This is a genomic window from Falsiroseomonas bella (assembly GCF_003173615.1).
GTDB lineage: Bacteria > Pseudomonadota > Alphaproteobacteria > Acetobacterales > Acetobacteraceae > Falsiroseomonas > Falsiroseomonas bella.
The window spans coordinates 947,775-1,166,943 of sequence record NZ_QGNA01000001.1; the positions used below are offsets into that span (position 1 = coordinate 947,775).

Sequence of the window (219,169 nt, forward strand, 5' to 3'; positions counted from 1 at the left end):
GACGCCCGCGAGACCGATGTCCCCGTCTTCGATCACACCATTGCCGTTCAGGTCGTGGTATTTCGTGCCGGAGATGAGCAGGTCGGTCACGGGCGGCTCGCAGAACTCGCCGACCAGCTTGAGGCTGTTGGTGCCTTCCACGCCCGTGACGCTCATGACCCGCAGGCCGACGATGCTCTCGATCAGATCGTCCAGGGTGAGGTTGGTATCCGCCAGCGAAATGACGATGGAGGTGGTCTCGAAGTAGTCGGGGCTGGCGCCGGAGGTGCCGATCTCTACACCGAGGTCGAAGGCGACGACGGCATTCGGATCACAGAGATCATCCGTGCCGTTCGCGGCGTCGCCCTCCATGTTCGCGCCGCCGCCGAGATTCACAACGCCGTCTTCCTCGCGCTGAATCTCCGTGATGTCTGCACCGGTGATCGACAGGGAGTAGAGCCACGTGAAGAGCGGGCTGTCCGGGTCGAAATCGAAGAAGATGCCGCGGATGTCCCCGCCATAGGGATCGTTGATCGTGACCGTGACCTTCAGGTCGGAATACATGTCGGAGGTGAAATCATCCTCCTCGATGGTGACCGTCGCGTAGCCGTTGAAGAGACTGAGAGTGGTGGACATGGCCGTTCCGCCTCCTGCTGGCCGATTGCCGTCCGTGCCTCGCTCACAGTCCCGGTGCGCCTGGCGGCGCAATGCCCGAAAGGTCCGCAGCGGCCGGTCGCGCAGCCGGCATCTTCGCCACCCCGGATGCGCGCGCCACCAATTGCCAGCGGAACATCTTATATATTGTGATCATAATGGTTGTGCGGGGTGCGGGCCCCGCTTCGTTGCCGCTCTTGGAGCACCCGGTCCGGCGCCCGCAGCGACGACTTCCGGCTACACCATCCCTGTCCGGCACAACCGCCAAGATATAGTATATGTCTTATATTAACGCTGAATTAACGCCGCACTTGGCCAGATTACGGAAAAATCATGTGCGCGAGTGCGTCACGCGGCAGCTTCTCGTCGGGGCTTTCGCGGTCGGCGCCCGGTGGCACGGCACGCACGACCAAAGGTGTTTGTCGCCGCACGCCGCCGCTATAAGTGCTCGCCCGACATGATCCAGAACCTCCCCCTGCACCCCGACCGCGACCTGCTGGCCGGGGAGCTGCACGCACGCCCGCCGCTGCCGCTGGCCACGCCGGTGACGATCAGCCGCCTCGCCTGCCTGGCCGAGCCGGGCGCCACGAAAGGCACCGCGATCGAGCACCTGGCGATGCTCTGCCGCCGCTACGGCGTGACGCCGCCGGCGCCGGGCGCGGATTTCTGGATCGGCGATTTCGGGCGATTCTCGCTGCGCTACGAACGGCACACCGAGTTCGACGGCTGGACCTTCTTCCGGCCCGGCCCCGATTCCGGCGCCCCCGACCCCTTCGACGAGACGGCGATCGAAGCGGTGCCGACGGACTGGCTCGCCGCCCTGCCCGGCCGGACACTGGTGGCCAGCCATATCGCCGTGCTCCGCACCCAGGGCGAGGACGAGCCGCCACCCCCCGGCTGCTTCGTGCCGGACAACCTGGCGGGCGCGAACCTCTCCGCCGGCGCGGCGACCTGCTGGACCGATTTCCGCCTCGGCGCCGATGGCTTCACCCGGCTGCTGCTGCAGGACCACGGGATGACGCCGGCCACCGCCGGCCGCCTGGCCCAGGCGCTGTGGGAGATCGAGACCTACCGGATGCTGGCGCTGCTGGCCCTGCCCGCCGCGCGGACGGCGACGGCGGAGCTCACGCGCGCCTCCGAACGGCTGGCCGCGATCGCCGGGCGGCTGCCCGGCCTCAGCGAGCTGGAAGAGGAGCGCGCCGCGCTCGAGGAGCTGACCGACCTCGCCACCGGGATCGAGCAGCAGGCTGCCGTCACGGCCGATCGATTCTCGGCTGGGCGGGCCTATCACGCGCTGGTCGGGCGGCGGCTGCAGGTGCTGCGCGAACAGCGGCTGCATGGCGTGCCGACGCTGACGGAATATCTGGAGCGACGGCTGGACCCGGCGATGGCCACGGTGGATGCGGCGCGCAACCGCATCCAGACCCTCTCCACCCGCTGCGCCCGCGCGGTGGAGCTGCTGCGCGCCCGCGTGGCGGTGGCGCAGGAGGAGCAGACGCAGCGCCTGCTCGCCGCCATGGCCGACACCGGCCGCGCCCAGCTCCGCCTGCAGGAGACGGTGGAGGGCCTCTCGGTCGCGGCGATCAGCTACTACGTGCTGTCGCTGCTGGGCTACGCGATCAAGCCCTTCGAGTTCGGCGGCTGGCTGCGGGGGGAGATGATCGTGGCCGTCCTGGTGCCGGTGATCGCGGCCATCGTCTGGACGCGGATGCGTCGGCGCCGGATCAAGCCGAGCCTCTTATAGGGCCATTCATACGGCGTGCGTTTTCGGAAGCCCGAAAACGCCTTCAAGCGCCAGCGCCGCACATCCGTGCGGCTCGGCTCGCCGCACCGGCGGCGGCGCCCATTCGGGCGCTCGGCCGGCGTGAAGAACGCCGGCCGCCATCGGGCTCCCTACCCCTTCCCCGCCACCACCACCATCGCGGGCTTCAGCAGCCGGCCGTTGAGCGTCCAGGAAGGGGTCCAGGCCTGGATGACCGTGCCGGGCTCGACGCCCTCCGGCGCCGGCTGCTCGGCCATGGCCTGGTGCAGCTCGGGGTCGAAGGGCTGGCCCCGCGGGTCCTTCTTCTGGATGCCGTGGCGCTCCAGCATGGAGACGAAGCCGCGCTCCACGCCCTCGAAGCCGTTGCGCAGCTTGGCCAGCAGCTCGGCCTCGCCCTCCTCGGCCTTGGGCAGGCTGTCCAGGCCGCGGCGGAGGTTCTCGGCCGTCTCCACCACGTCGCGGGCGAATTTCTGCACGGCGTAGAGCCGCGCCTCGTCCGCCTCGCGCTTGGCGCGGGCGCGCAGGTTCTGCATCTCGGCCTCGGCGCGCAGCCACTTGTCGCGCAGCTCCTGCACCTCGGATTCGAGGGCGGCGAGGCGCTCGGCCTGCGTCATCAGGGGCGCCTCGGTCGTGCTGGCCTCGGGGCCCGCCGGCGAGGTCTCGGCCGCGGGGTCGTTCGGCGTGTCGTGCTTTTCGTTCATCATCGTCGTCGGGAAAGGTGAGGGGTGCCGCCCGCGGGCGGCGCGTTGCCATTCACCTAGGCGCATGCAGCCCCCGGGACAACCCGAGCGGGCCTTCCGGCCCTTCTTCCGGGCTGCTAACCCGCGCCGATGCTTCGCAGCGTGGCGACCGTCGGCGGCTGGACCATGGCGAGCCGCATCCTCGGCTTCGCGCGCGACATGCTGATCGCGGCGAAGCTCGGCGCCGGGCCCGTGGCGGATGCCTTCTTCGTGGCGCTGAAGCTGCCCAACCTGTTCCGCCGCCTGTTCGGCGAGGGGGCCTTCAACGCCGCCTTCGTGCCCGCCTTCGCCGGCAGCTACGCGGTGGAGGGGGCGCGCCAGGCGCGGGAGCTCGCGAACAGCCTGGCCGGGCTGATGACGATCTGGCTCTCCGCGCTGGTGATCCTCGGCATCGTGTTCATGCCGCAGCTGCTGTTCGTGCTGGCGCCCGGCTTCGTGGGGGAGGCGGTGCGCTTCCCGCTGGCCGTCGAGCTCACGCGGATCACCTTCCCCTATCTGCTGTTCATCTGCCTGGCCGCGCTGGTCTCCGGCGTGCTGAACGGGATGGACCGCTTCGCGGCGGCGGCGGCCGCGCCGGTGCTGTTCAACCTGATCGCGATGGCGGCGCTGCTGGGGCTGACGCCTTTCGTCGCCACGCCCGGCCATGCGCTCGCCTGGGGCGTGCTGGCCTCGGGCGTCGCGCAGCTGGCGCTGGTGCTGGTGGCGGCGCGCAGCGCGGGCATGGCGATCAACCCGCTGTCGCGCCCGCGGCTGACGCCGGCGGTGCGCGGCGTGCTGCGGCGGATGGTGCCGGGGCTGGTGGGCGCGGGGGTGACGCAGCTCAACCTGGCGATCGACATCGTCATCGCCAGCCTGCTGCCTGCGGGCGCGGTGAGTTACCTCTACTACGCCGACCGCATCGCGCAGCTGCCGCTCGGCGTGATCGGCGCGGCGGTGGGCACGGCGCTGCTGCCGCTGCTGGCGCGGCAGCTGCGCAGCGGGCAGCCCCTGTCCGCGCATCGCAGCCAGAACCGCGCCATCGAGCTGTCGCTCGCCTTCGCGCTGCCGGCGGCCTTCGCCATGGCGGTGGCGGCGGGGCCGATCATCTCCGCCCTGTTCGAGCGCGGCGCCTTCGGCGCGGCGGCCGCGAGCGCGACCGCGGCCGCGCTGGTCGCCTATGCGGTGGGGCTGCCGGCCTTCGTGCTGGTGAAGGCGCTGACGCCCGGCTTCTTCGCGCGCGGCGACACGGCGACGCCGGTGAAGGTCGGCTTCGGGATCGTGGCGCTCAACCTGCTGCTGAACCTGGCGCTGACGCCCTTCCTGGCGCATGTCGGCATCGCGCTCGCGACCTCGATCGCCGCCTGGGTGAATGTGGCGGTGCTGGGCTGGCTGCTGCTGCGACGGCGCAAGCTGGTGCTGGACCGGCGGTTGCGGCGCGCCGTGCCGCGGCTGCTGCTGGCGGCCGCGGCGATGGCCGTGGTGCTGGCGGCGCTGGAGGCGGCGCTGTTCCCGCTGGCGTCCGGCTGGGCGCGGCTGCTGGCGCTCGGTTTCCTGGTCGGCGCGGGCATGGCGGCCTATTTCGGCGCGGCGCATCTGCTCGGCGGCCTCGACCTGCGCGAGGCCGCCCGGATGCTGCGGCGGAAGCGCTAGCTTCGTGCCGCGTGGTCAGCCCGTCGGCTGCTTGACGATGCGCAGATAGGGCTTCGGCGCGCGCCAGCCATCGGGGAAGCGCTGCCGCGCCTCTTCCTCGCCGACCGAGCCGGCGATGATCACATCCTCGCCGGGCTGCCAGTTGGCCGGCGTCGCGACCTTGTGCTTCGCCGTCAGCTGCAGGGAGTCCAGCACGCGCAGGATCTCGGCGAAGTTGCGCCCCGTCGTCATCGGATAGGCCAGCACCAGCTTGATGAGCTTGTCGGGGCCGATCATGAACACCGTGCGCACCGTGGCGTTGTCCGCCGCGGTGCGACCTTCCGAGGTTTCGCCCGCGCCGGCCGGCAGCATGCCGTAGAGCTTCGAGACCTTCAGGTCGGGGTCGCCGATCATCGGGTAGTCCGGCCTGAAGCCCGTGACCTCCTTGATGTCGTCCGACCACTTCGCGTGGGAATCCACGGGGTCCACGCTCAGGCCGATGATCTTGCAGTTCCGCTTCGCGAACTCCTCGGCCATGCCGGCCATGGTGCCGAGCTCGGTCGTGCAGACCGGCGTGAAGTCCTTGGGGTGCGAGAACAGCACGCACCAGGCATCGCCCATCCACTCGTGGAAGCGGATGCGCCCGATCGTCGTCTCGGCCTCGAAATCGGGCGCCTTCTGGTTGATGGGCAGCATGTAGGTCGTCTCCTTGCGGCCCGCGGGCAGGCCTGCAGCCGCGGCGCTGGCGGCGGATGTGTCCACTTCCGCGCGGGCCCGTCAACGAGGAGGCGCCGGACGCTGCGGCGGCCGGCGGCGGGAGCAGAAGCTTCTCCGCCGGCGGCCGCGGCGGGCGGCAACCCGCTCCGGCGCCGGAGGGCGTTGCGCCGGGCCGGCGGCGGAACCATCTGCGCGCCCATGATGGAGTTTCGGCCTTCGGTCCGGCGCAAGGCGGCCGGGATCAGCCTGCTCGGCCTCGGGGTGCTCGGGCTGGTGCTGCCCTTCCTGCAGGGCTTCCTGTTCCTGGCGCTCGGCCTGTTCGTGCTGCGGCACCAGTATCTCTGGGCGCATCGGGGCATGGGCTGGATCGCCGGGCGCTGGCCCGACGCGGTCGGGCAGGTGGAGACGATGGAGGCGCGGCTGATCGCGCGCTGGCAGCTCGGCATGGTGCGGCTGCGCCAGCGGGCCAGGCGGCTGTTCGGCCGGGCCTGATTCGGAGCGGGGCGGAGGAAACCACACACGGGCCTGGATTGTTTCCGGTCGCACGCAAGAGACCGGAGAACAGACCATGCGCCGACGCGCCCTGATGACCCTCGCCTTCACCGCCGCCGTCGCGGCTCCGGCACACGCCCAGCCGGCCCGCCCCCAGAACGTGATCGAGCAGCTGATCGACCGCCTGGCCGCAACGGGCCGCGGCGCCGACATCTTCGTGCAGATCGCCACGAGCGGGAACAACTTCGAGATCGAGTCCAGCCGCCTGCTGCTGGCCCGCAGCGCGCATCCGCAGATCCGCGACTATGCGCAGCGGATGATCGAGCAGCACGGCACGATGGCCGAGATCCTGGGCGCCCTGCCGGAGGCCAGCACCCGCACGCCCGGCGCGATGAACGACAGCCATACCGACCGGCTGCTGACGCTGCGCCGCCAGGAAAGCGTGGACATGCTGAACCGCTACTACGTGGAGCAGCAGGTCGAGGCGCATGAATGGGCCGTCCGCGCCTATGAGACCTTTGCCGAGAACGGCGAGGTGCCGGCGCTGAAGGCCTATGCGCAGCGCTTCCTGCCGATGATGCGTGAGCACCTGCAGGCGGCCCGCGCGCTGCAGCTGCCGCGCACCGAGTAGGCGGGCGGCAGCGCCACGGCTTGACCACCGGGCGCGCGGGGCGCACATCGCGCGCCTCGCGCCAGCGCGCGCGAGCCCCGCAACCCGGACCCGTCCCGCCCGGACAGGTTTCCGCCCCGGAGCACGCCGGTGCTGGCCCTGCGCGTCATTCCCTGCCTGGACGTCAAGGACGGCCGCGTCGTCAAGGGCGTCAATTTCGTTTCGTTGCGCGACGCCGGCGATCCCGTGGAGCAGGCGCGGACCTACGACCGCGAGGGCGCGGACGAGGTCACCTTCCTAGACATCGGCGCGACCCATGAGAACCGCGACACGATGTACGACGTGGTCAGCCGCACCGCCGCGGAGGTGTTCATCCCGCTGACCGTCGGCGGCGGCATCCGCAGCGTGGACGACATGCGCCGCCTGCTGCTGGCCGGCGCCGACAAGGTCTCCGTCAACTCCGCCGCCGTCGCCGATCCGGCGCTGGTGACGCGCGGCGCGGAGGCGTTCGGCAGCCAGGCGATCGTCGTCGCCATCGACGCGCGGCGCGCAGGGGAGGGCTGGGAGGTCTTCACCCATGGCGGCCGCCGCGGCACCGGCATCGACGCCGTCGCCTGGGCGCGCGAGGTGGAGCGCCGCGGCGCGGGCGAGATCCTGCTGACCTCCATGGATCGCGACGGCACCAAGCAGGGGTTCGACCTCGGCCTGTTGCGGGCGGTGCGCGCCGCCGTGCGGCTGCCGCTGGTTGCATCCGGCGGCGTGGGCAAGGCCGAGCACTTCGTGGAGGGTGCCAAGGCCGGCGCCACCGGGCTGCTGGCAGCGAGCGTGTTCCACTATGGCGAGATGCGGATCGCCGAGGCCAAGGCGGCGCTGGCCGCGGCCGGGCTGCCGATCCGCCCGGTTTCGGAGGCGCCCTGATGGCCAAGCCCGCCAAGAAGCCGGCGAAGAAGCCCGCGAAGAATCCGGCCAAAGGGCCCGCGAAGAAGGTCGCCACCAAGGGCAAGAAGAAGCTGCTCAAGCGCGGCACCGCGATGCCGCTGCCGCCCGGCATCCCGGCGCCCGCCGCCGCGCCGCCGCCCCCGGTGGACCCCGCCGCCTCCGCCCTGCAGCCCTTCAGTGTGGCCGGCGCCGAGGCGACGATCCTCGATGCGCTGTGGCGCACGGTGGAGACCCGCAGGCAGGCCGGCGACGTGGCGAATTCCCACTCCGCGCGGCTGCTCGCGCGCGGCACCGCGAAGGTCGCGCAGAAGCTGGGCGAGGAAGCGGTGGAATGCGTGATCGAGGCGACGCAGGGCCATCGCACGGCGACGATCCTGGAAAGCGCCGACCTGCTCTATCACCTCGTCGTCGTCTGGGTGGATGCCGGCATCAAGCCGGAGGAGGTCTGGACGGAGCTCGCGCGGCGGCAGGGCATCTCCGGCATCGCGGAGAAGGCGGCGCGGCCCAAGGCGCTGGTGCGCGCGGCGCAGACCACGAAGCTGCCCTGATCGCGGGGGCGCTTGCGCCTTCCGCGCCGCGCCGCCAGAAACCGGGCCGAGCCGATCCTTCGGGAGCCCGACGATGCGCGTGACAGGCCTGCCGCCCTACGATCCGAACAACGTCTTCGCCAAGATCCTCCGGGCCGAAATCCCCTGCCGGAAGGCGGGCGAGAACGACCACGCGCTCGCCTTCCACGACATCAACCCGCAGACGCCTGTGCATGTGCTGGTGATCCCGAAGGGCGCCTATGTCTCCGTGGCGGATTTCAGCGCGACCGCCACCGAGGCGGAGATCGCCGGCTTCTGGCGCCTGGTCGGGCAGGTGGCGCGGGAGTTGGGCCTGGAGGGTGGCGGCTACCGCATCCTGTCGAACATGGGCGAGGATGGCGGGCAGGAAGTGCCGCATTTCCATGTGCACATCTTCGGTGGGCGGCGCGTCGGCCGGATGGTGCCGCGGCCCGAGGCTTGACCCGCGCCCCGCGCCGCGCGACCTGCGCCGCATGACGAACCCGCTGATCGAGGCCCGCGCCGCGCTGGAGGCCGCCGGCCGCCTGCCGGATGCCGAGCTCGACATCGCCTCCGTCGCGCTGCAGCTCGCGCGGGTGGATGCGCCGTCGGAGGACTGGCACGCCGCCGAGGCGCATCTCAGCGAGATCGCGCGCGCGGCGGTGGAGGCCGCGGCCGCCGACCCGCAGGCGGATGCCGGCGACCTCGGCCGCCGTCGCGCGGCGCTGGCGGATCTGCTGCACGAGACCTTCGGCTATGCGGGCGACGCCGACACCTATGAGGACATGTCGAACGCCAACCTGCTGAAGGTGATCGGGCGCCGCCGCGGCCTGCCCGTCGCGCTCGGCATCCTCTGGCTGCACGCCGCCGATGCCGCGGGGTGGGAAGCGCATGGCGTGGATTTCCCGGGGCATTTCCTCGTCGCGCTGTCGGGGCGGGGGCAGGTGGTGGTGGATGTGTTCGGCGGCGGCACGCCGCTGGATGCGCGCGACCTGCGCGCGCTGCTGAAGCGCTTCGCCGGGGACACGGCGGAGCTCGGCCGCGACACGCTGGCGCCCATGACCAAGCGCAGCGTGCTGCTGCGGCTGCAGAACAACATCAAGGTGCGGCGGCTGCGCGAGGGCGACCTGGCGGGCGCCGTGGCCTGCACCGAGGACATGCTGCGCATCGCGCCCGACGCCGCGCCGCTGTGGCGCGAGGCCGGGCTGATGCACCAGCGCCTGGGCCACATCACCGGCGCGATCGTGAGCCTGGAGCGTTTCCTGGAACTGGCGCCGGACGGCCCCCAGGCCAGCCGCGTGCGGGGCCTGCTGGAGGAGCTGCGGCACCGGCTGAATTAGCCGCGGCGGGCCTTCTCGATCGCGGCGACGTCGATCCTGCGCATGGTCATCATGGCCTCGAAGGCGCGCTTCGCCTCGGCGCCGCCGGCGGCCATCGCCTCCAGCAGCACGCGGGGCGTGATCTGCCAGGAGATGCCCCAGCGATCCTTGCACCAGCCGCATTCGCTCTCCTGCCCGCCATTGCCGACGATGGCGTCCCAGTAGCGGTCCGTCTCCGCCTGGTCCTCGGTGGTGATCATGAAGGAGAAGGCTTCCGTGTGCCTGAACGCCGGCCCGCCATTGAGGCCGACGCAGCGGACGCCCGCGACGGTGAAGTCCACCAGGATCACGTCGCCTGCCTTGCCGGCGGGATAGTCGCTCGGCGCGCGATGCACGCCGTCCACGCTGCTGTCGGGGAAGACGCTGGCGTAGAAGCGCGCGGCGTCCTCGGCGTCCTTGTCGTACCAGACGCAGATCGTGTTCTTCGGCATGGCGCCTTGCTTTCGCTTGTCCGTGAGAGGCCGAGCTTACGCGTACAGCCTTCGATCGCCAGGACGGACGCGGAGCGCTCGCGCAATTGCGACGTGCCGTTCCGCTCAGGCCGGCGCGCCGAACCAGGGCAGCCGCGCCTCGCCCGCGCGTACGGGCCACGCAGCTTCGATCGCGGCATCGGCCATCTCGCGCACCGTCGCATGCCGCGCGCAGACGATCCGCTCCTCGAGGTTGCGCACAAGCCGCGCCACGCGCCGCGTGACGGGCGCGCCGGAGAGCAGGTAGGCAAGCGGACGGCCCGCCGTCGCGACCTGCGCGGCCAGGCTTCTCGCGAGCAGGGGATCCGCGCCGACCGGCGGCGGCTCGTCGGCGTGCCGGCGCCGGAACACCAGGGACGTGCCGGCACGATCTTCCTCCGCCACCGGCACGAAGCCCGCCTGCCATGCCAGCAGGCGCAGCGTCTCCGGCGTGAAGTTCCAGATATGCGCGGCGTGGAAGGTGTTGGCGGCCTGCTTGCGCACGCCCGCCAGGTTCGGGACCTCGATGAACAGCAATCCGTCCGGCGCGAGCCATCGCCTGATCCGATGCAGCGCATCCCAGGGATCGGCCAGGTGCTCCAGCACGTGGTTGAGCGTGACGAGGCCAAGGCTGCCCGGCGCGATCTCCGCCTCCTCCAGCCCGCCGCTCTCGACCGCGACGCCGTAGGTGCGGCGCGCGAAGTCGGCATAGCCGAGATTCGGCTCGATGCCGCGCGCGGCGAACCCGCCGCGCTGCATCACATAGGTGAACTCGCCGGAGGAGGCGCCGATGTCGAGAACCCGCGCGCCGGGCCGCAGCAGCGGCGCCAGGCGGCCGGCGCGCCCGAGGGCGCCGCGGAGCGCGCGCAGCGCGTGCTTGCGCTTGGGCTCCCACCCGCCCTTGTAGGCGACGCGGTAGCGCGTGGCGTAGAAGGCCGCGACCTCGGCCGGGTCCGGCAACGGGTGATGGCTGACCAGGCCGCAGCCGCGGCAGACCACGGTGGTCAGCGGGGCGAAGCCACGCCCGCGCGTGGCCAGAACCTGCCGCTCGATGCCCCGGCAAAGCCGGCATGGACTTGTCTCGATGCGCGCGCCGATCTTCATGCAACCCTCCGCGATGCGCGGCGGGGTAGCGGCGCGGCGCCCCGGTCCGCTGACGCGCGCTGTCAGCGTGGCGTCAGCGTCGGCGGGATAGGCGTGACGGATCGGCGCGGGACGGACGGATGCGGGTGCTTGTCGTGGAGGACGAGGCGGGGATCGCGCAGGACCTGCTTCGAGCCCTTGGTTCCGCGGGCTTCGCCGTGGAGCATGCGGCCGATGGCGATGCCGCCTGGCAGCGCGGCGGGGTCGAGCCCTTCGACGCGGCGATCCTGGACCTCGGCCTGCCGCGGATGGACGGGCTTTCGCTGATCCGCCGCTGGCGGGCGGAGGGCGTGGCCTTCCCCATCCTGGTCCTGTCGGCGCGCGGGGCCTGGACCACGCGCGTCGAGGCGATCGATGCGGGCGCCGACGACTTCCTCGTCAAGCCCTTCGCCATGGAGGAGCTGCTCGCGCGGCTTCGCGCGGTGCTGCGGCGCTCCGGCGGCCGTGCGTCCAACACGCTCCGCATCGGCGACCTCGTGCTCGACCTGCGGGCGCGGCGGCTGGCGCGAGACGGACAGCCGGTGGAGCTGACGCCGCTGGAATTCCGGCTGCTGGCCTATCTGATGCACCATGCCGGACGGGCGGTGCACCAGACCGAGCTGACGGAGCATCTCTACGCCGAGGAGGCCGATCGCGGCGACAACGCGGTCGAGGCGCTGGTGGCGCGGCTGCGCCGCAAGGTGGGCGCTGACGCCATTCGCACCCGGCGCGGCCATGGCTACGTGATCGGGGAGGCGCCATGACGCGTTCCCTGCGGGCGCGCTTCGCGCTGGTCGCGCTGGCGACGGCGCTGGCCGCGGCGGTGGCCGTCGGCCTGGCGGTGCAGGGCCTGTTCGAGCGGCATGTCGAGCGCGAGATGCTGGCCGAGCTCGACGCCGATCTGCGCTTCCTCGGCCGCAACCTCGCCATGCAGGACGGCGCGGCGACCATCCGCGTCCAGCCGCTGCCCGATCCGCGCTTCCAGGAACCGCTCTCCGGCCTCTACTGGCAGGTGCGAGACGACGCGACGGGCGCGCTGCTGCGCTCGCCCTCCCTCGGCGGGTGGGAGTTTCCGCTGCAGGCCGACGCGCTGCGCCCCGGCGAGCGGCACCGGCACATCGTCCTGGGTCCGGAGGGCACGAAGCTGATCGTGCTCGAACGGCGGATCGACGATGCGGCGGGCGCGTCGGCGCGCTACCGCGTGGCGGTGGCGATGGACCGCAAGCTGCTGGAGGCGGCGAACCGCGCCTTCCTGCTGGACCTCCTGCCCGCACTCGCCGCCATCGCGGCCGGGCTGGGCGCCGCCTTCGCGCTGCAAGGCGCCATCGCGCTCTGGCCGATCCGGCGGGCGCGGCAGGCGCTGCGGGAATTGCGCGCGGGCCGGCGCGCGCGCCTCGGGCAGGCGCTGCCTTCGGAACTGGGCGGCCTCGCCGACGATTTCGACGCGCTGCTCGATGCGCAGCGGCAGAGCATCCGCCTCGCCCGCGAACGTGCGGCGGAGCTGGCGCATGGGCTGCGCACGCCGCTGGCGCTGCTGAACGCGCAGGCGCGGGCGCTGCGCGAGCGCGGCGAGGCGCAGGCCGCCTGCGCGCTCGAATCGGCGACCGCGGGCATGGAGGCGCGCATCACGCGCGAGCTCGCCCGCGCCCAGATCCGCGGCCCTGCCCCGCTCAGCGGCCCGGTCCTGCTGGCGCCCGTCGTTGCGCGGATCGTGGGTGCGCTTGCGCGGATGGCCGGCGACGACACCGTCGCATGGCGCCAGGAAATTCCCGCGGGACTGACGGCGCCGCTCGATGAGGGCGACCTCGTGGAGCTGATCGGCACCCTGCTTGAGAACGCCGCCAGGTTCGCGCGCTCCGACATCCGCGTCGCGGCCCGGTCCCGGGACGGATCGCTGCTGTTGCTGATCGAGGATGACGGTCCCGGCATCCCGCCGCAGGATCGTCCCGCAGCCCTGGCGCGGGGCGTCCGGCTCGACGCGGAGCGCGGCGGCACCGGGCTCGGCCTGGCCATCGCCGACGACATCGTCCGGGCCTATGGCGGCGATCTGCAGCTGGAAGACGGCGCGGCGGGCGGGCTTTGCGTGCGTATCGTCCTTCCGGCGCAGAGCGGCACGCCGCCGGTCAGCGACAGGCCCGCAGAACCGCGCCCAGCCGCCGCGCAGCGCGTCGCAGCGACTGCGGTTCGTGGCCCGTGAAGCCCAGCATGAGCGCCTGCACCGGCGGTGCGGCGAGATACATGGGGCTGACCGCGCGGGCGACGATGCCGGCCTCCGCGGCCGCGCGCGACACCGCCACGTCCGACAGGCCGCCGCCGAGCCGCGCGAGCAGCTTCATGCCCTGATCGGGCGGCTCCGGGATCAGCAGGTCGGGCGCGGCTTCCGACAATGCCTCGGCCAACGCGTCGCGCGCTGTGCGGTAGCGCAGGCGCATGCGGCGCAGATGCTGCGTGAAGTGGCCCTCGGCCAGGAAGTCGGTCACGACGGCTTCCTGCAGCACCGCGGGGTGCCAGTCCGACAGGCGGCGCGCTGCCAGCACCGGGTCCAGCAGCGCCGGCGGCAGCACGGCGTAGCCGAGCCGCAATCCCGGAAACAGCACCTTCGAGAAGGTGCCGACATAGATCACGCGCCCCGCCTCATCCACGCCCTGCAGGGACGCCAGCGGGCGGCCGGCGTAGCGGAATTCGCTGTCGTAGTCGTCCTCCAGCACATAGGCGCCGCTGCGGCGCGCCCAGGCCAGCAACTCCAACCGCCGCGGCATGGAAAGCTGCATGCCGAGCGGGTAGTGGGAGGAGGGCGTGACGTAGGCCAGCCGTGCCTCCGGCGCCGCGGCGATGCCGGCCGCGACATCGAGGCCCTGCGCATCCACCGGCACGGGCACGATGCGCGCGCGCGCCGCCGCCAGCGCGGCCTGCACGGCGGGATAGCAGGGATCCTCCAGCCACACCGCGTCGCCCGGCGCGATCAGCACGCGCAGCACCAGGTCCAGCGCCTGCTGCGCGCCGGCGGTCACCACCACCTGCTCCGGCTCGCAGCGCACGGCGCGGGCGGCGCGGAGATAGGCGGCGATGGCCTGGCGCAGCGCCGCGGATCCGCGCGGGTCGGAGTAACCGAGCAGGCGTGGATCGGGCCGGCGCAGGTGGCGCAGCGTCAGGCGGCGCCAGACCTCCAGCGTGCGCTGGTCCAGCGCGACGCGGCCGGTGGTGAAGGGGGCGGTGCCGTAGAGGTCCAGCGCCTCCTCCGAAGGCGCTTCGCGCGGCGGCGATGGCGCGGGGGCGGGTTCCGGCACGTCGGGCAGGTCGGCCGCGACGAAGGTGCCGGCGCCGACCCGGCCGCGCACGAAACCCTCGGCGAGCAACTGTTCGTAGGCCGCGACGACGGAGTTGCGCGCCACGCCGAGATCGACGGCGAGCGCGCGGCTCGGCGGCAGGCGCGCGCCGGGCGGCAGCACGCCGGACAGGATCGCGCCGCGCAGCGCCAGGTAGATCTGGCGCAGCAGCGGCACGGGGCCGGCGCGGTCTATGCCGGGCAGCAGCAGGTCGGCGTGGCTCTGCATTGGTCCGGCATGATGGCACGGAATTGGCCCTCGCGCAGGACCAATCTTCGGCGCCTTCTGGCGTCCTGCAAGGAGTGCCCGCGATGGACGGTTCCTACCCCGTGACCGAGCGCAACAAGGTCCGGCGCCTGCACGAGCGCGGGCGCTACGACCGCGAATCGGTGCATGCGATCCTCGACGCGGCGATGCTGTGCCACATCGCCTATGTCATCGAGGGCCAGCCCTATTGCACGCCGACGGTCTTCTGGCGCGAGGGCGACCATCTCTACTGGCACGGCTCCGCCGCCAGCCGGATGCTGCGCGCGCAGAAGGGCGGCGTGCCGGTGTGCCTGACGGTCACGCATCTCGACAGCCTCGTGCTGGCGCGCTGCGGCTTCAACCACTCGGTGGATTATCGCTCGGCGATGTGCTTCGGCACGGCGCATATCGTGGACGACCCGGCGCACAAGGCGCGCGCGCTGGATGCGATGGTGAACCGCCTCTATCCGCAGCGCGCCGCGACGCTGCGCGAGAGCACCGCGCAGGAGCTGAAGGCGACGACGGTGATCGGCATGGCGATCGAGCAGGCCAGCGGCAAGATCCGCACCAAGGGCGTCGCCGACGAGGAGGAGGACTACGCGCTGCCGATCTACGCGGCGCGCATCCCGGTGGTGCAGGTGCTCGGCACGCCGGAGCCCTGCCCGCGCCTGCCCGCCGGCGTGCCCTTGCCGGAGGGGCTGCGTGGCTTCGTCGCGGGGCGGCGGCTGGATGAGGTGATGACAGAGAACGCGGGGTGAGAGCGGGCTACAGGTGCCGGCCGCGCTCCAGGATCTCGAGCGTGTACTCGCGATAGCTCATCCCGAGCTCCTCGGCGCGCGCGAGGCGTCGCAGCGCGATCTCGCGCGGCGCCGACCACGCCTTCTTCTTCGCGCGCTTCCAGCACCAGAGGCGCCAGCCGGCGGGATCGTCATCGTCTTCGAGCGGCGGCCCGCCATTGTGGCCGAGGCGGGCGGGCGCTTCGGGCATGCTATTCGGCGGCCGCCGGCACGGCGCGGGGCGGCAGGGACTTCGCCCACAGCTCGGGCTCCAGCTCCTCCCGCCGGTTCGGGAAGAACAGCGCGCAGACGATGGTGATGCCGGCGAAGACGCTCATCACCGCCAGCACCGCACCCTGCCCGCCGGTGGACTGGTGCAGCCAGGCGACGACGGGGCTCGCCGCCGCGGCGCCCAGAAAGCCCACGAAGAAGCGGATCGAGTAGAGCTTGGTGCGCAGCGCCGGCGCCACGTAGCGCGCCGTCATCGTCTCGTTGACGGTGACCTGGCCGAAGATCGCGGCGGCGAGCAGCCCGCCGACGAGCAGCACCGGCCAGCCCTCCAGCACGGAGAGCAGCGCGAGGCCCGGCATCTGCACGAAGGCCAGCGGCATGAAGACGCGCTTCAGCGTGGAGCGGTCGATGATGCGCCCCACGGTGAACTGCGTGGCGCCGCCGCAGAGCGTGACGAGGAAGGCGAGCATGCCCACCACCGGCAGCAGGTCCGGGCTGCCGGCCAGCCGTTCCTCGATCAGCTTCGGCAGCAGCAGGGTGAAGGCGTTGAAGATGAAGCCGCCGACGGCGGCGAGGCTCAGCAGCACGATCACCGCGCGGCGGACGACCTCGCGCGGGATCTCCGGGAAGGGGCGGCTTGCCGCCTTGGCCTTCGCCGCATCCACGGCGCCCTCGCGCAGATAGACCAGGCCGGCGAGGAAGCAGAGCAGGCCCGGGATGATGAAGGCCCAGCGCCAGCCGAGCCCGGCCGCGACCGCGGCGGTGACGACAGGTGCCGTGGCAACGCCGAGATTGCCGAAGACGCCGTTGAGCCCCATCGCCCGGCCGACGCGCGCGCCGGCCGCATCCACCAGCATCGCCGTGCCGATCGGGTGGTAGATGGCGCTGAAGGCGCCCATCAGCGCGAGGGCGAGGGCGAGGCTCACCGGCCCCGGCGCGAGGCCCGCCAGCGCCATCGCGCCGCCGGTGCCGAGAAAGAAGGCCGCCATCAGCCGCGGGCGGCCGAAGCGCTCCGCAAGCCAGCCCATCGGCAGGGAGCCGAGGCCGTAGAACACGAACATGCCGGTGCCGAGCGCGAGGATCGGCCCGTAGAGGCCGCCGAAGCCCTGCGCGTCCTGCACCACCATGGCCAGCACGGCGGTGGCCAGGATCAGCAGCCCGTAATGGGTGAAGACATGCGCCAGGTTGACGAAGACGATCTGGCGGCCTGCGGCGTCCATGGCGGGCATCCTGCGCCGGCAAGCGGGTTCCGCAAATCCCTTTTTCCCGTATCCCGTCGGCGCGGCATCCGCCGCAACTTCGCGCGACGGGCTCCCCCCTCCGTACTCTTCCGTACTGGCCGCCGAATGTCACCGCGCCACTTGCCGGACATGAAGGCCCGGATCGCGGGCCCAGGCCTGCAGGGAGGCAGCACCATGACACCATCCGGAATCGCGCGGCGGCGCTTCTTCGTGGGCGCGGCCGGCGCGGGCGCGGCCTTGGGGCTCGGCGGCGGCGGGGCGGCGGCGCAGCCAGCGCGCGGCGCGGGCGGGCTGCCGGACTACGTGGCGTGGAAGGATGCGGAGGACCTCATCGTCCACACGCCGCGCACCATCGAGATGAAGCGCAGCGCCTTCGGCAGCAGCGGCATCACGCCCGACACCGACCTCTTCGTCCGGAACAACCTGCCGCCGCCGGATGCGCGCATCCTGGAGGATCGCGACGGCTGGGAGGTCTCGGTGGAGGGCGTGCGCAATCCGCGCCGCGTCGCGCTGCGCGAGCTGAAGGCGATGGGCGTGGAGAGCGTGGCGGCGGTGCTGCAATGCAGCGGCAACGGCCGTGCCTTCTTCGACCACAAGGCCAGCGGTACGCAATGGCGCGTCGGCGCCGCTGGCAACGTGATGTGGAGCGGCGTGCCGCTGCGCGCCGTGGCGGAGGCGATGGGCGGCGTCGCAGACGGCATGCGCTTCATCACCGCGCGCGGCGGCGAGGACATCCCGCAGGGCATCGACCCGCGCACCGTGATGGTGGAGCGCTCGGTGCCGATCGCGGCGATGGACCGGGCGCTGCTTGCGTGGGAGCTGAACGACGACCCTGTGCCGCTGGCGCATGGCGGGCCGCTGCGCCTGGTGCTGCCGGGCTTCTTCGGCGTGAACAACGTCAAATACGTGAAGCGCCTGGCCTTCACCGCGGAGGAGAGCGACGCGGCGATCCAGCGCACCGGCTACCGCGTGCGGCCGGTCGGGCAGCGCGGCGCGCCGAGCCAGCCCTCCATGTGGGAAATGACGGTGAAGTCCTGGGTGACGCAGCCGCTGCGCGAGACGGCTGACGGGCCTGTGCAGATCCTGGGCGTCGCCTTCGGCGGCGCGCGGCCGCTGCGGCGCGTGGAGGTCTCGACCGATGGCGGCAGCAACTGGCAGGAGGCGCGGCTGCTCGGCCCCGATCTCGGCCGCTACGCCTGGCGGCCCTTTGCGCTGGCGGCGGAGCTTTCGCCCGGCACGCATCTCGTCGCCAGCCGCGCGACGGATGAGGAGGGGAACAGCCAGCCGGAGAAGATGGAGCCGAACGAGCGCGGCTATGGGCACAACGGCTGGCGGGACCATGCGGTCGAGATCACGGTGCGCTGACCTCGCCGCCGCGGCGTCGCTCGCCGCGGCGGTCCTGCTGCTGCTGGCCCCGGCTTCGGCGAAGGATGCGGCCTCGGGCCGGGAGGTCTTCACCGAGGCCGCGGCGCCGGCCTGCTCGATCTGCCACGCCCTGGCGGCGGCCGGGGCGAGCGGGGAGATCGGGCCGAGCCTGGATGCGCTGAAACCCTCCGCGGACCAGGTGCGGCGGGCGGTGACCGAGGGGCCGGGCAACATGCCGTCCTACGCCGACAGCCTCTCCGACGCGCAGATCGAGGCGGTGGCGAAGTTCGTGGCGGAAAGCGCGGGGGGCTGATTCGGCTCTTGCGGAAAGCGTGCAGGAACATATCATGAACACATGGACCTGCGCCAGAAGCTCGAGATCCTTGCCGACGCCGCGAAATACGACGCTTCCTGCGCGTCCTCCGGCACGGCGAAGCGCGACTCGACGCGGGGCGGGCTGGGCAGCACGGAGGGCATGGGGATCTGCCACGCCTACGCGCCGGACGGGCGCTGCATCTCGCTGCTGAAGATCCTGCTGACCAATGCCTGCGCCTTCGACTGCGCCTACTGCGTGAACCGCGCGAGTTCGAACGTGCGGCGCGCGCGCTTCACGGTGGCCGAGGTCGTGAAGCTGACGCTCGACTTCTACCGGCGCAACGCGATCGAGGGGCTTTTTCTTTCGTCGGGCATCACGCGATCCGCCGACTGGACGATGGAGCAACTGGTGCTGGTCGCGCGCACGCTGCGCGAGGAGCACGGCTTCCAGGGCTACATCCATCTGAAGACCATTCCCGACGCGTCGCCGGAACTGGTGGAGGAAGCGGGGCGCTGGGCGGATCGCCTCTCGATCAACATCGAACTGCCGGAAGCTGGCAGCCTGAAGGCGCTCGCGCCCGAGAAGGATCTGTCCGAGATCAAGAAGGCGATGGGCGGGCTGCGCGCGCGCATCGAGGGCGCGCGGGAGGACCTGCGTACGGCACGGCGCGCGAAGGCGCCGCGCTTCGCGCCGGCGGGGCAGAGCACGCAGATGATCGTGGGCGCCGATGCCTCGGACGATGCGACCATCCTCGGCACGGCGACGGATCTCTATGCGGGCTACCGGCTGAAGCGGGTGTACTACTCCGCCTATTCGCCGATCCCGGATGCGTCGCGCGCCCTGCCGCCAATCGCGCCGCCGCTGGTGCGGGAGCACCGGCTCTACCAAGCGGACTGGCTGCTGCGCTTCTACGGCTTCTCGCGCGAGGAGGTGATAGCGGGCGGCGAGGGCGGGATGCTGGACCTGTCCCTCGACCCCAAGACCGCCTGGGCGCTGAAGCACCGCGCCGACTTTCCCGTGGACCTGAACCGCGCCCCGCGGGAGCGGCTGCTGCGGGTGCCGGGGCTGGGCGCGAAGACGGTTGACAAGATCCTCGCCACGCGCCGGCACAGCGCGATCCGTGCGGAGGATCTCGCGCGGTTGCACGTGAGCCTGCCGAAGGTGCTGCCCTTCGTGATCACGGCGGACCACCGGCCGCGCCTGCTGGACAGCGGCGGCCTGCGGGAGCGGCTGATCCCGGGCACCGCCTTCGTGGCTGCGGCGCGGCCGGTGCAGATGAGCCTGTTCTGATGGGCATGGCCGCCGTCCTGCCCGGCCCGGCCGACTTCGCCGCCTGGCGCGGCGCGGCGCGCGGCATGCTCGCCGCCGGCGTGCCGCCTGAAGACACGGAATGGCGGGTCGCCGGCGATGCGCCGAGCCTCTTCGCCGAGGCGGCGCCGCCGCCCGCCTCCAGTGGCGCGCACGTGCCGCGTGCCTTCGTGGACCTGGCCGAGATCGCGATCCGCCATGCCGATCCGGAGCGCTTCGCGCTGCTGTATCGCGTGCTGTGGCGCCTGACGCATGGCGAGCCGGCGCTGATGCAGGTGGCGACCGATGCGGACGTCGTGCGGCTGCACGCCATGGCCAAGGCGGTGAAGCGCGATGCGCACAAGATGCACGCCTTCCTCCGCTTCCGGCAGGTCGAGACCGAGGCCGGCACGCGCCACGTCGCCTGGTTCGAGCCGGACCATCACATCGAGGACGCCGAGGCCGGCTTCTTCGTGCGGCGCTTCGCCGGGCTGCGCTGGTCGATCGTGACGCCGCGGCGGAGCGTGCACTGGAACGGCACCGATCTCTCCTTCGGCCCGGGAGGACGCCGGCAGGACGTGCCGCCCGACGACGCGGTGGAGCCTCTGTGGCGTGCCTACTACGCCGCGATCTTCAACCCCGCGCGGCTCAAGCCCGGCGCGATGCGTGCGGAGATGCCGCGCAAATACTGGCGCAACATGCCGGAGACGGCGGAAATCCCGCGCCTGATGGCGGAAGCGCCGCGCCGCGCGGCGGAGATGCTTTCCCGCGATGCGACCGCGCCACGGCCCAATCCGCAACGCCTGCATCCGCCCGGCCGGGCCGACGTTGAGGAGGCGATGGACCTGCTCGATGCCGGAACCGATCCGAAGGCGGCGCTTGCCGCGCTCGCACGCGAGCTGGCGGGCCGGAACGACCTGCCGGACTTCGCACGGCGCGCGACGCAGATGGTGTTCGGCGAAGGGCCGGTCGGCGCGCCGTTGTTCTTCGTGGGCGAGCAGCCGGGCGACGAGGAGGACATCCAGGGCAGGCCCTTCGTCGGGCCCGCGGGACGGCTCTTCGATCGTGCGCTGGATGCCGCGCAGGTGCCGCGCGACGAGGCCTATGTCACCAATGCGGTGAAGCACTTCAAGTTCACGCCGACCGGCAAGCGGCGGCTGCATCAGAGCCCGGATGCCGGCGACATCGCCTATTACCGCCCCTTCCTGCTGCGCGAGATCGGCATCGTCGCGCCGCGCCTGCTGGTCGGGCTCGGCGCGACGGCGCTGCGCGCGCTGACCGGCAAGGCGGTGCCGGTGATGAAGGCGCGCGGCACGATCCTCCCCGGGCCCGAGGGTTTGCCGGTCTTCGCCACCGTCCATCCCAGCTACCTGCTGCGCCTGCCGGACGAGGAGGTGCAGCGGCGCGAATATGCCCGCTTCGTGGAGGACCTGCGCGCCGCGCATGCGCAGGCGGCGGCCTAGACCTGCCGGGGCTGCCGTGGCTACCTGCCGCGCAGGAGGACCCACCGATGAGCGACCTGCCGAAGAGCGTCGAGATCCGTGAGGAAGGCCCCCGCGAAGGCTTCCAGATCGAGCCCGGCCCGATCCCGACCGAGCGGAAGGCCGCGCTGGTCAACGCCCTGGCCGCGACGGGCCTGCAGCAGATCCAGGTCTGCTCCTTCGTCTCGCCGAAGCTGGTGCCGGGCTGGGCCGATGCGGATGCGATGATGGCGATGGTGACGCCGCCGCCGGGCGTGTCGTTCACGGCGCTCTGGTTCAACGCGCAGGGGCTGAACCGTGCGCTGGCCTTCCGCGACAGGCTGAAGATCTACGGCTCGATCTCCTTCGCCGCCTCGGAGGCGTTCCAGAAGAAGAACCTCAACCGGGACCGCGCCGGCCAGATCGAGGCGCAGCGCGCCCTGGCCAAGGCACACCAGGATGCGGGCGTCGCGGTGACGCGCATCGGCATCCAGGCCGCCTTCGGCTGCAACTACATGGGCGACGTGCCGCCCGAGCTTGTCGTGCGCGCGGTGCAGGATGCCTATGACGTCGCAGAGGAGGCCGGCGCGACGATCACCGAGCTGATGCTCGCCGACACCATGGGCTGGGCGACGCCGCTGCGCATCGAGCGCACGCTCGGCGCGGTGCGCGCGCGCTGGCCGGATGTGGCGATCGGGCTGCATCTGCACGACACGCGGGGGCTCGGCATCGCCAATGCGATGGCGGGGCTGCGCATGGGTGTCGCGAAGTTCGACACGACCGTCGGCGGCCTCGGCGGCTGCCCCTTCGCCGGGCAGCCGGGCGCGCCGGGCAACATCTGCACGGAGGAGCTGGCGCTGCTCTGCGGCGAGATGGGCATCGAGACCGGCATCGACCTCGATGCGCTGATCGAGGCCGGGCACCTGGCCGAGGACATCGTCGGCCACAAGCTGCCGAGCGAGTTGCTGCGCTCCGGCTCGCTCGACGCCTTCCGCCGCAAGGCGGCCTGATGGCCGCTGCGCGGCACATGCCGCGGCGCCAGTTCGGGCGCTCGACCGCTGCTGACGCTCAGCCCCGCAGCAGCCGCGCCCACTCGGCCAGCGCGGCCACGCATTTCGCCACGGCGGCGAGGCTGCGCTCGTCGGTCAGCTCGCCCTCAGTGAAGCGGGTGCCGGCGCTGCCGACATAGACTTCCGGTCCGGGCATCACGCGCATGCCCGTGTTGAGCAGCACGGTGCGCAGTTGCTGCTGCGACCGCGCGGTGCCGAGCGAGCCCGGCGTCGCGCCCATGATCGCCACCGGCAGGTCCTGCAGCGGCGTCTTGCGCGTCTCGCCTTCGGGCGCTGTGCGGCCGCCGATGCCCTCCGCGCGGGAGGCCCAGTCGATCGCGTTCTTCAGTGGGGCGGGCATGCCGGCGTTGTATTCGGGCGTCGCGACCAGCATCGCCTCGGCCGGCCACAGCGCGCGCCGGAACTCCTGCACGGCCGCGGGCCATGCCGGCTTCTCGAGGTCCTCGTTGATCAGCGGCAGCGCGCCGATCTCCACCACCTCGAGCGTGACGCCGGCCGGCAGATGCGCCGCGGCGGCGCGCAGCAGCGCACGGTTGTAGGACGCGGCGCGCAGGCTGCCGCAGATGCCGACGATCTTCACCATGTTCAGCTCTCCCGGACGACCAGGCCTCGTCGCATGAGTCGCCGGCAGAAATCCACCGCGCCGTCCCCGAGTTCCCCGGGCGTCGCGCCGTCGGCGAGGCGCTCCATCCAGCCGGCCTGCCGCGCATCCAGCCGAAGCTGCGCGCCCACCCAGCGCAGGGAGGCGCCGCCATCGGCCTCCGGCACCAGCACATGCAGCACGCCGGGCGCCAGGCGGAGCCGCGTGCCCTCCTCCGGCATCGGCACGAACAGGCCACGCCCGAGCAGCGCGGGACGATCCGCCGCCAGCCGGTCCAGCAGTTCCAGCGCCGTGCGTTCCAGCGCCGCCGGCTCCGCGAGGCGCGCCGCGAGCGGCCGCGCCATCTCCGCCAGCCGCCCCGGCCCCTCCGCCAGGCGCCACGTGGGAAACGTCTCGCGCAGCGCCGGCTCAGTCTCCTCCAGCAGGTCCACCGCCAGGCGCAGCACGGCGGCGAAGGAGGGGTCCATCAGCCCGATGGTGATGTGCAGCGACGGCGCATCGCCCGCCTGCGCCGCGGCATCATGCATCACGCCGCGGGGAACGTAGAGCGTGTCGCCCGCGCGCAGCGTCAGCGCCGCCGGTTCGCCACTCGCAGAAAGATTGCCGGGCCAGGGCGTGCGGCGCGTCGGGCGCGGCACGGGCTGGTCGGGGAACAGCCGCCAGCGCTTCTCGCCGGTCACCTGCAGCACCAGCACGTCATGCGTGTCGTAATGCACCCGGAACCCCTGCGCGCCCGGGGGCGTCAGGTAGATGTTGGCCTGCACCGCGTGCAGGAAAATCTGCTCCAGGCCGCGGCAGAAGCGCATCAGCGGCGGATGCATCTCGTGGAACTGGGAGACCACCAGCGTCGCGCCAGCGTCGAAGGCGCCGAACAGGCCGGGCAGGTCCACGCGGTCGTCGTCGCGCAGGTATTCGTGCCGTGGCACCGCGGCGCTGCCCTCCCGCCGGCTGTCGGCCATGGAGACGCGCGGCGCGCGCGCCGCATCGGTGGCCAGGAAGGCATCGAGATCCGCGACCGAGAGCAGCGAAGCGTGATGGCCGGGCGCGGGGCCGGGCACATGGCGCCAGGCGGTGCCCTCGCGCAGCGCCAGCCCGTCCTCGACGGGCAGGTCGCCGAAGGCCTGGCGCCAGGCCGTTTCCGCCAATGTCGCGTCGCTCGTCATCGGCGCCAGCCTATCGGCCCGGCCGCGCGGTCACCAGCGGCGTCGGCCGCGGCCGGGCGGATCGGAGGGATCGCTGTCGCTCGGTCCGGCGAGATAGCGCGGCACGCCGGAATAGCCGCGGCCACGGCCGGGCGGGTCGGACGGGTCGCTGTCGCTGGCGCCGCTGCGATAGGGCGCGCGGTACCCGCCGCGTCCGCCGCCGGGCGGATCGGACGGGTCGCTGTCATTGGCGCCGGTGCGATAGGAGGCGCGATAGCCGCCGCGTCCGCCGCCGGGCGGATCGGAGGGATCGTTGTCGCTGACGCCGGTGCGATAGGGGGTGCGATAGCCGCCGCGTCCGCCGCCCGGCGGGTCGGCCGGGTCGTTGTCGCTGGGCCCGGCGCGATAGGGCGCGCCGTAGCCGCCGCGCCCACCGCCAGGCGGGTCGGAGGGGTCGTTGTCGCTGGCACCGGAATAGCTGGCGCCGGCCGGCGGATAGGGCGGCACATGCGCGGTCGGCGGCAGCGGGGCCACGCAGGCCGAGGTGGCGCCGCCCGCCCCGCCCACGGCCAGCAGCTGCAGCACGAACAATCGCCGCCGCAGCGGCTTCGCCGGTTCCCCTTCGCCATCGGCCATGGCGCAATCCTCCCGGACCGGAACGGCCCGCGCCGCAGGCTGCGCGGAAATCATGGCGATGGCGTGAAGGAACCGCGCCGGAATCAGCGCGGGGCGGGCATCACCACGATCGTCACGGCGCGCGCGCCCGGCTCCTGCAGGCGGCCGCTATAGGCCGTGACGCGCGCCTCGGCCCGCACGCGGTCGCGCTCCACCCCGCGCTGCGCCAGCGCCTGCGCCACCGCCCGCGCGCGACGCGCCGCGAGCTGGGTGGAGCTTTCGGCGCCCAGGCTGCGATCGGCATGGCCGAGGACGCAGATGTTCCGCTCCGGCTCCGCCTTCGCCAGCGCGGCGGCGGTGTCGATGCCGGTGCGCGCAACCTCCCGCAGCCGGTCGGAGCCGCGTTCGAAGGGCACGGCGAAGACATCGTCCTCCAGCGCCTCGGCCCCGACGCAGGAGAAGTCGCGCGGCTGGCCGAGTGCCAGGCCCGGCCAGAGCAGCGCGAGCGCCAGAAGCCGCCTCAAGCCGCGGGCACCAGCAGCCCGGCGCCGGCCAGCCTGCCGAGCAGCGCCTCGGCCTCCACGGCCGGATGCGCGCGGGCGAGCTCCGGCGCGGTGACGTCGTTGCGGGCCAGCAGCCAGCCGGCGGCCTCGGCCTCCGGCGGGCTCAGCGGCAGGACGCCGCTCGCGGTCTTCACCACCCACTCCGCGCCGCGCCGCACCGGCTTGGCGCCGTTCGCCACCACGCGAAAGGACGCGGCGCCCTCGCCCGCTTCCTCGGCCGCGCCGCCGCCGATGCCGCGGGCGGAGAGAATGTCGTAGCCGCCGCGGCTGTAGCGATAGCCCGCCACGAACTGCGCCAGCGCCTCCATCACCTTCGGCTCCTTCGCGAATTCGGCGATGCGCTGGCCGAGCAGGCCGGCGCGCTGCGTCAGCGCGAATTTCGCCGGTGCGGTTCCATCCTGGCGCGGCAGCGGCTTGCGGAACTCCGCATCGTGCAGCGCGCGTTCCATCAGGATGTTGAGCAGGTCCATCCCGAGCGGCGCGTGGACGCCATAGGCGATGTGCACGCTCGCCGGCGCCTCGGCCAGCGCGTCGTGGTACCAGCCGCGCGGCAGGTAGAGGAGGTCGCCGGGCTTCATCTTCACCACGCCGCGCAGCTTGCCGCGGGCCTGGTCGTGATGCGCCTGGGGCTGGCCCTTGAAGACCGGATGCGGGATCGGCCACTCGGCGCGACCTTCCCAGATGTTCCAGTCCTTCTCGCCTTCCACCTGCACGGCCCAGACGTCGTGCGTGTCGTAGTGGGTCTTGAACGCCTTGTGGCTCTGCCAGGAGATGTAGACATTGGCCTGCGCCTTCCCGAGCCCCGCCGCCTCCAGCGCATTGGAGACGGAGGCGAGGCCGGGCGTGAGGCTGTCCACGTCGTTCATCACCACGCTCGCGCCCTTGGCGATCCAGGCCTGCACGAGCTTCGCATCGGGCTGCAGCACCTGGCCGCCGTCGCGGCCAAGGGTGCGCGTGCAGAACTGCTCGGGCGGGATGGTCTGGCTGTCCAGCACCAGCTTCAGCGAGGTGCCGGTCCAGATATGCGTCATGTCGAGCAGCCGGTTGATCTGCCGCCAGGACAGCACCTGCGCGAACTTTCCCGGCGTGCCGCGCACATGCAGCGGCGCCCTGTCGTAATGCTCGGCCAGGAACTGCTCCGGCGTTACCGGGGCGAGCAGCGCGGCGAAATCGGTGATCATGGCCGGTTTCTACCATCCCGCGCGGAGCCGTGACACGGGTCCGTGCTTGCGGCGGGGGGCATCCTGCCGGCACCCTTCGGATCAACCAGGAGGCGCCAGATGACAGACGCAGCCACCGCCACCCCGCCCGGCCGGGGCGAGGACGGCGTCCGGCCCGGGGTGCTGGCCGCCGCCGAGGCCGCGCTGGCCCGCACGGCCCCGGCCCTGCCCGGGGCCGCGGTCGCGCTCCTGCACCGGCTGTTTGCCGCCGTGCCCACTGCGGAACTCGCCGCGACGCCGCCCGAGGCGCTGGCCGAGGCCGCGGCGAGCCTCTTCGCCTTCGCGGCCGAGCGCCGCCCGCGGGAGGCGAAGCTGCGCGTGCTGCCGCCCGGCCCCGGCCGGGGCGCGCTGCCGGTGGTCGAGGTCGTGGTGGACGACATGCCCTTCCTGGTGGACAGCGCGCTGGCCGCGCTGGCGCTGCGCGGGCGGACGGTGCGCCAGCTGCTGCACCCGATCGTCCCGGTGCGCCGCGACGCCGAGGGCAGGCTGCTCGAGATCGCCGAGGGCGCGCCGGGCCGCGAAAGCATGATGCGCATCGCGCTGGCCCCGGCCGCGGCGGTGACGCTCGGCGCCGGCGCGCCGACGCCGGCGGTGGACGAGCTCGGCGCGCTGCAGGATGCGCTGGCCCGCGCCATGGCGGATGTGCGGATCGCCGTGACGGATTTTCGCGCCCTGCGCGCCCGCCTGGAGGAGGCCGAGTCGGAGGTCGAGGGCGGCGAGAACGCGGAGTTCCTGCGCTGGCTGGGTGACGACAACTTCGTCCTGCTCGGCCATCGCCGGCTGGTGCTGCATTCCGACGGCACGGCGACGGTGGCGGAGGAGGAGAATCTCGGCCTGCTGCGCGATGGCCGCCTGCCGGTGTTCGACGCGCTGCGCGGGCTGCCCGCGCTGCCGGCGGCGGTGCGCGACAACCTGCTGCGCATGGGCGCGGTGACGGTCGCCAAGGCCAACATGCGCTCCACCGTGCATCGGCCGCAGCACGCCGATGTGGTCATCACGCGCATCTGCGACGAGGCGGGGCGCATCACCGGCGGGCGGCTGTTCCTCGGCCTCTTCGCCGCCGCGGCCTACAACCGCAACCCGCGCTCCATCCCGCTGCTGCGGGAGAAGGTGCTGCGCATCCTTGCGCAGGCCGGCGTGGATCCGGAGACGCATGACGGCCGCGCGCTGCGCAACATCCTCGACACCTGGCCGCGCGACGAGCTGTTCCAGGCGCCCGAAGGGGCGATCCTGCAGGGGTGCCTGCGCGCGCTCGATCTCTCGATCCGGCCGCGCGCCGCGCTGGTGCTGCGCCGCGATCCCTTCGAGCGATTCGTCTCCGCCATCGCCTGGCTGCCGCGCGACACCTTCGACACCGCGATGCGCGAGCGCGCGGGCGGGCTGATCGCGCGCGCCTTCGGCGGCCGGCTCTCCGCCTTCTACACCTTGCTCGGCGATGCGCCGCTGGCGCGCGTGCACTACGTGATCGGGACCACGCCCGGCGCGCTGCCCGCGGTGGACGATGCCGCGCTCGAAGCGGCGCTGGCGCAGGCCGCGCGCGGCTTCCGCGACCGGCTGGAGGAGGCGCTGACCGCCCAGCGCGGCGAGGCCGAGGCCGCCGAGGTGATGGCGCGCTGGCGCGAGGCCTTCCCGCCCGCCTACCGCCAGACCGAGACCGTCGCGCAGGGCATCGCCGACATCCAGCTCGCGGAATACGCCGGCGTGACCGGCAGGCCGCGCGCCGTCCTGTCGCGCCCGCCCGGCGCCGGGCCGCGCGCGCTCTCGCTCCGCCTCGCCAGCCCGAACGACCCGCTCGCGCTGGCCGATGCGCTGCCGCTCTTCGAGAGCCTGGACCTGCGCGCCATCGAGGAGGTGCCGCACCGGCTGACACCCGCCATGGGCCGCCAGGTCGTGCTGCATCTCTACCGGCTGGAGGCGCGCGCCGACTTCCCGGAGGAGCGGCTCGGCATCCTGGCCGGCGCGCTGCACGCGCTGCTCGACGGCACCGTCGAGGCCGACGGGTTCAACCGCCTCGTGCTCCGCGCGGACATCGAATGGAAGGATTGCTGGCTGCTGCGGGCGATGTATCGCTGGCTGAAGCAGGTCGGCTTCCCCTTCGCGCAGGAAAGCGTGGAGGCCGCGCTGGCCGCCAACCCGGACGCCGCGCGCATCCTGGTGGAGCTGTTCCACAAGCGCTTCAGCCCCGACGAGACGGACCGCGACGAGACGAGGCTCGACGCCGCCTGGCGCACCCTGCTCGACGGCGTGGCGAACCCCGACGCGGACCGCATCCTGTCGCGCCTGCGCACCGTGCTGGACGCGATGCTGCGCACCAACTGGTACCAGGCGAAGGACTACCTCTCCTTCAAGCTGGACAGTGCGCGTGCCGGCGACATGCCGGCGCCGCGGCCCTGGCGCGAGATCTTCGTCCACTCGCCGCGCATGGAGGGGGTGCATCTGCGCGCGGGCGCGGTGGCGCGCGGCGGCATCCGCTGGTCCGACCGGCGCGAGGATTTCCGGACCGAGATCCTCGGCCTGATGAAGGCCCAGCGGCTGAAGAACGTCGTCATCGTGCCGACCGGCGCGAAAGGCGGCTTCATCCTGAAGCACCCGCCGCCCGCGACGGACCGCGAGGCCTTCATGGCGGAGGGCGTCGCGGCCTATCGCACGCTGGTGCGCGGCATGCTGGACCTGACGGACAACATCACCGCGGAGGGCATCGCGACGCGCGAGAACGTCGTGCGGCGCGACGGCGACGATCCCTACATCGTCGCGGCCGCGGACAAGGGCACGGCCACCTTCTCCGACATCGCGAACGACCTCTCCGCCGAATACGGCTTCTGGCTCGGCGATGCCTTCGCGAGCGGTGGTTCGGCAGGATACGACCACAAGGGCATGGGCATCACGGCGCGCGGCGCGTGGGTGATGGTGGACCGCCACTTCCAGGAGACCTTCGGCCGTTCCGTGCAGGACGCGCCCTTCACCTGCGCGGGCGTCGGCGACATGTCGGGCGACGTGTTCGGCAACGGGCTGCTGGTCTCGCGCGAGACGAAGCTCGTCGCCGCCTTCGACCACCGCCACATCTTCCTCGATCCCGATCCGGACCTCGAGTCTTCCTACCGCGAGCGGGAGCGGCTGTTCCGGCTGCCGCGCTCCTCCTGGGCCGACTACGATGCGCGGCTGCTCTCGCCCGGCGGCGCGATCCTGCCGCGCAACGCGAAGACGCTGCCGCTGAGCGAGCAGGCGCGCGCGCTGCTCGGCATCGCAGCGGAACGCGCCGAGCCCGCGGAGATCATGCGCGCGATCCTGACGCTGCCGGTGGACCTGCTCTATTTCGGCGGCATCGGCACCTATGTGAAGGCGAGCACCGAGACGCAGGCCGAGGCCGGCGACCGCGCCAATGATGCGATCCGCGTGGATGGCGCGGCGCTGCGCGCGCGCGTGCTGGGGGAGGGCGCCAATCTCGGCATCACCCAGGCCGGGCGGATCGAGGCGGCGCGGCATGGCGTGCGGCTCAACACCGATGCGCTCGACAATTCGGCGGGCGTGTCCACCTCCGACCACGAGGTCAACATCAAGATCCTGCTGGCGGAAGCCGAGCGCGACGGCACCTTGACGCGGCGGCAGCGCGACGAGCTGCTCTCCGACATGACGGAGGAGGTCGCGGCGCTGGTGCTGGCCGACAACACGGCACAGTCGCTGGCAGTCAGCCTGGAGGCGATGCGCGCGCCGGAGGAGCTCGCCACGCATGGCACGCTGATGCAGCGGCTGGAAGCGCAGGGCGTGCTGGACCGCGCCGTCGCCGGCCTGCCGGACGCCGCCGCGCTGCGCATGCGCGCCGCGGCGAATGAGGGCCTGACGCGGCCCGAGATCGCGGCGCTGCTGCCTTTCGCGAAGCTCTGGCTGACCGAGGCGATCGAGGACAGCGCGCTGCCGGACGACCCGGCGCTGGCGCCGCTGCTCGTCGCCTATTTCCCGAGCGCGCTGCGCGAGCGCTTCGCCGCCTACATCCCGCGCCATCGGCTGCGGCGGGAACTGGTGGCGATGATGCTGGCGAACATGGTGGCGAACCGCCTCGGCGCGGCCGGGCTGTCGCGCCTGGTCGGCGCGGCGGGCGATGCCGTCGCGGTCGCGCGCGCCGCCTGGCTCGCCGATGCGCTGTTCGGTCTGGAGCAGGCGGCGGCGGAAGCCGATGCCGCGCCGGCGCCGGCCGGGACGCGGCTCGATGTGCTGCTCGGGCTGCGGCGGCTGCAGGAAGCGGCGGCGCGTGAACTGATGGGCGGCGAGGGGCCGCTCGATGCCGCGCGCGACGCGCTCGCCCCCGGCATCGCCGCGCTGGTCGCGGCGGCGGAGGCCGAGCCCGGGCCGGAGGCCGGCGTGCTGGCCGAGGCCGGAATCCCGCCGCGCGCCGCGGCGCTTGCGGTGGCGCCGCGGCTTGCCGCCGCGCCGGCGATCGTGCGGCTGGCGCAGCAGGCCGGCGTCGCGCCGGATCTCGCGGCACAGGCCTGGGCCACGGTGGGGGAGACTTTCGCGCTCGACGCGCTGCGCCTCGCGGCTGAGGGCGCGCGCGCCACGGGCCCCTTCGCCGCCCGCGCCAAGGCCGAGGCGCTCGAGGATCTCGTCGGCCTGCAGGCGCGGCTGGCGCAGGCGAGCCTCAGCGGCATGGCGCCGGACGGGCCGGAAGCGCGGGAGGCGGCGAGCCTGGCACGCGATGCGGCGGCGGCCGGCGACCTCGTCGCCATCGGCGTCGCGGCGCGGGCGCTGGGCGGGCTAGGATAGCGCCCACCCCGACCCTCCCCCGCACCGCGGGGGGAGGAGACGCCCGAACCCTCCCCCGCATTGCGGGGGAGGGTCGGGCGGGGGCCGCGCAACAGCCGGGAAGCAGCGGCACGACATGAATCGCAAGGCCATTGCGTGGGCGTTCTACGACTGGGCCAACAGCGCCTTCCCGACGGTGGTCTCCACCTTCGTGATCGCCGCCTACTTTGCACAGGGGATCGCGACCGATCCGGCGACGGGGCAGGCGCAATGGGGCTGGATGCAGGCGGCGGCCGGGCTCTGCATCGCGCTGCTCTCGCCCGTGCTGGGCGCCATCGCGGATGCCGGCGGGCGGCGGCGCGCCATGCTGGCCGCTTTCACCGCGATCACCGCCATCGCCACCGCGGCGATCTGGTTCGCGAAACCCGATCCGTCCTACGCGCTCTATGCGCTGCTCTGCGTTGGCATCGCGACGATCGGCTTCGAGGTCGGGACGGTCTTCTACAATTCCATGCTGCCGCAGGTCGCGCCGCGCGATCGCATCGGGCGCGTCTCCGGCCTCGCCTGGGGGCTCGGCTATGCGGGCGGGCTGGCCTGCCTGGGGCTTTGCCTGGTGCTGCTCGTGCGCCCCGATCCCGCGCTGTTCGGGCTGGATCGCGGGCAGGCGGAACATGTGCGCGCGACGGCGCTGCTCGTCGCCGCCTGGCTGGCACTGTTCTCCTGGCCGGCGCTGGTCGCGCTGGCCGATCCGCCGGGGCGGAAGCCGGGCTGGGGAGAGGCGGCGGCGCAGGGGCTGGCCGAGATTCGCGCCGTGCTGCGCAGCCTGCCGCAGCAGCGCGACCTGCTGCGCTTCCTGGCGGCGCGGCTGTTCTACACGGATGGGCTCAACACGCTCTTCGCCTTCGGCGCGATCTACGCGGCCGGCGTCTTCGGCATGGGCTTCGAGGAGATCCTGCTCTTCGGCATCGCGATGAACGTGGCGGCCGGCGCGGGCGCGGCCGGCTTCGCGCTGGTCGAGGACCGCGTCGGATCGCGCCGGATGGTGCTGCTCTCGCTCTGCGCGATCATCGTGCTGGGCGCCGGGCTGCTGCTGGCGACGAGCACCACGATGTTCTGGGCGCTGGCGCTGACGGTCGGGCTGTTCTTCGGCCCGGCCCAGGCGGCCAGCCGCGCCTTCATGGCGCGCATCGCGCCGGAGGGCGAGACATCGGCCTGGTTCGGCCTCTTTGCCCTGTCGGGCCGGGTCACCGGCTTCCTCGGGCCGGCGGCGCTGGCCGTGGTGACGGCGATCAGCGACAGCCAGCGGCTCGGCATGGCGACGGTGCTGGTCTTCCTCGGCCTGGGGGCCGCGATCCTCGCAACCGTGAAGGGACGCTGACGCGGCGACGGAACCGCGGCCGGCCCGGTGCCGTTGGCCCGGCATTCCCCGGAGCGCATGCATGCACCACCAGGCCCGTTCGTCGCCCGATCCGTGGCTTGCCCTTGGGCTCGGCTCGGCGGCGCTGCTCGGCGCGCTCGCGCTGAAAGCGAATGCCGATGCGGGGCGCGCGGAGCGCGCGAACCCGCCGCGCGGGCGCTTCGTCACGGCCGCCGGCGCGCGGCTGCACTGCCTGGACCGCGGCGCGGGCGGCGCGCCGCCGGTCGTGCTGCTGCACGGCAATGCCGTGGATGCAGAGGATTGGGTCGCGAGCGGGGTGTTCCGGCTGCTGGCGCGGCGCCACCGCGTGGTCGCCTTCGACCGTCCGGGCTTCGGCCACAGCGACAGGCCGCGCGACCGCGTGTGGAACGCGGCGGCACAGGCCGGGGCGGTGGCGGAGGCGCTGGACCGGCTCGGCCTGGCGCGCCCGATCCTGGTCGCGCAATCCTGGGGCACGCTCGTCGCCGCGGCGCTGGCGCTGGATCGGCCGGACCTGGTCGGCGGGCTCGTGCTCGTGTCGGGCTACCACTATCCGACGGCGCGCGCGGATGTCGCGCTCTTCTCGCCACCCGCGCTGCCGGTGCTCGGTGACGTGCTGCGCTACACGGTCGGACCCCTGGTCGGCCGCGCCATCGCGCCGGGGATGGTGCGGCGGATGTTCGCGCCGCTGCCGGTCCCGGCGCGCTTCGACGCCGCGGTGCCGCGATCCATGATGCTGCGCCCCTCCCAGCTCCGCGCCGCGGCGGAGGATGCGGCGACGATGATCCCCGATGCGCGGGCGGCGAGCGCGCGCTACGCGGAACTCTCGCGCATCCCGGTGGCCATCCTCGCGGGGCAGGAGGACGGGATCGTGGAGCCGGAGCGCCACGCCCGGCGCCTGCACGAGGACATCCCCGGCAGCACGCTGCGCATCATCTCCGGCATCGGCCACATGATGCATCACGCGGCCCCGGAGCTGGTGGCGGAGGCGGTGGAGGAAGTGGGCGGCACCGCCGCCGCTCCCGTGGGTGCGGCGGCGGTGCCGGCCTGATCAGAGCCTGATCAGAGCAGGAAGGCGGATTCCGCCGGCAGGCTCAGCCCGGTCAGCAGCACCACAAGGTCGGCCTCCGCATCGGCATCGCCGCTGTCCACCTCGACCCGCAGCACGCGCAGCACCAGGTCCCGTTCCAGGCGCAGCTCGGCAATGCCCTCGCCCCCGGTGAAATCCGTGGTGCCGATGAAGTCGAGGCCGCCGAAGGCCGTCAGGTCGATCCGGTCCTCGCCGCGCACGAAGCCGAGGATCGTGTCGGGCGTCAGCGGCGCGCTGTCGCCGGGGCCGAAGACGAACACGTCGTTGCCCGCGCCGCCGCGCATCAGGTCCACGCCCGCGCCGCCGTCCAGCGTGTCGTCGCCGTCGTCACCGAGCAGCACGTCGATGCCGGCGCCGCCGCGCAGCAGGTCGCCCTCGGTGCCGCCGCGCAGCACGTCGGCGCCGTCGCCGCCCTCGATCGTGTCGGCGCCGGCGTCGCCCAGCAGGATGTCGATGCCCTGTTCGCCCTGCAGCAGGTCGCCCCCCTCGTCGCCGCGCAGCAGGTCGGTGTCGGCCCCGCCCTGCAGGCTGTCCGCGCCCGCGCCGCCGAGCAGCGTGTCGAAGCCGGCGCCGCCCTGCAGCAGGTCGTCGCCACCGCCCGCAAAGAGCAGGTCGCTGCCGGCGCCGCCGTCGAGCGTGTCGGCGCCGTCCTCCTCGATCAGCTTGTCGTCGCCATCCTCGCCGAGCAGGCGGTCATTGCCGGCGTGGCCCTTCAGCAGGTCGTCGCCGGCGCCGCCTTCCAGCAGGTCGTCGCCGCCGCGGCCGAGCATGGTGTCGTCGCCCGCGCCGCCTTCCAGCGCGTTGGCGCGCGCGGTGCCGAAGAGCTGCAGCGCCGGCGGGTCCACCACCTGGAAGCGCGCGGCAAGGATGCGGTAGTCGGAGCCGTTGAAGGTGTCCTCGAAGGCGACGACCAGCGTGTCGTCGCCGGTGACCGCCATCTCGGGGCGCGTCTGCTGGCCCTGGGTGGTGGCATCGAGGCGGATCACGCCGCCGTCGAGCGTGCCGTCCGCGTTCAGGCGCTGTGCGAGGATGTTCGGGTCGAAGCCGCCCGTCGCGAAGCCGGAGATCGCGACCAGCACGTCGCCATCCGGCAGCACCGTGAGCTCCGTGGTGCCGAAGCTGTTGGCGGCGAAGGTGACGTCGCGCGCATCGCCCTGCTGCGCGCCGGTCGCGTCGAGGAAGTAGACCCGCACGACCGAGACGCCGGGATTGATCGACAGGGTGTGCGCCACGACGAGCCCGCCATCGGGGCGCGCGGCGAGCACCGGCAGGTAGCCGTCCGGGTTCACCGGCGAGAAGGCCGGCAGCGCCGCGACCGAGCCGTCGAGGTTGCGGAACACGATCTCGGAGACGGTGGCGAAGCCGGTGAAGCGCTGCGCGGCGACCGCCAGCACGTCCGCGTTCGGCCCCTGCAGCGCCGCCGTGCCGTCATGCACGCCGATGCCGACGAAGGCGCCGTTGGAATTCAGGATGGTGCTGCTGTCGCCGAGCGTGCCGTCGGCCTCGATCACCTGCAGCACCAGCCGGTCGGGGCTGCCCGCGCCGTCGGTGTAGAGCAGGCCGGCGCGCCCGGCGCTCAGCGCCACGATCTGGTTGAAGTTCACGCCTTCCGAGAAGGCGCCGCCGGTGGCGACCGCGAGCTCGCCGCCCACCAGGCTGCCGGTCGCGGGGTCCATCAGGAAGGCGCCGATCCGGCTGGTGCCCGCCGTGACATCGGCGACGCCGAAGCCGCCGGCGACGAGGCCGTTGGACAGGGTGACGAGGCCATGGCCGTCGAAATTGCCGGCGAGGTTGGCGCTGACCGGCGCGGCGGGGCCGAGTGCCGCGCCATCCGCCCCGAAGCGTCGGACCATCATGGTGACGCCGCCATCGGCATCCACCGCGTAGGGGTAGCCGGAGGGGGCGGTGCCGGCCGTCTGGGGCAGGAAGTCGTGCCACATGGCGACGAAGCCGCCGCCCGCCGTGCCGGTGATTCGCGGGGCGTATTCGGCGCCGAAGCGCGAGGTGCCGTCTTCCGGGGAGAGCAGGAGGCTCGTCTGGGCGGGGATGGCGGTGGTCGTCATGGCGAATCCCGACGGAAGCGTGATGATCCGTCTCATCTTCCAGATGAAGAAGGCACCGGCAAGCAACCGAAAGTTGTCTTCGGGTCAGGAATCGTCAGATTGCGGGCACCGGGGGGAACGGCGCACGATTTCCCCTTGCGCATTTCGTAGACAATAGGCGATCAGGCTTCGCCCTGCCTCACGCGTGCGTGATGGTGGGCCGGGAAGCCTTCCTTCCCGCGAGCGTTACCGCCACGGCGCCTCAGGGAGTTCCGCGTGACCGCGCATGATCCGCTCTTCCGGTCCTTCTTCATGGCCGGCTTCGAATGCTCGACCCATCGCAACATGTCGCGCCGCCGGCTCGACATGATCGCCGCCACCCACCACGACATGCTGGCCTATGAGGACTACGCCCAGTGCGCCGAGCTCGGCATCCGCACCGCGCGCGACGGCGTGCGCTGGCACCTGGTGGAGACCGCGCCCGGGCAATACGACTGGTCCTCGGTGCTGCCGATGCTGCGCGCGGCGGAGCGGGCGGGCACACAGGTGGTCTGGGACCTCTGCCACTATGGCTGGCCCGACGACCTCGATGTCTTCGCGCCCGCCTTCGTGGACCGCTTCGCGCGCTACGCGACGGCCTTCGCCCGGCTGCACCGCGAGGAGACCGGCCGCGTCCCCATCGTCTGCCCGGTGAACGAGATCTCCTTCCTCGCCTTCGCCGGCGGCGACATGGCGCGCTGCAGCCCGCATGAGCGCGGCCGGGGCATGGACCTGAAGAGGAACCTGGTCCGGGCGGCCGTGGCGGGAACCCGCGCGGTGCGCGATGCGGTGCCCGGCACGCGCTGCGCCGCCATCGACCCCGTCATCAACATCGTCCCCGGCAATCCGGAGGAGGCCGAGGAGGTGCGGCTGCACAACGCCGCCCAGTGGCAGGCCTGGGACATGCTGGCGGGGCGGGAGGAGCCGGCGCTCGGCGGCGCCGAGGACATTCTGGATATCGTCGGCATCAACTACTACTGGAACAACCAGTGGCTGCACCATGCCGAGCCGCTGAGCACCTTCGACGCCGCGCGCTTCCGCCCCTTCCGCGAGCTGATCCAGGACGCCGCCGCGCGCTATGACGGCCGCGACCTCTTCATCGCCGAGACCAGCATCGAGGGCTGGCCGCGCCCCACCTGGCTCCGCTACGTGGCGGAGGAGGCGATGGCGGCGATCGAGGACGGCGTGCGCCTGCACGGCATCTGCCTCTATCCGGTGATCTCCCACATCGGCTGGGACGAGGACCGCTACTGCGCCAACGGCCTGTTCGAGTTGCAGCCGAAGCATGGCAGGCGGGAGGTGCACCGGCCCCTCGCGGAGGAGCTGGCGCGGCTGCAGGCCCGTCTGGCGGGCATGAAACCGGAACCGCGCAGCGCCGCCAGCTGACGGCGATCGCACAGAATCACGCGCCGCGACGCAGACGGCCCTTGACCCTGGCGGCGGGCGTGTCATGTCCCGCCCCGTCATGGACCTCCCCGCCGAGCCGTCGCCCCCCGTGGCCACGTCCCCCAGGCGGCCGCGTGTGGCGGTCGTGCTGTTCAACCTGGGTGGACCGGATGCTCCCGAGAGCGTCCGGCCGTTCCTCGTCAACCTCTTCACCGATCCCGCGATCCTGCGGGTGCCGGGCTGGGTACGGCCCTGGCTCGGGCGGATCATCGCCTGGCGCCGCACCAGGCCGGCCAGCGAGAACTACGCCATCCTCGGCGGCCGCTCGCCCCTGCTGGAACTGACGCAGGAACAGGCCGAGGCGCTCGAATCGGTGCTGAACGCCGAGGGCGAGGTGGAGGCCAAGGCCTTCATCGCCATGCGCTACTGGCACCCGATGAGCGATGCCTGCGCCGCCGCGGTGAAGGCCTGGGGGCCGGACGAGATCCTGCTGCTGCCGCTCTATCCGCAATTCTCCACCACCACGACGGGCAGCAGCATGGTCGCCTGGGACAAGGCGGCGGCGCGGATCGGGCTCAGCGTGCCGACCACCACGCTCTGCTGCTTCCACTCCGACCCGGCCTTCGCCGACGCGACGGCGCGGATGGTGCGCGACTCCTACGAGAAGGCGCGGGCGGAGCTCGACCCGGCGGTGAAGCTGCGCGTGCTGTTCAGCGCGCATGGCCTGCCGGAGAGCATCGTCACCGCCGGCGATCCCTATCAATGGCAGGTGGAGCAATCCGTCGAACGCGTGGTGGAGCGGCTGGACATCGCCGATCTTGATCACGTCGTCTGCTACCAGTCGCGCGTGACGCCGCAGAAATGGATCGGCCCCTCCACCGAGGACGAACTGGAGCGCGCCGGGCACGACAAGGTCGCGGTGCTGGTCGTGCCCATCGCCTTCACCTCCGAGCATTCGGAGACGCTGGTCGAGCTCGACGTGGAGTACCGGGAGGAAGCCGAGAAGCTCGGCGTGCCCGGGTACTTCCGCACCCCGGCGCAGAACGCCGATCCGGGCTTCATCGCGGCGCTGGCCGGGCTGGTGCGGCACGCCCGCTGCTCGGGCCGCAGCCTCTGCTCCTTCGGCGGCGCGCGGCAATGCCCGAAGCAGCACCGCGACTGCCCGCATGAGAAGGTCTCGGCCGCGCGGCGTGCGCAGGTCACGGCGTGAGCGGCACGCGCCGGCCCGCGGTGCCGAAGGCCGTCCTCTTCGACTGCGACGGCGTCCTCGCCGACACCGAGGCGCTGCATGACCGGATCATGGCGGAGGAGATCAGCCGCCTGGGGTGGGAGATCACGCCGGAGGAAGGTGCCCGCCTGTTCCGCGGCCTGGCCTGGGAGGCGATCGGCCCGCAGGTGGAGCAGCGCCTCGGCCCCGGCTCCGTCCCCGCCGATTTCCTGCCGCAGCTGATCGCCCGCGTGGTGCGCGCGCTGGAGGACGAGGCGCAGCCCGTCCATGGCGTGCTGGCCGCGCTGGAGACGATCGTCGCCGCCGGCATTCCGGTCGCGGTCGCGAGCAATTCGTCGCGGCCGGAGCTGGCGACGAAGCTGCGCCGGCTCGGCCTGGTGGAGACGTTTCGCGGGCGCACCTTCAGCGTGAACGACGTGGAGCGGCCGAAACCGGCGCCCGACATGTATCGCGCCGCGGCGGCCGCCTGCGGCGCCGATCCGCAGGACTGCGTGGTGGTGGAGGACAGCATCGCCGGCGCGCGCGCCGGGATCGCGGCCGGCTGCCGCGTGCTCGGCTTCGCCCATGAGGGCTCCGCCGCCGCGCTGCGTGCCGCGGGCGCGGAGCCCTTCTTCGCGATGGCGGAGCTTCCCGGGCTGCTCGGGCTGACGCCGGTCCCCGCGGGCTGATACGCTGCCCTTCAGGAGGGCACGGCCATGCGGATCATCGGGCTGATCGTCGCGGCGCTGCTTGCGCTGGGCGGCGCGGCGGCGGCGCAGGATTACCCCTCGCGCACCATCACCATCGTCGTCGGCTATCCGCCCGGCGGGAACACGGACCTGATGGCGCGCGCGCTGCAGCCGGAGCTCAGCCGGGCGCTCGGCCAGACCGTGGTGATCGTCAATCGCGGCGGCGCCGCCGGCACCATCGGCGCGGCGGAGGTCGCCCGCGCGCGGCCGGATGGCTACACGCTGCTGTTCTCGCCGAACAACCCGATCACGGCGCAGCCGCATCTGCAGTCGCTCAGCTATGGGCTCGACAGCTTCCGCTTCCTCTGCATGGTCTATGACAACCCGCAGGTGCTGGTGGGTGCGCGCAACATGCCCTTCCAGGACTTCGCCGGCATGGTCCGCCACGGCCGCAGCGGCAAGGAAGCGCTGGTCTTCGGCTCTCCCGGACAGGGCAGCACGCAGCACATCCTGATGGCGGCGCTGCTTTCCCGGCTCGGGATCGAGGGGCTGCACGTGCCGTTCACCGGCGCCGGGCCGATGGCGCAGGCCGCGCTCGGCGGGCAGATCCAGGTCTTCGTCGAGAGCGCATCCATCCCCGCTTCCACCGGGCTGCCGGTTCTGGGCGTGATGGGCACGTCGCGCCTGCCCGGGCTGCCGGACGCGCCGACGCTGGCCGAGCTCGGCCAGCCGCTGGTCGGCAGCAGCTCGGGCGGGCTGATGGCGCCGAAGGACCTGCCGGATGCCGCCGCCGCCGTGCTGGAGCGCGCCTGCGCCACCGCCGCGGCCAGCGAGAGTTTCCGGACCGCCGCGACGCGGCTGAACGCCGGGCCGCAGCAGCTGGACGGCGCCGCCTTCCGCGAACGGTTTGCCGCCGAGAGCGAGCTGAACCGCACGGTGCTGCGCGACCTCGGCCTGGCGCGGCAATAGGAGAGGTCACGCGTGACGTTGGACTGGCTGGCGCCGCTCTATCCCTGGACCAAGTCGCTGCATGTGATCTCGGTCTTCGCCTGGATGGCGGGGCTGTTCTACCTGCCGCGTCTCTATGTCTACCATTCGCAGGTGCCGGCGGGGGACCCGCGCTCCGAGACCTTCAAGGTCATGGAGCGGCGGCTGCTGAAGGCGATCATGAACCCCTCCATGATCGCCTCCTACCTGTTCGGCATCCTGGTGGTGCTGACACCCGGCGTGATCGACTGGTCGGCCGGCTGGTGGCACCTGAAGATGCTCGGGATCGCCGCGCTCACCTGGTGCCACATGGATCTCGCCAGGGCGCTCAAGGCCTTCGCGCGGGACGAGCGCCCGCGAACGGAGCGCGGCTGGCGCATCCTGAACGAGGTGCCGACGCTCGCGCTGATCGTCATCGTGACGATGGTGATCGCGAAGCCCTTCTGACCGGGCTTCGTCCACGGTCAATCGTGGCGGGAATGTGGCGCGCGCGCCGCACCCGGCTGTCGTTCCGCGTGAGGATGCCGGCGCAAGCACGCCATCTGATTGCGCCTCGTTCGTAGGCTGTATACCGATCAGGAACTCCGGTGGGAGGCCGGAGCCTGCATGTCCCTGTCATCCGAACCGGCCTCTGGCGGGCGCGGCGCCATCCGCGATGCCTGGCGCCTCGCCCGCGGCTGGGCGGCGGCGGAGCCCTGGACCGTCGCCCTGCTGGTCGGCGCCGCGCTGGCGCTGATCCTGCTGCAGCTCGCGGTGGATTGGGGCATCGCGCTGTGGCACCGCGGCACCTTCGACGCGCTGGAGCAGCGCGACGCCGCGGCGCTCGGCGCGCAGGTGCTCTCCCTGGTCGCGCTGGTGGCGGCGCTGATGGTCACGAGCGTCGGGCGGCTCTGGACCCGTCAGGCGATCGGCTTCCGCTGGCGCCGCTGGCTGGTGCTGCGGCTGCAGGCGACGCTGCTGGCGGACGGGCGCCACCACCGCCTGGCGATGGACGAGGCCGGCGCCGACAATCCCGACCAGCGCATCGGCGAGAACACCCGCTGGGCCACGGCGATGGCCGTGGATCTGGCGCTCGGGCTGATCTACGCGGTGGTGCTGCTGGTCTCCTTCGCGGGGATGCTCTGGCATCTCTCGGCGGACTTCTTCCTGCCGCTGCCGGGCGGGGCGCTGCACATTCCGGGCGGGCTGCTCTGGGCCGCGCTGCTCTATGCCGGGATTTGCGCGGCGATCACCTGGCGGGTCGGACGGCGCCTGCCTGGCATCCACATGGACCGCAACGCCGCCGAGGGCGACCACCGCTTCGCCCTGGTGCGCCTGCGGGAGAACAGCGAGGCGATCGCGCTGATCGGCGGCGAGGCCGATGAGCGGCGTGGGCTCGCCGCGGCCTATGGAAGGCTGGAAGCGGCGATGCTGCGGCTGTTCCGCACCGAGCGCGACCTGATGTGGCTCGGCTGCTGCTACATGCCGGTCGCGGCCGTGGTGCCGCTGCTGCTCGGCGCGCCGCAATACCTGGCCGGCGCCATCAGCCTCGGCGTGCTGATGCAGGGCGCCCATGCCTTCCAGGAGGTGACGCGGGCGCTGACCTGGCTGACCGAGAACTGGCCGCGCCTGGCCGACTGGCGCTGCCATGTCGGGCGCGTGGTGGAACTGGAGCAGGCGCTGTCCGCGCCGCCGCCGCCCGCACCGGCGATGCGGCGGGAGGAAGGCGCCGCGGCGCTCGAACTGCGCGACGTGGCGCTGGCTGCGCCCTGCGGCCGCGCGCTGCTGCGCGCGCCGGCGGTGACGCTGGCGCCGGGCGAGAAGCTGCTGATCCGCGGCGAGAGCGGCAGCGGCAAGTCCACGCTGTTCCGCGCCATCGCCGGCCTCTGGCCATGGGGCGAGGGGGAGCTGCGCGTGCCCTGCCGGCAGACCACGATGTTCCTGCCGCAGCGGCCCTACCTGCCGCTTGGCAGCCTCGGCGCCGCGCTGGCCTATCCGGATGCGCCCGAGGAATTCGGGGAGGCCGCGCTGCGCCGCGCCCTGCTGCGCTGCCGCCTGCCGCATCTGGCGGACCGGCTGGCGGAGGCCGGGCGCTGGGACCGGGTGCTGTCACTCGGCGAGCAGCAACGGCTGGCCTTCGCGCGGCTGATCCTGCACCGGCCGCGCTGGATCTTCATGGACGAGGCGACCTCGGCGCTGGACGAGGCGAATGAGGCGGCGATGTTCGCGGTGCTGGCGGAGGAACTGCCGGGCTCGGCCCTGCTCTCGATCGGGCACCGCTCGGGCCTCGGGCGGCATCATGACCGCGAGATGGTGCTGGGGGAGGCGCATGGCTGGGGCGCAGCGATCGCTCCGGGGTCGGCCGGCCGGATGGATCGGGTTGACTCGGTCCCCGCGGATGCCTAGGTTGATGTTGCCTCATGGCAACCGGCCGCGATTCGGCGTTTCGGTTCGGGCTTTCGCTCGACCCGGCCCGGCGTAGCCGGTCCCTCCCTCATCCCTCCTGGAAGCCGCCCTCGAAGCCCGGGAACCGGGCGAGCGGCACGGCAAGGCACAGACGACCAGCCGCACGCGGCCCGTCCTGACCAGCCGCCCTGGGGTCCCCTCGCTACTTCCTCGCGCGCGGTCCAAGGCGCGCAGCACGGACGCAAACGGCCCATGCATCTTTCAGAACTCAAGGCAAAGTCACCCAGCGAGCTTCTCGCCTTCGCCGAGGATGTCGGCGTCGAGAACGCCTCATCCCTGCGAAAGCAGGACATGATGTTCGCCATCCTCAAGACGCTGGCGGACAACGAGCAGGCCATCTACGGCGACGGCACGCTGGAAATCCTCTCCGACGGCTTCGGCTTCCTGCGCAGCCCGCAGGCCAACTACCTTCCCGGCCCCGACGACATCTACGTCTCCCCCGCCCAGGTGCGCCGCTTCGGGCTGCGCACCGGCGACACGGTGGAAGGCCAGATCCGCGCGCCGAAGGATGGCGAGCGCTACTTTGCGCTGCTCAAGGTGGACAACGTCAACTTCGAGCCGCCGGAAGCTCTGCGTCACCGCATCAACTTCGACAACCTGACGGCGCTCTACCCGACGCGGCGCCTGAAGATGGAGAACCCGGACGTCGAATCCGTGGCGAAGGGCCCGACCAAGGACATGACGCACCGTGTCATCGACCTCGTCGCCCCGATCGGCATGGGCCAGCGCGCGCTGATCGTGGCGCCGCCGCGCACCGGCAAGACGGTGATGCTGCAGAACATCGCCAAGTCCATCACCGCGAACCACCCCGAAGTCTTCCTGATCGTGCTGCTGATCGACGAGCGGCCGGAGGAAGTGACCGACATGGCGCGCACCGTGCGCGGCGAGGTCGTCGCCTCCACCTTCGACGAGCCGGCGACGCGCCACGTGCAGGTCACGGAGATGGTGCTGGAGAAGGCGAAGCGCCTGGTCGAGCACAAGCGCGACGTGGTGATCCTGCTGGATTCCATCACGCGTCTTGGCCGTGCCTACAATTCCGTGGTGCCGTCCTCGGGCAAGGTGCTGACCGGCGGCGTGGACGCGAATGCGCTGCAGCGCCCGAAGCGCTTCTTCGGCGCGGCGCGCAACATCGAGGAAGGCGGTTCGCTGACCATCATCGCGACCGCGCTGATCGACACCGGCAGCCGCATGGACGAGGTGATCTTCGAGGAGTTCAAGGGCACCGGCAACAGCGAGCTGGTTCTCGACCGCAAGCTCTCCGACAAGCGCACCTTCCCGGCGATCGACATCACCAAGTCCGGCACCCGCAAGGAGGAGCTGCTGGTGGATCGCGGGTCGCTGGCGAAGATGTGGGTGCTGCGGCGCATCCTGAACCCGATGGGCACGCAGGACGCGATGGAGTTCCTGCTGGAGAAGCTGAAGTACAGCAAGACCAACCAGGACTTCTTCGATGCCATGAACACCTGACGGGGTTCATGGCATCGAGATTTTCCTTGACCTCAAGCACCGGGCGCGCGCTCCGCGCGCTTGGCTTGCGCGCCACGCGCCGGGGCGCCCGGCCAAGCGATCGGTCTGGGCGCGGGCCGCATTCGCGGCCTTGGCCGGTTTCACCGGCCGGCAGTACTGGCGCGCAGGGATGGCGCGACCACGGGGGGCCGAAAGGCCCCCTTTCTGTTGGGGGAGACGATGGACCAACCGGATTCGACGGCGGCGTTGCTGCTCCGCGCCGCGACCTTCGCCGCGCGGGTGCATGCCACGCATCGTCGCAAGGGCGCCTCGGCCGAGCCCTATGTGAACCATGTGCTCGAAGTGGCGCAGATCCTGGCCGAGCATGGCGCGCCCGTCGAGGCGGTGGTCGCCGCCCTGCTGCACGACGCGGTCGAGGACAGCGACCAGGACCCCGATCCGATCACGCATGACCGCCTCGTCGCCGAATTCGGCGAGGCGGTGGCCGCGATCGTCGCCGAGGCGACGGACGACAAGTCCCTGCCCAAGGAGACGCGCAAGGCGCTGCAGGTGAAGCACGCGCCGAAGAAGAGCGATGCGGCGAAGATGCTGAAGCTGGCGGACAAGATCTCCAACCTCCGCGCCATCAGCGCCTCGCCGCCGGCCAACTGGGATCATGCCAGGCGCGTCGAGTATGTCGGCTGGGCCGGGCGGGTCGCCGCCGGGCTGAAGGGGCCGAACCCCGCGCTGGAGGCGCTGTTCGAGGCGACCTATCGATCGGCCATGGCGAAGCTGGCGGAAGAGGCGTGATGCAGGCGGCCCCCACGATCCTCGAGATCGAACGGGCGACGCTCTCGGCCGTGCCGGCGCCGCGGATCGCCTTCGACGGCGGCTTCGTGGTGCGCAGCTTCGCGGGCGGCACCGGGCGCGCGAATGCCGCCTGCCCGCTGGACCCGTCGCCGGATCCGGCGCTGACGGACCGCATCGCGCGCATCGAGGCCTTCTATCGGCGTGCCGGATTCACGCCGCGCTTCCGCTCGACGCCACTCGACCCGCCGGGGATGGTCGAGGCGCTGCAAGCGCGCGGCTACCGGCCGCATGACGAGAGCCAGGTGATCGTCGGGCCGCTCGGGCCGCTGTTCCAGGACGACCCGGACTGCACCGCGCTGGCCGGACCGGAGCCCGACTGGACCCGCGTGATGGCAAGCGGGGAACACCAGGTGCCGGCGCGGCAGGCCGAAAAGGCGCGGATGCCGGAGCTGCTCGGCGTGCCGGCCGCGTGGATCCTGCTGCGGGTGGAGGGCGAGCCGGCGGCCTGCGCCTTCGCCACGGCCGATGGCGAGCTCGCCGGCCTGTTCGACCTGGCGGTGCGCAAGGAGTTCCGGCGGCGGGGCCTCGGCCGGCGGGTGATGTCGGCGGCGGGCGCCTGGGCGCGGTCGCGGGGCGCGCGCTGGGCCTATGCGCAGGTCGCCTGCACCAATGCGGCCTCGCTGGCCCTCAATGCCGGTCTCGGCCTGACGGAGCGCTACCGCTACCGCTACTTCCTGCCCGGATGAGCGGCCGGTCCGCGCCCGGCGCCGGGTTCCGGCGCCGGGCGGCAGGCGGTCAGGGCAGCAGGACGGTGCTGCCGGTGGTCTTGCGGGCCTCGAGCGCGCGATGGGCCTCGGCCGCATCCTTCAGCGCGAAGCGCTGGTTGACGTTGATCTTCACGGCGCCCTTCGCGACCACGTCGAACAGGGCGTTGGCGCAGGATTCCAGGTCCTCGCGCTTGGCCGTGTAGGTCGCGAGGGTCGGGCGCGTCAGGTAGAGCGAGCCCTTGGCGGCCAGCACGCCAATATCCGGTATGGAGACCGGACCCGAGGCATTGCCGTACGACACCATCATGCCGAAGGGCATCAGGCAGTCGAGCGAGGTCAGGAAGGTGTCGCGGCCGACGCTGTCGAAGACGACCGGCAGCATGGTGCCGCCCGTGATCTCCTTTACGCGCGCGGGCAGGGTGTCGGTGCCGATCACGACATGGTCGGCGCCATGGGCCCGGACCAGTTGCGCCTTCTCCTCCGTGCTGACGCTCCCGATGACGGTGGCGCCGAGATGCTTCGCCCATTGCACCATGATGAGGCCGACGCCGCCCGCCGCGGCATGGACTAGGATGGTCTGGCCGGCCTGCACCTTATAGGTCCGGGTCAGCAGGAAGCAGGCGGTCATACCCTGCAGCATCATCGCCGCCGCCTGCTCATCGGTGACGCCTGCGGGGATCTTCACAAGCCGGTCGGCCTTGATGGTCCGCGCCTCGGAATAGGCGCCGATGGGCGCAGTGGCATAGGCGACCCGATCGCCCGGCGCGACGTTGGTCACACCCTCGCCCACCGCCTCGACCACGCCGGCACCCTCCATGCCGATCGTCGCGGGCAAGGCCGGGGCCTTGTAGAGGCCAGTGCGGAAATAGACGTCGATATAGTTCAGGCCGATGGCCTTGTGCCGCACCAGCGCCTCGCCGGCCTTCGGTGCGGGGACCGGGATCTCCTCCCAGACCAGAGCCTCGGGGCCGCCATAGTCGTGGACGCGGATGGCATGGTTCATCGGAGCATCGTCCCTCGCTGGCCGACCCGGCTGAGGCCGAGCGGCAGTTCTGACACCGGTTCCGCGCGCGAGCCATAGGCGCGGCGTTCATGGTCAAGCAGCCACTGCTTGGTGGATGGTCCCTCGCCGCCGGAATAGCCGCCAAGGGCCCCGCCAGCGCCGACCACGCGATGACAGGGGATCAGGATCGGGATCGGATTGCTGCCATTCGCCTGACCGATCGCGCGGGCGGCGCTGCCGAGCTGGCGCGCCAAGTCTCCATAGCTGCGCGTCTGCCCGGCGGGAATGGCGCGGAGCGAAGCCCAGACCCGCTTCTGGAAGTCCGTACCCGAGGGTGCCAAAGGCAGGTCGAAGATCTCGCGCGTCCCGTCGAAATAATCCTGCAGTTGCGCCACGGCCGCGGCAAGCAGCGGCGTTCGCTCCTGGTCGCGACCGCGCCCCCAGTCGAGCGCAACAATGGCGCCGCCGTTTTCGGAGACTGTCAGTTCGCCGAGGGGGCTGAGGAGGGTCAGTTGCGACATGGCGATGATCCGGGGCGGCCATGCGCCACAACCTGGGGCCTTCCGTCAAGCTTCGGGCCCCTGGCGGATTGGCTAGGGCGGAGATCGCAGCCGGGCGCGGCGCGCCGCCTGACGGCCTGGCTTCGCTGCCACGGTCGCCCTGGCGGGACCGGACGGCCATGGCTACATGCGGGGCGACAGCCAGTTGGAGAGCACCCCGTGGCCAGCACCCCATCCGGGCCTTCCGCACCCCAGGCGGCCGATCCGCCGCCCTATTTCCGGGCGCATGTGTTCGTCTGCTGCAACCGGCGGCCGGACGGGCATCGCCGCGGCTCCTGCGCGGCGCGCGGCAGCGAGGAGTTGCGGGACTACATGAAGGCGCGGGCGAAGGAGATCGGCCTGCGCGGCGTGCGCGTGAACTCTGCCGGCTGCCTTGACCGCTGCGAGTTCGGGCCGACCATGGTCGTCTACCCGGAAGGGATCTGGTACAGCCCGCGCAGCCGGGAGGATGTGGACGAGATCCTGCAAGCGCATCTCATCGCCGGCGGGCGGGTGCCGCGCCTGATGCTGACGGAGCGGCATGTCGTCGAGAAGGGCTGAGCCGAGGCGGACAGACCGTCTCGGGATGAGCGCCTCACCGCCGTTTCACGTGAAACACCCGCCGAAGCACCACCGGCGCGCCGCCCCATGACCGACCTGCAGGACACCATCTTCGCGCGCGCATCGGGCGCCGGCGGAGCGGCAATAGCCGTTGTCCGGCTCTCCGGCCCCCGCACAGGAGACGTACTGCGCAAGCTGACCGGAGCTCTGCCACAAGCCCGCCTTGCGAGTCTGCGCGCGTTGCGAGACCCGCAAACGGAGGAGGTGCTGGATCGAGCGTTGCTTCTCTGGTTCCCCGGCCCGGCAAGCTTCACGGGAGAGGATTCAGCCGAACTGCATCTGCACGGCGGCCCAGCGGTGGTGGCGGATGTCGCGGAGGCGCTGGTCGGCCTGGGATGCCGGCCTGCGGAGGGGGGCGAGTTCACGCGTCGGGCCTTCCTCCATGGCAAGCTTGACCTGACGCAGGCGGAGGCGGTGGCCGACCTGGTTGCCGCCGAGACAAGCGCGCAGCGGCGCCAGGCCCTGCGCCAGGCTGATGGTGCGCTGGGACAGCTCTATGCGGCGTGGACGGCACGGGCGAGCCGCATGCTTGCGCACCAGGAAGCCGCGATCGAGTTCACGATGGACGACCTGCCGACCGACCTCGACCGCACCGCGCGGCGGATGGCAGCGGAGCTGGCCGCCGAGATCGCGCAACACCTGGATGACGGGCGCCGGGGCGAGAAGCTGCGCGAGGGACTCTCGGTCGCCATCGTCGGACCCCCGAATGCCGGGAAGTCCTCGCTCCTGAACGCGCTGTCCGGGCGCGAGGCGGCGATCGTCTCGGCCCAACCGGGCACGACCCGCGACGTCGTCGAATGCCGGCTGCTCCTTGGCGGGGTGCCCGTCACGCTGGCAGACACGGCAGGGTTGCGGGCCAGCGCGGACGAGATCGAGCGCGAGGGTGTGCGGCGTGCCCGTCGCCGGGCGCAGGAAGCGGACGTCCTCATCGCCGCGCTGCCGGCCGACAGCGCGCCGGACGCGCAGACGCTGGCGTTGGTCGCCGGCCGGCAGGACGCCCTGCTTGTCGCGACCAAGTGCGACTTGGCCGAGCCGCCGGCGGAGATCACCGGCCGCTCTGTCCTCCCGACCAGCGCGCGGATGGGCACCGGGCTTGCTGAGCTCACCGCGGAACTCACCCGGCGCGCCGAACAGCAGGCGGGCGCCACGGATGCCCCGCTGATTACGCGGGCCCGCCATCGGGCCGCCCTTCACGAAGCGCGTGATCTGCTGATGGAGGCGCAGGCGGCGCGGCAGCCCGAACTGGCGGCCGAGGCCTATCGTGGGGTCGTCCGGGCGCTGGGGCGCCTGACCGGCCATGTCGGCGTCGAGGATGTGCTCGACATCGTCTTCGGCGACTTCTGCATCGGCAAGTAGCTGGCCTATATCCCGCCGGATGAATGGCAACGCGTATGACGTGGTGGTGGTCGGCGGCGGGCATGCCGGCTGCGAGGCGGCCGCAGCCGCCGCGCGCTGTGGCGCGCGCACCCTGCTGCTGACGCACCGCCTGGACCGCATCGGCGAGATGTCCTGCAACCCCGCGATCGGCGGCGTCGGCAAGGGGCATCTCGTGCGGGAAATCGACGCCCTCGACGGCGTCATGGCGCGCGCCGCCGATGCCGCCGCGATCCACGGCAAGCTGCTGAACCGCAGCAAGGGCCCCGCGGTCCGCGGCCCTCGCATCCAGGCCGACCGGAGACTCTACCGGAACGCCATGCAGGCACTCCTTCGGGATGTGCCCGGGCTGGACCTGCTCGCCGAAGCGGCAGAGGACATCGAATGCGACGGCGCCGGCGGTATCGCGGCGGTGGTCACCGCCTCTGGCCGCCGGATCGCCTGCCGCGCCCTGGTTCTCACCACCGGCACATTCCTCCGTGGCGAGATCCATATCGGCGAGCAGCGGATCCCTGCCGGGCGGCGCGACGACGCGCCAGCGGTCGGGCTCGCTCTTGCGCTTGAGCGGCTGGGCCTGCCGCTTGCCCGCCTGAAGACCGGCACGCCGCCGCGCCTGGACCGGCGCAGCATTGATTGGGAGGGGCTGGAGGCGCAGCCGGGCGATGAGCCGCCGGAGCCGATGTCCTGGCTCACGGACCGGATCAGCAACCCCCAGGTGGAATGCCGGATCACCTACACGGCGCCCGCCACACATCAGCTGATCCGAGCCAACCTGCATCGCACCGCCGTCTATGGGGGCCGGATCCAGGGCGTCGGGCCCCGCTACTGTCCCTCCATCGAGGACAAGGTCGTCCGCTTCGCCGAACGTGACCGGCACCAGATCTTCCTCGAGCCCGAGGGGCTGGATGACGACACGGTCTATCCGAACGGCATCTCGACGAGCCTGCCGGAGGAGGTGCAGGCCGCCATTCTCACGACGATTCCGGGCCTTGAGCGTGCGCGGATCCTTCGGCCCGGCTATGCGATCGAATACGATCACGTGGACCCGCGTGCGCTTGCACCGAGCCTGGAAGTCCGCAGCGTCCCTCGTCTCTTTCTGGCCGGGCAGATCAACGGCACGACCGGGTATGAGGAAGCGGCTGCGCAAGGGCTCATGGCGGGCCTGAACGCCGCCCGCCGCGCTGACGGCACCGAGCCTGATCGGATCCTGACCCGCGCCGAAGCCTATATCGGCGTGCTGATCGACGACCTCGTCCTGCAGGGCGTGTCGGAGCCCTATCGCATGCTGACCGCACGCGCAGAGCACCGCCTGAGCCTTCGGGCGGACAATGCCGGTCTGCGCCTGACGGAGCGCGGCATCGGCTGGGGTTGCATCGGTCCCGAACGGGCGCGGCGGCACGCCGCCTTTGCCCAGGCAGTCGCCGACGGCTGCGAACGGGCGCGGCGCGAGGATGCGACGCCCGGAGAGCTTGCGGCGGCCGGACTGCCTGCACCAGCGGATGGCCGGCGACGGACTGTGCTCGAAGTCCTCGGCATGCCGGAAGTCACCTCTGCCGCAGCCGGTCGGGCCTTTCCCTGGCTCCTCGATCTCTCCACGCCCGTGCTGACGCAGCTCGAAGCCGAGGCCCTCTACGCGCCCTATCTCCGCCGGCAGGAAGCCGAACGCCGCCTGATCGAGCGCGAGGACCGCCTCGCGATCCCGGACGGGATCGATTTCGGCTCCATCCCCGGCCTTTCCGGGGAGATGCAGCAGCGCCTCGCCGCGGCGCGGCCGGCGACGCTCGGCTCCGCGACGCGCATTGCCGGGATCACGCCAGCCGCCGTCGCCGCCTTGGCAGTCCACCTGCGTCGCGACGCCGCACGGTGAGCGTTTCACGTGGAACGCTCGGGGACGAAGGCGGGCAGGCCAACCCCCTGGAGGATCGCCTGCGGCAGTTCCTGGAACTCCTGCTGCGCTGGAACAGCCGCATCAACTTGGTGGCCGATCGTGACCCGGCAGCGATCCGCCGCCGGCACATAGAGGACTCGCTGCAACTCCGGCCCCTGCTTCCGCAAGGCCATGGCCCCATCGGCGACCTGGGCAGCGGCGGCGGCTTTCCGGGCCTAGTGCTCGCCATGGCCGAGTCGCGCCCGTTCCACCTCATCGAGTCGGACCGCCGGAAGGCGGCCTTCCTGACCGAGGCCGCCGCGCAACTCGGCCTGCATCATGTGCGCGTGCACCCCGACCGCATCGAGGCCGCGCGCCCCCCGCCGCTGGTCGCCATCACGGCCCGCGCCCTGGCGCCGCTCGATGCCCTGCTCGGCCATGCCGAGCGGCTGCTTGAGCCCGGCGGCATCGCCCTCTTCCCGAAGGGACGCACGGCCGAGGCCGAGTTGACCGATGCCGGGCGCCGCTGGACATTCCAGACGGACCGCTTCCCCAGTCGCACCGACCCCGAGGCCACCATCCTTCGCCTGAGCCAGATCCGACGTGCCGGACCCGACATCTGACCGCGGGCCGCCGCGCGTGCTGGCCTTCGCCAACCAGAAGGGTGGCGTGGGCAAGACGACCACGGCCATCAACCTCGCCACCGCGCTGGCGGCCGAGCACAAGGTGCTCCTCCTCGACCTCGACCCGCAGGGCAATGCCTCCACGGGGCTCGGCATCAGCCGGGAAGATCGCGGAGCCGGCACCTACGCCCTGCTGGTCGCGGGCCGCCCACTCACCGAGCTCATCCGCCCAACCGCCGTGCCCAACCTCTCGATCCTGCCTGCCGACCCCGATCTTGCCGGCGCGGAGATTGAGCTCGTCACCTTCGAGAACCGGGAGCGACGCCTGGCCACGGCCATGGCCGCCGCCAGGCCGACGCTCGCGGAGTTCGACTTCGTCTTCCTGGACTGCCCACCCTCGCTCGGCCTGCTCACCCTGAACGCCCTCGTCGCCGCGGATGGCGTCATCGTGCCCCTGCAGACCGAGTTCTTCGCCCTGGAAGGGATCAGCCAGATCACGCGAACGATCGATCGCGTGCGCCGCGCGCTCAACCCCCGGTTGCAGCTCGATGGCATCGTGCTGACCATGGTTGACCGCCGGAACAATCTGTCCGAACTCGTCGCGGCCGACGTCCGGGGCTTCTTCAAGGACAAGGTGTTCGAGACGGTGATCCCGCGGAACGTGCGGATCAGCGAGTCCCCTTCCCACGGCCTGCCCGTCCTGCTCTACGATTTCCGCTCGCCGGGCGCCCAGGCGCATCTCAGGCTGGCCGCCGAATTCCTGAAGAGGGAGCGCTCGCGCCGTCGCGCCGCATGAGCAGCACCACCCGCAAGCCCCCGCCCCCACGCCTCGGCCGCGGCCTGTCCGCGCTGATCCCGGATGCCCCGGCGGCGGAAGACGGCACCACCCTCCGCACGCTGCCGATCGAGACGCTGGAGCCCGGCCCGTTCCAGCCGCGCGGCGGGATGGACAAGGCCAGCCTGGAGGAGCTCGCCGCCTCCATCCGCGAGCACGGCATCCTGCAGCCCATCCTCGCCAGGCCGAAGCCCGGCCTCGACAACCGCTACCAGATCATCGGCGGCGAGCGCCGCTGGCGCGCCGCGCAGGCGGCCCAGCTGCATGAGGTGCCGGTCCTCGTCCGGGACCTGGGCGACCGCGAGGCCATGGCGGTCGGCCTCGTCGAGAACCTGCAGCGCCAGGACCTCAACGCCATCGAGGAAGCGGAGGGCTATCGCCGGCTGCTCGATGAGTTCGGCCTGACCCAGGACGCGCTCGGCCAGGCCGTCGGCAAGAGCCGCAGCCATGTCGCCAACACGCTGCGCCTGCTCACCCTTCCCGACCCGGTGCGCGACCTGGTCGCCAACGGCGCCCTCTCGGCCGGCCATGCGCGCGCCATCATCGGCACGAAGGACCCCGGGCGCCTCGCCGCGCAGATCATCGCGCGCAGCCTGAACGTGCGGCAGGCGGAAGCGCTGGCCGCAGCCGAAAACCGCCCGCGCCCGTCAGGGACCGGCCGGGTGGAGCGGGATCCGGACCTGGCCGCTCTCGAACGCGATCTGACCGAGCGTCTCGGCATCGTCGTGTCCGTCCGTCCGCAGGGCAAGGGAGGCGAGGTCGTGATCCGCTATCGCGACCTCGACCAGCTCGACGGCCTGATCCGTCTTCTCCAAGGCGGCGGCTGAAGCCGTCACGCCGGAACGAGGCGCCTCGGCTCATCGGCCGCCGCGTAATATAATATCGGCGAGCCTTTCTGGTGATCCGATGGCGGCCCGCGCAATGTGCGCGGGCCGAGCGGCCGAATGGCCGCCGCCGCTTGTCCGGCGTCTGAGGGCGTTTTCGGGTCACCGAAAACGCACACCGGTATAAGCCCTCACGCCGCAGGATTGCGCTGATCCTGCTACTGCGCTCCAGCGGCGCCTCTTTCGCTCCTAGAGCCTCGCGGTGCCGCCGCGCGCGCGGCTTCGAGCACATCGCCGTCGCTGACATCCGCCCGCCACCTGCGCCGGCGGAGCGACCGGCCGTCGCGCGCAGCAGCGGGACCGGCGCGCCCTTCACGTGGCGGCTCAAACCGCGGGTTGCGCTGCGGCGCCGCGCATCGCCCGCGGCCTATCGCGTCACGCCGCCGCTTCGCCCTTCACCGGCAGCCCTTCGGCGCGGCGGGCGTTCTTCTTGCGCTCATGCGGGTCGAGGTAGCGCTTGCGCAGGCGGATCGCGCCCGGCGTCACCTCCACCAGCTCGTCATCCTCGATGTAGGAGATCGCCTGCTCCAGGCTCATCCGCCGCGGCGGGATCAGCAGCAGCGCGTCGTCCTTGCCGGCGGCGCGGATGTTGGTGAGCTTCTTCTCCTTCACTGGGTTCACCTCGAGGTCCTCGCCGCGCGAGTTCTCGCCGATGATCATGCCGGTGTAGACCTTCGCGCCCGGGTCCACGAACAGCGCGCCGCGCTCCTGCAGGTAGAACAGCGCATACTGCGTCGTCTCGCCGTCCACGTTGGAGATGAGCGACCCGTTGCGCCGCCCCTCGATCGGGCCGGCCCAGGCGCCGTAGCCGTGGAACAGGCGGTTCATCATGCCGGTGCCGCGCGTGTCCGTCATGAACTCGCCGTGGTAGCCGATGAGGCCGCGCGAGGGGATCAGGAAGGTCAGCCGCACCTTGCCGCCGCCCGAAGGCCGCATGTCCTGCATCTGGCCCTTGCGGATCGAGAGCTTCTCGACGACCACGCCGGAATAGCCCTCGTCCACGTCGACCAGCACTTCCTCGTAGGGCTCTTCCTTCTCGCCCGTCTCCGGGTTGTCGCGGGTCAGCACGCGAGGGCGGCCGATGGTCAGCTCGAAGCCTTCGCGGCGCATCGTCTCGATCAGCACGCCGAGCTGGAGTTCGCCGCGGCCGGCGACCTCGAAGGCGTCCACTTCCTCGGACACCTTCACCTTGATGGCGACGTTGCCCTCGGTCTCCTTGAAGAGCCGGTCGCGGATCTGGCGCGAGGTCACCTTCTTGCCCTCGCGGCCGCCGAGCGGGCCGTCATTGATGCGGAAGGTCATGGCGAGCGTCGGCGGGTCCACCGGGATGGCGTGCAGCGGCTCCGCCACCTCGGGAGCGGCGATGGTGTCGGGGATGGTGGCGTCGGAGAGGCCCGCGATCGCGACGATGTCGCCCGCCTGCACCTCATCCACCGGCACGCGATCCAGGCCGGAATAGGTCATCAGCTTCGTCAGGCGCCCGGTTTCCACCACGCTGCCGTCCTGGCGCAGCACGCGCACGGGCATGTTGATGCGCCCGACGCCCTGCTCCACGCGGCCGGTCAGGATGCGGCCGAGGAAGTTGTCGCTCTCCAGGATCGCCGCGTTCATCGCGAAAGGTTTCTCGAGTTCCACCTTCGGCGGCGGAACATGCGACAGGATCAGGTCGAACATCGGCGACAGGTCCTTGCGCGGCCCGTCGAGCGACAGGTCCGCCCAGCCCTGGCGGCCGGAGGCGAACAGCGTGTGAAAGTCCAACTGCTCGTCATTCGCACCCAGCGCGGCGAACAGATCAAAAACCTCGTTGTGGACCTCGTCGGGACGGGCGTCGCCGCGGTCCACCTTGTTGATCACGACGATCGGCTTCAGGCCGCGCGCCAGCGCCTTGGTCAGCACGAACTTGGTCTGCGGCAGCGGGCCCTCGGCGGCGTCGCACAGCACGATGGCGCCATCCACCATGGACAGGATGCGCTCCACCTCGCCGCCGAAATCGGCGTGGCCGGGCGTGTCCACGATGTTGATCTTCACGCCCTTCCACTCGACCGCGGTGGACTTGGCCAGGATGGTGATGCCTCGCTCGCGCTCCAGGTCGTTGCGGTCGAGCGCGCGCTCGGCCACCTGCTGGTTGGCGCGGAAGGCGCCGGCCTGCTTCAGGAGGTTGTCCACGAGCGTCGTCTTGCCGTGGTCAACGTGAGCGATGATCGCGACGTTGCGCAGTTGCATGATGAGGGTCCGGGTTTGGTTCGGCCCGACCCCGCAAACCCCCGGGCAACCGTCACGAAACGGTCATCCAGGGCGAAACGCCGGGCCTTTGGCTTGATGCAGCGCACACATAAGCGCGCCGCCCCCAAAAAGCGAGCAGGAATCGGGGCGGGGGCGGGCCTGCGCCGCCCGCAACCCGCCGAGACGCCGAAAATCCCGCCGCGTCAGGCCGCGACCAGCGCCTTCAGGTCGGTCTGCGGGCGCGCCCCGAAATGGCTGATCGCCTCCGCCGCCGCCACCGACCCCCAGCGCCCGCATTCGCCGAGCGGCCGGCCCAGCGCATGGGACGCGAGGAAGCCGGCGGCATAGGCGTCGCCGGCGCCGGTAGTGTCCACCACCTTGGTCGGCACCGCCGCCACCTCGAGCGTCGTCTCGCCGGCGACGACCACGCTGCCCTTCTCGCTGCGCGTCACCGCCGCCAGGCCCACCTCCTCCCGCACGGCGGCGAGCGCCATGGCGAAGTCGTCGGTCTCGTAGAGGGAGAGAAGCTCGGCCTCGTTGGCGAACAGGATGTCCACCTCGTTCCGCACCAGGTCGCGGAAGGCGGCGCGGTGGCGGCCGACGCAGAAGGGATCGGACAGCGTCAGCGACACCTGCCGCCCCGCGCCATGCGCGACCTTCGCCGCCTTGCGGAAGGCGGCCTGCGCGGCCGGCGGGTCGAAGAGGTAGCCTTCCATGTAGGTGATGGCGGCCGAGGCGACCTCGGCCTCGTTCACGTCCTCCGGCCCGAAATGCACGCAGGCGCCGAGAAAGGTGTTCATGGTGCGCTGCGCATCGGGCGTCACCAGGATGAGGCAGCGTGCCGTCGGCGCCCCGCCGACCAGCGGGGCGGAGGGGAAGCGCACGCCGGCCGCGCGGATGTCATGCGCGAACACCGTGCCCAGCGCGTCATCCGCGACCTTGCCGAGATAGCCGACCCGCGCCCCGAGCGCGGCCGCCACCGCGCAGGTGTTGCCGGCGGACCCGCCGGAGCTCTCCACCCCCGGCCCCATCGCCGCATAGATCCGCTCCGCCGCCGCCGCGTCGATCAGGGTCATGCTGCCCTTCGCCATGTCATGCGCCGCGAGGAAGGCGTCGTCCGCGCGGGTCAGCACGTCCACGATGGCATTGCCGATGCCGAGGACATCGAGGGCGGGGGAGGTCATGGGTCGTTTCGGTCTCGGCCAGAAGGGGAGTTGAAGCGGCCGGACGTTGCCGGAACCGGTTCGGCGAAGCTAGTCCCTGCCGGATGCTTCGCCCCCTCCTCCTCGCCGCAGGCCAGCTCACCGACCCGGCCTTCCGCCGCCCGCTGTTGATCGGCGCAGGGCTGGCGCTCGCCCTCGGCCTGGCGCTCGCGGCCGGGGTGAGCTGGGGCGTCGGCTGGCTGGCCGGCGGCGAGGGCTGGCTTGCATCGCTTGCCGCGGCGGCCGGCGGCCTGCTGGCGCTGTTCGCGCTGTGGTGGCTCTTCGTGCCGGTGCTGCTGGCGGTCGCCAGCATCTTCACCGATGGCGTCGCCGCGGCGGTGGAGCAGCGCCACTACCCGTCCTTGCCCCCGCCCGCCGGGGCCTCGGCGCCCGAACAGGCCTGGGCGGGCCTGGTGCTGGCGGCGAAGATGGCGGTGCTGACCTTCGTGCTGCTGCCGCTCTCGCTGCTGATCCCCGTGTTCGGCGCGGCGGCGCTGTGGGCCGTGGCGGCGGTCGGCCTGGGGGAGGGCCTGTTCCAGGGGGTCGCGTTGCGCCGCATGTCGCCCGCGGCGGCGAAGGCCAGGGCACGGACGCTGCGCTGGCGCATCTGGGGGGTGGGCGGGGTCTTCGCTCTGCTCGCCGTGGTGTCGCCGCTGAACCTGCTGGTCCCCGTGCTGGGCACGGCGGCGATGGTGCACGTGCTCCACCGCAACACCGTGTGAAATCGGCAACGAACCGCAGGCGGATGCAGCCGCAAAGCTTGTGGACAACTGCCGTCGAGCGGGCATCGGCCCGTTGTGCCGGCGCGGGGGCGCGTGTTAGCCCCAAGGGCATGGCGCCGGGGTGATGGATGCCCGCCGGTGCCCCGGCGCGGCAGCGCCGTGTCGTCTCGAGAGGGGGGGCCAGCCGCGCCATGAACGTCTTCCGCCGCCGCGATTCCGCCGCTCCGGAGCCTCAGCCGGCCACCGTGCCGACGGCCCGCGATCCCGATCTCGGCGTGCCGCCTCGTCTTCCATCCAGGGACAATCCGACCATGAGCCTCGCGCCCAAGCCCGGCACCGCGCCCACCCCGCCCGTCGGGCCGACGCCGCCTTCCGGCACCGCGATCCCGCCGCGCCCGACGCTCGGCGCCGCGCCCAGCATCGGCGCCCCGCCAGCGCCGAGCCCGCGGCCGTCCAGTGCGGACCGGCGCACCCTGGTGGTCGGGCGCGGCATCAGCCTGCAGGGCACGGTCAGCGAGGCCGAGCGCCTGGTGGTCGAGGGCACGGTCGAGAGCCAGATGATCCAGGCGACCGAGCTCTCCATCAGCGAGACCGGCGTCTTCAAGGGCGAGGTCCAGGTCGAGGATGCCGAGATCGCCGGCACCTTCGACGGCACCATCACCGCCCGCGGCGCGCTGGTGATCCGCGCGACCGGCCGGGTGATCGGCGTGGCGCGCTGCCGCCGGCTGTCGGTGGAGGAAGGCGGGCAGGTGTCCGGCCGCATGGAGATGCTGAGCGACGCGCAGGCCGCGGCGCCGGCGCCCCTCCCGGTTCCCGCCGAAGCCTGATGCGCGGGCCGGCGCGCGCGGGGCTCCTGCTCGCGCTGCTGCTGCCCGTCGCCTGCGCCCAGCCCGGCCCGCCCGAGGCGGCGCAGGTGCTGGAGGAGGTGCTGGCGGCGCACAACGCCAGCATCGCCGGGGTGCAGGGCCGACCGGTTGCGGCCGCGTCGGTGGCGGCGCAGCCGGCCTCGGCGCCCGCCGCCGCACCCTCGCCCGCGCGCGCCGGCGGCGCACCGCCCGACGCCGCCGGCGATCTGGTCGGCCTGACGCCGGAGGCGCTGCGCCAGCAACTGGGCGAGCCGCGTCTGCGCCGGCCGGAAGGCCCGGCGGAGGTCTGGCATTACCAAGCCAGCCAGTGCCATCTCGACCTGGTGCTGTATCCCGCCGACGGGCCGCGCGCCGGGCTCCGCGTTGGCTTCGCCTCGGCACGTTCGGTCGGTACGGCGCGGCGCGGCGAGGCCGCCTGCCTGCGCGACATCGCGCGCAGCGGCGGCACGCGGCGTGCGCCGGCCACGGAGCAGGCGCTCGCGGGCGCATAGCGCCCGCCGCCCACGCAGCATGACCCTCGCTCCCTGGGCAGACGCCTTCGTGCCCGTCTTCGGCCTGCTCGCGCTCGGCGCGCTGCTGAAGCGCCGCCTGCTGCGCGACGATGCCGTCTGGGCCGGGATCGAGCGCCTGGTGTTCTGGGTGCTCCTGCCCTGCCTGATCGCCGGCGCGCTCTCCGCCGTGCGCTTCGACACGCTGCCGGTCGGCGGCATGGCGGTGGCACTGTGGGCGGCGCTGAGCGCCGGCACGGCGTTGGCCGTCGCTCTGTCGCGGCTGCTCGGGCACGGGCATGCGGCGATGACCTCGGTGCTGCAGGGCGGCATCCGGTTCAACAACCTGATGGGCTTCGCCATCGGCGGGGCGATCTGGGGTGCCGAGGGCATCGCCTATGCCGCGGTGGCCACCGGCATCATCGTGCCCTTCGTGCAGGCTGTGGCGACCATCGCCTTCGTCGCCGGGCGCGGCAGCGTGCGGGTGCTGCCGCTGCTGCGGCAGGTGCTGCTCAACCCGCTGATCCTGGGCTGCCTGGCCGGCTTCGCGATCGGGCTGGTCGGCGGCCTACCGCCGGGGCTGCAGCCCGCGGTGCGGAACCTGGGCAATGCCTCCATCGCGCTCGGCCTGCTCTGCGTCGGCGCGGCGCTGACGCTGCAGGGGCTGGGCGACAGGCCGGCGACGCAGGCGGCAACGGCGCTGCTGAAGCTGCTGGTCATGCCGCTGATGACCTGGGCGTTCTGCGCCGCGCTCGGCCTGGGTCCGCTCGCCACCGCCATCGCCGTGCTGTTCATGGCGCTGCCGACGGCGGCGACGAGCTATGTGATGGCGCGCGCGATGGGCGGCGACGCGAAGCTGATGGCCGCGATCACCACCAGCGAGCATCTGCTGTCGGTGCTGACGCTGCCCGTGTGGGTTTGGCTGCTGACGCGGTAGTCGCGACGGCTCGTTTGCGCGGTCGGTCGTGCCCCCACCCCGACCCTCCCCCGCACTGCGGGGGAGGGAGAAAACAGACGCCCCTACTCCGCCGGGAGGCGCAGATACCGGTCCTCCAGGCTGCGCCAGGTCGCGTTGTCGAACAGCGACCACAGCTCACCATGGCTGTACATGCGGCTCGCCATCGCGTTGCTGCTGCCCGTCTCCTTGAGGCTCGCCAGCATCTCCATCCCCGCCTTGGCGAACAGGCGCGTGAGCGCGTTGGGATAGATCGCAAGACGAAAGCCAAGCGCCTGCAACCGCTCCGCCGGCAGGATCGGCGTCTTGCCGCCTTCCACCATGTTCGCCAGCAGCGGCACGCCGGGGAAGGCGCGGCCCACTTCCGCCAGCTCCGCCTCGCTCTGCGGGCTTTCGACGAAGATCACGTCCGCCCCCGCCGCGCGATAGGCCTTCGCACGCGCGATGGCGGCGGGCAGCCCCTCGCCCGCGCGCGCATCGGTGCGCGCGATCACCACGAAGTCGGGATCGCGCCGCGCCTCGATCGCCGCGCGGATGCGCATCACCATCGTCTCGACCGGCGCGATGACGCGGCCCGGCTCATGGCCGCATTTCTTCGGCCATTCCTGGTCCTCGATCTGGATCGCGGAGACGCCGGCGCGTTCGTATTCGCGCACCGTGCGGATCACGTTGATCGGCCCGCCATAGCCCGTGTCGCCATCCGCGATGACGGGAATGGAGACCACGTCGCAGATCCGCCGCACGCGATCGAGCATCTCCGCGAAGGACACCGCGCCGAGATCCGGCGCGCCCATCGTGCTGATCGAGACGCCGGCACCCGTGATGTAGAGCGCCGGGAAGCCGCTCGCCTCCACCAGCCGCGCGCCGAGGCAATCGAAGGCGCCCGGCGCGAGGAACAGGCTCTCGCCCGCCAGCAGCTCGCGCAGGCGGCGATGGCGGCCGGGCGCGTCGGCAAGGCCGATGGGCAGTGTGGGCGGCGTGGTCATGCTGTCTCCTTGGCGGCTGTCGCGCGGATGTGCTGGCGGAAGCGCGGCATCACCTCCTCCGCCAGGCGGTGCATGGTCTCGCTCTCCCACGCGGCATTCGGGCCGCTCCAGTCGAGGCCGGCCATCAGCAGATGGTCGAAGGCGCCGATGCGGTCCCGCAGCGCGACCAGCTTGTCGAGCACGGTGGCGGGGGAGCCGGCGACGACGCAGTCCTCGATGATGGCTTCGAGTGTCACGGCCTCGTCCGGCGTGTCCTCGCGCGGCTTCAGCGTGCCGAGCTGCCCGGCGCGGCGGGCCAGCGAGGAGAGGTAGTGGAAGTAGTAGCGGTTGGCGGAGGCCTCATCGAACATGCGGTCACGCGCCTCCGCATCCGTCACGGCGATGCAGAAGTTTCGGGCGAGGCGCCACTCGTTGCCCGCCTTCACGCCCTGCGCATCGCGCGCGGCACGCAGCGTGCGGCCATGGCCTTCGACGATGCGCTCCGCGACGAAGTTGGCGGACACCACGCCCCAGCCGCGCTCCACCGCCATCTTCACCCCAAAACTGTCGGCGCTGCGCGCGGTGATGGCGATGGGCGGATGCGGGCGCTGCCAGGGCTTGGGCATGGTGCCGACGCCGAATTCCGGGATCACCGCATTGACGATGCGCGCCGACCAAGTCGGGCCTTCGATGTCGTAGGGCGGGTCCTGGCGCCAGATCGCGAGGATCGTGTCCATCGCCTCCAGCATGCGCTTGCCGCGCTGCATCGGGTCGGTGTTGCCGAACAGCTCGAAATCGGAAGGCAGCCCGCCCGGCCCGATGCCGAGGATCAGGCGCCCGCCCGTCATGTGGTCGAACTGCGCGACCTCGGCCGCGACCTTCGCCGGGTGGTGGTTCGGCAGGTTGATCACGCCGGTGGCAAAGGTGAGCTTCGTCCGCGCCGCCAGGGACGCCATGAACATCAGCGGCGAGGGGATCGGCTCCGACGAGGCCGAGAAATGCTCGCCCACCCAGAGCTCGTCGAAGCCGAGGCGATCGGCCAGCAGCGATTTTTCGGCGTCCTCGGCCAGCAATTCGTGCATCGGCCGCTCGGGCGGATGCAGCGGCATCATGAACAGGCCGAGACGCATGGCCGTTTCCTTCCCCTTTGCCGCAAGGGTTACCGGCTGCGCGCGCATGGCGCCAGCCGCACCCCTCAGCGGCGGGGCAGGAAGCCCACCAGGCGCTCGGCCTCCTCGCAGATCGGCGTGGCGATCGCGTCCGCGCGGTCGGCGCCGAGCCGCAGCGCCGCATCCAGCGCGCCGGGGTCCTGCAGAAGTCGGTTCATCTCGGTGCGGATCGGGTCGAGATGCGCCACCAGCGCCTCGGCCAGCACTTCCTTGAAGGCGCCGAATCCCTTGCCGCCATGGTGGCGCAGCACGCCCGCATGGGTCTCGCCGGTGATCGCCGCCAGGATGCCGACGAGGTTGCGCGCCTCCGGCCGTCCTTCCAGCCCCGCCTCGCTCTCCGGCAGCGGCTCGGGGTCGGTCTTGGCGCGGCGGATCTTCAGCGCGATCGCGTCGTGGTCGTCGTTGATGTTGATGCGCGACTGGTCGGAGGGGTCCGACTTCGACATCTTCTTCGTCCCGTCGCGGAGCGACATCACGCGCGCGGCGACGCCCTGGATCAGCGGCTCGATCGTCGGGAAGAAATCCACGCCGTAGTCGTGATTGAACTTCTGGGCGATGTCGTTGGCCAGCTCCAGGTGCTGCTTCTGGTCGTCGCCGACCGGAACCTTGGTGGCGTGATAGGTCAGGATGTCGGCCGCCATCAGGTTCGGATAGACGTAGAGGCCGGCGCTCGCGGCCTCCCGGTCCTTGCCGGCCTTGTCCTTGAACTGCGTCATCCGGTTCAGCCAGCCGATGCGCGCGACGCAGTTGAAGATCCAGGCCAGCCGCGTGTGGGCATGCACATGGGACTGCAGGAACAGGATGCAGCGCTTCGGATCGAGGCCGCAGGCGATCAGCGCCGCGGCCATCTCCCGCGTCTGGCGCGCCAGCTCCTGCGGGTCCTGCCAGACGGTGATGGCGTGCAGGTCCACCACGCAGAAGATGCACTCATGCGTGTCCTGCATCGGCACCCAGTTGCGGATGGCGCCGAGATAATTGCCGAGGGTGGGCACGCCCGAGGGCTGGATGCCGGAGAATACGCGGTTGTTGGTCGGGGCCATCGTGTTCGCTCTGGCTGCAGTGGCGCGCTGTGTCGGGCGGGCGGCGCCGGTCCGTCAAGCCGCCGCGGGCGGGTAGTCCCGGTGGCCGAAGATCGCGGTGCCGACGCGCACCAGCGTCGCGCCCTCCGCGATCGCGATCTCGTAGTCGGCGCTCATGCCCATGGAGAGGGTCCTGAGCCCGTGCTTCGCGGCGAGCTCCGCGAGCCAGGCGAAATGCGGCCGGGGGTCGGCCCCCACGGGCGGGATGCACATCAGGCCGCTGATCGCCAGCCCATGCTCCTCGCGGCAGGCGCGGAGGAAGGCGCCGGCCTCGGCGCGCGGGATGCCGGCCTTCTGCGGCTCGTCGCCGGTGTTGACCTGCACCAGCAATTCGGGCGTCCGGCCCTCCTTACGGATCGACGCGGCGAGCGCGGCGGCGAGCTTCGGGCGGTCCAGGCTCTCGATCACATCGGCCACGCGCACGGCGTCGCGCGCCTTGTTGGTCTGCAGCGCGCCGATGAGGTGCAGGCGGAGCGTGGGGTGGGCCGGGCGCAAAGACGGAAACTTCTGCTGCGCCTCCTGCACCCGGTTCTCGCCGAACACGGTCTGCCCGGCGGCCAGCGCCTCCAGCACCGCTTCGGCCGGATGCGTCTTGGAGACGGCGACGAGGGTGACCGAGGCCGGGTCGCGGTTGGCGCGCGCGCAGGCCTCGGCGATCCTGGCACGGATGGCGGCGAGGTTGCGGGCGATGTCGGTCATGCGGGCGGTCCGGCGATGCGTGGCCGGACGCTAGAGCATTTTCGAGCCAAGCGGAATCGCTTGGCGACTCGGAAAATGCGGCAAAACAAGGAGCTAGACCCGTTTCACCGCGCCGGTCGCGGTGGAACGGGTTTAGGGGGGTGGTCGCGCCGGCTCAAGCCGGCGACGGGGGCCGGCGGGCGAAGGGTGCCGCGCCTGTGGCTGCTGTCGGACCCGGTGCGGCTGCCGGATCCGGTCGCCTCGGCGCGGCGCCTGCCGCGCGGGGCGGCCGTGCTGGCGCGCGGCGCCGGGCCGGCGGTGCTCGGCCGGCTGGCTCGGCTGGCGCGCGGCCGAGGGCTCGCCCTGCTGCTGGGTGGCGAGGGGCGGGCGGCGCTGTCGCTCCGCGCCGGGCTGCATGTGCCGGACCGCGCGGCGGCGCGGGGGCTGCTGCCATTCCTGCGGGCACGACGCGGCGGGGCGCCCTGGGCCCTGCTCTCGGTCGCGGTGCATGGGCGGGCGGGCATGGCGCGCGGGCGACGGCTGAGAGCGGATTGCGCCCTGCTCTCCCCCGCCTTCGCCACGGCGAGCCACCCCGGCGCGCGCGCGCTGGGGCCGCTGCGCTGGGCGGCGCTGGCCCGGGCGCTCGGGCGACCGGCAGTGGCGCTGGGCGGTGTCGGGCCGGAAACGGCGGGCCGGCTGCCGCGGCGCGGGGCGGGCCGCGCTGCTGGCCTCGCGGCGATCGGCGCGCTGGCCTCCGCCTCAGGGCCGGAGGGGGGGCTGTGGCGGGAGCGCCACAGTGTTTCGCGGAAGTCGCGTTGAGGCTTTGTGGCCGATGGACCTCCGCGCGAGCCCGCGACAATAGTCTCCGCGGGTCTGACCGCGGGCGGAGCAATTCCGATCGTGGCACCTGTCGAGGGGGGCAGGCGGGCCGAAACATACCGGGGCGACCCGGTTCAGGAGGAGGTTTACGAATGCGCAAGATTTTGCTGGGCACCACGGCGGTGGTCGGCGCTGCGCTGATCGGGGCGACGACCGCCCAGGCGCAGACGGCACCCACGGTCCGCCTCGGCGGCTACATGATCTTCGAGGCGCAGTGGAACGACGACGACTTCGACTACGCGCGTGGCGTCCCGACCGGCGTGAACGGCGCCGGCCAGCAGCGCCGCAGCCGCTGGGACATGAAGAATGAGGTCGAGCTGCAGATCTTCGTGAACGGCAAGGCCGCCAACGGCATGGCCTACGGCGCCGTCATGGAGATCCAGAACGACGGCACGGGCGGCACGATCTTCGACATCGACGAAGCCTACATCTTCATGTCGTCGCCGACCCTCGGCACGCTGCGCTTCGGTGAAGAGGACAGCGCCGCGAACCTGATCCAGGTGCGTCCGCCCAGCGTGACGGGCAGCGGCGTGGACGGCGACTGGGATGACGGCCTGCTGTCCTCCACCGCCTTCACCGGCGGCGGCCCCTCGCTGCTGACCGGCATCAACGACGGCAACGACTCCACGAAGGTCATCTACCTCTCGCCGCAGTGGTTCGGCTTCGACTTCGGCGTCAGCTACTCGCCGAACCGGAACGAGGGTGACCGCATCATCTCCGGCCGCGCGGTGGACAGCCTCTCGACCGGCAGCACGACCATCAACGGCGTGACCGTCGCGACCCCGCTGACCGCCACGGTGCCGCAGCGCGACCGCACCGGCCTCGAGAACGAGATCTCGGGCGGTATCCGCTATCGCGGCTCGTTCCAGAATGTCGGCGTGGCGGCCAGCTTCGCCGCGCAGCGTGCCGATTCCCCCGCGAACAACACGAACGGCACCGGCATCGCCAACCGCGCGCCGAACGTCACCGCCTACTCGGTCGGCGCCAGCGTCACCGCCTTCGGCTTCACGCTGGGCGGCGAATACACCTGGGGTCAGTACTCCGGCGCCTCGGTGGCCGCCGCGCCGCTCGCTCAGGGCCGCGACGACAGCTCCCACTGGGCCCTCGGCCTGACCTACACGATGGGTGCGTGGGTGTTCGGTGGCTTCTTCGGCCAGGGCGAGCAGGACAACGGTGGCAACCTGGCGGACCGCCAGCAGACCGCCTGGGGCTTCGGCGCCGCCTATACGCTCGCGCCCGGCCTGGAAGTGTTCGCTAACTACGGCAACCTGCAGGACGACAACGTGAACTTCACCCTGACCCGCAACGGTCAGACGGGCACGCTGACGGATCGTTCGGCGCAGACCTTCATGGTCGGCACGCGTCTCGCCTTCTGATCCTTCCCGGATCAGCAAGGTCGGAGGGCGGCGGGGCAACCCGCCGCCCTTTGCGTTTCGGCCCTTCGCCGCTGGCGGCGCGCAAGCCCTCTTCCGGCGGCGGCGGCCGGGGGCTAAAGACCTGTCCCTCGGGCAGCGGCTTCGTGCCGCGCCCCGGGCATGGGCAGGACTGGCGAAGGATGATCGGACGCACGCTGTCCCCTCTGCGGGGCTTCCTCATCGGTGGGCTGGTGCTTGGCCTGGCGGCGGGTTGCAGCACGCCGGACAGCGGTAATTTCCGGGTTCCCGGCCAGAACGAGTACAACAGCGGCAGCGGGCGCGACCGGGTGCGCGGCCGGCTGGGCGGCACCGACGGCATCGTGCTGTTCGGCACGGACCGCGCCCGGCAACCCCAGGCGGCGGATGCCGGCGGCGGTGGCGGCGGCGGCATCGGCGTGAACGCCTTCCTCTGGCGCGCCACGCTCGACACGCTGTCCTTCATGCCGCTGACCTCGGCCGATCCCTTCGGCGGCGTCGTGATCACGGATTGGTATTCGCCGCCGGGCGCCGGCGCCGAGCGCTTCCGCGCCACCGCCTACATCCTCGGCCGCCAGCTGCGCTCCGACGGGGTGCGGGTCGTGGTGTTCCGCCAGGAAGCCCGCGGCGGCGGCTGGGTGGACGCGCCGGTCTCGGCCGGCACCGCGACCGAGCTCGAGGACCAGGTGCTGGCCCGCGCGCGGGAACTGCGGGCGCAATCCACCTCGGCGTCGCGCTGAGGCTCCGACCCGCCGCCTGAGGTCCCACCCGAAGCGTCTGCGGCGCGGCCTTTCCAGGCGGGCCGGCGGGTTCTATCCCTTGCCGCCGATCCTGCCGATTGCCGCGACACCATGAACGACGCCGCCACGCCGACGCCCAAAGACCCCCCGCGCTACGACTTCGCCGCCGCCGAGCCGCGCTGGCAGGCCGAGTGGGACCGCCGCGCCTGCTTCGCCGTGCCCGATGTGCCGCCGGCGGACGCAAAGAAGTACTACGTGCTGGAGATGTTCCCCTATCCGTCGGGGAAGATCCACATGGGGCATGTGCGCAACTACACGCTCGGCGACGTGGTGGCGCGCTACAAGCGGGCGCGCGGGCATCTGGTGATGCACCCGATGGGCTGGGACGCCTTCGGCCTGCCGGCGGAGAACGCCGCGCGGGAACGCGGCATCCATCCCGGCAAGTGGACCTGGGACAACATCGCCAACATGCGCGCGGAGCTGCAGCGCATGGGGCTCTCGCTGGAATGGGCACGCGAATTCGCCACCTGCGACGCCGCCTATTACGGCAAGCAGCAGAAGCTGTTCCTCGATTTCTGGAAGGCCGGCCTGGTCGAGCGGAAGGAGAGCTGGGTCAACTGGGACCCGGTGGACGGCACCGTGCTGGCCAACGAGCAGGTGATCGACGGCCGCGGCTGGCGCTCCGGCGCGCTGGTCGAGAAGAAAAAGCTCAGCCAGTGGTTCTTGGGCATCACCAAATATGCCCCCGACCTGCTGGCGGCACTGGACGGGCTGGACCGCTGGCCCGAGCGCGTGAAGTTGATGCAGGCCAACTGGATCGGCCGCAGCGAGGGCGCGCGGGTGCGTTTTCGGCTGACCGACGCCAAGGCCGCCGGCCTGGACGAGGTGGAAGTGTTCACCACCCGCCCGGACACGCTGTTCGGGATGTCGTTCCTGGCGGTGGCGGCCGAGCATCCGTTGGCCGCGGCGGCTGCGGCGCGCGATCCGAACGCAGCGGAGTTCGTCGCGGAGTGCCGCCGCATGGGCACCAGCGAGGCCGCGATCGAACAGGCCGAAAAGCGCGGCTACGACACCGGCTTCCGCGTGGCGCATCCCTTCCTGCCCGGAATCTCCTTCCCGGTCTGGATCGCCAATTTCGTGCTGATGGAATACGGCACCGGCGCCATCTTCGGCTGCCCCGGCCACGACCAGCGCGACATGGATTTCGCCCGGAAGTACGGCCTTTCAGTCCTGCCGGTGGTGCTGCCGCCCGGCGAGGATCCCGCGACCTTCACGCTGGGCGACGTCGCCTACACGGACGACGGCAAGATCTTCAACTCGGACTTCCTGAACGGGCTCGACGTGCCGACGGCCAAGCGCCGGGTCATCGAGAAGCTGGAGGAAGGCGGCCAGGGCGTCGGCGTGGTGAACTGGCGCCTGCGCGACTGGGGCATCTCCCGCCAGCGCTACTGGGGCTGCCCGATCCCGGTGATCCATTGCGACGCCTGCGGCGCCGTGCCGGTGCCGGAGGACCAGCTCCCGGTCGTGCTGCCGGAGGACGTGGATTTCTCGCGCCCCGGCAATCCGCTCGACCACCATCCCAGCTGGAAGCACGTCGCCTGCCCCTCCTGCGGCAAGCCGGCCGTCCGCGAGACGGACACCTGCGACACCTTCGTGGACAGCTCCTGGTATTTCGCGCGCTTCTGCTCGCCGCAGGCGGCGGAGCCGGTGACGCGCGCGGCGGTGGATGCCTGGCTGCCGGTGGACCAGTATATCGGCGGCATCGAGCACGCGATCCTGCACCTGCTCTACAGCCGCTTCTTCACCCGCGCGATGAAGGCGACCGGCCACCTGCAATGCGAGGAGCCCTTCGCCGGCCTCTTCACCCAGGGGATGGTGCAGCACGAGAGCTACAAGAGCGCCGACGGCCGCTGGCTCTATCCCGAGGAAGTCGAGATCAGCGCCAATGCGGACGGTACGCGCAGCGCGGTGGTGAAGGGCTCGAACGAGCCCGCGGTCATCGGCCGCGTCGAGGCGATGTCGAAGTCCAAGCGCAACACGGTGGACCCGGGCGCGATCATCGGGAAGTACGGCGCGGACACGGCACGCTGGTTCATCCTCTCCGACAACCCGCCGGAGCGGGACATGGAGTGGACGGAATCCGGCGTGGCCGGCGCCTTCCGATTCACGCAGCGCATCTGGCGGCTGGCCGCCAACGCGGCGCCCGCGCTGCCGCCGCCCGGCACCCCGGCCGAGGGCGCCACCGGCGCCGCGCGCAAGCTGCGCCAGGCGACGCACCGCACCATCGCCGGCGTGACGGAGGCGCTGGAGAACTTCGCCTTCAACGTCGCGGTGGCTCGCATCCACGAGTTCGCCAACGCCATCGGCGAGACGGATGCGGCCGCTTCCGCCGAAGGCATGGGCGCCGCCCGGCGGGAGGCGCTGGAGACGCTGGCGCGGCTCGTCGCGCCGATGATGCCGCACCTCGCCGAGGAGGTTTTCTCGGTGCTTTGTCCGGGCGCTGGGAAGCTGGTCGCCGAGATGGAGTGGCCGCAGGCCGATCCCGACCTGTTGAAGGCGGAGACCGTCACCCTCGCCGTGCAGGTGCTCGGCAAGCTGCGCGCCACGATCGAGGTCGCGGCCGGCGCGCCGGAGGCGGAAATCTTCGCGCTGGCGGAAGCCGAGGAGAACGTGCAGCGTGCCCTCGGCGGCAAGCCGGTGAGGAAGCGCATCCACGTGCCGGGGCGCGTGGTGAACCTGGTGGTGTGATCGGATGACGGCAGGCGGCGTGGGCGCTGCGGCAGGGCAGGGCGAGGCGATCGCGCGGCGGCGCGTGCTGCGCGGCCTCGGCCTGCTGGCGCCGCTCGCGCTCGGCGCCTGCGGCTTCCGCCCCGTCTACGGCCCCGGCGCGGGCGCGGGTGGGCCGGCGGTGGTGGAGGAGATGGCGGCGATCCGCGTGCCGCTGATCCCGGAACGCTTCGGCCAGATGCTGCGGCGAAACCTGCAGCAGCGCCTGGCCACCGCCAGCGGCAACACGACGCGCCCGGCGCGCTGGGACCTGGTGGTGAACCCGAGCTTCGCGGCCGAAGGCCTCGGCATCCAGCCGGACGGGGCCGCGACGCGCGTGCGCTACATCGCGACGGCGAACTGGACGCTGCTGCGCCTGACCCCGCCGGAGACCGTGGCCAACGGCTTCGAGCGGGCGATGGACGACTACAACATCCAGCCGAGCCAGTATTTCGCCGCCGACATGAGCCGCGACGCGATGGAGCGGCGCCTGGCCGAGCTGCTGGCGAATGAGGTGATCATGCGCCTCGCGATCAGCTTCCGCGGCCTGCAGGAGGGCGTGGCGCCGCGGCTGATCGCGCCCGTGCCGCAGCCCGTCGGACCCTCCGACCCCAGCGTGATCCGCCCGCCGGGCGCCACGGTCCCCGGCCGCAGCCTGGGCGAGCAGGGCGGACTCAGCGGCGGGATAGGGCCGGCCGGCGCCGTCCGATGAGCCGGGCCGGCTGAGGCATGGCCAAGCTCGATGCCCGGCGCGCCGAGGCGGTGCTGGCCGATCCCTCGGGCTTCCGCGCGGTGCTGCTGCATGGCGACGATCCGGGCCTGGTGCGCGAGCGCGCCGAGGACCTGGTGCGCAAGGTCCTGGACGGCGCGACCGACGACCCCTTCCGCCTGGCCGAGCCGACGCGGGAGGAAGCCGCGCGGCCCGGCTTCCTGCCCGGCGAGGCCGCGGCGCTGGCAATGACCGGCGGGCGCCGCGTGGTGCGCCTGCGCGAGGCGACGGACGCCCATGCCGGTCCGCTCAAGGACGCGCTGGCCGCACCCGGCGATGCGCTGATCCTGCTGGAAGGCGGCGCGCTCGGCCCGCGTTCCAAGCTGCGCGCAATGGCGGAGGCCGCGCCGGAGGTGGCGGTGATCGCCTGCTATCGCGAGCGCGGGGAGGAGCTGGCGGCGACGCTCGGCCGGATGCTGAAGGCGGAGGGCGTGCAGGCCGAGCCGGCCGCGCTCTCCTGGCTCGCCGGGCGGCTCGGCGACGACCGGATGCTGGCGCGGCGGGAGATGGAGAAGCTCGCGCTCTATGTCGGCCCCGGCGGCCGCGTGGACGAGGACGCCGCGCTGGCCTGCGCCGGGGAGGGCGCGGCGCTCGACCTCGAGGAGGCGCTGGTGGCGGCGACCGCGGGCGACGGCGCGACGATGGAGCGCACGCTGGCCGCCGTCTTCGCGGAAGGGGGCAGCCCGGTGGGCGTGCTGCGCGCGGCGCTCAGGCATGTGCAGCGGCTGCATGAGGCGGCCGCGGCGGGGGGCGATGCCGGCGTGCTGCGCCCGCCGGTGTTCTTCCGCCACAAGCCGGGCTTCGACCGTGCGCTGCGCCTGTGGTCCACCGGGCAGCTCGAAGCCGTGGGCGCCGCGCTGCTCGAGGCCGAGAAGCGCACCAAGACCACGGCCTTCCGCGAGGCCGATGTCGTGATCGCCCGCGCCGCGCTGGCCGCCATCGCACGGCAGGCCGCGGCGCTGGCGCGGCGATAGGAGGAACGCGCCATGGACCCCGATGCCGCCCTGCTCGCCGTCGCCGAAGCCGCCCGCGCCGACGCCTATGCGCCCTATTCGCGCTTCCAGGTCGGCGCCGCGCTGCTCTGCGAGGACGGCACCGTCCAGCGCGGCTGCAACGTGGAGAATGCCAGCTACCCCGCAGGCATCTGCGCCGAGCGCACCGCCATCGCCGCCGCCATCGCGGGCGGCAGGCGGCGCTTCCGCGCCATCGCGGTGGCGGGGCCGGACGGGATCGCCATCACGCCCTGCGGCATCTGCCGCCAGGTCCTCTCCGAATTTTCCGCGGATGGCAGGCTGCGCGTGATCGCCCGGGACGCGGACGGCGTGATCCGGGCGACCACGATCGGCGCCCTGCTGCCCGGCGCCTTCGGGCCGGACGCGCTGCGCCAGGCCTGAGCGGGAACCCGGCGCCGCGGCGCCGGCTTTCACGCGCATGCGTCGCTGGCTGCCCCTGGGCCTGCTGCTCGCCGCCTGCGCCGAAACGGCGCCGGCGCCGACGCCCACCGTCTGGATCGGCCGCAGCGAGCTCGATCTCGTCTCCGCGCTCGGCGTGCCGAGCCGCGTGCACGAGGCCGAGGGGCGGCGCTTCCTGGCCTACGACGAGGCCGGCGCGCCGGGGCCGGCGGTGGTGCCCTCCATCGGCATCGGCGGCTTCCGCTCCTCCGGCGGCTGGGGCAGCGCGAGCGGCATCGGCACGGGCGTCGGGCTCAGCTTCGGGAATTTCGGCGCGCCCGGCCCCTGCACGACCAGCTTCGAGATCCGCGACGGCCGGGTGATCGGCGCGACACGCCAGGGTCCGGGCTGCGGCTGATCTCTTTCGGGGCGCGGCCGCGGCGCGATAGGCTCTGCTGCACCGCAGCGCGGAGAGAGCCATGCCGGCGCCCAAGGTCGCCATCGCCTGCCAGGGCGGCGGCAGCCATGCCGCCTTCACCGCCGGCGTGCTGGCCGGGCTGTTCTCGCCGGCGCATCGCGACCGCTTCGTGCCGCTGGCGCTGTCCGGCACCTCGGGCGGCGCGGTCTGCGCGGCGCTGGCCTGGTCGGGGCTGCTGGCGCGCGGGCCGGATGAGGCGGTGCGGCGGCTCGACGGCTTCTGGGACGAGCTCGCGGCACGCGATCCGCTGGAGGCCTGGCTGAACGCCTGGACGCAGCTGCTCTACGCGCTGCCCTTCACGGTGAATGCCAGCCCCTATGCCTATTCGCCGGCGGCCGAGCCGCGGCTGCGGGCCTTGCTGCAGACGTGGTTGCAGCCCGAGGCGCTGCCGGCCGATCCGGCCGCGCGCGTGCGGCCCTACTTGCGCGTGGGCGTGGCGGATGTGCTGCGTGGCGGTGGCGCGGCGCTGGGTGGGGAGGATTCGGAGTTTTCCGTGGACGATGTCGTGGCCTCCGCCGCGGTGCCGCCGCTGTTCCGCGCCGTCGGCGCGCGTGGGCGGCTGTGGTGGGACGGGCTCTATGCCCACAACCCGCCGATCGGCGCGCTGCTCGACCTGCCGGAGAAGCCGGAGGAGATCTGGGTCATCCGCCTCAACCCCCTTGCCCGGCGGGAGGAGCCGCGCACCGTCGAGGCGATCGAGGACCGGCGCAACGAGATGGCCGGCAACCTGCCGCTGGACGAGGAGCTTTCGGGCATCGCGCTGGTGAACCGGCTGCTGGCGGCCGCGCCGGTGCTGGGCGAGCGCTTCGGCTATCGGCCGGTGACGGTGCGGGAGGTGGCGCTGCCGCTCGAGGAGCTGTCCTACGCATCCAAGCTCGACCGTTCGGCAGCGCATCTGGACCGGCTCTCCGCGCTGGGGCGGGACTTGGCGCCGCGCCTGTTCGATCCGGCCTCCGTGACGGTCCGGCCGGAGGGCTGACGCGGCGCGGCGCGGCGCGGTAGGACGAACGGAAGACGCGCACCGGAGTCCCGCTTGGCCGAGCTGTTCCGCGACCGCCGCTTCCTGGTCATGCTTGCGCTCGGCTTCGCGGCCGGCATCCCCCTGCCGCTGACGGGCTTCACGCTGCGGCAATGGATGAGCGAGTCCGGCATCTCGCTCGCCGCCATCGGGCTGACGGCGCTGATCGGCCTCGCCTACGCCTTCAAGTTCCTCTGGTCGCCGGTGCTGGACCACGCGCCGCCGCCCTTCTTCCGCGGACTTGGCCGGCGGCGCGGCTGGCTGGCGACGATCCAGCCGCTGCTTGCCGCCGCGATCCTGGCGCTCGGCTTCACCGATCCCGCTTCGGCCGCGCAGGTGACGGTCGCGATCGCGGTGCTGGTGGCGTTTCTCTCCGCCAGCCAGGACATCGTGGTGGATGCCTACCGCATCGAGGTGCTGGAGGAACGCCAGCAGGGCTACGGGCTCGCCTGCTACATCTGGGGCTATCGCGGCGCGCTGCTGGCCTCCAACGCGGGCGCGCTGGCGATGGCGGAACTCGCCGGCTGGACGGCGGCCTTCGCGATGTGCGCGGCGCTGGTCGGCATCGGCTTCCTCGCGGTGCTGTTGGGGCAGGAGCCGGAGGGCCGCGGCGTCGCTGCCACCACCTGGTCGCAGCGCGTCCGCGCGGCGGTGGTGGATCCCTTCGCCGACTTCATGCGGCGCCGCTACTGGGTGGCGATCCTCGGCTTCGTCACGCTGTTCAAGCTGGGCGAGGCGCTGGCCGGCGTGATGACCGCGCCCTTCTACCGCGAGCTCGGCTTCTCCCGCCTGGAAGTGGCGGCGGTCAGCAGCGTCTTCGGCCTGGTCGCGACATTGGGCGGCGCGTTGGCCGGCGGGTATGTGGTCGCGAAGCTCGGCACCGCGCGTGCGCTGATCGTCACCGGCATCCTGCAGATGCTGTCGAACCTGATGTATGTCGCGCTCGCGCAGGCCGGCCATTCGATGCCGATGCTGTGGGCGCAGGTGGGCGTCGAGAACTTCACCGACGGTTTGGCGGACGCCGCCTTCGTCACCTACCTCTCGATGCTGACCAGCCGCGCCTTCACGGCCACGCAGTATGCGCTGCTGTCCTCGCTGGCGGCGGTGCCGCTGCGGACGCTGGCCGGCACGTCGGGCTGGCTGGCGGAGGGGCTGGGCTGGTCCTGGTTCTTCGTGCTGACCACGCTCGCCGCGCTGCCCGCGATGGCCATCATGCTGTTCCTGTTGTCCCGCTTGCCGCCGCGCGAGGACGCGCCGCAGGCCGAGGTCGTCCCGATCCCCGACGAGGTCGCCCGATGAGCGCCTATTGGCTGACGCCGCTGCTGCTTGTCGGCTCCAACGTGCTGATGACCTTCGCCTGGTATGGCCATCTGAAGGCGCCGTCCTGGCCGATGTGGATGGCGATCCTCGTCTCCTGGGGGATCGCCTTCTTCGAATACTGCCTCGCGGTGCCGGCGAACCGCATCGGCTACGGCACCTTCACGGCGCAGCAGCTGAAGGTGATGCAGGAAGTCATCACGCTGGCTGTCTTCGCGGTGTTCAGCGTGCTCTGGCTCGGCGAGACAATCCGCTGGAATTTCGTCGCCGCCGGGCTCTGCCTGGTGGCCGCGGTGGTGTTCATCTTCCTGCCGGTCGGGCGTTCCTAGACCAGCGCCAGCACCCGCCCATGCCCGCCGGTGCCGCCGGCGACCTTGGGCGCGCCGGCCACCAACGTCGCGCCCGTCGCGGGCAGCGCGCCGAGATTGGCGACGCATTCCAGGCCCCAGCGCCCGCTGCCGAGCCACGCCTTGTGGAAGCCGAAACTGGTCGAGCCGCCGTGGTCGAGCGAGAGCGTGTCCACCGCGACGGAGGCGACGTTGCGCTCGATCAGCAGCGGCGCGACGTCGGGGCGGAAGCCGGGGAAGCGCAGCGCATTGCCCGACGCGTTGCGGAAGCCCGGGCCGTTCGCGCGCGCATCCCAGCCGGAATTCAGCGCCACGCAGGCGCCGGCGGGGATGCGGCCATGCTGGCGCTCCAGCGCGGCGATGTCATCGGGCGTCGCCTGGTAGTCGGGATCGGCTTCCGCCTTCGCGCGCACATCCAGCACCACCAGCGGACAGACCAGGTTTTCCGCCGGGATGCGGTCCACCGTCGCGCCATCCGCGGCGAAGTGGATCGGCGCATCGAAATGCGTGCCGACATGCTCGTAGTAGGTGAACTTCATCACGTTGTAGCCGTCCCGCGCCAGCACCATGGCCTGCTCCATCTCGAAGGCCGGCGTGCCGCCGAAGGTAGGGAAGTCGGGCCGCAAGGTGTGGGTGAGGTCCACGACGCGGTGCACCGGCGCGCTGCGCACCGCCTGCGCCGCCGCCGGCTGCACCGAGAGCGCCGCCGCCGAAGCGGCCATCGCCGCCAGCACGCCGCGCCGGCCGAGCGCGCCGGCCACACTCCGCATCACGCATGAATCGCACATATCCCGCCCTCATTTTCAACCCGGCGTCAGGACATTGCACGATGGACGGCGCCGCGCGCCAGCGCGATCCTGCAGGGTGTCGGGAGGTGCCTCATGCGCATTGGCGTGCCCAAGGAAGTGAAGGTCCACGAATACCGGGTCGGGCTGACTCCCGGCTCCGTGCGCGAGCTTGTCGCGCATGGCCACGCCGTGCTGGTGCAGTCCGACGCAGGCGCGGCAATCGGCTTCCCCGACGCCGCGTATGAGGCCGCCGGCGCGACGATCGCGGAGAATGCATCGGACATCTTCGCCACGGCCGAGCTGGTGGTGAAGGTGAAGGAGCCGCAGCCCCACGAATGGGCCATGCTGCGACCGGGGCAGGTGCTGTTCACCTACCTCCATCTCGCGCCCGACCCCGCGCAGACCCGGGGGCTGATGGAGTCCGGCGCCAGCGCGATCGCCTACGAGACGGTGACGGAGGCCGAGGGCGGCCTGCCGCTGCTGCGGCCGATGAGCGAGGTGGCAGGCCGCATGGCGCCGCAGGTCGGCGCCCGCTGCCTGGAGAAGGAGGCCGGCGGCGCGGGCATCCTGCTCGGCGGCGTGCCGGGCGTGCCGGGGGCGCGTGTCGCGATCATCGGCGGCGGCGTGGTCGGCGCCAATGCGGCGCGCATCGCGCATGGGATGCGCGCGCAGGTGACCGTACTGGACCGCTCGCCGCGCGCGCTGCACGCGCTGGACGTGGAGTTCAACGGCGCGGTGGACACGCGCTTCGCGACGAGGGAGGCGATCGAGGCGACGGTGGCGGAATCCGATCTGGTGATCGGCGCCGTGCTGGTGCCCGGCGCGGCGGCGCCGAAGCTGGTGACGCGAGCGATGATCGCCGAGATGCGGCCGGGCAGCGTGGTGGTGGATGTCGCCATCGACCAGGGCGGCTGCTTCGAGACCTCGCGCCCCACCACCCATGCCGATCCGACCTATGTCGAGGAAGGCGTGGTGCATTACTGCGTGACGAACATGCCCGGCGCCGTGGCGCGGACCAGCGCGGTGGCGCTCAACAACGCGACCCTGCCCTTCACGCTGCAGATCGCCGAGAAGGGCCTGGCGCGTGCCTGCGCGGAGAACCCGCATCTGGCGGCGGGGCTGAACGTGCATGCCGGGCGCATCACGCATCCGGCAGTGGCGGCGGCGCTCGGCCTCGGGCATACCCCGGTGGAGCGCGCCTTCGCGTAACGAACGGGACGGGAACCGTTCGCCCGGCGCCGCGCTTACCGCTTCCGCAACAGGGGGACCGCCGCCATGGGCTTCATCTGGACCATCATCATCGGCTTCCTGGCCGGCGTGGTCGCGAAGTTCCTGATGCCGGGCAACCAGCCGGGCGGCTTCATCGTCACCACGCTGCTCGGCATCGTCGGCGCGGTGGTGGCGACGCTGATCGGCCAGTCCATCGGCTGGTACCAGCCGGGCGACGGCGCGGGCTTCGTCGGCGCGGTCGTCGGCGCGGTGATCCTGCTGGCGCTGTTCCGCGCCTTCGGTGCGCGGCGCTGAGCGCCGCGCTTGCCTACCGCTTCGCCTCGATCGCGTCCCAGATCGCCTTCTCGAGGTGGACGCCGTCGAAGCGCGCGATCTCCTGCAGGCCGGTCGGCGACGTCACGTTGATCTCGGTGAGGTAGCCGCCGATCACGTCGATGCCGACGAAGATCATGCCGCGCTTCTTCAGTTCGGGCCCGATGGCCGCGCAGATCTCGCGCTCGCGGTCGGTCAGCGTGGTGGGTTCCGGCCGGCCGCCGACATGCATGTTGGACCGCGCCTCGCCCGCCGCGGGCACGCGGTTGATCGCGCCCATCGCCTCCCCGTCCACCAGGATGATGCGCTTGTCGCCCTTGCGCACATCGGGGACGTAGCGCTGGATGACCAGCGGCTCGCGCGAGCGTTCGGTGAACATCTCGAGCAGCGCGTTCAGGTTGGAATCGTCCGGCTTCACATGGAACACGCCGGCGCCGCCATTGCCGAACAGCGGCTTCAGGATCAGGTCGCCGTGCTTCTCCCGGAACTTGCGGATCTGCCGCATGTCGGCGGTGATCAGCGTCTCCGGCATCAGGTCGGGGAAATGCGTGACGAACAGCTTCTCGGGCGCGTTGCGCACGCTGGCCGGATCGTTCACCACCAGTGTCTTCGGGTGGATGTGCTCCAGGATGTGCGTGGCGGTGATGTAGCCCATGTCGAAGGGCGGATCCTGGCGCATCAGCACCACGTCCACCTGGCCGAGGTCGAGTTCCTCCGCCGGGCCGAGGGTGAAGTGGTCGCCCTTCTTGCGCCGCACCTCGATCGGGTTGGCCTGGGCAATCACGCGGCCGCCGAGCAGCGACAGGTCGCGCACATGGTAGTGCCACAGCGCATGCCCGCGCGCCTGGGCTTCCAGCATCAGGGCGAAGGTGCTGTCGGCGTCGATGTTGATCGAGGCGATCGGGTCCATCTGGACGGCGACGCGAAGCGACTTGGCCATGGTCGGAATACTCCCGCAGTCGGTCGCCTTCCTCTGGCACCGCCGTCGCGGGCTGGAAAGGGGGACGGGCGGCATTGACCCGGCGCGGCCGGCGCGGTCACTTCGCCGCCATGCGCACGCTCACGGGCAAATCCCGGATGGCCGGCATCCTGGGCTGGCCCGTCTCCCATTCCCGCTCGCCGCGGCTGCACGGCTTCTGGCTGGCCCGCCACGGCATCGACGGGGCCTATGTGCCGCTGCCGGTGCGGCCGGAGGATTTCGAACGCGCCGTGCGGGGGCTGGTGGCGCTGGGCTTTGCGGGGGCGAACGTCACCATCCCGCACAAGGAAGCCGCCTTCGCGCTGTGCGACGAGGTCTCGGAGGTCGCGCGCCGGGCGGGGTCGGTGAACACGCTGGTCTTCCGGGAGGGGCGCATCCACGGCACCAGCACGGACGGCTTCGGCTTCCTGGAAAGCGTGAAGGAGCAGGCGCCGGGCTGGCGGGCCGCGGACGGGCCGGCGGTGATCCTCGGCGCCGGCGGGGCGGTGCGGGCGGTGGCGGCGGCGCTGCTCGATGCCGGCTGCCCGCGGCTGACCCTGGTGAACCGAACCCCCGCCCGCGCCGAGGCCATCGCGCGCGACCTGTCCGGCCCGGTGGAGGTGGCGACCACGCCCCCGCTGGACGGCGCGGCGCTGCTGGCCAATGGCACCTCGCTTGGCATGACCGGCGAGCCGCCACTGGAGATCGACCTCTCCCCCCTGCCGCCCGGCGCGGTGGTAGCGGACATGGTCTATGTGCCGCTGGAGACGCCCCTGCTGGCGCAGGCGCGGGCGCGCGGGCTGCGCGCGGTGGATGGGCTCGGCATGCTGCTGCACCAGGCGCGGCCGGGCTTCGAGGCCTGGTTCGGCGTGGTGCCGCAGGTGGATGCGGAACTGCGGGACTACGTGTTCCAAGACCTTCGATGATCGTCCTGGGCCTCACCGGCAGCATCGGCATGGGCAAGTCCACGGCCGCCAACACCTTCCGCCGCCTGCGCATCCCGGTCTTCGACGCGGACGCCGCGGTGCACCGGCTGCAGGGCCGGGGCGGCGCCGCCGTGCGCCCGATCGAGTCCGCCTTCCCCGGCACCACCCGGAATGGTCGCGTGGACCGGGAAGCGCTGCGCGCCCGGGTGCTGGGCGACCCGGCGGCGCTGACAAAGCTGGAGCGGATCGTCCATCCCCTCGTGCGCCGCGCCGAGTTGTCCTTCCTGGCCGCGGCGCGCCGGCGCGGCGAGCCGATCGCCGTTCTCGACATCCCGCTGCTGCTGGAGACCGGCGGGCGGCGGCATGTGGACCAGGTGATCGTCGTCTCCGCCCCCGCCGCCGTGCAGCGCGCCCGCGTGCTGGCCCGAAGCGGCATGACCGAGGACCGGCTGAAGGCGATCCTCGCCCGCCAGATGCCCGATGCGCTGAAGCGCAGGAAGGCCGACCACGTCGTCCGAACCGGCTTGTCTCGCCACGCCGCCCAGCGGCATATCCGCCGGATCGTGCGGGAGCTTCGCCCTTGAACACCAGGACAGGTCGAAAGCTGGCGGCCCGCGCAGCGGGCCGAGCGCCCGAATGGGCGCCGCGGCAAGTGCCGCGAAGCCAAGCGCGCGGAGCGCGCGCGTCACGCCGAAGGCGTGCCTGCGGCACGACGCGTCTGAGGGCACCATAAAATGCGCCAAGTCGTTCTCGACACCGAGACCACCGGCCTCGAACCGGGCGCGGGCGACCGCGTCATCGAGGTCGCGGCGATCGAGCTCTACAACTTCATGCCGACCGGCCAGACCTTCCATGTGCTGATCGACCCCGAGCGCGACATCCCCGAGGACGCCACCCGCATCCACGGCTTCACGATCGAGATGCTGCGCGGCAAGCCGATCTTCGCCGGCATCGCGCATGAGCTGATCGCCTTCCTGCGGGATTCCGAGATCATCGCGCACAACGCGCCCTTCGATTTCGGCTTCCTCGACGCGGAATTCGCGCGCTGCGGCCACCCGAAGCTCGACCGCGCGCGCATGGTGGACAGCCTGGAAATCGCCAAGCGGCGCTATCCCGGCATGCCCAACAGCCTGGACGCGCTGTGCCGGCGGCTCGGCGTGGATAACTCGATGCGAACCAGCCACAACGCGCTGCTGGACGTGAAGCTGCTGGCCGAGGTTTTCCTGCAGCTCATGGGCGGCAAGCAGCCGGGGCTGGACCTGGCCGCCACGCCCGCCCGCCGCGCCGGTCCCGACCTGATCCTGGAAGATGCTCCCGCCGCCCGGACGCCCCGCCCCATCGTCCCGACCGAGGCCGAGCTCGCCACTCACCTGGCCTTCGTGGAAAAGAAACTAAAGGAGCCGCTGTGGCTTCAGCCGCCCTTCGCGCCAGCCGCGCCCGAGCCGGGCTGACGGGGCCCTCCCCGAAGGCGCGCAAAACCCCTAACTAGGGCGGATGCTCAAAACCCGCCCCAACGGGACGCCGCGCGTCGCGCTCTTCGTCACCTGCCTGGTGGACCTCTACCGCCCGACCGTCGGCTTCGCCGCGATCCGGCTGCTGGAAGAGGCCGGCTGCCAGGTGGAGGTGCCGGAGACGCAGACCTGCTGCGGCCAGCCCGCCTACAATTCCGGCGACCGCATGACGGCGAAGGACCTGGCGCGCAACGTCATCGACGCCTTCCTGCCCTTCGACTACGTGGTGGCACCCTCCGGCTCCTGCGCGGGGATGATCAGCCACCACTACCCCGCGCTCTTCGCCGAGGACGACCCGCAGTATCGCGGCAAGGCGGAGGCACTGGGCGCCAAGACCTTCGAGCTGGTGTCCTTCCTGACCGACGTGCTGGGCGTGGAAGGGGTGAAGGCGCGCTACGACGGCATCGTCGCCTACCACGATTCCTGCTCGGGCCTGCGGGAGCTCGGCGTGCGGGAGCAGCCCCGAAAACTGCTCGGCACGGTGGAGGGGCTGGCGCTGAAGGAGCTGGCGGATCGCGACGTGTGCTGCGGCTTCGGCGGCACCTTCTGCGTGAAGTATCCCGACATCTCGACGCGCATGGTCTCCGACAAGGTGCGCAACATCCGCGAGACGGGCGCGGACACGCTGCTGGCCGGCGACCTGGGCTGCCTGCTGAACATGGCGGGGCGGCTGAAGCGCGAAGGCGCGCCGGTGAAGGTGCGCCATGTGGCGGAGGTGCTGGCCGACATGACGCAGGCCACCGCGCCGATCGGCGAGACGAAGGCCTGAGGGGAAGCGCGATGGTCCAGGTCACTTCCCCCGCCTTCAAGCAGAACGCCGCGCGGGCGCTCGCCGATCCCGGGCTGCAGAAGGCGCTCGGCAAGGCGAAGGGCGCCTTCCTGCAGCGCCGCGCGGATGCGGTGGAGCGCCTGCCGGAATTCGAGCGGCTGCGCGACATCGGGCGCGACATCAAGAACCACACGCTGGCGAACCTCGACTTCTACCTGGAAACCTTCGCGGCGAATGTCGAGCGCGCGGGCGGCAAGGTGCACTGGTGCTCGACGGCCGAGGATGCGCGCAACGCGGTGCTGGAGATCTGCCGCAAGGCGGGCGCCAAGACCGTCACCAAGGGCAAGTCCATGATCTCGGAGGAGATGGCGCTCAACGACCATCTCGAGGCGCATGGCATCGTGCCGGTGGAGACTGATCTCGGCGAGTACATCATCCAGCTTCGCCAGGAACACCCGAGCCACATCATCGCCCCCGCCTTCCACCTGAACCGGGAGGATTGGGAGGCGGATTTCCGCCGCATGCACACCGACCTGCCGGCGGACCGCGTGTTCAACGAGCGCCGCGACATCCTGGCCGAAGCCCGCACCAAGCTGCGCCAGAAATTTCTGGCCGCGGATGTCGGCATCACGGGCGCGAATTTCCTCATCGCGGAGACGGGGTCGTCCGTCATCGTCACCAACGAGGGCAATGGCGACCTGACGCAGACGCTGCCGCGCGTGCACATCGCGCTCGCCAGCATCGAGAAGGTCGTGCCGACGCTGGAGGATGCGACGAGCCTGCTGCGGCTGCTGGCGCGCAGCGCGACGGGCCAGGATTTCTCCGTCTACACCACCTTCTCCACCGGCGTGCGGCGCGAGGGCGACCTGGACGGGCCGGAGGAATACCACGTCATCCTGCTGGACAACGGCCGGTCCAACATGGTCGGCACGGAGTTCCAGGAGATGCTGCGCTGCATCCGCTGCGCGGCCTGCATGAACCACTGCCCGGTCTACGGCGTGACCGGCGGCCATGCCTATGGCTGGGTCTATCCGGGCCCGATGGGCAGCGTGCTGACGCCGACGCTCGTCGGCGTGGACAAGGCCGGGCACCTGCCCAATGCCAGCACCTTCTGCGGCCGGTGCGAGAGCGTCTGCCCGGTGAAGATCCCGCTGCCCAAGCTGATGCGCCACTGGCGCGAACGCGAGTTCGAGCGCCACCTGACGCCGGCGACGGCGCGCAGCAACCTCGCCCTCTGGGCCTGGTTCGCGAAGCGGCCGGCGCTGTATCGCGCGGCGACGCGCGCCGCGATCGGCACGCTGGGGCTGCTCGCACGCGGCAAGGGCGCGTTCAAGGCGATGCCGCTCGCCGGCGGCTGGACCAAGGGGCGCGACCTGCCGGCGCCGGAACCCGGCGGCACCTTCATGGCGCGCTACGCCAAGGCGCGGAGGAACGGGCGATAGCACGGTGGAGACAGGCTGATGCTGCTGCGAGCACAGGGAGTTGGGCGTGTCGTGAAGCGACACAGTCACGACTTTGAAGATGTGCGCTTTTCGATAGAAGGCAATGCGGCCTCAATCGTAGCAAAAGCAGAGGGACGCCTCAGTGACCTTTCACTTGGCGGCAATCAGCAAGTCGAGATCTGTTTCTCGCTCGAGGACTTGCGCGAACTCGTCAAGGTCGCCTCTCTGCATGCCGAGCTTCGAGACGAGATAATCCTCGCGATGGCACGCGGTATCGAAGGCAAGGTGTAAGATGTCACGAGAGGCCATCCTCGGCGCCATCCGGCGCGGCCTGAAGCGCGGGCCCCTTCCCGCCGACCAGGCCGCGATGCTGAACGGACGCCTCGCCAGCCATCCGCGCCACCTGATTCCCGCCCGCAGCCGCGTGCCGCGCGCGGAGCAGATCGCGCTGTTCGTCCGCAACGTCGAGAAGGAGTTCGGCACGGTCGAGCGCATCCCCGACCTCGCCGCCGTGCCCGCCGCGATCACCGACTACCTGGCGGCCCAGAACCTGCCCGCACGCATCGTCATGGCGCCGCATCCCGAGCTGGAAGGGATCGACTGGTCCAGCCGCCCGATGCTCGAGCGCGAAGCGCGTCGCGCGCAGGATGGCGACCAGGTCTCGCTGCAGCATGCCTGGGCCGGCGTGGCGGAGACGGGCACGCTGTTCTTCCCCTCCGACCCCGTGCGCCCCGCCACGCTGAACCTGCTGCCGGACACGGAGATCGTGCTGCTGCGCGCCAGCGCGATCGTCGGCGCGTACGAGGAAGCCTGGGACCGGCTGCGCGCGGAGCGGAAGGACACGCTGACCGGCGGCTGGATGCCGCGCAACCTGATGCTCGTCACCGGCCCCAGCCGCTCCGCCGACATCGAGCAGACGCTGGAGCTCGGCGCGCATGGCCCGCGCCGGCTGCATGTGCTGCTCGTCGAGGACGAGCCGGCCGCGCAGCCGGGCGGCTGAGGGACCAAGCGGCTACGCCATGCGCCAGACCCGCCGCACGGCGCTGAGCCGATCGGATCTCGCGCTCTGGCACGCCTTCACGGCGGACATCGTGCCGCTGTTCGGCCATTCGCGGCCGGAGGCGCCGCAAGGCGATCCGGCGCCCGAGGCCATCGCGCCGGCGCCGGTGCCGAAGGCGGCGCCGGTCGCGCCACAGCGCGCCGTGGCGCCCGAACTCCGCATCGGCGAGCAGCCGGGCGGGCTCGACCACAAGCGCTGGCGCAAGCTGCGCCGCGGCGACGCGCCGAGCGAACGGACGCTCGACCTGCATGGCCGGCGCGTGAACGACGCGCATGCGGCGCTGCGCGCCTTCCTGCACGACGCCTCCCTGGACGGGGTGCGCACCGTGACGGTCATCACCGGCAAGGGGCCGCAGCCCGATGGCGGCATCCTCAAACGCGAGCTGCCGCATTGGCTGAACGCCGCGGATCTGCGCCCTCTGGTCCTCGGCGCGGCGCATCCGCATCCGACCAACACCGGCGCGGTGAATATTCTGCTGCGTCGGCGGCATCGGGCGCGATGACGCCGGTCCGGTCGCACCCCCACCCCGGCCCTCCCCCGCACTGCGGGGGAGGGAGTGGCGGCGCGACATGACACCGTTCGGTGCGCGATTGCGCCATCTGCGGCGCAGCCGCGGCGTGACGCTCAAGCAGCTGGCGCAGCACCTGCAGGTGTCCTCCGCCTATCTCTCGGCGCTGGAGCACGGGCATCGCGGACGGCCGTCGCCCGGCCTGGTGCACCAGGTGAACGAGTTCTTCGGGCTGATCTGGGACGAGGCGGAGGAGCTGGCGGAGCTCGCGCGCATCTCGCATCCGAAGGTCAGCGTGGACACCGCCGGCCTCTCGCCGGAGGCGACGGCGCTGGCCAACCGGCTGGCGGAAGCCATCCGCAAGCTGAGCCCGCAGACCGTCGCCGCGATGCATGCCCTGCTCGACCGCGAGGCACCGCCGGAGAAGCCGCGGCTGCGGCGGGCGGCGGGGCGTTAGCAGCGTGTGCTTGCCTTGCGCCGCGCGGCGCGCGAGCTTGTGATCGGTCCGTCGCGCAGGAGAGGCAGCCATGAGGACACCGACCGCCCGCCGGGCGCTGCTGGCGGCCATCGCGCCGATCCCGCTGATCGTCGCCTGCGGCACGCAGGACCCTGCGCCGCGCAACACCGCCCTGCGGCCGCCCGCGCCCGATCTATCCGCCTCGGAGCCCGCGCCGATGCCGTCCGAAGCCGCGAACGACTTCGTGGCGGCGCGGCGCGCCGGCCTCGCGCCGGCGGCGTCGGGGCCCGAAGCCATGCCCGGCTTCGGCGCCAGCCAGCGGATCGGCACCGACATGACGACCGCGCCCGTGCCGACGGACCCGATCCGCCGCCCGCAGTGACCGGCGCCGGCCCTGCCGCAGCATTGCGGGGGCCGCACGATTTCACGGCTCCGTCGCCAAGCCTTCATTGCGCCGCAGCGGAAGCTGGCGTTAATCCCCGCCCATGGAAGCCGCCGCCCGCCTGACAACGCCGGAAGCGCTTCGGCCACCGCGCCTGAGGCGCCGGCGGATCATCCGCTTCTCCGAATCCGACCCGGACTCCGTCTGGGGCGACGTGCTCGGCTTCCGCCCTCTCGGCGGGCGGGTGCGCGCGGTCAGGCGGATGGTGAGCATCGTGCTCTGGACGCTGCTGGCGGCGCCGATCCAGGCCGTGCTGCTGGCGCTGCCCGGACAGGCCGACCGCCGCTTCGCGCGCTTCTACTTCCGCACCCTGGCCTGGCTGATGGGGCTCCGCATCCAGGTGGTGGGCGAGCAGGCGGCGGGCGGGTCCGTCCTGTTCGTCTCCAACCACTCCTCCTGGCTGGATGTCGTGGCGCTCGGCGCATCGCTGGATGCGAGCTTCGTCGCGAAGCGGGAGGTCGGTGAGTGGCCGGTGGTGCGCACCGTCGCCCGGCTCGGCCGCACCGTCTTCGTCAGCCGCACCCGCACCGGCACCAAGGGCGAGGCCGGGCTGATCCGCGAAAGGCTGTCCGGCGGCGACAACATCATCCTCTTCCCCGAGGGGACCACCAGCGATGGTGGGCGGGTGCTGCCCTTCCGCAGTGCCTTCCTCTCGGTGGCGGACAGCGCGCGCACCGTGCAGCCGGTCTCCGTGGTCTATGACCGTCTGGGCGGGCTGCCGGCCTGCCGGCGCGACCGGCCGCTGTTCGCCTGGTATGGCGACATGGACCTCGGCTCGCATTTCTGGCGGCTGGCGCGGCGGGCCAAGAGCCGGGCGACGGTGGTGCTGCATACCCCGCTCGATCCGAAGGACTGGCCGGACCGCAAGGCGCTGACCGCCGCCTGCGCCGAGGTCGTGGCGGAAAGCTGCGCGACGATGCGGCAGAACCGCCCGGTTGCGCCGCTGACGGCCGCCCCGGCGACGATTCGTAAGGTTAACGCTTGACCCGACGCGGGCCGGCCGAGCAGGCTCGTTGCGTGGTCATTCGAACCAGGCCGGCGCGGCCTTGCTCCAGCGCTTGACCGGGGCGACGCCGCTGCGCATGTCCCCGCCTTCCCCCTGCCGGATCGCCGGCGGGGCGGCGGAGTTTTCCTTCCGATGACGAGCCCGGCCCGCGCCCCCCAGAAGCGCCTGTTCGTGAAGACCTGGGGCTGCCAGATGAATGTCTATGACAGCGCCCGCATGGCGGATGTGCTGGCCCCCCTCGGCTATGCCCCGGTGGAGACGCCGGAGGACGCCGACATGGTGATCCTCAACACCTGCCACATCCGCGAGAAGGCATCCGAGAAGCTGTTCTCCGAACTCGGCCGCCTGCGTGCCCAGAAGGAGGCGACGGGCGGGCGCATGGTGCTGGCGGTCGCGGGCTGCGTCGCCCAGGCCGAGGGCGCCGAGATCACCGCCCGCGCGCCCTTCGTGGACATCGTGCTCGGCCCGCAGAGCTACCACCGCCTGCCGGAGATGGTCGCGCGCGCCAGCCGCGCCGCCGGCGCGGTGATCGAGACCGAATTCCCCACGGAGGAGAAATTCGACCACCTGCCGGAGGTCTCGGCGCCGCAGGGCCCCATCGCCTTCCTCACCATCCAGGAAGGCTGCGATAAATTCTGTTCCTTCTGCGTGGTGCCATACACCCGTGGGGCCGAATACTCGCGGCCGGCCGCGGCCGTGATCGCGGAGGCGAAGCGCCTGGTCGCGCAGGGGGCGCGGGAGATCGCGCTGCTCGGGCAGAACGTGAACGCCTATCACGGGGAAGGGCCGGACGGCGTCACCTGGAGCCTCGGCCGGCTGCTGCGCGAACTGGCCGGGATCGAGGGCCTCGGCCGGCTGCGCTACACCACCAGCCACCCCCGCGACATGGATGACGACCTGATCGCCGCGCATGGCGAGATTCCGGCGCTGATGCCCTTCCTGCACCTGCCGGTGCAGTCCGGCTCCGACCGCGTGCTCAAGATGATGAACCGCGGGCATGCCGCCGCGGATTTCCTGCGCATCGTCGACAGGCTGCGCGCGGCGCGGCCGGACATCGCGCTGTCCTCCGACTTCATCGCCGGCCACCCCGGCGAGACGGAGGAGGACCACCAGGCGACGCTGCGCCTGATCGAGCAGGTCGGCTTCGCCCAGGCCTTCTCCTTCAAGTATTCGTCGCGGCCTGGAACGCCGGCCTCCGCCGCCCCACTTCACGTGCCGGAAGCCGAGAAGGACCGACGACTGCAGGAGATCCAGGCGCTGCTGCGGGACCAGCAGGTTGCATTCAACCGCTCCCGCCTCGGCATGCGCATCGCGGTGCTCTTCACCGGCCCGGGGCGGCATCCCGGGCAGGTGGCAGGCCGTTCGCCCTGGCTCCAGCCGGTGCATGCCGAAGGCGGCGCCGAGCTGGCCGGCCGCATCCTGCCCTGCGAGGTCGTCGCGACCCACCCCAATTCCCTCGCCGCCCGCATCCTCGAGCTTCCCTTTGGCGAGGCGCGTTCCGGAGATCCCCCGAACCAGGAGAAAGCCGCCGCTTGAGCACCACCGCCATCGCGTTCCGCCCCGGCGAGGCCCGCGCCCAGCGCGGTGCTGCCGAACTCCCCGCCAGCCGGTCCGTCACGCTCGAATTCGACGACAACCAGCTGCTGCCGCTGCTGTATGGGGAGCATGACCGCAACCTGGCCCGCATCGAGATGCGGCTGGGGGTTCGATTGGCCAGCAGGGGCAACCGGCTGACCATCACCGGGGCGCCGGAACGGACCGAGGTGGCGGAAGCGGCGCTGGCCGATCTCTGGCGACGATTGCAGAAGGGCGAACAGGTGGGCACCGCCGAGGTCGAGGCCGCGATGCGCATGGCGGAAGGCGTGCAGGAAGCCGATCCGCGCCTGCCCTTGCAGGACATCCCGGCGATCCGCACCCGCAAGGGCGCGATCGCACCGCGCAGCCCGGCCCAGGCCGCCTATATGGAGATGCTGGCCCGCGCCGAGATGGTATTCGGCATCGGCCCGGCGGGCACCGGCAAGACCTACCTGGCCGTGGCGCAGGGCGTTGCGCTGCTGCAGGCCGGGCGGGTGGACCGCATCGTGCTGTCGCGCCCCGCGGTCGAGGCGGGCGAGAAGCTCGGCTACCTGCCGGGCGACATGAAGGAGAAGGTGGATCCCTATCTCCGCCCGCTCTACGACGCGCTGCACGACATGATGCCGCCCGAGCAGGTGAAGCGCCGGATGGAAGCGGGCGAGATCGAGGTGGCGCCGCTGGCCTTCATGCGCGGCCGCACCCTCGCCCATTGCTACGCCATCCTGGACGAGGCGCAGAACACCACCCCGGCCCAGATGAAGATGTTCCTCACCCGCATGGGGGAGGGCAGCCGGATGGTCGTCACCGGCGACCCCACGCAGGTGGACCTGCCGCCCGGCCAGGCCTCCGGCCTGCACGAGGCGCTGCGCATCCTGGACGGGGTGGACGGGATCGCGGTGGCGAGATTTGCAGAGCGGGATGTGGTAAGGCATCCCTTGGTGGCCCGCATTGTCGCGGCCTATGGCCGCGCCGACGCGGCCGCTTCCCGATCCCGGGAGGCGGCGCGGGGGCGCGCAGGTCTGGAGAAGGATGGAACCGGGAAGTAGACGGCCCGGCCGGGTTTCGGCCGGGATCCGAGCGGGGGGCGGGGAGATCACCGTCCTCCTGGCGTCACCAGGATGGCGAGCGGCCGTGAAGCGGCCCGAACTCCTGGCGCGCCGCGCCGCGGCAGCCGCCCTGCGCGAAGCGGGCGCGCGCGGCGCCGTCACCGTGATGCTCGCCGACGACGCGGCGGTGAAGCGGCTGAACGGCCGCCATCGCGCCAAGGCGAAGCCCACCAACGTGCTGTCCTTCCCCGCAGGCGCGCCCGGCTATCTGGGCGACGTCGCGCTGGCGCTGGGCGTGGTGCGGCGGGAGGCGCGGCAGGCCGGGCGGAAGCCCGCCGACCATTTCGCGCATCTCGTCGCGCATGGCGCGCTGCACCTGGCGGGGCACGACCACCTGGACGCCGGCGAGGCGCGCCGCATGGAGCGCGCGGAGGCCCGCGTGATGCGTCGCCTTGGCCGGCCGAACCCCTGGAAGGACGGCGCGGCGCCGCTGCGCGGGCGGGCCGTGGCATGAGCGCGCATGGCGGCGGCAGCGGCGCGAATGGCCAGTCCGAGCGCGACCGGCGCAACGGCTTCTTCTGGCGGCTGCAGGGCATGCTGCGCAAGCGGGAGGCGGAGAGCGTGCGCGACCGCTTCGAGGAACTGCTGGAGGAGCCGCAGCGGCGCGACGACGAGAAGCGCCGCGACGCGGAGGAGACGGGCCTCGACCCGCATGAGCGCATCCTGCTCGGCAACGTGCTGCGACTGCGCGACAAGACCGCCTATGACGTGATGGTGCCGCGCGCCGACATCCTGGCGATGCCGGAGGACCTCACGCTCGACCAGGCGATCCGGCTGATCCAGAAGGAGGGCCACAGCCGCTTCCCGGTCTATCGCGGCAACCTCGACGAGATCGTGGGCATGGTCCACATCAAGGACGTGTTCGCGGCCGTGGGGCGTGATGCCTCCACCTTCTCGCTGAAGAACATCCTGCGCCGGCCGCTGCTGGTGGTGCCGCAGATCCCGGTGCTGGACCTGCTGCTGCAGATGCGCGCGCAGCGCATCCACATGGCGCTGGTGGTGGACGAATACGGCGGCATCGACGGCCTGGTCACCATCGAGGACCTGGTGGAGACCATCGTCGGCGACATCAGCGACGAGCATGACGAGGTGGCGACGCCGACCATCGTAGAGCGCCCCGACGGCACGCTGGAACTGGATGCCCGCACCACGATCGAGGCCTTCGAGCAGCGCCTCGGCCCGATCCTGACGGAGGAGGAGCGCGCCGCCGACATCGACACGGTGGGCGGCCTGGTCTTCACCGTCGCCGGCCGCGTGCCGGCCCGCGGCGAGCTGATCAGCCACGAATCCGGCCTGGAGTTCCGCGTGCTGGAAGCGGATGCGCGACGCATCCGCCGGCTGCGCGTGCGCCGTCCGGGCGTGCTGGGCGAAGCGCCGCGGCAGGCGGCCGAGTAGGGCCGCCCGGCGCGGCCCAGTCTCAGCGCTCGAGCAGGACCTCCACACGGCGGTTCTGCTGGCGGCCGGCCGGATTGTCGGCGCCCGCGGGCGTCGTGTTCGGCGCGACCGGGTCGCTCTCGCCGCGGCCGACCGCCTGGACCGGCGGCAGGCCTTCGGCATGCGCGGTCAGCCAGCCCATCACGCTGCGCGCGCGCCGTTCCGACAGCTGCTGGTTGTAGGCGTCGCTGCCGATCGCATCCGTATGGCCGACGATGCGCACGGCGCGCGGGCCGCGCTGGCGGATGATCTCGGCCACGCGGCGCAGCGCGGCTTCCGCCTGCGGGCGCAGCTCGGCCTTGTCGAAGTCGAACAGCACGTCGTTGTTGACGGTCAGCCGCGTGGTGCGCGGCCCCTCCTCCACGACGACATTCGCGCCGGTGATGTCCACCGCGGCGCCGCGCGGGACGACTCCGGTCAAGGGCCGGCCGCCCTGCTCGACGGTGACGCCGCGCGGCTCGGGCGCCGGCGCCTGCATCTGCACGGTGCCCGTCGCGGCTTCCTGCGCTTCCGGCATCGCCGCCGGCAGGATCACGGCGCAAGCGAGGATCGGCAGGTGAATTGCGCGCATCGAAGACCTCCCTGGTCGCGGTCCGCGGACTCAACGCGGCGCGCGGGTGGCGTCCGTTGTCCTCACGGATAAATCAGCGCGCGCATCGGGTCACGAAGCGGCCCCAGGCGGGTTTCACGGGACGTTGGCTTGCTCAGGAGGGCATCATGCGACTTCCCATCATCCTTGCCGCCGCCGGCGCCGCCCTGGCGCTTTCCGCCTGCACCTATGTCGAGCGAGAGCGTCCGCCCGCGCCGCAGGCGACCGTGGTCGTGCCGCAGCCGCAGCCGCAGCCGACCGTGGTGACGCCGGTGCAGCCGGCGCCGACCGTGACGGTCCGCCCGTCCTACTGACGAACAACTCCGGTGCCGCGGCCGGGCCGCGGCACCGGGCTTGAGCCGGCGTGCGTTGCGGCGGCCGCGCGGCCCGCGCAGGGTGCGCGGGCCGCCATCGGTCGTCTGAGAATCAGTCGCCGGCCGCGACCCGTCCTGCGGCGCGGTTCTGGTTCGCGGCCTCGCGCGGCACCGTCTTCTGGATGCGCTCGAAGGTCGCCAGCGCCTGACCGACCACCTGGTCCATGTTGTAGTAGCGGTAGGTGGCGAGCCGCCCGACGAACCAGGTGTCGGCCTCGGCATCGGCCAGCGCCTCGTACCGCTTGTAGAGCGCGGCGTTCTCGGGGCGCGGGATCGGGTAGTAGGGATCGCCTTCCGCGCTCGGGTATTCGTAGGTGACGCTCGTCTTCGGATGCGTCTGCCCCGTCATCCACTTGTACTCGGAGACCCGGGTGAAGGGCGTCGCCTCGTCCGGGTGGTTCACCGTGCCGGTCGGCAGCGCCCATTCGCGGTCCAGCGTCTCGTGCCGGAAGCGCAGGCTGCGATAGGGCAGCTTGCCGAAGCGGAAGCCGAAGTATTCGTCCACCGGGCCGGTCCAGACCAGGCGACGAAAGGCGAAGCGACGGCGCGCGTCCTCGAACGGCATGCCGGTGCAGACGGTGATCAGCGGATGATCCAGGATGCGCCGGAACATCGCGGTGTAGCCCTCGGCGGGCATCGCCTGGAAGCGGTCGGTGAAGTAGCGGTCGTCTCGGTTGGTGCGCGTCGGCACGCGCGCCGTCACGGACTTGTCCAGCTCGCTGGGGTCGAGCGCCCACTGCTTGCGCGTGTAGCCGCGGAAGAACAGCTCGTAGAGCTCGCGGCCGACCTTGCCGACGACCACGTCCTCGCTCGTGCGGACCTGGTCCACCTGCTCCGCCCGCGAGGCCAGCCAGGACTCCACGTCGTCTTCGGTGAGGCTCAGGCCGTAGAGGCGATTGATGGTGTCGAGGTTGATCGGCATCGGCACCTGCATCGTCTCGCCGGTCGCGGGGCTCTTCACCTCCGCCAGCACGCGGTGCTCGTAGGGGCGCCAGCCGGTGAAGCGCGACAGGTACGAAAAAATCTGCTCGCTGTTGGTGTGGAAGATGTGCGGGCCGTAGCGATGGATCAGCACGCCCGCGGCATCGAGGTGGTCATAGGCGTTGCCGCCGATATGGTCGCGCCGGTCCACCACCACCACGCGCTCGCCACGCTGCGACGCGATCCGTTCGGCAAGCACCGCACCGGCGAAGCCGGCGCCCACGATGAGCCAGTCATATCCGGCGCACGAAGGCTTCGCCTTCGTGCCCTCAGTCGCCGGCGCGCCTCCGGCGCTTGGCTGCGCCGCACTTGCGGCGGCCGCCATTCGGCGGCTCGGCCGGCCGAAGCCGGCCGCAGGTCGGACCTTGCTGCCCCAGCTGTCAGACATGCGTCGCCCCCGCCGCGCGAGCGCGCGCCGGCACGGGCGATCCGGCGCCGCTGCGTCGCGCTCGCGCCGCCGCCGCCTCCCGCAGCAGTGTCGCCATGCGCGCCCAGGTGCGGTCCCAGGATCCGGCGGCGAGGCGCGCATCCACCCGCGCCTGCCAGGTGGCGCGCGGGCGGTGCAACAGCAGTTCCAGCCGCTCCGCCATGCCGGCGGCATCCGACGCGATCTCGACCAGGCCCGCATCGCCGTAGTCGCGCACCACGTCGATCACCGGCGTGGAGACCACGGGCAGGCCGGCGGCCAGGAACTCCGGCGTCTTGGTGGGGCTGATGAAGCGCGTGCTCTCATTCAGCGCGAAGGGCATGAAGCCGAGGTCCCAGTGCGCCAGCTGGTCCGGCAGCTCGCGATAGTCGCGCGCACCGAGCCAGTGCAGGTTCGGCGCCTGGGGCAGCGCGGCCGGATCGATCTTCACCACCGGCCCGATCATGCAGAAGGACCAGTCGGGCCGGAGCGCCGCGAGGTCGGCCACCAGGCCGAGGTCCATGCGCTCGTCCACCACGCCGAAGAAGCCGATGCGCGGATGCGGGATCGCGGCGAGGCCGGCGGGCTCCGGCGGCCGGCTGCGGGCGCGGCCGAAATGCGCGGCGTCGATCGAGGAGGGGAAGCAGTGGACGGCGGCGTGCCGGCCGCGCTTCGCCTCGAACAGGCTGCGCCCGCCGGTGAAGACGAGGTCGGCGCGGCCCAGCAGGCGCCGCTCCATCTCCAGCATCTGCGGCGGCGCGCCGCGGAATGCGGAGAGCTCGTCCATGCAGTCATAGACCACCACGGCGGGGGCGAGCCCCTCGGCCACGGGCACGAACATCGGCGAGTAGTACCAGGCGATCAGCGGCCGCGCGCCGCGCAGCGCGAGCGCGGCTTCCAGCAGGGCACGCTGCGCGGCGAGCGCAGGCTCCGGCGCCATGCCGCGCGGCAGCACCGGGCGGAGCACCGTCACGCCTTCCGCCCGCGTGGAGCGGTCGAGGTGCGGGGCGGGCGTGTCCTCCTCCACCGGTTCCTCGAGGAACAGCACCTCATGCGTGGCCGCGGCGCGGACCATCAGCTGTTGCGGACGCTGAAACACGAAATCCCATCGCAGATGCGACAGGACGAGAAGCACCGGGCGCAGGTCGCCGGCCACTGGACAAGGCGGAGCCTCGTTCATCCTCAGTCTCCCATGGTCAGGTGGACCAGCGGCCGGGGCAGGGCGCAACGCGCCGCGCGGCAAAGTCGGCGCCGCTGCCCTGGAACGCCTGGACGTCCTGGATATCGCGGAAACGCGCGGTGTCGCGCCGCGGTTCCGGTGCGGCGCATGGCCGCGGGAGAGTGGCTGCCCTGCGCTACGCGCGCCGGTTCAACGCATCGGCGGCGCCAGAACCTTGTCGCGGTAGTTGCATTGCGCGACCGCCGGGCAACGCCAGCATTCCGGCATCCGCGCCTTGCACACATAGCGCCCGTGCAGGATCAGCCAGTGATGCGCGTCCCGCAGCAGCTCGGGCGGGCATTTGCGGACCAGCGCCTCCTCCACCGCGCGCGGCGTTTTGCCGGGCGCGAGGCCGGTGCGGTTGCCGAGGCGGAAGATATGCGTGTCCACCGCCATCGTGTCCTGCCCGAAGGCAACGTTGAGCACGACATTGGCCGTCTTGCGCCCGACGCCGGGCAGCGCCTCCAGCGCGGCGCGGTCGGCCGGCACCTGCCCGCCATGCTGCTCCACCAGCATGCGCGCCAGCGCGGCGACGTTGCGCGCCTTGCCCTGCCAGAGCCCGATGCGGCGGATATAGGGGCCGATCCCGGCCTCCCCCAGCGCGGCCATCGCGGCAGGGGTGGGGGCGGCCTCGAACAGGGCGGGGGTGCATTTGTTCACCGCCGCATCGGTGGTCTGGGCCGAGAGCACGACGGCAACCAGCAGGGTGAAGGGGTCGCTGTAGAGCAGCTCGGTCTCGGGCGCCGGGTTCGCGACGGCAAGGGCGCGTAGGAATTCGCCGGCCTGTGCCGCGTTCATGGCGCGGGCGCGGCGCGGGGCATGGGCGCTGCCATGCAGCGGCGTGGCGGTCTTGGATCTGGCGCGAGGCATGGCTTCGGTGCAGAGCTACCGTAGAGTGTGACGCGATGTCAGGGGTGGGGAAGGTGGTGCTGTTCGAGGCGGTGACCCGCCCGCCGGGCGGTCTTTCCGCGCGCGGCATGCGCTGGCTCTGCGGGCTTGCGGGCGCGGCCGCGCTGGTGCCGGCGGTGCTGTTCGCGGTGCTGGGCGCCTGGCCGGTGCTGGGTTTCCTGGGCGGGGAGCTGGTGCTGGTGCTCGGCCTGGTGGCGCTGCACCGCCGCTGGAACCGCGCGGCGGAGGAGACGATCCTGCTGACCGAGGACGGGCTGCTGGTGCGGCGCAACGACGGCCGCGGCGGGCGCGAGGAGACCCGGCTCGATCCCTACTGGGCGCGGGTGGAGCTGGAGGAGCGACCCGGTGCGGTGCCGGTGCTGCGCGCGCAGGCGCGCGGCCGCAGCGTGGAAATCGGGCGCTACCTGTCGCCGGAGGCGAAGCAGGACCTGGCGATGGCGCTGACGGGAGCGTTGCGGAGCTATCGCTCGCCCAGCTTCGACAACCCGCAGTTGCGGGATTGACATCAATGCCCGCGGATCGTGACCGATCCGCCCTCAATCGCCGGCGCGGGCCTGCGTGCGCTTGGCTACGCGCCACTTGGCGCGGCGGCCGTACGGCCGTTCGCCCGCGTTCCGCGGGCGCAGGTCACGATCGTGGGATTCGGTGAGACGACGCCGCGCGCCGCCTATTCGGTCGGCGCGAGGCTCTTGATCAGGTCGAAGACGCGCTTGCGCACGGACGGATCGGTGATCCGGTAGTAGGCGCGCACCAGTTCCAGCGTCTCCCGCCGGTGGAGCGTGTCGTCCTCGAAGCCGTCCTGGGTTTCCTGAAAGCCCGTGAAGCGGCGGTTCTTGTCGCCGCCCATCTCCGGCGGCATGTCGTCGAAGAAGAAGCCGATCGGCACGTCCAGCACGCGGGAGAGGTCGAACAGCCGGCTTGCGCCGATGCGGTTCACGCCACGCTCGTATTTCTGCACCTGCTGGAAGGTCAGCCCGAGCGCCTCGCCCAGCTTCTCCTGGCTCATCCCGAGCAGGGTCCGCCGCAGGCGCACACGGCTGCCGACATGCACGTCAATGGGGCTCGGTCGGTGCTCACGCTCCGTCCGCTCCACGACGTCGTCACCCGACATGGCCACGTCTCCGAAACTCATCGACCCATCACCCCATCCGGCCGTGGGTTGACCATCCTGGTCCGGGCTGTGGCGAAGCTGCCGTGCATCGCGCCAACACCATTCGCCCTGAGCAAGAGGGGTAGGCCATCTGTCATGCTTTGTCAACTGTTTTGAGAAATCTCAATTTATGGTCGCAACCCCCGGATGCATGACAGAGCCAGGACGAGTCATCGCCGCGTGATGCGTGTCTCGAAGATCGCGGCAGATCCAGCCAATATACTGAGCGCGCCAAGCAGGACCAATGGAATGGCGATTCCCCAGCGCGCGAAGGGCGTCGGCGCACCACTTCGCGGCAGGGGCGCAACGACCACCCCGGTTTCGGCCAGCCCCATCCTTGCAACCGTGCGTCCCCGTGCGTCGATCACCGCCGAGATGCCGGTCTGCGCCGCGCGGACCAGCGGCAGCCCTTCCTCGACCGCCCGCATCCGCGCCGCCGCGAGGTGCTGCCAGGGCCCGGCCGAGATCCCGAACCAGGCGTCGTTGGTGATGTTGACCAGGAAGCCCGGCCGTTCCGCCGGGGTGACTGCCCCGGGAAAGATCACCTCGTAGCAGATCAGGCCCGTGAAGGACGGGAGGCCGGGCAGGCGCACGGCCCGGAGCCCGCCGCCGGAGGTGAAGTCCGCCGCGCCATGCACCAGCCGCACGGGAAGCAGGCCGCGCAGCGGCATGTATTCGCCGAAGGGAACGAGGTGCGTCTTGTCCACCACCTCCAGCACCCGGCCCCCGGGGGCCAGTGCGGCCATGCTGTTCCAGAGCCGCGTCGGCCGGCCTTCCGCGTCGAAGGCGGCGCGCACCGTCCCGGCAAGCAGCAGCCCCTCCGGCGGCAGCGGCTGCGTGGCGAGGCGCGCGGCCTCGGCGTCGCTGGTCAGCAGGAAGGGGCTGGCAGTCTCCGGCCAGACCACCAGCACCCGGTTCTGCGGTGCCTCCGCACGGGCAAGCTCCACCCCATCGTGGCTGAGCTCGATGTAGCGGCGGAAGATCGGCCAGCGGGTCTCGGGCCGCCACTTCACGTCCTGCGCGACATTGCCCTGCACCAGCACCAGCGAAACCGGCTGCGGCTCGGGCTCGACGGGCCAGAGGCGCAGCAGGCCGATCGCGGCGAAGCCGGCGAGCAGGGCGCCGCCGGCCAGCCAGCCGCGGCGCCCGAGCAGCGGCAGCAGGACGAGCAGCGCGGTGGCGAGGCTCAGCCCATGCACCCCGATCCAGGCCGCCGCCTGGATCGGCAGCGCGCCGAAGGCCCAGACGGTGCCGAGCAGGTTCCAGGGAAAGCCGGTGAACAGCACGCCGCGCAGCATCTCCGCCGCGGTCCAGGCGGCGGCGAAGGCGAGCATGCGCGGCCAGCCGGGCGCGGCGAGCCGTGCGCCCAGCGCGGGGATGACCGTGAAGGCGCCGAGCGGCAGCGCCAGCGCCGGCACCGCGATCGGCACCAGCCACCAGTAGCGCTCGACCTCCGTCAGGATGGCACTCGTCAGCCAGTGCAGGCCGGCGATATGGAAGCCCCAGCCCCAGGCGAGGCCGATCCAGGCGGCGCGCCACCGGGTCGGCGCCTCCGTCGCCATCACGAACAGGCCGGGCAGGGTGAGCAGCAGCACCGGCACCGCATGCACCGGCGGCAGCGCCAGCGCCGTGATGGCGCCGAGCGCGAAGGCGAGGAACAGCGCGCGCCAGAAGCCCGGCCCCGCCAGGTGCCGCGTCAGCCGCGCGCGGCCGGCGGCAAGGAGGCGCTGCAGCCGCGTCATCGGCCGGGCCGCCGGCGGCGGCAACGCGCGCCCGAGAGCGGACGGATCAGGCCGTCCCGACCTGCTGGCCCTGGCCGCGGCGGCTCTGCCACAGGGCGACGAAGTCGATCGGGTTCAGCATCACCGGCGGGAAGCCGCCATCCCGCGTGACATCGGCCAGGATGTTGCGCGCGAAGGGGAAGAGCAGGCGCGGGCATTCCACCAGCAGCACCGGCTCCACATGCTCCTGCGGCACGTTCAGGGTAAAGACGCCGCAATAGACCAGCTCCGCGATGAAGCAGGAGGTCTCCTTGATCTTCGCGTCGGCGCGGATCTGCAGCGACACCTCGAACACGTTCGGCTGCTGCCCCGGCACCTGGCGCGCCTGGACGTCGAGCGAGAGGTCCACCCGCGGCTGCTCGCGCAGGCTGAGATAGATCTCCGGCGCGCCCGGCACCTCGAAGGAGAGGTCCTTGGTGTACTGGATGTTCAGCTGCAGCGGCGGCGCCGGCTGGCCGTTGGGGATCGGGGAGGACGGGGCGGGCTGGTCCGACATGCTGCTGTTCCGCTCAGGCGACGTGGCGGCGACCGGCTAGCACGGCCGGGCGCGACGGGCCAGCGCAGCGCCACGACCGATCACGCCGGTTCTTGTTGAACGGCGCGGCCGGATTGCTGTTCCATGGCGGCGACCGGTGACCATGGGAGCCGCGCATGCGCCGCAGGAGCCTCATCGCCGCGGCAGGCGCCGCGGCCCTAGCCCAGAGGCCCGGCAGCGCCCGGGCGGACGAGCCGGTGGATGTCGCGCTGGTGCTGGCCGTGGATGTCAGCCGGTCGGTGGACGAGGACGAGGCCAGGCTGCAGCGCGAAGGCTATCGCGCCGCCATCACCGACCCGCGCGTCGTCGAGGCGATCCGCGGCGGGATGCTCGGCGCCGTCGCGCTCGCCTATGTCGAATGGGCGGGGATCGAGTTCCAGCGCCTGGTTCTCCCGTGGAAGCGGATCGCCACCCAGACGGACGCCGATGTCTGGGCGACGGCGCTGGCGGAGGCGCCGCGCTCCTCCCTGTCCTGGACCTCGGTCTCGGGCGGCATCGACTTCTCCCGCCGGGTGCTGGCGGAGTGCCCGCATGAGGCGACGCGACGGGTGATCGACGTCTCGGGCGACGGCGTGAACAACAGCGGCCCGCCCGCCGAGCAGGCGCGCGACCGCGCCGTGGCGGAGGGCATCACGATCAACGGCCTGCCGATCCTGAACGACCGCCCGACCTTCGGCCGCCCGCCGCCCATGCCGCTCGACCAGTATTACCGGGACAGCGTGATCGGCGGGCAGGGCGCCTTCCTGGTGCCGGCCGAGAATTTCGAGGCCTTCGGCAACGCGGTCCGGCGCAAGCTGATCCGCGAGATCGCGGGCTTCGGCGGCCCCGTGGTGGACCGAGCCTGACCTTGCGCGCCCTGCCGCGCCTGTGGCGGGGCGAGTTGCCGCTGAACGAGGCCTTCTGGACCTGGGCGGTCGGCGTCGGGCTGGTGGTGAACCTCTCGACGACGCTCGGCTTCCTGGTGCTGATCGCGCAGGACCGGCCGATCGCGGCGCTGGGGGTCGGCTACCTGGTCTCGGTGCCCTACAACATCCTGGCCGCGGTCGGCGTGTGGCGCGCGGCTGCGCATTACGAGGGCCCGCCGGCGCTGGCGCAGGCGGCACGGCTCGCCGTCGTGATCGGCATGACCGTGCTCAGCCTGACGTGATACCGGTGTGCGTTTTCGGTGACCCGAAAACGCCCTCAGACGCCGGCGCTCGCATCCGCTCGCTTGGCTACGCCGCACAAGCGGCGGCGGCCATTCGGCCGCTCGGCCCGCGCACAGTGCGCGGGCCGCCATCGGATCACCAGAAAGGCTCGCCGGTCTGATATCGGGCGGACGAAGGATTCACCTTCGTCGCCTCAGACGCCGGCGCTGCGCCTGGCTTCGCGCCACGTGGCGCGGGCCGCGCGCTACCGCTCGATGTCCTCGATCGACAGGCCGAAGGCGGCGACGCCCTCGGCCAGCAGGTCGCCGAGATTGTCCATCGCCAGCAGATACTCCGCCGCGTCGCGCCCGTCGTTCCGCTCGGCGGCCAGGGCGCGGGCCTCCTCCCAGTCCTCCGGGCCGTAGTCGCCGCGGCCGGTCCAGGCGAGCGCGATCAGGCTGGCCTGCTCGTCCTCGTTCAGTTCCGCGATGAAGGCGTGGAGGCTTTCCGCGGTCAGGTCGTCGGGGCTGTCCTCCAGCAGCGCGGCCTCGCTGTCGGCATCCTCCCCATCGGCGACCCCGGCCTCCTCCTTGCCCTGCAGCGCGCGCGCGTGGTCCACGATGGTTGCCACCGCCTCGAGGCTGATGCCGAGATCCACCCCGTCGTCATCCGGCGTGCCCGCCATGGCACCCCCCTTCCTGTCTGGCGACATTAGAACCGGGATCGGCGGCCGGTTCCATCTCTCCCGTGCTGCGCCTTGCATGCCGGGCAGGCCGATCAGGACCTTCGGGGCTGACGCCCCTCCGGTCATCGGCGCCCTGTATGTCGGCGGGCCGATTCAGACCTTCGGGGCTGACGCCCCTCCGGCCATCGGGCCGCGTCACCCATTCGCCCAGTCGGGCGCGAAGGAGGGGTTCACGAAGCGGCGGTCCTTCGGCAGTGCCGCGATCGCCGCCAGGTCTTCCGCATCCAGGCGGAGCGCCACCGCGCCGAGATTCTCCTTCTGCCGCGCGGGCGAAGCGGCCTTCGGCACCATCGCCACGCCTTCCTGCGAGAGCAGCCAGGCGAGGGCGACCTGCGCGGGTGTCGCGCCATGCTTCGCCGCGATCCGGGCCAGCGCGGGCTGGTCCAGGTTGCCGCCCTTGGCAAGCGGCGAATAGGCGGTGAGCGCCATGCCCGCGCCGCGGCAGAGGCCGAGCAGCGCCGACTGGTCGAGCATCACGTGACACTCCACCTGCAGGCAGGCGAGGTTCACGCCCTCCGCGATCGCGCGCCGCAGCAACCCGGGCGGGAAATTCGAGACGCCGATGGATTTCGCGAGCCCCTCCGCGCGGATCGCGGCGAGACCGCGCAGCGCATCCGCCAGGTCGAGCTCGGGGCTCGGCCAATGGATCAGCAACAGGTCCACATAGGGGGTCGCGAGGCGTCGCAGGCTTGCATCGAAGGCGGCGCGGATCGCCGCGCCGTTCGGCTTGTCCCACCAGATCTTGGTGGTGAGGAAGATTTCCGCGCGTGGCAGGCCACTGGCGGCGATGGCGGCGCCGACCGCATCCTCGTTGCCGTACATCTCGGCGGTGTCCACGTGGCGGTAGCCGAGCGACAGCGCGGATTCCACGGCGCGCTGGCATTCCGCGCCCTTCATCGGCCAGGTGCCGAGGCCGAGGCGCGGCATGCGCATGCCATTGGTCTCGATGACGGGCATCTGCATCGTGGTCGCTCCGTTGTGCGCGGCGGCGGCGCGGGGGGCAGACGCAAGGGATGGCACGGCAGCGCGGGCGACGCCATGCTCCGCCGGAACGGGGCAGGACCACGCAGGATGGCGGGTTGGACCGCGCGCGACATCCCGCCGCAGGCGGGGCGTGTCGCGCTGGTCACCGGCGCGACGGGCGGGATCGGCTTCGAGGTTGCGCGCGCCCTTGCCGCCGCGGGGGCGGAGGTGCTGCTCGGAGCGCGCGATGCGGCACGCGCCGCCGACGCGATCGCGCGCATCGGCGCCGAGACGCCCGATGCGCGGCTGCATCATGTGCCGCTCGACCTTGCCGACCTGCGCGGTGTGCGGGACGCGGCGGCTGCGGTTGCGGCGCGATGCGACAGGCTGGACCTGCTGCTGAACGTCGCCGGTGTCATGGCGCTGCCGCGCCGGCATCTCACCGCCGACGCGTTCGAGATGCAGTTCGGCGTGAACTTCCTCGGCCATTTCGCGCTCACGGCCGCGCTGCTGCCGCTGCTGCGCCGGGGTGCGACATCGCGCGTGGTCGGCGTGACGAGCCTCGCCTACCGCCTCGGCCACCTCGACTTCGACGACCTGCAGGCCGCGCGCGGCTACCGGCCCTGGCGCGCCTATGCGCAATCCAAGCTGGCGGTGCTGAGCTTCGCGCTGGAATTGCAGCGGCGCAGCGCGCGCGGCGGCTGGGGCGTCGCGAGCCTCGCGGCGCATCCGGGCTGGGCGATGACCAATCTCTACGCCAACGGAGCGGCCTCGGAAGGCACGCCGCGGCTGCTGCTGCGGCTGATGCACGCGGCGACGCGACTCTTCGCGCATTCCGCGGAGGTCGGCGCGCGGCCGATCCTGTTCGCCGCGACCGCGGAACAGGCGGTGCCGGGCGGGCATTACGGACGCTGCTGGTTCTGCGAGATGCGCGGGCCGCCGGCGCCCGCCCGCATCACCGCCGCCGCGCGCGACGAAGCCGGCGCCGCGCGGCTGTGGCAGGCGGCGGAGACGCTGACGGGCGCGCGCTTTCCGGAGGTGTAGTGCGAGGCTCCGCCTCGCGCTCGGCCGGGGACGATGATCGTCCCCGGGCCCTGCATCCGGTTTCGCGTCAGCGGCGTGCCAGGTCGACGAAGCCAGCGCGGCCGGTCTCGGTGCCGAAGGCGAGCAGCGCGCCGTTCGGGCTCCACGACAGCGCGCTCACCGGGCTGCCGGTGGGAGGCGCGACGGGCACGACCTTGCCGGAGGCGATCTCGGCGATCAGCACGAGGCCGTCGCCGAAGCCCGCCGCCACCACCTCATGCTGCGGGTGACAGGCGACGGCACTGCAGAACACCTCGTCGCCGCCGGCGAGCTCGGTCGGTGCCTTGCCCATCGGGCCGCCGCCGAAGAAGGGCCAGAGCACGATGCTCTCCGCGCCGCTCGTCGCAAGCCAGCGGCCGCGCGCCGTGAAGGAGAGGCTGCGCGTCTTCCCCGGATAGCCGGACATGCGCATGTGCTGGCCATCGGTCAGGCGCCAGCCATGCAGCGAAGGCTCCTGCATCGCGGTCACCACATGCGTGCCGTCGGGGGAGAAGGCGATGGCGTGGTGGCTGCCCTTCCATTCCAGCACGCGCGGCTTGTCCTCCTTCGCGCCGACGAACCAGACTGAGGCGCCGTTGTAGTGGCTGGCCGCGACGCGCTTGCCTTTCGCGTCGAAGGCGATGCCGCCGACGGAGGAGGGATGCGTCAGCGTCTTCAGCGGCCCGCCCGGCCCGAGCAGGTGCAGCGCCTTGCCGACCGCCGCGGCGCGCAGGCCGGAGTCATGCGCGGCGACGTGGTCGATCCACTTGCCCTTGTAGTCGGCGAGCTTCGTGACCGTGCCGTCGGGCGCGGTGCGCATCAGCGTCCCGTCGTCGCCGCCGGTCAGCCAGCCTTCCTGCATGTCGGCGCAGGCGGAGAGCAGGCCGGCGTCATGCGCGGTGACCGAACTCCACGGCTCCTCCGTCGCGGCCAGGTGCAGCGTGCCGTCGGCGAGCGCGAAGGCGAGGCGGTTCCGCGCATCGAAGACCGCGCCGATCACCCAGGCGCCGAGCTCGCGCGCGACGCCGCGTTGCGCGAGGAGGAAATCGGATTCGGCGACTTCCGCCATCAGGCGTCCACCTGGCACGCCTCGAAGCCGCGGCGCAGCTGCGGGCGGTTCAGGTCGCGGCCGATGAAGACGATCTTGGACCTGCGCGGATCGCCTTCCTTCACCTCGCCGATGTAGTCGCCATCGGCGATCATGTGCACGGCCTGGAAGGCGAAGCGGCGCTTGTCGCCGGCGTAGTGGAGGATGCCCTTGGTGCGCAGCAGGTCCTGGCCCTTGGTCTGCAGAAGCTGGCTGATCCAGGCGTTGAACTTCTCGGCGTCCACCGGCTTCGAGACCTCGAAGCTGACGCTGTTCACCTCGGAATCATGCTCGTGGTGGTCCTCGCCGGAAAGGAACTCCGGCTCCTTCTCCAGGATGCGCGCCAGGTTGAAGGCGTCGCGGCCGATCACGGCATCGAGCGGCACGTCGGACTTCGTGCTGCGGCGGATCTCCGCATAGGGGTTGATCTGCTTGATCAGCGCCTCGACCTCGTCGGCCTCGGCCGGCGAAACCAGGTCCATCTTGTTCAGCACGATGATGTCGGCGAAGGCGATCTGCTCCTGCGCCTCGCTGCTGTCCTTGAGGCGCGCGGGAAGGTGCTTCGCGTCCACCACGGTGACGATGGCGTCGAGCTTGGTCGCGCGCTTCACGTCGTCGTCCACGAAGAAGGTCTGCGCGACAGGGGCGGGATCGGCCAGGCCCGTCGTCTCCACGATGATGCCGTCGAACTTGCCCTTGCGCTTCATCAGCCCGCCGATGATGCGGATCAGGTCGCCGCGCACGGTGCAGCAGATGCAGCCGTTGTTCATCTCGAACACTTCCTCGTCGGCATCCACGACAAGGTCGTTGTCCACGCCGAGCTCGCCGAACTCGTTGATCACCACGGCGAATTTCCGGCCGTGGTTCTCGCTCAGGATGCGGTTCAGCAGCGTGGTCTTGCCGGCGCCGAGATAGCCGGTGAGGACGGTGACGGGGATCTGGCTGTCGGACATGCAGGTGTTCCGGAAGATGCGGGGGCGTGTGCGGGTTATATGGTAACGCGGCGCCCGTTCCACCCCGTGCTTGCGACGCTGCGATGCGCCATCCGCGGCGCCGTCGGCGCACATAGCCCCACAATTAATTGCAGTAATCCCGACTGATCTCTTTTTTGGGCGGCTAGGGTCCATCGCGTCAACCCCTGAGCGAACCCCAAGCCATGGACCATCACTGGCCCCCCTCACTCGTCGTGGCGAATGACTGGGACGGACCGAAGGCCCTGCCGGCGGCACGGCGACGCCGCTTCGTCTTCGAACTCGACCGCAACGGCCTCTTCGTCACCCTCGGCCGGACGGATCTCTATGTCTGCGTCGAGCCCGGTTCCGAATGGACGATGCAGCGGGAGGCCGGCGACCTCGATCTCCGGGCCTGGCGGCTGCACCTGATCCTCGGCCGCGCGCCGAGGGAGGCGGCGGCGTGACCTGAGGCCGCCGCCTGCCGGACTGGTCAGGCCGGCACGGCCCGGATCGCGTCGGCCAGCGTGCCGAACAGCCGGTCCACATGCGGCTTCTCGACGATCAGCGGCGGGGAGAGGGCGACGATGTCGCCCGTCACCCGCGTCAGCACGCCGTGGTCGAAGCACCAGCGGAAGACGTCGAGCGCGCGGGCGGTCGGCGCCCCCTTGCGCGGCTCCAGCTCGATGCCCGCGACCAGGCCGATGTTGCGCACGTCGATCACGCCCGGCACGTCGCGCATGGCGTGCGCCGCGTCCTCGAAATAGGGCTCCATCGCCCGCGCCCGGCCCGGCAGGTCTTCCGCCCGGTGCAGCTCGAGCGTGGCGATCGCCGCCGCCGAGGCCAGCGGATGGCCGGAATAGGTGTAGCCGTGGAACAGCTCGATGCCGGCGGGCGTGCCGTTCACGATCGTGTCGTGCACCTCGGCCGAGGTCGCGACGGCGCCCATCGGCACCGCTGCGTTGGTCAGGCCCTTGGCCATGGTCATGATGTCCGGCGTCACGCCCAGGCGCTCGGCGCCGAAATTCGCGCCGATGCGGCCGAAGCCGGTGATCACCTCGTCGAAGATCAGCAGGATGCCGTGCTTCGTGCAGAGTTTCCGAAGCTGCTCCAGATAGCCTTTCGGCGGAACCAGCACGCCGGTCGAGCCGGCCACCGGCTCCACGATGACGGCCGCGATGGTGTCGCCATGCAGCGCGACGAGGTTCTCCAGCGCATCGGCCAGGTGCGCGCCGTGTTCCGGCAGGCCGCGGCAGAAGCGGTTCTGCGCCGGCAGGTGGGTGTGCGGCAGGTGGTCCACATAGGGAAGCTGCGCGCCGAACTGCTTGCGGTTCGGCCCGATGCCGCCGACCGACATGCCGCCGAAGCCGACGCCGTGATAGCCGCGCTCCCGCCCCACCAGCCGCACGCGCTGCGCCTGGCCGCGCGCCTTCTGCCAGGCCAGCGCGATCTTCAGCGCGGTGTCGGCGGCCTCGCTGCCGGAATTGACGAAGAAGACGTGGTCCAGCCCCTCCGGCGTCATCTCCGCCACGCGCGAGGCGGCCTCGAAGGCGATGGGGTGGCCGAGCTGGAAGGTGGGCGCGAAATCCATCACCGCGGCCTGCTTCTGGATCGCCTCGGTGATCTCCCGCCGGCCGTGGCCGGCATTGCAGCACCAGAGGCCCGCGGTGCCGTCCAGGATCTCCTGCCCGTCGGCGGTCCAGTAGTGCATGCCCTCGGCGCGGGCGAGCAGGCGCGGGGTGCCCTTGAAATACTTGTTGTCGCTGTAGGGCATCCAGAAGGCGTCGAGGTTGTTCGGGCGCGAGGGGCGGATTTCGTTCATCGGTCGGGATCCTGCGGCAGGCGGCGACAGAACAACGCAGTCCCGCGCGCGCGGCAAGGTGGCGCGCGCCGGCATGGCTTCCCGGCGCCGTGAGGAAGGGCGTAGAGGGCGCTGATGCGCATCCTCGCCCTGGACGGCTCGCTGGCGCGGGCCTCCGCCGCCTTGTGGATCGACGGCTCCGTGGCGGCGGCGCGCGCGGTGCCGGGCGACCGGGTGCAGCCCACCGCCCTGCCGGCGATGGCCGAGACGCTGCTGGCCGAAGCCGGGCGGCGGCTGGATGCGGTGGCGGTGGTCGTGGGGCCGGGCAGCTTCACGGGGGTGCGCACGGCGATCGCGCTGGCGGAGGGCGTCGCGCTTGGCCTCGGCGTGCCGGCCATCGGCGTGACGACCGGAGAGGCTCTGGCCGCCGCCCTGCCCGAAGCGCTGCGTGCGGGCCGCGAGGTCTGGGCGGCGGTGGACACGAAGCGCGGGCGGATGGCGCTGGAGCGCCTCCTGGACGGCGTCGCCGCCGCGCCGCCCGCTGTCTTCGCGGAACGCGATCTGCCCTCCCCCGGCGGCCCCGTGACCGTCGTCGGCGATGCCGCGCCCGTCATGGCCGCGCGGCTTCTCGCGCGCGGCTTCGACACGGTGCTGAGCGACAGCCGCCTGCCCGACGCCGCCGCCGCGGCGTCCGTGGCGGCCCTCAGGATCGAACGCAAAATCCCGATGCGCGGGGCGGCGCCGCTCTATGCCGAGCCGCCGGCGGTGCGCCTGCCGGGATGATCGCGGCGAGGGCGGAAGACGCGGATGCGCTCGCCCTGCTCCACGCCGCCGCCTTCGCGGGCGGCGAGTGCTGGGGGCCGGACGCGATCCGGCTGATGCTGGAGATGCCAGGCGCCTTCGGCCTGCACCTGCCGGGCACGGGCTTCGTGCTGGCGCGCGTCGCTGCCGGGGAGGCGGAGATCCTGACGCTCGCGGTCGCGCCGGCCGCTCGCCGGCAGGGCCTTGGCGGCGCGCTGCTGGCGGCGGCGATGGCGCAGGCCGCGCTCCGCGGCGCGCGGGACCTGTTCCTTGAAGTATCGGATCGGAATATTTCGGCACGCGCATTGTACACGGCGGCCGGCTTCGCCGAGGTTGGGCGCCGCCCGCGCTACTATGCCGATGGCAGCGACGCGCTGGTCCTGCGCCGCGGGCTCAGCCCGCCTTCCTGATCCAGATCCTGAGGATTCCGCCCGCTTCCTCCGCCTGGTGCAGCACGGCGTGGCCCTGTTCCGTGGCCGTGCGCGGCACGTTGCGGCGGGGCTCATCCCCGCGCAGCGCGACGCGCAGCACCTGCCCCGGCGCCAGCCGGTCCAGGGCCAGGCGGGTGCGCACGAAGGTCATCGGGCAAGTCTCTCCCGTAATGTCCAGATCGGCGTCGTGGGTTTTTTCTTGGGACTCGCAGGTCTGCATGCCTTCAACCTCTCGCGGGCGACGTAATGGATATTGCGAAACGCCCGACTCGGCCAGTATATGGGACCGAGCGACGCCGAGCGGCAGAGGAGCCCGGCGCGCCTGATACGGTCTCCGGCACTTTCGGGCGACCTTTGCGGACGACAGGAAGACCAATCATGTCAGAGACCACGGCAAACCAGGACCTGCTCGGCCTGACGGCGGAAATCGTCTCGGCCCATGTCTCCAACAACCCGGTTTCGATCTCCGATCTGCCGAACCTGATCCAGGAGGTCTACCGGACGCTGTCCAACATGGGGCAGCCGGCGGCGCCGCCAGCGGAAAAGCCGCAGCCGGCCGTGCCGATCAAGAAGTCCATTACGCCGGAATACCTGATCTGCCTGGAGGACGGGCGGAAGCTGAAGATGCTGAAGCGCCACCTCAAGACGGCGTTCAACCTGACGCCGGATCAATACAGGGAGAAGTGGGGCCTCGGCCCCGACTATCCCATGGTGGCGCCGAACTACACCAAGCACCGCTCCTCCCTGGCCAAGAAGATCGGCCTCGGCACCAAGCCGCGCGGCCGTCCGCCCGGCCGCGGCCGCGGCGCCGCGCGCAGCGAGGCCTGACCCGCCCGAAGCCGCGCCCGGAGAGCCGCGTCTCGCCGGGCGCCCCGCCACCGCGCAGTTGGTGACGCGGCCCGGCGGGTCTATGGAAAGGCGCCGCGCCGGCTGAACCGCCGGCCGCCGGAGATCGCCGCGCCCAGCATGGACACCTCAGCCGCCCCGACCTCGCCGAACGGCCAGCGCCCCGACCCGTCCCGGATCGAGCGGCTCTGCATCGAGCGCGGGCTGAAGATGACCGGCCAGCGCCGGCTGATCGCCCGCGTGCTGAGCGAGGCCGAGGACCACCCGGATGTCGAGGAACTCTATCGCCGCGCCAGCGCGCTGGACTCCCGCATCTCCGTCGCCACCGTCTACCGCACCGTCCGCCTGCTCGAGGAGAAGGGCATCGTGGAGCGGCGCGACTTCGGCGGCGGGCGGGCGCGCTTCGACCCCACCGATCGCGGCCATCACCACCATCTGATCGACGTGGACACCGGCAAGGTCATCGAATTCGAGGATGCCGAGTTCGAGCGCCTGGCGCGTGCCATCGCCGAGCGCCTCGGCTTCAGCCTGATCGGCCAGCGCCTGGAGCTCTTCGGCCGCCGGCCGGAGGACGCGCCGGCGGCCCGCCCCGGGCGCAAGTCCGGCCGGTGAGGCGGCGGGAGACTGCGGCATGAGCGTTGACGGTCCGCTGCCCGACGATCCCGCGCCGCTCGGCCGCGTGGAAGCCGATCCGCCGACCGGGCCCTTCGAGGAGCTGCGCGCGGGCAATCTCGGACTGCGCCTGGCGGAGAGCGCGGCGGAGGTGGATGCGGCGCAGGCGCTGCGCTTCCGCGTCTTCTACGAGGAGATGGGCGCGCGCGCCGATCCCGCGGCTGCCGCCTCCCGCCGCGACGTGGACGAGTTCGACGCCGTGGCGGACCATCTGGTCGTGCTGGACCACGACCTCGGCAACGGGCCGGAGGCGGTGGTCGGCACCTACCGCATGATCCGGCGCGAAGGCGCGCGGAAGCTCGGGCGCTTCTACTCGGAAAGCGAATACGACGTCTCGCTGCTGGCCGGCTTCGCGGGCGAGGTGATGGAGCTCGGCCGGTCCTGCGTGGCGGCGCCCTATCGCACGCGCGGCACGCTGCAGCTTCTGTGGCGCGGCATCGCCGCCTTCGTCTTCCGCCACCGCATCGACCTGATGTTCGGCTGCGCCTCCCTGCCCGGCACCGACCTGGATGCGCTGGCGCCGCAGCTGTCCTACCTGCACGCCAACCACCTGGCGCCGCCGGCGCTGCGGGCGCGCGCCCTGCCGCAGCGCTACGTGGCGATGGACCGCATGCCGCTCGGGCAGCTCGACATGAAGGCGGCGCTGGTCGCGCTGCCGCCGCTCATCAAGGGCTATCTGCGGCTCGGCGGCTTCGTCGGCGACGGCGCGGTGATCGACGCGCAGTTCAACACCACCGATGTCTGCATCGTGGTGAAGACGGACCTGATCACCGACAAATACTTCCGCCACTATGAACGCACGGCGGGCGGCGCGAAGGAGGAATAGGGCGTCAGCGCCCTTCCAGCAGCGAGCCGTGCACCCAGCCCCAGGGCTCGCCCTCGCCCACCCGGTACCAGCCGCCGGGCGCTTCCTCGAAGACGTCGAGGGTGGCGCCGCGGGGGACCACGCGCAGCACCTCGCCGCCCGGATGCGAACGCAGGTTGGCCGCGCTCCGCACGCTGACCGTGCCGCGCGCGGTCGGGGCGACGAGGGCTTCGGACACCGGGGCAGCGGCGGCGACGGGGGCGGGCACCGGGGCCGGCGGCGCCGCGGCGGCGGGCGGCGTGAAGGGCTGTCCGGGCTGCACCGAGGGGGCGGGGGGCAGCGGGCGCACCGTGGTACGCGCATTCGGCGGGCCGCCGCCGTCGAAGCAGCGGTCCACCATCTCATAGTAGACCCGCGTCGCCTCGGCCGAGGTCGCGGCGAGGTGGAACTCCACGCCGGCGGGGCGCTCGCCCTCGAAGGTCACGATGGAAACGAAGGGGAGGTAGGGCTCGCTGCGGCGGCTGCCGGGCAGCACCTGGCCGCAGACGACATAGGCTTCCGCCATGGCCTGGCGGTAGCCCTGCACGGCGCGAAGCGTCAGCGCGCCCTCCTCGCGCAGGCGGGTGCGGAGCCTTTCCTCCGTCGCCTGCATCGCCGCGGCGGCGCGGCCTTCCGTCAGGGCGGGCGGCACCTCGGTGCGCGGCGCCGCAGGCGCGGGATCGTCGCAGGCGACGAGGAGGACGAGCATCGCGGCGGCGCCGATCTTCTGCATGCCTTCTGCCCTCCCCTGTCCACCGTCGTGTCACGATAGCCGCATAGTTGCAACCGCATACGGAACAAACTTGCCTGGCCATCCGCCGCCCGGCTGCCCTCCGGCGCGGCTTTGGGGCAATCTCCGCCGGCACGAAGGCGGAGCGGCGGGCATGGCCACGGAACTGCTGGCGTCGAACGCAACGGACGGTGTGGGGATGCGGGATGCGGCGCCTCCTGGCATGACATGGATTCCGGGCGGGACTTTCCGCATGGGTTCCAACGACCACTACCCCGAGGAAGCGCCGGTCCACCGCGTGACGGTGGACGGCTTCTGGATGGATACGACGCCGGTGACCAACCGGCAGTTCGCCGCCTTCGTCGCCGCCACCGGGCACGTGACCTTCGCCGAGACCCCGCCCGACCCGCGCGACTATCCGGGCGCGCTGCCGCACATGCTCTTCGCCGGCAGCCTGGTGTTCCACAAGACGAAGGGGCCCGTGGACCTCACGCAATGGGGCCTGTGGTGGGAACTGCGGCGCGGCGCCTGGTGGCGGGAACCCTATGGCCCCGGCTCCTCGATCGAGGGGCTGGAGGACCACCCGGTGGTGCATGTTACCTATGGCGACGCGCTGGCCTATGCGCGCTGGGCCGGCAAGGACCTCGCGACCGAGGCGGAGTGGGAGTTCGCCGCCCGCGGCGGGCTGGACGGCGCGCCCTTCGCCTGGGGCACGAACATGCGGCCAAAGGGGCGGATCATGGCCAACACCTGGCAGGGCGCCTTCCCCTACAAGAACACGCGGGAGGACGGGTGGGAGACGACCAGCCCGGTCGGCAGCTTCCCGCCCAATGGCTACGGCCTGCTCGACATGATCGGGAATGTCTGGGAGTGGACGCAGGACTTCTGGGCGCCGCGGCACGAGGCGGACAGCCCGAAGACCTGCTGCATCCCGAAGAACCCGCGGCGCGCGGACGATGCCGCCAGCTACGATCCGGCACAGCCCGAGATCCGCATTCCCCGCCGCGTGCTGAAGGGCGGCAGCTTCCTCTGCGCGCCCAACCACTGCCGTCGCTACCGGCCGGCGGCACGGCATGCCGAGGCGGTGGACACCTCCACCTGTCATGTCGGCTTCCGCTGCGTGAAGCGGCCGGTGACGACCCCATAGGCCGCGGCGCCTGTCGCCGGATTTTACAGGTGCGTTATCCGCCGCGGAAAATGCGCGCGAATTCAATGCGCTGCCGAATGGCCCGTGTCTTGCTTGGCAGGTCTTGACGCGAAGTGATCCGCCCCGCCGGCGGATGGAGACCGAGGATGCTGCGACTGCGGCGCGCGACCATCGCCCTTGCACTGGGCACCCTCCTCGCCCTGGCCGCCCCGGCCATGGCCGGCAGGATCGCCCATGACGATGTGGACCTCATCCTGCTCGCCGAGGGTCCCGCCAATCCCGAGCAGATGCCCGGCGCCGACCGGATGGAGCTGGTCGCCAATGCCTCCGAGGCCGGCGAGATGAAGACGGCGAGCGCGGTGGCCGTGGCGGCGCCGGCGCCAGCCGCCCTCGCGGTGTTCGGGATCGGCCTGCTGGGCCTCGCGGCAGTGCGCCGGATCCGGCGCCGCTGAGGCGCGCGGCCGTCTCTCAGCCGCTCAGTGGTGCTTCCAGACGACTTCCTGCAGCGCGGGCTCGGTCGGGTCGCAGGGCAGCCACTGGCCGTTCGCGACGCTCTGCCCGGTCATGGACAGGATGAAGCCCCAGTGGCTGACCACCACGGTGTGGGCCCAGTCCTCCAGCGCCGCCATCTCGCCGCGGAAGCGCGCGGCGCGGGCCAGGACCTGTTCGGCCGGCTCTTCCTCCAGCGGCCACCAGACCTCCTCCAGGTGATCGAGCGTGAGGTCCGGCCATTCGCCACGCAGCGCGGTGGCGGGGCTGCCGATGTCGCAGGTGAAGGCGTAGCGCTCCCGCACGATCGGGTTGACCAGCACCGGCAGGCGGAGGCGGCGCGCCAGCGGCGCCGCGGTCTGCAGCGCGCGGGTGTAGGGGGAGGCGATGATGCGCCGGATCTCCTGCACGCCTGCCAGGGCCTCGGCCGCCGCCTCGGCCTGCTGGTGGCCGAGTTCCGTCAGCTTCGGGTCCTTGATGCCGGGATCCCGGCGCGTGGCGCTGAAATGCAGGTTGAATTCGCTCTGGCCGTGACGCAGCAGGATCATCGCGCTGTCCCGAAGGTTCGGCGGCCGGTATAGCGGTGCAGGCGGGCCCGCGCGACGGGGAGTCCGGGCCGGCCGGCAGGCGGGAAAAATCTTGCCGTTGCGGGGCGGGCCCGCGAGCCCTAAGTGATGGGCAAGTGAGGAGTCATCCATGTCCGGCGGCTTCCCGGTCGATCTGATCCTGTTCGCGATGGTCGCGGCCTTCCTGGTGCTGCGCCTGCGCAGCGTGCTCGGCCGCCGCACCGGCTTCGAGCGTCCGCGGCGCGAGGGGCCGCATCCCTACGATCCCCAGGCGGCGCGCGGCGGCCCGGCCACCGATGCGCTGCCCGAGCTGCCCTCCCCGCAGATCGAGCCCGACGGCACCCGCCGCGTGGTGCCCGATCCGCGCAGCCCGGTCGGGCAGGCGCTGATGCGCATCCGCGCCGTGGACCCCTCCTTCGAGCCCGAGGGCTTCCTGCACGGCGCCGAGGGCGCCTTCCGCATGATCGTCGAGGCCTTCGCGCGCGGCGACCGGGACACGCTGCGCATGCTGCTGTCCGACGACACCTATGGCGGCTTCGAGGGCGAGATCTCCCGCCGCGAGGCTGCGGGCGAAAGCCAGCGCAGCGAGGTCCGCGCCATGCAGGAGACCAAGATCGACGCGGCCGACCTGCGCGGGACCGTGGCCGATGTGACGGTGCGCTTCGTCTCCGACCAGGTGAACCTCACCACGGCGAAGGACGGCAGCGTGGTGAACGGCGCCGAAGCGGTGACCGAACTCGTGGACATCTGGACCTTCCAGCGCGACCTCCGCAGCCAGGACCCGACCTGGAAGCTGGTGGCGACGCAGTCGGCCTGATCGCCGCAAGGGTAGTTCCCCCCTCACCCAACCCTCTCCCCCCAAAGGGGGAGAGGGCTTTTGGGCGTTTGGTGGTGGCGGGCTTGCTGGCGATGCTCGCGGGATGTGCACCGGCGGGGTTTCCGCGGGAGGCGAGCTTCGCGGAGCTGCCGGGCTGGGGCGCCGACCGGCACGCCGAGGCCATCCCGGCGCTGCGCCGGAGCTGCGCGGCAATCGCCCGGATGCCAGCGGAGCGGAGCCTGGGCGGCGACGGTGCGACGGCGCGCACGGCCGACAGCCTGAAGCCCGCCTGCACGGCGCTCCAAAACCTCCCGCCGGGCGACGCCGCGGCGCGCGCCTTCCTGGAGGCGCATTTCCGGCCCGTGGCACTCGGTGAGGGCACGCTGACCGGCTATTTCGAGCCGGAATTGCGCGGCAGCCCGACCCGCCGCCCCCGCTACGCCACGCCGCTGCTGGCCCGCCCGCCCGAACTGGTCGAGGCCGATCTCGGCACGCACATCCCCGACCTGCGCGGCCGGCGCATCGCTGGCGTGGTCCGGGACGGGCGGTTGCTGCCCTTCCATGACCGCGCGGCCATCGAGGGCGGCGCGCTGGCCGGGCGCGGGCTGGAACTGGCCTGGGTGGACGACCCGGCCGATGCCTTCTTCCTGCAGATCCAGGGCTCGGGCCGGGTGCGCTTCGCCGATGGTCGCGTGCTGCGGCTCGGCTATGCCGGCTGGAACGGCTTTCCGTACGTGGCCGTCGGCCGGTTTCTCGTCGAGCAGGGCGCCCTGACGCGCGAGACGGTCTCGATGCAGTCCATCCGCGGCTGGATGCGGGAAGCCGGGCCGGAGGCCGCCGCGGCGCTGATGGCGCGCAACCCGAGCTACGTCTTCTTCCGCGCGCTGGACCTGCCGCCCGACCAGGGGCCCGTCGGGACGCTGGGCGTGCCGCTGACGCCGATGCGCTCGGTGGCGGTGGACCGCACCAAGGTGCCGCTTGGCCTACCGCTGTGGATCGCTGGGCGCGACCCGGTCACCGACACGCCACTGCGCCGCCTCACGGTGGCGCAGGACACCGGCGGCGCGATCCGCGGCCTGGCGCGGGCGGATCTCTTCACCGGCTGGGGCGAGGAAGCCGCCGAGCGCGCTGGAAGGATGCGCGACCCGGCGGCGATGTGGGTGCTGCTGCCGCGGTGACGCCCGACCCCTGATCTCTCGGCCCGCTGCCGCTGGACCAAGGCGGAGCCACTGTCACCGTCAAGTTCCACCAGAGGCTTTACTCCGCCTGTCGGGAAAACTTACAGGATGTGAGGATCAGCCAGTCAGGACCGCGGAAAATCATAGCCAAAGCAAATAGTTAACTTTATGGCATGGTACTTGCAAACACGTGTAAATGCAGATTCGGCGCGCCGCGTTGCACGATGAACTACTCGGGTCGCGTGGGCGCGCCGCAACGAAAGCAGCGCGATCCATGAAAATGCCTATCGGCCCCGGCCTCGTTCTGCTCGCAGCGATGGGGGCGTCACCGTCCTCAGCCGCCATCGTGATCGACCAGAACGCACCGACAAACAACGCCTACATATCAACCTTAAGGCTGCCCGGGCGGGCGCAATCCTTCACGCCCGCGGCGAGCAACTCCGCCGGCGCGGGCATCTTCCTCAAGGAAGGGATCGGGTCGGGCAGCAGCGACATCACGATTTCACTGTGGACCGCTCTGCCCAACGCATCCGGCACGCAACTCGCAGCGGCAACCGTCTCGGTGTCTGGTCCAGGCGTGTGGGCCGATGTCTTCTGGTCCCCCGTGGCGGTGACGGTCGGCGCGACCTACTATCTCGACTTCGCCAGCACCAACGGGGATCTCGGCATTGCTGGCGATTCTTTCAACGGATATGCCGGCGGGAACGTGTTCGCCGCTGTCGGATACTTAGCCTTACCGGACTTGGACTACACCTTCCGCACCTACACGGACGATGGATACGTCGCCGCCGTCCCGGAACCGGCTTCGCTCGCCCTGTTCGGCCTGGGACTGATCGGTCTCGGTGCGCTGCGCCGCCGCGCCGACTGATCCTGCCCCGCCCCGGGCACGGTGCCCGGGGCGGCCGCCTGTCACCCCCCGCTGCGCACCAGCCGAACCAGCGCCGCGACATGCTCGGGCGGCGTGATCTTCTCGATGCCGTGGCCGAGGTTGAAGACGAAGGGCCGGCCGCGCATCGCGGCGAGGATCTGGCGCGCCTCCGCCTCCAGCGCCGCACCGCCGGCGACCAGGGCCAGAGGGTCCAGGTTGCCCTGCAGTGCGACCGTGGGCGGCACCAGCTGGGCGGCCAGGCGCGGGTCCATGGCGGTGTCCATCGCCACCGTGTCCACGCCCGTGCGCTGGACGTATTCGCCGATCAGCGGGCCGGCGAGGCGCGGGAAGCCGATCACCGGGATGCCGGGATGCAGCCGCTTCACGTTGCGGACGATGGTGACCGTCGGCTCGATCACCCAGCGGCGGAACTGGCTCGGCGGCAGCATGCCGGCCCAGCTGTCGAACAGCATCACCGCCTCGGCGCCGGCTTCGATCTGCGCCGCGAGGTAGTCCGTGGTGGCGTCAACCAGGGTGCGGATAAGCCGGCCGAACAGGGCGGGATCGGCGAAGGCCATGCCGCGCGCCGTGTGGAAGTCGCGGCTGCCATGCCCCTCCACCATGTAGGCCGCGACGGTCCAGGGGCTGCCGGCGAAGCCGATCAGCGTGGTCTTCGGGTGCTGCGCGGCCAGCGCCGCGCGGGTCAGGCGCACCGTCTCGAAGATCGGCGCGGCGCGCTCCCGCACCTTGTCGAGCTCCAATGCCCCGATGCCGGCGGCGTCGCGCAGCGGCTCGAGCACCGGGCCTTCCCCTTCCGCGAAGCGGAGCGGCTGGCCAAGCGCCCAGGGGACCATGAGGATGTCGGAGAACAGGATCGCGCCATCCATGCCGTAGCGGCGGATCGGCTGGATGGTGACCTCGGAGGCCAGGTCGGGCGTGGTGCAGAGCGCGATGAAGCCGCCCGCCTTCTCCCGCACGGCGCGGTACTCGGGCAGGTAGCGGCCCGCCTGGCGCATCAGCCACATCGGCGGCGGCCAGACGGCCTCGCCCGACAGCGCGCGCAGCAGCGGCTTGCGCGCTTCCGTCGTGGCGCCCGTCGCCACCCCTGTTTCACTGCCTGCCGACAAGCCTGCCTCCCGGAACAACGGCGCCCATCATCCTAAAAGACTCTGAATCCTTGAAGTGGGTGGAGTGCTGTTGGGCCTGTGGTCATCGGGGATGGGTGCTTTGCCCGGATGATCCACAAGCCTGTCCACGCGAGTGACGGGCCGCAACCCCCTGTCCCGCAACGGCAATCCGGGTTGCCCACGGGAGCGGGAGCAAGGGCGGGAAAGTCATCCCGGCGTCGGGCCGAGGGGTGGGTTTCCCACCCTTTGCGCGAGAGCGCCCTTGACCGGGCCGGGTTTTCCCCGCCATCCCCGCGATCCGCGGAGCGCCCCCGGGAGCCTCTCCATGCCGCATCGCACGATCAACCTGCACCTGGTGTCCGACAGCACCGGGGAGACCCTGAACTCGATGGCGCGCGCCACGCTGTCGCGCTTCGACGAGCCGCATGTCATCCACCACCGCTGGTCACTGATCCGTTCACGCCTGCAACTCGACCGCGTGCTGGACGGCATCGAGGCGGAGCCGGGGCCGGTGCTGTTCACGGTCGCCGACCGCAGCCTGCGCCACGCGCTGGAGGAGCATTGCACCCGGCTCGGCGTCGCCTGCCTCTCCGTGCTCGATCCGATCATGGAGCTGCTGCAGACCGAGCTCGGCGAGCGCGCGCGGGAGAAGCGGGCGGCGCAGCATGTGATGGACGCCGACTATTTCCGGCGGATCGACGCGATGCACTACGTGCTGGCGCATGACGACGGGCAGGGCGTGGCCGGCATCCACGAGGCGGATGTGTGCCTGGTCGGCGTCTCCCGCAGCAGCAAGACGCCGACCTGCTTCTACCTGGCGAACCGCGGCATCAAGGCGGCGAATGTGCCGATCGTGCCCGGCGCGACCATGCCGCCCGAGCTGAACGAGGCACCCTGCCCCGTTGTGGGGCTGCATATCGAGGCCGGCGCGCTGATCGAGATCCGCCGCCACCGTCTGCGCCTGATCGGCGCCGGCGGCGTGCGCAGCGACGCCAACGACTATGTGGACCATGAGGCGGTGAAGGCGGAGATCCAGGCCGCGCGCCGGCTGTGCACCCAGCATGGCTGGCCGGTGATCGACGTGACGCGCCGCTCGATCGAGGAGACGGCGGCGACCGTGCTGCAGCTGATGGAGGCCTGGCACGAGCGGCGGCGCCAGCCCGCGGTGCCGCACGCGCCGGAAGACCCGGCGGCGGGCGTGCTCGGCGGATGAGGGACTTTTTTCGCCCTCATGCGCCGGGCGCCGCCTCCGGCGGCTTGGCTCCCCGGACGACCGGCGGGCCGCTGTCGCGGCCTCGGCGGCCTGCGGCCGCCGCCTGCGCGTGTCTGGGCCGGTTCGGATGACGTTCCAGGCTCCCGATCCGGTGCTGGTGCTGGCGTCGCAGAGCGCCACGCGCCGCACCCTGCTGGAACGCGCGGGCCTGCGCTTCGAGGCGCTGCCGGCCGCGGTGGATGAGGCGGCGCTGAAGGAAAGCGCGCAGGCCGAGGGCATCCCGGCCGATGACGCGGCGATCATGCTGGCAGAGGCCAAGGCCGAGCGCATCGCCCGCCGCATCCCCGACGCGCTGGTGATCGGCTGCGACCAGCTGCTCACCTGCCGGATGGAAGACGGCAAGGAGCGCTGGTTCGACAAGCCGGCGGACCTCGGCGCCGCACGGGCGCAGCTTCTGGCGCTGCGCGGCAGGACCCACCGGCTGGTGACGGCGACGGTCGCCTGGCGGGGCGGGGCGCGCATCTGGCAGGACGTGTCCGTGCCGCGGCTGACGATGCGCAGCTTCTCCGAGGCCTTCCTCGACGCCTATCTCGCAGCCGAGGGCGAGGTGCTCTGCGCCAGCGTGGGCGGCTACCGGCTGGAAGCGTTGGGCGTGCACCTGTTCAGCCGGGTGGAGGGCGAGCACAGCGCGATCCTCGGGCTGCCGATGCTGCCGCTGCTGGGCTTCCTGCGCGGACACGGCGTGCTGACCGGCTGACACCGGCCGCATGAAGGTTTCACCTTCATGCCCCCAGGCGCCGGCGCTGCGCTCGGCATCACACCCGCACGGCCTGTCATGTCGACGGCACGTCTTTCGTTCCATGCAACGGCGGCGGCGCCGATCCGGTCGCCACATCATTGCACGTCAACCTGCAATTAAGACTACCGGGTCAATCCTGCACGCGCAGGAGGCTTGCTGGCGGATTGACGCAACGCGTAAGGAAGCGTTATGTTTTGTCTGTCGAAAAAATATCGATATATACTATTAAGGAGACAGATTATGCCGGCGAGCCTCGCGCCCCGGTTGCTGGGCGCTGCCGCCCTTGCTGCCACCCTGGTTGCCGGCATGGCCGGCCGCGCCGATGCGGCGATCGTCGCCTGCTCGGCGAGCGTTGCCGAGCGCGTGACCTCCGGCGGCGCTGCCCTGCCCTGCCAGGTCAGCACGACGTACGACCAGGATTTCCAGAACAGGAATCCGATCACCGTGAACCGCGAAGGCGGCTTCTTCGGCTTCGAGGACTGGGAGCTGATCGACAAGGTCGGGAGCGGCCAGTCGGGCAGCTACGACGTCACCCAGCTGGACGACTTCGATACGTTCGGGAACTGGATGATGATCTTCAAGTCGGGCGACGACACCTTCCTGACCGGCTACCTGCTCGAGGCGACGCAGCTCACGGGCGACTGGTCGAGCCCCTTCCGGCAGGTGAACCGCAACGGCAGGGTCAGCTACAAGGATGTCTCGCACATCTCCTTCTACGGACGGGGCGAGCCGCTGATCGTCGCGCCGCCCTCCCCGCCGCCGGGTCCCGAGCCGGTCGTGGACGTGCCCGCGCCGGCGAGCCTCGGCCTGTTCGCGGCCGGGCTTCTTGGCCTTGGTCTCGTGCGGCGCCGCAGCAGGGCGTGACGCAGGCGGCCCGAGGGGCGCGGCCGCGCCCTTCAGGCCGTGACGACCAGCAGCTCCTGGAAGCCGTTGGTCAGCTTCTCGCCACCGCCGGGGCGGCAGACGATCACGTCCTCCACGCGGGCGCTGAAGGAGCGGTCCTGCAGGATCGAGGGCTCGACGGTGAACATCATGCCCTCCCGCAGAACCGAGTGGTCCGACTTCGTCAGGAAGGGCGGCTCGTGCACGTCCCAGCCGATGCCGTGGCCGAGCCGGTGGCGAAAGTTGGGGCCGTAGCCGGCATCCTCGACCACCTTGCGCGCGGTGGCGTCCACCTGCGCCGCCGTCGTGCCGACCTTCAGCGCGGCGATGCCGGCGGCCTGCGCCGCCATCACGGTCGCATGCACCTTGCGCTGCTCGGCGTCGGGCTCGCCGAAATGCACGGTGCGGCCGTAGTCGTAGCAGAGCCCGTCATGCGAAGCGCCGAAGTCGAACAGCACCGAGCAGGGCGGGTGGATCGGCCGCTTCCAGCTTTCAAGCCGGCGGCCCATCAGCAGCGGATGGTTCGGGCCGGTATTGTAGAGAGAGGTGGTGAAGGTCTGTCCGAGGCTGCCCTGGCGCTGCATCTGGTAGTTCACCTCGGCGATCGCATCGAGCTCGGTCATGCCGAACTTCAGGCGTTTCAGCGTCTCGGCGAAGGCGGCTTCGGTGCGGCGCCCGGCCTCCTTCATCGTGGCGATCTCCTCGGCCGACTTGATCACGCGCAGCGCGCGCAGGATGTCGGTCGCGGAGACGAAGACGGCGTCGGGCAGCAGCGCCTGGATATGCACCGCGCTCTCGCCATGCGCGCGGTCGCTGATCGCGATGCGCGGGCGGGCCGGCACGCCGAGGCTGGCGAAGATGTCGCGTGCGAGGGCGGCGGGATCATCGTGGTCGCCGAGGACGCGGATCTCGATGCCCTTGCTCTCGCCGCGTCCCTTGAATTCCGCCGTCATGCGCGGCAGCGCCAGGATCGGCGCATGCCCCGGCGTCAGCCAGGCGCCTTCCAGCCAGCCGCCGGGATGCAGCGTGGTGCCGTAGTTCGGAATGTCGCGCGGGATGCCCGCCAGATAGTGCAGGTCGGTCCCGAGCGGGATGAAGGCAAGATCCGCCTTACCCTTGAGCAGCTTCTGGAACGCCGGAAGACGATCAGCGGCAGTCGCGGTGGCGTGCATCGTCATGACCTACGAAAATGAGGACGGGCGGCCGCCAAAGGCGGCCGAGGCCGCGAATGCGGCCCGCGCGCCAACCGACCGCATGGCCCAGCGCGCCAGTGCGTCACGCCGGAGGCGTGCCTTCGGCACGACGCGCGCAAGCCAAGCCGCCGGAGGCGGCGCCGGCGTCTGAGGCGTCAAACCGGCGTCGCGCCGGAGGCGATGACCAGCGGGCGCCAGGTCTCGACCTCGCTGCGGACGAAGGCCTCCATCTCCGCGCCGAAGCGGTTGCCGGTGTCCACCGACCAGCCCTTGTAACGCTCGAGCACGGGGGGAAGCTGCTGCACCTCGCGGAAGACCTGCGCGACGCGGTCCTGGATTGGCTGCGGGGTGCCGGCAGGCAGCGCGATGCCGGCCCAGCCCTCGGCGACCAGGTCGCGGAAGCCGTGCTCGACGAAGGTGTGCATCTGCGGGAAGTCAGGCGCGCGTTCCGGCCCGGTGATGCCGATGCCCTTGATCTGGCCGTTGCGGATGAAGCCGACGGAGCTCGCGATGCCGTCGAGCGTCACCGGCACGACGCCAGCCATCGTGTCCGTCACCGCCTGGCCGCCGCCGCGATAGGGCACATGGGTCATGTCGATGTTGGCGGCCTGGGCGAAGCGCAGCATGAAGAGATGCGGCATGGAGCCGACGCCCGAGGTGGCATAGGCCATGCCCGGGCTGCGCCGCGCCGCGGCGGCCAGCTCGCCCGGGTTGGTGAAGTCCGTGCGGTTGTTGGCCATCAGCGCGTAGTAGCCGCGCTGGATCATCGCGACATGGGCGAAGCTGCGGATCGGATCCCAGTTGATCCGGCTCTGGTAGAGCGTCGCACCCACGGCGAAGGCGCTGACCACCGTCAGCAGCATGGTGTAGCCGTCCGGCGCCGCTTCCGCGCCGAGGCCCGTGCCGAGCGTGGCGCCGGCGCCGGGCCGGTTCTCGATGATGATCGGCTGGCCGAAGCGGGCGACCAGGTGATCGAGCAGCATCCGCGCGAGCGCGTCGGTGGAGCCGCCGGGCGCGAAGGGGATGATCAGCCGGATGGGCCGGTTGGGCCAAGGCGCCTGCGCCAGGGCCGGCACGGCAAGGGTTGCGGGCAGGGCTGCGAGCAGCGCACGCCGGCGCAGCGCGGTCGGTGGCATATGGTTCTGTTCCCCGGACGGTACGGCCATGTCACCACGCCGCGAGGCGGCGCTCAAGCATCCGATTTGGCCGCGATGCGGGCGGGGGCGGCAGCAGCGCCCAGGCGGCGGCCCCAGGCGATGCAGGGCGCCTCCACCAGGCGGTAGAGCAGGGCGGAGACGGCGAGCGTGCCCGCCACCGTCGCGGCCAGCAGGAGCAGGAAATACGGCCACTGCCCGAGCGCGGCGACGCCCATCGCGCCGAAGGCGCCCTTCATCAGCAGCAGCACGATCGTGTGGGAGAGATAGACCGAATAGGACCAGCGCCCGAGCGTCATCAGCGGCGTGGAGGTCAGCACGGCGTTGACCAGCGGCGCGCCGATGGAGGCGGGCTGCAGCGTGGCGAGGAAGACGGTGGTCCACACCACCACGGCCGGGTTGTGCGTGGTGAGATAGGCGAGCGCCATGCCGGCCGGCAGCAACAGCGGCCAGGCGGGCACGATGCGCTGGCGCCAGAACAGATAGCAGGCGATGCCGAGCGCGAATTCCGGGATGTGCCGCGGCAGGAAGCCTTGCGGGCCCGCCACCAGGAAATGCACCGCGCAGGCCGCGGCGATCGTGGCCAGTGCCACGATCCCGCCGCGCAGCAGCAGCCAGAGCAGCGCCGGCGCGATGACGTAGAACTGCCATTCGAGCGAGAGGCTCCAACCCTGGCTGAGAATGGCATAGTTGGAGTGCTTCAGCAGGCTCGGCGGCACCGTGGAATGCACCATGCCGAGATGCGCCAGCAGCTGTGCCGGCAGCTGGTCGAGGCTCGCGCGCGCGATGGCCACCAGGTAGTCGTTGTGCGGATGCGGGAAGGGCGCATCCCCGTAGACGCGGATCAGCATCGGCAGCAGCGCGGCCGAGACCAGCAGGCAGATCAGGTAGACCGGATAGAGCCGCAGCAGGCGGCGCTTGAGGAAGAGGCCGTATCCCTCGCGCGCGGTGTCGAGCAGGTAGAAGATGACGAAGCCGCTGACGATGATGAAGGCGTCCACCGCATGGGTGCCGACATAGATCACGCGGAACGGCCCGCGCCATGTCTCGCCGAGCCCCGCCGAGGTGACGACATGGCTGAACAGCACCCACATCGCGAGGATGCCGCGCAGACCCTCGATGGCGTGGATGCGCGGCAGCGGCGCGGCGGAGGAGGCGCTCATTTGAAGAAGCGCCGCACCTTCCACATCAGGTAGCTCAGATCCGTCACCGCGCGCTCCCGCGTCAGCCTTTCGTAGAGGCGGATCTTCTCCCCGGTGTAGGGCCAGTCGAGATGGCGCGCGATCGGGCCGTTCTCGAGATAGCCCATCGGGATGCCGAGCGAGTCCCAATGCGCGGAGGCGAGCGCGTCGTCGCCGCCGATATAGGTGGGGTAGAGCTCCTCATAGGGAACCGACTTGAAGAGCGGCGCGGGGCAGGCCCAGCACTGGTTGATGATGAAGTCCGAGAGCCCGACCAGCACCTGCTCCTCGAACTGGCGGTCGGGGCCGGCCTTGTCCTTGTTCGTCGCGGCGAAGGAGCAGCGCGGCGCCCCGCTGCGGTCGGAGGGGACGTGCAGGCGCAGCACGTCCGAGGCATGGCGGAAGCCGTGCTCCTCGCCGTTGATCACCCGCATGCTCAGCACCGCGTCGGGCCTGCCCTTCGCGAGCCGCACGGCGTGGAACGCCTTCTGGATGTGGACGAGGAAATTGCTGGAGAGGAACTCGATGTCGTTGTCGAGATAGACCACCAGCCCGTCGGCGGGGACCATGTCGCGGATCTGCCGCATGCCGCGGTTCTGGCCGACATTCTCCGGGTTGCGGTGCAGGCGCATGTTGGGCTGCGCCGCCGCCATCGCCTCAAGCATGTCGGCGACGCCATCGGTGCTGGCATTGTCCAGCACGAGCAGGTCGAAGGGCATGCCGGCGTGGCGGTAGATCGCCTGCAGCGCGCGCTCCGTCATCGCCTGCCGGTTCCAGCTGAGCATGGCGATGGTGACGCGGTCGAACACCTGCCAGGGATAGGTGGCGGCCGGGTCGTGCTGGAACAGCGCCGGGTTGAACTCCTCGCGGCGATCGGTCACGCGGCAGCCTCCACGCGCGCGAGAAGGGCGCGAAAGGCGCCCGGATAGTCGAAGCGATCGCGCTGCGCCGCGGCTTCGCGCGCGGCGTCGGACATGCGCGCGAGCAGGTCCGGCGCCTCGACCAGCGCCCGCACCGCGGCCGCCGCCGCGTCCGGGTCGTCGAAATCCACATGCAGCCCGTTCGTGCCATGCGCGACCAGGTCGGTCGCCGCGTTCATCCTGCCGGGTCCCTGCGCGAAGACCACCGGCACGGTGCCGCGGCGCATCGCCTCCTGCACCACCATGCCGAAGCTTTCGTAGCGGGAGGGATGCAGCAGCAGGCGCGCGCGGTCGATCCAGGGCGTGGGATCGCCGACGGCGCCGACCCACTCGATGCGGTCCGCCACGCCTTCCTGCTCCGCCAGGCGGCGCAGCGGCGCGGGATCGTCGCCTTCCCCGAGCAGGGCGAGATGCATGCCGGGCAGGCGGCGCAGCAGCGGCATCAGCGCGCGCAGGTTCTTCACCGGCGTGATTCGGCCGATGGCGACGAGATGCGTGGTGCGGTTCGCCGCCCGCGCCGGCTGCGCGACCGGGAAGACCGGGTTGAACACGTTCACCGGGCGGCCGGCGCAGCCGGCGAAGCGCTCCATCTCCCGCCGGTGCATCGCGCTGGCGACGATGATGGCGCCGGCCTGCCGCGCGAGGGCGCGTTCCAGCAGCGCGTACTGCGCCGCATACCACCAGGCGGTCGCGCCGGGAGAGCCGAACCATTCCTGCCGCGTGGTGCAGGAGAGGGAGAGATGCACGAGCCGCCGCGGGCGCAGCGCCTTCAGCGCCGGCGCGAAATGCGGATCCATCGCGATCACGATGTCGGCGCGGCGCACCAGAGCGGGATCCAGCGCCTTTTCCAGGTGGCGCGCCTTCATCCAGGGCTTGAGCCGCCAGCGCGCATCATGCGGCGGATCGAAGGGCGGGATCTGGTGTTCCTCGAAGGCGGCGCCGGTTGGCCGGTCGTCGCTGGCCACGACGATCTCGTGGTCGCGCGCGAGATCCTCGGTCAGCGCGCGCAGGATGCTGATGCCGCCCCCGACCGAGGCGAGCCCCTGGTTGTTGAGAAAAAGCAGGCGGCGCGCGGTCACGCCGCGGCGCGCAGGCCGAGCATGCGCTTCACCCGCATGCCCAGCCGCTCCATCAGGCTGTAGCGCAGGTCCCAGGAGAGCAGCTCCTTCGCGCGCTTCACCTCATCCTTGGTCATGTGCTTCGTCGGCATGACGGGGCGGGTGAAGCTGCCGAAATCCTCCCAGTCGATCGCGTCTGGATCGCCGAGCGCCATGCTCTCCTTCAGCTCCTTGTGCATCGGCGTGCCGGGATAGGGCATGAAGTAGGCGAGCTGGATGGAATCCGGCTTCACCTTGCGCAGCCAGCGGCCGGTATTGTGCACCGTCTCCCAGCTCTCGTCGGGCATGCCGACGATCAGGTGGGTGTGGCAGCGGATGCCGCGCGCCTTGGTCCAGCCGATCACCTTCTCGAACAGATCGAGCGATTGCGGCCCGTCGGATTTCGCCACGGCGCCGAACATCTCGGGGTCGCCGGATTCGAGGCCGTAGTGGATCTCCCGGCAGCCAGAGCGGTACATCAGGTCCAGCATCGCCTCGTCCACCACGTCGTAGCGCGTCTCGCACACCCAGCGGATGCCGAGGTCGCGGCGGATCAGTTCCTCGCACACCGCCGCGGCATGCTTGCGGTTGATGGTGAAGACCTGGTCGCGGAACAGGATCTGCTTCACGCCGTGCTCGCGCACCAGGCGTTCGATGTCGTCGCCGACCTTGGCGGGGCTGCGGTAGATGAGGCGGTTGCCGAAGCCGAAGGGGTAGGGGCAGTAGCCGCACTTGTACGGGCAGCCCTTCGTCGTGAAGACGGTCGCGTAGCGCATCTTCTCGCCGAAATAGTAGTCGCTCTCGTAGCGGCTGAAATCGAGCAGGTGGTAGGCGGGGAAGTCCACGAAATCGAGCGTCTTCATCGCCGTGCGGGAGGGCTGCGCGCGCAGCGCCGCGCCGTCCCAGGCGCTGCCGCCTTCGAGCGCCGACACATCCTCGCCCGCGACCAGCTTTGCGACGTTGCGGCCGGTGAGCAGCTCCTCCGCCTCCTCCATGACGAAGTCGGCATGGCCTTCGCGCAGGATGCGGTCCTTGAACCACTTGGCGGTGGGGCCGAGCAGGATCACGCGAAGCCCGGGCGCGGCGGCGCGGGCGGCGCCGATCAGTTCCAGATCGGGCTCGAGCGAGGGGATGTTGACGACGGTGACGAGAACTTTCGGCTGGTCGGCCGCGATGCCGCGCAGGAAGGCGTCGCGGTCGAATGCGGCGGAGGCCTGGCCATCCACGTAGCGATAGGGCACGCCCTCCTGCTCCAGCACGCGGGCGACGTAGAGCAGGGTGGAGAAGGGGATGTCGTAGTAGCCGGGATCGTGGCCGGGCACGGTCCGGTCGCTGGCAAGCGAGGTGCCCATGCCGCCCGCCCATTCGCGGAAGACATTCCGCCGCGGCGGGCTCGGCAGCTGCATCAGACAGGCGGCGACCATGCGCATGCTTCCGGTGTCCGGCCTGGCCATCCAGGCGGAATTATCTGTAATTATTCTATCTTAAATTCCATGGATCGTCACGCGCCCTCAACGGGTTCAGAGTGCCGCATGGCGAGACGGGAGCCTTCGCGCGTGGCGCGCGGCGCGGCCGGGGCGGGTGTGCCGACCGTGGTGATCATGGGCGCCGCGGTGCTGCCCGGCGGGGTGCCGAGCCAGGCCCTGGCCGATCGCGTCGCGGCTGCGCATGCGTGGGGCGAGGCGCGGCCCCTGCCGCCGCGCTACATGCCAACCGGCGGCGTCGGCCGCCATCCGCCGGCGGAAAGCGCCGTGATGGCGCGGCTGCTGCGGGAGGCGGGCGTGGCGGCGGACCGGATCACCCAGGAGCCGACCGGGACGGACACGCTGTCTTCCGTGCTGGCCTGCGTGCGGCTGCTGCGGGGCGTGCCGGGTCCGGTCTTCGTGGCGACGCACCGCTACCACCTGCCGCGGACGCTGCTGCTGTTCCGGCTTGCCGGCGTGCCGGCGCGGCCCGTGCCGCCGCCGCCCGGCCCCGCTGCGCGCGCGAGCCTGGCACGCTGGCGCTGGCGCCTGCGGGAGATCCCGGCGCTGCCCTACGACGCCGCGCTGATGCTGTGGGCGCGCCTGACGCGCCGTGCCTGAGAATGCAGGGGTCCGGGGACGCTCAGCGTCCCCGGCGGAGCGCGAGGCGGAGCCTCGCCCCTATGCGTTGAAGCGCGCGTCCCTGGTTTCCTGGATGGCCTCGTAAGCGAGCTTCACCGGCTCCGCACCATAGGTCCGTTCCAGACGGCGCACCGTGAAGTGTCCCTGCCCCACGCCCCGGAAATGCTCGAGGAAGGCGAGGTTCACCGCCGCACCCGCCGCGGCGCCGATGATCGGCGCCGCCTGCGCGGACAGCTTCAGCGCGACGGGGCCGCCGAAGCGCGCCGCGATGGTGCCGAGGAAGCCCGGCAGCATCAGCCCCGCGACGCCCTTGCCGGCGACGGTCTTCAGCGCCTCGGCCAGCGCGATGCGGACGGCGAAGTAGCCGCTCTCGGCCGCGTCGTCGCGCGGGTCGCGGCCGCCGAGGGCGAAGACCTTGAGGCATTCGGCCGCGATCTCCGGCCGTTTCAGGTCCTCGCCGTTCTCGGCCGCGATGGCGGCGATCTGGCGGAGGAGAAGCGTGGTGGAGACGGGCAGCTCGACCAGCGTTCCCGGCAGGCCGAGCGCGCCGCCCGCGGCGCCGGAGGCGGCGGCCATGCCGCGGTGGAACCAGGAGGATTCGACCGGCAGCGGCGTGCGCGCGGGGTCGCTGCGCAGCGCGGCCTCCATCGCGGCGGAGAGGGCGCGGCGCACGGCGCCGTCCACCATGCCCTGTACCGGGCCGGGCAGCCGGTTCTTCAGCGCCTCCACCGGCTTGCCGACGAGCTGGGAGAGGCGCGCGGCGTAGGAGAGATCCTCGAGCTGCGCGACGGCGCGGCGGAGGTCGGCGAGCGCGGAAGCGGGCAGGGTGTTGCCCTCGGCGAGGGCGATGGCGGTGGACATGCGGCCTATATCGAAACGGCGGGCCGGGAGTTCACCCCCTGGCCGCAGCGTGGTGGCGGAGCCAGTCGGCGAATTCCTCCTCGGTCATGGCGCCGGCGGCGAGGTCGAGCATGGCGACGGTCGCCATGGCCGGCGGCGCGGTCAGCACCAGACCGTTGAGCATCAGGAAGACACCGGCCGCGGCGAAGGCCGCGCGCTTGTTGCCGTCCACGAAGGGGTGGTTCTGCGCGATGCCCTTGGCGTAGGCGGCGGCAAGGCGGCAGAGGTCCGTCTCCGCGTCGTAGGCGAAGCGGTTGAGCGGGCGGGCCAGCGCGCTGTCCAGCAAACCGTCGTCCCGCAGGCCGTCGGCGCCGCCGAACTGGCGCAGGCTCTCGCGGTGGAGAAGGAGCAGGGCCTCCTTCGCCAGCCAGCGCGGCGTGCTCATGGGATCACTTCGCCAGGGCGGCAAAAGTCTCCCGGTAGGTCTTCATGAGCTCGCGGCCGAGGCGCAGCTGTTCCTCCACGTCGGGCGAGACCGGCGTGAGGAGGAAACCGTCGGGCGTTTCGACCACCTGGACGGTGTCGCCCTCGGACAGGTTGTACTTGGCCAGCAATTCCTTCGGGAACACCACGCCCACCGAGTTGCCGACCGATCGCAGCCTCACGCTCGCCATGCATGTTTTCGGCCTAGCGGGCCGACTCCTGCCGTGTCAACAGCAGTTATAACGTGGGATCTTTCCCACATGCAATGGGATAATTCCCACCTTTGCTGAAGGACGGTCCGTCACAAAATGAACCGGCTCAGATCCGCGCTGGCGGCTAGCGGTGCCACGCGGTTGCGGACCATCGCGCCGTCCACCGTGATCGTCTCCCCGCCGCGGTCGCTGGCAGTGAACGAAATCTCGTCCAGCAGGCGTTCCATCACGGTTGCCAGGCGGCGGGCGCCGATGTTCTCGACGGTGGCGTTGATCTCGGCGGCGAGCTCGGCCAGCGCATCCACGGCATCGGGGGTGATGTCGAGCGTCACGCCCTCCGTCCCCATCAGCGCGACATACTGGCTGGTGAGGGAATGCTCCGGCTCGGTCAGGATGCGCCGGAAATCCTCCTGCGTCAGGGCCTTCAGCTCCACGCGGATCGGCAGGCGGCCCTGCAGTTCCGGCAGAAGGTCGCTGGGCTTGGCCATGTGGAAGGCGCCGGAGGCGATGAAGAGGATGTGGTCCGTCTTCACCGGCCCGTGCTTGGTGGTGACGGTCGTGCCCTCGATCAGGGGCAGCAGGTCGCGCTGCACGCCCTCCCGGCTGACGTCGCCGCCGCGGAAGCCGCCGCCTTCGCTGGTGCGGGCGCAGACCTTGTCGATCTCGTCGATGAAGACGATGCCGTTGTTCTCGGCGTTCGCCACCGCCTCGCGCGTCAGCTGCTCGTTGTCGAGCAGCTTGTCGGCCTCGTCCTTGGTCAGGGCGATGCGCGCCTCGGCGACGGACATCTTGCGCGGCTTGGTGCGGCCGCCGAACATCTTGCCGAGCATCTCCTGCATGTTCTGCATCTGGATGCCCTGCGCGCCGGGCAGGTCGATCATGCCGATCGGCATGCCGCCGCCGGCATCGGCCACCTGAACCTCGACCTCGCGGCCTTCAAGCTGGCCTTCGCGCAGCATGCGGCGGAACTTCATCTTCGTGTCGCCGGAGGCGCCCTCGCCCACCAGCGCGCCGACCAGGCGTTCCTCCGCGGCGAGTTCGGCCTTGGCCTGCACGTTCCTGCGCGCGATGTCGCGGGTCTGGGTGATGGAGGCCTCCACCAGGTCGCGGACGATGCTTTCCACGTCGCGGCCGACATAGCCGACCTCGGTGAACTTCGTGGCCTCCACCTTCAGGAAGGGCGCGTTGGCGAGCTTCGCCAGGCGGCGGGCGATCTCGGTCTTGCCGCAGCCGGTCGGGCCGATCATCAGGATGTTCTTCGGCACCACCTCCTCGCGAAGGCCGGGCGCCAGCTGCTGGCGGCGCCAGCGGTTGCGCAGCGCGATGGCAACGGCGCGCTTGGCCTCGTTCTGTCCGACGATGTGGCGGTCGAGCTCGGAGACGATCTCGCGCGGGCTCAGGTTGATCGACTCGCTCACGCTTCCAGGCTTTCGAGAATGATGTTGCCGTTGGTGTAGACGCAGATCTCGCCGGCGATCTTCATGGCGCGGCGGCAGATCTCCTCGGCGGCCAAGCCCTCCACCGGCAGCAGCGCGCGGGCCGCGGCCAGCGCGTAGTTGCCGCCGGAGCCGATGCCGATCACCGCATCCTCCGGCTCCAGCACGTCGCCCTGGCCGGTGAGCAGCAGGGAGCGCTTGGCGTCGGCGACGGCGAGCAGCGCCTCCAGCCGGCGCAGGTAGCGGTCGGTGCGCCAGTCCTTGGCGAGTTCGACGCAGGCGCGTTCGAGCTGGTCGGGGAAGCGCTCAAGCTTCGCCTCCAGGCGTTCGAGCAGGGTGAAGGCGTCGGCGGTGGCCCCGGCGAAGCCGGCGAGGACGCGGCCATTGGCGATGCGCCGCACCTTGCGCGCATTGCCCTTCACCACGGTCTGGCCGAGCGAGACCTGGCCGTCGCCGGCCATGGCGACGCGCCCGTCCTTGCGGACGCAGAGGATGGTTGTGCCGTGCCAGCCGGCGGGATCGTGGGAGGAGGAACTCATGCCGCGCATGTGGCGCGGCGACGGGCCGGCGGCAAGCCGGTGCGCCGCCCCGCCCGATGGCGGGGCAGCCTTCGCCGTTCAGCCGCGGCGGGACACCCGGCGGACCAGGCCGAGGCCGATCAGGCCCATGCCGAACAGGGAGAGCGTCAGCGGCTCCGGGACCGCGGTGGAACGGTCGACGTCGTAGCGGACCGTCAGCAGGGCACCGGCCTCGTTGAAGCGCCCGGGCGTGTAGGTGCCATTCGTAACGGTGCTCGTCGGGCTGATCAGTCCGTTGTCCCGATCGATGCTGAGGTTGAAGATCACGTTCCCCGGCCCCGTGAAGAAGGCGAGGATCGCCGGAGCGACATAGGTGTCCGAGACGGTGCCGGTGCTGCTCACGGGGTCGGAGGTGCGGTTGGTGCCCCTCGGCACGGTCACGGACACCGGCGTGTCCACGCTGAGGACGGGCAGCGAGGTGGTGTCGAAGCTCAGCGCGAAATTGGCGCCCAGCGTCGAGGTATAGGTGACCGAGCCGGTCGGGCCGTTGTTGTTGCGCGCGATGCGCAGGGTGCCACCGGAAGTACCTTCAAGTTCCACCTCGACGGCGAGGAGGGTGCCCCAGCTCGGCGAGAACTTCTGGATCGACAGGGTCGTATCCGTGCCGGGCGGACCCGGCAGCGCCGTCAGCGGGTATTCCGCCGTCCTCGTGATCGTCGCGGCCTGTGCCACCGTCGCGGAGACGACGAACGCACAGACGGCGAACCCTGACGCGAGACGCATACCTGTCTCCAATCCAACCCCGGCCGGAGGCGCGGGGCAAACGTGAACGCTCTCGATGCAACTCTTAAGCAAGCAACGTGCCGTTGGCAAATTCTATTTCACAACAAGCTCTTGGCGCCATCGATGCAGGAGGACCTGCTGCGAGTTGTAAAGAATTCCGACAGATACGCTGCCGAGCGCCTGTCGCCTGCTGTGAGTCTAGACTCAGGCCTCTGAGGCTTGTGTGGGAAAATGAGATAAGTCCGATTAGTGGGACGCAATCCTGCGCGCCATCGGTGGAACCAGCTTGCTCACAAAGCCTCGAAGCACCGGCATCCGGGCAGAGCGAGGCCGGTGCGGTCCTGCAATCGGAAGTTGATCTTGGCGGCGGGTGAGGGCCCGATGAGGCGCCTTGGGCGATCGGGATGCGCGCGGCCTGCCAGGAAAGGGAAGCCGCACCTGTAAGCTGTCCCGACAGGTGCCTGCCGGGACGGGACTACCGATGGGTCGGTAAGGAAGGCCCCGTTTTCAGGAATGCGGCCGGATGCCGCATCCCGGCGTGCCGGCCGAGCGTCGCCGCACGGCCGAGAGCGCCGCCAGCCCGAGGCCAAACAGCGCCAGCGCCATCGGCTCCGGCACGGTGGTGACCGGGATCAGGTCCGAGGTCACCTCGAACTCGGCGATGTCGAAGCCGTCATAGGTGTCGAGCACCACGCCGCCGGGCGGCACCTGCGGCACATCCACCAGGCGGATGGAGTTGTAGGTGCCGCTGACGACCGTGAAGTTGAAGGTCGGGTTCGTACCGGCCGGGGCGCCGCCGTTCACATAGGCCGTCGAGATGATGGCGCCATTGACGCCCGACCAACCGGCAGTGTTCGGGAGATGGCCGTTGCGCATCGTGCCGACCTGCACCCACCCGGTCCCGTTGTTGCCGAGGAAGACGTTGGCGCTCTCGGGGAAGCCGGCGGTGCCGCCGGTCAGCTCGATCGTCTGGCCGGCGGAAATGAAGCGGCCTGTCGGCGGGGAGATGAGGAGGTCGATGCTGCCGCCGCGGCCGAGCGAGAGGATCGACGTCAGGTTGTTGTCGAACATGTTGCTGATGATCGAGCGGCTCGGCGCCACGGTGAGCGACGTGCCGCGCGGACCCTGGACCAAGGTGATCGCGGCGAATTCGGCGATGGTGTCGTGCACGATCGGCGAGGCCTGCGCCGGCAGGGTGACCGCAACAGCGCCAGCGACCAGGGCCGCGGCAAGGATCGGGCGAGCCATCGAAGTCTCCATCCAGCGAGGCGGGCCTCCCGGCACACCGCGTCACGCCATTCATGTCATTGCGCGGCGCGAAAGTAAACGACCCGTGATCGATTCAATCGGAGTCGCCTACAACCAGGCCGAGCAGTCGTCGCGCAAAGGGCAGGCAAACCTCGTGCCGCAAATCTAATGCTCTGATCCGGAACGATTGAGTTCGCCGGCACCGACGGCTGCGTTCCGGTGTGTCAAGAATTCCGACAGCCACGGCCATCCCAATGCCTCGCCGCCCGACTTGCAGACTGCGCAAGCGATCCGGTTGCGGTATCGGACCGGCGGGATGCCTTCGATTCCAGCCGCATCCGCCGCCCCCGTCGCGTCGGACCGGTTGCCGGCGGGCTGCCAACCGGCAAGGAATCCGACAGGCACGCGGCGGCCCGCGCCCGGGGCGCTCCTCTGCCGGGCGGGTCTCGTGCGGCAATGCCGCGCCGCCCGCGCGGACCCCTCGCCAAGCCGGGCCACCCGGCGTAAACCGCCGCCATGACGGCCAGCCGCAACCAGGACGGGAAGGGCGCCGCGCCGCGCCGCGCGGAGATCCTGCGCGCAACCTCGGAAACCGACATCCGCCTGGCGCTCGACCTCGACGGCACCGGCCGGGCGGAGGTGGCGACCGGCGTCGGCTTCCTCGACCACATGCTCACCGCGCTGGCGCGCCACGCCCTGCTGGACCTGACGGTGGCGGCCAAGGGCGACCTGCACATCGACGACCATCACACCACCGAGGATGTCGGCATCGTGCTGGGCCAGGCGGTGCGCCAGGCGCTGGGCGACAAGCGCGGCATACGGCGCTTCGGCCATTGCATCCTGCCGATGGACGAGGCGCTGGCCGAGGCCGCGATCGACATCTCCGGCCGGCCCTTCCTGGCCTGGTCGGTGCCCTTCGCCCGGCCGAAGATCGGCAGCTTCGACACGGAGCTGGTCGAGGAGTTCTTCCGCGCCTTCGCCTTCAATGCGGGCATCACCCTGCATGTGACCTTGAAGGCGGGCAGCAACGCCCACCATGTGGCGGAGGCCTGCTTCAAGGCGGTGGCGCGTGCGCTGCGGATGGCCATGGAGGCCGACCCGCGCGCCGGCGGCGTCATCCCCTCCACCAAGGGCATGCTGGAAGGGTGAGGGTGCGCCTCTACACCGTGCATGGCGAACCGCCGCGGAAGGTCGAAGGGCCGGAGGGCTGGCCGCAGCCAAAGGGGCCTCCGCCGGTGCTCCTGCGCGACGGCTTCTCCCTCTATCCCTTCCTGTTCGGCTTCCTCTGGTTCCTGGCGCAGCGCCTGTGGATCGAGGCGGGCGTGATGCTGGCGCTGACCGTCGCCGCCATGGTGCTGCTGCCCGATCCCTATGCGGCGGCGGCGGTGCTCGCGCTGCATGTCATCGCCGGGTTCGAGGGGCGCGACCGGCAGCGTGCGCGGCTCGCCCGGCGCGGCATGCCGGAGCTCGCGGTGGTCGCGGCGCCGGACATGGACCTCGCATGGTTCCGCCTGGCGGCGCAGCGGCCCGATCTCGTGAAGGCGGCGCCGTGAAGCTTGCCGTGGTGGACCCCGGCTCCGGCAATCTCGCCTCCGTGCGCCGGGCCTTGGAACGTGTCGCGCGCGAGGACGGCGTCGCGGTGGAGATCCGCGTCACGACGGAGGCGCAGGATGTCCGCGACGCGGACCGCATCATCCTGCCCGGCCAGGGCGCCTTCGCCGCCTGCCGCCGCGGCCTCGACGCCCTGCCCGGCATGGTGGAGGCGCTGACGGAGGCGGTGATCGACGAAGGAAAGCCCTTTCTCGGCATCTGCGTGGGCATGCAGCTGATGGCCGGGCGCGGCCTGGAGCATGGCGAGACGCCGGGGCTCGCCTGGATCGCCGGCGAGATCGCGCCGATGGACCCGCACGCTGCCGACGGTGCCGAGCTGCCGCTGCCCCAGATGGGCTGGAACGCGCTGCACCGGGCCGCGCCCGCGCATCCGCTGCTGGCGGGCGTGGCGGAGGGCGGCCACGCCTATTTCGTGCATTCCTATGCGCTTTCGGGCGGCAGCGCGGCCGAGCTGCTTGCCTCCACCGACTATGGCGGGCCGGTCGCGGCGATGGTCGGGCGCGACAACCTCGCCGGCACGCAGTTCCACGCCGAGAAGTCGGGCCAGGTGGGCCTGCGCATCCTCTCGAACTTCCTGGCTTGGCGCCCATGAGCCAGGCCGGGCGCGCCGTGGCGCACAGCATGGCGGTGGAGATCGCCACCAGCCTCGATCCCCACGACCTCGAGGATCTGTGCGAGGCGACGAATGCCGCCATCATCGAGGGCGGCGGCTTCGGCTGGATCGGATCGCAGGACCGCGCCGCGCTGGCGCGGCACTTCCGCGGCGTGCTGCTGGTGCCGGACCGCACGCTGTTCCTCGCGCGGCTGGATGGCGTGGTGGTGGGCTCCGCCCAGCTCGTGCGCCCGCCGCGCAACAACGAAGCGCAGGCCTTCGCCGCGCAGCTCACCCATGCCTACATCGCCCCCTATGCGCGCGGCTTCGGCCTGGCGCGGCGCTTGGTGGCGCGGGTGGAGGAGCACGCGGCGGCGATGGGCTTCCGCGTGCTGAATCTCGACGTGCGGGAGACGCAGGCGGGCGCCATCGCACTGTTCGAATCGCTCGGCTATGTCCGCTGGGGCACGCATCCGGCCTATGCGCGGGTGGATGGCCGCACCGTTGCGGGGCATCACTACTACAAGCTGCTGGAGCCGGGTCGCGGCCGCGCGACCGGGACGCTGATCGGCCCGAACTGACATGTCCTTCACCCTCTATCCCGCCATAGACCTGAAGGGCGGCAAGGTCGTGCGGCTGAAGCGCGGCGAGATGGACCAGGCGACGGTCTATGCCGAGGACCCCGCCGCCCAGGCCGCCGCCTTCGCCGCGCAGGGTTTTTCATGGGTGCATGTGGTTGACCTTGATGGGGCCTTTGCCGGGCGTCCTGCCAATGCCGGGGCGGTGCGCGGCATCCTCGGCGCCGTGCCGGGACTGCCGGTGCAGCTTGGCGGCGGCATCCGCGACATGCAGACCGCGGAAGCGTGGCTTTCGGCCGGCGTGGCGCGGATCATCCTGGGCTCGGCCGCGGTGAAGGACCCGGATTTTGCCCGCGCGGCCTGCAAGGCCTTTCCCGGACAGGTGGCGCTCGGCCTCGATGCGCGGGACGGCTTCGTCGCGACAGAGGGCTGGGCCGAGACCAGCGGCGTCACGGCGACCGATCTGGCGCTGCGCTACGCCGATGCCGGCGCGGCGGCGATCATCTACACCGACATCGCGCGCGATGGCATGCTGGCGGGTGTGAACGTGGCCCAGACCGCGGCGCTGGCGCGGGCCACGGCCATTCCCGTGATCGCCTCGGGCGGCGTCGCGGGGGTGGAGGACATCGTCGCGCTGCGCGCGGCGCAGGCCGGGATCGCCGGCGCGATCCTGGGCCGTGCGCTTTACGATGGGCGGGTGGAGCCCGGCGCGGCGCTGGCCGCCGCGCGCGCCTGATCATGCCGCGGCCCCGCCGCTGGGCCGGGCTGCTGGCCGCGCTGGCGCTGCTCGCGGGCTGCGCGGACGATCCGTTGCTCACCGCGGCGTCGCTGCCGGGGCTCGGCGCGACGGAGGTTCGCCAGGCGGTGGACACGCAGGTCGCGCCCTGGCGTTCCCTGGGCGCGGTGGCGACGCAGGCGGGTGCGCGCTGCACCGGCGCGCTGATCGGGCCGCGCATCGTGCTGACCGCGGCGCATTGCCTGCTGGATCCGCGCACGGCGCGGCTGGTGCAGCCCGGCCAGGCGCAGTTCCTGCAAGAGCACGCGCCGGCCGGGCGGCCGCGGGCCGTGCGGGTCGCGTCCTATGTCGTCGGTCCGGGCTTCCGTGCCCTGCCGGGGCCGCGCCCGGCGCCGGGCGTGCCGCCGGATTCCGACTGGGCGATGCTGCTGCTGGACGCGGCGGTGCCGCCCGCGCCGCCGGACCTTCTGCTGCCTGTCGTGCCGCTCTTCGCGCGGCCGGGGACCGAGCTGGCGCTCGGCGGCTACCAGGCGGACCGGCCGACTCTGCTGGTGGCGGATCTTTCGTGCCGCGTGCTGGGCTATGGCCGCGACGACACGGGCCGCGTGATGCTGCGCCATTCGTGCGCCGCGACGAGCGGATCGAGCGGCGGGCCGCTGCTGGTGCGGCTTTCGACCGGGCAGTGGGTGGTGGCCGGCGTGGGCTCGATGGCGCTGAACAACGAGGCGGGCGGCTGGGCGGTGCCGGCGGCGGCGATCTACCGCGCGGCGGAGAATGCCAGGAATGACGCGGTGAAGGCCGCGCCTTAGCGTCGGCCGCGCGCCCACAAAACGAAACCGCCGGCCCCGATCACCCGGGGCCGGCGGCCGGAACTGGTGGAGCCAAGGGGAGTCGAACCCCTGACCTCTTGAATGCCATTCAAGCGCTCTCCCAACTGAGCTATGGCCCCGCAAGTCTTGGGAGGCGCGCCGTATAGCCGCCGCCCCCCACCCGCGCAAGGGTGGGCGGCGCATCGAATCCGGTGGGCGCGACCCCTTCCAACCCCGCCCGCCGCCCAATAGGGTGCGGCGCAGCAACCGCACAGGGACGGCCGCACGCCATGCGCAAGGTCCACAAGGACGCCCGCGATGCCCTCGCCGGGCTGCTCAGGGACGGAATGACCATCATGTCCGGCGGCTTCGGCCTCTGCGGCGTGCCGAGCCTGCTGATCGAGGCGATCCGCGAGAGCGGCGCGAAGGACCTGACGGTCATCTCGAACAATGCCGGCATCGACGGCGTCGGCCTCGGCATCCTGCTCGACACGCGGCAGATCCGGAAGATGATCAGCAGCTATGTCGGCGAGAACGCGACCTTCGCGAAGCAGTACCTCGCCGGCGAGCTGGAGATCGAGTTCAACCCGCAGGGCACGCTGGCGGAGCGCATCCGCTCCGGCGGCGCCGGCATCCCGGCTTTCTACACCAAGACCGGCGTCGGCACGCAGATCGCCGAAGGCAAGCCGACCGCGGTGTTCGACGGCGAGACCTATGTGATGGAGAAGACGCTCTTCGCCGACCTCGCCATCGTCCACGCCTATATGGGCGACCATGAGGGGAATCTGCGCTACCGGAAGACGGCGCGGAACTTCAACCCGATCATGGCGACGGCGGCGAAGGTGACGGTCGCGCAGGTGGAGCACCTGGTGCGCCCCGGCGAGATCGACGCCGACGACATCCACACGCCCGGCGTCTTCGTGAAGCGCCTGCTGCTCTGCCCGGCCGACTACGAGAAGCGCATCGAGAGCCGCACCGTCCGCAAGCATCCCGCCGGCGCCGCCGGGCCGGCGAACGTCTCGATCTGAGGAGGACGCGACCATGCCTTGGACCCGCGACGAGATGGCGGCGCGTGCCGCCCGCGAATTGCAGGACGGCTTCTACGTCAATCTCGGCATCGGCATCCCGACGCTGGTGGCGAACCACGTGCCCGCCGGCATGACGGTGCAGCTGCAATCCGAGAACGGGATGCTCGGCCTTGGCCCCTTCCCGTACGAGGGCGAGGAGGATCCGGACCTCATCAACGCCGGCAAGCAGACCATCACGCAGCTGCCGACCTCGTCCTTCTTCGATTCCGCGCAGAGCTTCGGGATGATCCGCGGCGGGCATATCGACCTGTCCATCCTCGGCGCACTGCAGGTGGCGCAGAATGGCGACCTCGCCAACTGGATGATCCCCGGCAAGATGGTGAAGGGGATGGGCGGCGCGATGGACCTCGTCGCCGGGGTGAAGAAGGTCATCGTGCTGATGGAGCATTGCGCGCGCGGCGACGAGCCGAAGCTGCTCAAGGCCTGCAACCTGCCGCTGACCGGCAGCCGCGTGGTGGACATGGTGATCACCGACCTCGGCGTGTTCAGCATCGACAAGAAGGGCGATGGCGGGATGACGCTGGTGGAATGCGCCCGCGGCGTCACCGAGGCCGAGATCCGCGCCAAGACGGAAGCGGACTACAAGGTGGCGGTTACCGCCTGATCGCCACGCGGCGGATCGGGTTGCGGATCAGGGGGGCGGCGTCCAGTCGCTGCCCTCCGGCAGGCGGATCACCAGCCAGGCGTGCCTGATGCGGCGCGGAAAGGCCGCGTCCAGCGCCGCCGCGACCGGCGGGTTGTAGCGGCTGTCGAACATCAGGTCGCCGCGATCGCCGATGGTGACGGCCAGGCCGAAGCGGCCGGCGCGGATCATCTCGACCAGGCGCGCCTCGTCCCAGCGGCCGAGGCTGGCGAGCTCGGCGAAGATCGCGGGCTCCCACGGCACTTCCTTCCCGGCGCGCAGCAGCAGCACCATGTCGTCGGAGAGGACGGGCTTCGGGCTCGACCGGACCAGCTCGACCAGCGCGTGCATGAAGCGCGGCGCGTAGGCGGGATGGGAGAGCACGCCATGCCGCGGATCCGGCAGGCGGGCGAGATGCAGCACCAGCAGGCCCGCGGCCAGCACGGCCGCGGCGGCCACAGGGGCGCGGCGCGCGGTGCCGTCGCGCAGGGCGGCAGCCGCTCGGCCGGAGAGGATGCCGATGACCATCGCGCAGCCGCAGATCCATTCCAGGAAGTAGTTCACGCTGGAGCCGGATTTGAGCGCGAGGGCGAGAAGCGGCGTCGAGATCGCGAGGTAGAGCAGCACGGCGGTCGTGGCGCGCGTTTCCGTACGCGTGCGCAGCGCCTGCCGCAGCGCGCGCCAGCCGGGCCGCAGAAGCGTCCAGGCGAGGCCGAGCGCGGCGACCAGCGCGATCCCGATCGGCACGGCATGGCCGATCGCGAAGCGGTAGGTCATCCACAGCCCCTGCTGGCCGTAGCGATTGATGTTGTAGAGCAGGAGGTGGCGCAGGAAGCCGCCTTCGGTCAGCAGCATCGCGGCCGCGAGCGCCAGCAGCGAGATCGCGAGCCCGGCCGCGATAAGCCGCAGCGCGGCGCGCGGGCTGGCGAACAGCAGCATCAGCGTGGCCGCCAGCGGCGCGGCGAGCGTGGTCTGCCGCGTGTAGACGGCCAGCGAGAACAGCAGCGCCGCTCCCAGGGTGAGCCAAGGCCTGTCCGGGGCATGGATCGCCAGCGCGAGGCCCGAGAGGGTGAAGGCGATGGCGAGCATGTCCACCCGCGCCAGCGGCATCCAGTGCGGCACCGGCGAGAAGGCGAAGAGGGCAAGCGCGCCGACCGCCGCGCCGAACAGGGCGGCCCGGCCCGCCCGCCCGCCGCCGAGCGCCGTGTGCACGATGGCGCCGATCGCCGTCGCCATGGCGAGTGTCGCCGCGATGGAAAGGCTGCGCGCCGCGCCGACGAGGTCGAGGCCGAGCGACGCGAGCGCATGCACGGCCAGCAGGTAGCCGGGCGGGTAGTGGAAGACGATGAAGGGATACTGCGCGATGTCGCCATAGGCGCGCGGGCCCGTCACCAGCAGCGCCTGCTGCAGCACGATCCCCTCGCCATAGTCGAGGTTGAGCGTGAAGCCGACCGCCGACAGCGCCGCCTGCAGCACATCCGCCGCGCGCCACGCCAGCGCGAGCAGGACGACGCCGAGCGCGATGCGCGTCACCGTCGCGGCCGGGCTGCGCATGCGCGGCGCTCAGCTCCGGCGCGGGCGCGCGGCGACCAGCATCTGCTTGCCGCCCGGCTTGAGCGGCGAGGCGAGCCAGGCACGGATCAGCAGCGGATGCACGGGCAGGCGCGACTTGATCGTCAGCGGCAGGAAGCGCGGGCGCACCTCGAAGGGTTCGAAGCCATGCGCGGCCAGGAAGTCGCACAGGCTGACATGCGACCAGGGCGTCACATGCGTGTAGTCGTCGTAGTACTCGCGCGAGGCGTGGCGCCAGTTCGGCTGCAGGATGGTCAGCGTGCCGCGCGGCGACAGCACGCGGCGCAGCCCGGCGAGCGTCGCGGCGAAGTCGGCCTGCGTCAGGTGCTCGAACAGGTTGCTCGCGAAGGCGAAGTCGACGGCGCCGTCGGGCAGGAAGCCGAGATCGGCGACGCTGCCGACCACCGCCTCCACGCCGGGCGCGACGTGGCGCGGCAGCTCGGCCCAAGTGTCCACGGCGATGCGGCGCCGGGCGACGACCTGGTTGATGAAGCTGCCATAGCCGGCGCCGAGGTCGAGCACGCAGTCCGCGGCGCCGATCCGCGCGGCGAAATGGTGGCGCCAGAGCGTGCGCCAGAGCACCTCCCGCCGCGGGTCGGGGGCGAAGCGCACATCGTGGTAGCCGCTCATGCGCCGGATTTCCGCCAGCCGAGGATGATGCCGGACATCATGCGCAGCCCGACCTTGAGCGCGCGCAGGTCGCTCGCATTGCCGCCCTTGCTGTCGCCGATGCGCGGATGGAAGGTGATCGGGCATTCGACCAGCGTGAGGCCGGCGCCCAACGTGGTGTCGAGGAAGTGGGCGTTGAATTCGAGATTGATGTCCGGGTTCAGCGACGGCAGCAGGCGGCGCAGCGCATCGCGGCGGCAGAGCTTGTACGTGGTGCCCACGTCGGTGATGGTGCCGCGGCCGACATGCTTGGCTTCCAGCAGCTTCCCGACGAAGAGATTGCCGTAGTACATGAAGGTCGTCAGCTGGGTCCGCGGCTGGCGCAGCCGCTCCACCGTGCGCGTGCCGTTGACGATGTCGGCATGCGGCGCATAGGCGAGCAGCTTGTCGATGTCGAAGGCGCGGAAGGTGCCGTCGCCTTCGCACAGCACGACGAGCTCCGCGTCGCCGTGCAGGATCGCCTCCGACAGGCAGCGATGCACGCAGCGGCCATAGCCCTGGAGCGGCTCGTCGAAGACGATCGCGCCGGCTTCCGCCGCCCGGGCCATCGTGGCATCGCGGCTGTTGTTGCTCACGACGATCACGCGCGCCACGCGCGGATGCGCGCGGAAGTCGCGGACGGCGTCGCCGATGCTGAGCTCGTCGTTGTAGGCGGTGAGCGCAACGGTGACCCGGGGATCCTCGAGCGCGTCCCAGCGCACCGCCTCGCCCCGCCTGCGGGAGCCGAGCAGCAGCAGCAGGTCGCCGGCGATCAGCGCCAGGCCGGCCACGAGCGGAACGCCGCTGTACCAGACCAGCCATTCCGAGACGGGCAGCAGCCAGGCGTCGAGGCCCAGCAGATAGCGCGGGAACACCATCAGCACGCCGAGGAAATACATGGCGAGGCCGAGGGTGAAGGCGAGCAGCCCGTGCAGCGCCCAGGGCACGCGGGCCAGCGCCCGCGCGGCCGCCCAGACGACGGGGCGCAGGCGGGCGAACCTCGCCTCGGGCGGGCGGCTGCGGGGCATCGCGACTCCGGACGCGCCGGGCCGCGCGCCCGGCCGCTCAAGCCCCTGCTAGCATCGCATGCGGCGACGCTTCAATATCGCAACCATCAGCGCGCCAGCAGAACCGCCAGCATGACCGTGCCAAGCGCGATGCGGTACCAGCCGAAAGGGGTGAAGCCGATGCGCGCGATCACGCCCATCAGCCAGCGCACGACCAGCAGCGCGACCACGAAGGACGTCACGAAGCCGACGCCGATCTGCGCCAGCCCGCTCATGTCGAGGTCGGCGCGCGCCTTGTAGAGGGCGTAGACGGTGGCGGCGAACATCGTCGGGATCGCGAGCATGAAGGAGAACTCGGCCGCGGTCCGCCGGTCCACGCCGACCAGCAGCGCCGTGATGATCGTGGCGCCGGAGCGCGAGGTGCCCGGGATCATCGCCAGCGCCTGGCCGAAGCCGATCAGCAGCGCCGCCAGTGGCCCGATCTCCGCCACCGAGCGGATGGTCGGGTTCGGCCGCCAGCGCTCGATCGCGATGATCGCGACGCCGCCGAGGATCAGCGCGGCGCAGACCACATAGGGATTGAACAGCGCGTCGCTGATGACGCGGTAGAAGGTGGCGCCGATCACCATCGCCGGCAGGAAGGCGAGCACGATGTTGATGGCGTAGAAGCGCTCCGGCCCGGGCCGCCAGGCCTTGAGGAGCAGCTGCATCAGCGTCGGCCAGAACACCACGACGACCGCGAGGATGGCGCCGAGCTGGATGGCGATCTTGAAGGTGTTGCTGGCCGGCCCCTCGAAGCCGATCAGCTCGCCGAGCAGGATCAGGTGGCCGGTCGAGGAGATGGGCAGGAACTCGGTGAGTCCCTCCACGATGCCCATCAGCAGGGCGGAGAGGATCGCGCTGGCATCCATGACGGGCAGGGCTCCGGGGACGGCGCTTCATAGCGTCCGGGGCGGTGCGCGGCCAATCGGCCGGCGGGTGAACAAAAGAAAAGCCCCGCCGCGCCCGGATGGGGCGCGGCGGGGCCGGCGCTGCGCGCCCGCTCAGCGCACCGTCTGGGCGGCGCTGAAGGCGAAGTTGTCGAAGCTGTTCTCCGCCACGCGGAACCACTGGAACTGCTCGGTGCGGAAGCGGAGGTAGCTTTCCATGATCTTCCTGAGCTTCGGATTCTGCTGCATCAGGTCGGCCGTGACCTCCTCGTTCGCGCGCCAGGCGGCCTCCATGATCGGGCGCGGCCAGAAGCGGAGCTGCGCGCCGGCGGCGATCAGGCGGCGCAGGGCCGGCGGGTTCGCCGCGTCGTAGCGCGCGACCATCTCGGTGTCGGCCTCGGCGCAGGCGACGTCGATCGCCGCCTTGTAGCTGTCGGGCAGCGCCGCCCAGGCGCGCTGGTTCATCATGAAGTGCAGCCGCGCGCCCGGCTCCCAGAAGCCCGGCGCGTAGTAGAAGCGGGCGACGCGCACGTAGTTGGCGCGCTCGTCGTCATGCGGGCCGACGAACTCGACCGCGTCGATCACGCCGCGCTCGAGCGAGGGATAGATGTCGGCCGGGGCGATCAGCGTCGGCACGGCGCCGAGGCGGGTGAAGAGCTGGCCCGGGATGCCGGGGATGCGGAACTTCAGGCCGCGCAGCTGCTCGAGCGAGGTGATCTCGTTGCGGAACCAGCCGCCCATCTGCGCGCCGGTGTCGCCCGCGGTCCGGGCGACGATGTTGTAGTCGGCGAAGTGCTCGTTCGCCAGGTCGTTGCCGCCGCCCAGGCGGAACCAGGAGGTGAGCTGGCGGGTGTTCAGGCCGAAGGGATAGGCCGTGAAGGGGGCGAAGGCCGTGTCCTTGCCGATGTAGTAGTAGGAGGCGGTATGGCCGCACTCCAGCGAGCCCTGCTGCAGCGCGTCCACGATCTGGAGCGCGCCTACCACCTCCCCGGCGGGGAAGGTCTGGATGCGGAACTTGCCGTCGGTGAGCTGGGCGACGCGGGCGGAGATGCGCTCCAGCGTGCCGTAGAGGATGTCGAACACGCGCGGGAAGGCGGACTGGCAGCGCCAGCGAACCTCCGGCAGGGACTGGGCGAGGGCGGGCGTCGCGAGCGCGACCGGAGCGGTCGCGGCGGCGCCCATCAGGGCACGGCGGTTCATCGGTTCCTCCCGGAATTGGGCTGTCGCGGGCCCCTGCCCGCGTCTGGCTGAGGCTTAATGCATCCCGGAGGAGGCGAGAATAGGCATCGTTGCGCCTCGGGCGCGGTCCGCCGCCTACAGGACGAAGCCCACCAGCACCGTCGCCGCGCCGATCATCTGCAGCAGGTTGGCCCAGACGGAGAGGCGGTGCGCCCGGTCGAAGGCGCGCTGCGCCGCCGCGTCGCCGGCCTTGGCCGCGTCCGAGAGGGCGTTGATCCGCGGCATCAGCACCTGGCGCAGCCAGACGGCGACGCCCGCGATCACCGCCATGATGCCGGAATCCGGCTTGGAGAGGGGGAAGAGCGCAACGGCGGCAGCCCCGGCGCAGGCGGCCACCCAGACATAGTAGCGGGGGAAGAGGCTGCGCAGGAACCGGCCGGCAGGCTCGGGCGGCAGGGCGCGGAAGACCACCGGCGCGACCAGCGCGGCGAAGAAGGCCATGCCGCCGAACAGCAGGGCCGCGGCGAACAGGGCGATCAGGGCAAGGGCGCTCACGGGGGGCTCCGATGTGGTGGCCACAAGATCGGCCCGCCGGCCGCCGGCGCAATGGGGCGGAGGCGGCCCTGGGTGTGGCCGCGGCATCACGCCTTGCCACGATGATGCCGCAATGCGGAACTTGGAGCCCGGGCAAGCGATTTCCGGGGGTTATGCGCGTGAAGGGCGGGACGGTCGCATGCCCCGGACAGTATTGATCGTGGAAGACGAGATCCTGGTGGCGGCAAGCCTCGAGGCCACGCTCGAGGACCTCGGCTACGAGCCCGTGGGCATCGCCCAGGATGCCGAGACGGCGCTCGCCCTGGCCGCGCGCCGTCCGGCCATCGCCCTGGTGGACCTCAACCTGCGCGACGGCGAAACCGGCGCGGTGGTCGGCGCCCGGCTTGCCGCCGAGTTCGGCGTGGCGGTGCTGTTCATCACCGCCAATCCGCGCCGTCTCGGTCGCGGCGTGCCGGGCACCCTCGGCGTGCTGGGCAAGCCGGTGGACGAGGACAAGGTGGCCGCGGCGGTCGAATATGTGGCGCAGCGGCGGCGTGGCCTGGCACCGCCGCCGCCGGCCGCCGTGCTGCCCTTCAGCCCGTAGCGCCCGGCCGCACCAAGCGGGACGGGCGGAGCAGGATCTCCACCTCCAGCCCTTCGCGCAGCCAGCGGCGCCGGATCGTGCCGCCGTGCTGCTGCTCGACGCTCATGGCCGCGAGCACCGTTCCGAAGCCGGTGCGTTCGGGCTCGCCCTCCACCGGCGGGCCGCCGCTCTCCTGCCAGCGTATCGTGAGGCTGTCCTCCGTCTGGCCGAGCCGGCTCTCGATGCTGACGCGGCCCTCCTCCGCCGACAGGGCGCCGTATTTGGCCGCGTTGGTCGAAAGCTCGTGGAACAGCAGCGCGATGGTGGTGGCGCCGTGGTCGTCGGCCGGCACGTCGTCGCCGGTGATCGCGACGCGCCCTTCGTGGAAGGCGGGATAGGGCAGGAACAGCTCCCGCAGCATGCCGTGCAGCGTGGTCTGGCCGATCGCGGGCCGGGATTCCTCGCTGTGCGGGCGGGCGAAGTCGTGCGCCCGGCCGAGCGCCGCGACCCGCGTGGCGAGGTCGCGGGCGAAGTCCCGCGCGCCGGGCTCGCGCCGGGCGGACAGCCGGATCAGCCCGTTGATCACGGCGAAGATGTTCTTGATGCGGTGGCTGAGCTCGCGGCTCAGCACCTCGTTCTGCTCGGCCACGCGCTTGGCGTGGTCGATATCCGTGCAGGTGCCGATCCAGCGCAGGATCCGGCCCTGCCGGTCGTGCACGGGCAGCGCACGGCCGAGTGTCCAGCGGTATTCGCCGCTGCGGTGGCGCAGCCGGTACTCGATCTCGTAGGGTTCGCCGGTCTCGAGGCTGTGGCGCCAGCGTTCTCGTGCGCGCTCCTGGTCGTCGGGATGGAACATGCCGCTCCATGCCGATCCGTCGGTGCTTCCCGTCGGCACGCCGGTGAAGGCGTACCACTGCGCGTTGTAGTAGTCGTGGAAGCCGTCCGGCAGCGCGGACCACACCATCTGCGGCATCGCATCGGTCAGCACGCGGTAGCGCGCCTCCGCATCGCGCAGCGCGGCCTCGGTGCGGACCTGCTCCGAGATCTCGGAGTTCTTGCCGAACCACCGCACGACGCGCCCCGTCGCGTCGCGCAGCGGCACGATGCGGGTGAGGAAGGGCCGGAAGCGGCCATCCGCGCCGCGCAGCGGAAAGACCAGCTCGAAGGGTTCGCCGGTGGCGATGGCCTCCATCCAGCGGGCAAGCACACGCGGCAGTTCGGCGGGATCATGCACGCTCTGCCAGCCCCAGCCTTCCATCGCGTCCGGCGTGGTGCCGCAGTATTCGTGCCAGCGCCTGTTGTACCAGACGATGTAGCCGTCGCCGCGCGCGATCCAGCACAGGGTCGGGATGTTGTCGGCAAGCAGCCGGAACTCGGCATCGCCGAGCGAGTCGGCGGAGAGCTCCGGCAGGGTTTCGTCGAGTGTCCTGGGCCTGCGCCAATAGGCGCGCCCGGCATCCTCCGCCGCCTGCGCGGCGGCGCGCGCCGCCGGCCCCGGCTGCCGCTGCGGCGGAAGGCCGCCTTCGTGCGTCTGCTGCATCCTGGCGAGCCTAACGCCGTCGGACGGTCGGGGGAGCCTGCCGTCCGCCACTCCGCGCGTTGCACACGCGGAGTTGTGGGCACCGGGGCGGTTGCCGACATGGCGTTGAGGCTGCGCCGCCGCTGTCCAGTCGGGGCGTCGCGCTGGCCGGCAGCGTCAGGCGCGGTGGACGCTCGTCCCTTCCTTGATCGTCTGCGTCACCTTCAGATCGGCGAGCCTCTCCGGGTCCACGGTCATCGGGTTGCCCGACAGGATCACGAAGTCGGCGAGCTTCCCGACTTCGATCGAGCCCTTGGCCGCTTCCTCGAAATGCTGGTGCGCGGCCCAGATCGTCATCGCCTTCAGGGCGGTGGCGACCGGCACGCGATGGCGCGGGCCGATGATGTCGCCGCTGCGCGATCGCCGCGTGACCGTGGCGGACAGCACGCGCATGGAATCCGGCCGCGCCACCGGCGCGTCGTGGTGCGAGGTGAACATCATCCCGCGGCTCATCAGCCATCCGGTCGGCGAGATGTTCTCCGCCCGCTCCGGTCCCAGCACGGAATCGCGGTGCCAGTCGCCCCAGTAGAAGGTGTGCATCGGGAACAGCGCGGGGAAGATGCCGAGTTCGCGCAGCTGGTCCACCTGGTCCTCGCGCAGCGTCTGGCCGTGGATCAGCACCGGCCGCCGGTCGCCCGGGCCGTGCCGCCGCGTCGCCTCGCGCGCGGCGGCGATCATGAGGTCGATCGCGGCGTCGCCATTGGCGTGCGCCATGATCTGCCAGCCGCGTTCGTAGCAGCGCGAGAAGGCCGCGATGGTGGCCTCCGTCGGGGCGGTCTGCAGCCCGCGATAATCCGGCGGCAGCCCCTCGGGGATGACGTGGTAGGGGCGCGAGAGCCAGGCCGTCTTGCCCTGCGGCGAGCCGTCCAGCGAGATCTTCGCGCCGCCGACGCGCAGCCGGTTGCGGTAGCTCCGCCCATGCAGCGCGCCGCCGAGCTGGTCGGCGGCACCGAGGATGTCGGGATAGGCGACGACGTCCACCGCGAGCAGGCCGCGATCGGCGGCCTTCGCCAGGTTCGCGAGCGTCGGGCCCATGGCGCGGCCCTCCTGGCAGGTGGTGTAGCCGAAGGAGGCGTAGAACTCCGATCCCGCGCGGATCATGGACAGCCAGGCCGGCTCGTCGAGCGCGCCGAGCAGCGGGCCGGCGGCGGCGATCATGGCGTTCTCCTCCATCACGCCGTTCGGCTCGCGCGAGCCGTCGCGGCGGCGGAAGACGCCGCCGGTCGGGTCGGGCGTCGCGGCGGTGATGCCCACCTTCTCGAGCGCCTTCGAATTCGCGGCGGCGAGGTGGGAGGAGGTGTGGATGATCAGCACCGGCACCTCGGTCGAGACCTGGTCCAGCTCCTCGCGCGTCGGGTGGCGCCGCTCCTTCAGCTGGCTGTCGTCGTAGCCGAAGCCGAAGATCAGGCCGTAGCGCCTGACCGCGGCCTCGTTGCGCTGCGCCCACTCGCGCAGGATGCGGATCAACGCGGGGATGTCGTTGGCCTCGCCATCCGGCGCGGCGAGCAGGTTCGCGCCGACCGCCTGCAGCCCGACCATGACCACATGCCCGTGTGGATCCACGAAGCCGGGCAGCATCGTGCGGCCTTCGAGGTTCACCATGCGCGTCCCCGGCCCGCGCGTTGCCTCCACCTGCGCGCGGCTGCCGACCGCGAGGATGCGGCCGCCGCGCACGGCGACCGCCTCCGCCGTCGGCGCCGCGTCGTTCATGGTCAGGATCGGGCCGCCGGCGAAGATCAGCTCGGCGGGGCCCGTGCCGGCGACGGCCGGTGCCTGCGCCGCCGCGCAGCGGAACAGGCTGCCGAAGCCCACCGCGCCGGCGCCGGCCGCGAGCCGCGCGGTTCCCCCGAGCACCGCCCGCCGCGACGGTGCGGCGCGCGCGAAGGCGGCGCCGAAGGGGGAGCAGGCGATGCACATGACGGGCGGTCCCGATGCTGCGAGTTCGAAACAGCCTAGCGTGCAACCGCGGCGGATGCACAAGGCCTGGGCCCGCGCGCGGAACGCGCTATGCGGCGGCCGTGCCCACGGCGGCACGCAGCGCCGCCGCCAGCTCCGCAGGCGCCACCGGCTTGCGCAGCACCGTCGCGCCGAAGCCGCCGCTGCCCTCCGGCAGCGCGCTGTAGCCGGTTGCGAACACCACCGGCACGCCGCGCCGGGCAAGCGCGGTCGCGGCCGGGAAGCTCGGCTGGCCGTGCAGGTTCACGTCCAGCAGCGCCGCGTCGAGCCGGCCCGCGCTGTCCGCGAGGCGCATGGCCTCCTCGAGGGTGCCGGCCGGGCCGATCACCTCGCAGCCCAGGCTCCGCAGCGTGTCGGCGATGTCCGTCGCGATCAGCGCCTCGTCCTCCGCCACCAGCACCCGCAGTCCGTGCAGGCCGCCCTGCGTCGCGGCGCGCTCGGCCGCCGGCGCCGGCGGCGGCTCGGCCCCGGCGCTGCGCGTCGGGGGAGCGAGGCTGCCGGCCGGGATGGTCAGGTCGCAGCGCAGCCCGGCCGGGTCCCAGGCGAAGGCGGCCTTCCCGCCCAGCTGCGCGCCGATCGTCGCCTCGACCAGCCTGGAGCCGAAGCCCCGGCGCCGCGGCGGCCCGGGCACCGCCGGCCCGCCCTGCTCCTCCCAGCGCAGGCGGAGCGCGCCGTCGGTCGGGTCGAGCTCCCAGGACAGCGCGATCCGCCCCTCGGGACGGGAGAGGGCGCCGTGCTTCGCCGCATTCGTCGCAAGTTCGTGCAGCACCATCGAGACCGGTTGCGCCGCTTCCGCCGCCAGGCGCACCGGCGGTCCGGCGATCCCGGCCCGCCCGGCCTCGAGATAGGCGGCAAGTTCCTCGGCCGCGATCTCGCGCAGGCCGGCGCCGCGCCAGAGGTCGCGTGCCAGCAGGTCATGCGCGCGGGCCAGCGCGCGCACCCGCCCCTCGACCGAGGCGGCATAGGCGACCGGGTCCTCGGCGCGGGTCAGCCGCACGACGGACTGCACGACGGCGAGCGCGTTCTTGGCGCGGTGGTCCACCTCGCGCATCAGCAGCTGCTGGCGTTCCTCCGCGAGCTTGCGTTCGGTCACGTCGAACATCACGCCGACGAAGCGCCCCGGGCCTACGCGGTCGCGGATGGCGCGGCCGTAAGTCTCCATCCAGCGGATCTCGCCGTCGTCGGCGCGGCGGATGCGGTAGCTGACATGGAAGCGGCCGCCCTCGCGCTCCGCGCGCGCCCATTCCGCCTCGACCCGCGCGAGGTCGTCCGGATGGACGCGGGCGCGCCACATCGCGAGGCTCGCTTCTTCCGGCCTGTCCGGGTCCTGGCCGAGCATGAGGAAATGATGGCGCGACCAGGTGAGGCGGCCGGTCGCCGCATCCATCTCCCAGGTCGCCATGCCGGTTCCCTCCACGGCGAGGCGCAGGCGTTCCTCGCCGTGCCGCGCGGCGTCGGCGCGCTGGCGGAGCGCGGCGTCGGCGGCGACGAAGCCGCGGCGCAGCGCCTCGAACTCGGTCACGGTGGAGGGGGGTGCGGAGAGGTCGGGCGCGGTATCGCCCTCCCCGCTCTGCGCCACGGCTTCGGCATCGGCAGCGAGCGCGCGCAATGGCCGGATCAGGCGGCTGCCGAGCCATAGCGCCAGGGCAAGACCGAGCGCCAGCACGACGCCGCCGCCGAGTGCCAGCGCCTGCAGGGGCCGCTGCCAGCTGGCCACATAGGCGGAGCGAGGCTCGGCCACGGCGACGGTCCAGCCGGGTGCCGTGCCGAGCTCCGCGAAGCCGAGCACCAGGCCCTCCCCGTCCAGGCTCATGCCGTGGAGCAGTCCGATCCTGCGGTCCCGGACGCCCAGCACGTACCAGGGCGCGGCGGGCATGCCGACGAAGCGCTCATGGTCGCGGGATCGCGCGGCGATGTTGCCGCGGGAATCCACGATCGCGGCGATGGCGCCGCCTGACTGGCTCTGCGCCTGCAGCAGACGGGCGAAGCGGGACGGGTCGAGCGCGATGCCGATGGCGCGGATCACCCTGCCGCCGCGGATCACCGGGACGAAGAGGAAGGCCGTGTGACGATCCACCGCCCGCCCGCGTGCGACGCCCCCGATCGCCGGGCGCCCTGTGGCGAAGACGCGCGGCAAGGGCGCGTCCGCGGCCGGCAGCCGGAGGCCGGCGGGCAGCGGGGCGCCCCGTGGGATCAGCGTGTGGAGCTGCGTCTGATAGTCGGGCGGCGGGCCCACCACCGTCACGTAGCTGCCGAGTGCCGCAGCCAGTTCGCTCGCGCGGGCGCGGAATTCCTGCAGATCGGCCTCGGACGCGCCGGCGTCGAGCAGCCGTGCCGTGGAGAGCCCGCTGATGGTCGCCGCGAAACTGCCGATCTCGCGGTCCATCGCCAGGGCGAGCGCGCGTGCCGTGTCCTCCAGCCGCCGCTCGAAGGCGCTGCGATACGCCATGACCGCCTGCCAGGTGACAACGCCGCCGACCGCGAGCGCGGGCAGGAGCAGGGCGAGCGCGAAGGCGACGAGATGGGCGCGGAGGCGGCGCGTGACCGGAGCGGGGCCGGGCAGGCGGCCTGGAAGAGGGGTGGGCGCGGCGCCTGCTGACATGGCCTCGGAGCGCTCCCCGCGGAAGCCGGCAACCGGGCCGGGAGTTTCCGGACGGAGACCTTACCGAGGGGTGAAGGTCCGCTCAACGGCGCGGACCGCACCTTCCGCAGCCGAACGCGTCACGGCCGCGGAACCGATCGCCATGCGGCGGGCGTCGCGCGTTGCGACGCCCGCGCGCGGGCTCAGTAGCGGTACTGGTCGGCCTTGAAGGGGCCCTGCTCCGGCACGCCGATGTAGTCGGCCTGCTGCTTGTTCAGCGTGGTCAGCGTGGCGCCGACCTTCGCGAGGTGCAGCGCGGCCACCTTCTCGTCGAGATGCTTGGGCAGCGTGTAGACCTTCTTCTCGTACTTGCCCGGGTTCGTCCAAAGCTCGATCTGCGCCAGCGTCTGGTTGGTGAAGGACGCCGACATGACGAAGCTCGGATGGCCCGTGGCGTTGCCGAGGTTCACGAGGCGACCCTCGGACAGCAGGATGATGCGCTTGCCGTTCGGGAACTCGATCTCGTCCACCTGCGGCTTCACGTTGTCCCACTTGTAGTTGCGCAGCGCGGCGACCTGGATCTCGCTGTCGAAGTGGCCGATGTTGCACACGATGGCGCGGTGCTTCATCTGCCGCATGTGGTCGGCGGTGATGACGTCCACGTTGCCCGTGGCGGTGACGAAGATGTCGGCGCGCGGCGCGGCCTGCTCCATCGTCACGACCTCGTAGCCTTCCATCGCGGCCTGCAGCGCGCAGATCGGGTCGATCTCCGACACCATCACGCGGCAGCCGGCGTTGCGGAGGCTGGCGGCGCTGCCCTTGCCGACGTCGCCGAAGCCGCAGACCATCGCGATCTTGCCGGCCATCATCACGTCGGTGCCGCGGCGGATCGCGTCCACCAGCGATTCACGGCAGCCATAGAGGTTGTCGAACTTCGACTTCGTCACGCTGTCGTTGACGTTGATCGCCGGGAACAGCAGCCGGCCTTCCTTCGCCATGGTGTAGAGGCGATGGACGCCCGTCGTCGTCTCCTCCGACACGCCGACGATGTTCTTCGCGAGCTGCGCGAACCAGCCGGGCTTGGTCTTCAGGCAATCCTTGATGAGGGCGAAGAAGACCTCCTCCTCCTCATTGGTCGCCTTGTCGAGGAAGGCCACGTCGCCCTGCTCGGCGCGCAGGCCGTAATGGACCAGCAGCGTCATGTCGCCGCCGTCGTCGAGCAGGACGTTCGGCGTGCCGCCGTCGCCCCACTCGAGCGTGCGCTTCACATACTGCCAGTATTCGGGAAGCGTCTCGCCCTTCACGGCGAAGACCGGCGTGCCGCCGGCGGCGATGGCGGCCGCGGCGTGGTCCTGCGTCGAGAAGATGTTGCAGGAGGACCAGCGGACATCGGCGCCGAGATGCTTCAGCGTCTCGATCAGCACGGCGGTCTGGATGGTCATGTGCAGGCAGCCCGCGACGCGGGCACCCTTCAGCGGCTGCTGCTTGCCGTATTCGGCGCGCACGGCCATCAGGCCGGGCATCTCGTCCTCGGCCATGCTGATCTCCTTCCGGCCCCAATCGGCCAGGGAGATGTCCTTCACGACGTAATCGGCGGCCATGTGCACGGGTCCTGATGCTTGGGATCGGGCGGGGCCCTAGCACGGGGCGGAGAGCGGGCCAAGACTCGCCTACCAGGCATAAGGATATCTTTATGCCTTGCGGGGCAATGTCGCGGCTTGGCATGGGCCGCGCGAAACACCATTCTCCCCGATACTGATGCTCCCCTCCGATCGTCTGCCCCGCCGCCGGACCGGATGACCGCCACCCTCGTGCCCAGGCGCGGGTTGCGCTCCCCCGAACGTCTGCGCGTGGCCGATCACATCCGGGCCACGCACCAATCCGTGCGCCAGCTTCTCAGCGAGTTCCGGGATGCCCGCCGGCGCGGTCGCGCGGCCCCGCGCCCGCCGGCGGAGGGCGAGATGCGCATCGCCTCCTGGAACCTGCACAAATGCGTCGGCACGGACGGGCGCTTCGATCCGCACCGCTCCGTGGCGGTGATCGCGGAGCTCGGCGCCGATGTGGTGGCGCTGCAGGAGGCCGACCGGCGGTTCGGCCGCCGGGTCGGACTGCTGGACGCGAAGCTGCTGGAGAAGCAGGCGGGGCTGGTGCCGCTGCCCGTGTCGGACCTGCCGGACGGGCATGGCTGGCACGGCAACGCCATCCTGGTGCGGCCGGGCACGCGGGCGCGGCTGCGCCGGCTTGCCCTGCCCGGCGCCGAGCCGCGCGGGGCGGTGGTGGCCGATCTGGACCTGGCGGATGGGCCGCTGCGGCTCGTCGCCGCGCATTTCGGCCTGCTGCCGCGCTGCCGCCGCCGCCAATCCGCGGCGATCCTGACCGCGCTGCAGGAAGCGGAGCCGCGCCCGACGGTGCTCTGCGGCGACCTGAACGAATGGGGGCTCGGCGCCCGGTCCTCGCTGCAGGCGCTGAGCGAGCTGTTCGGTCCTGTCGCGCCCGGCCCGGCCAGCTTCCCCACCCGGCTGCCGGTGCTGCCGCTGGACCGGATCCTGGCCTGGCCGAAGCCGCTGGTGAGCCAGGTGGAGGTGCATGACAGCCCGCTGGCGCGCATCGCCTCGGACCACCTGCCGCTGACGGCGCGCTTGCACCTGGACGCGGTGGCCGACACCTTCGAGGCGCTGCGCGCGGCGGCGTGAGCTCCCGGGCCGGCGGGACCAGCTGTCCCGCCCCGGCCAGAACCAGACCCCGGCCCCGGCCGTTCGGTGCTGCGGATGATCGAAGACCCATGTCGGATCTCGTGACACGGCCTGCGCTGGCTGCCGCCGTCCCGCCCGGGGCGACGCGGCTGGAACGCGCCGTATTGGCGGCGCTGGGCTGCATCGGGCTGCGCGACCGGGGCACGCGCCGGCAGGGCGGCGCGGCAGTCCTGTGCCGCGCCGAGGAAGCCTTCGCGATCCGCGCGGCTTCCGCCCGCGCGGCCGGGCGGACGCTCGACCTGCAGTATTATGTGTGGCGCGGCGACACGACCGGACAGCTCCTCGGCCGCGAGGTGCTTGCGGCGGCGGATCGCGGCGTCGCGGTGCGCATGCTGCTCGACGATGTGTACGCCATCGGCCATGAGCGCAGCCTCGCGGCGCTGGACGGGCATCCGAACATCGAGGTGCGGCTGTTCAACGCCACGCGCTGGCGGCTGTTCGGGCGCTGGGGCCACCTGCTGGAGCTCGCCTTCGGCGGCTGGCACCTCAACCGGCGCATGCACAACAAGAACTGGATCGCGGATCGCGCGCTGGCGGTGGTGGGCGGGCGCAACATCGGCGACGAGTATTTCGGCCTGGACAACGATGGTGCGATCAACTTCCGCGACCTCGACCTGGTGCTGGCGGGCCCACCGGCGGCGCAGGCGCTGGCGGTGTTCGAGCGCTACTGGGCGAGCCCGCTGGCGCAGCCCGCGGCGCGGTTGAGCGCGGCGAGCGATGCGCGCGGCGGCCTTGCGGGCCTGCGCCGCGGCATGGAGGAGGCTGCGCGCCGGCCGCAGGCGGCGGGCCTCGTCTCCGCGCTGTCGGAGCATCCGGCGCGCAGGATCCGCACCGGCCTGACGGCGGTGGCGGCCGACGCCGTGCGCGTGGTGGCCGATGCGCCGGAGAAGGCGAAGCGCGGCCTGGGAGCGCGCAAGCGGGCGCGCGCCGCCGGCGGCATCGCCGCCGAGATCGCCGACGCGCTGCGCGAGGCGCGGCGGGAGGCGCGGCTGATCTCGCCCTATTTCGTGCCGGGCCGTGCGGGGCTGAAGCTGCTGCTCGATCTCGTCGCGCGCGGCGTGCAGGTCAGCGTGGTGACGAACTCGCTGGCCGCGACCGACGTGGTCGCCGTGCATGGCGGCTACATGAAGTACCGCCGCCCGCTGCTGCGCGCCGGCGTGACGATCCATGAGCTGAAGCCCGAGCTGGACCAGGAGCGGGCGAGCATGCTGGGCTCGCGCGGCGGCGCGGCGCTGCACACCAAGGCGCTGGTGGTGGACGGCATGCGCGCCTTCGTCGGCAGCTTCAACCTGGATCATCGCTCCGCCGCGCTGAACACCGAGATGGGCGTCTTCGTGCAGAACCCCGCCGTGGCGCGCGAAGTGGCGGAGGAGCAGGAGCGGCTGACCGATCCGGCGATAAGCTGGAAGCTCTCGCTGGAGGGCGGACGGCTGGTGTGGCGGGACGAGCATGCCGGCGTGCCGCGCGAGCAGCATACGGAGCCGGGCGCGTCCTGGCGCCGCACAGCCGTGGCGTGGCTGGCGCGCGTGCTGCCGGTGGAAGAGCAGCTTTAGCCCGGCAACCGCGCGGCGCGCCGCGTTTCAGCCGCCGCGCTCCGGCGCAACGGCGCGAAACAACGGAAACGGACGGCGGGCCGGCCTGCCGCGTATTCTCTCGGCACCGAGACGACCGGGCGGGAGGCCGCGATGGCTGGCAGCTGGGACGACCTGAAGGTTCTTCTCGCCATCAGCCGCGCCGGCACGCTCACGGGTGGCGCCGCGCTGCTGAACATCGACCAGTCCACCGCGGGACGGCGTCTGGCGGCGCTGGAAGCGGAGCTCGGCGCGATCCTCTTCATCCGCTCGAAGCTCGGCTTCACGCCGACCGAGGCCGGGCAGGCCGCGATCGCGCGCGCGCTGGAGATCGAGGCACGCACGCTGCGCCTGGCCGAGGAGGTCGCCTCCGCCGGCCGCGGGCCGAGCGGGCTGGTGCGCATCATCGGCAATCCCTGGACGATGGTGCGGCTGGTGGAGACCTCGCTGCCGGCCCTGCTGGCGCGCCATCCGGAGCTCGATATCCGCACCATCGGCGGCGCGCTGCGACGCAGCCTGGCGCGGGGCGAGGCGGCGATCGCGCTGTGGTTCGAGATGCCGCCCGACCACACGGAATTCGCCATCCGCCTCGGCGAGGTGCCCTATGCCATCTACAAGCCGCGCGGCGTCGATGCGGCGAAGCTGGGCTGGGCCGCCTTCTGGGACGACGAGGCGCCGCGCCGCGCGCCGACGCGCTGGACGGAGCGCGCCCGCGCCGCCGAGGAACGCCTGGTGCTGACCGCGACGGATTCCAGCGTGATCCTCGCCGGCATCCGCGGCGGTCTCGCCAAGGGCCTGCTGCCGATGTGCCTCGCGGAAGGCGACCCGCGCATCGAGCGCGTCAATCCCGGCCCGCCCGAGCTGACGCGCGTGCTGCATCTGCATGCGCATCCCGACACGATCCAGATGGCGCGCGTGCAGGCGACCATCGCCTGGCTGCGCGAGAGTTTCGCGCGCGCCTTCACCCCGACCGCGCCATCGCTTGAGCTTGCGGCATGACGGCGCTGACGGAAGAGGAGCTGGACCGCGTCCGCGGCAGCTTCCGTGCGCTGGCCGCGCTGGGCGAGGACGGCGCGGCGACCTTCTACGACCGGCTCTTCGCGACCTCGCCCGGCCTGCGCGCGCTGTTTCCCGAGGATATCGGGCCGCAATGCACGAAGCTGATGAGCATGCTCGGCGTGATCGTGGCGCGGCTGCACGACCACGCGGCGCTGCAGCCGCTGCTGGCCGATCTGGCGCGGCGCCATGTCGGCTATGGCGCGCGGCCGGAGCACTACGCCGGCGTGGGGGAGGCGTTGCTGTGGACGCTCGGGCAACGGCTCGGCCCCGAGTTCACCCCGGCGCATGCGGATGCGTGGCGGCGCGCCTATGCGGCGCTGTCGGCCACCATGCTCGATGCCGCCGCGCCGGCCGGCGATGCGGCGCGGCCGCAGCTGCTCAGCGCATGATCAGGATGTAGTGCACCGTCAGCTCGATGGTGACGCCGTTCGGGTCGGCCGGCGGCGGGAAGGCCGGCAGCGTGGCGCCCGAGAAGGGGAAGGTCGTTCCCGTGTTCAGCGAGGGCGAGGCCGAGGGCCCGACGAGCCGGACCTCGCGCACGCGCCCGTCCGGCTCGGCGGTGATCAGCACGCGCACCCGGCCGCTTTCGCGGTTCTCGATGGCGCGCCGTGGATAGCTGATGTTCCGGTCGAGCCAGGCGCGGAAGGCGGCCCGCCAATCGGCGCCGACCTGCGCGCCGGTGACGCGGACATTCGGGTCGCTGGCGGCCCTGCCTTCCGAGAGGCGCGGGTCCACGCTCAGGTCCATCCCCTGCGCATCGCGCCGCCCCGCCGGCGCCGAGGGCTGCGAGGGCTGGGCGGGCCGGCCGAGCTGCAACCCGCCGGGCATCCAGATCGAGCCCCGCGGGAAGGCCGCCGCCGCCTGGTCCTGTTGCTCCGGGCGCGCGGGCGGGCGGGCCGGCGCGGCCTGCTCGCGCGGCGGTGCAGGGGTGGGCGCGGGTGCTGGCTGCGGGCGCGGCACGGGCGGCGCCGCCAAGGCGGCGACGGGCGGCGGCGGGGCGGGGGGCGGCGGCTCGGGAAGCGCCTGGGGTGCCGCCGGCCGATCGCGCGGTGCTGGAACGGGCGGGGGCGCGGGCGCGGCCAGCGCGGGCAGGGGCGGTCTGGGTGCGGGCGGCGCATCGGGCGGCGCGTCCGGCCGTGGCAGCGGCGCCGCGACATCCGGGGCGCGCGGGCTCGGGAGCGGGGCGTCCGGGACGGCGACCACCGGCGGGCGCGGCAGGTCCCGGGGCGGCGCGGGCGGGGCGGCGACGGGCGGCGGCGCGGGCGCGATGGCGGGCCGCGGCGGCTGCGGTGCAGGCGGGGCCGGCGGAGGCGGCGGCGGCAACGCCGCGACCGGGGGGGCCGGGGGTGCGCTGACGCCGGGCGGCGGCGTTGCGAGGGTCGGCGCGCCGGGCGGTGCCGGCGCTTGCGGCGGCGCGGGGACGTCCGGCACGGGCGGGGCGGGCGCCACCTCGAGCCCCAGCGGCGGCTCCGCGGCGGAGCGCTCGGGCTGGCCGCCCTCCCAGACGATGTCGAAGGCGGGCGGCGGCAATTCGCGGGGTGGCGCCGGGGCTCGCCCCGCCCACCACAGAGCGACCAGCAGGATCGCGAGATGGACCGCCGCCGAGGCCGGCACCCAGGGCCGCCCGGCGCGGCCCGGCCGCGCGCCCGGCCAGCGCGGGCCCGGCGGCGCCAGTGGCGCCGGGCGCTGCGTGGTCAGCGGCGGCTCGCGCCGCGCGGCCGCGCGACGCCGTGCCCCGAGGCGGGGTGCCGGGCGCGGTCGCGGGCTGGGTCGAAGCGGTTCTGGCACGGGGTCCGAGCGGGATAGACGATCCGGCGGCGCCCCGCGAGCCGTTCGGAGCCGGAGCGTCACCGCCCGCGCCTCATCCCGGTTGGGCTTCCCGGATCAGGCGCATCATGGCGGCGTTCAGCCCGGAGCCCGGCACGGCGAAGGCATCCAGCACGACGGTGATGTGGTCCGCGCCGGCGGGGATGACCAGTTCCGCGCGGTTCCCGGCGGCGTTCCAGGCGGCGGCGAAGTCCCGCGACTGGCGCAGGAACTCCTCGGCCTCCGCCCCGCCGACCGACACCAGCAGCGGCGCCCCGCGCCCGACGCGCCGCGCGGGGCTGAGGGAGGCCGCTTCCTGCTCCGTGAAGCCGAGCGTCGCGTTCTGCGCGCTGCGCCGCACCGGCTCCAGCTCGAAGAGGCCGCTGATGGCGCAGCCGCCGGCGATCACCTCATCCGGCAGGCCATGCGCGGGGGGCCAGGCGCGGTCCATCAGCTCCGCGACCAGGTGCCCCCCGGCCGAATTGCCGGAGACGAAGATCGCCGCCGGGTCGCAGCCCAGCGAGGCGGCTTGCGCGTGCAGCCAGCCCACCGCGCGCCGGCAGCTCTCGACGATGGCGCCGAGCCGCACATCCGGGATCAGCGGATAATCCAGCACCGCGACTGCGACGCCCTGGCCGACGAAGCCCTCCGCCACGAAGGCGAAGCCGCTTGCATCGAGCGAGCGCCAGAAGCCGCCATGGATGAAGAGCAACAGCGGCCAGGGGCCGGGCGTCGCGGCGGGGTAGAAGTCCAGCGTCTCGGCTGGATGCGCGCCGTAGCGCAGCCCCGCGCGATGCGGCAGCGTGGCGCGGGCGCGCGCCGCCGCCTCGGCCCGCCGCGCGAAGAGCGCATCGAGGTCGCGGATGGCATCGAGCGTGAACTGCGCATCGAGCTCCGCCTGTCCGTAGTGCCGCCACACCGCCATGCCGGGGCTGCCTTTCGCCTTCGCCGAAGGTCAGGCTAGCCTCTCTTCCACGAGGACGGGAGGAAGACGGATGCGCATCGCGACGAGGCTTGTTCTGGCGGGCGCACTGCTCGGGGCCGCGACGGCCGTGCAGGCGGCGGATCTCACCATCGCCGTGGAGGTCGCGCCGACCTCGATGGATCCGCATTTCCACAATTTCGGTCCGAACAAATCGCTGCATGCGCATGTCTATCAGGGCCTGGTGGGACGGGCGCCGGACCAGAGCCTGGTGCCGGCGCTGGCGACCGCGTGGCGCGCGACCGGTCCGAACGAGTGGGAATTTGCGCTGCGCGGCGATGCACGCTTCCATGACGGAACGCCCTTCACCGCCGAGGACGTCGCCTTCACCTTCCGCCGCGCGCGCGAGGTGCGGGGCAGCCCCTCCAGCTACGCCTTCTTCCTCGCGCCGGTAAGCGAGGTGCAGGTGCTGGACCCGCAGCGCATCCGCATCACCACCACGGCGACCTTCCCCGACCTGCCGGCCTATGTGAGCCAGATCGGCATCGTCTCCGCCCGCATCGGCGCCGACGCGCAGACCGCCGACTACAATGCCGGCCGCGCCGCGATCGGCACCGGCCCCTACCGCTTCCGCGGCTTCGTGCCGGGCGAGCGCGTGGAGCTCGCGCGCAGCACGACCTGGAACGGCGAGGCGGAGCCCTGGGAGAACGTGACCTTCCGCGTCATCGCCCAGCCGGCGGCGCGCGTGGCCGCGCTGCTCGCCGGCGACGTGGACATGATCGCCAACGTCCCGCCGCAGCAGGTGGCGCGGCTGCGCCAGGATGCGCGCTTCAAGGTGGTGACCGGCGTCTCGCCGCTGCTCGTCACCTTCTTCCCCGACCATGCCGAGCGCGAGGCGCCCTTCGCGACCACCAATGACGGGCGGCCGATGCCGAACCCGTTCCGCGACCTGCGGGTGCGCCGGGCCGTCTCCATCGCGATCGACCGGCGCGGCATCGCGGAGCGTGTGATGGACGGGCTGGCGAGCCCGACGATGCAGTTCATGCCGCCGGGCTATTCCGGGCACCTTGCCGACATCGCCGTGCCGGCGGCCGACGTGGCGGAAGCGCGGCGGCTGCTGGCCGAGGCCGGCTTCCCGGACGGCTTCCGCCTGACGCTGCACTGCCTGAACAACCGCATCGTGAACGACGAGCAGATCTGCCAGGCGGTGGCGCAGATGCTGGGCCGCATCGGCATCCGCACGACGGTGGACGCGATGCCGCAGGCGGTGTTCGTGCCGCGCGCGCAGCGCTTCGAGTTCAGCCTGTTCATGCACGGGCTCAGCACGGAGCTGGCCGAGCCCGCCTCCCTGCTGCTGCCGAGCGTCGCGACGATGGACCGTGAGCGCCGGACCGGGGCGATCAACCGCGGGCGCTACTCCAACGCGGAATTCGACCGGCTGCTCGCACAGGCGCAGACCACGCTCGATCCTGTGGCGCGGGCGGCGCTGATGGATCGTGCGCAGCGCATCCTGATCGAGGAGGTCGCGCTGGTGCCGGTGCATCACCAGGTGAATGCATGGGCCACGCGCGCCACGCTGGTGCAGACGCCGCGGCAGGACGAGTTCACGCTGGCCACCATGGTCCGGCCCGCCCGGTGAGCGCGCCCTATCGCGCGCGCGGCTACGCGACGCGCCACGCCGCGGCCGCGACGCATCACCTGGCGGCGCAGGCGGCCGGGCGTGTGCTGGATGCGGGCGGCAACGCCGTGGATGCGGGCGTCGCCGGCGGCCTGGTGCTGAACGTCGTGCAGGGCGAGTTCTGCCACTTCGCCGGGGTCGCGCCGATCATCGTCTGGCCGCCGGGCGATGCCGCGCCGAGCGTGATCGCCGGCGTCGGGCCCTGGCCGCGGCGCGCGGATGCGGAGGTCTTCCGCCGCGCGCATGGCGGGCGCATCCCGGAAGGCGTGCTGCGCACCGTGGTGCCGGCGGCGCCCGATGCCTGGATCACCGCCCTCGCCCGCTTCGGCACCATGTCCTTCGGCGAGGTGGCGAGCCAGGCGATCGCCTATGCGCGCGACGGCTTCCGGGCGACCGAGCTGTTCTGCGAGGTGGTGCGCGAGTTCGAGGCCGGCTTCCGCGCCTCCCCCGGCAGCGCCGCCGTCTTCCTGCCGGAGGGCCGCCTGCCCCGCCCGGGGGAGCTGATCCGGATGACGGAGCTCGCCGCCACCCTGGAATTCCTGGCGGGCGAGGAACGGGCGGCTGCGGCGCGGGGGCGCGTGGCGGCGCTGCAGGCGGCGCGCGACGCCTTCTATCGCGGCGACATCGCGGCCCGGATCGCCGCCTTCTACGCCGAGCAGGGCGGCTGGCTGGCGCGCGCGGACCTGGCCGGCTTCGCGGTGCCGGTGGAGAGCGCCGCCAGCGCGCGTGCCTTCGGGACCGATGTGCATATGTGCGGCGCGTGGTCGCAGGGGCCGGTGCTCGGCATGGCGCTGGTCAATGCCGCGCCGCTGCTGCCGCCCGGACGCGGACTCTCCGATCCGGAAGCCGTCCACGCGATGGCCGAGAGCTATGCGCTCGCCTTCTCGGATCGCCATGCCAGCTTCGGCGATCCCGACTTCGTCGCCGTGCCGCTCGATCGGCTGCTGGACCCGGCCTATGGCGCGGCGCGCGCCCGACTGGTGCAGCCCGACCGCGCCTTCGGCGACATGCCCCCGGCCGGCGTGGCGGCGCCGATCCAGCGGCCGGCCGCGGCGGCGCGCTGGACCGAGCCTGAGCTCGACACCGCCTTCATCTGCACGGTGGACCGGCATGGCGGGCTGTTCGCCGCGACGCCGAGCGATGGCTGCTTCGCCGGCCCGATGGTGCCGGGGACGGGGCTGTGCCCGTCGTCCCGCGGGAGCCAGTCCTGGACCGATCCGGCGCATCCGGCCTGCCTCGGGCCGGGGCGGCGTCCGCGGCTGACCACCTCACCCGCCATGGCGCGGCTGCCGGATGGCCGCCGCATGGCCTTCGGTACACCAGGCGACGACGTGCAGCCGCAGGCGATGGGCCAGGTGCTGCTGCGCATCGTCCGCGAGGGCATGCCGGCACAGGACGCGGTGGAGGCGCCGCGCTTCGCGACGATGTCCTTCCCGCGCTCGAGCGACCCGCACGAGCATTTCCCCGGCCGGGTCGCGATCGAGGCGCGCTATGGCGAGGCGGTGCTCGGCTGGATGCGGGATGCCGGCCACCGGGTGGCGCCCTGGGCGGAATGGGACTGGCGCGCGGGCAGCGTGGGCGTGGCCATCACCGACGCGGCGGGCCGGATCGAGGCGGCTGCCGATCCGCGCCGCCCGTCAGGCGTCAGCGCGCGATAGAGTGCGCCCGATCCGGGGACCCGACTGTCGTGAAGAGATGAGGGTGAGGGAAAGTGGTGGAGCTGAGGGGAATCGAACCCCTGACCTCGTCATTGCGAACGACGCGCTCTCCCAACTGAGCTACAGCCCCGTCCGGCCCCATACTGGGCAGGTGAGGGCGCGGGTTATCGTCGGGTCGCATGGGCAAGTCAAGGCGCCCTGAGGCAATGGCGCGCGCCTTGTTCCGGGGCGGTCCGGCCACTAGGTTCCGGCCGATCGCTTGAAGCCGCCGCACCGCGCCCGGCCCGCAACCAGCCGGGGGCAACTGCCGCAAGGTCGCCAGGGAACCGCCCGATGCTGCTCGATGCCGTGTTCTTTCTCGTGCAGGCGGGGCTCGACCTGTACTGGTGGGCGGTGCTGCTCGCCGCGATCGTGCAGACGCTGATGTCCTTCAACGTGCTGGACGGGCGCAACCGGATCGTCTGGACGATCGCCGACTTCCTCTACCGCGTGACGGAGCCGGCGCTGCGCCCGATCCGCGAACGCCTGCCGAACCTGGGTGGCATCGACCTCTCGCCGCTGGTGCTGCTGCTGCTGATCACGGCGGTCTCGATCGGCGTCGCGGCGATCCGCGGCTACCTGATCCGCGCCGGGATCTATTTCTGAGCGCCTTCCGGCCGTTGCCGGACGGGGTGGAGCTGCGCGTGAAGGCACAGCCGAAGTCGCGCCGGCCGGGCATCGGCGGACCGTCGCCCGACGGCGCGGCGCTGCGCGTGGCGGTGACCGAGGCGCCGGAGGATGGCCGCGCCAACCGCGCCATCTGCGCGGCGGTGGCCGAGGCGGTCGGCGTCGCGCCCTCCGCCGTCACCTTGACCCAGGGGGCCTCAGGGCGTCTCAAGACGCTGCGCATCGCCGGCGATCCCGCCCGGCTTTCCGAAACGCTGAACCGGCTGCTCGCATGACCGCTCGCCTGATCGACGGCAAGGCCGTCGCCGCCGACCTCCGCCGCGCCATTGCCGCGCGCGTCGCTACGCTGGGCTATCGGCCCGGCCTGCGCGTGGTGCGCGTGGGCGAGGACCCGGCCTCGGGCGTCTATGTCCGGAACAAGGACAAGGCGGCGCAGGAGGCGGGCTTCGACAGCGCCACCCTGCATCTGCCCGAGGCGACGACGGAGGCCGAGCTGCTGGCCGTGGTCGCGCGGCTGAACGCGGACCCGGCGGTGGACGGCATCCTGGTGCAGCTGCCCCTGCCCAGGCACATCCGGGCCGAGGCCGTTATTTCAGCCGTCGCGCCGGAAAAGGACGTGGACGGCTTCCATCCGCTGAATGCGGGCAGGCTGGCCTCCGGTGAGCCCGGGCTGGTGCCCTGCACGCCGAAGGGCGTGATGCATCTGCTGCGGGCGGCGGGCTGCTCCTTGCCCGGCGCGCGGGCGCTGGTGGTGGGGCGCAGCACCATCGTCGGGCGGCCCATGGCGCAGCTTCTGCTGGCGGCGGATTGCACCGTGACAATCGCCCATTCGCGCACGCGCGACCTCGCGGCGGAATGCCGGCGGGCCGAGATCCTCGTCGCCGCGGTCGGACGGCCGGAGATGGTGCGCGGCGACTGGGTGGCGGAGGGCGCGACGGTGATCGATGTCGGCATCAACCGTCTGGAGAGCGGCAGGCTGGTCGGCGATGTCGAGTTCGAGGCGGCCTGCCGCCGGGCGGAGGCGATCACGCCCGTGCCGGGTGGCGTCGGGCCGATGACCATCGCCTGCCTGCTGGAGAACACGCTGGACGCGGCGATCGCGCGTCGCGGCGCGTAAAGCGCCGGCGATGGGCAAGGGCGGGCTGCTGATCGGCGGCGCCTTCGTCGCCATCTGGGCCTCGGCCTTCACCGTCGCGGGCGTGGTGGTGCGGGAATGGCCGCCGCTCTGGTCGCTGGCGATCCGCTTCGGTCTGACGGCGCCGATCCTGCTGGCCATCGCGCTGGCCTTTCGCGCCAGGCTGCCGGGGCGGGAGGACCTGCTGCGCGTCGCGCTGCTCGGCCTGTTCGGCATGGGCGGCTACCTGGCGCTGGCCTGGCTGGCGATGGCGCGCATCCCGACGGGGCTGGTCGCGCTGATCTGCGCGGCGACGCCGATGCTGGTGGCGGCGGGCGAGAGCATCTTCCTGCGGCGGCCACTGCCCCGGATGGCGTGGGTGGGACTGGCGATCGGCTGGTCGGGCGTGGCGCTGCTCGGCTTCCTGCGCGCGCTGGACGGGCTGGCGGCGGCGGAGGCCTCGGGCTTCGTCTTCGCGGTGGGCGCCGCCACGGCGCAGGCGATCGGGCTGTTGATCTACGCGCCGGCCAAGGGGCGGGTGGACCTGTGGGTGGCGAGCCTGGGGCAGACCACCGTCTCCGCGGTGCTGTGCCTCGTGCTGGCGCTGCTGCTGGAAGGTGCCGCGCCGCGGAGCGTCCACTGGTTCACGCTGGGTGGGCTGCTGTGGTCCATGCTGGTCGTCGGGATCGGCGGCTACGCGCTGTATTTCGTGATGCTGAAGCGCGTGCCGGCCTCCACCGCCTCGGCGCTGCAATTGCTGGCGCCGCCGCTGGCCGCGGTGTTCGGCTGGGCGCTGCTGGGCGAGCGGCTCTACGTCAGCGACATCGTGGGCGGGGTGCTGACGCTGTCGGGGCTGGCGCTGCTGGTGCGGGCGCGGGCGCGGGGGTGACTGGATTGGTGCGGTCCGGCGGGCTGGAATTGGCTCTCGCGCCGGACCAATCCGCGGCGCAGGATCGGCCCGCCATGTACACCCCGCCCGCCTTCCGCGTGGACGACCCGGACTGGATGTTCGGCTTCGTCGCAGCCAATGACTTCGGCCTGCTGGTCACGGCGGAGCCGCTGATGGTCTCGCACCTGCCCTTCCACCTGCTGCGGCCGGAGGGCGAGGGGCGCGCGGTGCTGCTCTGCCACCTGGCGCGCGCCAATCCGCAATGGCGCGCCTTCGAAGGCGCCGGGGCGGAGGCGCTGGCGGTTTTCCGCGGGCCGCATGCCTATGTCTCCTCGGCCTGGTACGGCGCGCAGCCGGCGGTGCCGACCTGGAACTACGACGCGGTGCAGGCGCGCGGCCACGCGACGCTGATCGAGGATCCGGACGCGATCGCCGTGCAGATGCGCGCACTCGCCGCGCGCTACGAGCCCGACCCCGGCTTCGACATGGATGCGCAGCCCGTGCGCTACATGGAGGGGATGTTCAAGGCGCTGGTCGGCGTGCGGATCGAGGTGAAGCAGTGGACGGCGAAGCGCAAGCAGAGCCAGAACCGGCCCATGGCCGACCGCATCGCCGTCGCGGCGCAGCTCGAGGCGCGCGGCGAGCATGCCGCGGCCGCCGCCCTGAAGGATGCGAACGGACTTGGCTGACACCGACCCCGACATAATCGCGACCGGATCGCGCATCGTCTACGAGAACCGATGGATGCGCGTGCGGGAGGATGCGATCCGCCGGCGCGACGGCTCCGCCGGCATCTATGGCGTGATCGAGAAGGACGATTTCGTCGTCGTCGTGCCGGTGCATGCGGACGGGTCGGTCACGCTGGTGCAGCAGTTCCGCTACCCGGTGGGCGCGCGCTTCTGGGAGTTCTGCCAGGGCATGTGGGGCGGGCCGGATGACGACCCGGTGCTGGCCGCCGCGCATGAGCTGGCCGAGGAGACCGGGCTGACGGCGGAGACGCTCACGCCGGCGGGCCATCTCTTCGAAGGCTACGGCACGATGCGGCAGGGCTTTCGGGTGTTCGTCGCAACCGGCCTGACGCAGGGCGAGGCGCGGCCGGAGATCGAGGAGCAGGACATGGTCAGCCGCCGGTTCCCGCGCGCGGAGCTCGAGCGGATGCTGCGCGAGGGCGAGATCCAGGATTCCGTGACGGTCGCGGCCTGGGGGCTGCTGCTGGTGAAGGGGCTGGTGTAGCGCGCAGCATGCACGACACCGCCGCGATGCGCGGCTGCGTCCTCAGGCTTGTCGATCGGCCGGCGCCCGACAGGTCTGCACCGGGATGCGGCGCAGACCTGCGGGGGTTCGCGTCAGCCGCGCGCGCGCGGCACCGGCGCCGGGGCCGGCGCGGGCGGCGGGGCGACCTGGGCGGGCGCCGGCGGGGGCGGCGGGGCCTCCTGGGCGCAGGCTGCCATCAGCAGCACGGGGGCCATGACAACCAGGACCTTGGACAGGGCGCGCATCTCATTCTCCGATCAGGGTGCCCACACATGGACACAGCACAATTCAACGTTAGGGTTAGGCACAAAGTCAAACCCCCGGTTACATGATTCGCAGGAATTCAGGAACGGAACAGGTGCGGGCGCCGAAACGCTGCCTCGATCCGGAGCGCAAGGGGGCGGCCGCGGCACGGCCGTCGTCCGGGCGGAGGGCCTTTGCCGGGGGCACGCTCGCCCTCGCCGCGGCCTGGGCGCTGCCGGGCTGCGCGACGATCGAACCCGAACTGTCCCGCTCGCCACCACCACGAGCCCCTGACGACCTGACCCGGCTGCGGGACGGCGGGCCCGACCCGGTGGTCGCCGGGGAGACGTTGCGCGGCGACCTGCTGCGCCGATTCTACGCCCAGCGCGGCTTCGAGCCGGTCTGGACGACCAGGCCGGCGCAGGCTGCCGCGTTGGCGGATGTCGTGCTCGCCGCGGGCGATCATGGCCTCGATCCGGAGCTGTTCCAGGCCGGGTTGCTGCAGCGACGCGCAACGCTCGCGCCGCTGCAGCGGGATATGCTTCTGTCGCACGCCGTGCTGACCTATGCCGAGGCGCTGGCCCTCGGCGCCGTGCCGGCCGCCCGCCGCCGCGACGGCGAGGCCCTGGCGCCCGATCCGGTGGATGTCGCGCGGGTGCTCGATGCCGCGCTCGACCGCCGCGATCCCGCGGCCGCCATCGAGGCGCTGGCGCCCGCGACCCCGACCTATGAGGCGCTGCGCCGGGCCCTGGTGCAGCTGCGCGACGGCGCGGCGGCCAGCGACGGCCTTGTGGCGGACGCGCTGGCGCGGAGTGCGCGCGGCATCGCGGTGAACCTCGAGCGGCAGCGCTGGCTGCCGCGGCGGATACCGCCCGACCGGGTCTGGGTGAATGTCGCGGACCAGCAGGTGACGTTCTATCGCGACGACCAGGCGGTCTTCACCAGCCGGGTCGTCGTGGGCGACGTCATCGAGCGCAAGCAGAGCCCGGAATTCAGGACCGTCATCGAATCCAGCCTGCTCAACCCGCCCTGGGTGGTCCCGCGCGACATCGTGGAGGCGGACATCCTGCCGCGACTCGAACGCGATCCGGGCTTCCTCGAGCGCCACAACATCACGCTGCTGCCGAATGGCGAGGCGGAGCAGGCGCCCGGCCCCGAATCCGGCCTGGGCGCCATCATGTTCGTGATGCCGAACCGCTTCGACGTCTATCTGCACGACACGCCGGACAAGTCCGCCTTCGGGCGGGAGAACCGCCGGATCAGCAATGGCTGCATCCGGGTGGAGAACCCGCTGCAGCTCGCTTCCCTGCTGATGGAGAAGCCGCTCGGCGCGATCCATGAGGCGATCGCGGAGGGCGGCACCACGCGCAAGCCGCTGCCGCGGCCCGTGCCGGTCTTCGTGACCTACCAGACGGCTTTCGCGACCGCGGACGGGACGCTGCAGTTCCGCCCCGACTTCTATGCGCGCGATGCCGGCATCTGGCGGCAGCTGCGCAAGAACCCCGGGCCCGAGGAGACCCCCGAACCGGCGCCCGAGGCGGCGCCGGCGGTGGCGGCGGCTACACGACCTTCGCCGGGTCCGCGTTCGACCCGCAGACCACAACCGCGACCCGCGCCCCGGCTGGTGGAACCCAGGCGCCGCTGACCAGCGCGGCCATCGCCGCCGCGCCGCCCGGCTCGGCGATCAGGCGCAGCGCCTGCCAGATGCGCCGCTGCGTCTCCCGGATCGCCTCGTCCGTGACCAGCACGGCCTCGGCGACGTGGTGCCGCGCGACCTCGAACATCAGCGCGCCGACCTGGCGGGCGCCGAGGCTGTCGGATGCGAGCCCGCCGACCGGGCAGGGCACCGGGCGGCCTTCCTTCAGCGCGGTGGCGAGCGTCGGGCAGCCTTCGGGCTCGACGCTGATCACCTGCGTGCCGGTGCCGGCGTACCAGGCGGCGATGCCGCCGATCAGGCCGCCACCGCCGGTCGCGACCAGCACATGCGTCGCTTCCGGCGCGTCCTGCGACAGTTCGCGCCCCACCGTGCCCTGGCCGGCCAGAACCTCGGGCTGGTCATAGGCGTGGACGATCAGCGCGCCGGTCTCCGCGGCGCGGGCCTCGCTGGCGATGCGCGCCTCGTCATAGGCCGCGCCGATGCGGTGCAGCACGGCGCCGTAGCCCTCGATCCGGTCGGTCTTCGCGGCGGGCGTGGCGGTGGGGCAGAAGACCTCGGCCTTCACGCCGAGGGCGCGCGCCGCATAAGCCACCGCCGCGCCGTGGTTGCCCCCGGAGGCGGTGGCGACGCCGGCCGCGGGCAGGGTCGCGCTCAGCATCCTGTTGAAGGCGCCGCGCGGCTTGAAGCTGCCGGTCGCCTGCAGGAGTTCCAGCTTGAGGATCAGGTCCATGCCGAGCCCCAAGTCGCCGCCCCCCATCCGCATCACCGGCGTGCGGCGGATATGGGGGGCGATGCGGGCGGCGGCGGCTTCGATGTCGTGGCGTGACGGCGTCATGGCGCCGGAGGCTGGCAGCCCTGCGCCCCTAAAGCAATTCGGCCGAGTTTCAGTTCAGCCGCTCCGCGGCGGCCAGCCAGCAGCCGGGCCGGGCCGTGTGGATGTTCACGAAGCGCGTGCGCGGGTCGGAGAGCGCCCGCAGCAGCGGCGCCGCGACGTCCTTGCCCTCGCAGACATGGCCGAGGTCGTAGAGGCACATCTCCCCGGCGTCGTAGCTGCGGACGGAGACGATGCCGTTCGCCAGGACGGTGGGCGGGATCGCGTTCGCCGCCTCGAAGCGGGGGCAGTCCCGCGCATGGAGGAAGATCGGGCTCGGCGTCCAGTAGACGCCGCCGGGCCGCGGCAGGTCCCAGCTGCCCAGCAGCATCTCCTCGCCCGGCTCGCCGAGCTGCAGGCAGTGGCGGCAGGGGAAGCCCGGGCCGTCCACGACGCGGCGGTGCAGCATTTGGCCACGGTCGTCGCGGCCGGTCTCGCGGAAGCGGCGGGCCGCCTCGGTTGGCATGGCGATGCAGCGGAAACCGGACATGGGCTCTCTCCCTCTCGGAGACGCGCTTCTGGCGCGGTCGGGGCGCCCGCGCCCTCCGCCGGTTGCGCCGGCATGCCGGGCCGGCCACCCCCGGTCCCTTGATTCCCGCCTCCTTTCTGCCATGTTCCGCCGGCTTGGCTTGGGGGCCGGAACCGGGAATGCCTCTTCACGCCTCTTGTGCCGCCCGCGGCGGCGACGGCGTGCTGTTCCTCGGCCCATCGGGCACGGGGAAGTCCGAACTCGTGCTCAGGCTGATGGGCCGCGGCTGGACGCTGGTGGCGGACGACCAGGTGGAGCTGGAAGCGGAACCTCCCGATCTGCTGATGGCCGCGCCGCCGGCGCCGCTGCGCGGCATGCTGGAGGTGCGCGGCCTGGGCCTGGTGCGCGACCTTCCGGTGACCGCGCCCGCCCCCCTGCGCCTGGTGGTGGACCTGCTGCCGGAGGGCGAGGCGCCGCCCCGCCTGCCCGAGCCGCGCGCTTTCGAAGCCCAGGGTCGCCGCCTGCCGCGCATCGCCCTGGCGGGGCGGGAGGCCGCCGCGCCGGACAAGGTTTCGCTTGCGCTGGACGCCGCCTGTGGGCGCGTGGCGATGGCCGCCGGAGCCTTCGCGGCGTGAGCGACCCCGCCCCCGCGCGCCCCGTCGTGCTGGTGACCGGCCTGTCCGGCGCCGGCAAGGCCTCCATCCTGCGCACGCTGGAGGATCTCGGCTTCGAGACGGTGGACAACCCGCCGCTCAACATCCTGGAAGAGCTGGTCTGCGACGGGCTGACGCCGATGGCGATCGGGGTGGATGCCCGCTCGCGGGGCTTCCAGGCGGCGGAGGTGCTGGCGGCGCTGCAGCATCTGCGCGCCCGCGCCGACATCGCGGCGAGCCTGGTCTTCGCCACGGCGGAGGAGGCGGTGCTGCTGCGCCGCTTCTCCGAGACGCGGCGGCGGCATCCGCTGACGCCCGGCGGGCCGCTCGGCTCCCGCGTCGCGGACGGCATCGCGCGGGAGGCGGAGCTGCTGGCGCCGCTGGCGGAGGCCGCCGACGTGGTGATCGACACCTCCGAGCTGCCGCTGCCGGAGCTGCGCCGGATGATCGAGCGGCGCTTCCGCCCGACCGGGCCGGCCGGGCTCGACATCGCCATCCTGTCCTTCGGCTATCCGCGCGGCCTGCCGCGGGAGGCGGACCTGGTCTTCGACATGCGCTTCCTGCGCAACCCGCATTACGACCCGGTGCTGCGCCCGCAGACCGGGAAGGATCCCGGTGTCGCCGCCTATGTCGAGGCCGACGACAATTTCGAACCCTTCTGGACTCGCATGACAGGGCTGCTCGAGGTCCTGTTGCCCCGCTACGTCGCGGAGGGAAAGAAATACCTCACCATCGCCCTGGGCTGCACCGGGGGCCGTCACCGATCCGTGCTTGTGGCGGAGCGTCTGGCAGCCCATCTGAAGGCCGAGGGATGGCGGGTGGACGTGATCCACCGAGAACTCGCGCAGGCGCCAGGCAAAGCTGCCGACGCCGATGCTGCCCAAGCGGGGCGGGAGGCCCTGGCTCCTTCGTCATGACGATCGACCCTTCGAAACCGGCACGACGCCCGTATTGCGGCCAGCACTGCGGCGCAGGGTTGCGCGCCGCCCGGCGACGCCGATGATCGGCTTGGTGCTCGTCACCCATGGGCGGCTGGCCGAGGAGCTGCGCGCGGCCATGGAGCATGTGGTCGGCGCGCAGGACGCGGTGGCCACCGTTTGCATCTTCCCCGAGGACCGGATGGAGGCGCGGCGGGAGGACATCCGTGCCTCGATCGCCAAGGTGGACCAGGGCGACGGCGTGGTGGTGCTGACCGACATCCTGGGCGGCACGCCGTCCAACCTGGCATTCCAGCTGTGCGACCATCGCCGGGTGGAGGTGATCGCCGGCGTGAACCTGCCGCTGCTGGTCAAGCTTGCGAAGATCCGCGGGACGGAGCCGCTGGCCGAGGCGGTGGCGCATGCCACCGCGGCGGGGCGAAAATACATCGCCTGCGCGGCGGAGATGCCGGACGCCGGCAAGGCGAATGTCGGCGAGGCGCCGGTGCCGGCCGTCGCCGCGGGGAGGGGCTCATGAACGAGTGGCCGGATGAGGCGGGCGAGGCCAAGGCCTCCGTGTCGGCCGCGCCCGTCGATGCGGGGCCTTGCGGCTGCGACGCCTCGGGCGGGATGACGATGCGGCGCACGCTGCGCATCATCAACAGCCGCGGCCTGCATGCGCGGGCCGCCGCCAAGCTGGTGGGCGTCGCGGAGCGCTTCTCCGCCTGCATCAATGTCTCCCGCCACGGCCAGACGGTGCCCGCCTGCTCCATCATGGGGCTGATGATGCTGGGCGCCGGCCAGGGCAGCGAGATCACGATCGAAGCCGAAGGCTGGGACGCCAAGGAAGCCCTCGAGGCGGTCGCCGGCCTGGTCGAGGCCGGCTTCCATGAAGACTGAGCGCACCGAGCGCACCGAGAAGGGCGAGGCCAGGCCCGCCGATCCGCCGGCGCGTCGTGCGCCCCGCCGCAAGGAAGTGTTGATCCGCGGCATCGCGGTATCCCCCGGCATCGCCAACGGCGAGGTCTTCGACACCACCGAGCCGCCCGCCGAGGCGCCGCGCCGCCAGATCGAGGCCGAGGCGGTGGACGCGGAGAAGCACCGCCTGGCGGCCGCCGTCGCCACTTCCCGCAAGCAGGTCGGCAAGCTGAAGACAAGGCTGTCGGTCCTGCCGGAGGAGGCGCAGGAGGAACTCGAGCCGCTGCTCGACGCCTATGCGCTGATGCTGGGCGACAGTCGCCTGATCCGCGGCGCGCGCAAGCGCATCGAGCATGAGCTGCTGGCCGCCGAAACGGCGGTTGCGGACGAGGCCGAGGCGATCGCCGAGGTGATCCTGGCCGCGCGCGACGACGACAAGGCCGGGCTGAAGCGCCGTGCGGGCGAGGTGCGGGAGATCGCGCGCCGCCTGACGCGCAACCTGACGCAGAACCCCTTCCGCAGCTTCAAGGACGTGCCCGAGGGCGCGATCCTGGTCGCCGAGGAGCTGACGCCCGCCGATGCCGCGCTGCTCGATCCGTCCCGGATCGCCGGCGTCGCGACCGAGGAGGGCGGCGCGGACGGCCACACGGCGATCATGCTGCGCGCGCTCGGCATTCCCGCGGTGCTCGGCGCGCCGGGGCTGACGGAGGCGGCGCGGCGCGGCGACCAGGCGGTGCTGGACGGCGCTGCCGGAACCATTGCGCTGCATCCCACCGCCGCGACCGTGGCGCATGCGAAGGAACAGCTGGCCGCCTATGCGCGGGAACGCCAGCGCCTGGGCAAGCTTCGTCGGCTGCCCGCCGTGACCACCGACGGCGAGCTGGTGGAGCTGCAGGCGAATCTGGAGATCCCGGCGGAGTTGCCGCTGATCGCGCAGGCCGGCGCGCAGGGCATCGGCCTGTTGCGCAGCGAGTTCCTGTTCATGAACCGCGAGGACCTGCCGGACGAGGACGACCAGTTCGCCGCCTATGCGCCGATCGTCGCCGCGATGAACGGCGACCCGATCACCATCCGGGTGCTGGACTGGGGTGGCGAGAAGGACATGCAGGCGCTGGCCGCCGGCATCGAATCCCAGCATGCCGGGCCGAACCCGGCGCTCGGCCTGCGCGGCATCCGCATGCTGCTGAAGCGGCCCGAGCTGCTGGAGGAGCAGTTCGCCGCGATCCTGCGCGTGGCGGCGCAGGCGCCGGAGGGCGCGGTGCGCGTGATGCTGCCGATGGTGACGGTGCCGGAGGAGGTGAAGGCGGCGCGGGAGATCTATGAGCGCGTCGCCAAGCGCGTGCGCCGGCGCGGCGAGAAGCTGCCGGAGAAGCTGCCCGAGCTCGGCGCGATGATCGAGACGCCGGGCGCGGCGCTCGCCGCCGACGCGATTGCGCTGGAGGCGGATTTCTTCGCCATCGGCACCAACGACCTGGCCATGTACACGCTGGCCGTGGATCGCGGGGAGGCGGATGTCGCGCATCTCTACGATCCGCTGCATCCGGCGGTGCTGCGGCTGATGCAGTTCGCGACCGAGGCCGCGCTGCGCCTGCGCATGCCGGTTTCCGTCTGCGGCGAGATGGCGGGCAACCCGCGGCTGGTGCCGCTGCTGCTGGGCCTCGGCATCCGCTGCCTGTCCATGAATGCCAGCGCGATCCCGCGCGTGAAGCAGGCGGTGCGCGCGCTGGATATCGGCGACTGCGCCCGCTTCGCGCGGCGCGTGATGGAGCAGTCCGACCCCGCGCGCATCCGCGAACTGGTCGACGGCTTCGCGACCGGCGTGACCGAGCGGGGATAAGGGGTCTTTCGGATGGACGGTATCGCGCAAACCGGTGCGGCGAGGCTTGCCGCGCGCTATGGCGGCGACGCGCCGGATGTGAGCGCGCCGGCGAACGCCGTGGTGGACAGCATCCTCGCGCATCGCTCGATCCGCGCCTTCCTGCCGGCGCCGCTGGCCGATGGCGTGCTGGAGACGCTGGTGGCCGCGGCGCAATCCGCGCCGACCTCCTCCAACCAGCAGGCCTGGAGCGTCGTCGCGGTGCAGGACCCGGCGCGCAAGGCGCGGCTCGCCGCGCTGTCCAACGACCAGCGTTTCATCGTCCAGGCGCCGCTGTTCCTGTGCTGGATCGCCGACCTGTCGCGGCTGGACCGCCTCGGCGCCGCGCATGGGCGCAAGCTGGAGGGGCTGGAATTCCTCGAATCCTACATGGTCGCGCTGGTGGATGCGGCGCTCGCCGCGCAGAACGCGGTGGTGGCGGCGGAATCGCTCGGTCTCGGCACCGTCTATGTCGGCGCGCTGCGGCATCACCCGGAGAAGGTGGCGGAGGAACTCGGCCTTCCGCCGAATGCCTTCGCGGTCTTCGGGATGAGCATCGGGCATCCCGATCCGTCCGTGCCCTCCGCGGTGAAGCCGCGCCTGCCGCAATCGCTGGTGCTGCACCACGAGCAGTATGCGGTGGCGGAGGAGCCGGCGCGGATCGCGGGCTATGATGCGCGGCTCGGCGCCTTCTCGCAGGCGGTGGGCATGGGACGGCAGGACTGGACGCAGCGCATGCTGGCGCGCGTCGGCACCGCGGCGGCGCTGAGCGGGCGCGACCGCATGCGCGAGGCGCTGGCGGCGCTGGGGTTCAAGCTGCGCTGAGACGTTCCTTCACTTCCCCTTCGCGCCTTCGGTGCGGCCGATGTATCGGCCCCGGTCGTCGTAGTCGCGCCGCGTGCCGGAGCCGCTGAACTCGCTGCGCCCGGTGAAGGCGCCGCGGTCGTCGTAGCGGCGGATCGTGCCGTCGCGCCGCTCGTCCCGCCCCGTGTAACGGCCGCGATCGTCGTAGTGGCGCAGCGTGCCGCCCTGCGCCTCGCCGCGCCCGGTGTAGCGGCCACGCTCGTCGTAGAAGCGCGTGCGGCCGTCCTGGGTCTCGGCGCGGCCGGTGTAGCGGCCGCGGTCGTCGTAGAAGCGCGTGGTGCCGCCCTGGGTCTCGGCGCGGCCGATGAAGCGGCCGCGATCGTCGTAGCGCCGCTCGGTCTGGGCGAGCGCGGGCGTGGCGAGGCAGAGGCACAGAAAAACGAAACAAGAAAACCGCATGGCGGGGAGGATGGTGCCGCGCGGTTGCGGCAGCGTTACGGCGACATCCTGTAGATCGTGACCTCGCGCAGGGTGCGGTCCTCCAGCTCCAGGCTGGTCGGCACCGCGTGCTTCGCCATCGGTTCCAGCCCCTGCCCGGGCAGGTAGGCGCGGCCGGGATCGGCCACCCAGACCTCGCAGCGCGCCGCCATGGCGCGCAGCCAGGGCAGGATGTGCGCGGTCATCGGCGCCTCGTAGCAGACATCGCCGGCGAGGATGATGTCCCAGCGGCAGTCGGCGCCGACGATGTCGCCCTCCGGCGTCTCCACCGCCACGCCGTTCAGCGCGGCGTTGAGGCGCACGGCGGCGAGGGCGAGCGGGTCGATCTCGGCGGCTTCCACCCGCGCGGCGCCGGCCTTCGCCGCGGCGATGGCGGCGATGCCGCAGCCCGCGGCGAAATCCAGCACGCGCTTGCCCGCCACGCGCTGCGGCTCGTCCAGCAGCAGGCGCGCGGTGGCCTGCCCGCCGGGCCAGGCGAAGGCCCAGAAGGGCGGCTCGATGTTCTTTTCGCGCAGCCAGTCCTCGGTGGCCTGCCAGATGGGCGTGATTTCCGTCGCCAGATGCAGCGCGATCTCCGGCACCAGGGATGCGCGGGCGACAGTGGTGTGCGCGGCGACGAAGACTTCGGGGGTCACAGGCGGCCGATCAGGAACGCCAGCGCGATGGCCAGCCCGGCCTCGCGGTTGGACTTGAACAGGCGCAGGCACAGGGCAGGGTCGTGGATGTCGAGCGCCTGCGCCTGGCGCGACAGCATCCAGGCCGGCAGCAGCAGGGCGAGGAAGAACCAGAGCGAGGCGCCCGCCAGCAGCCCTGCCACGCCCAGCAGCGCGACCGTCGCGGCGTAGCAGCCTGCAACGAACACCGCGGAATCCGCGCCGAATTTCCGGGCTGTGGAGCGGATGCCGACCAGCGCGTCGTCCTCCCGGTCCTGATGCGCATAGACGGTGTCGTAGCCGAGGATCCAGAAGAAGCCGGCGGCCCAGAGCGCGAAGGCGGCCGCATCGAGCGTGCCGGTCGCCGCGGCCCAGCCCGTCGGCGCCGCCCAGGAGAAGACGAAGCCCAGCACCGCCTGCGGCCAGTCCGTAATCCGCTTCGCGAGCGGATAGAGCGCGATCGGCACCAGCGAGAACAGGCCGACCGCGATGGCCATGGTCGGCAGCGAGAACAGCACCGCCGCGCCGATTGCGCAGAGGGCAGCCAGGAACGCCACCGCCTGCCAGGGGGTGACCGCGCCCGAGGCGAGCGGCCGCCCGCGCGTGCGTTCCACCTGCCGGTCCAGCTCCCGGTCCCAGAGGTCGTTCACCACGCAGCCCGCGCCGCGCATGGCGAAGGCGCCGAGGGTGAACAGCAGCATCAGCCGGATGCCGTCGGCCCCTGTCGGCGCGGCGGCGGCGATGGCCCAGTAGCCGGGCAGCACCAGCAGCCAGGCGCCGATCGGCCGGTCGAAGCGCGCCAGCAGCGCATAGGGGCGCCAGGAGGCCGGCAGCCGCGCCACCCAGCCCTGCGCCCGGATATCGGTGAAGCCCGTCATGGGCCATACCTGCCGGGGGGAACCGCAGCATGTCCATCCCACGCCTGCATCTGGACGAAGACCTGCGCGAGGGCGCGGAGGTGGAGGCCGCGCCGGGCCAGGCGCATCACCTCGGCACGGTGCTGCGGCGCGGCCCGGGCGATGCGGTGCGGCTGTTCAACGCGCGCGACGGCGAGCACGAGGCGGCCATCGCCTTCCTGCGCAAGGACCGCGCGCGTTTCGCCATCGGCCCGCGCCGGCGCGACCCCGCGCCGGAGCCTGAGCTGCGCCTGCTGGTCGCCGCGCTGAAGCGCGATCCGATGGACTGGCTGGTGGAGAAGGCGACGGAGCTCGGCGCCACGCGCATCCAGCCGGTGCTCACGCGGCGCACCGTGGCGGAGCGCGCCAATGCGCAGCGCCTGTCCGCCATCGCCCGCGCCGCGGCAGAGCAATGCGAGCGACTGTCGGTGCCGGCGGTGGAGGAGGCGGCGCCGCTGCATCGCGTGCTGGACGCATGGGACGGCACGAAGCTGGTCGTTGCGATGGAACGCAGCGCCGCGCCGCCGCTGCGGGAGGCCGTGGCGGGCCTGGCATCCCCGCTCGCCCTGCTGGTCGGGCCGGAAGGGGGGTTCGAGGGGGCGGAGCTTGACGATCTCCGCCGGCGTGCCTTTGTTGTGCCAGCCGCGCTCGGGCCCCGCATCCTGCGGGCCGAGACTGCCGCGGTGGCGGGTCTCGCGGCGCTGCAGGCGCTGGTCGGGGACTGGACCGAAGCGCCCGGCCCGGACAGGCTCCGTGCCGGGGCAACACGCGGATAGAGAACGCCAGCACGATGTCGAATCCCGGCGAGGCCGACCTCACGCCGATCACCTCGGTCCGCCAGCTTGCTGGATGGTTCGCCGCCGGCTCGAAGCCGCGGGCGGCGTGGCGCATCGGCACCGAGCACGAGAAGTTCGGCTTCCGGCGAGCCGACCTTGCGCCCCCGCCCTACGAGCCCGAAGGCATCCGCGCGATGCTGGAGGGTATCGCTGCAAAGGGCTGGGAGCCGATCCTCGACAGCGGCAAGCCGATCGGGCTGAAGCGGGGCGAGGCCTCGGTCAGCCTGGAGCCGGGCGGCCAGTTCGAGCTGTCGGGTGCGCCGATGGCGGACCTGCACGCGACGCGCGTCGAGCTCGCAGCGCATCTGCGGGAGGTGCACGAGGTGGCCGGGCCGCTCGGCCTCGGCTTCGCGCCGCTCGGCTTCCATCCGCTGGCGCGGCGCGAGGACATGCCCTGGATGCCGAAGGGCCGCTACGCGATCATGCGGCAATACATGCCGCGCGTCGGCGGCATGGGGCTCGACATGATGCTCCGCACCTGCACGGTGCAGGTGAACCTGGATTTCGGCGACGAGGCCGACATGGTGGAGAAGCTGCGCGTCTCGCTGGCGCTGCAGCCGCTGGCCACCGCGCTGTTCGCGAATTCTCCCTTCCTCGAAGGCAAGCCGAGCGGCTGGCTCTCGCTGCGCGGCCGCGTCTGGTCGGACACCGATCCGGACCGCACCGGCATCCCGCCCGTGGCGTTCGAGGACGGCTTCGGCTTCGAGCGCTTCGCCGAATTCGCGCTCGACGTGCCGATGTATTTCATCATGCGCGAGGGCCGCTACATCGATGCGGCCGGCATCCCGTTCCGCGCCTTCATGGAAGGCCGGGCGGAGAAGCTGGCGGGTCACAGCGCGACGATGGGCGACTTCGCCGACCATGTGACGACGATCTTCACCGATGTGCGCCTGAAGCGCTTCCTGGAGATGCGCGGCGCGGATGCCGGCAGCGTGCCGATGCTGATGGCCCAGCCCGCTCTCTGGACCGGGCTGCTCTACGACGACGCGGCGCAGAAGGCGGCGGCGGCGCTGATCCGCCGCTGGTCCGTGGACGAGATGCGCGCGCTGCGGCTGGAGGTGCCGAAGCAGGCACTGCGCGCCCGCATCGCGGGCCGCACGCTGCAGGACGTGGCGCGCGACGTGCTGGCGATCGCGCGCGACGGGCTGCGCGCGCGCGGCCTGGGCGAGGAGCTGTTTCTCGCGCCGCTGGAGGAGATCGCGGCGAGCGGGATGACGCAGGCGGAGCGTTGGCTGCAGCGCCACGAGCGCGCCTGGGGCGGCGATGTCGGCCGGATCTTCGCGGAGGCCGAGGTCTGACGCGGCCGGCACGGCGCGGGGAGGAGCCGTCCTTGCACTCGGATACGCCAAAGGCCCGCCTCGCGGCCTGGATCGCCGATTTCGCGGATCGCCTGGCGTCGCGCGATGTGCAAGGCGTCGGCGCGCTGTTCGGGCAGGACTGCCATTGGCGCGACATGCTGGCCTTCACCTGGTCCATCGTCACGCTGGACGGGCCGGAGGCGATCGCGCGGATGCTGGGCGAATGCCTCATCCGCATCGCGCCGCGCGACATCCGCCTCGAGCCCGGCAGCGCGACGGAGGCGGATGGCGTCACCGAGGGCTGGTTCCGCTTCGAGACGGCGACCGTGGCGGCGCGCGGCCACCTCCGGCTGCGCGGCGGCAAGGCCTGGACGCTGTTCACCGTCGCACGCAGCCTGATCGGCCATGAGGAACGCATCGGCACGCGGCGGGAAGCCGGCGTGGAGCATGGCGCGATCCGCGGGCGGCGCCACTGGCCGGAGCGGCGCGCGCAGGAACGCGCGGAACTCGGCACGACGCGCCAGCCCTGTTGCGTGGTGATCGGCGCGGGGCAGGGCGGGCTCGCGCTCGGCGCGCGGCTGAAGCGGCTCGGCGTGCCGACGCTGCTGGTCGAGCGCCATGCAAGGCCGGGCGATGCCTGGCGCAGCCGCTATGACAGCCTCTGCCTGCACGATCCGGTCTGGACCAACCACCTGCCCTACATGCCCTTCCCGGAAAGCTGGCCGATCTTCACGCCGAAGGACCGGATGGCCGACTGGCTGGATTTCTACGCCGAGGCGATGGAGCTCGACATCTGGTGCGGCACGGAGGCGCACTCTGCCGCTTTCGACGAGTCACGCGGCGCATGGACGCTGACCGTCGGGCGCGGCGGCGAGACTCAAGTGCTGCATCCGCGGCAGCTGGTGCTGGCCACGGGCATGTCGGGCGCGCCCGCGATCCCGGCGATCCCCGGCACCGAGAGCTTCGCTGGCGTCCAATGCCATTCCAGCGCCTTCCGCAGCGGCGCCGGCTTTGCGGGCAAGCGCTGCGTCGTGGTCGGCTCGAACAACTCGGCGCACGACATCTGCGCCGACCTGTGGGAGCACGGCGCGGAGGTGACGATGCTGCAGCGCTCCGCCACGACGGTGGTGCGCAGCGAGCGGCTGATGGAGTTCAGCTGGGGCCGGCTCTATTCGGAAGCCGCGCTGGAAGCGGGCATCACAACCGAACAGGCGGACCTGATCCTGGCGTCGCGTCCCTTCGCGCTGGTCGCGCGCATCATGCGCGGCGTCTATGACGAGATCCGCCGGCTGGACGCGGATTTCTACGCGGCGCTGGAAGGCGCCGGCTTCCTGCTCGATTTCGGGGAAGACGGGACGGGCCACGGCCTGAAGTATTTCCGGCGCGGCTCGGGCTACTACATCGATGTCGGCGCGTCGCGCCTGATCATCGAGCGCGAGATCGCGCTGCGCAGCCGCGTGCGGATCGCGCGAATCGTGCCGGAGGGCGTGCATCTGGACGATGGAAGCTTCCTGCCCGCCGACCTCATCGTCTACGCGACCGGCTTCGACCCGATGGAGCGCTGGATCGCGGAGCTGATCTCGCCGGCGGTGGCGGAGAAGGTCGGCCATGTCTGGGGCCTTGGCTCCGGCACGGCGAAGGATCCGGGCCCTTGGGAGGGCGAGCTCAGGAACATGTGGAAGCCGACCGCGCAGGAGGGGCTGTGGCTGCAGGGCGGCAACCTGCTGCAGGCGCGCTTCTACTCGCGCCTGCTGGCCATGCAGATCAAGGCCAGGATGGAAGGCATCCCGACGCCGGTCTACGCCGCTTATCCCGCTGAGCCTTCCTGGTGATCCGATGGCGGCCCGCGCACTACGCGCGGGCCGAGCGGCCGAATGGCCGCCGCCGCCTGTGCGGCGCAGCCAAGCGAGCGGACGCGAGCGCCGCCGTCTGAGGGCGTTCTCGGGCTACCGAAAACGCGCGCCCTTATCAGCTCACCGGCTCCGGCTGGCGGGCATTCGGGAAGAAGAGCTGCTCGCCATTGATCGTGTAGCCGGCGATCGCCTCCTGCCCGGCGGGCGAGACCAGCCAGTCCGTGAAGCGCTGCGCGTCGGCCTGCTTCACATGCGGGTGGCGCTGCGGATTCACCACCATCACGCCATACTGGTTGAACAGGCGCGGATCGCCCTCGACCAGCACCTTGAGGTCCTGGCGGTTGCGGAAGGAGAGCCAGGTGCCGCGATCGGCCAGGATGTAGGCATTCTGCGCAGCGGCCGTGTTGAGTGCGGGGCCCATGCCCTGCCCGACCTCACGATACCACTGGCCGCGGCCCTGGGTCGGGTCCACGCTGGCCTGCTGCCACAGCCGCAGCTCCGCCGCATGCGTGCCGCTGCGGTCGCCGCGGGAGACGAAGGGCGCATTCGCGGCCGAGATGCGGCGCAGCGCCGCCGCCGTGTCGCGCAGGCCGGCGACCTTCGCCGGATCGGCGGCAGGACCGATGATGACGAAGTCGTTGAACATCACGTGCCGGCGCTCGAGGCCGAAGCCCTCCTGCACGAAGCGCTGCTCGGCGGCGCGGTCATGCACGAAGACGACATCGGCGTCGCCGCGCCGCCCCACATCCAGCGCCTGGCCCGTGCCGAGCGCCACGACGCGGACATTGATCCCGGTCTCTCGGGTGAAGATCGGCAGGATATGGCGGAACAGCCCGGACTGCTCGGTGCTGGTGGTGGAGGCAACGGTGATGCTGCGCTCCTGCGCCGCCGCGGGCAGCGCCAGCATGGCGAGGGCTGCGGCGAACAGGCCGCGTCGGAACAGGCGGAGCATGGCGTCCTTCCCGGTGGTGAACTCGTTGCCGCGCAGATGACGGGGCGCGGCCGCCGGGTCAAACCGGCGGCGGCACGGCGCCTGCCGCGGATTGCCATCCTTTGCCGATCGGAACCCGCCGGCCCGGCCTGTGTTCCGCCCGCACGGCGCCGAGCAGCGCCCCTCACCGGCGGAGACACGGCGCATGAAGGCCCTCACCTGGCACGGCAAGGAGGACATACGCTGTGAGAGCGTGCCCGATCCGAGGATCGAGCATCCGCGCGACGCGATCATCAAGGTGAGCTGCTGCGCGATCTGCGGATCGGACCTGCACCTCTACGACAACATGATCCCCGCCATGAAATCGGGCGACGTGATGGGCCACGAGACGATGGGAGAGGTGGTCGAGGTCGGCTCCGACATGCGGGGCAAGCTGAAGGTGGGCGACCGCATCGTCGTGCCCTTCACCATCACCTGCGGCGAATGCTGGCAGTGCCGGCGCGGCAACTTTTCCCTCTGTGAGACCACGAACCGCAACGCGGCGATGCAGGAGAAGCTGTTCGGCCGGCGCGCTGCGGGACTGTTCGGCTACACGCAGCTCACCGGCGGCTATCCCGGCGGACAGGCGGAATTTCTCCGAGTTCCCTACGCCGACGAGACGCATATCAAGGTGCCGTCGACCCTGAGCGACGAGCAGGTGCTGTTCCTGTCCGACATCTTCCCCACCGGCTGGCAGGCCGCCGTGCAATGCGACATCCAGCCGGAGGACACCGTCGCGATCTGGGGCTGCGGCCCGGTCGGGCAGATGGCGATCCGCTCCGCCGTGCTGCTCGGCGCGAAGCGGGTGATCGCCATAGACCGCTTGCCGGAGCGGCTCGCCATGGCGCGGGCCGGCGGCGCCATAACGATCGACTTCGACGAAGAGAGCGTGATGGAGCGCATCGACCAGCTGACCGACCGCAAGGGGCCGGAGAAGTGCATCGACGCGGTGGGCATGGAGGCGCATGCGACCGCGACGCTCGACAGCGTCTATGACCGCGTGAAGCAGGCGGTGATGCTGAGCAGCGACCGCATCCATGTGTTGCGGGAGATGATCTACCTGGCACGGCCGGGCGGCGTGCTGAGCGTGCCCGGCGTCTATGGCGGGCTGTCCGACAAGTTCCCGATGGGGCTGGTTATGAACAAGGGGCTGACGATCCGCACCGGCCAGACGCATGTGCGCCGCTGGGCGGACGACCTGCTGCGGCGGATCGAGGAAGGGCAGATCGACCCGTCCTTCGTCATCACCCACACCGTGCCGCTGGAGCAAGGGCCGGCGATGTACAAGACCTTTCGCGACAAGCAGGATGGCTGCGTGAAGGTGGTGCTGAAGCCATGACGCATCATCGCACGCATCGCGGCACCGCCGGGTGGATGGCCGGCGGCCTCGGCTGGTTCTCGATCGGGCTCGGGCTGATGGAGGTCGCGGCGGCGCGCCCGCTGGCACGCGGGCTCGGGCTGCGCGGGCAGGAGACGCTGCTGCGTGCCTTCGGCCTGCGGGAGATCGCGAACGGCGTCGGGCTGCTGACCGCGGCGGATCGGCGGCCCTGGATGCAGGGGCGGATCGCGGGCGACGCGCTCGACATCGCGACGCTGCTGGCCTTCGCGCGACGCAGCCGGAACCCGGCGGCGCTGGCCGTCGGCGTGGCGGCCGTGCTGGGCGTCACGGTGCTGGACCTGGTCTGCGCCGAGGCGCTGCGCAGCGAGGAGGCGGACCGCGAGACCCGCGCGCGTGCCGTCCGCGCCTATGCCGGGCGCAGCGGCTTTCCCGGCGGCACGCAGGGCGCGCGAGGCGCGGCGCGGAATTTCGAGCCGCCCGACGACTTCCGCATTCCGGATCCGCTGCGGCCCTGGCGCGCCGCGTAGAGGATCAGATCCGCTTCGCCGCCATCACGGCGGCGGCGGAGCCGGCGCCGACGATCCAGCCCCAGGCGCGCAGCAGCGGGCCGGGCGTGCCGCCATGCAGCTCCCGCGCCTCGTCGCGGTGGTCCACCTCCTCCTCCTGGCACCGGGCCAGCAGGGCGCGGATCTCGGGGTGGATGCCTTCCGCGTCGAGGCGGTCGAGCTGCTGCTGGTAGTGGTGGTCCACGAAGGTCTCGACGGCGTCGATCGTCACATGGACGGCGCGCGGGCCGAACAGCGCCGGCAGCGCCCCGGTGAGGAAGCCGGCGACGCGCCAGATCGGCAGCAGCCTGGACCGCCGCGCCGGCGGCAGGAGCTGTTCGAGCAGGTCGAGATGCCCCTGTTCCGTCGCGCGGTGCCGCGCCGCGAAGCTGCGCACGCCCGGATCGCGGCAGACGGCGAGGATGCCGCGATAGATCATCACCGCCCCGGTCTCCCCGGCGTGGTCGCTGCGCAGTTCCCGCACCAGCCAGTCCGGGATGGGCGGCAGCGAGGCGAGGGGCGGGGCGATCAGCGGCTTGCGGTCATGCGTCATGGCGTTGCCGATGTGGCACGGCGGCGCCCTGCCGCAAGCCCCGCTACAGCAGCTCGAAATCCGAGGTGAGGCGGAAGCCGTTGTTGCCGGAGAAGGTCGGCCCCGCCCCGGTGCCGACCGCGAGCAGCCGCAGGATGTCGGTGCTGTCCACTGTCGTGTTCTGGTCGCGATCCTCGAAGTAGTAGACGCCGAAGCGCGTGTTCGACACGCCGGTGATCACCAGGATGAGCTTCTCGAAGGCCAGGGGGTCGTTGTTGGTGAGGCGCGACCCGACCGCGTTGCGCACCGCGGTGAGCGAGCCGAAGTCGTCGGCGGCGATGCTCACGCCTTCCAGCCGCGCGGCCGAGTAGTTCAGGCTGACGTTCTGCCCGGCGCCAACGAACCAGGTGGTCGCGTCCGGCAGGCCGAAGCCGAAGCGGTCCACCATGATGAAGTTGCCCTCGAACTCCGTGCCGCTCACGCTGTCCGCCCCGGCGATGTTCTGCGTCGTGTTGATATCGGCCGTCCCGTCCGACACCGCGCGCAGCAGCGCGATGTCCCGCGTGGTGGCGCTGGTCCCGAGGAAGACGCGGTCGCCGCCCGTCCCGCCGACATGCACGTCGTCGCCGCCATTGCCGACCAGCGTGTCGGCGCCGCTGCCGCCGAACAGCGTGTCGTTGCCGTTGCCGCCGTCCAGCCGGAAGGCGCTGGCGATGGCGCGGCCATCCACCGCCATGCTCTCGCCTGTCACGTTGACATTGACGCTCGACTGCCCGCTCTGGCTCACCAGCGTGGCGGGCAGCCGGACCGCCGTGACCCCGCCTTCGCCGTCCAGGTTGAAGGTGTCGAAGCCGGAGATTCCGGCGAAGGCGCCCTGCGGCAGCGTGCGCCCGGCCGCCAAGCCCACCACCAGCGTGTCGAAGGCGGTCGTCGTGCTGGCCGTGACGATGTCGAGCCCCGAGAACTCACCTGCCGCGAAGGTCACGCGGTTGATGCCGCCGCCGACGTTGATCTCGTCCACCCCCTGCCCGGCGAAGACGGTGTCGTTGCCCGCGCCGCCAAATAGCGTGTCGTTGCCGTTGCCGAGCTCGACGGTCACGCGGCGGTTGGAGGCGAAGGCGCTGACGTCGATGGAGTCGTCGCCCGCGCCGCCGCGGATGGTGGACATGGTGAAGCCGAGCGCATCGGCGAAGGCCCCCGGCACCGTCACGGCCTGGCCGCCCGCCGCCAGCTCGATGATCTCGACGCCGGAGAGGCCGACGAAGCTGCCGGAACCCAGCGCCTCGTTTCCGACGAGCCGCAGCGTGTCCGTGCCGCCTTCGCCGTTCAGGTTGTCCAGGCCGTTGAGATCGGCCGACGGCGCGAGGATCAGGTCGTTTCCGAGGCCGCCGGACACGCGGTCGTTGCCCGCGCCGATGCTCAGCGTGTCCGCGCCGCGGCCGCCGATCAGCGTGTCCGCACCATCCCCGCCGTCGAGCAGGGCGGCAAGCGGGGTGGTGAGCCGGGCCACCTGCGAGATATCCAGCCGGTCGTTCCCGGCGCCGCCGACGACGGTGACCGCATCCGCGCCGGCGCTGTCGCCGATCGCGTTGGTGGCAAGGACGGTGTCATTGCCGGAGCCGAGGAGGAAGCGCTCGATGCCCTGGATGCGCCCCGCGAGCGCGCCGCTGATGCTGATGCCGGCATAGGTGAGGGATGTCCGGTCGAAGACGTCCAGCAGTTCCAGCACGTCCGCCGTGCCGTCCTCATCCGCGACCAGGTCGGAGGAGGACAGTTCGGTGACGGCGACGCGGTAGCGGTCGCTGCCGCTGCCGCCATCGGCGCGGTCGAAGCCGCTGCCGAGCTCGATCGTGTCCGCACCGGCGCCGCCGAACAGCGTGTCGTTGCCTGCGCCGCCAAGCAGCAGGTCGTTGCCGCTGTCGCCGACCAGGCGGTCCTGGCCGTCCCCGCCGTCCAGCACGTCGTTGCCGGACATGCCGAAGAGAGCGTCGTCCCCGTTATCGCCTGACAGCGTGTCGGCGAGCGCGCCGCCGATCAGCCGGTCGTTGCCGGCGCCGCCGAAAAAGGCCACGGCGATCTGCGCCTCGTTCGCACGCAGCGTGTCGTTGCCGAGCGCGCCGGCGATGGTCAGCGCGCCCTCCGCCGCATAGTCCGCGCCAACCGTCGCGGTCAGTGCGGCGACCGTCGCGGGATCGATCTCGATCCGCTCGAAACCGGCGAGGCTGCCGAAGATCGCTGCGGAGAGATTGCCTGCGCCGCCGGTCAGGCGCAGCAGGTCGCCCGTGCCGGCGCCGCCCTCCAGGCGGTCGGCGGCGGTGAGCTGGACGAAGGCCATCTCTACCGTGTCGTTCCCGGAGCCGCCCTCGACCGTGTCGGCGCCAATGCCGGGGGTGATGAGGTCGTCGCCGCCGCCGCCGACAAGCCAGTCGTTGCCGGCATCGCCGCTCATCACCAGCGATTTGGACGCCACCTCGCTGCCGATGACCGTGTCGCCGCCCAACAGGCCGAAGACGTAGAAGGCGGGGTAGGCGGTGTCGCTGACCATCGCGTCGTTCAGCGTCACCGCCGCACCGCCCGCGGCCGTGATCTGCAGTCGCTCGATGCCGCGTACATTGGCGAAGGCGCTGGAGGCGAGGGTGATCGTGGCGGTGATGCGCAACAGGTCGGAGAAATTGCCGCCGCCGCCCTGCACGGTGTCGGTCGCGACCAGGCGGTTCGGGCCGGCGACGATGAAGATATCCACCTCGGTCGCGGTGCCGACCAGGTTGTCCGAGGGGGAGCCGGTGAGCGAGAAATTCGCCATGGTGGTGACTTGGCTCCCTGTGCTGATGCGACCGTGAGGCTATTGTCCACAATCATGAACGCCGTAGCAATCTCCGGGACATCCTGGCGAGTCGCGTGTGAGACGGCGGGCTGCGGCGCGGCATGAGCGAATTTTCAGCGCTGCGTGCAACATTGGCGCGCACCGGCGCGCCGCGTATCGCATCCTTCATCGTCACCATCTGGGGCGATGCGGTGACGCCGCGGGGCGGGTCGCTCTGGCTCGGCAGCCTGCAGGCGATCCTCGACCGCTTCGGCTGCTCGCCCGGCCAGGTGCGCACGGCCATGTCGCGGCTGACCGAGGAAGGCTGGCTGGCGCGCAACCGGCTCGGCCGCAATTCCTTCTACCGCCTCGGGCCGCGGGGGGAGCAGGTCTTCGCCGCCGCCGCTGCGCGGATCTACGCCGCCGGGGCGCCGGACTGGGACGGCCGCTTCCGGCTGGTGCTGCTGACCGATGCGGCGATGCGCGAGGCCTTGCAGGCGCGCGGCTTCGGCAGCCTGCCTGGCGGCGCGATGATCGGCGTGGCGGGGGACGTGGCCGGGCTGCCGAAGGGCGTGCCGGTGATCGCCGGGGCGGTGCGCGACCAGGCCGAGGCGCAGCTGCTGGTTGCCCGCGCCTGGCCGCTGGAGGCGCTGGGCGTGGGGTATCGCCGCTTCCTCGACGCCTTCGGGCCGCTGCGCGGCGCTTGTGTGGCGCCGGAGGAGGCGCTGCCGCTGCGCCTGCTGCTGGTGCATGAGTGGCGGCGCCTGGTGCTGCGCGACCCACTGCTGCCCGCGGCGCTGCTGCCGGAGGATTGGGCGGGCGGGCAGGCGCGCGACCTCGCCGGCGCGCTCTATCGCCGGCTCGACCCGGATGCGGAGGCGTGGCTGGACGCGGAGGGCCGGAACGAGGCGGGGCTGCTGCCGCCTTCGGCCGCGCGGGACCGGTTTGCGGCGTGATGCGTTACGGAATTCGCTTGCGGTAGCGCTGTAGTGTGACATATCTTCCGCCGGAACAGGGTGGAGGAAGCGGCCGCATGTACACGCAGGCGCTCAACCAGAAGGACAGCGGCCCCCAGGTCGCGGAGGATCCCGAACGCCTCGCCCGGTTCGAGGCGCGCGTGGCGGCCGAGGACAAGGTCGAGCCGAATGACTGGATGCCGGAGGCCTATCGCCGCACACTGACGCGGCAGATCAGCCAGCACGCGCATTCCGAGATCGTCGGCATGCTGCCCGAGGGCAACTGGATCACCCGCGCGCCGAGCCTGCGCCGCAAGGCCGCGCTGCTGGCGAAGGTGCAGGACGAGGGCGGTCACGGGCTGTACCTGTACGCCGCCGCGGAGACGCTCGGCACCAGCCGCGAGGAGCTGGTCGAGCAGCTGCTGAACGGGAAGGCGAAGTACAGCTCGATCTTCAACTACCCGACGCTGACCTGGGCCGATATCGGCGCGATCGGCTGGCTGGTGGATGGCGCGGCGATCATGAACCAGATCCCGCTGTGCCGGACGAGCTTCGGCCCCTATGCCCGGGCGATGATCCGCATCTGCAAGGAGGAAAGTTTCCACCAGCGCCAGGGCTACGAGATCATGCTCACGCTCTGCCGCGGCACGGCCGAGCAGAAGGCGATGGCGCAGGATGCGCTGAACCGCTGGTGGTGGCCGTCGCTGATGATGTTCGGCCCGCCGGATGCGCAGAGCGCGCATACCGACCAGTCCATGCGCTGGAAGATCAAGCGCTTCACCAACGACGCGCTGCGCCAGCAATTCGTGGATGCGACGGTGCCGCAGGGGCACTACCTCGGCCTGACCTTCCCCGACCCGAAGCTTCGCTTCGACGAGGCGACGCAGCATTGGCAGTTCGGCGAGATCGACTGGGAGGAGTTTCGGCAGGTGCTGGCCGGCAACGGCCCCTGCAACCGGGAACGGCTGGAAGCGCGCCGAAAGGCGCATGACGAAGGCGCCTGGGTGCGAGCGGCGGCGCTGGCGCATGCCGCGAAGCGCAAGGCGCGCCTTGCCGCACAGCGCATGGCGGCGGAGTGAGCGACATGGCCGAGCAGAAGATGCCGATCTGGGAGGTGTTCATCCGCGCGCGTGCGGGCCTGGCGCATCGCCATGCCGGCAGCGTGCACGCGCCGGATGCCGAGATGGCGCTGCAGGCCGCGCGGGACACCTACACGCGCCGCGGCGAGGGGCTTTCGATCTGGGTGGTGCCCAGCGCGGCGATCACCGCGAGCGATCCCGGCGACAAGGATAGCCTGTTCGAGCCGACCGCCGACAAGATCTACCGGCATCCGACGTTCTATGAGGTGCCCGAGGAAGTGGGGCATATGTAGATGCCCTCAAACGCCGGGCGGCCGCATCCGCGGCCTTGGCTTCGCGCAGGCCGCGCCGGCCGGGCGGTCGGTCTGTGCGCGGCGCGCATTCGCGCGCTCGGCCTGCTGCGCAGGCCGCCAGCGCTTGGAACAGGTGACGCGCCGTGACGACCATCACCCTTGCCGAAGCGCCTCTGCTGAACGCGGTCCTTGCACGTGCCGACGACGCGCTGGTGCATGCGCATCGCCTGTCCGAATGGTGCGGCCATGCGCCGATGCTCGAGGAGGACCTGGCGCTGGCGAATGTCGCGCTCGACCTGCTCGGCCAGGCACGCAGCCTCTACCAATATGCAGCGGAGATCGAGGGGCTAGGCCGGTCCGAGGACGACCTCGCCTATCTGCGGGACGCGCCGGCCTTCCGCAACCTGCTGATGCTGGAGCAGCCGAAGGGCGACTTCGCCTGCACGATCGCGCGGCTGTTCCTGCATTCCGCCTTCCTGCATCCCTGGTGGCAGGCGGCGATGCGCAGCAGCGACGCAACGCTCGCCGCCATCGCGGCGAAGGCGGAGAAGGAGGTGGCGTATCACCTGCGCCATTCCGGCGAGTGGCTGATCCGCCTTGGCGACGGGACGGAGGAAAGCCACGCCCGCGCGGTGGATGCGCTGGACCGCTTGTGGCGCTTCACCGGCGAGTTTTTTGCCCGTTCCGACGACGAGGCCGCACTGATCGAAGCCGGCGTGCTGCCTGATCCCGCTTCGATCCGCCCGCATTGGGAGGCGACGGTGGCGCGCGTGCTGGCCGAGGCGACGCTCGATCGGCCGAAGGATGGCTGGATGCAGACCGGCGGGCGGCGTGGCGTGCATACCGAGCATCTGGGCCACATGCTGGCGGTGATGCAGCACCTGCAGCGCGCCTATCCGGGGGCGACGTGGTAGCGCTGGCGAGCCTCGACCGCGAGCGCCTGCGCGCGGACGCGCTGCGGATCGCCGGCGAGGTCGCGGACCCGGAGATCCCGGTGCTCTCCATCGCCGATCTCGGCGTGCTGCGCGACGTGCGCGTGACCGATGCAGGCGAGGTCGAGGTGGACATCACGCCGACCTATTCCGGCTGTCCCGCGATGACCATGATCGCGGTGAACATCGAGACGGCGCTGGCGGCGCAGGGCATCGCGGCGCGGGTGAAGCTGGTGCTCTCGCCGGCCTGGACCACCGACTGGATGACGCAGCAAGGCCGCGACAAGCTGCGCGACTACGGCATCGCGCCGCCCGCGCCGAAGGCCTCCCGCCGCGCGTTGTTCGGCATGGAGGAGGAGGTCGCCTGCCCGCGCTGTGGCAGCACCGAGACCCAAAAACTCTCGGAGTTCGGCTCCACCGCCTGCAAGTCGCTCTGGCGCTGCACTGCGTGCAAGGAGCCCTTCGACCATTTCAAATGTCTGTAGCGGGACGACGCCCATGAACGCCGTGACCAGCACCCGCTTCCACCCGCTGCGCGTGCTGCGCGTGGACCGCGAGACGGCGGATGCCATCGCCGTGACGCTGCAGCCGCCACTGCACGCCGCGGAGCTGTTCCGCTTCACGCCGGGGCAATACCTCACACTGCGCCGCGTCGAGGATGGCGAGGAGCTGCGGCGCAGCTATTCGATCTGCGCCGCACTGGACGAGGGCGCGCTGCGCGTCGGCATCAAGCGCGTCGCCGGTGGGCGGTTCTCCTCCTGGGCGGTGGATCACCTGAAGCCCGGCGACGTCATCGAGGCGATGCCGCCCGAGGGCCGCTTCGGCATGATGCCCGATCCCGCCGCGCCGCCGCGCACCATCCTCGGCATCGCCTGCGGCAGTGGCATCACGCCGGTGCTGTCCATCGCGGCCTCGGTGCTGGCGGGGGAGCCGAACACCCGCGTCGTGCTGCTCTACGGCAACCGCAGCGGCGCCGACATCATGTTCCGCACTGCGCTGGAAGAGCTGAAGGACCGCTACCTCGACCGCTTCGCCGTGGTGCATGTGCTGAGCCGCGAGAAGCATGAGCTGGACAGCCTGCATGGGCGCCTGGACGCCGCACGCATCCAGGCGCTGCTGCCCGGCCTGGTGCCGCCGGGTGCGATCGCGAAAGCCTTCCTCTGTGGCCCGACGGGCCTGGCGGAGGCGGCGACGGAGGCGCTGACCGCGCTCGGCCTGCCGCACGAGCACATCCATGCGGAGCACTTCACGCCCGCGCCCGGCAGCACGCCGCGCCAAGCGCCCGTCGTCGCGCCGGATGCGAAGCCCGCGGCGGAAGCGGACATCACCATCGACGGCGTCACGCGCCGCGTGCCCTTGGCCGAGGGCGAGACGGTGCTGGAAGCCGGGCTCCGCGCGGGGCTCGACCTGCCCTGGTCGTGCCGCGGCGGCATGTGCTGCACCTGCCGCGCCAAGGTGACGGAGGGCACGGTGGCGATGGACACCAACTACTCGCTGCAGCCCTGGGAACTGGAGGCGGGCTTCGTGCTGACCTGCCAGAGCCGGCCCAAGACCGGGCATCTCGTCGTGGACTACGACGCGGCGTAACGGGTCATATTGAGCGGACGCAGGCTTCACCTTCGTCGCCTCAGACGCCGGCGCTTCGCTTGGCTTCGCCGCATGAGCGGCGGGCGCCGTTCGGCGCCTCGGCCCGCTACGCGCGCCGCAGGTCGTCCCTTATGGGATTTCGTCTCAAGCTTCGGCCAGGAAGTCGCGCACCGTCTCCACCGCCTGCTTCAGGCCGCAGCGCTGCACGATCACGCCGTCTGGCAGGCCCGCAAGCAGGCGCGATGGCGTGCGCGCATCGAGCATCACGAAGACGCCCTTGTCGTCGGCGCGGCGGATCAGGCGGCCGAAGGCCTGGCGCAGGCGGTGGCGCGCGATCGCGTCGTCATGAGCCTTGGGCCGGCCTTCGCTGAGATGCAGCCGGCGCTCCCGGTGCAGGATCGAGGGGCGCGGCCAGGGCACGCGGTCGAACACCAGCAGGCGCAGCGCATTGCCCGGCACGTCCACGCCGTCGCGCATCGCGTCGGTGCCGAGCAGGCAGGAGGTTTCCTCCGCGCGAAAGACGTCCACCAGCGTGCCGTTGTCCATCGCGTCCATGTGCTGCGCATAGAGCGGGATGCCGGCGCGGGCGAGCGGTTCGGCGATACGCGCATGGACCTCGCGCAGGCGGCGCACGGCAGTGAAGAGGCCGAGGCCGCCGCCGCCGGCGGCGAGGAACAGCGCGCGATAGGCCGCGGCAATCTGGCCGAAATCCTCGCGTGACACGTCGTTGACGACCAGCGCACGCGTGCGCGCGCCGTAGTCGAAGGGCGAGGGCACGGCGGCGCGGATCGCGGGCGCGGCCAGGTGCAGCAGGCCGGTGCGCGCCTCCGCGCCGTGCCAGGCGGCTTCCGGGTCGTCGGCTTCCTCGCCGGTGTCGCGCAGCGTGGCGGAGGTGATCAGCACGCCATGCGCGGGCGCGGCGACGGTGGTGGCGAAGGGCTGCGTCGGGTCCAGGTGATGGCGGAACATGCCCGCATCCACCTCCCGCCCCTCGCGCCGTTCCAGCGCGAACCAGTCCACGTAATCGGGCCGCGTGCCGGGCGGGCGTGGCGGCTCCGCGATGCTCGCCAGCATCGCGCCCCAGGCAGTCAGCGGCATCAGCGCGCGGCGTTCCAGGCCGCGGCAGGCGGCCTCGATACGGATACGGTCGCCGACCTCCAGTTCCTCGGCCTCGTCTTCCAGCCTGGCATGCAGGCGGCCATGCAGGGTGCTCAGCGGCGCGTGCAGGGCGGCGAAGGCATCGCGCAGCGAGGCCGCGGCCTCGGCCACGCCGGGGTTGAGCGGGTGCAGGTCGCATTCCAGGCCGTAGCCGGCATCGTCCTCCTGCGTGCGGGCGATCACCTGGCGGCGGACCGCGTGCAGGAAGGATTCGGCCGTGCCGCGCGGGTCGTTTTCGGCAAGGCGTGAGGGCCAGCCAGGGCCGGGCAGGGCGCGCGCGGCCTGCAAGGCTTCCTCCAGCGGCATCAGCAGGTCGGGGCGGTCGCCCACAAGTTCCTCCATCCGTCGCGCCAAGCCGCGCGCGCGGGAGCGGCCGCCCTCCGCGCCGAGCAGCCAGCGGCGCAGCTCCGCCGTCTCGCCGCCCGTCAGGTCGGCGCTGAAGGCGGAGTCCGCGGCGTCGAACAGGTGGTGGCCCTCGTCGAAGACGATGCGCAGCGGCTTGCCGTCCTCCCCGCCGCCGAGGGCGGCCTGCACCATCACCAGCGCATGGTTGGCGACGACCAGCGTCGCGGATTTCGCGCGGCGGATCGAATGCTCGACGAAGCACGCCTTGTAGTGCGGGCAGGCGGAGTGGATGCACTCGCCGCGCCGGTCGGCGAGCGGCCAGACGGCGTGGTGGCCGAACAGCTCGGATAGCCAGCCGGGAAAATCGCCGCCCATCAGGTCGCCGTCGCGCGTAGCCAGCGCCCAGCGCGCGACGAGCGCGAGCGGCAGCAGCATCTCCGCCATCTGCGCCGCGCCGATCTGCTCCTCGAGGTTCAGCAGGCAAAGGTAGTTTTCCCTTCCCTTGCGGACGACCACGCGTTTCCGGCGGTCCTCCGGGTTGGGGTAGAGGCGCGCCGTCTCCTGGTCGATCTGGCGCTGCAGGTTGCGGGTGTAGGTGGAGATCCAGACGGGGGCGTGGTTGCGCTCCGCCCAGAGGCTGGCGGGGGCGACATAGCCGAGCGTCTTGCCCGTTCCCGTGCCCGCTTCGGCCAGCACCATGTTGGGCGCGCCGCGCGCCTCCCGGACCTGGAAGGCGCTGGCGGCGGCGGAGGCGTAGTCGGATTGCTGCGGCCGCTGCTCGGCGCCTTCGCCGAGAATCTCGGCCAGGCGCGTGCGGGCCTCGGCCTGGGTGATGGGCTGGTGGGCGGGGGGCGGGGGCGGCGCTTCCTCCTCCCATTCCGGCAGGCGGCGCCAGACTTTCAGCGGATCGAGCGAGGGGCGGGCGTCGGGCTGGCCGAGTGCCGCCAGGACGGACTCCGCCCAGGGCCAGCGGATCTCGGCGCCCAGCTTCTGGGCCAGCATCGCCGCATCGCGGTTCAGCGGCAGGTGGCGGCCGGCGGCGAGGTGGCGGAGCAGGGCGGTGGCGAGCTCCGGCAGCAGGGCGGCGGCGGATTCGTCGTCGGCGGGCGGATCGCGGTCCAATGCGATGGCGAGGCCGCGCGGGGTCGGGGCAGCGGGGTGGGCGGGGCGGCAGAAGGCGAAAAGCTCGAGCAGGTCGCAGGCGGGCAGGGGCGGGATGCCGAGGCGCTTCCAGGTGGCGGGGGCATGGACCAGCAGCGGCGGCGGGCCGTCCCGCAGGCGCCGGCCGAGCTCGCCGGCAGGCAGGGTCAGCAACTCGCCATCCGTGGTCAGCAACGCGCCACGCCCGAAGCCGGCGACCAGCGCGGGGGCTTCGGGGAGGAGGAGGCGTGGCTGTTGCGTGGGAATGGCGGCGCGGGGTGGGGGCACGGGGGCAATCTGGACCGGAAGACGGTGCGAACAAAGAGGGAAAGAAGGCGTCGCTTGCGCTTTGCCGCGTAGCTGGCCATCTATCTGGCCAGAAGGGGGCCGCCGCCATGCAGGTCTCGATCTTCGATGCGAAGAACCAGCTCAGCGCTCTGGTCGCCGAGGCCGAACGGGGGCGCGAGGTGACGATCACGCGCCGCGGGGTCGCGGTGGCGAAGCTCGTGCCGGTCTCGCCGGGGTTCGACCGGGAGAAGGCCCGCCGCACGGCGGAGGGTCTGCGCCGTGCCAGCCGCGGGCTCACGCTCGGCGGCATCGGGATCAAGACGCTGGTGGACGAAGGCCGCGATTGAGCTTCGTTCTCGACAACTCGGTCGCGCTGGCCTGGTGCTTCGAGGACGAGCAGACGCCCGAGCTTCTGGCGCTGCTGGACCGGGTCACGGAAGCGGGCGCCGTCGCGCCGATGCTGTGGCCGCTGGAGGCGCAGAACGGGCTGCTGATGGCCGAGCGCCGCAAGCGCCTGGATGCGGCGAAGCGGGAGGAATTGTCGCGCCTGCTGCGCGACCTGCCGATCACGCTGGATGAGGACACGGCCCGGCAGGCCTGGACGGACGCAGCAGACCTGGCCACCCGCTTCGGGCTGTCCGTCTACGACGCGAGCTACTTGGAACTGGCCTTGCGGCGCGGCCTGCCGCTGGCGACCACCGACCGCGGCTCGCGGAGCGCGGCCGAGGCCTCCGGGGTGGCGCTGCTGCCCTGAGCAGCGCCACTTCGGGGGCGTACTAAGCCGCCGCCTTCAGCGCCGGCACCAATTCCGCGATCTGCACCGCGTTCAGCGCAGCGCCCTTCAGCAACTGGTCGCCGCAGACGAACAGGTCGAGGCCATGGTCGCCGAAGACCAGGTTCTGGCGGATGCGGCCGACCTCGCAATCGTCCTGGCCCGTCGCCGTCAGCGGCATCGGATACTGCTTGTTGGCGACGTCATCCACCACGCGAACACCCGGAGCGTTGCGCAGAACCTCGCGCGCGGCTTCGGGCGCGATGGGCTTCTCGGTCTCGATGGTGATCGCCTCGGCATGCACGCGCATGGTCGGGATGCGGACCGCGGTGCAGGAGACGGGAAGGTCGGGCAAGCCCATGATCTTCCGGGTTTCCCAGACGACCTTCATCTCCTCCTTCGTGTAGCCGTTGGGCTGGAAGGCATCGATGTGCGGGATGACGTTGAAGGCGATGGGGTGGGCGAAGACCTCGTTCCGGGCCTTTTCGCCCTCCACCAGCACGCGGCGCGTCTCGCGCTCCAGCTCGGCCATGCCTTCGGCGCCGGCGCCGGAGGTGGCCTGGTAGGTCGAGACGATCACGCGCTTGATGCCGAAGGCGCGGTGCAGCGGCGCGAGCGCGACCACGGCGATCGCTGTGGTGCAGTTCGGGTTCGCGATCAGTCGGGCGTTGCCCACCGCGGCCGCGTTCACCTCCGGCACCACCAGCGGGACATTGTCGTCCAGCCGGAAGGCCGAGGAATTGTCCACGACCGTCACGCCGGCCGCGACCAGCGCGGGCGCGTGCTGCTTGGCGAAGTCGCCGGAGACCGCCAGCAGAGCCAGGTCGAGGTCCTTCGCCTTCTCGACCGAAAATTCCTCGATCGTGACCTCGCCGAAGGGCGTTTTCACCCGCGTGCCCGCGCTGCGGCCCGAGGCGAAAAGGCGGAGTTTCGTCACCGGGAAGCGACGCCGCCCCAGGACCTCCACCAGTTCCTTCCCCACCGCTCCGGTGGCGCCGATGACGCCGACACGCATGTCAGGCTGTTCCTTTCCAAGGGACAAGAGCTGCCCGATAGCGCAAAGACGCGCCGCGGCCAAATGCCGGAATCAGGGGCCAGCCTTGCCGGGCCGCTGCGCGGGGTCGCCTCGCCCGGCCGCGCCACCTATAAGGCCGGATCACGACCCGACATTTTACGCCGGACGCCATGTCAGACGCCGACTATACCGCCACCAGGGCCTGGCCCTTCGAGGAGGCCCGCAAGGTCGCCGCCCGGGTGAACGCCTCGGGCAAGGGCTCGGCCCTGTTCGAGACGGGCTACGGCCCCTCCGGCCTGCCGCATATCGGCACCTTCGGGGAGGTCGCGCGCACCACCTGGGTGCGCAACGCCTTCCACCGCCTGACCGGCCTGCCCTCCCGCCTCGTCGCCTTCAGCGACGACATGGACGGGCTGCGCAAGGTGCCGGACAACGTGCCGAACAAGGAGATGCTGGCCGGGCACCTGGGCAAGCCGGTCACGGCCATTCCCGACCCCTTCGGCACGCACGAAAGCTTCGGGCATCACAACAATGCCCGGCTGCGCGCCTTCCTCGACCAGTTCGGCTTCGAATACGAATTCGCCTCGTCCTCCGACTACTACAAGTCCGGCCGCTTCGACGCGGCGCTGCTCCGCATGGCGGAGCGGCACGAGCAGGTGCGGCAGGTCATCCTGCCGACGCTGGGGCCGGACCGCCGCGCCACCTACTCGCCCTTCCTGCCGATCCACCCGAAGACCGGGGTGGTGATGCAGGTGCCGATGGAGGAGGTGCGGCCGGCGGAGGACCTGCTGGTCTGGACCGACCCTGACACGAACGAAAGATTCGGCACGCGGATCACCGGCGGCCATTGCAAGGCGCAGTGGAAGGCGGATTGGGCGCTGCGCTGGTTCGCGCTCGGGGTGGACTACGAGATGTCGGGCAAGGACCTGATCGATTCCGTGAAGCTCTCGGGCGCGATCTGCCGCGTGCTGGGCGGCGAGCCGCCGATCGGCTTCACCTATGAGCTGTTCCTGGACGAGGAAGGCACGAAGATCAGCAAGTCCAAGGGCAACGGCCTGTCCATCGAGGAATGGCTGCACTACGCGCCGCCCGAAAGCCTGGCGCAGTTCATGTACAACCAGCCGCAGCGCGCGAAGCGGCTGTTCTTCGACGTGATCCCGCGCGCCACCGACGAATACGTCCAGAACCTCGACCGGCTGCGCGCGGCGCCGACGCCGGACAACCCGGCCTGGCACATCCATGGGGGCGGCACGAACGATCCCGGCTCGCCGGTGTCCTTCACCATGCTGCTGAACCTGGCCAGCGTGATCAACGCCGACAATGCGGAGATGCTCTGGGGCTTCCTGCAGCGCTACGCGCCGGAGGTGACGCCGGAAAGCCACCCGATGGTCGCGCGGCTGATCGAGCGCGCCGTCGCCTACTACCGCGACCGCGTCGTGCCGGAGAAGAAGCACCGCGCCGCGACGCCGGAGGAAGCCGCGGCGATGCGTGCGCTCGCCGCCGCGCTGCGCGAGCGCGCCGTGGATCTGGAACAGCTGCCGCCGGATGAGCGCGCGAAGGCGATCCAGGACATCGTCTATGATGCCGGACGCCGCGAGCCCTTCCTGGAGCCCGCGAAGGACGGCCGCATGGGCGTCTCCCGCGCCTGGTTCAACGCGCTCTACCAAGTGCTGCTCGGCCAGCCGGAAGGGCCGCGCTTCGGCGGCTTCGTGGCGCTCTACGGCATCGCCGGCACGATCGGCTTGATCGAGACGGCGCTGGCGCGGGATCCCGCCGCCGCATGACGGAGGAGCCCGGCGCCGGGGCGGCAGCGCCCGACGCTCCGGCCCGGCGCCGGCGGCTGGCCGGTCTGCTGCCGATTCTCCGGCGGCACGGCATGACGGTGTTCGGCCTGATTCTGTTGGCCGCAGCCGTCTGGGTGGTGCAGCACGAGTTCCGCAACCTCTCCGTCGCAGATGTCCGCGCCGCGCTGGCCGCGATCCCGAACGCCGTGCTGTGGCAGGCGGCGGGCTGGACGCTGCTCGCCTATGCCGTGCTGACGATCTACGACCGGCTGGGCAGCGTCTATGCGGGCCATCCGGTGAGCTATGCGCGCACCTCGCTCGCCTCCTTCTGCGCGTACACGCTGGCGCACAATCTGGGCTTCGCCGCGGTGTCAGGGGCGGCGGTGCGCTACCGCTTCTATGCGGCGTGGGGGCTGCCGCCGCTGGCCATCGCGAAGGTGGTCGCCTTCACCAGCCTGACCTTCGGGCTGGGCGGCTTTGCGCTGGGCGGCCTGGTGCTGGTGGTGGAGCCGGAAGTGGTGCCCGGCCTCGGCGAGCATGTGCCGCACTGGATCATGCGCGCGCTGGGCTTCGTGTGCTGGGGCATCGTGATCGCCTACATCACCATGTCGCGGGTGCGCAGCCATGTCGTGCTGTTCGGGCATCGCGTGGACCTGCCGGGCTTCCGCATGGCGGTGGCGCAGACGGCGCTGGCCAGCGTGGATGTCGCGGTGACGGCGATGATCTTCTACGCGCTGCTGCCGGCGACCGACGGCCTGACCTTCCTGCATTTCCTGGGCATCTACATCGCCGCCTACCTGGCCGGCATCGCGGCCAGCCTGCCGGGCGGCATCGGCGTGTTCGACACGGCGATCGTGCTGGGGCTGCAGCCCTGGCTGAGCGCGCCGGAGGTGATCGGCGCGCTGCTGGTGTTCCGACTCTACTACTACATCGTGCCGCTGTTCCTGGCGGGGATGCTCTTCGCCGGCTTCGAGGTGCTGCAGCGCCGCCAGTCGCTGGCGAAGCTCGCCGCCGAACAGCGCGTGGCCGATGCGCTGGAGGTGCCCGCGATCGCGAGCCTGGTCGGGCTGGCGGGCACGGTGCTGATCTTCCTCGGCGCCTTGCCGACGAAGGGCAGCCCGGTGGCGGCCTGGGCGGGCTACGAGGCGGCGATCGCCTCCCACTTCGCCGCATCGGTGGTCGGCTCGCTGCTGCTGGCGACGGGGTATGGGCTGATCCGGCGGCTGACCATCGCCTGGGGCCTCGGCATCCTGCTGCTGCTGAACGGCGTGCTGATCTGCCTGTTGCGGCAGGAACCCTGGTGGCTCTCGGGCGCGCTCGTGCTGGTGGCGGTGATCCTGACCGCGATGCGCAGCGCCTTCTATCGCGATGCGCGACTATTCCGGGAGCCGCTGGCGGGAAAGACTCTGCTGGCGCTGGCGACCGTCGCCTTCAGCGCGATCCTGCTCGCCGCGATTTCCTATGGCGGGCGTGTCGGCGACGAGAGCTGGGTGGAGGTGGTGGCCTCGCCGCTGGCGCCGGACAGCCTGCGCTTCACGGTGGGCGTGGCCGCCGTGCTGCTGCTGGTGGCGACGGTGCGCCTGCTTCGTCCGGTGAAGCATCGCGCCGCCGACTGGACGGAGGAGACGCGGGCGCGATTGCGCACACTCGGCGGCAAGGTGCCGGAGCATGCCGACGGCGCCGTGTTCGGCGAGGCGGGGCGCGCCGGCTTCGCCTTCATGAAGCGCGACGGCGTGTGGCTGGCGCTCGGCGATCCGGCGGGAGAGGAGGGCGACCGCATCTCCGCGATTTGGCGCTTCCGCGACATCTGCGAGCGCGCGGGCGTGGACGCCGCCTTCTGGCGCGTCACGCCGGCGCTGCTGCGCGTCTATGGCGACATCGGCCTCACCGCCTTCCCGCTGGCGCCGCCGCCGCCTGGCGAGCCGCAGCGCTACCTGGCCTGCCGCGCGGAGAAGGATTTGGAGCAGCTGATGGCGCTGCTGCCGCAGCAGGAAGCGAGCGGCGCCGCGCGGCGGTAACGCCCGCCGCCCACCCCGCGCAGGACCAAGGGCCGCGAACGCGGCCCGCGCGGCTCGGGCGAGTGACGCTGGCGCACCCTGTCTGAGGCGCGCCAGCCAAGGCCGCGGAGCGGCTGCCCGGCGCCTGAGGGCACCAAACAATCAAGGCGCGCAAGCCAAGGCCGCGGAGCGGTCGCCCGGCGTCTGAGGGCACCCAATCACTGACTCGCCCAGACGATCCGGTGCATGAACTGCAGCTCGTCCAGGCCGAAGGTGAAGCCGGGATGGGCGGGGTTCAGGCTGGCGAGCTCGACGCGCCGCGCGCTCTGCCGCAGCAGCTCCTTCGCCATCACCTCGCCGCGCTTCGTGCGCACCACCACGCGGTCGCCGCGACGGACCGGCGCGGCGGGCGAGACGATCACGACATCGCCGTCGCGGAACACCGGCTCCATCGAATCGCCGCTGATCTCCAGCGCATAGGCGTTGGGATCGGGGACGTCCGGCACCGAGATCTCGTCCCAGCCCGCACCCACCGGATAGCCGCCATCGTCGAAGAAACCCTCCGCGCCCGCCTGCGCAAGGCCGATCAGCGGGATGCGGCGGCCGGGCACGGCACGGCCGCGCGGCAAGGCGGGCGCGCCGGTGACGAGCGAGGCGAAGGCCTCGATCCCCGTGCCGGTGGCCGACAGCACCTTCGCCACGCTTTCCGTGGAGGGCCAGCGCGAGCGCCCGTCCGGGCCGGTGCGTTTGGAGGGGTTGAAGGCCGTGGGGTCGAGCCCCGCCTTGCGCGCCAGGCCCGAGGCCGAGAGGCCATGCTCGGCCGCCAGCGCGTCGATCGCCCGCCAGACATCCTCGTGCCGCATCATCGAAGCCGGACCCCTTCGCGAATCGGCGGCCGTGCCGCGATTCCTGTGGGCCTCACATCCTAGGTTTCGAGTCACTATGCAATAGGAACTTCTACCTTGCAACCGAAGGTGGAGTCGATTAACTTCCCTTTGTTCCTGTTTTGTTCGGAACTGAAGGAAGGACTGCCCATGCCCCTCGCCCCCGGCCGCGCCCCCGTCCTCGCCTCGCTCGCCAAGTCCGAGCCCTTCGGCAGCGTGGAGGAAGCCTGGTTCTGGACCATGGCCGCGTTGATCGCCCGCCGCGACGGCGCCCGCCTCTCCGCCGGCCGCGGCACCGTGGTGCGCCCCTGCGAGCCCGACGACGTGGTGAAGTGCCTCGACCGGCTCTACCGCCAGCGCCGGATCGAACTGCACCACGCCCGCGTCATGCGCATCTGGGGCGAGCGCGGCACGGCGCCGAACCCGCGCTTCGCCAGCGAACGCGGCGACCTGCGCCTGTGGCGGGAAGCGATGGAGCGGCTGGATTTCCCGCTGCGCCAGAAGGGTATCGTGGCGGGGCCCGCGCGCGGCATGGCGCTGGTCGAGGGCGCCGAGGTCATCCCCTTCCCGGCGGGGCGCGCATGACGCGGCTGGCGCATCGCCGGCTGTCGCAGCACGGGCCGGGGCAGGCGGTGTGGATCGCCTTTGGCGGCGAGGCCGACCAGCCCTGGCTGCGGCTGCTGCGGCGCGGCTTCCGGCACTGCTTCGCCGCGATCGCCGACGAGGCCGGCTGGACGGTGCTGGAGCCGCTCTCCGGCCGGCTGCTGGTGGCGCGGCTGCCCGTGCCGGCGGAATTCGACCTGCCCGGCTTCTATCGGCGCGCCGGGCTGGCGGTGGTCGGACCCTTCGCGCCGGGCGAAGCGCGCGGCGGCTGGCTGCCGGCGCTGGCGCCGCTGACCTGCGTGGCGCTGTGCCGCGCGGTGCTGGGCGCGCACGCGCCGCGTGCAGTCACCCCCTATGGGCTGTTCCGGGCGCTGGGCGGCAGCCGGAAGAATCTCGCGAATATAGGAAAAAAGTCTTGACCGGCCGCGTGGCCTGAGCTATCCAGGCCTGGCCACGGGGCGAATTGCGTCCCGGGCGACTTCCTCCCGCCTCCCGACTGGGCCCGTCCGGCATCGCCGGGCGGGCCTTTTTCTCGTGGGCGGGCAGGACCGCGTTCCCGTTTCTCCAGACCGAAGGATCCGCGCATGGGTGGGGTGTTCCGCGCGCCAAGGCCGGTGGTGATCGAGGCCCCGCCGCCCGAGGCGCAGGCCGAGAGCGTCGCGCAATCCAACGCGCAGAGCGCCGCCGCCGCCGAGGACGCCGCGCGCGAGTCGCGCCAGCGCGCGGCGGAGCGCGCGCGCCGCGGCATCGCCGGCACCATCGCCACCAGCCCGCGCGGCGTGCTGGCGCCGCTGCCTGCCTTCGCGCAGCGCAAGACGTTGCTCGGGGAGTGAGGGCGATGGGACCGGAGGAGATCCTGGCGCGCCACGCGCGCGCCGCCGCGCGTCGCCGCCCGCTGGAGGCGACCTGGCAGGATTGCTACGACCACGCGCTGCCCGCGCCCGGCGCCGCGCCGCTGTTCGACGCGACCGCTGCCGATGCGGCCGAGCAGCTCGCGGCCTCGCTGCTGGCGGAGCTCGCGCCGCCCTGGTCGCGCTGGTTCGACCTGGCGCCGGTGCGCGACAACGAGGACCCCGCGATCGCGCGCAGCCTCTCCGCGGTGGCTGAGACGCTGCAGGCGCATCTCGACCGCTCGAACTTCGCGCTCGAGCTGCACCAGGCCTTCCTCGATGTCGTCGTCGCCGGCACGGGGGTGATCAGCATCGAGGAAGCGCCGCCGGGCGAGGGCTCCGCGCTGCGCTTCCGTGCCGTGCCGCTGCAGGAGGCGGTGCTGGAGGAAGGCGCGGGCGGGCGGCTCGACACCGTGTTCCGCAGCCTGCGCCTGGCCGAGGACGAGATCCGCGCACGCTGGCCGCAGGCCGACCTGCCGCGGCGCAAGCGCGACGCGGCGGAGGAGCCGCCGAAGCTGCGCGTGGTGGAGGCCGCCTGGCCCGATCCGAAGGTCGGGCACCGGCTGGCCGTGGTGCTCGACCGCGATGACGGTGCGCCGATGCTGCTGGCGGAAGGGCGCTTCGCGGAAAATCCCTTCGTCGCCTTTCGCTGGCTGAAGCTGCCGGGCGAGACCTATGGCCGCGGGCCGGTGGCGAAGGCGCTGCCGGACATCCGAACCGCCAACAAGGTGGTGGAGCTGATCCTGAAGAACGCCTCCATCGCCGCGACCGGCATCTGGCAGGCCGAGGATGACGGCGTGCTCAACCCGGCGACGATCCGCCTGGTGCCCGGCGCGATCATCCCGAAGGCCGCGGGCTCCGCCGGCATCACGCCGCTGGCCGCGCCGGGGAATTTCGACGTCTCGCAGATCGTGCTGCAGGATCTGCGCGCGCGCATCCGCGGCGCGCTGCTGGCCGACCGCATCACCGCCGCCGAGAAGGCGCCGATGACCGCGACGGAGGTACTGGAACGCGCCGCCGCGGCCGCGCGGCTGCTGGGTGCCACCTATGGACGGCTGCAGGCGGAGCTGCTGACGCCGCTGGTCGCGCGCTGCCTGGCCGTGCTGCGCCGCCGGGGCGAGGTGCCGCCGGTGCTGCTGGACGGGCGCGAGACGCGGCTCGTCTACGCCTCGCCGCTGGCGCGCGTGCAGGCACGCGCGGATGCCGCCGACACGCTGCTGTTCCTGGAGGCTGCGGCGAAGATCGGCGGCGAGGCCGCGGCGAGCCTGGATGCGGGCGCCGCGGCACGCTGGCTGGCCCGCACGCTGGGCGCGCCACCGGAAATCCTGCGGCCGCAGGGGCGTTCGGCCGAAACAAGCAACCCTCAGGAGTGAGCCCGGCATGACCGAGGATCTTTTGGACGTGAGCGCCATCCAGCAGAACCTGCCTGCGCAGGAGATCGATGTGCCGGAAAAATTCCGGGATCCTGCGACCGGCGCGCTGCGGGTGGAGGCGCTGCTGAAATCCTACCTGGAGCTGGAACGCGCGATGTCCCGCCGCATGGCACCGCCCGCCGAGGATGCGGCCGAGGAGGATCGCCTGCGCTGGCGCCGCGCCATCGGCGTGCCCGAGGCGCCGGAGGGCTACGCGATCGAGCCGAAGCACGAGCTCTGCGGCCCGGACGAGGAGGTGAACCGCCGCCTGCACGAGGCCGGCTTCACCTGCCGCCAGGCGCAGCTGGTCTACGACCTCGCCGCCGAGCGCCTGCTGCCGCTGATCGCCGAGGCCGCCGCCGAGTTCGAGGCCGGCAAGCAGCGCGAGAAGCTCAACGCGGAGTTCGGCGGCGAGGACCGCTATCGCCGCCTGGCGCCGCAGATCGCCGCCTGGGGCCGCGCGAACCTCTCGGAGCCGGTCTTCGCCGCGCTGGCGACCACGGCGGAGGGCGTGCTGGCGATGTATCGCATGATGGGCGCGAAGGAACCGCCGCTGTCGCGCGACGCGACCGCCGAGACCGCGCCGGACGAGGCCGAGCTGCGCAAGATGATGCGCGACCCGCGCTACTGGCGCACGCGCGAGCCGGATTTCGTGCAGCGCGTGACGGAGGGCTTCCGCCGCCTGGTCCGCGACAAGGGCTGACGCCTTCGGCGCCTTCCCTTCGCCTCCCTCCCCCGCTGTGCGGGGGAGGGTCGGGGTGGGGGCGCGCACGTCCTTGGACGTCCCGAGTTTCCCCTCGGCGCCTCCCGCGCTTGCCGCGGTCGAGGCGCCGTTCCCGCCGCGCGCGCTTCCCCTTCGCGCGCGGCGGTCGCGGGGCGGATGACGCCGGCGCTTCCGCGCCGCCATCCGCCCCGCTCGACTTTGCCCGCAGACAAACCCGCCCCCGGGCCTGCGGGCCGCGTGCGGCCCTGCCTGCCCATCCGGTCAACAGGCGAGGCCGCGCATCCCGCAACCCCATCGAGAAGGCAGAACGCGCGCCATGAGCACGCAGATCGACGCCGTCTTCACCAAGCAGTTCCAGGCCGAGGTGCACGAGGCCTATCAGCGCCAGGGCTCCAAGCTGCGCAAGACGGTGCGCAGCAAGACGGGCGTGAACGGCACCTCCACCTTCTTCCCCAAGGTCGGCAAGGGCGTGGCCGCCGCCAAGACGCGCCACGGCGCCGTGCCGGTGATGAACCTGGAGCACGCGCAGGTCGAGTGCATCCTGCAGGACTACTATGCCGGCGACTGGGTGGACCGGCTGGACGAGCTGAAGACCAACCTCGACGAGCGCGAGGTGATCGCCAATGCCGGGGCCTATGCGCTCGGCCGCAAGACGGACGAGCTGGTCATCGCCGCATTCGACACCGGCACGCGCGAGGCGGTCGGCACCGCGCCCGGCACCACGGACACCGACGGCCTGACCAAGGCGAAGGTGCTGATGGCCTTCGAGATGCTCGGCGCGTCCGACGTGCCGGATGACGGCAACCGCTATGCCGTGGTCGGCTGGAAGCAGTGGTCCGAGCTGCTCGAGATCGAGGAGTTCGCCTCCGCCGACTATGTCGGCGCCGAGGAGCTGCCTTGGCGCGGCACGCAGGCGAAGCGCTGGCTCGGCGCGATGTGGATGCCGCATTCCGGCCTGACCAAGGTGGGCGCGCTGCGCTACTGCTACTTCTACCACCGCACCGCGGTGGGCCACGCCGCCGCGGCCGAGGTGCAGACGGACGTCACCTGGCACGGTGACCGTGCGGCGCATTTCATCGCCAACATGATGAGCCAGGGCGCGGTGCTGGTGGACGACACCGGCGTCATCCGGATGCGCGCCTTCGAGTAGTCGCGCGTCATCTCACTCCCCCACTCCATTCTCCCTCCCCCGCGCGCGGGGGAGGGTCGGGGCGGGGGCCATGCGCCGCCTCCTCCAGCCAGCGGAAACGAACGAAGATGTCACTCACCGCCCTCGCGCTCTGCTCGCGCGCGTTGCTGCGCCTGGGCGCGCAGCCGATCGCCTCGCTCACCGAGGGCACCGCGGAAGCGGAGGTCGCGGCCAATCTCTATCCCGGCATCCGCGACGCGCTGGTCTCGGCGCATCCCTGGTCCTTCGCCACCGGGCAGGCCGCGCTGCCGCGCCTGGCCGCCGTGCCGCATGCGGATTTCGCGTACGCCTTCCAGCTGCCCAGCGGCTTCCTGCGCGCGCTCTCCGCGGGGCAGGCCGGGCGTGGACGCGGCATCCCCTACGGGATCAACGAAGGAAAGCTGCACGCGGACGCGGATGCGGTGACGCTCACCTACATCTTCCGCCCGGACGAGAGCGCCTTCCCGCCCTTCTTCGCCGCCGCGCTGGTTGCGCGGCTGGCGGCCGAATTCTGCCTGCCGCTGACCGAGAGCGCCTCGCGCTCCGAGGTGCTGTTCCGCCTGGCGGAGCAGGAGCTGCGGCAGGCACGTCTGGTGGACAGCCAGCAGGACACGCCCCGCGCGATCGAGGGCTTCCCGCTGGTCGATGTGCGGGGCTGAGCGCGATGCCCGCCGCCACCCGCCGCACCAAGGCCAGCTTCACCGCCGGCGAGCTCGCGCCCGAGCTCTATGGCCGCGGCGACCTGCGCGCCTTCGAGAATGGCGCGCGGCGCCTGCGCAACGTGGTGATCCAGCCGACCGGCGGCGTCGCGCGCCGCCCTGGCCTGCGCCACATCGCCACGCTGCCCGGCGCGGCGCGGCTGATCCCCTTCGAGTTCAACACCGAGCAGACCTACCTGGTCGTGCTGACCGCGGGCCGCATGCAGGTGTTCCGCGAGGATGCGGAAGTGGCCTCCCTCGCCGCCCCGTGGACGGCGGCGATGCTGCCGCAGCTCGCCTTCACGCAGAATGCCGACACGCTGCTGCTGTTCCATCCGGAGATGGCGCCGAAGCGCATCACCCGCACCAGCCATGTGGACTGGACGCTGGCCGACTTCGCCTTCACGCGCGAGCCCTTCCATCTGTTCGCACCCGGCGTCGCGATCCAGCCGAGCGGCACGGCCGGCACGATCACGCTGAACAGCACCGGCCCGGTGTTCCGCGTGGAGCATGTCGGTGCGCGCTGGCGCATCGCGGGTGGGCTGGTGCGCATCGTCGCGGTGGCCGGCACGGGGCAGGCGACGGCGGTGGTGGAGCAGCAGCTCGCGGACACCAACCTCACCGAGGACCACACGGAATCGGCCTTCAGCAATGCCCGTGGCTGGCCGGTCTCCGGATGCTTCCACCAGGCGCGGCTCGTGCTCGGCGGCGCGCGCGACCTGCCGAACCGGCTGTGGTTGTCGCGCACCGGCGATCTCGGCGATTTCGATCCGGGGACGGGCCTCGACGACGAGGGCATCGAGTTCGCCCTGCTGTCGGACCAGGTGAACGCCATCCGCGGCGTCTTCTCCGGCCGGCATCTGCAGGTCTTCACCTCCGGCGCGGAATGGATGGTGACGGGCGATCCGCTGACGCCGGCCTCGATCCAGCTGAGCCGGCAGACGCGCATCGGCAGCCCGGTGGACCGCATGGTGCCGCCGGTGGATGTGGACGGCTCCACGGTCTTCGTCGCGCGGTCGGGCCGCGCGGTGCACGAATTCGCCTATACGGATGTGGGCGACGCCTACCAGGCGAACGATTTGGCGCTGGTCGCGCGGCACATCGTGCAGGCGCCCGTCTCCATGGCCTATGACCAGGCGGAGCGGTTGCTGCACCTGGTCATGGCGGATGGTGCGATCGGCACGCTCACGCTCTATCGCGCCGAGCAGGTGATCGCCTGGACGCGGCAGGAGACGCAGGGTGCGTTCCGTGCCGTGGGCGAGATCGACGGGCGCGTCTTCGCGGTGGTTGAGCGCGACGGCACGCATCGGCTGGAGCGCTTCGACGCGACGCTCGGCCTCGATGCCGCGCTGTCCGGCACCGCCGCCGCGCCGCAGGATTCCTGGGCGGGGCTCGATCACCTCGAGGGGCGCGAGGTCGCCGTGCTGGCCGATGGCGCGCCGCGCGGCAGCGCCGTCGTCGCCGAGGGGCGCGTGCTGCTCGATCCGCCGGCGACGAGCGTCGGCGCGGGCCTGGTCTACGCGCATGTGATCGAGCCGCTGCCACCGCAGCTTTCGATCGGCGCAGGCGCGGGGGCCGCGCCGCTGCGGCTGGTCTCCGCCACATTTCGCCTGCTGGCGACGCCGGCGCTGTCCGTGGATCTCGGCCGCGGGCTGCAGCCGGTGCCCTTCCGTCGCCTGGACACCGCGGTGCTGGACGCGCCGCCCGTGCCCTTCACCGGCGACGTGACGCTGCGCGCCCTGGGCTGGCGGCGCGACGCGCTGGCGCCGCTCTGGCGCGTGGAGGGCGACACGCCGCTGCCGCTCACGCTGCTGTCCGTCACCACCGACACGAGGATGAATGATTGATGGCGCAGATCGCCCCCATCGCGACGCTGCTGGGTGCCGGCGCGTCGCTCTATGCGACGACGCGGCAGGCGCAGGTGCAATCCGCGCAGTCGCGCGAGCAGGCCGATGCGGCCCGTGCGCAGAACGAGGCACGCAACCAGCAGGTGGCGGCGCAGCAGGCCGCGGAACAGCGCGCCCGCGACGCGCGGCTGGCCGGCACCGTGGCTGCGACGCGCGCGCGGCTGGCCGCCGGTGGCGTGCAGCCGGATGACGGCTCGGCCGCTGCGCTCACCGCCGGCTTCCAGCGCGATGCCGCGGCGGCGCAGGCGGATTCGGACGCGGTCTTTGCCGCGCGCCTCTCCGCCGGGCGGCGCAGCCTGCTGAACGACGACGGCTCGCTGACGCCCTGGCTGCGCGCGGGTGCCACTTTCGGCAACACGCTGCGGAGCTTGTTGGATTAGCGCCGCGCAGGCAGCCGCCACACCAGCCCTGCCTGCCCGGCGCTAGCGCGGCGCCCCCCTTCACCCCCTGATTCAGGAGTTCATGCTCCATGGCCGAGCACATCCGCATCGGCGACGTCGCGCCGCGCGTGCAGTATGTCGGCGACGGCGCCCGCACCGATTTCGACTTCCCCTTCCCGATCTTCGCCACGGACGACCTGGAGATCCGCGTGGGCGCCGTGGTGCTCAACGGCGGCTACAGCGTCACGGGCGCCGGGCAGAGCGAGGGCGGCACCGCCACGCTCGTCGCGCCGCCGGGCGTCGGCGAGACCGTCACGCTGCGCCGGCGCGTGCGCGTGGAGCGCAACACGGATTTCCAGGACAACGGCCTGCTGCGCGCCCGCACGTTGAATGACGAGCTGGACCGGCTGATTGCCGTGCTGCAGGAGCAGCGCGACGAGATCGGCTCCGCCCTGCGGCAGGACCCGTCGGAGATCGGCGGGCAACTGACGCTGCCGCTGCGCCCCGCCCGTGCGAACAGGCTGCTGGGCTTCGATTCCAATGGCGACGCGGCGATCTTCCCGCGCGATTCCGGCCTGCTGACGGCGCCCTATCCCGGCGCCATCCCGCGCACCGCCGAGGACAAGCTGGGCGAGCGGCTGTCCGCGCGCGACTTCGGCGCCACCGGCAACGGCGTGACGGATGACGGCCCCGCGCTGCAGGCCGCGATGAACGCTGCCGCGGCAGCGGGCAAGACGCTGCTGATCGGCGAGGGCAGCCACCGCACGACGCAGCCGCTGGTGCTGCCGGGCGCGGCCGCCGGCCTGATCATGCGCGGCGCCATCGTCTATGCCGGCCCGTCCGACCAGGCCGCGCTGACCATCGGCGATGGTGGCACGGCGCGCAACGCGAACAAGATCCTCACGGGCCTGACCGTGCTGCGCGCCAGCGTCGGCCCCTGGGCGGACGAGAACGAGATCGGCCTGGTGCTGCGCAACCTGGATGCCAGCGTGGTGGAGATCCGCGAGGTCAACGGCTTCACCATCGGCATCCGCACCGTCGGTGACGGCCGCGGCTTCGAGGACACGACGCTGTATCTGGGCCGCATCGTCAACAACGGCATCGGGCTCGACATCCACACGCTGACGGCGAGCGCCTGGAACACCTCCGTGCGCTACTATGGCGGGCACTTCGCCATCGGCAGCAGCGTGAACACCACCAAGGACCGCTTCGGGATCCGGCTTTCCGCCGCGCCCGGCGCCTATGTCGCGCACAACCGCCATGTCTTCGACGGGCCGAATTTCGAGTTGCAGGCGGAAGGCCGGCCGATCGCGGGCATTCCCTTCCTCTGCCAGGTGAACAGTCGCGCCATCGTGGCGCGTGCGATGCGGATGGAAGGCTGTTCGCACTTCGTCGCGCGGCACACGGCCGGGGCGCAGGATCACCTGTATGAGGTCGCCTGGGCCAGCCAGGGCTACCAGGTGGAGATCGAGCATGCCGCGGGCGCCACGCGCCTCGGCGGCGCGGTGCGCACGCTGCATCAGGCCGCGCCGCATGTGGAGGCGCGGCGCGAGCTCGCCTCGGTTCCCGCCATGCGCGCCGCGGCGATCCGCTGGAACGCGAGCGAAACCGGCTTCGAGAAGCTGGCCGTGCTGTCCTCCAACGTGGCGGGCAGCCCTGCGGCGCTGGCGGATTTCGTCTTCCCCGGCCTCGACAACATCGCGCTGACCAATCGCGGCGCGGTGCTCGGCGGCGGGCGTGCGCTGGGCTTCGTGGTGGATGCGAGGCAGTGCAAGGATTTCGCGCTCGCGCTGGATGCCGACACGCCACGGCTGATGGTGATGACCTTCGACGCGAACATGAACCTGCTCACCGATGCTGCGGGGCAGGCGGTGCTCGCCTCCGGCCAGTCCGTGGTGTGGAACCCGACGGCGCGCTGGTGGCAGGGCGCGGCGGACATGGAGGACGCGACGCTGACGCGCCTGCAGGCGGTGAAGCTCTCGGCCGCCGTGGGCTATGCGGTGATCGGCGTGGCGCGCATCGGCACCGACTACGAGGTGCGCGCGATGCGCCTTGCCTGCGATCCGCGCCATGCGCCGGCCCTGCTCTATGGCCTGCCGGACCTGAAGCACGGCGTGCGGGAACTGGTGGCGGAAGCCGCGTGGGACCCGCCCTCTGTCGCGGCGGGCGGCACGGCGCAGGTCAACGTGACCGTGCCGGGCGCGCGGGCCGGCGACTTCGCGCAGGCGTCGTACAGCGTCTCCACCATCCTGCCCTTCATCGCGCAGGTCAGCGCGCAGGACACGGTGACGGTCGCCGTGTGGAACCGGACGGGCGGCGCGGTGGACCTGAATCCCGGCACGGTGCGCGTGCGCGTGGTGAAGGCATGAAGCGCCCCCGCAAGACCGCCACGCCCACCGCCGCCATCGCGAAGGACCTGTTCGACGCCGCGCGCGGCAAGCTGGAGGCCGACTATGTCGGCTTCGTCTCCGACACCGCGACGGAGGACCCGAAGCGCTTCATCGCGCGCAACGCCGCCGCGCGCGACGCCCTGGAGCACCTGGTGCAGCTCGCCACCCATGCTGGCGCGCTGGATGCGCCGGAGGGCCCTGGCGACCACACGATCCAGCAGCTCATCGAGGCGGCACGGCGCGGCGTCGCTGATGAGAACAAATCGTGATCACGGCAAGCGATGCCGATGCGCCCGCCGACCTGCTCGAATTCGCCTGGATCTGGAACCAGCGCGCGCGGCTGCGCACGCCGACGCTGCATCGCCGCGTGCTGCGCTGGCTCGAGGATGCGCTGAAGGCGGGCGACCGCCGGCTGCTGCTGATGGCCTTCCGCGGCGCGGGCAAGTCCACGCTGGTCGGGCTGTTCTGCGCCTGGCAGCTCTACCGCAACCCCGACCTGCGCATCCTGGTGCTGGCCGCCGACCACGCCCTGGCGACGCGCATGGTCTCCACCGTGCGGCGCATCCTGGCGCGTCATCCGCTCTGCGGGGCGCTGCTGCCGGAGGCGGGCGAGGGCGGCTGGGCGGCGGATCGCTTCACCGTGGCGCGCGATGCGGTGCTGCGCGATGCCTCCATGATGGCGGCGGGCATCGGCGGCAACATCACCGGCGCGCGCGCCGAGCTGATCGTCTGCGACGATGTCGAGGTCGCCGGCAATTGTGACACGCCGGCCAAGCGCGAGGAACTGCGCGAGCGCCTCACCGAGACGGAATTCGTGCTGGTGCCCGGCGGCACGCTGCTCTTCGTCGGCACGCCGCATTGCGCCGAAAGCCTCTATGCCGAAGGGGCGGAGGGCTTCCTCGCCGGCTATCGCCGCCTGGTGCTGCCGCTGCTCGATGCCGAGGGCCGCAGCGCCTGGCCCGAACGCTTCCCGGAAGAGGCGGTGGCGAAGCTGCGCGACCGCGTCGGGCCGCTGGCCTTCCGCCGCCAGATGCTGCTGCAGCCGGTGGCGGAGGAGGCGGCGCGGCTCGATCCCGCACTGATCGCGCGCTACGCGGCGGAGCCGGAATACCGCGAGGCCAATGGCCGCGGCGTGCTGACGCTGATGGGCACGCGGCTGGTCTCGGGCGGCGGCTGGTGGGATCCGGCCTTCGGTCGCCCCGGCCGCGGCGATTCCAGCGTGGTCGCCGCGACCTATGCCGATGCGCAGGGGCGCAGCTACCTGCATCGCATCGCCTATGTCACGCATGACCCGGGCGCGACGGAGGATCCGGCGACGCAGCAATGCCGCGCCGTCGCCGCCATCGCGCGGGAGCTGCTGCTGCCGGTGATGCGCGTGGAGACGAACGGCATCGGTGGCTTCCTGCCGGGCCTGCTGCGCCAGGAGTTTTCCCGCGCGGGAATCACCTGCGCGGTGGTGGAGATGACGAGCCGCGTGCCGAAGGTGCAGCGCATCCTGGGCGCGCTGGACCCCGTTCTCGCCGCGCGCCGCCTCTCCGCGCATGAGAGCGTGTTCCGCACGCGCTTCCCGCAGGAGATGGCGGCCTGGCGGCCGGAAGCGACGAATGCGCGCGACGATGCGCTGGATGCGCTGGCCGGCTGCCTGCTGGCCGAGCCGGTGCGCCTGCCGCTGCTGCCGCCGCGCGGCAGCGGGCCGAGCTGGCGCGGCCTCTGATTACGCCGCGCTGCGCCGCTTCAGGATTTCCGCGCCGTGCCGCGCCGTGCCGGCCTCGGTGATCTCGAAGCGGCCGTCGCTGCGTAGCCGCGCCAGGCCGAGGCCCTGCAGCCGTTCCAGGCAGGGCCCGTCCTTCAGCCCGTCGGGCCGGCCGATCGCCCCCACCAGCGTCAGCCGGTGCAGCGCCGATCGGCAGCAGGTCTCGAGATAGGGCTCGTTCCACATGGTCCCGGTGTCGCCTGGCGGTCCCACGAGGGTGGGGCCGCGGTGGTGCCGCTTCAAGTCGCGCAACGTCCACCGCCCGAAGCGCAAGGAGTGACAAGAGATGCTTCCAGACCTGCCGCCGCCCCTGGTGGCGGCGCTGGCGGACACGCCGCTGGTGCTCGCCCTGATGTGGATCGTCCTGCTGCTGCGCCGCGACCTGGCGTCGCGCAACGAGCTGCCGCCGGTGGTGCAGGCTCCGCCGCCGCGCTCGGACCGCGACGACCTCGCCGCCTTCAAGCTGGAGGTCGCGCGCACCTATGTGCCGCTGACGCTGATCCGCGACCTGGATCATCGCCTGACGCAGCAGCTCGGCCGGCTGGAGGCGAAGCTGGACGAGGTGAGCCGCGCCGCGACCGCCGCTGCCGCGGTGTCCGGCCAGTCGCTGCCGCCACGCAGCATCGGCTTCGGCCTGCGCGCGAAGGAGCATGAGGCATGAGCGCCGTTCTCGCCCAGGCGCCGCGCGTCGCCGGCCCGGCGGAGGTGCTGGCCCTGACCCTCTGGGGCGAGGCCGCCGCCCGCCCGGTGCGCGCCATAGAGGCGGTGGCGAGCGTGGTGATGACGCGGGTGCGCCTGGCCGCCACGCCGGGTGGGCCGGCGCATCTCGGGCAGGGCGTGGTCGGCGTGTGCCGCGCGCCCTTCCAGTTCGCCTGCTGGCATCCCGGCCATCCGCGCCACCAGGCGATCGCCGAGCTGCCGCAGGGGGCGGAGCTCGGCGCCTGCAGCCGCATCGCGGCGCGTGCGCTGGCGGGCGCGCTGCCGGACCCCACCGCGGGCGCCACGCACTACCACGAGGACAGCGTGCTGCCGCGCTGGGCGCTGGGCGTCACGCCGACGGCGACGCTGGGCGGGCTTGTGTTCTACCGCCTGATCGGGTGATTTCGCGCCGCATGGAACAGGTCATCTACACCCTGGTGCGCGGCGTGGACTGGCGCGCGGCGGAACGCGCGGGCGCCTATGCCGGCAGCGCCGACGATGCGCGCGACGGCTTTCTCCACTTCTCCACCGCCGCGCAGGTGCAGGAGAGCGCCCGGAAACATCGGCGCGGTGAGCCTGATCTCTGGCTGATCGAGGCCGACGTGGCGCGGCTCGGCGCGGCGCTGAAATGGGAAGCGGCGAGTGGCGGCAAGCGGCCAGGCCTGTTCCCGCATCTCTACGGGACGCTGCCGCTGACGGCCGTGCTCAGCGCCACGCGCCTGCAGCTGCGCGAGGACGGCACGCACGACTTCCCGGCGGGGTTCTGACTCAGCCGCGCGACCCCGTCACGCGCTCGCTCATCACACAGGCCAGCACCACGATCACCGCGCCGACCAGCATGGGCCAGCCGGGCAGGTGCCCCCACAGCGCCAGGTCGAAGGCCACGCTCCACACCAGCCCCGAATAGCCATAGGGCGCGAGGCGCGAGGCCGAGGCGTGCCGGAAGGCCTCGGCCAGCGCCGCCGTCGCGGCGCCGACGATCAGCCCGTTGGCGATCATCAGGGCCAGCGCCAGCGCATCCGGCGTGCGCCATGTGGCGATGCCGGGGCCGAGCATCACCACGAAGCCGAGCAGCGCCGGCCACAGCACCACCCGCGCCAGCCCGGCTTCGTGGCGCAGCGAGCGGTTCAACACGAAGACCAGCGAGTAGCAGAGCGTGCCGCAGATCGCCCAGACGAAGCCCATGCCCGAGCCGCCGGTCGCGCCGGCAAGCCCGGGTGCGAGCCCGATCGCGACACCCGCGAAGCCCAGCACCACCCAGCCCCAGGCGGCCGGCCGCGGACGCTCGCCCAGCAGCATCGCCGCAAGCCCGAGCACGAAGAAGGGCGAGGTGAAGAACACGAGGTAGCCTTCCACCAGCGGCAGCAGGCTGAAGGTCAGGAAGAAGAAGGTCGCGCTTCCCAGCATGGCGCAGGCGCGCAGCAGGTGGGTTCCCGGCATGCGCGTCGAAAGCGGCCCGCCCCAGCCCGGCCAGATCGCGCGGACCGCCAGGATCCCCACGAGCATGGTCGCGAAGCGCACCAGCAGGACCTGCCACACGGCGTGATCGGCCGAGAGCAGCTTGCTGATCGCGTCCAGCAGGCCGAACAGGCCGATTCCCAGCAACATGTACGCCGGCCCGCGCAACCTACCCTCCCGCGATGCCGGCTGAGTGGGGCCGGGGCGGCCGGCGGTCAATGCGGCTTCCCTTCGCGGCCCGCGCAGGGCACAAGCGCGCCCGGCCATGACCCCGAAACTCGCCTCCGTCCTCATGCCGCTGATGCGCGGCATGGACCCCGAACGCGCCCATGACATCGCGCTGCGTGCGCTGCGCTTCGGGCTCGCCGGGCGCGACACCTCGCCGGACGACCCGATCCTGGCGACGCACGCGCTCGGCCTCGATTTCCGCAACCCGATCGGGCTGGCGGCCGGCTTCGACAAGTCGGCGGTGGCCGTCGCGCCGCTGATGCGCCTCGGCTTCGGCTTCGTGGAGGCGGGCTCGGTCACGCCGAAGCCGCAGATCGGCAACCCGAAGCCGCGGCTGTTCCGCCTGGTGGAGGACCGGGCGGTGATCAACCGCATGGGCATGAACAATGCCGGCCTCGCCGCCTTCCGCGCGCGGATCGCGGCCCTGCCCCGGCCCGCGCCAGCCGTGCTCGGCGTGAACATCGCCATCAACAAGGAAGGCGCGGCGCCGCTGCGCGACTATCCCGCGTTGTACGAGGCGGTGGCGCCGCTGGCCGGCTATGTCGCGGTGAACGTTTCCTCGCCCAACACACCGGGCCTCCGCGACCTGCAGGGCGAGCAGCAGCTTTCCGAAATTCTCGCCGCGCTGGCCGAGACGCGCGCCCGGCTGAAGGGCGAAACGCCGCCGATCCTGGTGAAGATCGCGCCCGACCTCGCACCCGGCGCCGTGGAGCCGATCGTCGCCGCCGTCGTTCAGCACGGCATGCAGGGCCTGATTGTCTCCAACACCACCATCACGCGGCCCGGGCTGCGCAGCGCGCATCGCGGGCAGGCGGGCGGGCTTTCCGGCCCGCCGCTGCGCGCCGCCTCCACCGAGCTGCTGCGGCGCGTGGCGCAGCTGGCGAAGGGGCGGGGGCTGACGCTGATCGGCTGCGGCGGCGTCGGCTCGGGCGCCGATGCGCTGCAGAAGCTGCGCGCCGGCGCCTCGCTCGTGCAGCTCTATGCCGCCTTCGCCTATGAGGGCCCGGCGCTGATCCCGCGCATCAAGCGGGAGCTGGCCGCGCTGCTGCGACGCGACGGCGTGCGCAACGTCGGCGACATCGTGGGGGCCGACATCGCATGAGGATCCTCGACGGCATCGCGCCGCTGGCGGAGCGCTATGACGGATTCGTCCTCGACATCTGGGGCGTGGTGCATGACGGGCGCCGGCCCTATCCCGGCGTGGCTGAGGCTTTTGGCGCGCTGAAGGCGCGCGGCAAACGCGTCGCGCTGCTGTCCAACGCGCCGCGCCGGTCGCATGTCGTGGATGCGCTGCTGACCGGCATGGGGCTGGACCGGGGCCTGTGGGATGCCACGGTCACCAGCGGCGAGCTCGCCTGGCGCGCGCTGAACGACCGCGCCGCGCTCGGCTATGGCGGGCGCGCGCTGCATATCGGGCCGGAGCGCGACCTCTCCACCGTCGAGGGGCTCGACATCGCGCTGGTCTCGGATGCGGCGGAGGCGGAGTGGGTGCTGAACACCGGCCCGGACCCGGAGCGCGGCAATGGCGCGGTTGAGCCCTATCGCCCGATGCTGGAAGCCTGCGCGGCGCGGCGGCTGCCGATGCTCTGCGTGAACCCGGACCGCTTCGTGATGGTGGGAGAGCAGCGCGTGATCTGCGCCGGCGCGCTGGCCGACCTGTACGTGACGCTGGGCGGCCCGGCGGCGCGGGAGATCGGCAAGCCCGACTCTGCCGTCTATGCGCCCGTGCTGGAGGCGCTGGGCATCGCCGACCGCGCGCGCGTGGTGGCCATCGGCGACAGCCCGCACACCGACCTGGCGGGGGCGCAGGCGGCGGGGCTCGATGCGGTGTGGGCACTCACCGGGCTGGCCGCGCATGCGCATGGCGAGGCGCCGGACCCCGCGCATCTCGCCGCGGTCGCGGCGCGAGAGGGCGTTGCGCCGGTGGCGGCACTCACCGGACTGCGCTGGTAGACCTGCGGCCTGCGGCCTGCGGCCCTGCGGCGCTGTAAGAATTTCCGACAGGTCACGCCCGGCGGGGCGGGATCGCATGCGCCGCGCCGCATGCAGGCAGGCATGGTCCGACGCTGATTTCGCCTTTCGCGGGCAGAAACCTGTGCTCAGACATACCTTCGGATGCATGCCGGATAAGGCATAATCGTTACGACGCCGGTGAAGATTGCAGCCTGGGTAATCTCATTTCATAACCAAGCTGGTGTCTCTTATTTTTGGAATCAGCAGAGAGAATCGCATATATGATGTCTCTAAAACCGATCTGAGTCAGAATTCTTTACAGGTTATCGGCAGATTACGAGACGTTCGCTCACAAAGCCGCAGAAAACAAGACGATGCGACTGTGGTACGAACATTGCTGCCGCGCCTTCCTGCCAGAGGGCCGCTGCCGAACGTCCGGCACACGGCCCGTCAGTTGCGGAGGGACATGAACCTATGCTGAACCGCTTACGTGACGCCGCCTGCGGGCTCGCCGCGCTCGCGCTTGCCGCGGGCATCGCCCCGTCGGCCCAGGCCGCGCCGACCTTCTCGACCGCCGGCGTGCTCTCCAATTCCGGCGATCTCGAGTTCTTCATCACCGATGCGACCTGCAAGCTCGACTGCAACGTCGAGATCGAGGTCGTGCCGTTCCAGCAGAACGCCTTCCTGATCCGCAACGCCGCGACCGGCGAGGCGCTCGTTCCGGCCGGCGACGACCTGGCGATCTTCTTCGAGGTCTATGGCCGCAATGGCGCTACCCTCGACAAGTGGATGGCGCAGCTGATCGATGCGCCGAACGGCAGCCTCGGCGAGAACCTCGCCGACTTCGACGTGAACCCCGGCAACGGCCTCGGCTCCATCGAGACGATGGGCGGCGAGGTCGGCACGGTGATGTTCGCCTACGCCACCGGCGCGATCTTCGGCGACAAGGACCTGAACGCCATCAACGGCGCGATCGGCGGCGTCATGCAGGGCCTGATCGCGCCCGTGCCGGCGCCGGCCAGCCTCGGCCTGCTGTTCGTCGGGCTCGCCGGCCTGGCGGCCGCGCGGCGCCGCCGCAGCTGACGGTCCGGGCCGCGCCGGCCATCCGGCCGGCGCGGTCCCCTGCGCGCAGGGCGAGCATCGCCCGGCGGCGCGCATCCGTCACGGCGCAGCGTGGCGGCTCACGAGACAAACCACCCGTATCCCGGTCACGTCGCGATCACGTCGAGGAAGACGCCCATGTCCAGCACCCTCTCCTTCGGGACCATCACGGACGGCAGCCTGACCTTCAGCAACATCTCGGTCACCGAGACGGGGGTGGGCGACTTCAACTCGGTGCTCGCCGACGTCAACAGCGCCAATCCGAGCCTGGGCTTCGCGCCGCGCGCGAACCCGAGCCCTTCCATCACCGGCCTCAACTGGTCCGGCTTCGTCGGCGGCGCGACCGGCCCGGGTTCCAGCCTCAGCCTGGTGATCGAATACGACATCTCGAGCGCGGATCCGACGCGGGCGATCACTTCCGTCTTCCGGAACTCCTTCACGCCCGACACGCAGGTGCCGGCCGGCGCGCGGCTGCTGCTGCGCCAGGAGGTGTTCAGCGGCAGCGATCTGGTCGGCATCAGCC

Annotated in this window: 227 protein-coding genes and 2 tRNA genes (2 of these 229 only partly in view); 148 read left to right on the forward strand and 81 right to left on the reverse strand. The window is 71.9% G+C overall.

Annotated elements, in window-relative coordinates; translation table 11 throughout:
* On the reverse strand, positions 1–615 hold the start of the coding sequence (locus DFH01_RS04380; protein WP_109869144.1) for a carboxypeptidase-like regulatory domain-containing protein. Its footprint begins 2,127 nt before the window's first position; only the first 615 of its 2,742 coding nucleotides appear in the window; the start codon lies at positions 613–615; the stop codon falls past the left edge of the window.
* Positions 616–1,090: 475 nt separating this feature from the next.
* Between DFH01_RS04380 and DFH01_RS04385 the strand changes: the two genes are divergently transcribed.
* On the forward strand, positions 1,091–2,377 hold the full coding sequence (locus DFH01_RS04385; protein WP_109869145.1) for a DUF3422 family protein: 1,287 nt from the start codon (positions 1,091–1,093) through the stop codon (positions 2,375–2,377).
* 149 nt (positions 2,378–2,526) lie between these two features.
* Here the strand turns inward: DFH01_RS04385 and DFH01_RS04390 are convergent, their stop codons facing one another.
* Positions 2,527–3,099 (reverse strand): nucleotide exchange factor GrpE, encoded by a 573-nt coding sequence (locus tag DFH01_RS04390; RefSeq protein WP_109869146.1) that lies wholly within the window; start codon positions 3,097–3,099, stop codon positions 2,527–2,529.
* 126 nt (positions 3,100–3,225) lie between these two features.
* Between DFH01_RS04390 and murJ the strand changes: the two genes are divergently transcribed.
* Positions 3,226–4,764 (forward strand): murein biosynthesis integral membrane protein MurJ, encoded by a 1,539-nt coding sequence (murJ, locus tag DFH01_RS04395; protein WP_109869147.1) that lies wholly within the window; start codon positions 3,226–3,228, stop codon positions 4,762–4,764.
* Positions 4,765–4,779: 15 nt separating this feature from the next.
* On the opposite strand, the gene DFH01_RS04400 is transcribed toward murJ, so the two are convergent.
* Positions 4,780–5,439: a peroxiredoxin gene (locus tag DFH01_RS04400; RefSeq protein ID WP_109869148.1), complete on the reverse strand. Its 660-nt coding sequence runs from the start codon at positions 5,437–5,439 to the stop codon at positions 4,780–4,782.
* A 219-nt stretch (positions 5,440–5,658) separates the two neighbouring features.
* Between DFH01_RS04400 and DFH01_RS04405 the strand changes: the two genes are divergently transcribed.
* The 6 genes from DFH01_RS04405 to DFH01_RS04430 all read left to right on the forward strand — a co-directional run bounded on the left by DFH01_RS04405 (position 5,659) and on the right by DFH01_RS04430 (position 9,386).
* Positions 5,659–5,952: a PGPGW domain-containing protein gene (locus tag DFH01_RS04405; protein WP_109869149.1), complete on the forward strand. Its 294-nt coding sequence runs from the start codon at positions 5,659–5,661 to the stop codon at positions 5,950–5,952.
* 76 nt (positions 5,953–6,028) lie between these two features.
* A complete protein-coding gene (locus tag DFH01_RS04410; protein ID WP_109869150.1) occupies positions 6,029–6,583 on the forward strand; it encodes a DUF4142 domain-containing protein in 555 nt (184 codons plus the stop codon).
* Positions 6,584–6,712: 129 nt separating this feature from the next.
* A complete protein-coding gene (gene hisF / locus DFH01_RS04415) occupies positions 6,713–7,480 on the forward strand; it encodes an imidazole glycerol phosphate synthase subunit HisF (RefSeq protein ID WP_109869151.1) in 768 nt (255 codons plus the stop codon).
* Positions 7,480–8,049: a phosphoribosyl-ATP diphosphatase gene (locus DFH01_RS04420; protein WP_233255953.1), complete on the forward strand. Its 570-nt coding sequence runs from the start codon at positions 7,480–7,482 to the stop codon at positions 8,047–8,049. Before hisF ends, DFH01_RS04420 begins: the two co-directional genes overlap by 1 nt.
* A 73-nt stretch (positions 8,050–8,122) precedes the next feature.
* On the forward strand, positions 8,123–8,509 hold the full coding sequence (locus DFH01_RS04425; RefSeq protein WP_109869152.1) for a histidine triad nucleotide-binding protein: 387 nt from the start codon (positions 8,123–8,125) through the stop codon (positions 8,507–8,509).
* 31 nt (positions 8,510–8,540) lie between these two features.
* Positions 8,541–9,386, forward strand: a complete 846-nt coding sequence (locus DFH01_RS04430) for a SirB1 family protein (protein ID WP_109869921.1) — start codon at positions 8,541–8,543, stop codon at positions 9,384–9,386.
* Here the strand turns inward: DFH01_RS04430 and DFH01_RS04435 are convergent.
* Together DFH01_RS04435 and DFH01_RS04440 are read right to left on the reverse strand one after the other, a co-directional pair.
* Positions 9,383–9,856: a VOC family protein gene (locus DFH01_RS04435; protein WP_109869153.1), complete on the reverse strand. Its 474-nt coding sequence runs from the start codon at positions 9,854–9,856 to the stop codon at positions 9,383–9,385. The genes DFH01_RS04430 and DFH01_RS04435 overlap by 4 nt on opposite strands.
* Before the next feature lie 105 nt (positions 9,857–9,961).
* Positions 9,962–10,978: a class I SAM-dependent methyltransferase gene (locus DFH01_RS04440; RefSeq protein WP_109869154.1), complete on the reverse strand. Its 1,017-nt coding sequence runs from the start codon at positions 10,976–10,978 to the stop codon at positions 9,962–9,964.
* Between the two features lie 119 nt (positions 10,979–11,097).
* On the opposite strand from DFH01_RS04440, the gene DFH01_RS04445 reads away from it, so the two are divergent.
* Complete coding sequence (locus tag DFH01_RS04445; protein ID WP_109869155.1) at positions 11,098–11,760, forward strand: response regulator; 663 nt, start codon at positions 11,098–11,100, stop codon at positions 11,758–11,760.
* The gene (locus DFH01_RS04450) at positions 11,757–13,193 is read left to right on the forward strand and encodes a sensor histidine kinase (protein WP_109869156.1); all 1,437 of its coding nucleotides are present in this window, start codon (positions 11,757–11,759) and stop codon (positions 13,191–13,193) included. Before DFH01_RS04445 ends, DFH01_RS04450 begins: the two co-directional genes overlap by 4 nt.
* On the opposite strand, the gene pdxR is transcribed toward DFH01_RS04450, so the two are convergent.
* Positions 13,120–14,550: a MocR-like pyridoxine biosynthesis transcription factor PdxR gene (gene pdxR, locus DFH01_RS04455; protein ID WP_109869157.1), complete on the reverse strand. Its 1,431-nt coding sequence runs from the start codon at positions 14,548–14,550 to the stop codon at positions 13,120–13,122. The genes DFH01_RS04450 and pdxR overlap by 74 nt on opposite strands.
* Before the next feature lie 83 nt (positions 14,551–14,633).
* Between pdxR and DFH01_RS04460 the strand changes: the two genes are divergently transcribed.
* Positions 14,634–15,326: a pyridoxamine 5'-phosphate oxidase family protein gene (locus DFH01_RS04460; protein WP_109869158.1), complete on the forward strand. Its 693-nt coding sequence runs from the start codon at positions 14,634–14,636 to the stop codon at positions 15,324–15,326.
* 7 nt (positions 15,327–15,333) lie between these two features.
* On the opposite strand, the gene DFH01_RS04465 is transcribed toward DFH01_RS04460, so the two are convergent.
* Together DFH01_RS04465 and DFH01_RS04470 are read right to left on the reverse strand one after the other, a co-directional pair.
* Positions 15,334–15,555, reverse strand: coding sequence for a hypothetical protein (locus DFH01_RS04465; protein WP_109869159.1), 222 nt, complete (start codon positions 15,553–15,555; stop codon positions 15,334–15,336).
* Position 15,556: 1 nt separating this feature from the next.
* Positions 15,557–16,795 carry an MFS transporter gene (locus DFH01_RS04470; protein WP_233255954.1) on the reverse strand — a complete coding sequence of 413 codons (1,239 nt, stop codon included), beginning with the start codon at positions 16,793–16,795 and terminating at the stop codon, positions 15,557–15,559.
* 195 nt (positions 16,796–16,990) lie between these two features.
* Here DFH01_RS04470 and sorT point away from each other — a divergent pair, with 195 nt between their 5' ends.
* Genes sorT through DFH01_RS04495 form a run of 5 tightly spaced genes read left to right on the forward strand, consistent with a single transcriptional unit; the run spans position 16,991 to position 22,254 of the window.
* Positions 16,991–18,181: a SorT family sulfite dehydrogenase catalytic subunit gene (sorT, locus tag DFH01_RS04475; protein WP_109869161.1), complete on the forward strand. Its 1,191-nt coding sequence runs from the start codon at positions 16,991–16,993 to the stop codon at positions 18,179–18,181.
* Entirely contained in the window at positions 18,156–18,494 is a 339-nt protein-coding gene (gene sorU, locus DFH01_RS04480) for a SorU family sulfite dehydrogenase c-type cytochrome subunit (protein WP_109869162.1), read from the forward strand. Before sorT ends, sorU begins: the two co-directional genes overlap by 26 nt.
* Before the next feature lie 42 nt (positions 18,495–18,536).
* Positions 18,537–19,787, forward strand: a complete 1,251-nt coding sequence (locus tag DFH01_RS04485; protein ID WP_109869163.1) for a putative DNA modification/repair radical SAM protein — start codon at positions 18,537–18,539, stop codon at positions 19,785–19,787.
* Entirely contained in the window at positions 19,787–21,247 is a 1,461-nt protein-coding gene (locus DFH01_RS04490; RefSeq protein WP_233255955.1) for a UdgX family uracil-DNA binding protein, read from the forward strand. The genes DFH01_RS04485 and DFH01_RS04490 overlap by 1 nt, the downstream gene beginning before the upstream one ends.
* Positions 21,248–21,294: 47 nt before the next feature.
* Positions 21,295–22,254 carry a hydroxymethylglutaryl-CoA lyase gene (locus DFH01_RS04495; RefSeq protein ID WP_109869164.1) on the forward strand — a complete coding sequence of 320 codons (960 nt, stop codon included), beginning with the start codon at positions 21,295–21,297 and terminating at the stop codon, positions 22,252–22,254.
* 58 nt (positions 22,255–22,312) lie between these two features.
* On the opposite strand, the gene DFH01_RS04500 is transcribed toward DFH01_RS04495, so the two are convergent.
* From DFH01_RS04500 to DFH01_RS04520, 5 genes are all read right to left on the reverse strand, one after another.
* Positions 22,313–22,897 (reverse strand): NADPH-dependent FMN reductase, encoded by a 585-nt coding sequence (locus tag DFH01_RS04500; RefSeq protein WP_233255956.1) that lies wholly within the window; start codon positions 22,895–22,897, stop codon positions 22,313–22,315.
* Positions 22,898–22,899: 2 nt separating this feature from the next.
* Complete coding sequence (locus tag DFH01_RS04505; RefSeq protein ID WP_109869165.1) at positions 22,900–24,078, reverse strand: JmjC domain-containing protein; 1,179 nt, start codon at positions 24,076–24,078, stop codon at positions 22,900–22,902.
* Between the two features lie 30 nt (positions 24,079–24,108).
* A complete protein-coding gene (locus tag DFH01_RS04510) occupies positions 24,109–24,693 on the reverse strand; it encodes a hypothetical protein (RefSeq protein WP_109869166.1) in 585 nt (194 codons plus the stop codon).
* A gap of 83 nt (positions 24,694–24,776) precedes the next feature.
* Entirely contained in the window at positions 24,777–25,196 is a 420-nt protein-coding gene (locus DFH01_RS04515; protein ID WP_109869167.1) for an OmpA family protein, read from the reverse strand.
* On the reverse strand, positions 25,193–26,416 hold the full coding sequence (locus tag DFH01_RS04520; RefSeq protein WP_109869168.1) for a cupin domain-containing protein: 1,224 nt from the start codon (positions 26,414–26,416) through the stop codon (positions 25,193–25,195). The genes DFH01_RS04515 and DFH01_RS04520 overlap by 4 nt, the downstream gene beginning before the upstream one ends.
* Before the next feature lie 99 nt (positions 26,417–26,515).
* On the opposite strand from DFH01_RS04520, the gene DFH01_RS04525 reads away from it, so the two are divergent.
* The 3 genes from DFH01_RS04525 to DFH01_RS04535 all read left to right on the forward strand — a co-directional run bounded on the left by DFH01_RS04525 (position 26,516) and on the right by DFH01_RS04535 (position 33,639).
* On the forward strand, positions 26,516–31,213 hold the full coding sequence (locus DFH01_RS04525; protein WP_109869169.1) for an NAD-glutamate dehydrogenase: 4,698 nt from the start codon (positions 26,516–26,518) through the stop codon (positions 31,211–31,213).
* Positions 31,214–31,328: 115 nt separating this feature from the next.
* Positions 31,329–32,570 (forward strand): MFS transporter, encoded by a 1,242-nt coding sequence (locus DFH01_RS04530; protein WP_109869170.1) that lies wholly within the window; start codon positions 31,329–31,331, stop codon positions 32,568–32,570.
* A gap of 61 nt (positions 32,571–32,631) precedes the next feature.
* Positions 32,632–33,639, forward strand: a complete 1,008-nt coding sequence (locus DFH01_RS04535) for an alpha/beta fold hydrolase (RefSeq protein WP_109869171.1) — start codon at positions 32,632–32,634, stop codon at positions 33,637–33,639.
* 11 nt (positions 33,640–33,650) lie between these two features.
* Here DFH01_RS04535 and DFH01_RS04540 read toward each other — a convergent pair whose 3' ends face one another.
* Complete coding sequence (locus tag DFH01_RS04540) at positions 33,651–35,741, reverse strand: calcium-binding protein (RefSeq protein WP_158287613.1); 2,091 nt, start codon at positions 35,739–35,741, stop codon at positions 33,651–33,653.
* Positions 35,742–35,996: 255 nt separating this feature from the next.
* Here DFH01_RS04540 and DFH01_RS04545 point away from each other — a divergent pair, with 255 nt between their 5' ends.
* The 9 genes from DFH01_RS04545 to DFH01_RS04585 all read left to right on the forward strand — a co-directional run bounded on the left by DFH01_RS04545 (position 35,997) and on the right by DFH01_RS04585 (position 45,475).
* Positions 35,997–37,145: a glycoside hydrolase family 1 protein gene (locus DFH01_RS04545; protein WP_233255957.1), complete on the forward strand. Its 1,149-nt coding sequence runs from the start codon at positions 35,997–35,999 to the stop codon at positions 37,143–37,145.
* 136 nt (positions 37,146–37,281) lie between these two features.
* The gene (hemH, locus tag DFH01_RS04550) at positions 37,282–38,355 is read left to right on the forward strand and encodes a ferrochelatase (RefSeq protein WP_332903260.1); all 1,074 of its coding nucleotides are present in this window, start codon (positions 37,282–37,284) and stop codon (positions 38,353–38,355) included.
* On the forward strand, positions 38,352–39,041 hold the full coding sequence (locus DFH01_RS04555) for an HAD family hydrolase (protein WP_233255958.1): 690 nt from the start codon (positions 38,352–38,354) through the stop codon (positions 39,039–39,041). The genes hemH and DFH01_RS04555 overlap by 4 nt, the downstream gene beginning before the upstream one ends.
* Before the next feature lie 27 nt (positions 39,042–39,068).
* Positions 39,069–40,010 carry a tripartite tricarboxylate transporter substrate binding protein gene (locus DFH01_RS04560; RefSeq protein ID WP_109869173.1) on the forward strand — a complete coding sequence of 314 codons (942 nt, stop codon included), beginning with the start codon at positions 39,069–39,071 and terminating at the stop codon, positions 40,008–40,010.
* A 12-nt stretch (positions 40,011–40,022) separates the two neighbouring features.
* The gene (gene hemJ, locus DFH01_RS04565) at positions 40,023–40,475 is read left to right on the forward strand and encodes a protoporphyrinogen oxidase HemJ (protein WP_109869174.1); all 453 of its coding nucleotides are present in this window, start codon (positions 40,023–40,025) and stop codon (positions 40,473–40,475) included.
* A 159-nt stretch (positions 40,476–40,634) separates the two neighbouring features.
* Positions 40,635–42,413: an ABC transporter ATP-binding protein/permease gene (locus tag DFH01_RS04570; protein WP_109869175.1), complete on the forward strand. Its 1,779-nt coding sequence runs from the start codon at positions 40,635–40,637 to the stop codon at positions 42,411–42,413.
* Positions 42,414–42,665: 252 nt separating this feature from the next.
* Complete coding sequence (gene rho, locus DFH01_RS04575) at positions 42,666–43,940, forward strand: transcription termination factor Rho (protein WP_109869176.1); 1,275 nt, start codon at positions 42,666–42,668, stop codon at positions 43,938–43,940.
* Between the two features lie 219 nt (positions 43,941–44,159).
* On the forward strand, positions 44,160–44,729 hold the full coding sequence (locus tag DFH01_RS04580; protein WP_109869177.1) for an HD domain-containing protein: 570 nt from the start codon (positions 44,160–44,162) through the stop codon (positions 44,727–44,729).
* Positions 44,729–45,475, forward strand: a complete 747-nt coding sequence (locus DFH01_RS04585) for a GNAT family N-acetyltransferase (RefSeq protein WP_109869178.1) — start codon at positions 44,729–44,731, stop codon at positions 45,473–45,475. Before DFH01_RS04580 ends, DFH01_RS04585 begins: the two co-directional genes overlap by 1 nt.
* A gap of 49 nt (positions 45,476–45,524) precedes the next feature.
* Here DFH01_RS04585 and DFH01_RS04590 read toward each other — a convergent pair whose 3' ends face one another.
* Positions 45,525–46,499 (reverse strand): quinone oxidoreductase family protein, encoded by a 975-nt coding sequence (locus tag DFH01_RS04590; protein WP_109869179.1) that lies wholly within the window; start codon positions 46,497–46,499, stop codon positions 45,525–45,527.
* Complete coding sequence (locus tag DFH01_RS04595; protein WP_109869180.1) at positions 46,496–47,020, reverse strand: methylated-DNA--[protein]-cysteine S-methyltransferase; 525 nt, start codon at positions 47,018–47,020, stop codon at positions 46,496–46,498. The genes DFH01_RS04590 and DFH01_RS04595 overlap by 4 nt, the downstream gene beginning before the upstream one ends.
* Positions 47,021–47,218: 198 nt before the next feature.
* Here DFH01_RS04595 and DFH01_RS04600 point away from each other — a divergent pair, with 198 nt between their 5' ends.
* The 6 genes from DFH01_RS04600 to DFH01_RS04625 all read left to right on the forward strand — a co-directional run bounded on the left by DFH01_RS04600 (position 47,219) and on the right by DFH01_RS04625 (position 53,185).
* Entirely contained in the window at positions 47,219–47,599 is a 381-nt protein-coding gene (locus DFH01_RS04600; RefSeq protein WP_109869181.1) for a (2Fe-2S) ferredoxin domain-containing protein, read from the forward strand.
* An 87-nt stretch (positions 47,600–47,686) separates the two neighbouring features.
* Complete coding sequence (mnmE, locus tag DFH01_RS04605; RefSeq protein ID WP_109869182.1) at positions 47,687–49,015, forward strand: tRNA uridine-5-carboxymethylaminomethyl(34) synthesis GTPase MnmE; 1,329 nt, start codon at positions 47,687–47,689, stop codon at positions 49,013–49,015.
* Positions 49,016–49,034: 19 nt separating this feature from the next.
* Complete coding sequence (mnmG, locus tag DFH01_RS04610) at positions 49,035–50,900, forward strand: tRNA uridine-5-carboxymethylaminomethyl(34) synthesis enzyme MnmG (protein WP_109869183.1); 1,866 nt, start codon at positions 49,035–49,037, stop codon at positions 50,898–50,900.
* The gene (gene rsmG / locus DFH01_RS04615; RefSeq protein ID WP_109869184.1) at positions 50,897–51,523 is read left to right on the forward strand and encodes a 16S rRNA (guanine(527)-N(7))-methyltransferase RsmG; all 627 of its coding nucleotides are present in this window, start codon (positions 50,897–50,899) and stop codon (positions 51,521–51,523) included. The genes mnmG and rsmG overlap by 4 nt, the downstream gene beginning before the upstream one ends.
* Positions 51,524–51,539: 16 nt before the next feature.
* Positions 51,540–52,319, forward strand: coding sequence for a ParA family protein (locus DFH01_RS04620; protein WP_269846211.1), 780 nt, complete (start codon positions 51,540–51,542; stop codon positions 52,317–52,319).
* Positions 52,316–53,185 carry a ParB/RepB/Spo0J family partition protein gene (locus DFH01_RS04625; protein WP_109869186.1) on the forward strand — a complete coding sequence of 290 codons (870 nt, stop codon included), beginning with the start codon at positions 52,316–52,318 and terminating at the stop codon, positions 53,183–53,185. The genes DFH01_RS04620 and DFH01_RS04625 overlap by 4 nt, the downstream gene beginning before the upstream one ends.
* A 432-nt stretch (positions 53,186–53,617) precedes the next feature.
* Here the strand turns inward: DFH01_RS04625 and typA are convergent, their stop codons facing one another.
* Both typA and DFH01_RS04640 read right to left on the reverse strand, forming a co-directional pair.
* Positions 53,618–55,465: a translational GTPase TypA gene (gene typA / locus DFH01_RS04635; protein ID WP_109869187.1), complete on the reverse strand. Its 1,848-nt coding sequence runs from the start codon at positions 55,463–55,465 to the stop codon at positions 53,618–53,620.
* 203 nt (positions 55,466–55,668) lie between these two features.
* Positions 55,669–56,649 (reverse strand): adenosine kinase, encoded by a 981-nt coding sequence (locus DFH01_RS04640; protein ID WP_109869188.1) that lies wholly within the window; start codon positions 56,647–56,649, stop codon positions 55,669–55,671.
* An 83-nt stretch (positions 56,650–56,732) separates the two neighbouring features.
* Between DFH01_RS04640 and DFH01_RS04645 the strand changes: the two genes are divergently transcribed.
* From DFH01_RS04645 to DFH01_RS04660, 4 genes are all read left to right on the forward strand, one after another.
* Positions 56,733–57,389 (forward strand): EI24 domain-containing protein, encoded by a 657-nt coding sequence (locus DFH01_RS04645; protein WP_109869189.1) that lies wholly within the window; start codon positions 56,733–56,735, stop codon positions 57,387–57,389.
* Positions 57,390–57,700: 311 nt separating this feature from the next.
* Complete coding sequence (locus tag DFH01_RS04650) at positions 57,701–58,216, forward strand: bactofilin family protein (RefSeq protein ID WP_233255959.1); 516 nt, start codon at positions 57,701–57,703, stop codon at positions 58,214–58,216.
* Entirely contained in the window at positions 58,216–58,746 is a 531-nt protein-coding gene (locus tag DFH01_RS04655; protein ID WP_109869191.1) for a hypothetical protein, read from the forward strand. Before DFH01_RS04650 ends, DFH01_RS04655 begins: the two co-directional genes overlap by 1 nt.
* A gap of 19 nt (positions 58,747–58,765) precedes the next feature.
* Positions 58,766–59,680, forward strand: a complete 915-nt coding sequence (locus DFH01_RS04660) for an AEC family transporter (protein WP_109869192.1) — start codon at positions 58,766–58,768, stop codon at positions 59,678–59,680.
* 83 nt (positions 59,681–59,763) lie between these two features.
* Here DFH01_RS04660 and DFH01_RS04665 read toward each other — a convergent pair whose 3' ends face one another.
* The 4 genes from DFH01_RS04665 to DFH01_RS04680 form a co-directional block, all read right to left on the reverse strand.
* Entirely contained in the window at positions 59,764–60,684 is a 921-nt protein-coding gene (locus DFH01_RS04665) for an isocitrate lyase/PEP mutase family protein (protein WP_109869193.1), read from the reverse strand.
* Positions 60,681–61,793: an LLM class flavin-dependent oxidoreductase gene (locus DFH01_RS04670; RefSeq protein ID WP_109869194.1), complete on the reverse strand. Its 1,113-nt coding sequence runs from the start codon at positions 61,791–61,793 to the stop codon at positions 60,681–60,683. The genes DFH01_RS04665 and DFH01_RS04670 overlap by 4 nt, the downstream gene beginning before the upstream one ends.
* A 65-nt stretch (positions 61,794–61,858) precedes the next feature.
* The gene (trpS, locus tag DFH01_RS04675) at positions 61,859–62,872 is read right to left on the reverse strand and encodes a tryptophan--tRNA ligase (RefSeq protein WP_109869195.1); all 1,014 of its coding nucleotides are present in this window, start codon (positions 62,870–62,872) and stop codon (positions 61,859–61,861) included.
* A 54-nt stretch (positions 62,873–62,926) separates the two neighbouring features.
* On the reverse strand, positions 62,927–63,610 hold the full coding sequence (locus DFH01_RS04680; protein WP_109869196.1) for a YggS family pyridoxal phosphate-dependent enzyme: 684 nt from the start codon (positions 63,608–63,610) through the stop codon (positions 62,927–62,929).
* A 186-nt stretch (positions 63,611–63,796) separates the two neighbouring features.
* Between DFH01_RS04680 and DFH01_RS04685 the strand changes: the two genes are divergently transcribed.
* From DFH01_RS04685 to DFH01_RS04735, 11 genes are all read left to right on the forward strand, one after another.
* Positions 63,797–64,408 carry a thiamine phosphate synthase gene (locus DFH01_RS04685; protein ID WP_233255960.1) on the forward strand — a complete coding sequence of 204 codons (612 nt, stop codon included), beginning with the start codon at positions 63,797–63,799 and terminating at the stop codon, positions 64,406–64,408.
* Between the two features lie 152 nt (positions 64,409–64,560).
* Positions 64,561–65,844: a porin gene (locus DFH01_RS04690; protein WP_109869198.1), complete on the forward strand. Its 1,284-nt coding sequence runs from the start codon at positions 64,561–64,563 to the stop codon at positions 65,842–65,844.
* 179 nt (positions 65,845–66,023) lie between these two features.
* Positions 66,024–66,599, forward strand: a complete 576-nt coding sequence (locus DFH01_RS04695) for a DUF3576 domain-containing protein (RefSeq protein WP_109869199.1) — start codon at positions 66,024–66,026, stop codon at positions 66,597–66,599.
* 111 nt (positions 66,600–66,710) lie between these two features.
* Positions 66,711–69,347 carry a leucine--tRNA ligase gene (gene leuS / locus DFH01_RS04700; RefSeq protein WP_109869200.1) on the forward strand — a complete coding sequence of 879 codons (2,637 nt, stop codon included), beginning with the start codon at positions 66,711–66,713 and terminating at the stop codon, positions 69,345–69,347.
* A 4-nt stretch (positions 69,348–69,351) separates the two neighbouring features.
* On the forward strand, positions 69,352–70,077 hold the full coding sequence (gene lptE, locus DFH01_RS04705; protein WP_109869201.1) for an LPS assembly lipoprotein LptE: 726 nt from the start codon (positions 69,352–69,354) through the stop codon (positions 70,075–70,077).
* A 17-nt stretch (positions 70,078–70,094) separates the two neighbouring features.
* Positions 70,095–71,108, forward strand: a complete 1,014-nt coding sequence (holA, locus tag DFH01_RS04710; protein ID WP_109869202.1) for a DNA polymerase III subunit delta — start codon at positions 70,095–70,097, stop codon at positions 71,106–71,108.
* Positions 71,109–71,120: 12 nt separating this feature from the next.
* A complete protein-coding gene (locus DFH01_RS04715) occupies positions 71,121–71,528 on the forward strand; it encodes a cytidine deaminase (RefSeq protein ID WP_109869203.1) in 408 nt (135 codons plus the stop codon).
* A 37-nt stretch (positions 71,529–71,565) separates the two neighbouring features.
* Positions 71,566–71,943, forward strand: a complete 378-nt coding sequence (locus DFH01_RS04720) for a hypothetical protein (RefSeq protein ID WP_109869204.1) — start codon at positions 71,566–71,568, stop codon at positions 71,941–71,943.
* Between the two features lie 61 nt (positions 71,944–72,004).
* Positions 72,005–72,982 (forward strand): patatin-like phospholipase family protein, encoded by a 978-nt coding sequence (locus tag DFH01_RS04725; RefSeq protein WP_109869205.1) that lies wholly within the window; start codon positions 72,005–72,007, stop codon positions 72,980–72,982.
* 54 nt (positions 72,983–73,036) lie between these two features.
* Entirely contained in the window at positions 73,037–74,320 is a 1,284-nt protein-coding gene (locus DFH01_RS04730; RefSeq protein WP_332903261.1) for an AmpG family muropeptide MFS transporter, read from the forward strand.
* The gene (locus DFH01_RS04735; protein WP_109869206.1) at positions 74,317–74,667 is read left to right on the forward strand and encodes a DMT family protein; all 351 of its coding nucleotides are present in this window, start codon (positions 74,317–74,319) and stop codon (positions 74,665–74,667) included. Before DFH01_RS04730 ends, DFH01_RS04735 begins: the two co-directional genes overlap by 4 nt.
* Here the strand turns inward: DFH01_RS04735 and DFH01_RS04740 are convergent.
* The gene (locus DFH01_RS04740) at positions 74,664–75,455 is read right to left on the reverse strand and encodes a cyclase family protein (protein ID WP_199231124.1); all 792 of its coding nucleotides are present in this window, start codon (positions 75,453–75,455) and stop codon (positions 74,664–74,666) included. The genes DFH01_RS04735 and DFH01_RS04740 overlap by 4 nt on opposite strands.
* Positions 75,456–75,566: 111 nt before the next feature.
* On the opposite strand from DFH01_RS04740, the gene ald reads away from it, so the two are divergent.
* A complete protein-coding gene (gene ald / locus DFH01_RS04745) occupies positions 75,567–76,682 on the forward strand; it encodes an alanine dehydrogenase (protein ID WP_109869208.1) in 1,116 nt (371 codons plus the stop codon).
* Between the two features lie 66 nt (positions 76,683–76,748).
* Positions 76,749–76,997, forward strand: a complete 249-nt coding sequence (locus DFH01_RS04750; protein WP_109869209.1) for a GlsB/YeaQ/YmgE family stress response membrane protein — start codon at positions 76,749–76,751, stop codon at positions 76,995–76,997.
* A 13-nt stretch (positions 76,998–77,010) separates the two neighbouring features.
* On the opposite strand, the gene gshB is transcribed toward DFH01_RS04750, so the two are convergent.
* A complete protein-coding gene (gene gshB, locus DFH01_RS04755; protein ID WP_109869210.1) occupies positions 77,011–77,955 on the reverse strand; it encodes a glutathione synthase in 945 nt (314 codons plus the stop codon).
* A gap of 110 nt (positions 77,956–78,065) precedes the next feature.
* Here gshB and DFH01_RS04760 point away from each other — a divergent pair, with 110 nt between their 5' ends.
* The 15 genes from DFH01_RS04760 (at position 78,066) to DFH01_RS04825 (ending at position 90,170) form a co-directional block, all read left to right on the forward strand.
* Entirely contained in the window at positions 78,066–78,899 is an 834-nt protein-coding gene (locus DFH01_RS04760; protein ID WP_109869929.1) for a shikimate dehydrogenase, read from the forward strand.
* On the forward strand, positions 78,896–79,483 hold the full coding sequence (coaE, locus tag DFH01_RS04765; RefSeq protein WP_109869211.1) for a dephospho-CoA kinase: 588 nt from the start codon (positions 78,896–78,898) through the stop codon (positions 79,481–79,483). The genes DFH01_RS04760 and coaE overlap by 4 nt, the downstream gene beginning before the upstream one ends.
* A 150-nt stretch (positions 79,484–79,633) precedes the next feature.
* The gene (gene dnaQ / locus DFH01_RS04770; protein ID WP_109869212.1) at positions 79,634–80,350 is read left to right on the forward strand and encodes a DNA polymerase III subunit epsilon; all 717 of its coding nucleotides are present in this window, start codon (positions 79,634–79,636) and stop codon (positions 80,348–80,350) included.
* A gap of 43 nt (positions 80,351–80,393) precedes the next feature.
* Positions 80,394–81,179, forward strand: a complete 786-nt coding sequence (locus tag DFH01_RS04775; RefSeq protein ID WP_109869213.1) for a (Fe-S)-binding protein — start codon at positions 80,394–80,396, stop codon at positions 81,177–81,179.
* Positions 81,180–81,190: 11 nt separating this feature from the next.
* Entirely contained in the window at positions 81,191–82,621 is a 1,431-nt protein-coding gene (locus DFH01_RS04780; protein WP_109869214.1) for a LutB/LldF family L-lactate oxidation iron-sulfur protein, read from the forward strand.
* An 18-nt stretch (positions 82,622–82,639) separates the two neighbouring features.
* Entirely contained in the window at positions 82,640–82,912 is a 273-nt protein-coding gene (locus DFH01_RS27770; RefSeq protein ID WP_146216995.1) for a hypothetical protein, read from the forward strand.
* A gap of 1 nt (position 82,913) precedes the next feature.
* On the forward strand, positions 82,914–83,621 hold the full coding sequence (locus DFH01_RS04785; protein WP_109869215.1) for a LutC/YkgG family protein: 708 nt from the start codon (positions 82,914–82,916) through the stop codon (positions 83,619–83,621).
* Between the two features lie 19 nt (positions 83,622–83,640).
* Positions 83,641–84,183, forward strand: a complete 543-nt coding sequence (locus DFH01_RS04790; protein WP_109869216.1) for a Smr/MutS family protein — start codon at positions 83,641–83,643, stop codon at positions 84,181–84,183.
* 67 nt (positions 84,184–84,250) lie between these two features.
* Positions 84,251–84,646, forward strand: a complete 396-nt coding sequence (locus DFH01_RS04795) for a helix-turn-helix domain-containing protein (protein ID WP_109869217.1) — start codon at positions 84,251–84,253, stop codon at positions 84,644–84,646.
* Positions 84,647–84,716: 70 nt separating this feature from the next.
* Positions 84,717–85,028, forward strand: a complete 312-nt coding sequence (locus DFH01_RS04800; protein WP_109869218.1) for a hypothetical protein — start codon at positions 84,717–84,719, stop codon at positions 85,026–85,028.
* A gap of 103 nt (positions 85,029–85,131) precedes the next feature.
* Entirely contained in the window at positions 85,132–86,073 is a 942-nt protein-coding gene (locus DFH01_RS04805) for a lysophospholipid acyltransferase family protein (RefSeq protein ID WP_109869219.1), read from the forward strand.
* Positions 86,074–86,226: 153 nt separating this feature from the next.
* On the forward strand, positions 86,227–87,630 hold the full coding sequence (gene miaB / locus DFH01_RS04810) for a tRNA (N6-isopentenyl adenosine(37)-C2)-methylthiotransferase MiaB (RefSeq protein ID WP_109869220.1): 1,404 nt from the start codon (positions 86,227–86,229) through the stop codon (positions 87,628–87,630).
* On the forward strand, positions 87,627–88,715 hold the full coding sequence (locus DFH01_RS04815; protein ID WP_109869221.1) for a PhoH family protein: 1,089 nt from the start codon (positions 87,627–87,629) through the stop codon (positions 88,713–88,715). Before miaB ends, DFH01_RS04815 begins: the two co-directional genes overlap by 4 nt.
* An 85-nt stretch (positions 88,716–88,800) precedes the next feature.
* The gene (ybeY, locus tag DFH01_RS04820) at positions 88,801–89,229 is read left to right on the forward strand and encodes an rRNA maturation RNase YbeY (RefSeq protein WP_233255961.1); all 429 of its coding nucleotides are present in this window, start codon (positions 88,801–88,803) and stop codon (positions 89,227–89,229) included.
* Positions 89,226–90,170, forward strand: coding sequence for a hemolysin family protein (locus DFH01_RS04825; protein WP_109869223.1), 945 nt, complete (start codon positions 89,226–89,228; stop codon positions 90,168–90,170). The genes ybeY and DFH01_RS04825 overlap by 4 nt, the downstream gene beginning before the upstream one ends.
* Before the next feature lie 22 nt (positions 90,171–90,192).
* Here the strand turns inward: DFH01_RS04825 and DFH01_RS04830 are convergent, their stop codons facing one another.
* Positions 90,193–90,780: an OmpA family protein gene (locus DFH01_RS04830; protein ID WP_109869224.1), complete on the reverse strand. Its 588-nt coding sequence runs from the start codon at positions 90,778–90,780 to the stop codon at positions 90,193–90,195.
* A 146-nt stretch (positions 90,781–90,926) separates the two neighbouring features.
* Here DFH01_RS04830 and DFH01_RS04835 point away from each other — a divergent pair, with 146 nt between their 5' ends.
* The gene (locus DFH01_RS04835) at positions 90,927–91,112 is read left to right on the forward strand and encodes a hypothetical protein (RefSeq protein WP_109869225.1); all 186 of its coding nucleotides are present in this window, start codon (positions 90,927–90,929) and stop codon (positions 91,110–91,112) included.
* 112 nt (positions 91,113–91,224) lie between these two features.
* Here DFH01_RS04835 and glf read toward each other — a convergent pair whose 3' ends face one another.
* The 3 genes from glf to nth form a co-directional block, all read right to left on the reverse strand.
* Positions 91,225–92,541, reverse strand: a complete 1,317-nt coding sequence (gene glf, locus DFH01_RS04840) for a UDP-galactopyranose mutase (protein ID WP_442899689.1) — start codon at positions 92,539–92,541, stop codon at positions 91,225–91,227.
* The gene (locus tag DFH01_RS04845; RefSeq protein ID WP_109869227.1) at positions 92,534–93,739 is read right to left on the reverse strand and encodes a glycosyltransferase; all 1,206 of its coding nucleotides are present in this window, start codon (positions 93,737–93,739) and stop codon (positions 92,534–92,536) included. The genes glf and DFH01_RS04845 overlap by 8 nt, the downstream gene beginning before the upstream one ends.
* A 189-nt stretch (positions 93,740–93,928) precedes the next feature.
* Positions 93,929–94,576, reverse strand: coding sequence for an endonuclease III (nth, locus tag DFH01_RS04850; protein ID WP_109869930.1), 648 nt, complete (start codon positions 94,574–94,576; stop codon positions 93,929–93,931).
* A 107-nt stretch (positions 94,577–94,683) separates the two neighbouring features.
* Here nth and DFH01_RS04855 point away from each other — a divergent pair, with 107 nt between their 5' ends.
* Positions 94,684–95,190, forward strand: coding sequence for a DUF2244 domain-containing protein (locus DFH01_RS04855; protein WP_109869228.1), 507 nt, complete (start codon positions 94,684–94,686; stop codon positions 95,188–95,190).
* Between the two features lie 164 nt (positions 95,191–95,354).
* On the opposite strand, the gene DFH01_RS04860 is transcribed toward DFH01_RS04855, so the two are convergent.
* From DFH01_RS04860 to secB, 3 genes are all read right to left on the reverse strand, one after another.
* Complete coding sequence (locus tag DFH01_RS04860; protein WP_109869229.1) at positions 95,355–95,798, reverse strand: helix-turn-helix domain-containing protein; 444 nt, start codon at positions 95,796–95,798, stop codon at positions 95,355–95,357.
* Positions 95,799–96,007: 209 nt separating this feature from the next.
* Positions 96,008–97,579 carry an apolipoprotein N-acyltransferase gene (lnt, locus tag DFH01_RS04865; protein ID WP_109869230.1) on the reverse strand — a complete coding sequence of 524 codons (1,572 nt, stop codon included), beginning with the start codon at positions 97,577–97,579 and terminating at the stop codon, positions 96,008–96,010.
* 46 nt (positions 97,580–97,625) lie between these two features.
* Complete coding sequence (gene secB, locus DFH01_RS04870; protein ID WP_109869231.1) at positions 97,626–98,114, reverse strand: protein-export chaperone SecB; 489 nt, start codon at positions 98,112–98,114, stop codon at positions 97,626–97,628.
* Between the two features lie 155 nt (positions 98,115–98,269).
* Here secB and DFH01_RS04875 point away from each other — a divergent pair, with 155 nt between their 5' ends.
* Together DFH01_RS04875 and DFH01_RS04880 are read left to right on the forward strand one after the other, a co-directional pair.
* Positions 98,270–98,998, forward strand: a complete 729-nt coding sequence (locus DFH01_RS04875) for a DUF1194 domain-containing protein (protein WP_109869232.1) — start codon at positions 98,270–98,272, stop codon at positions 98,996–98,998.
* 2 nt (positions 98,999–99,000) lie between these two features.
* On the forward strand, positions 99,001–99,300 hold the full coding sequence (locus tag DFH01_RS04880) for a hypothetical protein (RefSeq protein ID WP_109869233.1): 300 nt from the start codon (positions 99,001–99,003) through the stop codon (positions 99,298–99,300).
* A gap of 245 nt (positions 99,301–99,545) precedes the next feature.
* On the opposite strand, the gene DFH01_RS04885 is transcribed toward DFH01_RS04880, so the two are convergent.
* Together DFH01_RS04885 and DFH01_RS04890 are read right to left on the reverse strand one after the other, a co-directional pair.
* Positions 99,546–99,965, reverse strand: a complete 420-nt coding sequence (locus DFH01_RS04885; protein ID WP_109869234.1) for a DUF3775 domain-containing protein — start codon at positions 99,963–99,965, stop codon at positions 99,546–99,548.
* 195 nt (positions 99,966–100,160) lie between these two features.
* Positions 100,161–100,988, reverse strand: a complete 828-nt coding sequence (locus tag DFH01_RS04890) for an aldo/keto reductase (RefSeq protein WP_332903262.1) — start codon at positions 100,986–100,988, stop codon at positions 100,161–100,163.
* Positions 100,989–101,096: 108 nt separating this feature from the next.
* Here DFH01_RS04890 and DFH01_RS04895 point away from each other — a divergent pair, with 108 nt between their 5' ends.
* Complete coding sequence (locus DFH01_RS04895) at positions 101,097–102,032, forward strand: SDR family oxidoreductase (protein ID WP_109869235.1); 936 nt, start codon at positions 101,097–101,099, stop codon at positions 102,030–102,032.
* Between the two features lie 67 nt (positions 102,033–102,099).
* On the opposite strand, the gene DFH01_RS04900 is transcribed toward DFH01_RS04895, so the two are convergent.
* The gene (locus tag DFH01_RS04900; RefSeq protein ID WP_199231125.1) at positions 102,100–103,119 is read right to left on the reverse strand and encodes a WD40 repeat domain-containing protein; all 1,020 of its coding nucleotides are present in this window, start codon (positions 103,117–103,119) and stop codon (positions 102,100–102,102) included.
* The gene (locus tag DFH01_RS04905) at positions 103,119–104,090 is read right to left on the reverse strand and encodes a CobW family GTP-binding protein (protein ID WP_109869236.1); all 972 of its coding nucleotides are present in this window, start codon (positions 104,088–104,090) and stop codon (positions 103,119–103,121) included. The genes DFH01_RS04900 and DFH01_RS04905 overlap by 1 nt, the downstream gene beginning before the upstream one ends.
* Before the next feature lie 203 nt (positions 104,091–104,293).
* Between DFH01_RS04905 and DFH01_RS04910 the strand changes: the two genes are divergently transcribed.
* Positions 104,294–104,554: a hypothetical protein gene (locus DFH01_RS04910; RefSeq protein ID WP_109869237.1), complete on the forward strand. Its 261-nt coding sequence runs from the start codon at positions 104,294–104,296 to the stop codon at positions 104,552–104,554.
* A 26-nt stretch (positions 104,555–104,580) separates the two neighbouring features.
* Here the strand turns inward: DFH01_RS04910 and aptA are convergent, their stop codons facing one another.
* Positions 104,581–105,909, reverse strand: a complete 1,329-nt coding sequence (aptA, locus tag DFH01_RS04915; RefSeq protein WP_109869238.1) for an omega-aminotransferase AptA — start codon at positions 105,907–105,909, stop codon at positions 104,581–104,583.
* A gap of 114 nt (positions 105,910–106,023) precedes the next feature.
* On the opposite strand from aptA, the gene tsaB reads away from it, so the two are divergent.
* Together tsaB and DFH01_RS04925 are read left to right on the forward strand one after the other, a co-directional pair.
* The gene (tsaB, locus tag DFH01_RS04920) at positions 106,024–106,671 is read left to right on the forward strand and encodes a tRNA (adenosine(37)-N6)-threonylcarbamoyltransferase complex dimerization subunit type 1 TsaB (RefSeq protein WP_109869239.1); all 648 of its coding nucleotides are present in this window, start codon (positions 106,024–106,026) and stop codon (positions 106,669–106,671) included.
* Entirely contained in the window at positions 106,668–107,099 is a 432-nt protein-coding gene (locus tag DFH01_RS04925) for a GNAT family N-acetyltransferase (protein WP_109869240.1), read from the forward strand. The genes tsaB and DFH01_RS04925 overlap by 4 nt, the downstream gene beginning before the upstream one ends.
* Here DFH01_RS04925 and DFH01_RS04930 read toward each other — a convergent pair.
* The gene (locus DFH01_RS04930) at positions 107,083–107,340 is read right to left on the reverse strand and encodes a sulfurtransferase TusA family protein (RefSeq protein ID WP_109869241.1); all 258 of its coding nucleotides are present in this window, start codon (positions 107,338–107,340) and stop codon (positions 107,083–107,085) included. The genes DFH01_RS04925 and DFH01_RS04930 overlap by 17 nt on opposite strands.
* Positions 107,341–107,498: 158 nt before the next feature.
* On the opposite strand from DFH01_RS04930, the gene DFH01_RS04935 reads away from it, so the two are divergent.
* The 3 genes from DFH01_RS04935 to DFH01_RS04945 all read left to right on the forward strand — a co-directional run bounded on the left by DFH01_RS04935 (position 107,499) and on the right by DFH01_RS04945 (position 109,464).
* Entirely contained in the window at positions 107,499–107,948 is a 450-nt protein-coding gene (locus tag DFH01_RS04935; RefSeq protein ID WP_109869242.1) for a Ros/MucR family transcriptional regulator, read from the forward strand.
* 138 nt (positions 107,949–108,086) lie between these two features.
* Positions 108,087–108,578: a Fur family transcriptional regulator gene (locus DFH01_RS04940; protein WP_109869243.1), complete on the forward strand. Its 492-nt coding sequence runs from the start codon at positions 108,087–108,089 to the stop codon at positions 108,576–108,578.
* A 19-nt stretch (positions 108,579–108,597) separates the two neighbouring features.
* Positions 108,598–109,464, forward strand: coding sequence for a GNAT family N-acetyltransferase (locus tag DFH01_RS04945; protein WP_109869244.1), 867 nt, complete (start codon positions 108,598–108,600; stop codon positions 109,462–109,464).
* A gap of 4 nt (positions 109,465–109,468) precedes the next feature.
* Here DFH01_RS04945 and DFH01_RS04950 read toward each other — a convergent pair whose 3' ends face one another.
* The gene (locus DFH01_RS04950; RefSeq protein WP_109869245.1) at positions 109,469–110,215 is read right to left on the reverse strand and encodes an SH3 domain-containing protein; all 747 of its coding nucleotides are present in this window, start codon (positions 110,213–110,215) and stop codon (positions 109,469–109,471) included.
* 220 nt (positions 110,216–110,435) lie between these two features.
* Between DFH01_RS04950 and DFH01_RS04955 the strand changes: the two genes are divergently transcribed.
* Positions 110,436–111,359 (forward strand): formylglycine-generating enzyme family protein, encoded by a 924-nt coding sequence (locus tag DFH01_RS04955; protein WP_109869933.1) that lies wholly within the window; start codon positions 110,436–110,438, stop codon positions 111,357–111,359.
* Between the two features lie 146 nt (positions 111,360–111,505).
* Complete coding sequence (locus DFH01_RS04960) at positions 111,506–111,811, forward strand: hypothetical protein (RefSeq protein WP_109869246.1); 306 nt, start codon at positions 111,506–111,508, stop codon at positions 111,809–111,811.
* A 24-nt stretch (positions 111,812–111,835) separates the two neighbouring features.
* On the opposite strand, the gene DFH01_RS04965 is transcribed toward DFH01_RS04960, so the two are convergent.
* On the reverse strand, positions 111,836–112,396 hold the full coding sequence (locus DFH01_RS04965) for a histidine phosphatase family protein (RefSeq protein ID WP_109869247.1): 561 nt from the start codon (positions 112,394–112,396) through the stop codon (positions 111,836–111,838).
* A 148-nt stretch (positions 112,397–112,544) separates the two neighbouring features.
* Here DFH01_RS04965 and DFH01_RS04970 point away from each other — a divergent pair, with 148 nt between their 5' ends.
* The 3 genes from DFH01_RS04970 (at position 112,545) to DFH01_RS28415 (ending at position 115,277) form a co-directional block, all read left to right on the forward strand.
* Positions 112,545–113,231 (forward strand): Tim44/TimA family putative adaptor protein, encoded by a 687-nt coding sequence (locus DFH01_RS04970; RefSeq protein WP_109869248.1) that lies wholly within the window; start codon positions 112,545–112,547, stop codon positions 113,229–113,231.
* 74 nt (positions 113,232–113,305) lie between these two features.
* Positions 113,306–114,409 carry a murein transglycosylase A gene (mltA, locus tag DFH01_RS04975; protein WP_233255964.1) on the forward strand — a complete coding sequence of 368 codons (1,104 nt, stop codon included), beginning with the start codon at positions 113,306–113,308 and terminating at the stop codon, positions 114,407–114,409.
* Between the two features lie 274 nt (positions 114,410–114,683).
* The gene (locus DFH01_RS28415; RefSeq protein ID WP_199231127.1) at positions 114,684–115,277 is read left to right on the forward strand and encodes a PEP-CTERM sorting domain-containing protein; all 594 of its coding nucleotides are present in this window, start codon (positions 114,684–114,686) and stop codon (positions 115,275–115,277) included.
* Positions 115,278–115,318: 41 nt separating this feature from the next.
* Here DFH01_RS28415 and hemE read toward each other — a convergent pair whose 3' ends face one another.
* A complete protein-coding gene (gene hemE / locus DFH01_RS04985; RefSeq protein WP_109869249.1) occupies positions 115,319–116,380 on the reverse strand; it encodes a uroporphyrinogen decarboxylase in 1,062 nt (353 codons plus the stop codon).
* 349 nt (positions 116,381–116,729) lie between these two features.
* Between hemE and DFH01_RS04990 the strand changes: the two genes are divergently transcribed.
* From DFH01_RS04990 to DFH01_RS05000, 3 genes are all read left to right on the forward strand, one after another.
* Positions 116,730–117,617: a pyruvate, water dikinase regulatory protein gene (locus DFH01_RS04990; protein WP_109869250.1), complete on the forward strand. Its 888-nt coding sequence runs from the start codon at positions 116,730–116,732 to the stop codon at positions 117,615–117,617.
* Positions 117,618–117,744: 127 nt separating this feature from the next.
* Entirely contained in the window at positions 117,745–118,374 is a 630-nt protein-coding gene (locus DFH01_RS04995; RefSeq protein ID WP_109869251.1) for a Maf family protein, read from the forward strand.
* Between the two features lie 282 nt (positions 118,375–118,656).
* Positions 118,657–119,280 (forward strand): VPLPA-CTERM sorting domain-containing protein, encoded by a 624-nt coding sequence (locus tag DFH01_RS05000; protein ID WP_199231128.1) that lies wholly within the window; start codon positions 118,657–118,659, stop codon positions 119,278–119,280.
* A gap of 32 nt (positions 119,281–119,312) precedes the next feature.
* Here DFH01_RS05000 and DFH01_RS05005 read toward each other — a convergent pair whose 3' ends face one another.
* The 6 genes from DFH01_RS05005 to DFH01_RS05030 all read right to left on the reverse strand — a co-directional run bounded on the left by DFH01_RS05005 (position 119,313) and on the right by DFH01_RS05030 (position 126,267).
* Complete coding sequence (locus tag DFH01_RS05005; RefSeq protein WP_109869252.1) at positions 119,313–120,476, reverse strand: M24 family metallopeptidase; 1,164 nt, start codon at positions 120,474–120,476, stop codon at positions 119,313–119,315.
* A 170-nt stretch (positions 120,477–120,646) separates the two neighbouring features.
* The gene (locus DFH01_RS05010; RefSeq protein WP_158287614.1) at positions 120,647–121,627 is read right to left on the reverse strand and encodes a Bug family tripartite tricarboxylate transporter substrate binding protein; all 981 of its coding nucleotides are present in this window, start codon (positions 121,625–121,627) and stop codon (positions 120,647–120,649) included.
* A gap of 53 nt (positions 121,628–121,680) precedes the next feature.
* Positions 121,681–122,808: an acyltransferase family protein gene (locus tag DFH01_RS05015; protein WP_109869254.1), complete on the reverse strand. Its 1,128-nt coding sequence runs from the start codon at positions 122,806–122,808 to the stop codon at positions 121,681–121,683.
* Complete coding sequence (locus DFH01_RS05020) at positions 122,805–123,707, reverse strand: glycosyltransferase family 2 protein (protein ID WP_109869255.1); 903 nt, start codon at positions 123,705–123,707, stop codon at positions 122,805–122,807. Before DFH01_RS05020 ends, DFH01_RS05015 begins: the two co-directional genes overlap by 4 nt.
* Positions 123,704–124,825, reverse strand: a complete 1,122-nt coding sequence (locus DFH01_RS05025) for a glycosyltransferase family 4 protein (protein ID WP_109869256.1) — start codon at positions 124,823–124,825, stop codon at positions 123,704–123,706. The genes DFH01_RS05020 and DFH01_RS05025 overlap by 4 nt, the downstream gene beginning before the upstream one ends.
* Positions 124,822–126,267: a B12-binding domain-containing radical SAM protein gene (locus DFH01_RS05030; RefSeq protein WP_158287615.1), complete on the reverse strand. Its 1,446-nt coding sequence runs from the start codon at positions 126,265–126,267 to the stop codon at positions 124,822–124,824. Before DFH01_RS05030 ends, DFH01_RS05025 begins: the two co-directional genes overlap by 4 nt.
* Positions 126,268–126,375: 108 nt before the next feature.
* Here DFH01_RS05030 and DFH01_RS05035 point away from each other — a divergent pair, with 108 nt between their 5' ends.
* Positions 126,376–126,927 carry a YdcF family protein gene (locus tag DFH01_RS05035; RefSeq protein WP_109869258.1) on the forward strand — a complete coding sequence of 184 codons (552 nt, stop codon included), beginning with the start codon at positions 126,376–126,378 and terminating at the stop codon, positions 126,925–126,927.
* 60 nt (positions 126,928–126,987) lie between these two features.
* On the opposite strand, the gene DFH01_RS05040 is transcribed toward DFH01_RS05035, so the two are convergent.
* The 7 genes from DFH01_RS05040 to DFH01_RS05070 form a co-directional block, all read right to left on the reverse strand.
* Entirely contained in the window at positions 126,988–127,809 is an 822-nt protein-coding gene (locus tag DFH01_RS05040) for an EcsC family protein (protein ID WP_109869259.1), read from the reverse strand.
* A 31-nt stretch (positions 127,810–127,840) separates the two neighbouring features.
* Positions 127,841–128,233 (reverse strand): type II toxin-antitoxin system death-on-curing family toxin, encoded by a 393-nt coding sequence (locus DFH01_RS05045; protein WP_109869260.1) that lies wholly within the window; start codon positions 128,231–128,233, stop codon positions 127,841–127,843.
* A 4-nt stretch (positions 128,234–128,237) separates the two neighbouring features.
* The gene (locus DFH01_RS05050) at positions 128,238–128,453 is read right to left on the reverse strand and encodes an AbrB/MazE/SpoVT family DNA-binding domain-containing protein (protein ID WP_199231129.1); all 216 of its coding nucleotides are present in this window, start codon (positions 128,451–128,453) and stop codon (positions 128,238–128,240) included.
* 119 nt (positions 128,454–128,572) lie between these two features.
* Positions 128,573–129,901, reverse strand: coding sequence for an ATP-dependent protease ATPase subunit HslU (gene hslU / locus DFH01_RS05055; RefSeq protein WP_109869262.1), 1,329 nt, complete (start codon positions 129,899–129,901; stop codon positions 128,573–128,575).
* The gene (hslV, locus tag DFH01_RS05060) at positions 129,898–130,467 is read right to left on the reverse strand and encodes an ATP-dependent protease subunit HslV (RefSeq protein ID WP_109869263.1); all 570 of its coding nucleotides are present in this window, start codon (positions 130,465–130,467) and stop codon (positions 129,898–129,900) included. The genes hslU and hslV overlap by 4 nt, the downstream gene beginning before the upstream one ends.
* Positions 130,468–130,536: 69 nt before the next feature.
* Positions 130,537–131,220 (reverse strand): PEP-CTERM sorting domain-containing protein, encoded by a 684-nt coding sequence (locus DFH01_RS05065; RefSeq protein ID WP_109869936.1) that lies wholly within the window; start codon positions 131,218–131,220, stop codon positions 130,537–130,539.
* Between the two features lie 507 nt (positions 131,221–131,727).
* Complete coding sequence (locus tag DFH01_RS05070; RefSeq protein WP_158287616.1) at positions 131,728–132,468, reverse strand: PEP-CTERM sorting domain-containing protein; 741 nt, start codon at positions 132,466–132,468, stop codon at positions 131,728–131,730.
* A 516-nt stretch (positions 132,469–132,984) separates the two neighbouring features.
* On the opposite strand from DFH01_RS05070, the gene hisB reads away from it, so the two are divergent.
* Genes hisB through DFH01_RS05100 form a run of 6 tightly spaced genes read left to right on the forward strand, consistent with a single transcriptional unit; the run spans position 132,985 to position 136,794 of the window.
* Positions 132,985–133,617 carry an imidazoleglycerol-phosphate dehydratase HisB gene (gene hisB, locus DFH01_RS05075; protein WP_109869265.1) on the forward strand — a complete coding sequence of 211 codons (633 nt, stop codon included), beginning with the start codon at positions 132,985–132,987 and terminating at the stop codon, positions 133,615–133,617.
* Positions 133,614–134,021, forward strand: coding sequence for a DUF2628 domain-containing protein (locus tag DFH01_RS28070; protein WP_158287617.1), 408 nt, complete (start codon positions 133,614–133,616; stop codon positions 134,019–134,021). Before hisB ends, DFH01_RS28070 begins: the two co-directional genes overlap by 4 nt.
* Positions 134,018–134,671 (forward strand): imidazole glycerol phosphate synthase subunit HisH, encoded by a 654-nt coding sequence (gene hisH, locus DFH01_RS05085; protein ID WP_199231130.1) that lies wholly within the window; start codon positions 134,018–134,020, stop codon positions 134,669–134,671. The genes DFH01_RS28070 and hisH overlap by 4 nt, the downstream gene beginning before the upstream one ends.
* On the forward strand, positions 134,668–135,252 hold the full coding sequence (locus DFH01_RS05090) for a GNAT family N-acetyltransferase (RefSeq protein ID WP_109869267.1): 585 nt from the start codon (positions 134,668–134,670) through the stop codon (positions 135,250–135,252). Before hisH ends, DFH01_RS05090 begins: the two co-directional genes overlap by 4 nt.
* Before the next feature lies 1 nt (position 135,253).
* Positions 135,254–135,985, forward strand: coding sequence for a 1-(5-phosphoribosyl)-5-[(5-phosphoribosylamino)methylideneamino]imidazole-4-carboxamide isomerase (gene hisA / locus DFH01_RS05095; RefSeq protein ID WP_109869268.1), 732 nt, complete (start codon positions 135,254–135,256; stop codon positions 135,983–135,985).
* A 2-nt stretch (positions 135,986–135,987) separates the two neighbouring features.
* A complete protein-coding gene (locus tag DFH01_RS05100) occupies positions 135,988–136,794 on the forward strand; it encodes a trypsin-like serine peptidase (RefSeq protein WP_109869269.1) in 807 nt (268 codons plus the stop codon).
* A 64-nt stretch (positions 136,795–136,858) separates the two neighbouring features.
* Here DFH01_RS05100 and DFH01_RS05105 read toward each other — a convergent pair.
* Positions 136,859–136,934, reverse strand: a tRNA-Ala gene (locus DFH01_RS05105).
* 150 nt (positions 136,935–137,084) lie between these two features.
* Between DFH01_RS05105 and DFH01_RS05110 the strand changes: the two genes are divergently transcribed.
* A complete protein-coding gene (locus tag DFH01_RS05110; protein ID WP_109869270.1) occupies positions 137,085–137,822 on the forward strand; it encodes a CoA transferase subunit A in 738 nt (245 codons plus the stop codon).
* A gap of 13 nt (positions 137,823–137,835) precedes the next feature.
* Positions 137,836–138,486: a CoA transferase subunit B gene (locus DFH01_RS05115; protein ID WP_109869271.1), complete on the forward strand. Its 651-nt coding sequence runs from the start codon at positions 137,836–137,838 to the stop codon at positions 138,484–138,486.
* 27 nt (positions 138,487–138,513) lie between these two features.
* Here the strand turns inward: DFH01_RS05115 and DFH01_RS05120 are convergent, their stop codons facing one another.
* From DFH01_RS05120 to DFH01_RS05145, 6 genes are all read right to left on the reverse strand, one after another.
* Complete coding sequence (locus tag DFH01_RS05120; protein WP_109869272.1) at positions 138,514–140,058, reverse strand: hypothetical protein; 1,545 nt, start codon at positions 140,056–140,058, stop codon at positions 138,514–138,516.
* Between the two features lie 9 nt (positions 140,059–140,067).
* On the reverse strand, positions 140,068–140,706 hold the full coding sequence (locus tag DFH01_RS05125) for a class I SAM-dependent methyltransferase (RefSeq protein WP_109869273.1): 639 nt from the start codon (positions 140,704–140,706) through the stop codon (positions 140,068–140,070).
* Positions 140,703–141,752 (reverse strand): glycosyltransferase family 2 protein, encoded by a 1,050-nt coding sequence (locus DFH01_RS05130; RefSeq protein WP_109869274.1) that lies wholly within the window; start codon positions 141,750–141,752, stop codon positions 140,703–140,705. The genes DFH01_RS05125 and DFH01_RS05130 overlap by 4 nt, the downstream gene beginning before the upstream one ends.
* An 86-nt stretch (positions 141,753–141,838) precedes the next feature.
* Positions 141,839–142,642, reverse strand: a complete 804-nt coding sequence (locus DFH01_RS05135) for an undecaprenyl-diphosphate phosphatase (RefSeq protein ID WP_109869275.1) — start codon at positions 142,640–142,642, stop codon at positions 141,839–141,841.
* 132 nt (positions 142,643–142,774) lie between these two features.
* Entirely contained in the window at positions 142,775–143,860 is a 1,086-nt protein-coding gene (locus DFH01_RS05140) for a TRAP transporter substrate-binding protein (RefSeq protein WP_109869276.1), read from the reverse strand.
* A 114-nt stretch (positions 143,861–143,974) separates the two neighbouring features.
* Complete coding sequence (locus tag DFH01_RS05145; RefSeq protein WP_158287618.1) at positions 143,975–144,394, reverse strand: DUF4149 domain-containing protein; 420 nt, start codon at positions 144,392–144,394, stop codon at positions 143,975–143,977.
* Between the two features lie 112 nt (positions 144,395–144,506).
* Between DFH01_RS05145 and DFH01_RS05150 the strand changes: the two genes are divergently transcribed.
* Complete coding sequence (locus DFH01_RS05150; protein WP_109869278.1) at positions 144,507–144,977, forward strand: response regulator; 471 nt, start codon at positions 144,507–144,509, stop codon at positions 144,975–144,977.
* Here DFH01_RS05150 and DFH01_RS05155 read toward each other — a convergent pair.
* The 4 genes from DFH01_RS05155 to ahcY all read right to left on the reverse strand — a co-directional run bounded on the left by DFH01_RS05155 (position 144,967) and on the right by ahcY (position 152,673).
* Positions 144,967–146,496 (reverse strand): PAS domain-containing HWE histidine kinase family protein, encoded by a 1,530-nt coding sequence (locus tag DFH01_RS05155; protein WP_109869279.1) that lies wholly within the window; start codon positions 146,494–146,496, stop codon positions 144,967–144,969. The genes DFH01_RS05150 and DFH01_RS05155 overlap by 11 nt on opposite strands.
* A gap of 156 nt (positions 146,497–146,652) precedes the next feature.
* Positions 146,653–148,452 (reverse strand): amidohydrolase, encoded by a 1,800-nt coding sequence (locus tag DFH01_RS05160; protein WP_199231132.1) that lies wholly within the window; start codon positions 148,450–148,452, stop codon positions 146,653–146,655.
* A gap of 88 nt (positions 148,453–148,540) precedes the next feature.
* Positions 148,541–151,093, reverse strand: a complete 2,553-nt coding sequence (locus DFH01_RS05165) for an HWE histidine kinase domain-containing protein (RefSeq protein ID WP_109869280.1) — start codon at positions 151,091–151,093, stop codon at positions 148,541–148,543.
* Positions 151,094–151,275: 182 nt separating this feature from the next.
* Positions 151,276–152,673, reverse strand: coding sequence for an adenosylhomocysteinase (ahcY, locus tag DFH01_RS05170; protein ID WP_109869281.1), 1,398 nt, complete (start codon positions 152,671–152,673; stop codon positions 151,276–151,278).
* Between the two features lie 360 nt (positions 152,674–153,033).
* Between ahcY and DFH01_RS05175 the strand changes: the two genes are divergently transcribed.
* The 4 genes from DFH01_RS05175 to DFH01_RS05190 all read left to right on the forward strand — a co-directional run bounded on the left by DFH01_RS05175 (position 153,034) and on the right by DFH01_RS05190 (position 156,844).
* On the forward strand, positions 153,034–153,765 hold the full coding sequence (locus tag DFH01_RS05175; RefSeq protein WP_199231133.1) for an endonuclease/exonuclease/phosphatase family protein: 732 nt from the start codon (positions 153,034–153,036) through the stop codon (positions 153,763–153,765).
* An 89-nt stretch (positions 153,766–153,854) separates the two neighbouring features.
* Positions 153,855–155,378, forward strand: a complete 1,524-nt coding sequence (locus DFH01_RS05180) for a phospholipase D family protein (RefSeq protein ID WP_109869283.1) — start codon at positions 153,855–153,857, stop codon at positions 155,376–155,378.
* Positions 155,379–155,510: 132 nt separating this feature from the next.
* Positions 155,511–156,395, forward strand: coding sequence for a LysR family transcriptional regulator (locus DFH01_RS05185; protein ID WP_109869284.1), 885 nt, complete (start codon positions 155,511–155,513; stop codon positions 156,393–156,395).
* Entirely contained in the window at positions 156,392–156,844 is a 453-nt protein-coding gene (locus DFH01_RS05190) for a globin domain-containing protein (protein WP_109869285.1), read from the forward strand. The genes DFH01_RS05185 and DFH01_RS05190 overlap by 4 nt, the downstream gene beginning before the upstream one ends.
* Here the strand turns inward: DFH01_RS05190 and DFH01_RS05195 are convergent.
* Together DFH01_RS05195 and DFH01_RS05200 are read right to left on the reverse strand one after the other, a co-directional pair.
* Positions 156,834–158,069 (reverse strand): TonB family protein, encoded by a 1,236-nt coding sequence (locus DFH01_RS05195; protein ID WP_146216997.1) that lies wholly within the window; start codon positions 158,067–158,069, stop codon positions 156,834–156,836. The genes DFH01_RS05190 and DFH01_RS05195 overlap by 11 nt on opposite strands.
* A 247-nt stretch (positions 158,070–158,316) precedes the next feature.
* Entirely contained in the window at positions 158,317–159,186 is an 870-nt protein-coding gene (locus tag DFH01_RS05200; protein WP_109869287.1) for an alpha/beta hydrolase, read from the reverse strand.
* Between the two features lie 70 nt (positions 159,187–159,256).
* Here DFH01_RS05200 and DFH01_RS05205 point away from each other — a divergent pair, with 70 nt between their 5' ends.
* On the forward strand, positions 159,257–160,822 hold the full coding sequence (locus DFH01_RS05205; RefSeq protein WP_158287619.1) for an ABC transporter substrate-binding protein: 1,566 nt from the start codon (positions 159,257–159,259) through the stop codon (positions 160,820–160,822).
* Entirely contained in the window at positions 160,819–162,519 is a 1,701-nt protein-coding gene (locus DFH01_RS05210) for a gamma-glutamyltransferase family protein (RefSeq protein WP_158287620.1), read from the forward strand. The genes DFH01_RS05205 and DFH01_RS05210 overlap by 4 nt, the downstream gene beginning before the upstream one ends.
* Positions 162,520–162,573: 54 nt before the next feature.
* Here DFH01_RS05210 and DFH01_RS05215 read toward each other — a convergent pair.
* Positions 162,574–162,649: transfer RNA gene (locus tag DFH01_RS05215), tRNA-Ala, on the reverse strand.
* 203 nt (positions 162,650–162,852) lie between these two features.
* On the opposite strand from DFH01_RS05215, the gene DFH01_RS05220 reads away from it, so the two are divergent.
* The 6 genes from DFH01_RS05220 to DFH01_RS05245 all read left to right on the forward strand — a co-directional run bounded on the left by DFH01_RS05220 (position 162,853) and on the right by DFH01_RS05245 (position 166,421).
* The gene (locus DFH01_RS05220) at positions 162,853–163,164 is read left to right on the forward strand and encodes a YggT family protein (RefSeq protein WP_109869290.1); all 312 of its coding nucleotides are present in this window, start codon (positions 162,853–162,855) and stop codon (positions 163,162–163,164) included.
* A gap of 26 nt (positions 163,165–163,190) precedes the next feature.
* Entirely contained in the window at positions 163,191–163,460 is a 270-nt protein-coding gene (locus DFH01_RS05225; RefSeq protein WP_269846223.1) for a DUF167 domain-containing protein, read from the forward strand.
* Positions 163,457–164,302 (forward strand): bifunctional methylenetetrahydrofolate dehydrogenase/methenyltetrahydrofolate cyclohydrolase FolD, encoded by an 846-nt coding sequence (folD, locus tag DFH01_RS05230; protein ID WP_109869291.1) that lies wholly within the window; start codon positions 163,457–163,459, stop codon positions 164,300–164,302. The genes DFH01_RS05225 and folD overlap by 4 nt, the downstream gene beginning before the upstream one ends.
* 10 nt (positions 164,303–164,312) lie before the next feature.
* Positions 164,313–165,188 carry a DMT family transporter gene (locus DFH01_RS05235; RefSeq protein WP_109869292.1) on the forward strand — a complete coding sequence of 292 codons (876 nt, stop codon included), beginning with the start codon at positions 164,313–164,315 and terminating at the stop codon, positions 165,186–165,188.
* A gap of 74 nt (positions 165,189–165,262) precedes the next feature.
* A complete protein-coding gene (locus tag DFH01_RS05240; RefSeq protein ID WP_109869293.1) occupies positions 165,263–165,877 on the forward strand; it encodes an FMN-binding negative transcriptional regulator in 615 nt (204 codons plus the stop codon).
* Positions 165,870–166,421, forward strand: coding sequence for an NUDIX domain-containing protein (locus tag DFH01_RS05245; protein WP_233255967.1), 552 nt, complete (start codon positions 165,870–165,872; stop codon positions 166,419–166,421). The genes DFH01_RS05240 and DFH01_RS05245 overlap by 8 nt, the downstream gene beginning before the upstream one ends.
* Positions 166,422–166,534: 113 nt before the next feature.
* Here DFH01_RS05245 and DFH01_RS28075 read toward each other — a convergent pair whose 3' ends face one another.
* Positions 166,535–166,687, reverse strand: coding sequence for a hypothetical protein (locus DFH01_RS28075; protein ID WP_158287621.1), 153 nt, complete (start codon positions 166,685–166,687; stop codon positions 166,535–166,537).
* Between the two features lie 113 nt (positions 166,688–166,800).
* Here DFH01_RS28075 and DFH01_RS05250 point away from each other — a divergent pair, with 113 nt between their 5' ends.
* Entirely contained in the window at positions 166,801–168,330 is a 1,530-nt protein-coding gene (locus tag DFH01_RS05250; RefSeq protein WP_158287622.1) for a L,D-transpeptidase scaffold domain-containing protein, read from the forward strand.
* On the opposite strand, the gene DFH01_RS05255 is transcribed toward DFH01_RS05250, so the two are convergent.
* Both DFH01_RS05255 and DFH01_RS05260 read right to left on the reverse strand, forming a co-directional pair.
* On the reverse strand, positions 168,245–169,177 hold the full coding sequence (locus DFH01_RS05255) for a serine/threonine dehydratase (protein ID WP_109869295.1): 933 nt from the start codon (positions 169,175–169,177) through the stop codon (positions 168,245–168,247). The genes DFH01_RS05250 and DFH01_RS05255 overlap by 86 nt on opposite strands.
* A gap of 49 nt (positions 169,178–169,226) precedes the next feature.
* A complete protein-coding gene (locus DFH01_RS05260) occupies positions 169,227–169,703 on the reverse strand; it encodes a DUF1203 domain-containing protein (RefSeq protein ID WP_109869296.1) in 477 nt (158 codons plus the stop codon).
* 158 nt (positions 169,704–169,861) lie between these two features.
* Between DFH01_RS05260 and DFH01_RS05265 the strand changes: the two genes are divergently transcribed.
* The 6 genes from DFH01_RS05265 (at position 169,862) to DFH01_RS05290 (ending at position 174,850) form a co-directional block, all read left to right on the forward strand.
* Positions 169,862–170,317: an HPr kinase/phosphorylase gene (locus DFH01_RS05265; protein ID WP_109869297.1), complete on the forward strand. Its 456-nt coding sequence runs from the start codon at positions 169,862–169,864 to the stop codon at positions 170,315–170,317.
* A complete protein-coding gene (gene rapZ, locus DFH01_RS05270) occupies positions 170,314–171,252 on the forward strand; it encodes an RNase adapter RapZ (RefSeq protein ID WP_233255968.1) in 939 nt (312 codons plus the stop codon). Before DFH01_RS05265 ends, rapZ begins: the two co-directional genes overlap by 4 nt.
* Positions 171,253–171,334: 82 nt before the next feature.
* A complete protein-coding gene (locus DFH01_RS05275) occupies positions 171,335–171,790 on the forward strand; it encodes a PTS sugar transporter subunit IIA (protein ID WP_109869298.1) in 456 nt (151 codons plus the stop codon).
* Positions 171,787–172,152: an HPr family phosphocarrier protein gene (locus DFH01_RS05280; RefSeq protein ID WP_199231135.1), complete on the forward strand. Its 366-nt coding sequence runs from the start codon at positions 171,787–171,789 to the stop codon at positions 172,150–172,152. The genes DFH01_RS05275 and DFH01_RS05280 overlap by 4 nt, the downstream gene beginning before the upstream one ends.
* Positions 172,142–174,007: a phosphoenolpyruvate--protein phosphotransferase gene (gene ptsP, locus DFH01_RS05285; protein WP_109869299.1), complete on the forward strand. Its 1,866-nt coding sequence runs from the start codon at positions 172,142–172,144 to the stop codon at positions 174,005–174,007. Before DFH01_RS05280 ends, ptsP begins: the two co-directional genes overlap by 11 nt.
* A gap of 12 nt (positions 174,008–174,019) precedes the next feature.
* Positions 174,020–174,850, forward strand: coding sequence for an NADPH-dependent oxidoreductase (locus DFH01_RS05290; RefSeq protein ID WP_109869300.1), 831 nt, complete (start codon positions 174,020–174,022; stop codon positions 174,848–174,850).
* 9 nt (positions 174,851–174,859) lie between these two features.
* Here DFH01_RS05290 and DFH01_RS05295 read toward each other — a convergent pair whose 3' ends face one another.
* From DFH01_RS05295 to ubiA, 3 genes are read right to left on the reverse strand one after another with little or no spacing between them, the layout of a single operon-like run.
* On the reverse strand, positions 174,860–175,288 hold the full coding sequence (locus DFH01_RS05295; protein ID WP_109869301.1) for a type IV secretion protein Rhs: 429 nt from the start codon (positions 175,286–175,288) through the stop codon (positions 174,860–174,862).
* 35 nt (positions 175,289–175,323) lie between these two features.
* Positions 175,324–175,962, reverse strand: coding sequence for a class I SAM-dependent methyltransferase (locus tag DFH01_RS05300; RefSeq protein WP_109869302.1), 639 nt, complete (start codon positions 175,960–175,962; stop codon positions 175,324–175,326).
* A complete protein-coding gene (ubiA, locus tag DFH01_RS05305; RefSeq protein ID WP_109869303.1) occupies positions 175,959–176,858 on the reverse strand; it encodes a 4-hydroxybenzoate octaprenyltransferase in 900 nt (299 codons plus the stop codon). The genes DFH01_RS05300 and ubiA overlap by 4 nt, the downstream gene beginning before the upstream one ends.
* Positions 176,859–176,887: 29 nt before the next feature.
* On the opposite strand from ubiA, the gene DFH01_RS05310 reads away from it, so the two are divergent.
* Genes DFH01_RS05310 through DFH01_RS05320 form a run of 3 tightly spaced genes read left to right on the forward strand, consistent with a single transcriptional unit; the run spans position 176,888 to position 180,842 of the window.
* Positions 176,888–177,652: a 16S rRNA (uracil(1498)-N(3))-methyltransferase gene (locus tag DFH01_RS05310; protein WP_109869304.1), complete on the forward strand. Its 765-nt coding sequence runs from the start codon at positions 176,888–176,890 to the stop codon at positions 177,650–177,652.
* 14 nt (positions 177,653–177,666) lie between these two features.
* Entirely contained in the window at positions 177,667–179,010 is a 1,344-nt protein-coding gene (locus tag DFH01_RS05315; protein ID WP_109869305.1) for a glutamate--cysteine ligase, read from the forward strand.
* Positions 179,011–179,042: 32 nt separating this feature from the next.
* On the forward strand, positions 179,043–180,842 hold the full coding sequence (locus DFH01_RS05320) for an NAD(P)/FAD-dependent oxidoreductase (protein WP_109869306.1): 1,800 nt from the start codon (positions 179,043–179,045) through the stop codon (positions 180,840–180,842).
* Between the two features lie 136 nt (positions 180,843–180,978).
* On the opposite strand, the gene DFH01_RS05325 is transcribed toward DFH01_RS05320, so the two are convergent.
* Positions 180,979–181,815, reverse strand: a complete 837-nt coding sequence (locus DFH01_RS05325) for an ABC transporter substrate-binding protein (protein ID WP_109869307.1) — start codon at positions 181,813–181,815, stop codon at positions 180,979–180,981.
* 184 nt (positions 181,816–181,999) lie between these two features.
* Here DFH01_RS05325 and DFH01_RS05330 point away from each other — a divergent pair, with 184 nt between their 5' ends.
* Positions 182,000–183,172 carry a zinc-dependent alcohol dehydrogenase gene (locus tag DFH01_RS05330; protein WP_109869308.1) on the forward strand — a complete coding sequence of 391 codons (1,173 nt, stop codon included), beginning with the start codon at positions 182,000–182,002 and terminating at the stop codon, positions 183,170–183,172.
* A complete protein-coding gene (locus DFH01_RS05335; RefSeq protein ID WP_109869309.1) occupies positions 183,169–183,699 on the forward strand; it encodes a cyclase dehydrase in 531 nt (176 codons plus the stop codon). Before DFH01_RS05330 ends, DFH01_RS05335 begins: the two co-directional genes overlap by 4 nt.
* A gap of 4 nt (positions 183,700–183,703) precedes the next feature.
* On the opposite strand, the gene DFH01_RS05340 is transcribed toward DFH01_RS05335, so the two are convergent.
* Positions 183,704–184,270 (reverse strand): demethoxyubiquinone hydroxylase family protein, encoded by a 567-nt coding sequence (locus DFH01_RS05340; protein WP_109869310.1) that lies wholly within the window; start codon positions 184,268–184,270, stop codon positions 183,704–183,706.
* A 43-nt stretch (positions 184,271–184,313) separates the two neighbouring features.
* Positions 184,314–187,052, reverse strand: a complete 2,739-nt coding sequence (locus DFH01_RS05345) for a calcium-binding protein (RefSeq protein WP_109869311.1) — start codon at positions 187,050–187,052, stop codon at positions 184,314–184,316.
* 122 nt (positions 187,053–187,174) lie between these two features.
* On the opposite strand from DFH01_RS05345, the gene DFH01_RS05350 reads away from it, so the two are divergent.
* From DFH01_RS05350 to DFH01_RS05375, 6 genes are all read left to right on the forward strand, one after another.
* The gene (locus DFH01_RS05350) at positions 187,175–188,008 is read left to right on the forward strand and encodes a PaaX family transcriptional regulator C-terminal domain-containing protein (protein WP_109869312.1); all 834 of its coding nucleotides are present in this window, start codon (positions 187,175–187,177) and stop codon (positions 188,006–188,008) included.
* 77 nt (positions 188,009–188,085) lie between these two features.
* Positions 188,086–189,087 carry a 1,2-phenylacetyl-CoA epoxidase subunit PaaA gene (paaA, locus tag DFH01_RS05355; RefSeq protein ID WP_109869313.1) on the forward strand — a complete coding sequence of 334 codons (1,002 nt, stop codon included), beginning with the start codon at positions 188,086–188,088 and terminating at the stop codon, positions 189,085–189,087.
* A gap of 5 nt (positions 189,088–189,092) precedes the next feature.
* On the forward strand, positions 189,093–189,380 hold the full coding sequence (paaB, locus tag DFH01_RS05360; protein ID WP_109869314.1) for a 1,2-phenylacetyl-CoA epoxidase subunit PaaB: 288 nt from the start codon (positions 189,093–189,095) through the stop codon (positions 189,378–189,380).
* A 143-nt stretch (positions 189,381–189,523) separates the two neighbouring features.
* Positions 189,524–190,294 (forward strand): 1,2-phenylacetyl-CoA epoxidase subunit PaaC, encoded by a 771-nt coding sequence (paaC, locus tag DFH01_RS05365; protein WP_109869315.1) that lies wholly within the window; start codon positions 189,524–189,526, stop codon positions 190,292–190,294.
* Complete coding sequence (paaD, locus tag DFH01_RS05370) at positions 190,288–190,797, forward strand: 1,2-phenylacetyl-CoA epoxidase subunit PaaD (RefSeq protein ID WP_332903263.1); 510 nt, start codon at positions 190,288–190,290, stop codon at positions 190,795–190,797. The genes paaC and paaD overlap by 7 nt, the downstream gene beginning before the upstream one ends.
* 13 nt (positions 190,798–190,810) lie before the next feature.
* Complete coding sequence (locus DFH01_RS05375; RefSeq protein WP_109869316.1) at positions 190,811–191,899, forward strand: 2Fe-2S iron-sulfur cluster-binding protein; 1,089 nt, start codon at positions 190,811–190,813, stop codon at positions 191,897–191,899.
* Between the two features lie 144 nt (positions 191,900–192,043).
* Here the strand turns inward: DFH01_RS05375 and DFH01_RS05380 are convergent, their stop codons facing one another.
* Entirely contained in the window at positions 192,044–194,830 is a 2,787-nt protein-coding gene (locus DFH01_RS05380) for an ATP-dependent DNA helicase (RefSeq protein WP_233255969.1), read from the reverse strand.
* A 107-nt stretch (positions 194,831–194,937) separates the two neighbouring features.
* Between DFH01_RS05380 and DFH01_RS05385 the strand changes: the two genes are divergently transcribed.
* Entirely contained in the window at positions 194,938–195,177 is a 240-nt protein-coding gene (locus DFH01_RS05385) for a type II toxin-antitoxin system Phd/YefM family antitoxin (protein WP_109869317.1), read from the forward strand.
* Positions 195,174–195,584, forward strand: coding sequence for a type II toxin-antitoxin system VapC family toxin (locus tag DFH01_RS05390; RefSeq protein ID WP_109869318.1), 411 nt, complete (start codon positions 195,174–195,176; stop codon positions 195,582–195,584). The genes DFH01_RS05385 and DFH01_RS05390 overlap by 4 nt, the downstream gene beginning before the upstream one ends.
* 22 nt (positions 195,585–195,606) lie before the next feature.
* Here DFH01_RS05390 and DFH01_RS05395 read toward each other — a convergent pair whose 3' ends face one another.
* Complete coding sequence (locus tag DFH01_RS05395) at positions 195,607–196,617, reverse strand: aspartate-semialdehyde dehydrogenase (protein ID WP_109869319.1); 1,011 nt, start codon at positions 196,615–196,617, stop codon at positions 195,607–195,609.
* A gap of 170 nt (positions 196,618–196,787) precedes the next feature.
* Between DFH01_RS05395 and DFH01_RS05400 the strand changes: the two genes are divergently transcribed.
* Together DFH01_RS05400 and DFH01_RS05405 are read left to right on the forward strand one after the other, a co-directional pair.
* On the forward strand, positions 196,788–198,401 hold the full coding sequence (locus DFH01_RS05400; protein ID WP_109869320.1) for a lysine--tRNA ligase: 1,614 nt from the start codon (positions 196,788–196,790) through the stop codon (positions 198,399–198,401).
* Positions 198,398–200,419, forward strand: coding sequence for a phosphatidylglycerol lysyltransferase domain-containing protein (locus tag DFH01_RS05405; RefSeq protein ID WP_233255970.1), 2,022 nt, complete (start codon positions 198,398–198,400; stop codon positions 200,417–200,419). Before DFH01_RS05400 ends, DFH01_RS05405 begins: the two co-directional genes overlap by 4 nt.
* 197 nt (positions 200,420–200,616) lie before the next feature.
* On the opposite strand, the gene DFH01_RS05410 is transcribed toward DFH01_RS05405, so the two are convergent.
* Entirely contained in the window at positions 200,617–201,261 is a 645-nt protein-coding gene (locus DFH01_RS05410; RefSeq protein ID WP_109869946.1) for a S24 family peptidase, read from the reverse strand.
* A 171-nt stretch (positions 201,262–201,432) separates the two neighbouring features.
* Here DFH01_RS05410 and DFH01_RS05415 point away from each other — a divergent pair, with 171 nt between their 5' ends.
* The 12 genes from DFH01_RS05415 to terL all read left to right on the forward strand — a co-directional run bounded on the left by DFH01_RS05415 (position 201,433) and on the right by terL (position 213,168).
* A complete protein-coding gene (locus tag DFH01_RS05415) occupies positions 201,433–201,867 on the forward strand; it encodes a hypothetical protein (RefSeq protein ID WP_109869321.1) in 435 nt (144 codons plus the stop codon).
* Positions 201,864–202,304 (forward strand): hypothetical protein, encoded by a 441-nt coding sequence (locus tag DFH01_RS05420; protein WP_109869322.1) that lies wholly within the window; start codon positions 201,864–201,866, stop codon positions 202,302–202,304. The genes DFH01_RS05415 and DFH01_RS05420 overlap by 4 nt, the downstream gene beginning before the upstream one ends.
* A gap of 165 nt (positions 202,305–202,469) precedes the next feature.
* Positions 202,470–202,718 (forward strand): hypothetical protein, encoded by a 249-nt coding sequence (locus tag DFH01_RS05425; protein WP_109869323.1) that lies wholly within the window; start codon positions 202,470–202,472, stop codon positions 202,716–202,718.
* Between the two features lie 5 nt (positions 202,719–202,723).
* Entirely contained in the window at positions 202,724–204,148 is a 1,425-nt protein-coding gene (locus DFH01_RS05430) for a portal protein (RefSeq protein WP_109869324.1), read from the forward strand.
* Positions 204,149–204,155: 7 nt separating this feature from the next.
* On the forward strand, positions 204,156–204,890 hold the full coding sequence (locus DFH01_RS05435; protein ID WP_109869325.1) for a capsid assembly protein: 735 nt from the start codon (positions 204,156–204,158) through the stop codon (positions 204,888–204,890).
* Between the two features lie 337 nt (positions 204,891–205,227).
* A complete protein-coding gene (locus DFH01_RS05440; protein ID WP_109869326.1) occupies positions 205,228–206,061 on the forward strand; it encodes a phage capsid protein in 834 nt (277 codons plus the stop codon).
* Between the two features lie 107 nt (positions 206,062–206,168).
* A complete protein-coding gene (locus tag DFH01_RS05445) occupies positions 206,169–206,738 on the forward strand; it encodes a phage connector family protein (RefSeq protein ID WP_109869327.1) in 570 nt (189 codons plus the stop codon).
* Between the two features lie 5 nt (positions 206,739–206,743).
* Positions 206,744–208,624: a phage tail protein gene (locus tag DFH01_RS05450; protein ID WP_109869328.1), complete on the forward strand. Its 1,881-nt coding sequence runs from the start codon at positions 206,744–206,746 to the stop codon at positions 208,622–208,624.
* On the forward strand, positions 208,624–209,064 hold the full coding sequence (locus DFH01_RS05455) for a hypothetical protein (protein WP_109869329.1): 441 nt from the start codon (positions 208,624–208,626) through the stop codon (positions 209,062–209,064). Before DFH01_RS05450 ends, DFH01_RS05455 begins: the two co-directional genes overlap by 1 nt.
* Before the next feature lie 89 nt (positions 209,065–209,153).
* Positions 209,154–211,433: a phage tail fiber domain-containing protein gene (locus DFH01_RS05460; protein ID WP_109869330.1), complete on the forward strand. Its 2,280-nt coding sequence runs from the start codon at positions 209,154–209,156 to the stop codon at positions 211,431–211,433.
* A complete protein-coding gene (locus DFH01_RS05465; RefSeq protein ID WP_109869331.1) occupies positions 211,430–211,723 on the forward strand; it encodes a hypothetical protein in 294 nt (97 codons plus the stop codon). Before DFH01_RS05460 ends, DFH01_RS05465 begins: the two co-directional genes overlap by 4 nt.
* A complete protein-coding gene (gene terL, locus DFH01_RS05470) occupies positions 211,720–213,168 on the forward strand; it encodes a phage terminase large subunit (protein WP_233255971.1) in 1,449 nt (482 codons plus the stop codon). Before DFH01_RS05465 ends, terL begins: the two co-directional genes overlap by 4 nt.
* Here the strand turns inward: terL and DFH01_RS05475 are convergent, their stop codons facing one another.
* The gene (locus DFH01_RS05475) at positions 213,169–213,393 is read right to left on the reverse strand and encodes a hypothetical protein (protein WP_109869332.1); all 225 of its coding nucleotides are present in this window, start codon (positions 213,391–213,393) and stop codon (positions 213,169–213,171) included.
* A gap of 100 nt (positions 213,394–213,493) precedes the next feature.
* On the opposite strand from DFH01_RS05475, the gene DFH01_RS05480 reads away from it, so the two are divergent.
* Genes DFH01_RS05480 through DFH01_RS05490 form a run of 3 tightly spaced genes read left to right on the forward strand, consistent with a single transcriptional unit; the run spans position 213,494 to position 214,673 of the window.
* Positions 213,494–213,868: a hypothetical protein gene (locus tag DFH01_RS05480; protein WP_109869333.1), complete on the forward strand. Its 375-nt coding sequence runs from the start codon at positions 213,494–213,496 to the stop codon at positions 213,866–213,868.
* Entirely contained in the window at positions 213,865–214,308 is a 444-nt protein-coding gene (locus DFH01_RS05485; protein WP_109869334.1) for a cell wall hydrolase, read from the forward strand. Before DFH01_RS05480 ends, DFH01_RS05485 begins: the two co-directional genes overlap by 4 nt.
* An 11-nt stretch (positions 214,309–214,319) precedes the next feature.
* Positions 214,320–214,673 carry a DUF952 domain-containing protein gene (locus DFH01_RS05490; RefSeq protein ID WP_109869335.1) on the forward strand — a complete coding sequence of 118 codons (354 nt, stop codon included), beginning with the start codon at positions 214,320–214,322 and terminating at the stop codon, positions 214,671–214,673.
* Between the two features lies 1 nt (position 214,674).
* On the opposite strand, the gene DFH01_RS05495 is transcribed toward DFH01_RS05490, so the two are convergent.
* Positions 214,675–215,532, reverse strand: coding sequence for a DMT family transporter (locus DFH01_RS05495; protein ID WP_233255972.1), 858 nt, complete (start codon positions 215,530–215,532; stop codon positions 214,675–214,677).
* A gap of 97 nt (positions 215,533–215,629) precedes the next feature.
* On the opposite strand from DFH01_RS05495, the gene DFH01_RS05500 reads away from it, so the two are divergent.
* The 4 genes from DFH01_RS05500 to DFH01_RS05515 form a co-directional block, all read left to right on the forward strand.
* Positions 215,630–216,694, forward strand: a complete 1,065-nt coding sequence (locus DFH01_RS05500) for a quinone-dependent dihydroorotate dehydrogenase (protein ID WP_109869337.1) — start codon at positions 215,630–215,632, stop codon at positions 216,692–216,694.
* Positions 216,691–217,545 carry a TIGR01459 family HAD-type hydrolase gene (locus DFH01_RS05505; RefSeq protein ID WP_109869338.1) on the forward strand — a complete coding sequence of 285 codons (855 nt, stop codon included), beginning with the start codon at positions 216,691–216,693 and terminating at the stop codon, positions 217,543–217,545. Before DFH01_RS05500 ends, DFH01_RS05505 begins: the two co-directional genes overlap by 4 nt.
* A gap of 474 nt (positions 217,546–218,019) precedes the next feature.
* Entirely contained in the window at positions 218,020–218,628 is a 609-nt protein-coding gene (locus tag DFH01_RS28640) for a PEP-CTERM sorting domain-containing protein (RefSeq protein WP_233255973.1), read from the forward strand.
* A 156-nt stretch (positions 218,629–218,784) separates the two neighbouring features.
* Positions 218,785–219,169 carry the beginning of an SdrD B-like domain-containing protein gene (locus DFH01_RS05515; protein WP_109869339.1) on the forward strand. Its footprint extends 6,419 nt past the window's final position, so only the first 385 of its 6,804 coding nucleotides appear in the window; its start codon is at positions 218,785–218,787; its stop codon lies beyond the right edge, outside the window.

Coding starts and splice junctions, on each gene's coding strand:
- DFH01_RS05150 (WP_109869278.1), top strand. CDS start 144,507: ATGCGGAACTTGGAGCCCGGGCAAGCGATTTCCGGGGGTTATGCGCGT.
- DFH01_RS05435 (WP_109869325.1), top strand. CDS start 204,156: ATGACCGAGGATCTTTTGGACGTGAGCGCCATCCAGCAGAACCTGCCT.
- DFH01_RS04930 (WP_109869241.1), bottom strand. CDS start 107,340: ATGCAGACCTGCGAGTCCCAAGAAAAAACCCACGACGCCGATCTGGAC.
- DFH01_RS05125 (WP_109869273.1), bottom strand. CDS start 140,706: ATGAGCGGCTACCACGATGTGCGCTTCGCCCCCGACCCGCGGCGGGAG.
- DFH01_RS04405 (WP_109869149.1), top strand. CDS start 5,659: ATGATGGAGTTTCGGCCTTCGGTCCGGCGCAAGGCGGCCGGGATCAGC.
- DFH01_RS05260 (WP_109869296.1), bottom strand. CDS start 169,703: ATGTCCGGTTTCCGCTGCATCGCCATGCCAACCGAGGCGGCCCGCCGC.
- DFH01_RS04390 (WP_109869146.1), bottom strand. CDS start 3,099: ATGATGAACGAAAAGCACGACACGCCGAACGACCCCGCGGCCGAGACC.
- paaA (WP_109869313.1), top strand. CDS start 188,086: ATGTACACGCAGGCGCTCAACCAGAAGGACAGCGGCCCCCAGGTCGCG.
- hslV (WP_109869263.1), bottom strand. CDS start 130,467: ATGCGCGGCATGAGTTCCTCCTCCCACGATCCCGCCGGCTGGCACGGC.
- secB (WP_109869231.1), bottom strand. CDS start 98,114: ATGTCGGACCAGCCCGCCCCGTCCTCCCCGATCCCCAACGGCCAGCCG.
- DFH01_RS04520 (WP_109869168.1), bottom strand. CDS start 26,416: ATGATCACCGATTTCGCCGCGCTGCTCGCCCCGGTAACGCCGGAGCAG.
- DFH01_RS05275 (WP_109869298.1), top strand. CDS start 171,335: ATGATCGGCTTGGTGCTCGTCACCCATGGGCGGCTGGCCGAGGAGCTG.
- DFH01_RS04560 (WP_109869173.1), top strand. CDS start 39,069: ATGCGGATCATCGGGCTGATCGTCGCGGCGCTGCTTGCGCTGGGCGGC.
- aptA (WP_109869238.1), bottom strand. CDS start 105,909: ATGAACGAAATCCGCCCCTCGCGCCCGAACAACCTCGACGCCTTCTGG.
- DFH01_RS05110 (WP_109869270.1), top strand. CDS start 137,085: ATGCGCAAGGTCCACAAGGACGCCCGCGATGCCCTCGCCGGGCTGCTC.
- DFH01_RS04925 (WP_109869240.1), top strand. CDS start 106,668: ATGATCGCGGCGAGGGCGGAAGACGCGGATGCGCTCGCCCTGCTCCAC.
- DFH01_RS04495 (WP_109869164.1), top strand. CDS start 21,295: ATGAGCGACCTGCCGAAGAGCGTCGAGATCCGTGAGGAAGGCCCCCGC.
- murJ (WP_109869147.1), top strand. CDS start 3,226: ATGCTTCGCAGCGTGGCGACCGTCGGCGGCTGGACCATGGCGAGCCGC.
- DFH01_RS04690 (WP_109869198.1), top strand. CDS start 64,561: ATGCGCAAGATTTTGCTGGGCACCACGGCGGTGGTCGGCGCTGCGCTG.
- DFH01_RS05480 (WP_109869333.1), top strand. CDS start 213,494: ATGCTTCCAGACCTGCCGCCGCCCCTGGTGGCGGCGCTGGCGGACACG.
- DFH01_RS04855 (WP_109869228.1), top strand. CDS start 94,684: ATGTCAGGGGTGGGGAAGGTGGTGCTGTTCGAGGCGGTGACCCGCCCG.
- DFH01_RS04435 (WP_109869153.1), bottom strand. CDS start 9,856: ATGCCGAAGAACACGATCTGCGTCTGGTACGACAAGGACGCCGAGGAC.
- DFH01_RS05465 (WP_109869331.1), top strand. CDS start 211,430: ATGAAGCGCCCCCGCAAGACCGCCACGCCCACCGCCGCCATCGCGAAG.
- sorU (WP_109869162.1), top strand. CDS start 18,156: ATGCGGTCGAGATCACGGTGCGCTGACCTCGCCGCCGCGGCGTCGCTC.
- DFH01_RS04775 (WP_109869213.1), top strand. CDS start 80,394: ATGCTCAAAACCCGCCCCAACGGGACGCCGCGCGTCGCGCTCTTCGTC.
- DFH01_RS04945 (WP_109869244.1), top strand. CDS start 108,598: ATGAGCGTTGACGGTCCGCTGCCCGACGATCCCGCGCCGCTCGGCCGC.
- DFH01_RS05070 (WP_158287616.1), bottom strand. CDS start 132,468: ATGGCTCGCCCGATCCTTGCCGCGGCCCTGGTCGCTGGCGCTGTTGCG.
- DFH01_RS04835 (WP_109869225.1), top strand. CDS start 90,927: ATGCGACTTCCCATCATCCTTGCCGCCGCCGGCGCCGCCCTGGCGCTT.
- DFH01_RS04665 (WP_109869193.1), bottom strand. CDS start 60,684: ATGACCACGCCGCCCACACTGCCCATCGGCCTTGCCGACGCGCCCGGC.
- DFH01_RS05035 (WP_109869258.1), top strand. CDS start 126,376: ATGGCGAGACGGGAGCCTTCGCGCGTGGCGCGCGGCGCGGCCGGGGCG.
- DFH01_RS28075 (WP_158287621.1), bottom strand. CDS start 166,687: ATGCGCGCCCTGTCCAAGGTCCTGGTTGTCATGGCCCCCGTGCTGCTG.
- DFH01_RS04680 (WP_109869196.1), bottom strand. CDS start 63,610: ATGACCGACATCGCCCGCAACCTCGCCGCCATCCGTGCCAGGATCGCC.
- DFH01_RS04950 (WP_109869245.1), bottom strand. CDS start 110,215: ATGCAGAAGATCGGCGCCGCCGCGATGCTCGTCCTCCTCGTCGCCTGC.
- DFH01_RS04540 (WP_158287613.1), bottom strand. CDS start 35,741: ATGACGACCACCGCCATCCCCGCCCAGACGAGCCTCCTGCTCTCCCCG.
- DFH01_RS05045 (WP_109869260.1), bottom strand. CDS start 128,233: ATGAGCACGCCGCGCTGGCTGGCGAAGGAGGCCCTGCTCCTTCTCCAC.
- DFH01_RS28640 (WP_233255973.1), top strand. CDS start 218,020: ATGCTGAACCGCTTACGTGACGCCGCCTGCGGGCTCGCCGCGCTCGCG.
- pdxR (WP_109869157.1), bottom strand. CDS start 14,550: ATGCAGAGCCACGCCGACCTGCTGCTGCCCGGCATAGACCGCGCCGGC.
- DFH01_RS04445 (WP_109869155.1), top strand. CDS start 11,098: ATGCGGGTGCTTGTCGTGGAGGACGAGGCGGGGATCGCGCAGGACCTG.
- DFH01_RS04660 (WP_109869192.1), top strand. CDS start 58,766: ATGACCCTCGCTCCCTGGGCAGACGCCTTCGTGCCCGTCTTCGGCCTG.
- DFH01_RS05185 (WP_109869284.1), top strand. CDS start 155,511: ATGGCTGGCAGCTGGGACGACCTGAAGGTTCTTCTCGCCATCAGCCGC.
- DFH01_RS05395 (WP_109869319.1), bottom strand. CDS start 196,617: ATGCGTGTCGGCGTCATCGGCGCCACCGGAGCGGTGGGGAAGGAACTG.
- DFH01_RS05445 (WP_109869327.1), top strand. CDS start 206,169: ATGTCACTCACCGCCCTCGCGCTCTGCTCGCGCGCGTTGCTGCGCCTG.
- DFH01_RS04735 (WP_109869206.1), top strand. CDS start 74,317: ATGAGCGCCTATTGGCTGACGCCGCTGCTGCTTGTCGGCTCCAACGTG.
- mnmG (WP_109869183.1), top strand. CDS start 49,035: ATGAATGGCAACGCGTATGACGTGGTGGTGGTCGGCGGCGGGCATGCC.
- DFH01_RS05280 (WP_199231135.1), top strand. CDS start 171,787: ATGAACGAGTGGCCGGATGAGGCGGGCGAGGCCAAGGCCTCCGTGTCG.
- DFH01_RS05425 (WP_109869323.1), top strand. CDS start 202,470: ATGGGTGGGGTGTTCCGCGCGCCAAGGCCGGTGGTGATCGAGGCCCCG.
- DFH01_RS04385 (WP_109869145.1), top strand. CDS start 1,091: ATGATCCAGAACCTCCCCCTGCACCCCGACCGCGACCTGCTGGCCGGG.
- trpS (WP_109869195.1), bottom strand. CDS start 62,872: ATGGCCCCGACCAACAACCGCGTATTCTCCGGCATCCAGCCCTCGGGC.
- DFH01_RS05135 (WP_109869275.1), bottom strand. CDS start 142,642: ATGGATGCCAGCGCGATCCTCTCCGCCCTGCTGATGGGCATCGTGGAG.
- DFH01_RS05165 (WP_109869280.1), bottom strand. CDS start 151,093: ATGTCAGCAGGCGCCGCGCCCACCCCTCTTCCAGGCCGCCTGCCCGGC.
- DFH01_RS04420 (WP_233255953.1), top strand. CDS start 7,480: ATGGCCAAGCCCGCCAAGAAGCCGGCGAAGAAGCCCGCGAAGAATCCG.
- DFH01_RS04780 (WP_109869214.1), top strand. CDS start 81,191: ATGGTCCAGGTCACTTCCCCCGCCTTCAAGCAGAACGCCGCGCGGGCG.
- DFH01_RS05115 (WP_109869271.1), top strand. CDS start 137,836: ATGCCTTGGACCCGCGACGAGATGGCGGCGCGTGCCGCCCGCGAATTG.
- holA (WP_109869202.1), top strand. CDS start 70,095: ATGGCCAAGCTCGATGCCCGGCGCGCCGAGGCGGTGCTGGCCGATCCC.
- DFH01_RS04670 (WP_109869194.1), bottom strand. CDS start 61,793: ATGCGTCTCGGCCTGTTCATGATGCCGCTGCATCCGCCCGAGCGGCCG.
- DFH01_RS04595 (WP_109869180.1), bottom strand. CDS start 47,020: ATGTCGCAACTGACCCTCCTCAGCCCCCTCGGCGAACTGACAGTCTCC.
- DFH01_RS05505 (WP_109869338.1), top strand. CDS start 216,691: ATGAGGATCCTCGACGGCATCGCGCCGCTGGCGGAGCGCTATGACGGA.
- DFH01_RS05310 (WP_109869304.1), top strand. CDS start 176,888: ATGTCCATCCCACGCCTGCATCTGGACGAAGACCTGCGCGAGGGCGCG.
- DFH01_RS04720 (WP_109869204.1), top strand. CDS start 71,566: ATGCGTCGCTGGCTGCCCCTGGGCCTGCTGCTCGCCGCCTGCGCCGAA.
- DFH01_RS04760 (WP_109869929.1), top strand. CDS start 78,066: ATGCGCACGCTCACGGGCAAATCCCGGATGGCCGGCATCCTGGGCTGG.
- sorT (WP_109869161.1), top strand. CDS start 16,991: ATGACACCATCCGGAATCGCGCGGCGGCGCTTCTTCGTGGGCGCGGCC.
- DFH01_RS04800 (WP_109869218.1), top strand. CDS start 84,717: ATGAGGACACCGACCGCCCGCCGGGCGCTGCTGGCGGCCATCGCGCCG.
- mnmE (WP_109869182.1), top strand. CDS start 47,687: ATGACCGACCTGCAGGACACCATCTTCGCGCGCGCATCGGGCGCCGGC.
- DFH01_RS05240 (WP_109869293.1), top strand. CDS start 165,263: ATGTACACCCCGCCCGCCTTCCGCGTGGACGACCCGGACTGGATGTTC.
- DFH01_RS04430 (WP_109869921.1), top strand. CDS start 8,541: ATGACGAACCCGCTGATCGAGGCCCGCGCCGCGCTGGAGGCCGCCGGC.
- DFH01_RS05120 (WP_109869272.1), bottom strand. CDS start 140,058: ATGCGCAGCCCGGCCGCGACGGTGACGCGCATCGCGCTCGGCGTCGTC.
- DFH01_RS04410 (WP_109869150.1), top strand. CDS start 6,029: ATGCGCCGACGCGCCCTGATGACCCTCGCCTTCACCGCCGCCGTCGCG.
- DFH01_RS05000 (WP_199231128.1), top strand. CDS start 118,657: ATGCCGGCGAGCCTCGCGCCCCGGTTGCTGGGCGCTGCCGCCCTTGCT.
- DFH01_RS04440 (WP_109869154.1), bottom strand. CDS start 10,978: ATGAAGATCGGCGCGCGCATCGAGACAAGTCCATGCCGGCTTTGCCGG.
- DFH01_RS04785 (WP_109869215.1), top strand. CDS start 82,914: ATGTCACGAGAGGCCATCCTCGGCGCCATCCGGCGCGGCCTGAAGCGC.
- DFH01_RS04590 (WP_109869179.1), bottom strand. CDS start 46,499: ATGAACCATGCCATCCGCGTCCACGACTATGGCGGCCCCGAGGCTCTG.
- DFH01_RS04645 (WP_109869189.1), top strand. CDS start 56,733: ATGCTTCGCCCCCTCCTCCTCGCCGCAGGCCAGCTCACCGACCCGGCC.
- DFH01_RS05500 (WP_109869337.1), top strand. CDS start 215,630: ATGACCCCGAAACTCGCCTCCGTCCTCATGCCGCTGATGCGCGGCATG.
- DFH01_RS04845 (WP_109869227.1), bottom strand. CDS start 93,739: ATGAACGAGGCTCCGCCTTGTCCAGTGGCCGGCGACCTGCGCCCGGTG.
- DFH01_RS05410 (WP_109869946.1), bottom strand. CDS start 201,261: ATGCGGCACGAGGATGTCTGGCGGGCGATCGACGCGCTGGCGGCCGAG.
- DFH01_RS05255 (WP_109869295.1), bottom strand. CDS start 169,177: ATGACGCCGTCACGCCACGACATCGAAGCCGCCGCCGCCCGCATCGCC.
- DFH01_RS05405 (WP_233255970.1), top strand. CDS start 198,398: ATGACGGAGGAGCCCGGCGCCGGGGCGGCAGCGCCCGACGCTCCGGCC.
- DFH01_RS05475 (WP_109869332.1), bottom strand. CDS start 213,393: ATGTGGAACGAGCCCTATCTCGAGACCTGCTGCCGATCGGCGCTGCAC.
- DFH01_RS04530 (WP_109869170.1), top strand. CDS start 31,329: ATGAATCGCAAGGCCATTGCGTGGGCGTTCTACGACTGGGCCAACAGC.
- rho (WP_109869176.1), top strand. CDS start 42,666: ATGCATCTTTCAGAACTCAAGGCAAAGTCACCCAGCGAGCTTCTCGCC.
- ptsP (WP_109869299.1), top strand. CDS start 172,142: ATGAAGACTGAGCGCACCGAGCGCACCGAGAAGGGCGAGGCCAGGCCC.
- miaB (WP_109869220.1), top strand. CDS start 86,227: ATGACGAGCCCGGCCCGCGCCCCCCAGAAGCGCCTGTTCGTGAAGACC.
- DFH01_RS04715 (WP_109869203.1), top strand. CDS start 71,121: ATGGACCCCGATGCCGCCCTGCTCGCCGTCGCCGAAGCCGCCCGCGCC.
- DFH01_RS04570 (WP_109869175.1), top strand. CDS start 40,635: ATGTCCCTGTCATCCGAACCGGCCTCTGGCGGGCGCGGCGCCATCCGC.
- DFH01_RS05335 (WP_109869309.1), top strand. CDS start 183,169: ATGACGCATCATCGCACGCATCGCGGCACCGCCGGGTGGATGGCCGGC.
- DFH01_RS05375 (WP_109869316.1), top strand. CDS start 190,811: ATGAACGCCGTGACCAGCACCCGCTTCCACCCGCTGCGCGTGCTGCGC.
- ahcY (WP_109869281.1), bottom strand. CDS start 152,673: ATGGCCGCCGATTACGTCGTGAAGGACATCTCCCTGGCCGATTGGGGC.
- gshB (WP_109869210.1), bottom strand. CDS start 77,955: ATGGCCAAGTCGCTTCGCGTCGCCGTCCAGATGGACCCGATCGCCTCG.
- DFH01_RS04465 (WP_109869159.1), bottom strand. CDS start 15,555: ATGCCCGAAGCGCCCGCCCGCCTCGGCCACAATGGCGGGCCGCCGCTC.
- DFH01_RS05450 (WP_109869328.1), top strand. CDS start 206,744: ATGCCCGCCGCCACCCGCCGCACCAAGGCCAGCTTCACCGCCGGCGAG.
- DFH01_RS05205 (WP_158287619.1), top strand. CDS start 159,257: ATGCGCATCGCGACGAGGCTTGTTCTGGCGGGCGCACTGCTCGGGGCC.
- DFH01_RS04995 (WP_109869251.1), top strand. CDS start 117,745: ATGACGTTCCAGGCTCCCGATCCGGTGCTGGTGCTGGCGTCGCAGAGC.
- ubiA (WP_109869303.1), bottom strand. CDS start 176,858: ATGACGGGCTTCACCGATATCCGGGCGCAGGGCTGGGTGGCGCGGCTG.
- DFH01_RS04825 (WP_109869223.1), top strand. CDS start 89,226: ATGAGCGCGCATGGCGGCGGCAGCGGCGCGAATGGCCAGTCCGAGCGC.
- DFH01_RS05265 (WP_109869297.1), top strand. CDS start 169,862: ATGCCTCTTCACGCCTCTTGTGCCGCCCGCGGCGGCGACGGCGTGCTG.
- DFH01_RS04695 (WP_109869199.1), top strand. CDS start 66,024: ATGATCGGACGCACGCTGTCCCCTCTGCGGGGCTTCCTCATCGGTGGG.
- glf (WP_442899689.1), bottom strand. CDS start 92,541: ATGTCTGACAGCTGGGGCAGCAAGGTCCGACCTGCGGCCGGCTTCGGC.
- DFH01_RS27770 (WP_146216995.1), top strand. CDS start 82,640: ATGCTGCTGCGAGCACAGGGAGTTGGGCGTGTCGTGAAGCGACACAGT.
- DFH01_RS04525 (WP_109869169.1), top strand. CDS start 26,516: ATGACAGACGCAGCCACCGCCACCCCGCCCGGCCGGGGCGAGGACGGC.
- coaE (WP_109869211.1), top strand. CDS start 78,896: ATGATCGTCCTGGGCCTCACCGGCAGCATCGGCATGGGCAAGTCCACG.
- DFH01_RS04960 (WP_109869246.1), top strand. CDS start 111,506: ATGCTGCGACTGCGGCGCGCGACCATCGCCCTTGCACTGGGCACCCTC.
- DFH01_RS05325 (WP_109869307.1), bottom strand. CDS start 181,815: ATGCTCCGCCTGTTCCGACGCGGCCTGTTCGCCGCAGCCCTCGCCATG.
- DFH01_RS05400 (WP_109869320.1), top strand. CDS start 196,788: ATGTCAGACGCCGACTATACCGCCACCAGGGCCTGGCCCTTCGAGGAG.
- hisB (WP_109869265.1), top strand. CDS start 132,985: ATGACGGCCAGCCGCAACCAGGACGGGAAGGGCGCCGCGCCGCGCCGC.
- DFH01_RS05385 (WP_109869317.1), top strand. CDS start 194,938: ATGCAGGTCTCGATCTTCGATGCGAAGAACCAGCTCAGCGCTCTGGTC.
- DFH01_RS05100 (WP_109869269.1), top strand. CDS start 135,988: ATGCCGCGGCCCCGCCGCTGGGCCGGGCTGCTGGCCGCGCTGGCGCTG.
- DFH01_RS04740 (WP_199231124.1), bottom strand. CDS start 75,455: ATGCGGAGTGTGGCCGGCGCGCTCGGCCGGCGCGGCGTGCTGGCGGCG.
- DFH01_RS04585 (WP_109869178.1), top strand. CDS start 44,729: ATGCAGGCGGCCCCCACGATCCTCGAGATCGAACGGGCGACGCTCTCG.
- DFH01_RS05415 (WP_109869321.1), top strand. CDS start 201,433: ATGCCCCTCGCCCCCGGCCGCGCCCCCGTCCTCGCCTCGCTCGCCAAG.
- DFH01_RS04470 (WP_233255954.1), bottom strand. CDS start 16,795: ATGGACGCCGCAGGCCGCCAGATCGTCTTCGTCAACCTGGCGCATGTC.
- DFH01_RS05220 (WP_109869290.1), top strand. CDS start 162,853: ATGCTGCTCGATGCCGTGTTCTTTCTCGTGCAGGCGGGGCTCGACCTG.
- DFH01_RS04795 (WP_109869217.1), top strand. CDS start 84,251: ATGACACCGTTCGGTGCGCGATTGCGCCATCTGCGGCGCAGCCGCGGC.
- DFH01_RS05290 (WP_109869300.1), top strand. CDS start 174,020: ATGGACGGTATCGCGCAAACCGGTGCGGCGAGGCTTGCCGCGCGCTAT.
- DFH01_RS04990 (WP_109869250.1), top strand. CDS start 116,730: ATGCCGCATCGCACGATCAACCTGCACCTGGTGTCCGACAGCACCGGG.
- DFH01_RS05345 (WP_109869311.1), bottom strand. CDS start 187,052: ATGGCGAATTTCTCGCTCACCGGCTCCCCCTCGGACAACCTGGTCGGC.
- DFH01_RS05010 (WP_158287614.1), bottom strand. CDS start 121,627: ATGCCACCGACCGCGCTGCGCCGGCGTGCGCTGCTCGCAGCCCTGCCC.
- paaB (WP_109869314.1), top strand. CDS start 189,093: ATGGCCGAGCAGAAGATGCCGATCTGGGAGGTGTTCATCCGCGCGCGT.
- DFH01_RS04650 (WP_233255959.1), top strand. CDS start 57,701: ATGAGCCTCGCGCCCAAGCCCGGCACCGCGCCCACCCCGCCCGTCGGG.
- DFH01_RS04655 (WP_109869191.1), top strand. CDS start 58,216: ATGCGCGGGCCGGCGCGCGCGGGGCTCCTGCTCGCGCTGCTGCTGCCC.
- DFH01_RS04935 (WP_109869242.1), top strand. CDS start 107,499: ATGTCAGAGACCACGGCAAACCAGGACCTGCTCGGCCTGACGGCGGAA.
- leuS (WP_109869200.1), top strand. CDS start 66,711: ATGAACGACGCCGCCACGCCGACGCCCAAAGACCCCCCGCGCTACGAC.
- DFH01_RS05315 (WP_109869305.1), top strand. CDS start 177,667: ATGTCGAATCCCGGCGAGGCCGACCTCACGCCGATCACCTCGGTCCGC.
- DFH01_RS04910 (WP_109869237.1), top strand. CDS start 104,294: ATGGACCATCACTGGCCCCCCTCACTCGTCGTGGCGAATGACTGGGAC.
- DFH01_RS05200 (WP_109869287.1), bottom strand. CDS start 159,186: ATGGCGGTGTGGCGGCACTACGGACAGGCGGAGCTCGATGCGCAGTTC.
- DFH01_RS05440 (WP_109869326.1), top strand. CDS start 205,228: ATGAGCACGCAGATCGACGCCGTCTTCACCAAGCAGTTCCAGGCCGAG.
- DFH01_RS04460 (WP_109869158.1), top strand. CDS start 14,634: ATGGACGGTTCCTACCCCGTGACCGAGCGCAACAAGGTCCGGCGCCTG.
- DFH01_RS04450 (WP_109869156.1), top strand. CDS start 11,757: ATGACGCGTTCCCTGCGGGCGCGCTTCGCGCTGGTCGCGCTGGCGACG.
- DFH01_RS04895 (WP_109869235.1), top strand. CDS start 101,097: ATGGCGGGTTGGACCGCGCGCGACATCCCGCCGCAGGCGGGGCGTGTC.
- DFH01_RS05330 (WP_109869308.1), top strand. CDS start 182,000: ATGAAGGCCCTCACCTGGCACGGCAAGGAGGACATACGCTGTGAGAGC.
- DFH01_RS04805 (WP_109869219.1), top strand. CDS start 85,132: ATGGAAGCCGCCGCCCGCCTGACAACGCCGGAAGCGCTTCGGCCACCG.
- nth (WP_109869930.1), bottom strand. CDS start 94,576: ATGAACGCGGCACAGGCCGGCGAATTCCTACGCGCCCTTGCCGTCGCG.
- dnaQ (WP_109869212.1), top strand. CDS start 79,634: ATGCGCCAAGTCGTTCTCGACACCGAGACCACCGGCCTCGAACCGGGC.
- DFH01_RS04965 (WP_109869247.1), bottom strand. CDS start 112,396: ATGATCCTGCTGCGTCACGGCCAGAGCGAATTCAACCTGCATTTCAGC.
- DFH01_RS05030 (WP_158287615.1), bottom strand. CDS start 126,267: ATGGTCGCCGCCTGTCTGATGCAGCTGCCGAGCCCGCCGCGGCGGAAT.
- lnt (WP_109869230.1), bottom strand. CDS start 97,579: ATGACGCGGCTGCAGCGCCTCCTTGCCGCCGGCCGCGCGCGGCTGACG.
- DFH01_RS04955 (WP_109869933.1), top strand. CDS start 110,436: ATGACATGGATTCCGGGCGGGACTTTCCGCATGGGTTCCAACGACCAC.
- DFH01_RS04535 (WP_109869171.1), top strand. CDS start 32,632: ATGCACCACCAGGCCCGTTCGTCGCCCGATCCGTGGCTTGCCCTTGGG.
- folD (WP_109869291.1), top strand. CDS start 163,457: ATGACCGCTCGCCTGATCGACGGCAAGGCCGTCGCCGCCGACCTCCGC.
- DFH01_RS05235 (WP_109869292.1), top strand. CDS start 164,313: ATGGGCAAGGGCGGGCTGCTGATCGGCGGCGCCTTCGTCGCCATCTGG.
- DFH01_RS05130 (WP_109869274.1), bottom strand. CDS start 141,752: ATGCCCCGCAGCCGCCCGCCCGAGGCGAGGTTCGCCCGCCTGCGCCCC.
- tsaB (WP_109869239.1), top strand. CDS start 106,024: ATGCGCATCCTCGCCCTGGACGGCTCGCTGGCGCGGGCCTCCGCCGCC.
- DFH01_RS04510 (WP_109869166.1), bottom strand. CDS start 24,693: ATGGCCGATGGCGAAGGGGAACCGGCGAAGCCGCTGCGGCGGCGATTG.
- DFH01_RS05190 (WP_109869285.1), top strand. CDS start 156,392: ATGACGGCGCTGACGGAAGAGGAGCTGGACCGCGTCCGCGGCAGCTTC.
- DFH01_RS04900 (WP_199231125.1), bottom strand. CDS start 103,119: ATGGCGGAAGTCGCCGAATCCGATTTCCTCCTCGCGCAACGCGGCGTC.
- DFH01_RS04485 (WP_109869163.1), top strand. CDS start 18,537: ATGGACCTGCGCCAGAAGCTCGAGATCCTTGCCGACGCCGCGAAATAC.
- DFH01_RS05340 (WP_109869310.1), bottom strand. CDS start 184,270: ATGACGCATGACCGCAAGCCGCTGATCGCCCCGCCCCTCGCCTCGCTG.
- DFH01_RS04860 (WP_109869229.1), bottom strand. CDS start 95,798: ATGTCGGGTGACGACGTCGTGGAGCGGACGGAGCGTGAGCACCGACCG.
- DFH01_RS04400 (WP_109869148.1), bottom strand. CDS start 5,439: ATGCTGCCCATCAACCAGAAGGCGCCCGATTTCGAGGCCGAGACGACG.
- DFH01_RS05180 (WP_109869283.1), top strand. CDS start 153,855: ATGTCGGATCTCGTGACACGGCCTGCGCTGGCTGCCGCCGTCCCGCCC.
- DFH01_RS04905 (WP_109869236.1), bottom strand. CDS start 104,090: ATGTCCGACAGCCAGATCCCCGTCACCGTCCTCACCGGCTATCTCGGC.
- DFH01_RS05005 (WP_109869252.1), bottom strand. CDS start 120,476: ATGACGATGCACGCCACCGCGACTGCCGCTGATCGTCTTCCGGCGTTC.
- DFH01_RS04830 (WP_109869224.1), bottom strand. CDS start 90,780: ATGCGCGCAATTCACCTGCCGATCCTCGCTTGCGCCGTGATCCTGCCG.
- hisA (WP_109869268.1), top strand. CDS start 135,254: ATGTCCTTCACCCTCTATCCCGCCATAGACCTGAAGGGCGGCAAGGTC.
- DFH01_RS04625 (WP_109869186.1), top strand. CDS start 52,316: ATGAGCAGCACCACCCGCAAGCCCCCGCCCCCACGCCTCGGCCGCGGC.
- DFH01_RS05160 (WP_199231132.1), bottom strand. CDS start 148,452: ATGTGCATCGCCTGCTCCCCCTTCGGCGCCGCCTTCGCGCGCGCCGCA.
- DFH01_RS05140 (WP_109869276.1), bottom strand. CDS start 143,860: ATGAACCGCCGTGCCCTGATGGGCGCCGCCGCGACCGCTCCGGTCGCG.
- DFH01_RS04885 (WP_109869234.1), bottom strand. CDS start 99,965: ATGGCGGGCACGCCGGATGACGACGGGGTGGATCTCGGCATCAGCCTC.
- DFH01_RS05090 (WP_109869267.1), top strand. CDS start 134,668: ATGAGCCAGGCCGGGCGCGCCGTGGCGCACAGCATGGCGGTGGAGATC.
- DFH01_RS05455 (WP_109869329.1), top strand. CDS start 208,624: ATGGCGCAGATCGCCCCCATCGCGACGCTGCTGGGTGCCGGCGCGTCG.
- typA (WP_109869187.1), bottom strand. CDS start 55,465: ATGCAACTGCGCAACGTCGCGATCATCGCTCACGTTGACCACGGCAAG.
- DFH01_RS05065 (WP_109869936.1), bottom strand. CDS start 131,220: ATGCGTCTCGCGTCAGGGTTCGCCGTCTGTGCGTTCGTCGTCTCCGCG.
- DFH01_RS04490 (WP_233255955.1), top strand. CDS start 19,787: ATGGGCATGGCCGCCGTCCTGCCCGGCCCGGCCGACTTCGCCGCCTGG.
- DFH01_RS05460 (WP_109869330.1), top strand. CDS start 209,154: ATGGCCGAGCACATCCGCATCGGCGACGTCGCGCCGCGCGTGCAGTAT.
- DFH01_RS04500 (WP_233255956.1), bottom strand. CDS start 22,897: ATGGTGAAGATCGTCGGCATCTGCGGCAGCCTGCGCGCCGCGTCCTAC.
- DFH01_RS04970 (WP_109869248.1), top strand. CDS start 112,545: ATGTCCGGCGGCTTCCCGGTCGATCTGATCCTGTTCGCGATGGTCGCG.
- DFH01_RS05420 (WP_109869322.1), top strand. CDS start 201,864: ATGACGCGGCTGGCGCATCGCCGGCTGTCGCAGCACGGGCCGGGGCAG.
- ald (WP_109869208.1), top strand. CDS start 75,567: ATGCGCATTGGCGTGCCCAAGGAAGTGAAGGTCCACGAATACCGGGTC.
- DFH01_RS04505 (WP_109869165.1), bottom strand. CDS start 24,078: ATGACGAGCGACGCGACATTGGCGGAAACGGCCTGGCGCCAGGCCTTC.
- DFH01_RS05175 (WP_199231133.1), top strand. CDS start 153,034: ATGCGCATCGCCTCCTGGAACCTGCACAAATGCGTCGGCACGGACGGG.
- DFH01_RS04750 (WP_109869209.1), top strand. CDS start 76,749: ATGGGCTTCATCTGGACCATCATCATCGGCTTCCTGGCCGGCGTGGTC.
- DFH01_RS05015 (WP_109869254.1), bottom strand. CDS start 122,808: ATGAGCGCCTCCTCCGCCGCGCCGCTGCCGCGCATCCACGCCATCGAG.
- DFH01_RS04890 (WP_332903262.1), bottom strand. CDS start 100,988: ATGCAGATGCCCGTCATCGAGACCAATGGCATGCGCATGCCGCGCCTC.
- DFH01_RS05155 (WP_109869279.1), bottom strand. CDS start 146,496: ATGCAGCAGACGCACGAAGGCGGCCTTCCGCCGCAGCGGCAGCCGGGG.
- DFH01_RS04875 (WP_109869232.1), top strand. CDS start 98,270: ATGCGCCGCAGGAGCCTCATCGCCGCGGCAGGCGCCGCGGCCCTAGCC.
- DFH01_RS04790 (WP_109869216.1), top strand. CDS start 83,641: ATGCGCCAGACCCGCCGCACGGCGCTGAGCCGATCGGATCTCGCGCTC.
- lptE (WP_109869201.1), top strand. CDS start 69,352: ATGACGGCAGGCGGCGTGGGCGCTGCGGCAGGGCAGGGCGAGGCGATC.
- DFH01_RS04640 (WP_109869188.1), bottom strand. CDS start 56,649: ATGACCTCCCCCGCCCTCGATGTCCTCGGCATCGGCAATGCCATCGTG.
- DFH01_RS05295 (WP_109869301.1), bottom strand. CDS start 175,288: ATGCGGTTTTCTTGTTTCGTTTTTCTGTGCCTCTGCCTCGCCACGCCC.
- DFH01_RS05040 (WP_109869259.1), bottom strand. CDS start 127,809: ATGTCCACCGCCATCGCCCTCGCCGAGGGCAACACCCTGCCCGCTTCC.
- DFH01_RS05485 (WP_109869334.1), top strand. CDS start 213,865: ATGAGCGCCGTTCTCGCCCAGGCGCCGCGCGTCGCCGGCCCGGCGGAG.
- DFH01_RS04580 (WP_109869177.1), top strand. CDS start 44,160: ATGGACCAACCGGATTCGACGGCGGCGTTGCTGCTCCGCGCCGCGACC.
- DFH01_RS04940 (WP_109869243.1), top strand. CDS start 108,087: ATGGACACCTCAGCCGCCCCGACCTCGCCGAACGGCCAGCGCCCCGAC.
- DFH01_RS28415 (WP_199231127.1), top strand. CDS start 114,684: ATGAAAATGCCTATCGGCCCCGGCCTCGTTCTGCTCGCAGCGATGGGG.
- DFH01_RS04425 (WP_109869152.1), top strand. CDS start 8,123: ATGCGCGTGACAGGCCTGCCGCCCTACGATCCGAACAACGTCTTCGCC.
- DFH01_RS04725 (WP_109869205.1), top strand. CDS start 72,005: ATGCCGGCGCCCAAGGTCGCCATCGCCTGCCAGGGCGGCGGCAGCCAT.
- DFH01_RS05490 (WP_109869335.1), top strand. CDS start 214,320: ATGGAACAGGTCATCTACACCCTGGTGCGCGGCGTGGACTGGCGCGCG.
- DFH01_RS05430 (WP_109869324.1), top strand. CDS start 202,724: ATGGGACCGGAGGAGATCCTGGCGCGCCACGCGCGCGCCGCCGCGCGT.
- DFH01_RS05350 (WP_109869312.1), top strand. CDS start 187,175: ATGAGCGAATTTTCAGCGCTGCGTGCAACATTGGCGCGCACCGGCGCG.